Origin of the sequence: Undibacterium sp. FT79W, assembly GCF_014284215.1 — a bacterium.
GTDB classification, from domain to species: domain Bacteria; phylum Pseudomonadota; class Gammaproteobacteria; order Burkholderiales; family Burkholderiaceae_D; genus Undibacterium; species Undibacterium aquatile.
The window spans coordinates 1-230686 of the sequence record NZ_JACOGB010000005.1 but is presented as its reverse complement, the minus strand read 5'-3'; the positions used below and the strand labels follow the sequence as shown (position 1 = coordinate 230686).

Here is a 230686-nt window from a genome sequence, read left to right as displayed (position 1 = left end):
AATCTAAGTTACCTCAGCATGCCAGCGATTATCAGTGCCGCTGAAGTGACTGATGCGCAGGCAATCCATCCGGGTTATGGCTTCTTGTCAGAGAATGCCGATTTTGCTGAACGCGTCGAGCAATCCGGTTTTGTTTTCATCGGCCCACGTGCCGAATCCATCCGTCTGATGGGCGATAAAGTATCGGCCAAGCACGCGATGATAGAAGCGGGCGTTCCCTGCGTTCCGGGTTCAGAAGGCGCCTTGCCTGATGATCCGAAAGCGATTGTGCAGACGGCTCGTAAAGTGGGTTATCCAGTCATCATCAAAGCAGCAGGCGGTGGTGGCGGACGCGGTATGCGCGTTGTCCACACAGAAGCCGCGTTGATCAATGCAGTGGCAATGACGAAAACCGAAGCTGGTGCTGCATTCGGTAATCCTGAAGTGTATATGGAAAAATTCCTGGAAAATCCACGCCACGTGGAAATCCAGATTCTGGCCGATCAACATGGTAATGCGGTCTGGCTGGGTGAGCGCGATTGCTCCATGCAACGTCGCCATCAGAAAGTGATAGAAGAAGCGCCTGCACCTGGCATTCCACGCAAGATTATCGAAAAAATCGGCGACCGTTGCGCTGCTGCCTGCCGCAAGATCGGCTACCGTGGCGCTGGTACATTTGAATTTTTGTACGAAAACGGCGAGTTTTATTTCATCGAAATGAATACCCGTGTGCAGGTTGAACATCCGGTGACCGAAATGATTACCGGCGTGGATATTGTGCAAGAACAAATCCGCATTGCATTCAATGAGAAGTTGCGCTTCAAACAAAGCGATATCACGCTCAAAGGCCATGCGATCGAGTGCCGTATCAATGCAGAAGATCCATTTAAATTCACACCATCACCAGGTCGCATCACATCCTGGCACGCGCCGGGTGGCCCTGGTATCCGTGTTGATTCTCACGCGTATGCAGGCTACTTCGTGCCGCCTTATTATGATTCGATGATAGGCAAAGTCATTTCTTACGGCGAAACACGCGAACAAGCGATCCGCCGTATGCAGATTGCGCTGTCGGAAATGGTGGTGGAAGGCATACAGACCAATATTGCCCTGCATCGTGAGTTGATGATTGATGCGCGCTTTATCGAGGGTGGCACCAATATTCATTACCTCGAACATAAACTGGCAGATATGCCGGATCTGGCAAAGAAAAATCAATAATCATCACCACGGATCTTGCGTTATGAAAATGGCGCAAGATCTTTTAGAAAGAGCAATATGGGTTGGATAGAAGTTGTTATCGAAGTGGCACGTGAACATGCGGAAGCATTATCAGACGCGTTGATGGATACTGGCGCATTGTCGGTTTCTGTCGAAGATGCAGACGAAGGCACTGTGGACGAAAAACCATTGTTTGGCGAACCAGGCATGGAGCCTGAAGAAGCCGCATGGGATCGCAGCCGTGTGGTCGCACTCACCGATACCGACAGTGATCATGCTGCGATAGTTGCCGCCGCAGCGCAATCCATCGGACTGCCTGCAACCCCGTCCTACACCACCCGCTCAGTGGAAGAACAAGACTGGGTGCGCTTGACGCAATCACAGTTTGCGCCGATTCATATCGGCAAAAATATCTGGGTCGTCCCTAGCTGGCATGATGCGCCGGATGCCAATGCACTGATACTGGAACTCGATCCTGGGCTGGCATTCGGTACTGGCAGCCATCCGACAACACGACTGTGCATGGAATGGCTGGAAGCACATGCACCGACAAACCTGACGGTGCTTGATTACGGCTGCGGCTCGGGCATTCTGGCGATGGTTGCAAGCAAACTCGGCGCTGGCAAAGTCATCGGTGTTGACATCGATCCGCAAGCGATAGAATCGGCGAATTTCAATGCCGAACGTAATCATTGCAACATCGAATTTGCGTTGCCCGAAAAATTTGGCACCGAACATCCATCAACTGAAAAATTCAATGTCGTCGTGGCGAATATTCTCTCCAGCCCGTTGAAACTGATGGCACCGATGCTGGCGGGACGCGTTGCAGCAGGCGGCTCACTGGTGTTGTCCGGCGTGCTCGCACGTCAGGCAGAAGAAGTGGCGGCCGCTTATGCTCCGTTCATCCAACTCAGCGTCTGGGCAGAGCACGAAGGCTGGGTCGCGCTCTCAGGACAATTGCCAGGTTAATCTGTCATGGCTCTCGCCACACGCTGCCCTCACTGCCTGACCATCTTCCGCGTGGCGAATGACCAGCTGAAGCTGCATGCGGGGCTGGTACGTTGCGGCTCTTGCCAACAGACGTTTAATGGTGTTGAACATCTGGTTCCGCCGCATGAATTAACAAAACCAGTTCAACCTAAACCCGACGTCGCCACAAACAACGCGACGGCGCAAGCACAGCCTCAAGTTCAGTCTCAAGCACAGCAAGCTGAAGTAGCGGCAGAAATACCTGCTGAAAAAATGACTATTCAGCCTGAATCTGTCGTTACCCCAGGTCCGGTTGAGATCGTCATCGATGAAGCGGCGTTAGAGAAAGCGGCATTTCCTCCGGCCGCAAAAACACCGGTAGCGCAGGCAGTCGTTGACGATATTGAGATTCGCGAAAAAACGAATGAATTGCCGGAAGACCTGGAATCGGTTCTGGCAGCCACAACGACGCGCATACCGGAAGAGCCGGTTGCTCCTTCGCCTGCGCCAACACCGGTACCAGCGCCAACACCAGCGCCGGAATCATCCGCGTCACTGGATTTTTTCTTTGGTGAAGATGATCCTTTTGCTGAAATAGCAGCCACTCCCCCGGAGACAGTCTCGGCTCAAATCCGACTGGAAGCAAAAGCAGCAATGCTGGAAGAACCCAGCATAGACTGGTCAGTGGCGGATGAAGTCAGCACCACCGGTGCCGGACAAATCTCAGAACCGGACGCAGATGAACCAGAGGAGTCTTTACCGACCACGATTGTGGTGGATACGATTCAGGAACCTTATCTGCCAGATACTACGGATGATGTTGCGATTGCCGAAACAGAAGCCGCATTAGAACAACTGGCAACGGCAGCAGAAGACTCCGTCAGCGATACCGGCACAGGTGTCAGCGAAGACGATAAGCCTGAATTTGTCTTGCAGGCAGAAAAAGCAGAGAAACGCGGGCGACTGTATAGCATAGTCATGATCTTGCTGAGCCTGATTTTGCTGCCGGCACTGATAGCACAATCTGGCTATGTCTTCAGAAATCAGATCGCAGCAGCTTACCCGGAAACTCGTGCCGTACTGGAACAAGCCTGCCGTATTCTGCATTGCCAGATTTCACTTCCGGCACAAATTGACTACATCACGATAGAGTCAAATGAATTACAGACACTGTCACCGGAAAAGAATACGTTTTCGCTGGTGATGCAGTTGCAGAACCGCAGTAATACCGTGCAATCATGGCCAATGGTTGAGTTAGTACTGAATGACGCGAAAGACAAACCAGTGTTACAGAAAGCCTTCGCTCCGAAAGACTATCTGAGCGAGCCAGCTGAGATAGCAAAAGGGTTCTCACCAGTCTCAGAAAAAAACATCACACTGTATTTTGAATTGCCCAAGCTGAAAGCGTCCGGTTATCACGTCAGAGCCTTTTATCCATGACATACACTGGTAGCCATCGCAGGATGACTACCAGTACCAATGCAGCTGGATGCAATTTATCTGTATCAGGATTTTTTATGCGCGGCCAGTGCGTGCGCCAGTTGCGCTCCGACTTTCGCATTATTTTTCACCAAAGCAATATTACTGACCAGACTGCGACCTCCAGTCAACTCCTTAATTCTTGCCAACAGAAACGGCGTCACAGCTTTGCCGCTGACACCTTGTTGCGCAGCTTCCTGCAATGCTTGCTGCGTGATGCTCTCGATCTCTGCACGCGGCATCGCATCCGCGACAGGAACCGGGTTCGCAATCACGACCCCGCCACGCAAACCCAGCGTCCACTTTGTAGCGATAAAATCAGCCTGCTCAGCGGCGCTATCGAGTTGAAAATCCGCGCGGAAACCGCTGTCGCGGGTAAAGAACGCGGGGAATTCAGCCTGACCAACGCTGACAACAGGAACGCCGTGGGTTTCCAGATATTCCAGCGTCAGACCAAGATCAAGTATCGATTTCGCGCCAGCACAAACGACAGCGACGGAGGTGCGCGCCAGTTCCTGCAAATCGGCAGAAATATCGAAACTGGTTTCTGCGCCACGATGTACGCCACCGATTCCACCCGTCACAAACACCGGAATACCAGCCAGCTCGGCACAAATCATCGTTGCGGCAACCGTTGTTGCACCCAATTTTTTAGTAGAAATCACATACGGCAAATCGCGACGACTGACTTTCAGCGCATCTGCCGATTGCCCCAGCAATTCCAGTTCTGCGTCTGACAGGCCTATGTGTATCTTGCCATGCATAATCGCAATGGTGGCAGGAACCGCACCGTGTTCGCGAATAATGGCCTCAACCTCACGCGCGGTCTGCACATTTTGCGGATAAGGCATGCCATGCGAAATAATGGTGGATTCCAGCGCGACCACAGGTTTGCCAGCGACTCTCGCGGCGCGTACTTCTTCAGAAAAGACTAAATAGGATTGCATGATGGTTCCTCATTAAAAATTGTTGTATGCGGTGTTTGCAATACACTGGTATCAGTTTGTATGGTCAGCGCCGCCAATTGCAAACCGCGCTGACAGGCAAGCAACATATCCTCCGGAGCGTGATGTAAAGACCCGCATACGGCAGCGGAAAAAGCGTCGCCAGCGCCCGTTACGTCAACGACCCCTACCTTTGGCGCTGGTAAATATTGTGCTGGTGCGTTGTGTTTAGAATCTGTAAAAACGACACCGTCCGCGCCGAGAGTAACGATAACGTCAGTCACACCTTGCGCCTGCAGTTGAGCACACGCTTCAATAATCGCGCTGGTATCAGTGAGTTTAGTCGCTAGCCGCTGTTCGAGTTCGGCCTGATTCAGAATCAATAAACGCACTCCTTTTAAGCTTGCAGGAAGACGCGCCATTTTCGGCTGGGAAACGGCGACGATCACCAGCGGTTTGTTATTCAAGGCTGCCTCATTCATCAGTAACTGAATACTGTCGGAGGGCAAATTCATGTCCGCGACGATCATCGCAGCAGCATTCAGTTGCGGTCGGCACCCTGCAAGATAATCACGATCAAGCAACTCACACAATTCCATATGAGCCAGCGCCAGCACCAATTCACCGGCATTATCCAGAATCGCCGTGTAGGTTCCGCTGCAAGCGCCTGCAACGTGTAAAGAACCACTGGTGTCAATTCCTGTGCTGTCTGCATGCGCCATCAAACCTTTGCCGCTGACGTCATCACCAACCGCGCAGATTAACGCTGCGGGGATGCCCAGCCGCGCCAGATTTTCGGCAATATTGCGGGCAACGCCGCCGTAAGACTCGGTCTGACTGGCCGGATTTGACGTGCCCATTTGCAAGGCCGCCAGCGTTCTTAATTTGCGGTCGATATTTGCGCCGCCAATGCAGAGTATCGCGCGCGTCCCTGGAAACGTATATGCCCGCCCGAGAATACGCCCTTCCCTGATCAGGGCGGCGATATGGCCTGCAATCGCAGATCGCGATAATTGCAATACGTCTGCCAGCTCTTGCTGCGACACATAAGGATTCGCACTCACCAGCGCAAATAATTGCTCTTTTTTTGACAAAGGCTTACTCATGTCATTTTCCCCACCAACACTCTCCGGCCAGAATGGCTGCCCGGCATCAGATAAATAGCGATCAAGCTGTAGTCAACTGTAGTCAATATATCGCCGCGTTAAAAAGCACAGCAACATGCAGCAACCTACAGCAACGATATGCAGCAACAACGCACAAATCAAATACCAAGATCAAATTCAAAAATCAAATACATAGCTCAAACAAAATAAACAAATGTCCAATAAGAAAACATTTGTTTTAATTTTAAATATTAACACATCCGACTGTCGCCATTTATTGAATCAGACCGCGTTGAAACCCTGGTGTCGTCTGCAATTCCGATTTGACAGCAGTTACTATCCACAGCACAATCTCGCTCGGCATTAATCAATATCAAAAAAATAAAACAAATCACTGCTCGGCCTCAAGGTTTTGCCTGTCCGGAAATTGCATAAAATTTCATCAAAATTTGAGAATGCGCTTGACTAGCAGAAGTAGGCCATAGTTAAATACGAAATCGATTGCGCAAACGATTGCGCATCATTATTTTATCGAGAAAAAAGCATCATGAAGCCACGCATTACCGTAGTCGGCAGCGTCAATATGGATTTAGTTTTCCGCACGCCGCGCATGCCCGCAGTGGGAGAAACCTTGCTGGGTCATGAATTCCGTCAGATTCCCGGCGGGAAAGGTGCTAACCAGGCGGTGGCCGCTGCACGTCAGGGTGCCGATGTGAGCTTTATCGGTGCAGTCGGCGATGACGGTTTTGGTGATTTTTCGCAGCAATGTCTGGCGAAAGAAGGCATCAACATCAACCACCTCGCACGTGTTGCCGGTGTGGCCACCGGTGTGGCTGGCATATTGGTGGAAGACAATGGCAGCAATAGCATCGTGCTTGCGGCCGGTGCCAATGCGACGCTGACCGTCAATCAGATTGAGGCAGCGACAAGTGCAATAGGTGCGGCACAATTATTGCTGTGTCAATTGGAGACACCGATCGCGACGGTGACCAGCGCCATCGCAATCGCGCATGCTCAGGGTGTCAAAGTGGTGTTAAATCCGGCTCCGGCACAACAGCTGGACCCTGCATTATTAAAGCAAGTCGATTACCTGATCGTGAACGAAACAGAAGCATCACAACTCAGCGGCATCAGCGTGACCAGCCAGGCCAGTGCACAGCAAGCATCTGAACGCTTACTGGACTTGGGTGTCGGTACTGTGTTGCTGACCATGGGCGGCGACGGCGCGTTGATCACACAAACAGGCAGTAGCGAATTTATTCCGGCGATTAAGGTCGATGTGGTTGATACCACCGCTGCTGGCGATACTTTTGTCGGCGCGTTTGCAGTTGGTATCGCGAATGGGCTCAGCGTCTCAGACGCCAGCCGTGAAGCACAATATACTGCTGCACTGACCGTGACGAAATTGGGAGCACAGACTTCGATTCCCCATCGACATGAAGTTCTGGATTTCATGAAAGCGCGGAAAGTCGCCTGATTGCGATTGAATACGAATACAAGATGGCAGGATTTGATAGAATTTTGACCTTACAGCCAGACTCGCTGGTGACGCGTGGTAGTCTGATGTCAGTAAGTGCCGATAAATAATGAGTGATGCCACTTGCGACTTGCCGTCGGCGAATAGCGATCACGAACGCAATCACACAAGATATACGAATAAGGAAGCTCTCATGAAACTCAAACAACTCTGCCTGACTCTGGCTGGCTTGCTCGTTGCAGGCGGCGCTTATGCTGCAGACCCGAAATTTGCCGTCATCTACGATGCGGGCGGTAAGTTTGATAAGTCTTTCAATCAGTCCGCTTCCGAAGGTGCAGAGCGTTTCAAGAAAGAAACGAAAATCGGCTTCATGGAAGTGCAGGTCGCCAGCGACACGCAAACAGAACAAGTGCTGCGTAATCTGGCACGTAAAAATGTTGATCTGATTGCCGCAATCGGCTTCGGACAAGCGCAGGCAGTGCAAAACATCGCCAAAGAATTTCCGAAAACAAAATTCGTGTTGATTGACGGCGTTGCCGCTGGCAACAATGTCAGCTCGGTATTGTTTAAAGAACAGGAAGGTTCCTATCTGGTCGGTGTTGCAGCTGCTCTGACAAGTAAATCCAAAAAAATTGGCTTCATCGGCGGCATGGATATTCCGCTGATCCGCAATTTCTCCTGCGGTTATACACAAGGGGCAAAAGCCACCGATGGCAAAGTCGAAGTGATACAGAATATGGTAGGCACTACGACCGCAGCATGGAACGATCCGGCCAAAGGCGGCGAACTTGCGCGCGCGCAGTTTGAACGTGGCGTCGATGTGATCTTTGCAGCAGCAGGTGGCAGCGGCATGGGCACACTGCAGGCGGTCAAAGAAAAAGGCAAACTCGGCATCGGCGTTGACTCGAATCAAAATTACATGCATCCGGGCAATATGCTGACATCGATGGTCAAGCGCGTTGATCAGGCGATTTATGACAGCTTCATGCAATTGAAAAATGGCAAATGGCAAGGCGGTACCGTCTACAAAGGCCTGAAAGAAGGCGGCGTGGACTGGGCGCTGGATAAAGACAACCGCAGCGTTGTCAGTGCCGAGGTTGAAAAACGCGTCAATGCGGCGAAACAAGACATCATCAACGGGAAAATCAAAGTCGTCGATTTCCGTGATGCAAATAAGTGCCCGATTTAAAATAAAACTCACCATGATCGGGGCGCCAACATCGGCGCCCCGAAATTTTTACCCCTATTCCTGACTCGATCACACCGAGAATCCCGAACGTATGCAAGCTGCCGTCGAATTTCAACACATATCCAAACGCTTTGGCGCAGTGCAAGCGAATCGCGATGTGAGTTTTTCCATTGCACCCGGTTCCATCCACGGCATCATCGGAGAAAATGGTGCAGGTAAATCGACATTGATGAGCATCCTGTACGGTTACTATCGTGCGGATGGCGGTCAGTTGCTGATCAATGGCACGCCACAACAAATCCGTAACAGTCAGGAAGCAATCGATCTCGGCATCGGCATGGTGCATCAGCATTTCATGCTGGTCGAAAACATGACCGTGCTGGATAACGTGATGCTCGGCTCTGAAGGCGGCTTCCGCCTTGCCGCTCATCGCAAACAAGTTGAAGCCAGCCTGCGTGAAATTTGTCAGCGTTACTCGCTCGACGTTGATCCACTCGCCAAAATTCAGGATTTATCGGTCGGCATACAGCAGCGCGTTGAGATTCTGAAACAGATATACCGCAGTGCGAATATCCTGATTCTGGATGAACCAACGGCAGTGCTGACGGTACAGGAAACCGCCTCGCTGTTTGCTGTTTTGCGATTATTCAAAGAACAAGGCAAAACGATTATTCTGATCACCCACAAGCTGCAGGAAATTCTCGACATCACTGACGAAGTGACCGTGATGCGCGCGGGTACCGTCGTCGGCTCCGTGCAGACGGCGAACACCAATAAAGAGCAACTGGCCGAGCTGATGGTGGGTCGCCCAATCGAAACACATCTGCCGCGTGCGCCGTATGCGCCGGGTGAAACAGTACTCGATGTGAAGGGTCTGAATCTGATCAATGCCCAGCAAGTCAGTTTGCTCAAAGATTTGAATTTCAATATCCGCGCCGGAGAAATCGTCGCCATCGCTGGCGTCTCCGGCAATGGACAAAGCGAGCTGCTGGAAGTGCTGAGCGGTATGCGCTTACCGAGCAGCGGTGCAGTGATGATGCAAGGAAAGCCGCTGCCATTTGCAGGGCGCAAAGATGCTGATGGTTTGCCTGCGACGTTCCGCGAACTCGGTATCGCACATGTACCGGAAGACCGCTTGCGCGATGCGGTCGTGAAGAATTTCTCAGTCATGATGAACAGCTTTCTCGGCTATCAGAAAAAACTCGGCAAAGCCTTTGGCCTGCTCGACTACAAAGCCATACTGAAAACCTGCAACGAGTTGCTGAATAAGTTTGATGTGCGCCCGGCTGATCCGCATTTGCGCATTGCCCTGCTTTCCGGCGGTAATCAGCAAAAAGTGGTGATGGCGCGTGAGATGGCGTCAGAACCCAAACTGATGCTGGTTGGTCAGCCAACACGCGGTGTCGATATCGGCACCATAGAAAGTCTGCACGCGCGCCTGCTGGCGATGCGCGATGCCGGTGTCGCCATACTGTTAGTGTCTGTGGAGCTGGAAGAAGTCCGCGCCCTGGCTGACCGCATACTGGTCATGTCGGGTGGCTGTATCACCGGCGAGCTGAAAGTAGAAGAATTTGATGCGACCCGCATCGGCCTGCTGATGGGTGGATTACACAAACACTAAGCAGCAGCCGGAATACAAAGCAAACATAAGCGAAATAAGCGAACAAACAAGCGACGAACCACGTATGAATCAAGCCGATCTTCCCCGCTGGGCCACCGCCTTTGCCCTGCCTTTACTGAACTTGCTGTCCGCCCTGCTGGTGGCAGCCGGTGTGATTTATCTGCTGGGTGAAAGCCCGCTGGAGTCGCTGGGCATACTGCTGAATGCGGCTGTTTTCAATCCTGAAGGACTGGGCTACACCCTGTTCTACGCCGCCACATTTATCTTCACCGGTCTGTCGGTGTCAATTGCGATGCAGGCGGGTTTATTCAATATCGGCAGCGAAGGTCAGATGTATCTGGGCGGTCTCGGGCTGACACTGGTGCTGCTCGCTTTTGACGCCAGCTTACCGGCATGGCTGTTAATTCCGCTGGCGATTGCCGGCAGCGCAATCTTCGGCGCGGCATGGGCTTTTTTACCCGGTTATCTGCAGGCAAAACGCGGCAGCCATGTGGTGGTAACGACCATCATGTTCAATTTCATTGCGGCCAGCCTGATGAACTACGTCATCGTCAGTTTTCTGATTCCTGCCGGTGAACAAAACACTGCCAGCCGTGTATTTGCCGATAGCGCATGGCTGCCTAAGCTGAATGGCATCCTGCCGGTGCTGGGCGAAACACCTCTGAATATCAGCTTCATCATGGCCTTGCTGGCCTTAGTTATTTACGGTGTTGCCGTATGGCGCACAACCTGGGGTTATCAGTTACGCGCTACCGGTCTGAACCAGCATGCCGCGCACTATGCGGGCATTTCCATCAGCAAAACCATCATGATTGCGATGATGATTTCCGGCGCACTGGCTGGTCTGGCATCGGTCAATTCCGTGATGGGTTCCACGCATTATCTGGGCCTGAACTTCCCCGCAGGCGCAGGCTTTATCGGTATCGCCGTGGCATTGATGGGGCGTCAGCATCCGATAGGTATCTTGCTGTCGTCGATACTATTCGGCGCGCTGATCCAGGGTGGCTTTGATCTGTCGCTGGAAAAACCGAATATTCCGACCGAAACTTTTATTTTCATTCAGGGCCTGATCATTCTGTTTTGCGGCGCGATGGAAAATCTGTATGCCCCGGCGATTTCTGCCCTGCTCAAACGTAAGGAAAAATGATGTTTGATGATTTTCAATTTTCCAGCATTCTGGTTTCTACCATCCGCAATGCACCGGTATTAATGTTTGCAGCGATGGCAGGTCTGTTCGCTGAACGCAGCGGCGTGGTCGATCTGGCACTTGAAGGGAAAATGCTGGCAGCGGCATTTGTGTCAGCAGCAGTCGCCTTCGCGACACAAAATCCGTGGTTAGGCATACTCGCCGGTATCGGCATTTCCGCTGTCATCGCTTTGTTGCAAGGTTTTGTCAGCATCACGCAAAAAGGTAATCAGCTGGTGGCCGGTATTGCGTTGAATATTGCCCTGAGTGGTCTGACCTTTGTGCTTGCCCAGTTTTTCTTTATGCAGGGCGGACGCACGCCAGATCTCGGCTCTGCCCGTCTGTTTGATATTGTTTTACCGGGTTCAGATGCAGTGGCCGGTATTCCGTTTCTGGGCTGGTTTTATACCAAGCTGATCGGTGGTCACAGCGCGCTGGTGTATCTGGCGTTTGCCCTGATACCGCTCGTGCACTGGGTCTTGTATCACAGCCGTTTCGGTCTGCGTCTGCGCGCAGTCGGTGAAAACCCGCACGCGGCCGATGCCGCCGGCATCAATGTCGAGCGCACCCGTTTTATGGCGATGCTGTGTGCCGGTGTGCTGTGCTCATTCTCGGGCGCTTATCTGTCCATCGTACAAAGCGGTTTCTTCCTGCGCGATATGTCGGCCGGTAATGGTTATCTGGCGCTGACGGCGCTGGTGTTCGGTAACTGGCGTCCGCTGCAAACGGCGCTCGGTTGCCTGATGTTCGGTTTTTTCACTGCTCTGCAAGTCCAGATCGAAGGCGTGGTCTTCCCTGGCTTGGGCAAAGTACCGGGATCATTGATACAGATGATTCCGTATGTAGTCACCGTCGTCGTTCTTGCGGGCCTGATGGCGAAATCCGTCGCGCCTAAGGCGATAGGCGTGCCGTTTGTAAAGTCACGATAAAAGACTATAAAACCTGCCGGTCGTCCGTATGGGCTTGCCCCGTACTGGCTGCCGGTGATTTATTTTTTAAATCGACAACGTTAATAACGGCCTCCTTGAACCAGGTCAAACACAACAAATTGCTTCACACTGGGTTCTGTTTAATGGCCAGTTGAAGTTAATTCCTGGAGTATTTCCATGCAAGCAAAACATAAAGTCATTTTCGATACGGACCCTGGCGTCGATGACGCAATGGCCTTGTATTTCGCGCTCGCGCATCCGGATATCGACGTGGTCGGTATCACCACTACTTTCGGCAATGTGTACGTCGAACAGGCAACCATCAATGCGCTCTACCTGACCCGCATCGCAGGCCGCGCTATTCCGGTGGCGCAAGGTGTGAATGTGCCATTCGCGAAAGCCGCCGGTACTCCGCCAGATTTCATCCACGGTGCAGACGGTCTCGGCAATCTGCCGTCCCGTATCGAAGTCGGCGGTAAAGCTGAAGTGGAAAGCGCGGCAGAATTCATCGTCAAGATGGCACGTCAGCATCCGGGTGAAATCACACTGGTTGCGGTTGGCCCGCTGGGCAATCTGGGTCTGGCACTGAAAATGGAACCGCAACTGCCTAAGCTGCTGAAAAAAGTCGTGCTGATGGCCGGTGCTGTCGATGAACCGGGCAATGTCTCACCAGTCGCAGAAGCGAATGTCTGGAATGATCCGGATGCCGCCGATCTGGTTTTCACTGCAGGCTGGGATCTGACCATGGTTGGTCTGGATGTGACGCATCGCGTGGTCTTGCCATCGAGCTTCTTTGCGCGTCTGGCTGGGCAACACAAACACGTGGCGATGGATACGCTGTCGCACGCCGTGAATTTCTACGCGAATTTCTACCAAAGCATACGCCCTGACCTTGGCCACGCTTGCTACGGGCATGACGTGCTGGCGTTTGTCTGGCTGGTGGCGCCGGAAATTTTTGAAACGCAAAATGGTCGTGTGCGCGTTGCCAAAGAAGGCATAGGCAATGGTCAGACCATGATGGCGAAACTGGCGATTCCTTACCCGCAAGCAGGTTGGGAAGCCAGCAAACCAGAAACCCGCGTCTGTATGAAAGTGGATGCCGAGGCCTGCGCTAAACTGATCGACCAGACCTTGTCCGGCGACTGGCTGAAACCAGCACTGGCTAAATAAGGGGAACCGTCATGTTGATACAACCAGTTGATTATCGTGATCCGGATGCGGCAAGAAAATTCACTGAAAGCCTGCACAACACCGGCTTTGGCGTTTTGACCAATCATCCTTTATCGCAAAATCTGCTCAACACCATTTATCAGGAATGGTACGAGTTTTTCCAGACCGATGCGAAAAACAAATACGCGTTTACGGAAAAAATGGACGGCTATTTTTCGCCGAAAATTTCCGAAACCGCCAAAGGCTATGCCAAGCGCGACCTGAAAGAGTTTTACCATGTCTACCCGTGGGGACAATATCCATCCGAAGTCTCCAAGGCTGCACTGGAATACTACGAACACGGCAACAAACTCGCGACTGAATTGCTGCAATGGGTAGAAGATCACACACCGGCAGACATCAAGGCCAAGTATTCCATGCCCTTGTCTGACATGATCACCGACAGCGATCTGACCCTGCTGCGCGTGCTGCACTATCCACCGCTGACCGGCGATGAAGAACCAGATGCAGTGCGGGCAGCGGCGCATGGCGACATCAATCTGCTGACCGTGTTGCCAGCGGCCACTCAGGCTGGCTTGCAGGTATTGGGCAAAGACAATGCCTGGCATGATGTGCCATGCGATTTCGGCATGCTGATCGTCAACATCGGTGACATGCTCGATGAAGCCTCGCAAGGGTATTACCCTTCGACGATTCACCGCGTGCTGAATCCGACCGGCGAAGAAGCGAAAAAATCCCGCATTTCGCTGCCCCTGTTCCTGCATCCGCGTCCAGATGTGGTGCTGTCTGAACGTCACACGTCCGGCAGCTATCTGCAGGAACGTTTGCGCGAACTGGGCGTGAAAAAATAATCTCCCAATACCGCTGCGCCTTTCAGGGCATAAGTGATCTGAAAGGCAGCAAATATGCGCAGCAGATATAAGAGATGAACGTGAACAACAAAGAGGCATGCTGACCGGCGTGCCTTTTTAAATGGAGAAAGACATGAATACAAAGGAACTGATCATTGAAGCCAAACTGGCGCGCGAACGTGCATACGCACCGTATTCCAAATTCAAAGTCGGCGCGGCTGTGCTGACCAAAGATGGCAAAATTTTCCACGGCTGCAATGTTGAAAATGCGTCGTACGGCCTGTGCAACTGCGCCGAGCGCACCGCCTTATTCAGCGCCGTCGCCGCTGGCTATCGCCCCGGTGATTTTCAACAAATCGCCGTCACCGGCGACACCGACGGCCCGATCGCCCCTTGCGGTGCCTGCCGTCAGGTCATCATCGAACTCGGCGGCCCGGAACTCGAAGTCGTACTGACCAACACCAAAGGTGACATCAAAACCACCACCGCCGGCGCACAATTACCGGACGCGTTTTATCTGCAACCGGAATAAATTTCTACCCAATAAAAAATCACCGACAGATCGTCTGATTTGTCGGTGATTTTTTACTTTTAGGATGTATCAGGCTGTTGTTATCGCCAGATCAGCTTTGAGAATTATGGAAAATCTATTAAACATCGATATTCTTGTATCCCATGGAGCGCAAGAATGGAACAACAGCAAAATAGGTAAACGAAACCACCATTAGCATAACGCCCAGCTTTTCAGCCAACCATGAGATTACGTGTTAATGCCGCCGAGTTTTTTGAGTTTTTCGAACGCGATAGTATTCGATAATCGTCCCATTAACTGCAAGCTAGATAGAATTCGTGCTCGTGGTTCCTCCGGCTCAAAAACGAAGTCCTCAGAATTGATCGTATTGATTAACTGATGCTTGCTAGCTTGCCCTTCCGGCGACGATAAATTGTCAATTTCAAAAAGCTTTTGCTGGACAACAGATGCCTTAGCGGTCAAATTAGAATAGAAGATGTCAAGTATTCTTTTACGAGCGTCAGCAATCTCTGTGCAAGCGACAAAGAATCTATTGAATGCGGCGAAATCATCTTGTGAAAAGTCAGACGCAAAAAGGTGCTTGTATTTTGCCCAATTGTTCTCCAATAGTATTTCTTTGAGCTTCCTATCGACCACTTGTTTCTCGAGTATTGTGAGCACAACTTGCTCTGCATGACGAATGTCCATTACGACGATAGTGGCCGCATTTCTTTTCTCAGCACGCTTAGTAAGCCAATAAACGACAAATGCAATAAGGCCAACAATGAAAGTTACGGTTGCATTCAAAAGTTCCATACTCATCTATTCTCCGTGGAATACATAACTTGTTTTTAAACGAATGAATCAAAACTAACATGCCTTTGTAAAATTAGCTACACTATTCCGAGCTTCTCAAGAGCATGATATTTTCCATTTATGGGCAAGCCAGCAACACCAAAGTTTCTCGCTGTTTGCCTCATCTCATCACTGCATCCGGCGTTAAAACCGCCTCAAACAGCCCAATATATACTCCCCCCAGTATGTTTTAAGCCCCTTTATTCTTGCTGAGGTGATGGCGATTTTCATGAAATATGGGGGGAGTATCTTGTTTTCTGTGAATTTAGCGCTAAACAAGCGCAGTTATCCTCAACACTAAAGCGGGTCACGTAGTGCGCGAGGTTTGCGCTGCCTCAGCATGTGTGCATTCGTTGCGGCATTCGCCGACGATGGTGCGGCGTTTGCTATCTGAATGGCATCACACTGGCTATACTTGATACCTCGGGCGGCGCAGCGGTAAGCGCGATGCCCTGATTATTCAGTGAGGAAATTCAATTGAAACTTTCATTTCATGGTGCCGATCTCGGTGTGACCGGTTCCTGCCATCTGCTGGAATGCGATGGTGTGCGCATACTGATTGACTGCGGCATGTATCAGGGCAGCCGTAATCTGAATGAAGAGAATGCCGATGCCTTCGGCTTCGATGCAGCGTCAATCGACTATGTGTTGCTGACGCATGCGCATCTGGATCATTGCGGTCGTCTGCCTTTGCTGGTGCGACGCTGCTTCCGTGGCAACATCATCGCCACCGCTGCGACCCGCGATCTGGCGCGCATCGTGTTGCTCGATTCGGCGCATCTGCAGGAATCAGAAGCCGAATATCAGAACAAGAAAAGCGCGCGGCGCGGTGAAGACAAGCGCACCGAAGCGCTGTACAACACGCATGATGTGTTGCATATGCTGGATCACTTTAACCAGACTGTGCATTACGATCAGGAGCTGCTGATCGCGCCCGGCATCACCGCGACGTTTATCGATGCCGGCCATATTCTGGGCTCATCCTCTGTCGTGCTGAATCTGACGGAAGACGGAAAAAAATGTCGCATCGTTTTTTCCGGCGATATCGGCAGCAACGGCAGAAAGCTGCTGCGCAACCCGACGACGCCGCCGAAAGCCGATGTGGTGGTGATGGAAACCACATATGGCGATCGTCTGCACAAACCGCTGGATCTGTCGATAGAAGAGCTGTATCAGGTGATTACCGACACCTTCCGCCACGGCGGCAATGTCGTGATTCCGACCTTCGCGCTGGAACGTGCGCAAGAGTTGCTGTATTACCTACGTGAAGGCGTGCAGCAGCATCGTTTACCGCGTTCCATGCAGGTGTTTCTGGATTCACCGATGGCGATCTCGGCGACCGAGATTTTCCGTCAGCATACCGGTTGTTATGACGCCGAAACGGCAGCGATGTTCAGCGATGAGCATGATCCGTTTGATTTGCCCGGTCTGCATTTCACGCGGGATGTGGCGGACAGTATGGCGATCAACCGTTTTTCCGGCGGCGCGGTCATTATGGCAGGCGCTGGCATGTGTACCGGCGGCCGTATCCAGCATCATCTGAAGCATCATTTATGGCGGCAAAACGCCAGCATCGTGTTCGTCGGTTTTGCTGCGAAAGGAACGCTGGCACGGGAAATTATCGACGGTGCGCGTACAGTGCGTGTGCTTGGTGAAGAGATCGCAGTCAGAGCTGGCGTACATACCATCAACGGTTTTTCAGCGCATGCCGACCGCGATGAATTACTGGCCTGGCATCAGCATACGCATGCCACGCATACGTTTCTGGTACATGGTGAAGAAGAAGTCATGCGCAGCTTTGCGCGCTTGCTGCCAGCAGGTGCAGTCAGCCTGCCGCAGACGGCAGACAGCATTGATCTGACGCCGTATTGCCATCCTAAAAAAACAGCGAAGCACTGAAAAAAAAATCCCTGCGCACAGCACGCTGTGGCAGGGATTTTTTTATACGATAGGGGCAATCGCCCCTATCGTTTGTAATGCGGCTTTAATGTACCAGTGAGGTGAACGGTGCAACGTAAGCTTGCATAAACACGAAGAAGCCGACCAGCACCGCCAGCGCCAGACTGTGGAAAAACACGAAGCGCAGAATCGTACCTTCATGTCCATACCAGCGTGTGGCGGTACTGGCGACCACGATACTCTGCGCATCGACCATCTTGCCCATCACACCGCCCGAACTGTTGGCCGCCGCCATCAGCACAGGGCTTAAACCGAGTTGCTCTGCGGTGGTTTTTTGCAGGCCGCCAAACAGCACATTGGCTGCCGTATCCGACCCCGTCAGCGCCACACCCAGCCAACCGAGTAAGGTGCCGAAGATAGGATAGAAAGCACCGGTATGCGCAAACACCAGACCCAGCGTGGCATCGGTGCCGGAATAGCGTGTCAGATAACCCAGCGCCAACATCAGTACGATGGTCAGCAGGGAATAACGTACCAGCCAGATCGTACGGAAATAAATTTTGACCAGATCAATCGGCTTGTATTTCATCAGCAAACCGCTGATCACAGACGCGAGGAAAATCCCGGAGCCCGTGGCCGACAGCCAGTTCAGCGTGTATACCGCCGCTTCTTTATGCGGCTTGGTGACGACAGGGGCGACCTTTTCGACCATGTTATGCAAACCGGTAAATGGAATCTTGAACACAGAAATACCATCGACCCATTTTTTGAATTCAGGTATGCCCCAGATAAACACTAACGCCGTTAAAATCACCCACGGCATCCATGCCAGCACCAGCGCACGGGTATCGTGCTTTTTGAAAATCGCTGCCGCGGCATCGGCTTCATGACCATGCTGTTTTTCACTTTCCAGATCAGGTTCGCCGGAATCGGTTTCATGTCCTTTGAGTGAAGTCGACGTCCAGATTTTTTTCGGTTTCCAGACTTTCAGGAACAGGATCAGGCTGACCATAGACACAATCGCCGCGACCACGTCCACCAGCCACGGACCGTGGTAGTTAGACACCAGATATTGCGGAATCGCGAAGCTCAGACCGGCGACCAGAATCGCTGGCCAGATTTGCAGCATGCCGCGGAATCCGGCAAACGCCCAGATCAGCCAGAACGGCACCAGCAAAGAAAATAAGGGTAATTGGCGACCGATCATGCCGGACAACTGCATCAGATCGATGCCAGTCACAGCCGCCAGCGCAATCACCGGCGTGCCGAGCGCACCATACGCCACTGGTGCAGTATTCGCGATCAGACACAGACCTGATGCCGCCAACGGAGAAAATCCCAGGCCTATCATGATCGCTGCGGTCACAGCAACCGGCGTACCGAAGCCAGCCGCGCCTTCAAAGAATGCGCCGAAACAGAAAGCGATCAGCAATAACTGTATGCGGCGATCATCGGTGATGCCGGTCAGGCTATCCTGCAATACAGAAAATGAACCGTTTTCTATGGTCAGCTGGTGCAGGAAAATAATATTCAACACGATCCAGCCAATGGGCAGCAGACCAAATGCCGCACCAAAACCTGCCGCATTCCATGCCAGCCCGGCAGGCATGCCGAAACCAAAAATCGACACTGCCAATGCGCTCGCCAAACCAAGACCCGCAGCGTAATGCGCCTTCATGTGCCCAAATGCAATACATCCCAGCATCACAACCACAGGTATCGCCGCCATGAGGGCGGATAACCATATATTGCCTAGCGGGTCATAAACCTGACTCCAGACCATTTCTATCTCCATTGTTTTAAAAGCGCGTGCGGACAATTGCCGCTATGGCGGCGATAGTACGACAGGAAGCCATGCAGTTTTCGCATTGCACAGATGAAATGATTTTCAACTATTGTTGAATAATTCGATGCTTTCCTTAAAACAGAATTGCGCTTTAGTTAAAGCTGCCTTATTTGATGCGGCAACGTTGCACACCGCAAAACCGTAAAAAGCAACAACGCGATGCCGCGCTGACGTTATCGTGCGCGGCCAAAGTGCCGTATATGCCAACTATGGTTGAAGTGATTGCGCTAACCGGGGCGGCTTCGGAATAATTTTTCTTTTCAGGTTAATATCTTTCGCACAGCTGCTCACCCGTTTGCAGCTTCCCCCCAAAATACCAACGGAGATCACCATGCAACTTGAAAAAGACTGCCGCAGCCTGATCGGGCATACGGATGTTGATGAAGGCATCAATCGCAGAAATTTTATTCAGACAGCAGTCGGCGTCGGCTTTGCGGCAGCAGCACTGCCCGTGTTTGCGCAAAGTGTGATTAAAACCGATACCAAAGGCTTGAGTGCAGGTGTGGTTTCGCTCGACATCAATGGTCAGAAAGTACCGCTCTACTATGCGCAGCCCGAAGGCAAAAGTAATCTGCCGGTGATACTGGTGATCTCGGAAATATTTGGCGTGCATGAGCATATCGCGGATGTGGCGCGCCGCTTTGCGAAACTGGGTTATCTGGCACTGGCACCGGAATTATTTATCCGTCAGGGTGACGCCGGCAAATATGCATCGATTGCGGAACTGATGAAGGAAGTGATTTCTAAAGTGCCGGACGCACAAGTCATGAGCGATCTGGATGCTGTGGTTGCCTGGGCGGGCAAGAATGGAGGCGATTTGCAACGCCTTGGTATCACCGGTTTCTGCTGGGGCGGGCGCATCACCTGGATGTATCCGGCGCATAACCCTGCCGTCAAAGCGGGCGTCGCCTGGTATGGCCGCCTGAGCGGTGACGCCAGCGCGCTCACGCCTAAGCACCCTATGGATATCGCAGCCAGCCTGAAAACGCCGGTACTCGGTTTGTACGGTGCGAAAGACACGGGCATCAGCGTGGAATCAGTCAGGAAAATGGAGGCGGCGCTGGCGCAAGGTCACAGTCACTCGGCATTCAACATCTATGAAAATTCAGGTCACGCTTTCCATGCCGATTATCGGGCCAGCTATGTGGAAGCCGATGCCAAAGATGGCTGGAGCCGTTGTGTCGCCTGGATGAAAGCCAACGGCGTCGCCTGATTGCTGCTGTAAAAATGCGGGTTGCCATCAATGTTATGAGTATTGAGGCAACCCGCAAAAGCATGCGTGCATTTGCGTAAATCGCCAGCCTGTGCTTTAATTTGCAACCTGGTTGCAAATTATCCCCGAGGCTCAAAATTCACTCCACGCTGTTATCCATCCTTTTTACCACCGCGATTGCCGGGGTATTAAGTATTTCTGCCGCTGCCATTTTTTCATTTTCACTGCTGACCAAAATGGTCGAGCGCATGGTCAGCCTGTCTGTCGGCATCATGTTGTCGACATCCTTGTTGCACGCATTACCAGAAGCGTTTGAATCAAAAGCCGATACGCGTTCTTTATTCGCCTGTTTGCTGGCGGGCTTACTTGGATTTTTTCTGCTGGAAAAATTTGCTGTTTTACGCCACTCACATCATCACGAGGGCGATGGACATCATCACGAACACGGCCATGATGCACACGAAGCAGGCAAAGCTGGCTGGATGATACTGGTCGGCGATGGCATGCATAATTTTACCGACGGCATCCTGATCGCAGCAGCATTTCTGGCCAATCCTGAATTAGGCTTTGTCACCGCATTTGCGATTATTGCGCATGAAATTCCGCAGGAAATCGGTGACTTCATTGTTCTGCTGAATGCCGGATTCAGCCGCATGCGCGCTTATATGTATAACCTCGCCTGCAGCATGATGGGTGTGCTGGGAGGCGTGATCGGTTACTTCACACTGGAACGTGCGAGCAATCTGATCCCGTATGTATTAGTGATGGCTTCGTCGGGCTTTATTTATATTGCCGTCAGCGATCTGATGCCGCAAATGCAGCGCCGCGCAACGATGCGGGAAACGATAATACAAGTGATACTGGTCACTATGGGAATCTTGCTGGTGCTGTTTGTCACACGCCACCGATAAAACACAACGGGCATAAAAAAAGGAGCTGAAGAAGCTCCTTTTTTTATGCCTTAAGCTGCGTTAAACGGTACAGCCATGCATCAACGCGCAACCGGACGGGAAGGATCGGCGCACCATTCACTCCAGGAACCCGGATACAAGGCTGCGCCTGGTAATCCGGCCACTTCCAGCGCCAGCAGATTATGGCAAGCCGTCACACCGGAACCACATTGCATAATCGCTTTGCCTGGATCAGGCAACAGTGCTCGCCATTCAGCGTTTAATTCAGGCGCAGTTTTAAAACGGCCATCGGCTTGTAAGTTATCTTTGAAAAAGCGATTCAGCGCACCGGGAATGTGGCCACCGACCGGGTCTATCGTTTCATTTTCACCGCGATAGCGATCGGCTGCACGGGCATCAATCAGCGTGCATTCCTGAGTGTCTATATTTGCCAATACCTGATCAACATTTACTTGTCCAACTAAAGAAGGCTGGGTGCTGATATTGCCCAGACGTACAGAAGGCTGCGCCGTTGTCACCGGCAATTGCTGTGCTGTCCACACCGGGAAGCCACCATCCAATACGGCCACCGCCGCGTGTCCGACCCAGCGCAACATCCACCATAAACGTGCCGCAAACATTCCGCCCTGCGCATCATAAGCGATGACCTGACTGTCATGATTGATACCCAGATCGCGCAACGTCTGAATAAACGCCTCTTTCTCTGGCAACGGGTGACGACCGCGGAACACACCGTCGGCGGATAATTTAGGTGCGGATAAACGCTGATCAAGATGAACAAATTGTGCGCCTGGCAAATGCCCCGCGTCGTATGCTGTCTGGCCTGCATCCGGATTCATCAGATCATGGCGGCAATCCAGCACGATCCAGTTACGGCCTGCATCGCTGCTGAGTTGGCTGGCCAGATCTGCGGTACTGATCAAGGTGGTGTACATCGTCTTCTCCTAAAAAATACATCGCGGACTATCAGGTAATTTTATTCTGAACAAATCGCATCTCTGTGGACCGGTGACTGGTCTGCTCTGGCATTATAAAAAGTGGCAATCAGGCCGCTGCATAAAATCACAGCGATGCCGACCCAACTTAGCCATGCCAGACTCTCATCCCATAACAACATATCCCACAAACTGGAAAACACGATGCCCACATACTGCAGATTCGCCGTCACCAGCGTATTACCAAGGCGATAAGCACGGGTCATCGCCATCTGCGCTGAAGCGGCGGTAAGACCTATCGCCAGCAACAAGAATATGCCGCGGCTATCCAGATGATGCCAGACGATTTCTTGCGCGGAGGCTTGTGCGGATTTAGCAATCAAAGTACCGAGCACACCAGCAATTGCACAAGTCATGGAAAAATAAAATACCACGCGATATTCCGGCTCACCCATCAATCCCATTTTTCTGACTTGCATATACGCCCATGCGGCCAGCATGCCAGAAACCAAGGCGATAATGCCGCCCATCACCTGATTCGCATGTATGCTTGGACGCAATAACAGAACCACGCCGATGAACCCCAGCAAAATGGCGACGATAGGTTGCCAGGTCAGGCCGCGCTGCTTATGCCACCAGGCACCGATCAGCATCATCGCAGCGATCCATATCGGTGACATGTAATTCAGGGTAACGGCCATCGCCAACGGCAACTTACCGATAGAGTAAAACCATAACCATAAGGCCAGCACACCCACCGCACCACGCACCAGATGCTGAGACGGCATCGGTGTCTTCAAGGTCCCGCCCTGAATTCTGGCCAGCATGGCAATCATCAGCATGCCGATCAGGCCGCGATAAGCGACGATTTCAGATGTCGAATAATCCGTTGAGGCCAGTTTGACGCAGACACCCATAATGGAAAACAAAAAACTGGCAAGCAACATCCACAAAGACTGCATAAAAACCTGACTCCAAAAGACAGGGGAGGCACGCGCCTCCCCTCTTCAACTATCTGAACGACCTCAGATTTCTATTTTTTTCCGGTACCACTCATGGAAATGCTGCATGCCGTCTTCCATTGGTGACTGATAAGGCCCGACTTCGTTTTCCCCGCGATCCAGCAGGATTTTTCGACCGGCATCCATACGCACACCAATTTCATCATCCTCGATACATGTCTCCATATAGGCGGCACGTTCAGCTTCGATGAATTCGCGTTCGAATAAAACGATTTCTTCCGGATAGTAAAACTCGACGACATTTCTGGTCTTGCCAGTGGCAGTCGGCCACAAGGTAGAGACGACCAGCACATGCGGGTACCATTCCACCATGATATTCGGATATAAGGTCAGCCAGATTGCACCGTACTTAGGTGGCTCGCCGTTGCGGAATTTGAGCACCTGCTCTTGCCAGATTCTGTATTTCTCGGAACCGGATTTCAGCAAACCACTGTTCACACCGACAGTCTGCACACTGTAATCTTCGCCGAATTCCCAACGCAGATCGTCACAGGTGACGAAGCTACCCAGGCCAGGATGAAATGGTTCGACGTGATAGTCTTCCAGATAGACTTCGATGAACGTCTTCCAGTTGTAATCGCATTCATGAACCTCAACGTGATCCAGCATGTAGCCGGTAAAGTCGAGATCTTTGGTGACGCTGAGCTGCGCCATACGTTCCATGACGTTGTAACCATTTTGCTCAAACAGCAAGCCATTCCAATTCTGCAATGGCGTGCGTTTCAGATTCATACACGGCGTATCTGAAAAATGCGGAGCACCGATCAGTTCACCTTTGAGATCATAGGTCCAGCGATGCAGCGGACAAACAATATTATTTGCATTGCCGCGGCCATTAAACATCAGCGCCTGACGATGACGACAGACGTTAGACATCAGCTCGATACCCTGAGCGCTGCGGACCAGCATACGCCCTTCGTTTTCGGACACTAAAGTTGCGAAGTCACCGAGATTCGGCACCATCAACTCGTGACCGACGTAACGAGGACCAGAATGGAACAAGTCTTTGATTTCGCGCTGTAACAGCGTTTCATCAAAATAGACATGCACCGGAAGTTGCGCGTCAGAACGCGCGAGTGTAGACAAAGAAGCCAGATCGGACATCCCCACCCCCCAAATTAATTTGCACCAACCTAAGAGAGAAAGAATCCACAAAAACCTGTTTTCGCATGGGTTTTCAATCCAGGCGAAAGTTCAAACGATCAAACGACTTGAAGAGGAAATTTTGGACAGAACCGCGGATTATACCCGAATCGTCGCAGGTTCGCCCCGCAAGCAATGATTTCCTGAGAAAAATCAAATAATTAAACCGATATGGCGCGCGCCTCAACGCAGACCTCTCGCATCGGCAAACAAACAACATCGATGTTTTTTAGATTAGACCGTCTAATTTCACTCTTTCGCCGCATCAAAAACGGCACTTACTACCCGCCTCACTCTGAAGAAAATTTGCTGCAAGCGCAAATATATGATGAAAATTATTAATTCCATTAACCAAATCCAACTTTTATGCTGCATAGCAGCTTGTCTTCACCTTTCTCTGAACTTAGCCTGATTCTGGCTGATTTGACCAGAACTCGGAGAAGTTCAGTGCAAACACGCTCCCATCCGGTTTCATTTGAATTAACTTATTCGAAAGAATCAACATGAAAAAAACACTGATAACAAAGCTGATGGCGATTTTGTTTGCCATCTGCGCCCTGCCCGCTCAGACATGGGCGGCAGGGTATACGGAGACAAAATATCCTATTGTGTTAGTCCATGGTTTATTTGGATTTGACAATATTGGCCCGGTTGACTATTGGTATGGTATTCCATCGGCCCTGCGCTCAGACGGTGCGCGCGTGTATGTCACGCAAGTCGCAGCGGCCAACAGTACAGAAGTGCGCGGTGAACAATTGCTGACGCAGGTTAAGCAAATTCTCGCAGTCACCGGTGCCAGTAAAGTGAACCTGATCGGTCACAGTCACGGTGGGCCAACGACCCGCTACGTGGCATCGGTCAGGCCAGATCTGGTCGCATCAGTCACCTCAGTCGGCGGCGTCAACCGGGGTTCCGCTGTGGCAGATATTATTTTGGGCATCGCGCCACCGGGCTCTGTGACGAACAGCGTGCTTGTTTCCGTGACTAACGGTCTGGCGAAAGTCATCAGCTTCTTGTCAGGTCAGCCTAATTTATCGCAAGATGCACTGGCTGCAGCCAATTCCCTCAGCACCACAGGTTCGCTGAAATTCAATGGTAAACATCCGGAAGGCGTACCGACCACTGCTTGCGGTGAAGGCGCATATCAGGTCAACAATGTTGCGTATTACTCGTGGAGCGGCGCAAAACCATATACCAATGTTCTTGACGTCGTTGATCCGGCCTTATCACTGACCTCGCTGGCCTTTGGCGGTAGCAAAAACGACGGACTGGTCAGCAGTTGTTCATCCCATCTCGGCAAGGTTATTCGCGATGACTACGCGATGAACCATCTTGACGAAGTGAATCAGACCATAGGCCTGGTCAATATTTTTGAAACGAATCCGGTGACGATATACCGGCAGCATGCAAATCGCCTGAAAAATAGCGGCTTGTAAGCAGAAACACCAGCGCTGAAGATTTTCTGAATATATCGGATCGGGATTTTATGAAAACAAGAAATCTGACTTTTCTGGCAGCGACGCTCAGTCTGATCGTCGCCTCTTTTTTCCTGATGTCGAAACAAGCTAGTCACGAAGAGCAGGCCATCAGGCTGACACCTCAAGACCGCATGTTTTCATTTGTACGATCGATGGAAGGCACCAGCGTAGATGGACAAGCGACACAAGCAGACGATGGAAATCTGGTCGTCAACGCTGAATTACGACTGATGTTTGATTATTACCTTGCTGCCACTGGCGAAAAAAGCATTCCGGACATTAAACGCGAAATCGAAAACGTACTCGATCAGAAACTCAAGCCGCATGCAGCAACGCAGGCAAAAGAATTACTGGCACGCTACCTTGGGTACAAGCAGGGATTACTCGATCTGGAGAAAAATACCGGAGCGTCAGCGACAAGTCACACAAATAACATGAGCAACGACATGATCTCAGCGATGCAAAACCGTTGGCAAAGCATGCAGAAATTACGTCTGCAATTTTTTAGCGCTAAAGACAATCAGGCGCTGTTTGGCTTTGATGATGCTTACGATATGGATGCACTGGCACGATTAGAGATTAGTCAAAACCCTGCCTACAGCGATAAACAAAAACAGGAAAAACTTCAAGCCCTGGACGCCACAATGTCACAGGAACTTCGCGAAGCGAAGAGCGCGCCATACCAGATCATACGACTGGAAGAACAGGCGCAGCAATTACGTTCCAGCGGTGCGAGCGAGGACGATATTTACCGGATGCGGGCGGCCGCTGTCAGTCCTGAAGCAGCCAACAGACTGGCCGATCTGGACAGGGAAGAAGCAGAATGGAAAACACGGATCGCAAACTATCTTGAGCAAAGAAGGCAGTTGCTGAGCAGGGATGAAAATAAAAATACGACTGACAAAATCACGGCACTACAACAATTACGGGATCGGTATTTCAGTATTCAGGAACAAAATCGCCTGACGGCGTATGAGTAAAAATATCTGATGAAACTGGCCTGCCACCTCAGCCTGAGCAGCAATCAATCAGGCTGCGGGCTCGCCTTCCAGCTGTGCGTCCGGCGAATCCGGCAACGTCGCCAGAGCTTCTTGCAATGCGCGATCAACGACTTTATCTAACTGTAAAATCTGAGCACGTTTTTCACGGAACGCCTGTTCCAGATTTTTTGCGGTGACAGAAAAACTTTTTTCTTTTTCACTCGCGGTAAAAATATACAGGCTGCGCATAGGGCTGACCCATGCAAGCCTGACTCTGGCTATCTGCGCATTCTCCTGAGTGAATTCTATCCAGATACCACGTTCCAGCTGATGCACAACATCGACAAATTCATCGTCAGTGGTAAGCTCTTCTTGCGAGGCATTTTTCTCAGCTTCGGCACGTTTTTCCAAGCGACGTTCGGTCGCTTGCTGCGCAGCTTCAACGGCAAGTTCCAGTTGCCTGTCTGGCGACAACTCTAACGGTGCGCGCACGATAGACGCGTGGCACTCAGAAAGCTCAGCAAAAAACTGTACGCGATCGGCATCTTCCCATTTAATCAGACTCAGCCATTTATTCAGACGTGCCAGAATCGCCGGCAGACGATTTAATAATTCCTGTCGGTCTTGCAAGGTGAATTTTGGCTTCACGCTCCAGATCAGGTCATCCATCGTCTTGATCGCATCTTGCACCGCATGCGGCTTTTCATCTCTGACACTGTAAGCCAGCGTCAATACCTTAATCCACCGGCTTTCAAGGAAAGTCTCGACAAAAGCCACGACCTCGCCAGAACCAACACGGATCGCGACTTCCTGATTCGCATGTATACTCGCCTGCTTAATTTTTTCTTTGCGGATCGCACTCTTGATCGGTGCTTCTAATGCTTGCGCATTTGCCTGTTCTTCTTTCTCGATGAAAGATTCAAGATCGGTAACGACCTCGTCAAACAAGGCAATTTCCTGATCAAACTCTTGCGATACTCTTTCGACATTGCGCTTCATCGTCTGGAACAGAGGATCCTGTGCGCCTTTGTTCTGATCCAAGGACAAACTGTAACGGGACAACAGATCAATCAGGCGACGCGCCGGATGCTGATCTTTAAAGAAAAATTCTTTATCAATTAATGCCGCTTTTAATACCGGTACCTGCAGAACAGAAATCAGTTCTTTTACCGGCGCGGGAATTGCCTGATTACGGAAAACATTATCAAAGACCTGCGACAACAAATCGAGCGTATGTTTTTCAACGCCTGTCGTCGCTACGTCTGCAACATGCTCGCGCATTTGCGACAAGCGCATTACCTCGCCTGCGCCGGACATCATCTGATTGAGTTTCAGATTCTGTTGAAATTCTGCCAGATGCTGAAACAGGCGGGACTCAGCAGGATTGGATGCAAATCCGGAATGATCAGAGTAATTGCCGTTACTGCGCGGTGCTTGTTGCTGACTCTGCGCACCGGAAAAATAACGCTTCAGCTTTTGCGCTATGTCTTGTGAATGACTTTCCTGTTCCGCGTTTTTAACTTCCGTTTCGTCATCCGCCGGACTGGTCGTCTTGTTTTGATTGCGACGAATTTTGTAAGAATCCTGCAAATCAGGCAGAATTCCTTTCTTCACCAGCGCCGAATTGATCTCGTACAAAATCGGTTCAAGATCAAACAAAATATCTGCCCGTAACAAAGGCAGTACCATCTCATGCGTTCCCACCTCAGGATCAAACTGACACCATGCTGAGTACAAAGCATTCAGCAAAATATCCGGGCGGAACGGATTCTGGGCAATACTTAATGTTTCTCGTCCAAGCAAATGCGACAGCCGCATGTTCAATGCCGCATATTGCTCTGCGCTATCAAGTTCTATTGTGCGGCTGACTCTGCTGAGAGCCAGCTTTTTATCCATTTCTTCATAACTGATCAGACTCAGATCTGCATCCGGCGCCGTACTTACTCTGTTTCCAGATTGCTTGGGTGAAATCAGCAGATCCACTTCCTGGCGAAACGCTTTTTCTACGTCCGCAGACGATAAATGATAAAACGCATACGCATTTTTTTTCAGTATCTGCCCGGCATTGAAACTCAGATTTGCTTCGCGCGAATCCATGCTTTGCTCAGACATCGCCAGGAAAGCATTCGACAAACGTGAAGAAAATGCATCCAGTTGCGACACAACCAGATGCGTTGCCAGCGGAATCAATCCACGCAACACGTCCTCAGCGGCGGCAGAGCCCGTCGCTGTTTTTGCGTGTAATGGATGAAGACCGCTCATAATTGAAAAGAAAACCTTATCAGATGCAACAAATGTAGAAAATGAGACTCATATTTACGGCACTCAATTGTGGAAGTTGAGGAATTGCGCATATCACGGATGAAATCTGATTATTTCAACAAGATCAGTGACTTACGATGCAATATACAGTCAATAAAAAGGCCATTGAGCACACTATATACGCATATTTTCCACATGGAAATGTTTTGAATGCAATTTCAGATTGCGTTCAGTATAAATCCCTACTCGCAAGCACACCGGTTTCCCAACTGAAACAATTATTTCAAATTGTAAGTAAACATCGGGACTAAAAAAGCAGAATCGCCGCCAAGCTGACTTGTTTGCTCTAAAATAGAACGTTACATTTCTTTTTTGCGTAATTTCACGCGCTGTTAGTCATTAAATATCAATATGCCTAAAAAAAACGCTGGCGCAAACCAGCCGGATCCCGCCAACACGCCAGTCTCTTTTGAGGCAGCAATGAATGAACTAACCGGATTGGTGGCAAAAATGGAAGCCGGGGATCTGCCGCTGGAAGCCTCTGTCATTGCTTATCAGCGTGGCGCTGAATTAATTCAATTTTGTACTTCACAGCTGGATAAAGTGGAGCAACAAGTCAAAGTATTGGAAGCCGGAATGTTGAAATCTTTCCATGCAGACAATGGGGATGAGGATCTCACATGAGCCAACAATTCCGTGTCTGGATGCAACAAAAACAGGATCAATGCGAACGTGCGCTAGCGGCTTTCATCCCGCAAGCCTCCGTTGTTCCGGGTCATTTGCACGAAGCTATGCGTTATGCCGCGCTGGATGGTGGTAAGCGCGTTCGCCCATTACTGGTCTATGCAGCCGGACAATTATTCGATGCGCCGCAAGAAGCGCTGGATCGCGCCGCTGCTGCAGTCGAAATGATTCATGCCTATTCGCTGGTACATGATGATATGCCATGCATGGATGATGACGCGCTGCGCCGTGGCAAGCCGACCGTCCATGTGAAATATGACGAAGCAACCGCTTTGCTGGTTGGCGATGCGTTGCAAGCACAGGCGTTTCTGGTTCTTTCCGAAGGAAATACCAGTGCAGAAACCAGACTCGGACTGGTGCGCCTGCTTGCCCATGCTTCCGGCTCGGTCGGCATGTGTGGTGGTCAGGCCATTGATCTCGCCAGTGTTGGTCTGGCGCTGACACGCGAACAGCTGGAACAAATGCATCGCTTAAAAACCGGCGCTTTGCTGCGAGCTTCGGTACTCCTGGGTGCTTCCTGTGGCAAAACATTAAATCCGGAAGAAACTGCTGCGCTCAATACCTATGCTGCGGCAATCGGTCTGGCGTTCCAGGTCGTCGATGACGTGCTTGACGCGACGGCTGACTCTGCAACACTCGGCAAAACAGCCGGTAAAGACGCCGCGGACAATAAACCGACGTATGTCAGCCTGCTGGGTCTGCCGGCATCGCAGGAATTAGCCCGGCAACTCTGCCGCGAAGCACACGGCGCGCTGGATTCTTTTGGCGAAAAAGCACAACTGCTCCGGGATCTGGCTGACCTGATCGTGCAGCGACAAGCATAACTAGCACTTAACTATGACGAATTTACTGCAAAAAATTAACTCTCCTGCCGATCTGCGGCTGTTGTCGCGCCATCAGTTAGCACCGCTGGCGGATGAATTGCGCCAATACGTGATTGATTCCGTTTCCAAAACCGGCGGGCATCTGTCGTCCAATCTTGGTACGGTAGAGCTGACACTGGCGCTGCATTACGTATTTAACACACCGGAAGACCGTTTGATCTGGGACGTCGGTCATCAGACTTATCCGCACAAAATTCTGACCGGCCGGCGTGATCGCATGCACACTTTGCGTCAGTGGGAAGGCATCTCCGGCTTCCCGCGCAGAGATGAAAGTGAATACGATACCTTTGGCACTGCGCATTCATCGACTTCAATTTCTGCGGCATTAGGTATGGCTCTGGCCGCCCGCACGAAAGGTGAAGACCGGCATGCGGTTGCCATCATCGGCGATGGCTCCATGACTGCCGGCATGGCATTTGAAGCACTGAACAATGCCGGTGTACATGAAGACATCAACCTGCTGGTGGTGCTGAATGACAACGATATGTCGATCTCGCCTCCGGTCGGTGCACTGAACCGTTATCTGGCACGCCTGATGTCCGGTAAGTTTTACGCAGCAGCACGCAACGTCGGCAAATCTGTACTGCCTTCGCCTGTGCTGGAACTCGCCAAACGCTTTGAGGAACATGCAAAAGGCATGCTGGTGCCTGCGACCATGTTTGAAGAATTCGGGTTCAATTACATTGGCCCGATTGACGGCCACGATCTCGAATCGCTGATTCCGACACTGCAAAATATCCGGCAACTCAAAGGGCCGCAGTTTCTGCATGTGGTCACCAAAAAAGGTCAGGGATATAAACTGGCAGAAGCTGATCCTGTGTTGTATCACGGCCCCGGCAAATTTAATCCAGCCGAAGGGATCAAACCAAGCACGTCCGCGAAACAAACCTATACCCAGGTTTTCGGGCAATGGTTGTGCGATATGGCCGCCAGCGACGAGAAACTGGTCGGGATCACGCCCGCGATGCGTGAAGGTTCAGGCATGGTGGAATTTGAAAAGCAATTTCCGAAACGTTATTACGATGTCGGCATTGCTGAGCAACATGCCGTCACATTTGCCGCCGGCCTCGCTTGCGAGGGTCTGAAACCTGTTGTCGCGATTTACTCGACCTTCCTGCAACGCGCTTACGATCAGTTGATCCATGACGTCGCCCTGCAAAATCTGGATGTGACATTCGCGCTGGATCGCGCCGGGCTGGTTGGCGCCGACGGCGCCACCCACGCAGGCAATTACGACGTCGCCTATTTGCGCTGCATTCCTAACATGGTCGTGATGGCTGCCTCCGATGAAAATGAATGTCGCCAGATGTTGACGACCGGCTACAACTACCCCGGGCCTGCCGCCATTCGCTACCCGCGCGGTGCCGGTATCGGCGTCAAACCGGATACTGAATTGAGCAGTCTGATTATTGGTAAAGGTGAAGTCAGACGCGAGGGCAACAAGATCGCCATTCTGGCCTTTGGCTCTATGCTGCAACCATCGCTCCACGCCGCTGATATTCTGGATGCGACCGTGGCGAATATGCGTTTCATCAAGCCGCTTGATGTCGAATTACTGAAAACTCTTGCTGACTCGCATGATGTTCTGGTGACCGTGGAAGAAGGCTGCAAAATGGGCGGCGCCGGATCGGCCGTTGCCGAAGCGCTGGCCGATGCTGGCATCTGCAAACCTTTGCTGATCCTTGGTTTGCCGGATAAATTTATCGATCATGGCGATCCGGCATTGTTGTTGAGCCAGTGCGGTCTCGATAGCAATGGCATCGTGCAGGCGATACGCGAACGCTTTAAACTCAGCACCACATCAACACCGGCGCAAGCAGCCTGATTACCGGCACCGGCGCGATCAACGAAAAATGGCTACCGTGCGGTAGCCATTTTTTTGCCTGATTGAGATCGGAGGATGGAAGCTTAAGACATCAATACCGGAAAATAGAAGCCGCTGAGAGCCTAAATATACTCCCCCCAGTATCTATTAAGCCCCTTTATTTACGCTGAGAATAAGCGTTTTTTACGACATACTCCCCTGAAATCAGGCGGCAACCCATTCGCGCGTGGCTTGTCCGGCATAGCTGACGGGTGCATTCTGCTCATCATCAAAGGTCACGATCTCGTACGCATCCGGTTGTGCCAACAAAGCACGCAACAATTGATTATTCAGTCCATGGCCGGATTTGTGCGCTGTGTAGCTGGCCAGGAAAGGATGACCGATCAGATACAGATCACCGATGGCATCGAGAATTTTATGGCGCACAAATTCATCGTCGAAACGCAGACCGTCTGAATTCAGTATCCGGTATTCGTCCATCACGATCGCATTTTCCATGGAACCGCCTCGCGCCAGCCCAATGCCGCGCAACATTTCCACATCCTGCATGAAACCGAAAGTGCGCGCTCTGGCGACGTCTTTGACAAACGAGACTTTTTCAAAATCGACCTCGGCGGTCTGCACCGTGCCATCCACAGCGGGGTGATTGAATTCAATGAAGAAATGCAGTTTGAAACCGTTATATGGCTCCAGTCTCGCCCATTTTTCAGCGGCCCCTTTGCCCTCGCGGATTTCTACCGGTTTCAATACGCGGATAAATTTCTTGGCTGCGTCTTGCTGTTGCAACCCGGCTTCCTGCAACAAGTAAACGAACGACGATGCGGAGCCATCCATGATAGGAATTTCTTCCGCGCTGACATCGATATACAAATTATCGATACCGAGTCCTGCACAGGCAGATAACAGATGCTCGACCGTAGAAACCCGTTCGTCACCGTTGGACAAAGTTGACGCCATGCGGGTATCGCCGACACCGGTTGCGTTGGCAGGAAAAACTAATGGCGGGGTCAAATCCGTACGGGTAAAAACAATGCCGGTATCCACCGGTGCCGGGCGCAAAACCAGCTCGACCTTGGTGCCGGAATGCAGACCCACGCCTATGGTTCTGACTTCTTGTTTGATAGTGATTTGCTTTAACATCCGGGTATTATAACGAGTCACGCCAAGCCAATGTGCTGGCGCTGTCATTCGCTGTTGCAAAAACAGATAAGCCGCAAACGAGCGGTAAAAAAATCATTTATATAAAAAAAACAGCGCCAGCCAAAGAATGGCGGCGCTGCTCTCATGGAAACTAAAAATTAAGCGAGTTGTGCTAACAAGGTTTCCACATTGGATACTTCAAATTTTCCGCCAGCTTCCACGTTCAGTTGCTTGACGACACCGTCAACTGCCAGCAAAGAATAACGCTGGGAACGAACACCCATACCAAATTTACTGAAATCTGCATCCAGACCCAGCGCTTTACTGAATGCTGCATTACCGTCGGCCATCATACGCACGACGCCGGTGGCTTTTTGATCGCGGCCCCACGCGCCCATCACAAATGCGTCGTTCACGGAAACACACCATATTTCATCAACGCCTTTGGCTTTTAATTCAGCAGCATGCGCGATGTAGCCAGGAAGATGTTGTGCCGAACAAGTTGGCGTGTATGCACCTGGCAGACCAAAAATCGCAATCGTTTTTCCTTTGACCAGATCAGCAACTTGGAAAGTATTCGGGCCAATACTGCAACCTTCGCCAGCAACCTCGACAAATTCTGCCAAGCTGCCTGCCGGTAACTGTTCGCCAATTTGTATGCTCATCATCATTCCTTTCGTTTAATTCAAATAATTAACTATCTTGCGATAGCCCGGTACGCCAGATCATTCCGGCGATCAAGCTCGCAGTATGCCTGAGCTGTCGAAAAGCTGCTGACGCCGTCATAAAGTCAATTCAGGAAAACCAAAGTTGTAAAAATTTTTACATTTTTATAGGTAATTTCCCAACAGTAAGTTCCATAAATGCAATGCGGATGCTAGGATAGTCCAATTAATTACTTAAATATCAATAATTCGGTCTGGTAATTCCCATTACATGGAGGGGTGCATACAAATGAAGCAATCCAAGGCAAATGGCAGTATTCACAGGAAATATCTTGCAAGCGCACTGATCAGCATCGGCGTCAGTTACGGGCTTTCAGGCTGTGGCGGTGGCAGCAGTGCTCCGGCGGCGGTCGCACCACCCACACCACCAACCGTCAGTATCGATGTTTTCGGCGCGCGTGGCGCGCTGTTAACCGCAGTCGTCAGTAGCACGGACTGCGCCACGACGCCAACAGTCAGTTGGCAAAATTCTTCTGGCGTTGCGGTGGGTAGCGGCACCAGCATTCAGGACACACAACCCAATTCAATTCTGACTGCGACGGCAAGCTGCTCAAGCGCTACTGCCAGCCAGAAACTCGCAGCGAATTCTGTGCATACTGCACTTTCCGCTTTTGCGGTACTACAAAACGGCAGCGCCGTGGCCTGGGGCAATCCGGTCTGGGGCGGACAAACCAGCACCGCTGCGGCAATCACGAGCATTTCTCAGTTATACGCGTCCGAGCGCGGCTTTGCAGCGCTACTCAGCGACAATACAATGAAGGCCTGGGGCAGCAGCTATGTCGCTGTCACCGATCCGAATTTAGTCTATCCGGCAACAGGCGCGATCGCCACCAGCCCACTGACCAACATCGCTACCGTCATGCCAGGCAGACTCGCCTATTTCGTGACAAAAAAAGACGGCTCGATTGCCGCCTGGGGAAATTTCCGTGGCGTCACCGATGGCGTGGACGGCTATATCGGTGATGCGAAAACTGGTCTCAACCCTGTCACGCTGGCGTTGCTGACCGACGTCAAAGCGCAGGCTTCGACCGAAGGTGCGTATGCCTTATTGAAAGGCGACGGTACTGTGGTGACGTTTGGCGATCAGGATGCGGGCGGGAACTCGTCAGCAGTTCAGCCCTTACTGGTTGGCGTAACGCAGATCGTCGGGAATAACTTTGACTTTGTCGCCTTGCGTAAAGATGGCAAGGTAGTGACCTGGGGTTACGGCTACGCGGCAAAATCAGGTGAGGCCGAAATTAATCCAACGCTGGCAGACATCTCGAAACTTTATGTCAGCGGTAATGCGGCGGCGGCAGTGTCCAACACCGGTGCCGCATTTGCCTTTGGTTTTGCACCTCAGATTGAAGCAGCCGATTCCAGTTCACTGACAGCATCACTGACCAACGTCAGCAATATTTACTCTACGCAAACGGCATTTGCCGCATTGCGAACTGATGGCACCGTTATCAGTTGGGGTGATCTGCCACGGATGGGAAATAGTCTGAATGCCGTTCAGTCTTCCCTGACGAACGTAAAATCAGTACAGGCGACAGAATATGCATTCGCTGCACTGAAAGGTGATGGTACGGTCGTCAGCTGGGGCGATCCGGAACTGGGTGGCGACAGCAGCGCAGTGAAAGCGCAGTTAACTAACGTCGTTGCTCTCAGTGCCAACAAATATGCATTCGCCGCACTGAAGTCAGATGGCAGTGTGGTGACCTGGGGCATGAAAACGAAAGGCGGCGACAGCAGTGCCGTCGCGGCAAAATTAACCAATGTCCGCGCCATTTATGCCACTGCATATGGTGCGTTCCTCGCGGTGAATAAAGACGGCAGCTTCGTTACCTGGGGCGATCAGTGGGCTGGCGGCGGAACCGCTCCGGCAACATTGACAAAAATCCCTTACCTCGGCTGACATCAGCGTCGTCCATCGCATCAATGCCATGAATAGAAATGGAGAACATCGTATGAAATTTTTCGCTTTCAAAGCAAAACCTCTGATCGCAGCCATACTCGGCACCATGATATGTGCGTCAGCGCACGCCACCGTCAGAGAGCAGGACAACACCACTGCCACGCCTCGCAGAGAAGCAGAAAATCTGACTCAGATCATAGTGAAGTACCGCAATGAGCGCAGCAATGCAAACGAAGCGGCCAGCCTCAGCGGCAATAAAGCGGCGCTGGCACAAGTGCAGACACAAAGAATATCGGCACTACAATCAGTTGCCAGAACTTATAACGCCACATTTGCGTTAAAGCGTCAGATCGTTACCGGCGGCTGGGTGTATCGGGCAAATACTGCGTTAAAACCTTCGCAAATGATGGCACTCGCCGCGAAACTGCAAGCAGCCGACCGCTCTATCGAATATGCTGAACCAGATTACATTCTGCGCCCGGCGTATACCCCGACCGACCCGCTATTTACCTCGCAATGGGATATGCAGGAAAGTGCCACACAGCCAGGCGGTCTGAATCTGTCTGCAGCCTGGGATATCAGTAAAGGTGACAAAGTCACCGTTGCCGTCATTGATACCGGCTACCGTCCACATCCGGATCTGCTGCAAAATCTGATCCCGGCACCAGGCGGAAGCGCAAATCAGTATGGCTACAACTTTATCAGCAAGGCCTCGACAGCCCGCATTACATTACCAAAGGATGTGAGCAGCGCTCGCGGCCCGGATGCGATTGACCTCGGTGACTGGGTAGAAAAAACGGATACAGATTGCCCGTCTCACGCACAAGATAGCAGTTGGCATGGCACACATGTGGCAGGCACAATTGCTGCGGCAGCCAACGGTATCGGAATTACCGGTGTCGCGCCGAACGCCCGGATTTTACCGTTAAGAGCACTGGGTAAATGTGGCGGAGAAAGTTCAGATATTGCAGATGCCGTTGCCTGGGCTGCAGGATTACATATCGAAGGCGTGCCGGATAACACCAACAAAGCGAATGTCATTAATCTCTCTCTTGGCGGGACACATGCCTGCAGTAAAACAAATGCAGCAGCCTATCAAAGTGCGATCGCGAATGGAGCAGTGATTGTTGTCGCGGCCGGCAATGAAGCGCTTGACGCACGCCTGTCGAGTCCGGCGAACTGCCCGGGTGTGATTACCGTCGCATCAAACTCGATCACCGGTGGTCGCGCAAGTTATTCAAATTACGGAGCGACCGTCAGCGTCACCGCGCCGGGTGGAGGCTTTACGACAGCGGCAGACAGAATCCTCTCAACGCTGCCAAGCGGAAAAACCGTCGCGACGGATGACACCACGTATGGTTTGATGGCGGGTACCTCGCAAGCGACACCGCATGTGGCGGGTGTGATCGCGCTGATGATGGCAGTCAATCCTAAACTGACATCCGCGCAGGTACGCAGCATACTGATCAAAACCGCGCGCCCGGCACCGGCAAACTGTCCCGGCTGTGGAGCCGGTATTGTTGACGCGGCTGCAGCTGTCAAAGCGGCCAGCGGAAATTAAAAAATAACGCCCCGGATGTATCGGGGCGTACCTTGATTAATTTTGCCGAAAATAAAAAAAGCCCGCATTATATGCGGGCTTTTTTAATGAGGACGACAGATAAATCAGTCTGCCTGCTTACGCAAAAATGCTGGAATGTCGTAGGTTTCCATGCCATTTTTTTCTAACGCACGCACCGTGTCTGATGCAGATTCGCGACGCCATACTGCTGGCTTGCTCAATCCGTCAAATGCTGGTGCAGCGCTTGCCATACCATTCGACACTGTCGTTGTAGCCATCGCCGCAGCCATCATCGGCTCATTATTGGTACCGGTACGCAGCATCGGTGTTTGCACGAGCTGAATATTTTTCTTACCACGTCCCAGTCCTGTCGCAACGACCGTTACACGGATATCGTCACCCATGGTGTCGTCGTATGCGATACCTTGAGCAATCGATGCATCCGGTGCTGCGAATGCGCGCACAGCTGCCATGACTTCTTTAATTTCTTTACCTTTGAGGCTGCGGCTGGCAGTTACATTCACCAATACACCACGCGCACCGGACAGATCAATACCATCCAGCAAGGGTGATGCGACAGCTTGTTCAGCAGCGATGCGTGCGCGATCAACACCGGATGCTGTCGCCGTACCCATCATTGCTTTACCTTGCTCACCCATGATCGTTTTCACGTCATTGAAGTCGACATTGATATGACCCGGTACATTGATGATTTCAGCAATACCGGCAACGGCATTGTTCAGCACATCATCCGCATGTTGCAGCCATTCGATCATGCTGTCGTCTTCATAAATCTCTTCGAGTTTTTCGTTGAGAATGATGATCAGCGAATCGACGTGCTGGGTCAGCGCATCCAGACCTTCATCAGCGATGTCCATGCATTTCTTACCTTCGTAAGAAAAAGGTTTGGAAACCACCGCCACGGTTAAGGCACCAAGCTCTTTCGCCACTTGTGCCACGACTGGTGCCGCACCGGTACCGGTACCACCGCCCATACCGGCAGCGATAAAGACCATGTGCGCGCCACGCAATGCGTCTTCGATGCGGGCACGTGAATCTTCTGCCAGCTTGCGACCAACTTCCGGTTTCATACCGGCACCCAAACCGGTTTCGCCGATTTGAATCACGTTATGCGCTTTGGATTGCAACAACGCTTGCGCATCCGTATTTGCAGCGATGAATTCAACGCCGCAAACCCCTTTATTGATCATGTGCTGAACAGCATTGCCGCCGGCACCACCCACGCCAACCACTTTGATTACAGTACCTTGTGTGGCGTTATCAACCATATCGAACTCCATCATGACTCCTCCAGATAGGCAGTTACCAGTCGCTAATGATCACAAGATGTGACGACTAGCGACTAATAACTGTAGATCAAACCATTATAAAATGAGTACACCAATTACGATACAAAAAGCTACTTAAAAATTCCCCAAAAACCACTCTTTCATGCGCTGCCAGACTGCTTTTGCTGAACCTTCCTGCCTTGTCACAAGATGACCGCGCAAATACTGCTTCTTCGCTTCCAACAACAACCCTAAAACAGTGGCGTAACGCGGACTTCTGACAACATCAGCAAGTTGTCCGCTGTACGCTGGCATCCCTAATCTCGTTGGCTTTAAAAATATATCTTCAGCCATCTCAACCATGCCTGGCATCGCTGACGATCCACCTGTTAAAACGATGCCTGATGAGAGCACATCTTCATAACCGGATTCACGTACCACCTGGTGCACCAGCGCAAATAACTCTTCAACACGTGGTTCAATCACTGCTGCCAACGCCTGGCGTGACAACGAGCGCGGACCACGATCACCCAGCCCCGGTACATCCAGCGTATCCGCCGGATCAGCCAGCACTTGTTTGGCAACACCGAAGCGCACTTTGATTTCTTCCGCTTCCGAAGTCGGTGTGCGCAAAGCCATCGCAATATCATTCGTGATCTGATCACCTGCAATCGGAATCACAGCCGTATGACGAATCGCACCTTCACTGAAGACCGCCACATCTGTCGTGCCGCCGCCGATATCAATCAGAACAACGCCGAGTTCTTTTTCGTCTTTCGTCAGCACCGCTTCTGCCGATGCCATCGGTTGCAGAATCAGATCGGATACTTCCAGTCCACAACGGCGCACGCATTTCACAATATTCTGTACAGCAGAAACCGCGCCGGTCACGATATGTACTTTGACTTCGAGACGGATACCGCTCATACCTATCGGTTCACGTACATCATCCTGACTATCGACAATAAATTCCTGAGGCAAGGTATGCAGCAGTTGCTGATCAGTCGGAATGTTGACCGCTTTTGCCGTTTCGATTACGCGCGACACGTCGGCGGCGGTGACTTCCTTATCTTTAATCGCCACCATGCCGCTGGAATTAAAGCTGCGGATATGACTACCTGCAATGCCGGTATAAACACGACTGATCTTACAGTCCGCCATCAGCTCGGCTTCTTCAAGCGCACGCTGTATCGATTCGACGGTCGCCTCAATATTCACGACCACGCCTTTTTTCAGGCCTTTCGATTCGTGCTGTCCCAGGCCGATTACCTCATGCCTGCCATCCGGCATGACTTCAGCGACAACCGCCACCACTTTGGAGGTTCCGATATCGAGACCAACGATCAGATTTTTTGCGTCTTTTGTCATGTCTTTCCACTTGCTTTTGTTTGCTTTTTCAATCCCATGGAACTGTGGCTGGATTTCAACGCCAATCCATTTGGATAACGCATATCTACACTTTGAATACTATCTTCCAGACTCGATATCAATTGCGGATAAACCGTCATCAATTTATCCACTCTATCCTGCAAAGTCTTACCGTCCTGCACCCTACCCAACTCTACCTGCATGCCATTATTTAACTTGACGCTCCATGCATACCGACTGGAATATTTCACTTCGTCCGGTTCAAGATTTATTCTAGAAAACCATTTTTTAAATTCCTGATACTGCGTCAGCACTTCTTTTTCACTGCCATCAGGGCCGCTCAGGTTAATCAGATCAGCATCTTCTTCTGCTTCGGCAAGATTGGCGGTAAACACATCACCATTCACAGAAATCAAACGACCGTCATCCCCCCAAGTGCCTAACACAACATGCTCGTCCAGTTTCACAATCAGCTTATTCGGCCACTCTCTCTGAATACTCGCTTTTCTTACCCATGGAACGCTTTCGAAAGCACCGCGTACTGCATCCAGATTCGCCGTAAAAAAATTTCCTCTGATGCGTGGAATGGCTGAATTTTTAATCGTCAACGCATTCACGTGTTTTAAGGCTTGCGAACTCATGCCTTCCACCCGAATCGAGGCTAATGTGAACATCGGGCGTTGAATCACCCACCAGACGCCAGACATCATCAGAATGAACAGCACCATGCCGAATAAGGCATTTGCCGTGTTGTTCATCAGTTTGACGTCATGCCACATCAGTTATTCCTTTTTTACTTTGATTCAGTACGGATTTTCAAGCGCGCAGTTTTTAAAATTTCAACGCACAGATCCTCGTAACTCATCCCGGTTGCTTTGGCAGCCATCGGTACCAGTGAATGCCCTGTCATACCTGGCGAGGTATTTATCTCCAGCAAAAATGGACGCTGATCCGAATTACGTACCAACACGTCTATCCTTGCCCAGCCTTCACAATCTAATGCGCGATAAGCCTCGACAGCCATTTGCTGAATCGCTGTTGTCAGTACCGCATCCAGTGGTGCGGGACACAGGTATTGCGTATCGTCGGTAAAATATTTGTTCTGATAATCATAGTTACCATCCGGTGCAACGATTTCAATGATGGGCAACGCATAAGCCTGCTCACCTCTGCCGAGCACGGCAACAGTGAATTCACGCCCTTCAATAAATTCCTCCGCCAGCACGACTTCATCAAACTGCGCGGCAAGCGTATAAGCCTGCTGCATTTCAGCAGCAGTATTCACTTTAGTAATTCCTATCGTTGAGCCCTCGTGCGGCGGCTTCATGATCAGCGGCAAACCCAAGTTCTGAGTAATCGCTGCTAAATCAGATTGCGCGTTCAACACAGCGTAGCCCGGCGTGCTGATGCCATGGGTTTGCCAGATGCGCTTCGTAAAAATTTTGTCCATGGCAATCGCAGATGCCATGACACCGCTGCCGGTATACGGAATATTTAACTGTTCCAGCACACCTTGCATACTGCCGTCTTCACCATATCGACCATGCAATGCGATAAACACGCGATCAAATTTTTCAGCAGCTAATTCCGCAATACTGCGTTCAGCAGGATCGAAGGCATGCGCATCGACGCCCTTGCTTTTCAGCGCTGCCAATACGCCGCTGCCAGACATGATGGAGATATCGTGCTCAGCAGAACGCCCGCCAAACAAAACGCCGACTTTACCTAAAGATTTATAATCAATTTCGCTCATGATTTTGTATCACTTCATTTATTTTGCCTGTGCCAGTTTTGCCGGCACTGCACTGATAGATCCTGCACCCATCACAATCAACACGTCACCATCTTTTAGGACGTGTAACAAGCTTTCCGGCATCTCTTGTATTTCCTCAACAAATACCGGCTCTATTTTTCCCATCACCCGCAAGGCGCGTGCCAGTGAACGTCCGTCAGCGGCGAGTATCGGCGCTTCGCCTGCGGCATACACTTCCGCCAGCACGGCAGCGTCAGCTGTAGAAATGACTTTGACAAAATCTTCAAACAAATCCCGTGTCCGGGTATAGCGGTGCGGCTGAAATGCCAGGACTAAACGACGCCCCGGATAAGCGCCACGTGCGGCCGCCAGAGTTGCCGCCATTTCGACAGGATGATGACCATAATCATCTACCAGTGCGAAACTGCCGCCACCGGCCAGAGCAATTTCACCATAGCGGGTAAAGCGACGACCCACACCATTGAATTCGCTCAATGCTTTTTGTGTCGCTTCATCTGCGACGCCGACTTCACGCGCGATCGCAATCGCGGCGCAGGCGTTCTGCACATTATGCATACCAGGCTGATTTAAACTCACTCGCATATCAGCATAGCCGTCCTGCACCACGGTGAAATGCATCTTGCCATCGGCAGCAATCGCGTCAATCGCGCGGACATCTGCATCTTCCCGAAAACCGTAAGTGACGACAGGCTTAGAGATAAACGGCATGATTTCACGTACATTCGAATCATCCACGCACAACACAGCAACGCCATAAAATGGCAAGCGCTGCGTGAATTCAATGAATGCCTGTTTCAGTCGCGCAAAATCATGTCCATAGGTTTCCATGTGATCGGCATCGATATTCGTGATGACTTCTATCACAGGCAACAGATTCAGAAATGAAGCATCCGACTCATCCGCCTCGGCAACGATGAAATCGCCACTTCCTAATTTAGCATTGGCACCAGCACTGTTAAGGCGTCCGCCAATCACAAACGTAGGATCAAAACCACCTTGCGCCAACACGCTCGCCACCAGACTGGTCGTCGTTGTCTTGCCATGTGTGCCGGCAATCGCAATGCCGCTCTTCAGACGCATCAGCTCGGCCAACATCAGAGCGCGTGGCACGATAGGAATGTGCTTCGCTCTGGCAGCGATCACTTCGGGGTTATCTGCTTTCACTGCCGTTGATGTCACAACCGCATCTGCACCTGCAATATTTTCCGCCGCATGCCCGATCTTCACGTCAGCACCGAGGCTCGCGAGACGCTGCGACGCAGAGTTGCTACTCAGATCTGAACCTGAAATGGTGTATCCGAGATTGAGTAAGACCTCGGCGATACCGCTCATGCCTGAGCCGCCAATACCGACAAAATGAATATGTTTAACTTTATGCTTCATGCTAATGCTTCCAGAATTTTTGCAATGTTTGCATTTGCTTCGCGTTGACCGAGTGCATACGCTTTCTCTGCCATCTGCAAACATTGGTGGCGATCAAGCGCCTGTAATTTTTCAGCCAACAGCGCCGGTGTCAGCTCCGACTGAGGCAGATAAACTGCGGCCTGCTGCTGTGCCATCCAGGTGGCATTTTCCTTTTGATGCGACGTACTGGAAGCCATAAAAGGTACGAGTATGCTGGCAACACCTGCTGCAGTTAACTCCGATACCGTAATGGCACCAGCGCGGCAAATCACCAGATCTGCCTCAGCATAACGCTGCGGCATGTCGTCGATGAAATCGCGTATCTCGGCCTGCACGCCGGCTTGCGCGTAATTCGCCCGCAAAGCATCAATATTTTGTTTGCCTGACTGATGAGTTAACGTCGGACGCTGCGCTTCCGGAATCAATGCCAGTGCTTTTGGCAGGCAATCATTCAACACTTTTGCGCCAAGGCTACCGCCGACAACCAGAATACGTAAAGTACCTGTACGCTGCGCATAACGCGTTGCGGGTGCAGGCAAAGCCGTAATTTCCTGACGCACAGGATTACCGGTCAAAGCGATTTTTTGATCTACGGATAAACTCTCAGACGGCAGTCCAAATAACAGTTTGCTGGCAAATGGTTTCAACGCTTTATTCGACAACAACAATGCGGCATCGGCATTCATCAGTACCAACGGCGTACCACGCAAGGCCGCGACAACACCGCCTGGTACCGTCACATAGCCGCCCATACCAAGCACAACATCAGGGCGACGCTGACTGAAAATGCGTGCGCAATGAAAAAAACTGGCGATCAGTTTGAAAGCCCCGGTCACGCTGTGTTTCCAGCCTTTACCTCGCAAACCGGTGAAGTCCAGGCTATCCATAGAAATCTGATGCTTAGGCACAATCTGGCACTCCATGCCCGTCATGGTTCCGAGCCAGGACACTTCCCAGCCGCGTTCCCGCATCAATTCTGCAATTGCCAGCCCCGGGAAAATATGACCACCAGTACCCGCGGCCATAATCATGAGTTTTTTCGAAGCGACTGAAGTCATAAGCGGCCTCCACGCATCAAAACACGATTTTCATAATCGACCCGCAGCAAAATAGCCAGCCCCACACAATTAATTAACACACCAGAACCACCATAGCTCATCAACGGCAAAGTCAGACCTTTGGTTGGCAGCAACCCGAGATTCACACCCATATTGATAAACGCCTGTACACCAATCCAGATGCCGATTCCCTTCGCGGTCAGACCGGCGAAAGTCTGATCCAGCGCGATCGCTTGTCTGCCAATTTCAAATGCGCGTTTGATGATCCAATAAAACAATAAAACGACGACAGTCACACCGACGAAACCCAGCTCTTCACCGATCACGGCCAACAGAAAATCCGTATGTGCCTCCGGCAGATAATGTAATTTTTCAACGCTGGCACCCAAGCCGACACCAAACAACTCGCCGCGCCCGAACGCAATCAGCGAATGCGTCAATTGATACGCTTTGCCAAGCGCATGATCATCGTCAAACGGACTCAGGTACGCAAAGATACGTTCGCGGCGCCACGGCGACAGCAAAATAACCATCGTAAAAATACCCACCAGCGTTGCGGCAATACCACCGAACCAGATGCCATTAATCCCGCCCAGAAAAAGTATGCCCATCGCAATACAGACAATCACACCGAAAGCGCCAAGATCGGGCTCCAGCAGCAGCAACAATCCCACGACGCCCACAGCTGCCAGCATAGGAACGAAGCCTTTGGTCAGCTTGTGCATATATTCTTGTTTACGCACCGTATAGTCAGCGGCATACAGCACCATGAATAACTTCATGAACTCGGATGGCTGCAAATTAAATACCTTGAATGAAAGCCAGCGTTTCGCGCCATTCACACCCTTACCAAGTCCAGGGATCAGTACCGCGACCAGCAAAATCAACGTGAAGACGAACAAATACGGTGCCAGTTTTTGCCAGGTCAATACCGGCATACGAAATACCAGTGCAGCTGCGATAATCGAGACCAATACAAACATCGCCTGGCGCACCAGAAAATGCGAATTTTTATAGCTCGCATATTTAGGTGAGTCTGGCAGAGAGATCGATGCCGAATACACCATGACCATGCCGAATAACATCAGGATCATGGTGACCCATACCAATGGCTGATCGTAGTTCATCATTTTCGAGCGGTTCACCAGTTGCGTCTCCGGACCCGGAGCCGAAAATGGCAGCCATCGCTGTATTGGCAGGAGCAATTGCTTCATCAGCAAATCTCCCCGCGTGACAATGCTACTTCACGCACAGCATCAGCAAAGACCTCGGACCGGTGCGCATAGTTACGGAACATGTCCAGACTCGCACAAGCAGGGGACAGCAGAACAATATCGCCCTCTTTTGCAATATCTGCCGCCGCCTGCACCGCAAGCTCCAGGCTGTTAAGTTCCTGAGTCTCGACCTGCGTAGTAGAAATCACCTGACGAATCTCGTCCTTCGCTTTACCGATCAGCAATACACTCTTCGCATATCGTCCGACCACATCTGCCAATGGAGAAAAGTCCTGTCCCTTGCCCTCGCCACCCGCAATCAGAATAATGCGTTTGTCGAATCCTTCAGCCTGCTGTCCCAAGCCTTTTAAGGCGGCGACAGTTGCACCGACATTCGTTCCTTTACTGTCATCGATGTAATCAACACCGCCAACACTATTGATGAGCTCAACCCGGTGCGGCTCGCCCTTATACTCACGTAAACCGTGCAGCAAAGGCGCAAATGAAAGACCAATACCACGACACAATGCCAGCGCGGCAAGCGCATTCGCGGCATTATGCTGCCCACGAATCTGCAAAGCATCCGTTGGCATCAGTCGCGTGATCATGCACGGAATTTCTTCTGCTTCTTTTTTCTTCCGACGACCGGTGACGACGGGTACATCTTCCGCCGCAACAGCGACCGCCAACCAGCCCATGCCATGTTCATTCAACAGACCAAGATCACCGATATGCTCCGGCGCATCAACACCAAAACTGATTACCGCCGCCTGTGGCTTCAACATCGACATCACCAAAGCGTCGTCACGATTCAGGACTTGTATCGTTGTCTCACCGAAAATCCGCGCTTTATCAGCGCAATAGGCTTGCATGCTGCCATGCCAGTCGAGGTGATCCTGGGTGATATTAAGCACGGTCGCCACATCCGCATTCAGACTGAATGTCGTGTGCAACTGAAAACTGGATAATTCCAGCACCCATACTTGTGGCAGAACGTCTTGTTCCATCACTTCGTACAAGACATCAAGAACTGCCGGACTGATATTGCCAGCGACACGGGTTGATAAGCCAGCGCGTTCGCACAATAAGCCAACCAGACTGGTCACTGTAGTTTTACCATTCGTGCCGGTAATCGCAATCACTTTCGGCTGATACGCACGCTCTTCTTTCAGACTCAACAGGGCTTGCGCGAATAACTCGATCTCGCCCCACAGCGGGATATTCTGCGCAGCTGCAGCCGGAATGATGTCACGCAGTTCGCGCGCGGGAGCAAGGCCGGGGCTGACTGCCACAAAATCTATATCGTTCAGCAATTCTGCAGAAAACTCACCGGCAATGAATTCAATCTGATCGTTCAAAGCACGTAACGCCGTTAAACGTTCCGGCGCAGAGCGGGTATCCGCAACACGCAGACGAGCCCCGGCACGCAACAACCAGCGCGCCATTGCGAGACCGGATTCTCCCAGTCCCAGGACTAATACGTGTTTTTCAGAAAAATTCATAAACCCTTACTTCTGCCAGAAAATAACAAAACCAGACTTCAACGTAACTTCAGTGAAGATAAGCCAACCAATACCAGCAACATCGTGATGATCCAGAAACGCACGACCACCTGCGTTTCCTTCCAACCTTTTTTCTCAAAATGATGATGCAGAGGTGCCATCAAAAATAAACGGCGGCCCTCACCAAATCGTTTTTTAGTAAATTTAAAGTAAGACACTTGCAAGATAATCGACAGTGTTTCCGCGACAAAAATACCGCCCATAATGAACAAAACGATTTCCTGTCTGACGATTACCGCCAGCGTGCCGAGCGCACCACCCAGCGCCAATGCGCCGACGTCGCCCATAAACACCTGCGCCGGGTGAGCGTTAAACCACAGGAATGCGAGACCGGCACCGGTCATCGCGCCGCAGAAAATCAGCAATTCACCGGCTCCCGGAATATGCGGAATCAATAAATATTTCGAGTAACCGATATGTCCGGACAAATAGGCGAACAAACCTAATGCTGTACCGACCATAATCACGGGCATGATGGCAAGACCATCGAGTCCATCCGTGAAATTCACTGCATTACTGGTGCCGACAATCACGCAATACGTGAGTGCGATAAAGCCCCAGACGCCGAGTGGATAGCTGATCGATTTAAAAAACGGCACAATCAAATCTGCCTTCGGCGGTAAATCCATACTGAAACCCGATTGCACCCACGCAAACAGCAATTCGAGAATTTTGGAGTTACTTGGTGCCGATACCGAAAACGCGAGATAAAACGCAGCAGCAATACCGATCAATGATTGCCAGAAATATTTTTCGCGCGAACGCATGCCTTCCGGGTCTTTGTAAACAACCTTGCGATAATCATCAACCCAACCGACCGCACCGTAACCCAGAGTCACGATCAACACGACCCAGATGAAGCGGTTACTCAAGTCAGACCACAGCAGCGTGGACACCGCAATCGAAATCAAAATGAGTACACCTCCCATAGTTGGTGTACCAGACTTCACCAGATGCGTTTCCATGCCATACGAACGCACGGCCTGACCGACTTTCAGGCGAGTCAACATACGGATCACCGCTGGCCCGGCAAAAATGCCGATCGCCAACGCGGTCATGGTCGCAAATACTGCGCGGAACGTGATAAAACCGAAGACGCGTAGCAGCCCCAGATCCTGTTTAAAAATTTCTGCCAACCAGAGCAACATGCTAATGAGTTCCTGTTATTTTTTGTTGTGTTGAAGTGCCGTCATCCGCCGCCAACAAATGGCTGACAACGCGTTCCATTTTCATGAAACGTGAGCCTTTGACCAGTACTGTCTTTTCCTGATGAATACTGTTGTCTAAGGCCCTGAATAAATTCTGTATATCGGTGAAATAGTGTGCCCCGGCATATGCCGTTGCCGTATGGGCGACCAGATCACCAAGTAAATACAGCTCTGTAATACCCTGAGCTTTGGCATATTCGCCGATCTCTTTATGAAACTGAGCGCCGTTTTCGCCCACTTCACCCATGTCACCCAGTACCAGAACAGTAGCGCCGCCGATCTGCGTCAGCACATCGATTGCAGCACGTACAGAATCCGGATTGGCATTGTAGGTATCGTCAATCACCATCGCGCCACAGCTGGCTTGCTTACGCTGCAAACGGCCATTCACCGGGCTGAAATTCTCCAGGCCAGCAACGATTAATTCGTCAGAAATTCCTATCGCGTGGCAGCACGCGGCGGCGGCGAGCGCATTCAATACATTGTGCTGACCGGCTGCCTGCAAATGAACCTCAGACGAGCGGCCTGCTATATGCATGTTGACTTCACTACCGAATGGGGTCGCCACAAAACTGGCATGGACTTCGGCATCGCTGTTTAATCCAAAGCGAATAACTTTACGTTGTCCGCGTTCCGCCGCATATTGCTGCCACAAAGAACAATATTCATCCTCCGCAGGAATAACAGCAACACCGTCATCTGGCAGCGCTCTTATAGCTGCACCATTTTCTTCAGCAACAGCTTTCACCGTCTGCATAAACTCCTGATGTTCACGCTGGGCGTTATTAACTAAGACGACTGTCGATAAAGCAACTGAGGCCAGCAAGGCAATTTCCCCGGGATGATTCATACCCATTTCTATCACTGCTGCCCGGTGCGATGGGTTGAGACCAAGGATAGTCAGCGGTACGCCGATTTCATTGTTCAGATTGCCGCTGGTCGCTAAACGACATTCGACACCAAAAGCCACGCTCAGAATCGATGAAATCATTTCTTTAACGGTAGTTTTACCGTTACTGCCAGTCACCCCGACGACAGGCAACATAAACTGTTGCCGCCAGTATCGGCCGATCTCAGCTAATGCCAGTTTGGAATCCGGCACGATCAGTGCAGGTAATGCAAAATGTTCCGGTATCCGTTCTGCCACAACGGCGACTGCGCCTGAAATGGCAACCTGCGCGAGGAAATCATGGGCATCAAAATTTTCACCACGCAAGGCAACAAACAAATCCCCCGCCTTAATTTTGCGGCTGTCGGTGGTTAAACCTGTGACCGCTGCGTCCGCTTTCATGGTCGCGGATGTCAGCACTGGCTGCAATTGTTGAAGAGTAAAATGCATCAGCTACCTCTCTTCATGTTGCCGCTGGTTGCCACGGTTGCCAGCGCAAGCGCAGCATGTTCTTCATCTGAAAATGGCCATTTCTTACCATTGATATCCTGATAGGTTTCATGCCCTTTGCCTGCCAGCAGCACCACATCCTGATCACCAGCGTGTTTAATTGCGTACAAAATTGCGTTTGCCCGGTCTTCGATGATGTGGGGAGTTTTACTCATCTCTGCCACAATCTGCCCGATGATATGAGCGGGATCTTCGCTGCGCGGATTGTCGCTGGTGACAATCACGTGATCCGCTTGCTCCGATATCCGTCCCATCTGTGGACGCTTGCCCGGATCTCGATCACCGCCACAACCAAAAACACACCATAGTTGTCCACCGCGCTCATCCGCGACGAGGCGCAAAGCTTCAAGAGTCTTTTCAAGGGCATCCGGTGTGTGGGCGTAATCAATCACGACCATTACATGTCCGGCAGTACCGGCTAATTGCATGCGACCTGGCACCGGCGGTAATTTCTCTATCAGCGCCAACGCTTTCGGCAAAGGAATTCCTTTACTCAACAGAGCAGCAAGGACGCCAAGAATGTTGCTGACATTAAACCGGCCTATCAGTTGTGTTTTCACCAGACCGGAGCCAAACGGCGATTCGAGATGAAAGCTGGTTCCGGCATGCGTTGTTTTCAAATTACTGGCGCTCAGTAAAGCAGTACCTTCGTAACTTGATTTTTCTAGGCTGTAAGTCATCAAACGCACGTCTGGCCGTGCCTGCTGCAAATGCGCTAAAAGTTTAAGCCCGAACACGTCATCGAGATTGATGATGGCGGTCGTCAAACTATTCCAGTCAAACAAGCGTTGTTTGGCGGCGGCATAGGCATCCATATCACCGTGATAATCTAGGTGATCGCGTGTCAGATTAGTGAATAAAGCGACGTCAACATGTAAGCCATTCAGCCGCCCCTGATCCAGACCAATGGATGATGCTTCTATCGCCAGCGCCTCTGCACCATTCTTCTGCATCACAAACAACTCGCGTTGCAAACTGATTGCGTCCGGCGTTGTAAAGCCCGTTTCTGATAACTGGCCTAATACACCCTGATGATAAATGCCGGTACCCAGTGTGCCTATCACTGCGGTGTCACACTTTTCCATTGACAGCGCTTTTGCCAGCCACTGACTGCAGGATGTCTTACCGTTGGTGCCGGTCACAGCGACGCTGAACATAGCCCGATCTGGATTTCCATACCACTCGTTGGCGATCAACCCGAGTTGCTGCGATAAATCCGGCACTGCAAAATGAGGGACTGAAATACTCTCATTCCACACGAAAGTGTCGCCATCCGCAACGTCATATACAACTGCAATTGCACCACGAGCAAGCGCATCAGGAATATATTTGCGGCCATCGCCATGATGCGTGCGGGCGGCAAAAAACACATCGCCAATAATGATTTTTGCCGAATTTGAGCACAACTGTGCGTCAGGTGCGACTTGCCGCAGCCAGTTAACAATCTCGTTAATGGATATTTTTTTATTGGTCATTACATGCTCTCCTGCACGCTATTGTCAGGAATGATGCTGGTGACAGATGAATCAGGTGGCACGTTCATAGAGCGCAATACGTTCGCGGTGATTGCAGCAAATACCGGGGCAGCGACGATACCGCCAAAATGACCGCCAGCGCTTGGTTCATCAATCATCACAGCAACGATGACTCGTGGATTCGATACCGGAGCAAAGCCAATAAAGTCGCCGACATATTTATTCACGTAGCGACCACCTTCTATCTTATGTGCAGTACCGGTTTTTCCCGCAACGCGATAGCCGGGCACACGTGCCTGCGTTGCGGTACCACCCGGCTGTGTTACCGACTCCATCATGACGCGCAATTGCTGCGCTGTTTTGTCGGAAATCACCCGCTGCGCTGCCGGAGCGTCACTAGTTTTTTGAAATGTGATCGGTATCATGTCGCCGTTGCGCGCAAAAATCGTATACGCACGCGCCATTTGCAGCAAGGACACCGACAGGCCATGACCGTAACTCATCGTCGCCTGCTCGATGGGCCGCCAATTTTTATAATTACGCAAACGACCGGCAACGGCACCGGGAAAACCAATTTTCGGCTGCTGACCAAAACCTAAGGTGGTAAACAACTCCCACATTTCCTTAGGTGGCATTTGTAACGCCATTTTGGCGACGCCGATATTTGAAGATTTCTGGATAATCTGCGCAACGGTCAGCACAGATTCTTTATGGGCGTCATGAATCACATCCCGGCCTATCGTCATATAACCCGGTGCGGTCTGAAATACGGTATCCGGAGTAACCCGTCCGGTCTCAAGCGCCAGTGCAACGGTGAAGGGCTTCATGGTCGAACCCGGCTCGAACGTATCGGTAATAACACGATTACGCAACTGCGCACCGGTCAATACCGAGCGGTCGTTCGGGTTATAGCTGGGCAAATTCACCAGAGCCAAAACCTCTCCGGTGTGTACATCAAGCACAACGGCGCCGCCAGCTTTTGCCTTGTGTTTTTCTACTGCATCTTTTAAATGGGTGTAAGCGATATACTGAATCTTGCTATCAAGCGACAAGGTCAGCTCTTTGCCATCATGTGGTTCACGAATAGCACGAATATCTTCAACGATGCGACCAAGGCGGTCTTTAATGACGCGACGGCTACCCGTTTTACCTGCCAGATTTTTTTCCGAGGCGAGCTCAATTCCTTCCTGCCCGATATCTTCCACATTCGTGAAGCCGACGACGTGTGCCATGACTTCACCTTCTGGATAAAAACGCTTGTACTCTTTGCGGGTTTCAACACCAGGAATAGCAAGCGCCTGAATTTTGTCGGATATCTGCGGTTCTACCTGCCGCTTCAGATACACAAACTGACGATCAGAATCGAGTTTCTTACGTAACTCAGCCTCACTCATATCGAGTAAGGCTGCGAGTTGTCGGATTTTATCTTTGGGCGCTTCCAGAACATCATCGGGGATCGCCCATATCGCCTTTACCGGTACCGATGACGCCAGCACCTGACCATTCCGGTCTGTGATTTTTCCGCGCGTTGCCGGTAACTCTAATGTACGGGCATATCGATTAGCTCCCTGCTTCTGCAAAAAATCCGTCGTCATTCCCTGCAACCACAAAGCACGGGCGATCAGCGCAAAAAAAGCACCGAATAATAAAAACAAGACCAGCCGGGAACGCCAGATAGGCAATTTCACTTCCAACACCGGATTGGAAGAAAATGAAACACCGCGTGAAGCAGCTGTGCGCGACATGTTCCCAGCACGGCTCATTTCAGCTCCGCCGCTTTCAGATATTGGGTACGCGCCGGCGTGACCGGCACCATATTCAGTTCCTTGCTCGCGGTTTCCTCAATGCGCGAGTGTTTACCAAAAGTGGATTGATCCAGTTTCAATTGTGTCCATTGCAATTCATATTGTTTGCTGAGACTTTGCTCACGCTCGAGCTCAATAAACAAACGTCGAGCCTGATACTGAGAATTAATCAGAGACAAAGCACAGGCGATCAATGCGATTGCCAGAAAAATGTTCACGCGCGTGATCATTTCAGCACCTCTGGCAAACGTTCAGCAATACGCAAGATCGCCGAGCGCGCACGAGGATTGGCAACCACCTCGGCTTCAGAAGGCTTAATCCGGTTCAGCAAACGCATTTGTGCTTGCGGTAAATCGACGTGACGGATAGGCAAGCGCCGGTCTGGCTGCTCAAGTTTCACTTTAGAAGCAAAAAACTGCTTCACTATCCGGTCTTCAAGAGAATGAAAACTGATCACCGACATCCGCCCGAAAGGAGAAAGCGCAGCAAAAGCAGCATCAAGCCCTATCTCGAGATCTTCAAGCTCCTTATTGACGAAAATCCGTATAGCCTGAAAGGTGCGAGTTGCCGGGTCCTTGCCCTTCTCGCGAGTTTTGACGGCGTGCGCGACAAGTTCGGCGAGTTGTCGGGTTCCAGTAATGGACTCCGTTTGCCGGCGAGCAACAATCGCCTTTGCAATCTGAAAAGCAAACCGTTCTTCCCCATAATTTTTTATCACCTCCCTGATTTTTTCTTCTTCTTCCACTGCCAGCCATTCAGCAGCAGACATGCCACGACTGGTATCCATCCGCATATCAAGCGGACCGTCTGAGCGGAAACTAAAACCACGGCTCGCGTCATCCACTTGCGGTGATGAAATACCCAGATCCATCAAGATACCATCCACTTTACTGACGCCGAGTTCTTCGAGCGCTGCGGTCATTGCAGCAAAACTGTCATGCACAATATGAAAACGGGGATCACTGATTTCAGCTGCACTGGCAATCGCCTGCGCATCTTTATCAAAAGCAATCAGACGACCTTTCGGTCCGAGCTGTTGCAGGATCAGGCGGCTATGCCCACCTCGCCCGAACGTGCCATCAATGTAGATACCATTTGCCCGTTCACCGGCTATGCCGAGTGCATCCACTGCCTCATTCAAGAGCACAGTTGTATGGGTATATTCTGTCGCCTGCTGTATCGTCATTGCCCGCGATCAGAAAGTAAAATTGTTTAGTACATCAGGAGCACCAGCCGCTTTCGCGTTGGCTTCATTTTCGGCAAGCTTACCGGCATCCCATATTTCAAAATGGCTCCCCATGCCCAGCATCATGATGTCACGCTGAATACCAACGGCATTACGCAACTCTGGTGCCAGCAAAATACGGCCAGCACTATCCATATCGACGTCATATGCATTTCCCAGAAAAATACGCTTCCAGTCACGCGCCTGGATAGGCCAGGCGGCGATTTGCTCGCGATGAGATTCCCAGGTCGGACGCGGAAACAGCAACAGGCACCCGTCAGGATGGCGGGTCAGGGTGATGTGGCCCTCGTATTGTTCGCTCAGGGCATCACGATAGCGGGCAGGAATTGACATTCTGCCTTTCGCATCGAGATTGAGTGCGGATGGACCCTGAAACACGCTTTTACCTTTTACCTGGACTTGGATTGATATGACTCAGTTTGCGAAGATAAATGAAAATTGGGGATTTATCCCACAAAATTACACTTTCTCACACTGTTTCCCACTTTAGAGGATGCTATCAACATGGTCAAGTGAAATTACTCAGAAAAACAGCAGTTTCTTTAATGAAGTCAATGACTTAGCGCAACTATCGAGAAAGTTAATTTATTCAAATAACTGAATAAAATTAATGAGTTACAGAAGATAGTGAAAGTGGCTTGTAATACACGGAGGAATAAAGAGCTTAAAATCCCGCGTCATTGGATCTCTTAGGGTAATTTTGAGGATGTTGCGACCGTGTTTGCCGACGTTCGCCTGCATTTCCAGCGGCAAAGATGAAATGAGAGAGATCACAAGTAAAGATCGCCTCTTGAATAAGGCGATGGCTTTAATTCACTTGCTGTTGCAGCAGTTGAAGAAATTCTTTTGCAGGCACCGCTTTACTAAAATAAAAGCCCTGATATTCGTCGCACTTAAAATCAGTCAGAATTGCCAGCTGCGTCTGCGCGTCGACACCTTCTGCAATAACTTTTAGTCCCAGGGTGTGCGCCATCGCGACGATGGCTAATACGATCGCGGTGTCATTCGGGTCATCCGGGATATCTTTAATAAATGAACGATCCACCTTCACACTATCAACAGGAAATCGTTTCAGATAAGCCAGGGAAGAATAACCGGTACCGAAATCATCGATGGAAAGGCTGAAACCCGCCGACCTGAAGCCATCCATCAACACTATCGCCTGCTCACGGTTATGCATCACCATACTTTCCGTGATCTCAAATTCAATAGCATCGGCAGGCACCCGCCAGAAATCGACGATACCTTTAATTTCATCTAAAAGCTGAGGGTCATTGAATTGCGAGCCTGATAAATTAATCGCAATCCGCCCAAAATCACTGTCCATCTGACGGAAGCTCAGCACATCGCGACAGGCAATATCGAGCACGAGCATGCCGAGCCGGCTAATTAAGCCCGTTTCTTCCGCCAATTCAATAAAATCTCCGGGATAAAGAATTCCACGCTCAGGATGATCCCAACGAACCAAGGCTTCGGCTCCGACGATCTTTCCGGTCTGCAGTGAAATCTTAGGCTGATAATACACAACAAATTCCAGTCTCTCTAAAGCCTTACGCAAACGAGCCTCAAAAGCCAACTGCTCGATTGTGTGCGTATTCATTTCAGATGCATAAAACTGGTAATTATCCTTACCCTTATTTTTGGCTCTGTACATCGCGATATCCGCATTTTTCAGCAGAGTTTGCGCATCGTGTCCATCCGCGGGGAAAGTGGCAATACCAATGCTAGCGCTGAGTTGACATTCCTGACCATGAATTTCAAATGGTTGCGATGCTTCGAATAACAGTTTGTCCGCGACGTCCCCTAAATCACGTGGGTCACTGAATTGATCAATCAGCAAAATAAACTCATCACCGCCAACTCTGGCAATGATGTCCGATTCCCTTAAGACCTGTCGGAAACGTTGAGAAATACTGCGCAAGACACGATCACCTTCATCATGACCAAAGGTGTCGTTAATATTCTTAAATCGATCCAGATCGAGAAAAAGCACCGCAAGCTGACAGCTGTTTCGCTCCGCCAGTGCCAAAGCTTTGGCGAGATGCTGATGATATAAAAACCGGTTGGGTAAACCAGTAAGCTCGTCATAATGCGCCAGTTGCAGTATTTTTTTCTCGGAGCGGCGGCCTTCAATCGCGATCGTAGCGATCTCGATCATGATGCCAATCAAACTCATATCGTCATCGCTTAATTCTTGCGATTCCGCCAGTAACACCGTGAAACTGCCTAATATGTGGCCATGCTTATCCATCAACGGCCATGCACTGCCAGCATTTATTTTACCCAACGCTTCCAGATCATTGACGAACTGCATCGATGGCGCTTGCTGAAAATTACTGAGCTGCACCGGGCAGGCGACTAATACAGCTTCGCTCCAGATCCCACTACCATGCGCAACCGGCATATCGACGATCTGTTTCGATAATATTTCAGGAAAACCGCGTCCAACACTTTGAATAAAAGTTCTCTGATCATCGGCTAGTAACTGAATTCCCACACACCAGAATGGCCGTAATTTTTCGACAAAATCACAGACTGAGCTCAGAATAAACAGCGGATCTTCATTCGCACCGATCAGTTGCAACAGATGATTCTGTGCCTCCAGCAATTGCTCTGAATATTTCTGGGCGCTAATGTCTCTCTCGGTACAAAACAACAGCCTCTCGCCATTTAACTCAACCAGGCTGAGAGTCACCTCGTTGTACAGGGTATTCCCCTCTCTCTCCATGATCGATTCAAAACGCTGAGGAATACCATCAAAAGCCCGTTCGATGAATTGATCAATCAAAGTATCACCGTCAGTTTGCGGCGTGCCCGGCATCGCTTGCAATATGGATGAAAACTCACCCGCTTTGTGACCGACGATATCGGCGACACTGCTAACGCCAAACAGCCTGACGGCAGCGGGATTGCAATCGACATAACGATGATCTTGATTAATCAGCAAAATCGCATCTTCTGCGCCGCTAAACAGCAACCGATATCGCTCCTCACTTGCCTCTATCCGGAGGCGGGAGTGATTTAACTGCTGCACCTGCCTTAACAAGAGCCAGATCAGAATCAGGATAAGAATAAGCGTCGCTGATGTGTACAGCATTTTATGCCTGACCCTGCTCTTCCAATCCGACAAAATATTTTCGACATTGCGTGCATATAACAGCGTCAGTGGAAATCCTGCGACTTTCCGATAGGTGTACAAAAATTCACCACTGCCATCCTGTAGTGCGCCACCATAAAGCGATCCCTCTCTGGAGCCATCGACGATCGCCGACAATAAAGCTGGCTGCTTAAGGCTACGATTAAAAATATAATTATCAGCTGGTGCCCCGGTCAGGACGATTCCGTTCAAATCATGAAGTGAGACCGACGCCACGCTGCCGCGTGCAACCAATTCATAAAACTCTTGTAGATAGTTGAGGCGCATTTGCACTTCAAGAATGCCAGCGCGCTGGCCATTCAGCCCCATCACGTTTCTAGCAACTGGCAATATCCACTGATCAGAACTTGTCAACTTGATTGCGGCCCCCACTCTTAATTGCGTATCGGTGGGATTACTGATGAGCGATGTCACATGCAACTGTGGCGATAACGCTGGTGTTGGCCGAAGCTGCTGAGATGAGCTATCGACAAAATCAGAAGCAAGATGCTGCCCCTGAGTATCAAACAGCGATACCGCACTCAATAACTGAGAATGGTGACGTTGGTTCGCTAAAATCTGTTCCGACGTGCTTTTCTGAGCATCTTTTTCAGGCGGGTAAGTAGCGACCTGTTCACTGATCGCATCCATCAACTGAACAACTTCACTTAATGCGCGATTGGCATGCTCTTCAAGAATACGGACGGTGAAGTAACTATCCTGCTGGGCGTCAGACAAGGTCAGATTTTTATCCTCGGCAATCGACCACCAGCTCTGCGCCACAATGACGGCAAGAATCAGACAAGTGCAAAAGGCAAATATCTTCAGGGGAATAATCCGTTCTTTATTTTTGCCTCGGTTTTCCATGAGTCTGGAATAATTTATCGTTAATAGGTATTCAGAACAGGCGTTTGCAATTATCAGACAGGATATTAGTCAGCAAGCTGCTGCATATAAACCGGATTGTATTGCGGCAAGTGAGTGTAACATCAGTTTTTTTGAATTAGTCCGATTTACAACAAACAGAAGCGCAATCGCGTAATGCTGCAAAAAATGAACATGGTGCGGTATCTGGAGTTGTGTCAGAGATGATTCTGAAAGATAGCGGTCGTCTGCGCCTGACAACGACCAATGGAAAAAGAAGTAAAGCAGGCCGGTAGGCCGGATTCTGTTACGGTCTTTCATATTGCTATGACCGACTATGACAATCATTCCTCTAGGCGACGGATTGCTCCGCCGCTCAAGCTTTCTACCCGCACGCTCCGCGAGCCACCTCAACGCGTGCCTATTTGAAATTGCTCCGGGTGGAGGTTACCGCGTTTCACCGTAACTTAATACGCTCGTCTCTGTGGCCCTATTCCTCGTCTTATACCTTGCGGCTTTCAACGTACGGCCGTTAGCCGTCACCCTGCTCTATGGAGTCCGGACCTTCCTCCCGTCACCATATTGCTATGGCAACCAGCGATTGTCTGGCCTGCTTCGGGCGCTATTTTACTCTACTCACCCGCAATTCGTTCGCAATTCGTCGTGACTCATCAATAGCGCTGCAAATTCGGCAAGCTTTCTGTTAGCGTATGGTTTTTCCTTTTTAGCTATTACTGTCATGTTGAAATCTCGCTCGGGTGGTCAGTTAATTGTCGATGCTTTGCAAATCCAAGGTGTCGATACTATTTTTGGTGTACCCGGCGAGAGTTACCTGCCGGTGCTGGATGCGCTGCATGACAGCGCGATACGCTTCATCATTAACCGCCAGGAAGGTGGTGCGGCATTTATGGCCGATGCCTATGGCAAGATGACAGGCAAGCCCGGCATCTGCTTTGTGACACGCGGGCCGGGTGCCACCAATGCCTCGATAGGCGTGCATACCGCGTATCAGGATTCGACGCCGATGATCCTTTTCATCGGTCAGGTCGGCAATGATTTTGTGGAGCGCGAAGCCTTCCAGGAAATCGATTACCGCCGCATGTTTGGCCCTATGGCGAAATGGGTGGCGCAAATCGACCGCGCCGACCGCGTACCCGAATACATTGCCCGTGCCTTTCAGGTCGCCACCAGCGGCCGGCCCGGCCCGGTGGTGCTGGCACTGCCGGAAGACATGCTGGCCCAAACGGTGGAAGTGGCGGATACCCTGCATTACACGCCGGTACAGGCTTATCCTTCGCCAGCACAACTGGGCCAGCTACGCAGCATGCTGGAGGCGGCTGAGCGTCCCGTGCTGATTCTGGGCGGCAGCGGCTGGGATCAGACCGCCTGCACGCAGCTGCGTGAATTCGCAGAACTGAATCATTTGCCGGTCGCCTGCGCTTTCCGCTTCCAGGACTTGCTGGACAATGCGCATCCTAACTACATCGGCGATGTCGGCATCGGCATCAACCCACAACTGGCAAAACGTATACAACAAGCCGATCTGGTGATCGCGATCGGCCCGCGTCTGGGTGAAATGACGACCGGTGGCTATACCCTGCTCGAAGCGCCGCTACCAAAACAAACTCTGATACATGTACACAGCGATGCGCTGGAACTGGGACGCGTGTATCAGGCACCGCTGATGATCAACAGCGGCATGAAAGAATTCGCGCATGCGCTGTCAGAACTGAGCAAGCAGGGCAAGTTAAAAAGCGCCACACTCTGGCAGCACAGCGTGGCGGAAGCCAAAGCAGAACTGCGCGCCTGGCAGCAGGAACCCGCCATTTTTGCCAAAGAAAATGCGCCGCTCAATCTGTGGCAAGTGGTGCAGGACATTATGCAGCTGGCACCGACGGACAGCATCATCACCAATGGCGCAGGCAATTACGCGACCTGGGCTCATCGCTACTTCCGTTATGCCGGACTGCGCACCCAACTGGCACCGACGTCAGGCGCGATGGGTTACAGCGTGCCTTCCGGCGTAGCGGCCAAACTCATCGCACCGGAACGTTGCGTAATCACATTTGCCGGTGACGGTGAATACATGATGAATGGTCAGGAGCTCGCCACGGCCGTACAGTACCGCGCCGGGGTCATCATCATTGTGTTTAATAATGGCATGTACGGCACCATACGCATGCATCAGGAACGTGAATTTCCGGGACGTGTGTCCGGCACGGAATTACACAATCCTGATTTTGCCGCACTGGCCCGCGCTTATGGTGCGAGTGGGGAAACCGTCCTGACGACAGCTGAATTCGGCTCGGCGCTGGAACGCGCTCTAAAGCATACGCACGATCACCAGTTACCGGCTCTGATCGAACTGCGTTACGACGGCAATCTGATCACCCCGGGCGCCACGCTGGAAACTCTGCGACAAACAGCACGTAATGCGGGAAAATGATCAGCACTGACCAGATCCGTTTCAGATAAATTAAATTCCTGCATTTATCACCATTGGCGCAGATGATTTTCGCTTAACACACATGACACGTCCCCAAATTCCCAGAAGTATCTGGATACTCGGTTTCGTCAGCATGCTGATGGATATTTCTTCAGAAATGATTCATAGCCTGCTGCCGATGTTTATGGTTGGAACCCTGGGGATCAGTGTGTTTGTGGTGGGCGTGATTGACGGTATCGCCGAATCAACGACCTTGCTGGTTAAAGTATTTTCCGGTGCACTCAGTGATCGTCTCGGAAAACGCAAAATGCTGGCGGTGTTTGGCTATGGGATCAGTGCCTTCTCCAAACCTCTGTTCGCACTTTCGCAGGGGATGGGGTTGCTATTAACCGCCCGCCTTCTCGACCGCGCCGGCAAAGGTATCCGTGGCGCTCCGCGCGATGCACTCATTACGGATATTACGCCGGCAGAAATCCGTGGCCAAGCCTTTGGTTTAAGACAGTCACTCGATACGATAGGTGCCGTCGCCGGACCACTGCTGGCCACGGCGCTGATGCTGTTATGGGCAAACGATTACCGCCATATTTTCTGGCTTGCAGTGATACCGGGGCTGGGGGCAATGCTACTGCTGTTTGTCGGCGTGCAAGAGCCGGATACCAGGCCGCAAACCAGCCTTGGCAATCCACTCAGCAAGCACAATCTGAAACGCATGGGGCGGGAATACTGGTGGGTCGTTTCTCTCGGATGTTTGTTTACGCTCGCCCGATTCAGCGAAGCATTTCTGATCTTACGGGCACAACAATTATCCGTTCCTGTCGCGCTGGTGCCACTTGTGATGGTCGCCATGAACCTCGTCTATGCGGCGACAGCTTATCCATTTGGTAAACTGTCAGACCGCATATCTCATCGCCATATGCTCGCTGGCGGATTAGTCATACTGATTGCCTCTGACCTGATACTCGGATACAGCCAGAGCTGGAGTGGATTGTTAGCTGGCATCACGCTCTGGGGCATACATATGGGAATGACGCAAGGCCTGCTGGCAAGTATGGTCGCCTCCAGTGCACCATCTGATTTACGCGGTACAGCATTTGGCTTTTTCAATCTGGTCAGCGGTATCGCTCTGTTGCTTGCCAGCGTGGTAGCGGGTCTTTTATGGGATCAGTTGGGATCAACTTTCACCTTTTATACCGGCGCGGCATTTGCCACCGTCAGCCTGATTGGTTTATTGGTGCATTCAGCTCGCAACGCGCCGTTACTGTCTGAAAAAAAATAAACGTAAACATCGGCTCCCCAAAAAAAATCAGTCGGTGTCATCCCCACCGGACCGACCGGATAACACACCATGCAGGCGTTGCTTGTACTTTCGCCGTTCTGCCCGCGCCGGTTGAGATGCGCCATGCGCCCCGCCTTTACGCTGTTTCACTAATACAGCCAAAGGATTGCGCGGTTTTGGCAATTTGACTCTGATCTTCATCGATGAACTTCCCTGAAAAATGATCGGTGTGTTAGTGGCATACGCCTCGCCAGCACACACCTTACGAATAGCGGCACCTGATTAAATAGTGAGCAAACCAATGTTCGGTAGTGCGACTCTACTGCACGGAAGCAAATAAATAAACACAACTGAGATTTGTTGCCGTTAAAATTCGTGTCGGAAATGTGCTGCTGCACTTTCTCTTCGCTTCACTCTCCCGCTTTGCTGATGGCCGCGTGGTTGTATGAGTTGCGGTTTTCAGTTCCTGTTTTTCTTTTGATTTTCGCGCATAAAATTCATGTTCAAAAAGTTTATTTTCGCGTTAGCGTTAGCGCTATCGTCGTCTGCCAGTTTTGCCGCCCCGCCATTTTCAGAATGTCGCCAATTTTTTTCCGGAGGACAGATTCCCGTTATCCCGCATGAAACCGAACTCAATGCACGGGCATTGTGCTATTCATCGTTCGCGATCCTTCATTCGGCCAAAAGCCACACACCGATTTATGTCGCAGAAAAACTCAACCGACAAACCATCATCGATGCGAAAGGAAACGAAAGAACGAATCGTTTTTTTGCCGATGCCCGTTTGCCTCGTGCTGAACGCGCAGAACTGAGCGATTACAAGAACTCCGGCTATGATCGAGGTCACATGGCGCCGGCAGGAAATATGGCAACACCGGAAGCAATGGCGCAGAGTTTTTCTCTTGCAAACATGGTTCCGCAAGCACCGGAAAACAATAGAAAGACCTGGGCATCGATAGAAAATGCGACACGTAAATACGCCATGCGTGCCCGTGGTGATGTCTATGTCCTGACTGGTCCGGTATTTGAAGCCAGACCAACAACGATAGGAGAGAATAAAGTCTGGGTACCCAAATATCTTTTCAAACTGGTCTATGACCCGTCAGAAAACAAGAGATGGGCTTACTGGGTCGAAAACATCGACAATACAAAAGCGGGAAAACCGATCACCTATGAAGAACTGGTCAAACGCACAGGCATACAGTTCTTTACTGAGAGAATGTAAGCAACAAAATAAAAAACCTGTTCATGCCAATGAACAGGTTTTTTCACCAGATAAACGATTGATTCCGCTATCAGTTGAACTGACTGAAATCCGGTTTGCGTTTCTGGAAAAAGGCCATGAATGCTTCTTTGGCTTCTGGGCCATTCAGCATCGCCGCAAAATGTTTATTCTCTTCCAGCATTTTTGCATTCACTTCGGCAGGCTGATTCGCTTTCATCAGACGTTTAGTGACGCGTATCGACGCTGCGGGTAAAGCCACAATTTTTGCAGCGACTTGCTGCGCATACGGTAACAACTCGTCCAGCGGCAATACTTTGTTGACAAATCCCATCTCCAGCGCTTCCTGTGCGCTAAACGGTTCACCCAGCATCAATTTCTCAGCGGCACGCTGATAGCCGACGATTTTCTGGAAAATCATACTGGAAGCAAATTCAGGGCATAAACCCAATTGCGTGAATGGCATGGATAACTTCGCATTATCGGCAAGATAAATCAGATCACAATGCATCAGCAAGGTCGTACCGATGCCGACGGCTGCACCGGAAACAGCAGCAATTACCGGCTTACCCGATTCATTCAATGCCTGCATGAACTGATAGACAGGAGGTACAACCTCTGGTGAAGCAAGTGAAGAGGCATTTTTCATGAAGTCTTCAAGATCATTACCGGCAGTAAAAATTTCTGGTTTACCGGTAATCAGAATCGCCCGCACGGCATTGTCGCTCTCGGCATCACGCAATGCGTCAGCCATCGCCTGATACATTGCGGCAGTAATCGCATTTTTCTTTTCAGGGCGATTGAAGCTAATCGTCAGAATGCCATTTTCTTTGTGAGTCAGGATATCCATTATTTTGTCTCTTCAAATCGATTATTTTTTTGGGGTGTTATGAGCAGTAATTGTAAAGCCTGCTGCCAACAGGTATGAAGTTTTTCGTCATCCATCGTGCACTGTCAGCAGCAACAATTTGTCTCGCCCGTATGAGAGCAGATTCCAGATCATTTCACATACCTTTAAAAAAAACGCGCAGAAAAATTATTCTGCGCGTTTTGATTGCGGCCAGGCTTAAGGCTTACATGCGTTCGAAGATACCTGCTGCACCCATGCCGGTACCAACGCACATCGTCACCATACCGTATTTCAGATTGTTACGATGCAATGCATGGATGGTGGTTGCGGAACGGATTGCACCGGTTGCACCCAGTGGATGACCCAATGCAATCGCGCCACCCATAGGGTTCACTTTCGCTGGGTCGAGGCCGAGGTCTTGCACCACGGCTAACGATTGAGCTGCAAACGCTTCGTTCAGTTCAAACCAGTCGATCTGATCTTGCGTGATACCAGCGGCGCGGCAAGCAGCCGGGATCGCTTCTTTCGGACCGATGCCCATGATTTCCGGTGGTACGCCACGCACGGCGAAAGACGCGAAACGTGCCAGCGGTGTCAGGTTGAATTGCTTCAGGATTTTTTCACTCACGATCAGCAAAGCACCTGCACCGTCGGAAGTCTGGGAACTGTTACCGGCAGTAACGCTGCCTTTGGCGGCGAACACGGCTTTCAGTTTTGCCAGACCTTCCAGCGATGTATCAGGACGTGCACCTTCATCGCGTGTCACGGTACGGGTTTTCAGTTCGATTTCGCCAGTCGCCAGATTCGGCACACGGTCGATGATATCCACAGAAGTGGTTTCCGCATCGAAGTAGCCCGCGTTTTGCGCAGCGATTGCACGTTGATGCGATTGCAAGGCAAATGCGTCTTGTGCTTCACGGGAAACTTTCCATTGCGCAGCAACTTTTTCCGCTGTCAGACCCATACCGTAAGCGATACCGGCATTTTCATCTTTCAGAATCGCCATATTCATCGATGGATTGTTACCCATCATCGGTACCATGGACATCGATTCGACACCGGCAGCGATCATCACGTCGGCCTGACCAACGCGGATGCGGTCAGCCGCCATTGCCACGGCGGTGATACCGGATGCGCAGTAACGGTTAATCGTGACGCCACCGATAGTGTTAGGCAAACCTGCCAGCAACACACCCATACGCGCCAGATTCAAGCCCTGAGCGCCTTCTGGAAACGAGCAGCCGACAATCGCGTCTTCGATCAGTTTCGGATCCAGATTAGGTACCTGTGCCACTGCCGATTGCAGTACGCGCACCAGCAGATCATCAGGACGGGTGTTACGGAACATACCGCGACCGGATTTGCCGATCGGGGTGCGTGTAGCAGAGACGATGTATGCGTCTTGAAGTTGTTTAGTCATTTTGAGTACTCCTTTTGAGTAAAGTCAATTTGTATCCGGAAGGAGAGCAAGGCGCGCTATCGAAGACAGTACTTTAATACGCCAAGATTGCGTAACGCAGCTATCGTTCCGGTGACAAATTGATTAATTGCGTACTGGTTTGCCGGTTTGCATCATGCCCATAATGCGCTCTTGCGTTTTCGGATGATTCAGCAATTCCATAAACGCCTTACGTTCCATGTCGAGCAACCATTGTTCGCTGACCAGACTGCCATTATCGATATCGCCGCCGCAAACAACTTCAGCAATCATCTTGCCGAGTTTGAAGTCATGCGCAGAAATGAAGCCGCCGTCACGCATATTGATCAATTGCGCGCCGATTGTTGCGATGCCATGACGACCAGTGACCGGCACCAGCTTTCTCATCGGTGCACGATAGCCAGCATCAAACATCGCACGTGCTTCTACCTTCGCTACATGCAGCAATTCATAAGGGTTGAACACGACGACATCGCTGTCAGACAGGTAACCCATTTTCTTCGCTTCCAGCGCAGATTTGGATACCGCTGCAGTCGCTGCATTGGTGAAGTAGTTTTTCAGGAATTGCAGCAAGTCTGTGCCTTTGGCATCAGCTGCCGCGCGCACTGCTGCTTCTTTCAGACCACCACCGCCAGGAACCAGACCAACGCCGACTTCAACCAAACCGATGTAGGATTCTATCGACGCCACGCGTTTTGCTGCGTGCATCATCAATTCGCAACCGCCACCAAGTGCCAGACCAGAAACGGCTGCCACCACAGGAATGTTTGCGTATTTCAATGCCTGATGCGCATTTTGCAGACGGGAAATCGCAGGCTCGATCGCTTTCACACCACCGGACATGAACAGCGGCAGCATCGCTTGCAAGTCAGCACCGGCGGAGAACGCGCCGCCATCAGCTGCATCAGCACTCCAGATCACCAGACCTTTGTAATTCTTCTCAGCTTCGGCGATCGCTTTTTCCATGCCTTCGATCACGCCAGGGCCAATCACGTGCATCTTGGTTTTCATCGACAGAATCAGCACATCATCATTCTGATGCCAGATACGGACGGAATCATCTTCGAAGAATGTTGTACCGGCTGTTGCACCAGTCGCTGCGCCAGTACCGAGTACAGGAGCACGGAATGCCTGACGGTCGTACACAGCGAGTTTGGAACGCGGAACATAAGTGCTGCTTGCTGGCGACCAGGAACCTTCAGCTGTGTGCACGCCGGTGCGGCCATCGAATACCCACGCTGGCAATGGAGCGTTACACAATGCTTTACCGGCGTCGATATCTTCTTTGACCCAGCCAGCTACTTCCTGCCAGCCTGATGCCTGCCATGTTTCAAACGGACCTACCTGCCAACCGAAACCCCAGCGCATCGCAAAGTCGATGTCGCGTGCATTGTCGGCAATCGTTGCGCCATGCACAGCGATGTAATGGAACGCATCACGGAAAATCGCCCACAGGAACTGCGCCTGTACATTGGTCGATTCACGCAAGGTCTTCATTTTTTTGACTGGATCTTTTTCTTTCAGCATGCGGGCAACCACGTCATCTGCTTTCGCGCCGCCAGTCACGTATTGTGCTGTCGCGAAGTCAAGACGCTGAATGTCTTTACCCACTTTTTTGTAGAAACCGGCACCGGTTTTAGAACCGAGAGCACCGGCTGCGACCAGCTTCGCCAATACTTCCGGTGTTTTATAGACCGCGAAGAAAGGATCATCGGCCAGATTGTCCTGCATGGTCTTGATTACATGACCCATGGTATCCAGACCAACCACGTCGGCAGTACGGAAAGTACCGGACGATGCACGACCGAGTTTTTTACCGGTCAGATCATCGACAACGTCAACGGTCAGACCAAATTTTTCTGCTTCATAAATCGTTGCCAGCATACCGAAAATACCGACGCGGTTAGCGATGAAGTTCGGCGAGTCTTTCGCACGAACGACGCCTTTACCCAGCGTTGTTGTCAGGAAGCCTTCGAGCTGGTCGATGATTTCAGGACGGGTAGCCACGGTAGGAATCAGTTCCACCAGATGCATGTAACGTGGCGGGTTGAAGAAGTGCACGCCGCAGAAACGCGCTTTCAGTTCTGCGTCAAAGCCTTCGGACAATGCTGTGATCGACAAGCCGGACGTATTCGAAGCGAAGATCGCAGTTGGCGCAATGTGTGGCGCAACTTTTTTGTACAGATCATGTTTCCAGTCCATACGTTCAGCAATCGCTTCGATGATCAGATCGCAGCCAGCCAACACGTCGAGATTGTCTTCGTAGTTAGCGACTTCGATCAGCGCAGCGTCGTCTTTATTGCCAAACGGTGCAGGATTGAGTTTTTTCAGGTTGTCGATCGCGCGCAGAACGATGCCGTTTTTCGGGCCTTCTTTGGCAGGCAGATCAAACAGAACGACAGGCACTTTTGCATTGACGCAATGTGCAGCAATTTGCGCACCCATAACGCCAGCGCCGAGAACGGCGACTTTTTTAACGATGAAATTGGTCATTTTTAACCTCGGTTAAATTCGTAAAACAACGAAAAGCAATTTTTTCAGATGACCCCTCTTAGCGAGAGGGTGGGAACGGGTGACAGATGAAGCAACTCCGGTTGGTATTCTGCTACCGAAGAGCTTCAATCTGATGACATCATTTCATCCGTTACCAATAACGCTCTCCGTTTGACGGGAGAGCGCATTTGCATCAGAACAGATCAGCTTCGAGAGACAACAGATTAGCGGAGCCGGAACGTGCCTGGCGGATCAGCATGGCTGTTTCAGGATACAGGCGGGCAAAGTAGAAACGTGCTGTAGCCAGTTTCGCTTTGTAGAAGGTATCGCCGGAATCTTGTTTCGCCAGAGCGATTTTTGCCATTTGTGCGAAGAAATAGCTGTACACCAGATGGCCGACCACACGCAGGTAAGGCACGGCAGCAGCGCCGACTTCATCTGGGTTCTGGAAGGCTTTCATGCCGATTTCCATCGTCAGCTTAGTCACTTTGTCACCGATTTCAGCCAGTGGCGTGATGAACTCTGCCATCGCTTCGTCTGTACCATTCGCTTCCACAAACGCCTGTACTTTCGCGCCGAATTTACGCAGTTTCGCGCCGTTGTCCATCAGGATTTTACGACCCAGCAAATCGAGTGACTGAACGGTGTTTGTACCTTCGTAAATCATGTTGATACGGGCATCACGCACGTATTGCTCCATGCCCCATTCAGCGATGAAACCGTGGCCGCCGTAGACTTGCAGACATTCAGATGTCGCAGTCCATGCGTTATCTGTCATGAAGGCTTTGATGACCGGTGTCAGCAACGCAACTTCATCAGCACAGTCTTTACGTACTTGCTCGTCAGGGTGATTCAGTTCTTTATCCAGTTGCAGCGCAACGTAGGAGCTGAATGCACGGCCAGCTTCTGCGTAGGCTTTTGCTGTGAACAGCATACGACGCACGTCAGCGTGAACGATAATCGGATCAGCGGCTTTGTCCGGTGCTTTCACGCCAGACAGACTACGCATCTGGATACGGTCTTTTGCATACACCAGCGCGTTTTGATACGCGACTTCGGTCAGACCCAGACCTTGCATACCAACGCCCAGACGCGCAGCGTTCATGAACACGAACATCGCATTCAGACCTTTGTGCGGGCCACCGATCAGCCAGCCGGTTGCACCGTCCAGATTCATCTGGCAAGTGGAGTTAGCATGGATACCCATTTTTTCTTCGATCGCGCCGCAGAAAATCGGGTTGCGCGCGCCCAGTGTGCTGTCTGCATTCGGCAAGAACTTCGGAACGATGAACAGAGAAATACCTTTCGAACCTTCTGGCGCATCTGGCAAACGTGCCAGCACCAGATGAACGATGTTTTCGGCAACATCATGTTCACCGGCAGAAATAAAGATTTTTGCGCCTGTGATTTTGTAAGAGCCGTCTGCCTGAGGTTCTGCTTTAGAACGCAGCAAACCCAGATCGGTACCGCAGTGTGGCTCTGTCAGACACATCGTACCTGTCCATTCACCGGAAACCAGCTTAGGCAGATACAACGCTTGCTGTTCTGGTGTGCCATGTTCATGGATACATTCGTAAGCACCGTGCGACAAGCCTGGGTACATCGTCCAGGCCTGGTTCGCAGAATTCATCATTTCATAGAAAGAATTGTTGATGACAACAGGCAAGCCCTGACCACCGAATTCTGGATCACAGGACAATGCTGGCCAACCAGCTTCCACGTACTGTTTGTACGCTTCTTTAAAGCCTTTTGGTGTCGTGACGGTGTGGTTTGTTTTGTCGTGGTGGCAGCCTTCGCGGTCACCGGAATGGTTCAGCGGGAAGATGACTTCAGAACTGAATTTGCCGCCTTCTTCCAGAATCTGATTGATGATGTCAGCATCGACTTCAGCATGCTTAGGCAGTTGCTTGAGTTCAGATTCAACATTCAATAATTCATGCAACACGAACTGCATATCACGCAATGGAGCGATATATTGACCCATGATTTTCTCCTGACGGCAAAGTTAGTACATTAGATTGAGAAACAAAATTTGGCTTGCAACAACAACGACAGCAGCCTCAGACTTTTGAAGCTGCTGGCGCGTAATATTCGATCATTCGTTCAAATCCGACCTGTGCCCTATCCACACTTCCCGGTTTGCGCAAGAAACGCGCATCGTGGTGCAGAGCGAGTATCAGTCCATACATTTCATACACGATCTGATCGGCATCCACATTGGCATTCAGATGACCAAGCTGGATGGCCTGACTTGCTGCGCGGTGCAATGCCCCTTGCCAGGCTTTCACCATGCCGACCAGTTCATCACGGATAGGTCCCTGCCGATCATCGTATTCGGCCGCGCCACTGATATAAATACAACCAGAGGCAATTTCAACCGTCACGCGTTTAATCCACAATGCAAACATCGACTGCAAACGCGGCAAGCCACGTTCTTCTTTCATGCTCGGGTAGAACACTTCCTGCTCAAAGTGATGGTGATATAACTTCAGCACTTCGATCTGCAAATCCTCGCGCGAGCCGAAATGAGCAAAAACGCCGGACTTGCTCATGTTCATCTTGTCGGCCAACAAACCTATCGTCAGACCTTCGATGCCATCACGACTGGCGGCGTCCAGTGCAACATCCAGAATGGCGGCGCGAGTCAATTCTCCCTTACGCATGAATTTCGATGTCATATTCATATTACATTGTTTTTATTGAAATGCTTCTTGCTTACATAAAACATGTAAACCAGTGAATTAATCGAACGCTCGTACTATTAAGCAGAGCGCATTAAAAGTCAAACCCGATTCCGTCTTTAGAGGAGAGTATCTACTTGTTTTGCTGGCCTGACGGCTGCCGTTTTTTTACTCCTTTTTTGCCGTATTTCTCTCTGAAATTCCAACCTCCACAACATTGCTGTCAAGCTGCCCCGTCGCGCTGCAATAGAGCTTTTCTTCAAATTAACCGCGGGTAAAATCGATTTGCCGCCGGTCACGCTTGGTCGGCCGCCCCTGCAGTTGAGCGGCAGGTTCGCGGAAATATTTTCTGTCTTCCGCTGCCTTACTGCGTTTTGCCAGACTCTCTGCCGTTTCTTCATACATCGTTTGCGCGACCGCTGCCGGTCCGCGCACATCAGAGACGCGCAGCACTTTGATCTGCCAGATTTGTTCGCCGTGCTGGACTTCGATCAGATCGCCAGCTTTCACACTATGCGCTGGCTTGATACGCTGTTCGTTCTGCAAAACCCGGCCCAGCTCGACGGCATGCGTGGCGAGGCTGCGGGTTTTAAAAAACCGCGCGGCCCATAGCCATTTATCGATACGGATCGTGTCGTTCTTCTCGTTCTTGTCGCTCATGTCTATCATTTTGTTCTGACGGCCGGCAGACCTGTGCCAGGTGTGACTGGCGACTAAAAAGGCGCCGCTGCCAAATCCGTACGTGCATTCTATTTTGAAGCAATGTATTGCAGCCCGACGGCAAATACAAGGCATTTATCTTGCCAGCACGGGAACAGCGGCGGATTCCGTTGCTTATGTTGCGGCGCGCATAGACAAGAATTCGCACGACCGTACAATTCACGACACCTTACTGTTGGCATAGACGTTTGCACCTTGGGATCTGTGATGAGCTCAGTTGATGATTTGAACGGAAAAAAGCGTGCCATTCTGATCGCTGCCGAAAAATGCTTTGCAGCGCAAAGCTACGAGGGCGTATCGATTCGCGACATTGCGCATGAAGCCGCAGTTCCCGTCGCGCTGGTGGGGTATTACTTCGGAGCCAAAAATGAGTTGTACCACGCGATCTTTGAATATCACAGCAGTTATCTGGCCGAGCGCCTGGAAAAATTACGTCATGCGCGCCAGCAGGCAAGGAACGACAGCATGCTCGATGCCGTCATTGCCGCCTTCATTTTGCCTACCCTGCAACTGAATCAACACCCGGAAGGCAAGTATTTCTGCCGCATGGTCATGCGCGGCGCCATCGACCAACACGAAGCCAGCGAACGTATTTATCAGGATTTTTACGAACCGATGGCGAAAGAATTTATTGCCGCCCTGCGAGACGCGCTGCCCTACGCCAGCGCCGACAGCATTTGCTGGAGTTATCAATTCACGCTGGGAGCGCTGCTACACCATGTCGTCGATACCAGTCTGCCGCGTCTGGCGGGTACGCCGTACGCTGACAAGCTGAATCTGAACGCCGCACCCTATTTGCTGAAATTCATCAGCAGCGGCATACGCGCCACCACCGATACGGGTGTCACAGAGGAAAATTAAGGATACTCCCCCCTGTTTTTATTAAAAACGCCTTCATCTCCTTGAGAATAAAGGGCTTTAAAACATACTGGGGGGAGTATATTTAGCATCAAAAACCGCTGAATTTGCACTTTACGGCGTCAACGCCGGATATTCGTTCAACGCTGGCTGACATCAGCCACAAATCCGGCATTTGCCAGACCTGATTCAGGCACCGACGATCCAGCCTTCGAGTGCATCAAACTCCGGCAAACCATAATTCTGTTCCCGCCGTTGCCACGCCCATGCGGCGAGCATCAGACAGAGCACGGCGTCGAGCAGATCGGCGCTGCCATCGTCGATCAGCGCATCGCGGAACTGTCCGGCATCCAGCCGAATCTGCCACGGGGTCGCGCCCTGCTCCAGCGCACCCAGGATGCGCTCACGCGCAAGGCGGCGTTCTTGTGTCTGCTTCGCCTTATCGTCGCTCTTGTACGAAGCGCTGGTAATACTGCGCGCCACCATGCCCGGATAAGCTTCCAGCGCGATCCGTTGCGGATCACCGGCAACCATGCCGGGAATGCTGACCTCGGCGGCCAGCAAGCGCGGCGCACCCGCGTGCAACATATACGCGACCGGAGGATTCACCCATTTCATCGAGGGCGACGAGCCTGCTGGAATATCGGTCGCCCGGTGCGCGAACTTGCCACCTACGGGGCGGGCATCGCAAAAAGCCTTAAATTGCAATCGCATCTCTGCGCGCGTGACAGTCGTCAAATGACGCATCAGGGCTGGCCATTCCTGCGGCCAATGCAGATGCGTCAGCAATTCGCGTGGCAAAGAAAAAGGTAAATCAAACCCAGCCAGCCACGGCCCGTCGTGTCTTAACCATGCGTCAAACGCCGCAAAACTCGTCAGCGATTGCAAACTGTCGAGACATAAAACGCCGGATCTCTGCACGCCGCTGGCGATGGTGATCGCCTTGCGTTTCGTCGGTGCAGAAGTGAAATCAACGCCGTACAGCCTCATCCGTAGCCACCCAGCGTGACAATGCGCATCAGACCGCGATACAGCAAATACACGCTGCCATACCAGGCACGCCGGTACCATGCGCGGCTGACATAGTCTTCCAGTAATACCTCAACGCCATCGTCAATGCCTTGTTGCAACTCGGTCGTCAGGCGCTGGTTAAAATGTTTGTCACGAATCACGATATTGGCCTCATGATTAACAAACAAGCTCAGCCCATCAAAGTTACTGGAACCAACTGTCGCCCAATCATTGTCGATCACAGCCACTTTCGCATGCAATTGTGTTTTCCTGTATTCAACAATGCGCACGCCTTTACTGAGTAACTTTGGATAGTAGGAATGCGCAACGGCGTCTTGCAAAACGAATTGATTCACGCCGATCAGCAGCGTTACATTCACGCCGCGTGACGCCGCAGAAATCAGAGCACTCCGGAATTTTCTGCCGGGCGCAAAATAAGGTGTTACCAGCACCGCACTCTGGCGTGCGTTGCCCAGCGCATGTAAATAAGCTTTTTGTATGGTGGCGCGGTTACGCAAATTATCGCGGACAACCAGCGCCGCCCGGCTGAGGTGCCGAAGCTGGCTGCGCGAGACTTTTGCATCGGTGCGCAAATCACGCATCAGACCAATACGCGACAGCAAATCGAGCCTGCCTGTGCGCCGCCATTGGGCATCAGCTTCCAGATGGATATGCGTGACCAGCGGGCCACTGATCGCGACCGCAAAATCCCAGCGTGGAAACGGTAAGGTATCCGCCCAGCCATCATCGGAAATGTCGTCGCTGATAATATTAAAGCCGCCCAGAAACGCACGCTGCCGGTCGATCACGCAAATCTTTCTGTGGGTGCGCGCCCATCCGCGCCGGAACCACGGATTAAAGCAACGGCACTCAACACCCCCGGCCACCAGCAAGGCAGTCAGTTGCAAAGCCTGATCGCGCCCGCTGCCCAGCCAGTCGATCACCACGCGCACCACGACACCGCGTTGCGCGGCCGCGATCAGCGCATCACGCACCTGCGTTGCCGTTACGTCGCTCGCAAAAATATAGGTTTCCAGACAGATTTCTTGTTGCGCCTGCGCTATCGCCGCCAGCAAGACAGAAAAATATTCGCCGCCAGAATGCAATAGCCGGACATCATTACCGTCGATGTAATGAAGCTTCTTCATGCCTCAAACATCAGCGAAGCTGGCGCAATTCAAGATGCGCCATGATGGGAACATGATCTGACAATTTGCGCCACGGGTCGCCGGTCATCACATTCGCTGCGGCAATGTGAAAGCCACGCAGATAGACGCGATCCAGACAAAGCCACGGAAAGCCCGCCGGAAATGTGCGGGCATGAGCAGAGGCGGACTGCGAAAATAAATGCGCCAGACCTTTGCGCTGGAATTTATCAGTACCATGCTGACCATCCACATCAAAGGCTTCCACTACGCCTAGCTGTTCATATAAAGCAGAACTGAGGCGTTGATTCCAGTCATTGAAATCCCCTGCGATGATCAGTGGCGCATCGGCTGGCGTATCTCTTTGGATGGTATCAATCAGCGCTTGAATCTGGCGTCGGCGACTGGCGGCAAATAAGCCCAAATGAATCACAAAACAATGAATATCGACCTGATCTGCGCGTACCACGGCATGCAAAATACCGCGTTGTTCATACGCGTGATCCGAGACATCATGATTCACCTGAGTGGTAATCGGAAAACGGCTGAGCAAGGCGTTGCCGTGATGCCCGTGTTCGTACACCGCATTCATACCGTACGCGACGTGATGCGATGCCCCCGCCAGAAATTCATGCTGCCCTTCTTGCGGCCAACTGAGATGTTTTCTGGCGTGCATATCATGCTGCCCCTGCACTTCCTGCAAAAACACCATATCGGCATCCAGCGCAGCAATCGCGTCTTTAATGCTGTGTATGCGCTCATGCCGGCCAAAAGCACTGACGCCTTTGTGGATGTTGTAGGTCGCAATGCGTAGCTTCATGATTTCAGTTCTGATTAAATTCTGGCAGCAGCAATATCGCTTCTGCATTCGATGCTGAAAAACAGCGGTCTGCAGCGGCTTGCCAAGGCAACCACTGATATTGCACGTGTTCACGCGGAGCAAGGCGCACCGTCACATCCGGGCTGACACATAAGCCAAATACGTGTTCCGTATTGTGTGTCACACCCGGCGCATAGCGATGACGCCAGACCGGATAAATTTCATACACATTCGATAATTGCCAGTCGCGCAGCGCAAATTGCGTGGCGTCGATGCCAGTTTCTTCTGCCACTTCACGTATGGCGGTGGTAAGCAACGCTTCGTCCGGCGTATCTTTAGAGCCAGTGACCGATTGCCAGAAACCGGTTTTATCAGCGCGTTCAATTAAGAGTACATCGAGTGCAGGGGTGTAAATCACAACCAACACAGATTCAGGAATTTTATACGGGGACATTATGCTCGTGGGTGCTTATGCTTATACATACATGTGTCGTCAACCACTCCATTCTAGCGCCTTTAGCTACCGTTTTTTTCTTTCGCTGAAAGTAAAACGCTGCTCCGGAACAAACTTTCACGGAACAGCGTTTTACTTTTGTCAGATCAGTACCCGCGTTTTGCTGCAGGCATTTTTCGAAGCAGATTATTTGGCAACGTAAGTGCCGACACACACGATGGTATCACCCGCACCACGTTCGCAATACGAACGTTTCAGATCATACGATTTGGTCGCCGGATTATTGAATTTATACGGACCGTACCAGCCTTTTGACGACGCTTTGACGGTATCGATCATACCTTTGATAAATGCATTGCCATCGACGTCTTTCATCGACAACAGGTTTTTACCAACCATCTTGGCATTCGCCCCCTGTGCCAGACAGTTGCCTTCAAAGTCGTACACGAAGACATACAGATCTTTATGGTTAAACGTTGCATCAGGATGCTCAGTGAATGCTTTATAGGCTTTTTCCGGACCGGCTGATTTCACCAGCGCTACCGCTTTTTTTACCATCTCTTGTGCTTCCGCTTCAGTCCCATGATCCGTCGCATACGCAACCGACGACAATGCAACACTTGCCAACATGGCGACCGGCATGATTTTTTTTACAAAACTGCTCATTTTCCACTCCCTGAAATTAATTATTGTTCTGACCAGATACCAATATTTCCTGTAACTACAGGATAGTTATAGCAGTTTTTTATTGCTTAATTGCATCTGGAAACAAGAATTCACATTGTCGTATCGATGTCGTTGTGACGGTATGTAGCACCAACGCTAAGCGTGACAAAATGCGTTCCCGGCTTCGTGCAGCAACATTTTTCAGTTTGCTCATGGGTATCGAGGCTGCGCCTGTAAAGCTGAATGCGGCGGATCAATTCAGCAGCAAACGAGGTTCGCGGGAATGTTCATTTCAGGAAAATCAACATGCAACAGCGCCCACAATGTAAAAGGGTTCGCCATGCGAACCCTGAACGAACTTTTTATCACCCGAAAAAAATATATGCTATTTCTTCAGCGGCACAGCAGGTGGTAATTCTTTACTCTGCAACTGCCTGATCTGCGGCACCAGTTTATTGTGTGCATCAAGAAAGGCGGCAACAATCACTTTGGCTTCGTTGGTATTGCTCCATCCAGCCCCTAAGCCGCCTATGCCACCACCAAAACTGAGTCCACCGATACCAAGATCAGTCGTCTTCGCAGCGCCCGTTGACGCCGCGATTTGTTCGGTTGTCTCATTATCAGTTAACAATAGTGCGACCTGCGCTTCTTTAAAACTGACCTTTTCTGCATATCCGGTATAGTTTTTCAGGAAAGGAACCATGCCCATAATGACGCCAAGTACGCCGCCAGCTTTGCTTTCAGAAAATGTCAGGCTCGGCGTCATGGTGTATTGCGCTTCATAGCCTTTGCCTTTTTGCACGGTCGTATTCTTGCGAATGATGCCCTGCGCCTGTAAATCCTGCTCTTGTATCACGGCCTTCAAACCTGACGCCCGGTCAACGACGCGGAAACATCCGCTTTGCTGCGCCAGCAAACGAATCAGCGGTACAGGCGAAGTCGGCAAATTGTAGGAACTTTGCAGCGTATAGCCATTCGGATTTTCCACCAGCGCCAGCGTGGCGACAGGTGCATCACACTTCACCAGCGATTTGTTTGCTCCCATTGCACCGACTGGACCCGCAGCACCGGTGATTTCCGACGAACCTTGTCCCAGCTCGGTCTTTTTTTCACCACAGGCACTCAATACGAATGCAGAAAGCCCGAGCACAACACAGACACCGCAACGAGATGCAGACAGACGATATTTCATCACTACGAACCCAATCTTCCAAAAAATGAACCCGCCGAATTTACACGAAATTGCACTCCGCAACGCCAAACCTGATATGTAAAATTCGTAACAATTTATGTTTCAGGCCGATGACGATAGCGCTCCGCGTCTCTGCACTGGTTCTTATGCTGTGTCTTGTGTTTGTAACATAATCCAGTTTTTATGCCGGGTCTCTCCTAAGTCAAAAAAGATCTCGCCACATTGCTGGTATTGATGTTTCTGATAAAACTGCATCGCTTTGCTATTTTCCGCATTGACACTCAACCACAAGCGGCTGCCTTGTGCCGCAGCCAGTTGTCCTGCACGTTGCAACAATGCTGTACCAAGACCATTGCCAGCAAAATGTGCCTGCACATATAAAGTCTTCAATTCGACATGGCTAGCGTCACACGTCGGACATGCACTATCAGTATCCACCAATGCCAGCGCGAGCAAATGTTGCTGATGTTCCGCCACCAACAAATGCTGCGATGCCTGTTGCATACATTGCAGAAAATAAGCAGGCGTCAGATTCTTCAGGACGTAGCTGGCAATCTCGTCGTTAATTCCCTGCTTCGCATAGGTATGCGTCCAGACCTGCACTGCCAGCACGGCCAGACGCGGTGCATCTGCCGGAGTGGCAAGGCGAATCTGCGTGGTCAAATTCAGCATAGTTCAATTTTTCAAAAAAGATGGCGAAAAAAAAAGCGCGGAATCCGCGCTTTTTTTAATCTGAAATAATTCAGGCTTTGATTGCTGGCTCTGTCGCACGCAGACGGATGTGCAATTCGCGCAATTGCTTTTCGTCGACTTCCGATGGTGCTTGCGTCAACAGACATTGTGCACGCTGAGTTTTCGGGAAAGCGATCACATCGCGAATCGATTCTGCACCAGTCATCATCGTGACGATACGATCCAGACCAAACGCCAGACCACCATGCGGAGGCGCACCGTATTGCAATGCGTCCAGCAGGAAGCCGAATTTCAATTGCGCTTCGGCATCGTCGATCTTCAATGCACGGAACACTTTGCTTTGTACATCTGCACGGTGAATACGAACCGAGCCACCGCCGAGTTCCCAACCATTCAGCACCATGTCGTAAGCCTTGGCGATACACTTGCCCGGATCACTTTCCATCAAGTCTTCATGACCATCTTTCGGAGCAGTGAACGGATGATGCGTTGCTGTCCAGCGATCATTTTCTTCATCATGTTCAAACATCGGGAAATCAATCACCCACAATGGTTTCCAGACATCTTCAAACAAGCCATTGGCTTTGCCGAATTCGCTGTGGCCAATCTTGACGCGCAGCGCACCGATCGCATCGTTAACAACTTTGGCTTTGTCTGCACCAAAGAAAATCAGATCGCCGTCTTTGGCACCAGTGCGCGCCAGGATTTCTGTCAATGCAGCGTCATGAATATTTTTGACGATAGGCGACTGCAGACCGTCACGGCCTTTTGCCAGTTCGTTGACCTTGATGTAGGCCAGACCTTTTGCGCCATAAATCGCAACGAATTGCGTGTACGCATCGATCTCGGAACGCGGCATGTTCGCGCCACCCGGCACCAGCAAACCAACCACGCGGCCATTGTTCATGTTGGCGGCGCCAGAGAACACTTTGAAATCCACGTCCTTCATCACATCCGTCAATTCAGTGAATTGCAGCTTGACGCGCATATCCGGTTTGTCGGAACCATACAGGCCCATCGCTTCGGCAAAGTCCATCACTGGGAATGGATTCGGCAGGTCGATATCCAGCGTGTTTTTGAAGACCAGACGGATCATGCCTTCAAACATGTCGCGGATTTCCTGCTCATTCATGAACGATGTTTCGCAATCGATCTGAGTAAATTCTGGCTGACGATCAGCGCGCAGATCTTCATCACGGAAGCATTTGGTGATCTGGTAGTAACGGTCAAAGTTAGCCACCATCAACAATTGTTTGAACAACTGCGGCGACTGTGGCAACGCAAAGAAGTTACCCGCATTCACGCGAGACGGCACCAGATAATCACGTGCGCCTTCCGGTGTGGATTTGGTCAGCATCGGTGTTTCGATATCGATGAAGCCATTTGCGTCGAGGAATTTACGCACTTCCATCGCCACTTTGTAACGCAGACGCAGATTGTTTTGCATTTGCGGACGACGCAGATCGAGTACACGGTGGGTCAGGCGTGTAGTTTCAGACAGATTGTCGTCATCCAGTTGGAATGGTGGCGTAACGGAAGGATTCAGCACTTCAACGTTGTGTGCCAGCACTTCGATCTTGCCGGATTTCAGATTCGCGTTACCGGTTCCCTCAGGGCGGCTGCGTACAACACCGGTGATACGCAGACAGAATTCATTACGCACGGATTCTGCAGCAGCAAAAACATCTGCACGATCAGGATCGCAGACCACCTGCACCAGACCTTCGCGGTCGCGCAGATCAATAAAAATCACACCGCCGTGATCACGACGACGATGAACCCAGCCGCACAGGCTGACGGTTTGGCCGAGTAATTCCTCAGTAGTGAGGCCGCAGTAATGGGTACGCATGGACATAATTTCTTACCTGTCTGTATTCAAAATTTAAAATGAGTTGATCAAGCGGCAGCTTGTGGCTGCAAGATCTTTATTTCTTCTCGGTGGGGAGATGCTCGGGAGCCACCACGCCCATGGAAACAATATATTTGAGCGCCGCATCGACACTCATATCCAACTCTATCGCATCCGCCTTCGGCACCATCAGGAAAAAACCTGAGGTCGGGTTCGGCGTTGTCGGCACATACACGCTGACAAAATCACCTTGCAGATGATTGACCACATCGCCGCCCGGCACACCGGTCAGAAAACCGATGCTCCAGCAATCACGGCGCGGATATTCAATCAACACGGCTTTACGGAAAGCATTGCCGGATGACGAAAACAAGGTATCGGAAACCTGTTTAACGCTGGAGTAAATCGAATTCACAATCGGAATCCGGTTTAGCAAGCCTTCCCAGATACGCACAACATAATTGCCGATGAAATTTCGTGTCAGCAAGCCTGTCACAAAAACAATCAACACTGTCAGTAAGGCACCGAGACCGGGCACCTTGGTACCAAACACCACTTCAGGCCGCCATTGCTCCGGCAGCAGCAGCAAAGACTGATCCATGGTCGTGATAATGGCGTGCAGCACCCAGAAGGTGATACCCAGAGGAACCAGAATCAGCAAACCGGTAATAAAGTATTTACGCATAGTGTTCAGTCAAGCTCAGTCTAAGTAGTGTTTCATGTGCATCGTTGACAACGCTCAGGTCGATGTCTTGTCGCTGGCCGCAGCCGGTGCTGCTGGTGTGGCCGATGATTCTGTCGCCGTTGGGGCGCTTCCTGCGGCACTACCGCCATCTGTCGGCACAGCCGGTGCTGAGATTCCTGCCGAACCGCCGGAACCGCCACGGAAATCCGTGACATACCAGCCCGAACCTTTAAGCTGAAAGCCAGCGGCAGTGACTTGTTTCTTAAATGATGCTTTGCCACAAGAAGGGCAATCTGTCAGCGGTGCATCGGAAATCTTTTGCAATACATCTTTGGCAAAACCACACTCTTCACAACGGTAAGCGTAAATCGGCATACTCTCGCCCTAAAAAAACTGATAAAACCCTGAATTATAAAGGTTTTCAACTGAAATTTGCGCATTGCATCAACAAGCGGTGTGCTCGGTAGCGCTGAGCCGGCCCAACGTCACTGGCTGGCGACATCGCTGAGGCGGACAAAAAGTGCCGCCACAAGCTGGGAATCAGCGTAACGACGTTTTCACCCCGCCCTTGTATTGCGGTAATAGCGAACCGACGATCATTCCCGCCATGCTCATCAACACGCCGACCAGTTGCGGCGGCCAGAAACCTTCCGGTGCGGTCAGTTCCAGCGCAACCCAGCAAGTAATGCCGAAAATAATCGATACCAGCCCGCCCTGCGCCGTTGCCCGTTTCCAGTACAAACCGAACGCCAGCGGTACAAACGCAGCCACCAGCGTCACTTTATAAGCATTTTCCACCATCTTATAAATGCTGGACTCGGTATTCATTGCAAAGATGGTCACGATTGCGGTAAATACCAGTACCACGACCCGCATCATCAACAGGAACTGTTTATCTGACTGTTTCGGGAAAAATGGTTTCAGTATATTTTCTGAAAAAGTAACCGATGGTGCCAGTAAGGTCGCACTGGCGCAGCTCTTGATCGCCGACAACAAAGCGCCGAAAAACATCACCTGCGCCAGCATCGGCACTTTATTCATGATCAGCGTCGGTAAGATCAACTGCGAATCTTTATCGATCAGACTATTCACCATGCCAGGGTCGATCAGCGTGGCGGAATACGCGAGAAACATAGGAATAAACGCAAAGCAAAAATACAAAACGCCGCCGAGTATCGACGCGTTCCCTGCAATTTTTTCGTTTTTCGATGAGGCAACGCGCTGGAAAACGTCCTGCTGCGGTATGGACCCCAGCATCATCGTGATCCAGGCAGCAAAGAACCACAGCATTTCTCTTGCTGTCGGCGACGGCCAGAATTCAAATTTACCCGCCGCCGCCGCATGTTCGATCACGACGCCTGCACCGCCCACCATGCCGGAAACTTCCCAGCCTATGTAGACCATGCCGACCACGATAATGATCATTTGCAGAAAATCGGTAATCGCCACCGACCACATACCGCCCATCAGCGTATAAATCAGCACGCTGGCTGCACCAATGATCATGCCGGTTTCCATGGTTATGTAACCACCGGAGACCACGTTAAACACCAGCCCCAGCGCCTTGATCTGCGCCGCAACCCAGCCTAGGTACGAAATCACGATACACAAAGTGACCAGAATTTCGACTGTGCGCCCAAATTTATTCCGGTAATAGTCGCCTATCGTCAGCAGATTCATGCGGTACAGCGGTTTGGCGAAAAACAACCCGACCAGTACCAGACACAAAGAGGAACCAAACGGATCTGCCACCACGCCTTTCAAGCCTTCTTTGACGAAAGTGGAGGAGATACCCAGCACCGCCTCTGACCCGAACCAGGTCGCGAATACGGTGGCAGTCACCACGTACATCGGCAAAGAGCGTCCGGCAACAGCAAAGTCCTTAGAGTTATTCACATAGCGCGCCGCATACAGGCCTATGCCAACCGAGATAACCCAATACAGGATAACGAACCAGATAAGTGTATTCATGAAGTTGCGTGTGTCAGGAAACCAATAAAAAAACCCGCGAATTTTGAGCGGGCATTATAAAGACATAGGAGATGAGAATATACAGCGAATAATCACTATTTATATAGAGAAAATCATCAGTTTCCGGCATCACCGTAATGATCTGTGCGTATCTTCAAGCTTTGCAACAGCATGCGTGCATACAGTTCGAATCACAACTGTCATACCCACGTAACACTCTGCATATATAGTGCGCGTCAGACATGTGAACGTCTCCCCTCGGATTAACCATCCATTCGGCAGCCTGATAAGGCTGCTTTTTTTTGCTGTTTTCGACAGAAAACGCCACCCGTAGACAGACTATGACTGCGAACAGCGTCGCCATCACAACGGCAACAGTTCGACAATCTCGCAGAAATCGTTATAAAACAACATTTGCCACACCAAATAGTTTGATGGGGCCAATCGCTCATTGTTGTTATATTTAAATTACAAATTTGTCACATTGACGTCATATCCTGACGGTAACTTTCTGAAGTCGCCACACTGGCGATAAATCCGGCGCATTCATGTCTCAGCGATGCGTTTTCACTTCACTGGCATCTCAGTGTATTTCGCTTTAAAAACAAATAAACACTAACCTCAGGGAAAATCTATGTTGTCTAAACTTATCAAGGCGTCAGTCGCTATATGTGTTTCTATACTGGTCAGCGTTGCGGCACAAGCGCAATCGTATGACTTCGTTTTACTTGCGGCATCCTGGCAGCCTGGCTTTTGCGTCACCCACAGCAGCAAACCAGAATGCCAGAATCTGAAAGGCACTTACGCTGCCACACATCTGTCTCTGCATGGCTTGTGGCCAAATGCCTACGATGGCAACCATCCACAATATTGCAATGTTCCGCAAAAGGATATCGATCTGGATGCGAGCAGCGCCTGGTGCAGCATGGATTCTTACGGCGCCAGCAGTTCCACCTTGTCGGTGCTGAGCACTTATATGCCAGGCGTGCAATCCTGCCTCGACAAACATGAATGGTTCAAACACGGCAGCTGCAGCACCAAAACAGCCGACAACTACTGGGGCGATGCCAGCAGCCTGAGCAATCGTCTGGGACAAACCGCGCTGAACACGCTGATCGCAAATAACATCGGCAAAACTTTGTCGCGCTCGCAATTGCTGGCAGCCGCGAATACATCATTCGGCAGCAGCGGCTCATCCGCAGTGTCGCTGAAATGTACCAAAACCAATGGCGTCAGCTATCTGACTGAAGTCTGGGTCAATCTGAATAAAAATAATCTGAGCCAATTCCCGGCATCGACATCGCTGGTCACGAATGCGAATGTTGCCGGCACCTGCCCAAGCACCAATATTTTTATCGCTAAACCATAATGCCGAGAGAGTTGCGTTGCTGACGACATTCGTCACGGTCGAATTGTCGTAGATTGAAAAATTTACGGTGACGGTGACGCAGTGTGCAACGCAGGTAAAAAATGAAAATGGCTATCCGCTTGCATGACGGATAGCCGCTTCACAGAACACCAATCAAAACATCAATACAACATCAATCCGCCATCGACAGTCATTTCATGTCCCACAAACAATTGCTGGCATTCTCTTTATTTCTCAGCAGCGTCGTGCTGGTGCTGGTATTCGCCACGCAAAATTCTGGCGACAGCGATCATGCGCCGATCAGATTAATCATGCACGGCAGTTCATCGGCACCAAGTGGCGACAACAGCACCAACGACACACAAGCGACTGAAACACTAACCACCAACACTGCCATTGCCGACCCGCTGGAACAAAGCAAAGATTTACGCGCGATTTTTGAACAAAACAAAAATGCGCAGGATGCCGCACGCCAGCAACTGGCTTATCGCGCCTGGCGCACCTGTCTGCCAAATTTTGCAGGCACCGGTGGCGATACCCTGCGCCAACAGATGCAATTGCTAGCGGATAACACGCCACAAAAAATCGCATATAAGCAATTGACAGAACGTTGCAAAAATTTCGATCAACTCTCTGCGGATGAGATACGGCAACAGCAACAGATACAGCAAGCCCATTGGTCCGATGGCATGGTCAGAACAGCGGGTGAACGCGCAAGCCAATTGCTGCAGCAAGAGCAGTACGCTGCCGCGATGCAAGCGGCCAACGCCGCATTAGCGACGCGTAATCCGCAGGCGCTGGAATCCTTGCGCGGCTTTGTCAACACCTATCTGCGCAGCAATAGCCTCGATGAAGAACAACAAGCCGCGCTCAGCATACGCGCGCAGGCATTCACGCTGGCGGCGTGTCAGCTCGGTTATCCATGTGCTGCAGACAGCCTCCAGGCGACCGAGCAATGCGCGTACAGCGGTGTCTGCGAAGGAAATATCCCTGAACGATTGCTGGCGGCATTTCCGCATGATGCTGGCGGCGACAGACAACGCCAGCAATTATTAAGCGACAGCGCCCGCATCCTCAAAGAGTTGCAAACACCGCACCCGGATCTGCAAACGCTGCTGAATCCCTGAATAAATATGCGCCTTTCCAGCTATTTCTGGCCTGTGAAGCGCATAAAATATAGGGCATTCATCGTCAGGTCTTCTGCCATCTCATCCGCCATTTTGCAGACAGCTCTGGTAAAGTCATCGCTATACATTTAAACGCACAGCGATGTCCGCCGCGCTTCGGAAAGCCACCGCAACATGGCAACCCAGGCAGATTGACATCGCACCGCTACCGCATTAAAAGGCTTCCCTTGCGCATCATTCATACTTCCGACTGGCATCTCGGCCAGACTCTGCACCAGTTTGACCGCAGTGTTGAACATCAGGCTTTTCTCGACTGGCTGAGCGACACGCTGGTCAGCGAGCAAACCGATGCCTTGCTGATTTGCGGCGATATTTTCGATACTGCGAATCCGTCTGCCGCCGCCCAGAAACAGTTCTACCGTTTTCTGCAGCAAAGCAAAACCCGCCTGCCGCAATTACAGATCATCATCATTGCGGGCAACCATGATTCGCCGGGACGTCTTGAAGCACCGGCCCCTTTACTTGATAGTCTCGGTGTGACTGTCATCGGTTTCGTGCCGCGTCTAGCCGATGGCAGCATCGACATCGCATCGTTGCTGCTACCGCTGAAAAATGCGCACGGTGATATTGCCGCATGGTGTATGGCCATTCCGTTCCTGCGTCCGGGTGATGTGCCGCGCATAGAACAGGCCAATGATCCGTATATGGAAGGTATCGCGCTTTTGTATCGTCAGGTCTTGCAACATGCCATCGACATACGCGAGCCGCAGCAAGCCATCATCGCGCTGGGTCATTGCCATATGGTGGGCGGTGAAATTTCTGAAGAATCCGAACGCCGCATTGTCATCGGTGGCACCGAAGCTTTATCGGCGACTATTTTCGACAGCAATGTCGCTTACGCAGCGCTCGGGCATTTGCATCTGGCACAAAAAATCGGCAAGCAGGAACACTTGCGTTATTGCGGCAGCCCGCTGCCCTTGTCGTTCGCCGAAGTGGATTATCGCCATCAGGTATTACGCGTCGATCTGCAGGAAAATCAGGTCAGCGCGATCACGCCGCTGTATGTGCCGCGTGCCGTCGCCTTATTGCGCGTGCCGGAAAAACCGGCACCGCTGGCGCAAGTGCTGGTGGCATTGACCGCGCTGGATATCCCGCACGATACTCCCGCCGAACGTATGCCGTTTCTGGAAGTACGCGTGCGGCTGAACGCACCGGAACCCGGTTTGCGCGCAGCGATAGAACAGGCGATCGAAGGCAAACCTGTGCGTCTCGCTAAAATCGACACCAGTTTTGCGCAAAGAGAAGCCAGTGCAACATCCGATGTTGCACTAGCCGAACTGGAACGCCTGCATCCGGATCAAATTTTTGATCGTCTGTATCAAAGCAAATTCGGTGATGACAACCAGAGCGGAACACCGCCGGAAATCAGTGCTGCCTTTGCTGAATTATTGCTGGCAACGCCGGAGGTGCAGGCATGAAAATTCTGGCACTCCGCGGTAAAAATCTGGCCTCACTGGCGGGGGAGTTTGTCGTCGATTTTGAACAGGAACCCTTGCGTTCCGCAGGCTTATTCGCCATCAGCGGCGCCACTGGCGCAGGTAAGAGCACGCTGCTCGATGCGCTCTGCATGGCCTTGTATGAAAACACGCCGCGTCTGGTAAAAGCCGGTGGCAATAAAACCCTGCCGGATGGCAAAGAACTGATCTCGCAACAAGACACCGGCAACCTGCTGCGCCGAGGCACTGGCGAAGGCTACGCCGAAGTGGACTTCACCGGCAACGATAGCATCAATTACCGTGCGCGCTGGAGCGTGCGCCGCTCGCGCAACAAGGCGAATGGCAGCTTGCAACCAACCACGATGACGCTGCATCAATTGCCAGAAATGCTGGCGATCGGCGGAAAAAAAACGGAAGTCAAAGATGAAATCGTCAAACGCATAGGACTCAAATTTGAACAATTCACGCGTGCTGTTCTGCTCGCTCAAAATGAATTTTCCAGCTTCCTGAAAGCCGACGATAACGAGCGTGGTGAATTACTCGAAACACTCACCGGCAGCGACATTTATTCTGCACTGTCGATAAGTGCATTCAAGCGCGCCAAAGGCGAACGCGAAGCACTGGAACGTTTTCAAAGTCGCCTGGCCGACAATCAGCCATTGAGCGATGAAGCACGCGCGTCGCTGGAACAGCAGATCGCTGCCGCACTGACGACACTGGAAAAACTGGATGCCCACAGCGCCGCGATTGAACTGCATCTGCGCTGGCATCAGGATGCTGAAAAATTTGCACAAAGCGAGCAAGCCGCGCTATCCGATTTGCAGGAAAGCGAGCAGGAGTCTGCCACCAGCATCCCGCGCCAGCGCTTGCTGGAACAACTTGATCAGGTGCAAAGCGCCCGCCCTTTGTTCGCCGACATCACCCGCCTGCAACGCGAGATCGTGCAAGATCAGGCGACGATAGAAGCTGCGCAGCATCAACTGCTGCAAGCACAACAGGCGCAACAACAAGCGCAGGCAGCGTTCCTTCTCGCGCAAAGCGAATTGCAAAACAGAGAACAGGAACAAGCTGCCGCTGCCGTCTTGCTCGATCAGGCAAAAGCACTGGATGCCAGCATAGAAATCATGCTGCCTGCGCATCAGGCTTTACAGCAAAGTAAAGAGCAAGCCGATCTCGCATGCAGTGACGCCAACACGGCATGTCTAAGCAGGCAAAACGAACTCGGCGAGTTGCAAAAGCGTCTGGCACACTCGGCGCAATGGTTGCAACAACACGCTGCGCTGCGTGTGCTCGCTGAACATTGGGATAAATGGGATACCTTGTTATCTCAAGCCGCCGTTGCCCGCGCCGACCACGAACGCTATCAGGCCAATATCCTCGCACTGGATGGAAAACAAGTAACGCAGCAAACGCAAGTGGCACAGCACGCAACCAGCCTGCACACTGCAGAAGAAGCACTGGTTGCAGCCGATCAGCAGCGCCAGCAAACCGCGCAGGCATTCGCCCTGATAGATATCGATGTACTCCGTCGCGACAAACAAAGCGCTGAAGAAAAACGCGAACTGCTCAGCAGCGGCATGCAATTATTGGGACAGTTGCAGGAACGCCATGCGCGTCTGCAAAACGTGCAGACACAAGCAGAGCAGGCGCAACTGGCGGTCACTGCCGCACAAGCTACGCGCGTGCAAGCGAGCACGACATTACCTGCATTAAGCGCCGCTTTGCAGCAAGCGGAACGCGCACTCAGAAGCGCGGAAGCAGCCTGTGCCGACAATGTAGAAAGTCTGCGTGCGCAATTACAGGATGAAGCGCCCTGCCCTGTGTGCGGCGCAACGGCGCATCCGTATGCTCAGGCCGACAGCAATCCGCAATTGCATGCGTTGCTCACGCAACTGCAAGCGCAGGTGCAGGATTGCCGTCAACAAGAACAGCTCGCCCGCGAACAAGCCAGCCACCACCACACACTGGCCACACAACACGGCCAGCAGCTTGCACAACTTCAGCAGGAACTCAGTACCCTGCACGAGCAGATCGCACACCAGCAGGCGCAGTGGCAACAACACGCCATGTTTGCGTTCGCCGCATCTGATGAATTACCTTATCTGCAAACATGGCAATCACTGGAACAACAGCAGCAAGCGCTTCACATCCATATCGCAGAAATACAAAAAAGCGAGGCCGTTTATTATCAAGCTCTGCAGGCCAAAGATGCCGCACAAGCCGCATGGGATAAGGGACATCAGTTATATCTCGGATTAAAAGAAGCACACAGCATTGCGTTGAACGCGCTGGCGAACACCGTCGCAGAGCGCGCGAGTAACGCGGAACAGGCAATACACAGCCGCACCCGCCTTGACGACATATTGTATGAACTCGATGCCGCTTTCGCCGTCACGGATATCATCAGCGATGATAGCAACGATGCACAAGTATCCTGGCGCGACCACTGGCAAGCGTCTGCCATCGCCTTCCAGCAGCAGTGCAAACAAAATGCCCTCGCCTGGCAACAGCAGCAGCAAACGCATCAGCAAGCTGAACTTGGCATTGCAACTCTGAATATCAGTCTGGAAAGCAGCCGCATTCAGCAGCAAAAGGCAAACGATGATCAGCAAGGTATTGCGCTGGCACTCAGCAACAGCGAGCGCGCGCTCAACGATAAACAACAGCAACGCCGAACGCTGTTTCAGGGTGAAGCCGTGGCTGTCATCAGCGCGCGTTTTGCCAACGCTATACAAGTGGCGAAAGACCAGTTGGCGCAACATACGATCGCCACCAGCGCCAGCCAGCAACAGCTAAGCCGCAACACCGAAGCACTCGCGCAGGCACAGACGCGGCACAATCAGCATCAACAGGAAGCCATCAACGCGCACACGCAACTGACTGCTTGGTTAGCGCACTACAATGCTCAGGCTGCCAATGCTAAACACAGCGAGGTTGAAAGTGATCATGGCGATGAGGATACTGCATCGATTGGCAGCAGCATCCTCACCGAAGCGCAGTTGCGCACGCTGCTGGAGCACGACAATGCATGGATCAGCGCCGAACGCAGCGCACTGCAAGCGATTGCCAATGCACGCCAGCAGGCGGCGACGGTATTGCAGGAACGCCGCCAGCAAAGCAGTGCCCATCAATTACAGCGTCCGGCAGCATTGCCGCTACCAGATGTTGCTGACGCCGAAGATAGCGACAACACCACAGCAACCAGCAACAACGGTGACGACAGCGCACCGTTGGCAGAACAAGCCTCAAAAGAAGATAACAGCAATGCGGCACACATCGCCCATTTGCAACAATGTCTGCAGACCCTGCATAGCGAACGTCAGCAAGCGCAACAGTATCTGGGGCAACATCAGCTTGCCAAAGCACAGGACGATGCGCGTCGCCAGCAGTCCGCCGATCTGCTGCAGGAAATGCAGCAGCAACAACACCGCCAGCGCATCTGGGCGCAGCTCAACGACCTGATCGGTTCGCAGGACGGCAAGAAATTCCGCAATTATGCGCAGCAATACACACTCGATGTGCTGCTCGCTTATGCCAACCAACATCTGCATCAGCTGGCGCGGCGTTACCGTCTGCAACGCATACGCGACAGCCTGGGTCTGATGGTGATTGATCAGGATATGGGCGACGAAAACCGCTCTGTGCATTCGCTGTCCGGCGGCGAATCTTTCCTCGTTTCACTCGCCCTCGCACTCGGCCTGGCCTCACTTTCCAGCAATCGCGTGAAAGTCGAATCGCTGTTCATCGACGAAGGCTTCGGCAGCCTTGACGCCGATACTCTCAGAGTCGCCATGGATGCCTTAGATAGCCTGCAAGCCCAAGGCCGCAAAGTCGGCGTCATCTCACATGTACAGGAAATGACCGAACGCATTGCAACGAAAATCATGGTGCAAAGAACGGCGGGAGGAAGGAGTTTGGTGGGAGTTTTATAGAGATCAGATTTTTTATTCGAAATCAGATGAAATTGGAAATGCACCCGGGATGACTTTAGAATGCTGTCATTTGCTCATCCGCCGACATCGACAACCACGATTCTTTTGGTCACCATTTTATTTATTGAAAGAAGCCTCATGCAATTCAGTGAAGTCTTAGCCACCCTACCCAGCATTGAGCATATCGCCGCGCTGGAATTATCTGATGATGGTGTGCTCATCGCCAGACTGGAAAACAAGCCTGGCACGGCAGGCAGTGTGCGTGTCTATCATGCGTTGGCGCAGGAGTTTGGCGAGATCAATACCGCAGCGGCAGAAAAAGGGCTGCGTTTGTATGCAGAGCACACCACCGATGCCAAAGCGTTTCCGGGTAAGCATCCGAATATCGACCGCTTGCTGACATTGATCAGCAACGCTGCCGACCATACTGGTACGCAGTCTTTTGCAGTCAAACTGATTGCACAATAAGACACAGTGAGTGGCAATGCGCGGTGCTGATGTGCCGCAGGCTATACCCTAATAAAAATGCGCCTCGCCAGCCATTAATGACTTGCGAGGCGCATTTTTATTAGGGGTTTTATTTTACTTTCGATTTTCTTGATAGAACAAAATCCCGTGAGTAAAACGCAGTGAGTATTAATTTCAGCGAATGTCAGGCAAATCTGATCAACTGAGAAATCGTGACATTCGCGGGTCTGGTCTCAGCCGTGTCTCCCACCGCAGAAATATTGGCAACATCTGCCTGAGGAATATGAAATTGTCCGTCACTGCCACCAAATCGATAACCGATCACGGCAAATAAAACGGGATACTGCGCAACGTTCAGCGTTCTGCCATCGCATACCATCCAGCCTGATGATTCAATCGTATTTTTTGTCGCATCCCCTGCAAATGCCACGATACTGCCGACAGGTGGTTCAGTACGGATAAATTCTGGAATTCCAGACGTATTGGATATCATAGTGCCTGGTGTTTTCATGGTGACCTCTTTCAAATATTACTGACAGTTCGGGAAGAAATTGGGAGATGGTACTCTGAGCCAGAAGCATTTCACCCTGTTTAAAACAGAGCAAGGGTGCTCGCTTAAGCTAACAAAGAATCCGTCATCATCGACGCGCTTTTCGGGCTGCGCAACAGATCGGTCAGCACCTGCCAGCGCAATGCCTGATTCTCGGCTCCTGCACGTTTTTCTATGTATGCCTGCACCACATCCTGACCCAGATTATAGTTAATGACATACGAACGTAAATGCTCGATAAAACGTAGCCGCTGCGCTGAACGGTCTGCATCTGAGAGGCTGTATTTCATCAGCATAGCGAGCGCAGCATCTTTATCTATCATGCCATCCAGATACTGTTGCGCCACCATATTGCCGGCATATGACAGCTTTTGTAATACAGCTTGTATCTGGTAATAGCGTTCGGCTTTGGCGGGATCAATACCGGCCAATGGGAACAAAACTTCCTGTTCAAACTGCATGCGTTCTGCATGCGGAAAGGCGACCTCGATACCGTAATTCGCACTGCCTTCCGCCAGAAACGACATCGGTGAATACAGTGGATAAATCGCGTATTCGATCCAGCCTTTTTCTTTCACTAATTCATTTTCGATCAGCACATTAAAGACATGGTGACCGGGATAGGCTTCGTGGCTGGCGAGATCAATTGCGCGGCTGATGAACATAGGAAAATCGGTGTTGACTTCGATCAGGCTGTGACTGTTTCCCTTGTACCAGTTATACGCACTCCAGACTTTGTCAGTCACATAGGCAACCTGAAAACTTTCATGCTCAGGCAAGGCGACATAGCGTCTGGTGCGGGCGCGCGCTTCATTAATCGCGGCAGTGAAAACGGCATCGAGTTTATCGCGCGGAATTTCAAATGCTTTGTTATAAGCAGACAATCTCGCATTCAGATCGCTGCCCTGAATTTCCAAAGGTAAAAGTGTCGCCAGTTCTGCCAACGTGATATCGAGGTCCGCTGTGGTCAATTCCGGGGATACCGCATCGTATAAGGCTTTCGATTCCGCATCGAATGGCAATTTGCTGCCATTCAGTTGCGCGATAAAAGCTTTTACTGCATGTAACTGTAGACGTAAAAATTCCTGACGTTCAAGCTGATCTTGTGGCGGCGCCGGCAAAGCATCTGCCTGCTGCAATAAAGCGTCAGCTTGCGTCAATAATTCTGACAATGGAGTCGCCGGTAATTGTTGCGCTTCGTTTTGCCAGGATGACGGGCCGATATAGGCATCAACATAACCGGCGTCATGCTGACCTACAGCAAGGACGAGTTTGACGTAGTGTTCCGCAATCTGATTCAGAGTCATGGCGTTTAAGAAAAAAGTAAGTGTGGAAGGCAGAGCTGAGACGATATCACGCCAGCGTCGTTGTGCAGGCTTGAAGTATAAGCATTTTACTTTTGATATTCACAATTCGCACCAGCCACGTATGCATGTGATGGATGAGTCGCTTATTTGCTTTATTCCCGCATCCGGCGTTTAATTCGTTTCGCACGGAAAAGAGACTGACAAAAAATTGACGAGACAAAATGTGGCGGCAAAGATAATGCAAATAGCCGCGATGCAATCCGAAAGATAGGCAGCAGCTTCTCATAATGAATCCTCTGGTGTAACAGACCAGACTGAATAAAAAAAGAGAAAACGATGATAGATGGATTAATCGCCGGGCGCATGTACGGCAGCGCCGAAGAACGTAGCGGGCAAGCGGGTTCAGCATATGTGACTTGTAAGGTGCGTGCTGCGACAGATGACGGTGACACAATCATGTGTAATGTGATCGCCTTTAATGACAAGGTACGGCAGACCTTACTTGCGCTGAACGATGGCGACAGTGTCTCGTTGTCCGGCGCTTTAACACCAAAAGTCTGGGTTGATAAGCAAGGAAAACCCAGACCCGCCATTGATCTGATTGCGCATCAGATTCTGACGGCCTATCCATCAATGACATCTGCCTGAGTAAGCAGATGCGCCATCCTTCGCGGCGTAATTGATCTGCTGAAAGGCAGATCAGCTATCCCAACAACCGCGCGTCGCGCTGGTCTTGCCCCGCATCCGCGCAGCGATAAGTAACTCCGCATATTCAAAACCTGCGTGCTTCTGACCGGCACCAGGAATCTCATGCGTCCGTGACATTTGAGACATGCATCCTTCAAATTTGATTTCAGAAAAACATCTGCTGCTCGTCCGGATACCCGATGGGGAAACGATCACTCTATTTAACTTGCTATTCCATCAATTCCGGCTACACTGAAAATATTACATAAAAAGTAAGATAAAAAAGCAACATCCCCGCTGGCACTATTATTCAACGTTCCACGCTATCGGGTTCCGTTTCAAGCCTCAGATCAACCTTACGTCGTTCGCAGTAACATCACAGGGAGAAGGTATGAAAACGCATCTGAAATTCGATCATTCCAATAAGACCAAGCTTCGGCAGATACGCATTTTCTGCTCAGCAACGATGGTCGCTGGCTTGTTGAGCAGTCAAACGCTACAGGCACAAACGATGCCTGCGGATAGCGGCAAATCCAATGTCATTGTCAGCTCTTTTAAGCCAGTTCCACTACCAGATCCTAAAATCCCCGGTTATACCTACCCGGTCGCGGCAGACACGATTACTGCCTGGACAAAATCTCCGAAAGGACAAATTGAAATACAAAAACATGCATGGGGTATCTGGACGGCACTGACACTCAACTCAGGCGAGACCTATCAGGGGCAGCCTTTGCGCGTCTTTGAAACCTGGGAAACGCCAGACGATATTATGACCGCCAGTTCGCAAGCATTAATGAATAAGCCACGTGTTCCCAACGTACTCACACCATTTCATCAATTGAACCACGCCGGCTTATTGAAGACCACCCAGGGAAAAGAAACGGTGCTCGGCTTTGTCAAATATGATCCGATTGCCGCAGCGCATATCCGCGCGAATAATCTGTTTTCCATCGCTGCGTTAAACAAAATGCTGGCGGCGAATGAGACCAGCATTCCGGCTTTTCCTGCGCCATCCCTCTCGCTGAAACCAGTATTTCAGACTTTAAAAAGTAAGAATCTGGTTCAGGCAAGATATTTTCAATTATCGGTCTGGCCCGGTCCGCCAAAAACTCCGGTTCCATTTCCATCTTCCGACTGGAAAACATGTGTTTGGATAGATACTCAGGATACTGGCACAGAGAAATTATCCGGTGGTGTTGATAACAAATGTGCGGCCGATGGTTCGTCACGTACAGCGGCAAACACCTATGGTCTGAAAAATTTTATTCACTTTAAAGTGGATGCCGCCAATGCAGAATTGCTGAACAAATCGACTGAGAATTTCAAAGGTATCGCAGCCGGTGATTATTCAGTGCTCGTCGCTATGCATGTCGGTAGCCGTGAAATTACAGAATGGACCTGGCAAAGTTTCTGGTGGACGCCAGCCCCCGATTTACCGCCAGCACCTAGTTCAGCAGCGATAGCAAAACTGCGCCCTGCCGCACTGCAAGGTGCACCGCGCCATTACGCGCATTGTGCGGCCTATCAGACCCTGTCTCCACCACAACCTGAAACTGGCGGCAAAAATGTCGGGGAATCAGTCTACTGCTACAACCCGTATCTGGAAGCAGGATTTGGCCCAAGTGATTTGCCCGACTCCATTCCGGGTAAATATAAGGGACAAACCGTTGCCAATAATGTCGGTGTTCAAACTAACTGTATGAGCTGTCACGCAGCCGCAAATTTCAATCCTAAAAACCTTACGACTGCACCAAATTATTCCGGTGATCGTTACCTTGGTTTAAACGATCCGCGCTTTAAGGGAACTCTGCAAGTAGATTTCTTATGGTCAATTCCTGGTAATGCTAAATAAAAAAGCTTAAGCCCGCGCCAGCCTGTGTAGCGGTAGCATCAGTTTTGATGCCGGAACGCAGGTTGGTGCCGTTGCAGACAGTATCTGAGTTCTCTGTCGCCACAGTTTCGTGACAAACGGCGTGGCATTCTCCCCACATTTTCTTTCCAGGTTGCATTACACATCAGAATCAGCCAACATTAAATCGTGAAGACGATGCCACTGGTGCGACATCGTTGACTTTATTTAGCACGGTGATAAGGGCTGACATGAGGTTTTTCCAGATATATGTATTGCTAAGTTGTCTGCTGACGAGCTGGGAAGCGCAAGCACTGGAACTCTTGTTTCATGTTTCAGCGTTACCACCGTATGTCAAAGACGATCCCCGTCGGGGTCTGGTGCCGGAAATTGTTACCCGCGCCTTTGCCACGCAAGGCATACAGTGCAGATTTATCCGCTCGAATAACAAACGTATGGAAACTGAGGTGGAAGCGGGAACTGCAGATGCGGGGTTTGCCGGAATTCCGGTGAATAACGCGAAAATCTTTTTCTCTGACCCTGTCATCGAATTTGAGAATGTGGCTGTCACTCTGCGTGATAAACACTTACAGATCAATTCCTTATCTGATCTGTCAGACAAAAAAATCGTGGCGTTCAGCAACGCGCAAAAAGTGCTTGGCCCAGAATTTACGATGGCAGTTAAAAACCATCGATCATATTCAGAAGTAGGCGATCAGGCTTCTCAGGTACCGATGCTGGATGCCGGCCGGGGGGATGTTATCTTGCTGGATTTACGGGCTTTCCTGTATTTTGCGAGGTTATTGCATGGCAAAACAGAGGCAGCGAACCGTTATACGGTACATCATTTATTTAAGCCGACTCCACGCTTGCTTGGTTTCCACAAAAGTGAACATCGCGATCACTTCAATAAAGGACTGAAAGCAATACGGCAAAGTGGCGAATATGCCGCAATTCTGAATAATTACCGTAACGACTAAAACAAAATCAAGGTGACCGAAAGCACAAGGTCACCAATTTCATAGGTATCCGCAGCTTATCGTTCTTGCTGCTCTTCTTCACGCATGTGCGATAAGAAATAGCGAATAAAAAATATCCCCATGCAAATCATAAAAATGATTCCGGCAATACTCATCAGGCCGTAGTCAGTAGAAAACAAGTCGATTAACAGTTTCATTTCCGTTCTCCTTTAAAGTTTTTACTGCAGGAAGTATGGAGTGCTTACTCTCGTCCGCTGTTGATTTGTATCAAGGGACGACCGTGACAGATTCAGAACACTTTATGTGTACGAAAAATAAGACAATATGGTGACCAGAGAAATCTACACCGCCAATCCCAAATTAGCCTATTGATACTCGCCATTCTCCCTTGCAAAAAGATAACTTTTATGGGATAAGTTACTTGTTTCAGTTTGTAACGTACTCTATCAAACAGGCAAACAGATAAAGTTAAATCAAAGCAATATTTTAGTTTCTGTGAGCTCGCCACATTTATCTTCGATGCACAACCTCAAACAAATCATCATCACCAAAGAAAAAGATTTCGAAGCTCTTGCAACAGCATGGCGAGCTTTAGAGACGAAAGTCAACTATCTGCTCCCGTTCCAAACCTACGACTGGAATTGTGCGTGGTGGAAAGTTTTCTCTGGCAAATCCTTCTTTCATCAACATGAACTGGCTATTTGTGCCGTGTACGATAACGATCAGTTGGTTGCAGTGATGCCGCTGATGAACACGCATGTAGGATTGCATCGTTTTTTCCTGTATCGCTATGTACGGCCTTTCGGCGGCGACCCCAATCTGACCGAATTACGTGTTCCCCTCACATTACCGGAATATGCTGAGAAAGTTCTGCAACTCTGGGAAAATTTAACTCGGTGCGAGACCTTCGGACTCACTGAGTTTCAGATCATCGGAGCAAAAGCGCCCGCAGATCATTTCATCCAGAATAATAAGTCGCTCTTCCCTCTGACTGACCGCACTATTCCTAACTTCGTACTGACGCTGGGTGAAGACTGGGATAGCTTTAAATCCGGATTAAAGCGCAACATTAAAGAATCCCTGCGTCGCTGTTACAACTCGCCCAAACGAGACGGCCTGGACATGAGTTTCCGCGTTCTCCAAGGGAGTACCGCTATCGTTCAACAATTACCGATGTTTTATGCGCTGCATGGTGCACGTGCGTCAGCGAAAGAGACGATAGAACATCCTGATTATTTTTCTCACCCACAACACAAGGCACTGCTGGAAAATCTGCTTGATACGCCTTTTGCTGATCGCATGTGTTTGTTTTGTCTCGAGTTGAATGGCAAAGTCGTCGCGATGCGACTGGCATTCAATATGGGTGATGAACTCTATTTATATTATTCAGGCTACGATCTGGATTATGCGCAATACAGCGTCATGACGACCTTAGTAGCAGAAGCAATCCAATGGGCAATCGGACAAAAAATTCAACGCCTGAACCTGTCAATTGGCGAGGATGTATCCAAAACCCGCTGGGGCCCCGCTGTGATTAACTATGTTGAATATCAATGCGTCAAAAACAGTGCGTGGCGCAGGTTTGTCGGAAAGCAGATTTTCCGCTTGAGAAAAATCAGAAATAATCAGAGATCTCAACTCAGCTCTGCCAACGACGACAAGCCAGGCTGATGGCGGTAAAAAAGAATCATTGTGACGATGTGTTACATTCACAGTGATTACCTGAAATCCTCTGGCTCTGGCTGTGTAAACGGTTTACATTGGCAATATGTGTACACACATTTTGTTGTTCACTGCAATTTGCCAACAATTTGCTGCTGATGATGATCATGTCCCACATTGACTGTCGCCCACTGATCACTACCCGCTGTCGCACATTCGTAGCGATATGCCTGTTATTTTTCTGTTCTTTTTCTGATGCACAAGAGTTACAGATCCTGACTGAAAACTGGCCTCCGATTTCTTTCGGCAATGATACGAAAGCAGAAGGTATGGCGGTAGAAGTCGTCAAGGCAATACAAGCAAAAACAGGGAATACACAAGCTATTCAGGTAGTGCCATTTGCGCGAGGATACAAAGCCTTACTGGATGAGTCTAACGTTTTACTTTTCACGGTAGGACGTTCGGAAGAGCGCGAAAAACTCATGCATCTGGTGGGCCCGGTTGCGATCTCTTACATCACGCTGTATACCCGTAAAGGAAATGCGGCAAATTTGCTGCGTCAGGGAGACGCTATCCGCAAACTGAAAGTCGGTGCTTATCGCTCCAGTATTTTTGCCGACACTGCACGTAAAAAAGGGTTTTTCAATCTGGAACTGGCAGTATCACCTCTGGTCATCGCAAATATGCTGATGGCCAAACGTTTTGACTTATGGGTGGAAGGCAGTATTGTTGTCCCCTCGATTCTGAAAGACATAGGCTATTCCAGCGATGATGTTGAGCCTGTCATGGTGCTTGATGCACTGGAGCTATATCTGGCGTTTTCCGCTAAGACGCCAGCCTCGACTATTAAGATATGGGAAGATGCATTACGCGCCATCAAGAAAGACGGTAGCTTCGCAAAAATCTATCATAAATGGTTGCCTGACGAAGTCCCGCCCATGCAAGTCATTCATACCTCGCCGCCAACACAACCTTAACTTCTACAGCACTCGATAAGCCAAGCGATCCAGTCTGATGGTACTCAGGCGTGTCAGTAATTTCCGGACTGGTTCCGGATAATCTTTTACCTTCTCCAAAGAACGATAATCGCTGATCAGCGTCGTATGCTCAACGATGCTCGCCAGTTCTGCATTTCTTTGTGCCAGTAACTCTTGTCGCGGATCATGGATTAACAGCGCATTTTCCAGATCAAGACGGAATGCCCTGGGATTCAGATTATTTCCGGTCATCAACGCGTAACACTGATCTATCCACAATCCTTTCAGATGATAGGTATTCTCCCCGTCTTTCCATAGGCGTAATCTGAGCCGATTTTTTTGGATATCAAGCTGATGCGCTTTGGCGAAACGCCTGAGGTTGACCTCATAAAGATAAGGGAGAGCCGAAATGACTTTAAAAGGCTGCTCCGGTGGAATAAAAAAATCATTCGCAACTTTATCGCCGACGATGATATCAACGCTCACTCCGCGTTTCAGCGCGCGATTCACTTCTCTGGTCACAGCACGGGGAAAATTGAAATAAGGGGTACAGATGGTAATCTGCGTCTTACTCGCCGCAAGCAACTGACATATCGCTTTATTCAGTGGATTATTTTTACCGACACCAACCAATGGCGTCACACTCAGCGCAGGTGGCGTCTCTGAATATTGTCCTACAAATTTTTCATTGAACTGATAGCGTGCCTTTTTTAACTGCTCGCGAAAGCGGCGAATGTCATTACGAATGCTACGTGTGGCAGGAATTTCCGCCTTATCGAGGCGATGTACCGCTGAGGCCAACAGCAAGTGCTGACGTATAAAATCGACCATCGTGGTCGCCAATACAGAATTCTGGATCAGTAAATAACGGTCGTGCCGGTATTTATCCTGCTTATGCAGATACACGTTATTAATACTGGCGCCGCTGTAGATCACCACATCATCAATCACAAAACCTTTAAGGTGCAAAACACCAAACAACTCGCTGGTCTGTACCGGAATGCCATACACTGGTACGCCTGCAGCATGCGCCAGACTTAGTTTTTGATACCAGGCGGCATTTCCGGTTTGTTGCCCTGCCTGCCTGCGCTCGCCGATCAAGCCGCGTTGCGCGCGATGCCAGTCCACCAATACCGCAATGTCCAATGATGGGCGTGCAGCTTTGGCAGCATACAAAGCCTCCATGACTTCGGCACCAGCCTCATCATTTTGCACATATAAACTGCACAGATAAATTCTGTGTTTTGCACTGGCAATCTGTTTCAGCAATTCGACCCGGTATTCAGCAGCACCAAATAAGGTTCTGACCGCCTCCGCCTGCAATGGAATTGCGGGTAACTGCTCAGTGCTCAAACGGGGATTCAGATAGCGCATAAGTGGGTATCACAAATAAGACACGTGCTGATAGTAGCACCGAAGATCATCGCTAAAAAAGGATTACTGGCCATTCGTCGCGTGACGCCGCTGCCATATCTGCCAACGCTCGCGGTCTTCGAATACGGCGATCGAGTCGTTCACAGCCCGATCTGTCAATAACGTGAAATGAGGCGCCATTAACTCTTGCCAGACCTGATCCGATATAGAAAAAGGTGGGCCTTTCTTGCTCGCGTCAGCAGTCGTATCAAAGAAAAAATATCCTGCCAGCAAAGCACCGGGAGGCAGAAGTTCAGCCCAGCGCTGGACGATATCCTGTCGCCGCTCCGGCGGTAAGGCACAGAAGAATGCGCGCTCGTAAATCAACTCCGGCGCCTGTGCGGGTTGATATTCAAAAAAATCCGCTTCAACGACATGGCGGGACCATTCCCCTATCGCCATCTGCGCACTTTTCACTCCGGCCGGTGAGAAATCGATTGCAGTCACGTCCCAGCCAGCCTGCGCCAGAAAAGCCGCTTCATAACCGTTACCGCACCCTGGTATCAGCGTTCGCATTTTGCCAGTGGCTGTCAGCACAAAATCGCGTAAGTCCTGAGGAACCGCCCCTTTATCCCAAGGCGTAAAATTTTTGCTGAAACGCTCGTCCCAAAAACATGAATTATTCGGATCTCTGCTGACAAAATCTGCCATGACTCAGCCAATAAAATAAAAATGAAGTAATAGCTGCGCCGCGATAACGCCGGCGAACAAACCACCACCGAAGTAAATAATAACTTTCAGCAAGGTATTGGTGCTACGCTGCTCCGACAATAATGCAGCAAGCATTTCATTACTATTATTTTGTTCGCCAGCCCGGCTCAGAGCCTGATGCGCAAGCCGCGGTAATTGCGGGAAGATGTGACTGTAACGTGGCGCTTCCGCTTTCAATTTATCAATCAACCCGCGCCAGCCCACTTGCTCATTCATCCAACGCTCAAGATACGGTTTAGCAGTTTTCCATAAGTCCAGCTCAGGATCGAGTTGACGTCCGAGACCTTCAATATTCAACAAAGTCTTTTGCAATAAAACAAGCTGAGGCTGGACTTCAACATTGAAACGGCGCGATGTTTGAAACAGACGCAACAACACCTGACCAAAGGAAATATCTTTCAGCGGCCTATCAAAAATCGGCTCACAACAGGCGCGGACGGCCGCTTCCAGCTCATCTACCCGCGTATCCTTAGGCGCCCAGCCGGATTCGATATGCGCTTCGGCTACACGTTTGTAGTCACGCTGGAAAAATGCCAGAAAATTTTGCGAAAGATAGTCTTTATCAAAATCATTCAAAGTGCCGACGATACCGAAATCGAGCGCAATATAGCGCCCGAAAGTGGCAGGATCAGTCGAAACCAGAATATTCCCCGGATGCATATCCGCATGGAAAAAACCGTCGCGGAAAATCTGTGTAAAGAAAATCGTGACGCCGTCGCGTGATAATTTCGCCAGATCGACACCCGCCGCCTGTAATTTATCGATTTGCGAAATCGGTATGCCATTCATGCGTTCCATGACGATCACGGATGAAGAGCAGTAATCCCAATACATTTCCGGTACCAGCAACAAATCAGAATTCTGAAAATTCCGCCGTAACTGGCTGCCGTTCGCGGCTTCCCGCATCAGATCGAGTTCATCATGCAAGTATTTGTCAAACTCACCGACCACTTCTTTTGCCTTGAGACGCTTGCCATCTGCCCATAAAGCTTCCAGCCATCCGGCGGCTACCTGCATCAGCGCAACATCTTTATCGATCGTGTCCTTCATGCCGGGACGCAGCACTTTCACGGCAACTTCACGACCATCTTTCAGCTTGGCGAAATGTACCTGAGCGATCGATGCCGATGCCACCGGAATGCGTTCAAAACTCGCAAACAATGTATCCGGATGTGCACCCAGAGACTTGGTAATTTGTGCCACTGCCAGATCAGAGTCAAACGACGGCACACGATCCTGCAACTTCGCCAGTTCATCCGCGATGTCAGGTGGCATCAAATCACGCCGGGTCGAAAGTACCTGCCCCAGTTTCACAAAAATCGGCCCCAGGTCTTCCAAAGCCTTACGTAAGCGTTCGCCACGGGGCGCCGATAAATCACGCCAGAACAGCAGCGTCTCTATCAGGCGTGCAGTACGCGGGACTTTAAGACCGGATATGGCGATTTCATCAATCCCGTAACGTAACGTCACGCGAATAATTTTAAAGAGCCGTAAAAACTTCAATATCATCTGCGCGTCCTTTCGAGTTTCTCGATGCGCTTGATGAGACGCTCGACATCATCACGAGTTTTATTCACTTCTGTAGCAAAGCCCTGCACTGCGACTGGACGAACCAGCAGTGGGTTTTCTTCGAGAAAATATTCCGCCAGATTTTCCTGAATTTTAAGATGCGTCTGCTGTGCGGTTTTGAACATCGATTTAGCGCCACCGACCATGCGAACCGCCGCAATATCACCAAATATTTTACTTAAATCGGCTTCGGCTTCCCATTTTAATTCCTGACTCAAATGGGAAATCGTATTTGCAAAATCAGCATCTCCTTCAATCTTGACATAGGAAAATGCGCGTTCACGATTCTGCGCCATCAATGGCAAATCGCTCAGTCTGGCACGGATAGTCACATCGGGAGACGCCTGCGCATCAGCAGATTCAAGGTATCCGTCAACACCGACTTTCAGGCGCAATTGAAATGCATGCAAATCAATACAGGCGATTTTGCCAGCATGTGGCAGGAGCTTATTTCTGGCCCAGGTTTCCTGTGCCAGCAAATGATTAATGAAGGGAGCAGTTGAAATCATATCGTTGAGAAAAGACTGACGCAGGTTTGTGCAATAAGCAGCTACTTTGTCGAAACAAGATCCCGGCGGATCAATCTGTGTCATTCTTAATAAAAAACCGCCCGACAAAATGACGGGCGGTCTTTAGTTTAACAGCTTATGCAGCCTGTTATGTTCGATCTGCATCAGGACTTATACGAATCAGGCTAAGTCCTGCTGACATCATAATTGCTGAATACCTGCCAGTACCCAACCGCCCTGACCATTCACAGGTTTAGACAAGTTCCAAACCTCGGCAAAAGCTTCTGCCGGCGCATTGGCGGCTTCTTTGATCATGCCTGTAAATTTAACGCTCGCCAGATGATCGCTACCGATATTTTCTATCCCCAGCAATTCAGCGTCAATCGATACGACATCAGTCACATTGGCAGTCGCACCACGCTCCTGGATTTCCAGTTTCAGCTCTGCATACATTTCAGGTGTCGTGAATTCACGCAAATCATTGATATCAGCTTTATCCCATGCAGCCTGCAAACGAATGAAATAAGTTTTCGCGCTACGCAGGAAAGCAGGCACATCAAAATCAGCAGGAATACCCCAGCTTGCCGCGGCTGGCGCTGCGGACGAGGAAGAGCCAGATTGATATGCCTGCGGCTCCAGACGTGAACCAATTTCTGGCGTCGCAGAGGAAGGCACACCCGCATAAGCTGGCGGAGCAAATGCCGAAGGTGCATTCGTGTTTGCTTTATTGCCACGGAACAAACGGATAACAAAGAAAATCGCAAAGGCGATCAGCGCAAATGTCAGCAAAGAACCTAACATGCTGGCCATCGCGCCACCCAGTCCGAAGTGCGACAACGCTGCACCCAACAATGCGCCACCGATCAGGCCGCCAACGATGCCTTTCCATGGGCTTGCTGGTTTAGGCGGAATCGCCGGAGCAGGCGCTGCGGCCGGAGCCTGTGCTGGCCGGGCCTGATTGGCATTATTGGTATTCGACGGTGGCGTCGCCTGACGCGAGACATTGCTTGACTGGCGACCGATAGAACCACCACTGCCCAGACGTTTGGCGTCGGCATCATGCATCGTCATTGCGAATGTGCTGGCAACCATCACCATGGCGAGTAAAAATTTCTTCATTGATGTCACTCCTTTTGCTTCGTCAGCGATTTAAAGTTTAATACCAGTGTGTAATGCGGCCACACCTGCCGTCAAATTAAAGTACTGCACTTTTTCAAGACCCGCCGTTTCCATCATACCTTTCAGCGTTTCCTGATCAGGGTGCATGCGTATCGATTCTGCCAGATACCTGTAACTGTCCGCATCACCCGCAATTTTTTGCCCCATCCACGGCAGAAAATTGAATGAATATAAATCGTAGGGCTTTTGTAAAATTTCCGGCACTTTAGAAAATTCCAGCACCAGCAATTTACCACCCGGCTTTAACACACGCTGCATCTCGGCTAAAGCCTGATCTTTATGTGTCATATTGCGCAAACCGAAAGCCACCGTGACGCGGTCAAAATAATTATCCGGAAATGGCAGCTTTTCTGCGTCACAGAGCAATGTTGGGGTGATCAGGCCTTTATTCAAGAGGCGATCCCGGCCAACCCGTAGCATGGATTCGTTGATATCCGTGTGCCAGACTTCACCTGTCTTGCCAGCTTGTTTGACAAATTCTTTCGTCAGATCGCCAGTGCCACCGGCAATATCCAGCACCTTGAATCCAGGACGTACACCTGCCTGTGCAATAGTGAACATTTTCCAGATACGGTGCAGACCGGCGGACATCACGTCATTCATGATGTCGTATTTCGCGGCCACCGAATGAAATACCTCGGCAACTTTATGCACCTTCTGGTCTTCTTCGACAGTGGTATAACCGAAATGGGTAGTATTACTCATGATCTCAAGGCTCCTATACGAAGTCGCATTATAGGGGAACTGAGACTGGCTTGGCAGCAGATTGGCTGAAAAAGGCTAGCCGGCCTGACCTTAGTCAGAAAGCGGAGAATGCAATCAAAACCAGCGGGCACGCTTAAACAAAGGCCTGATCCGCCTAGACTCAGGAATGCCAGCTTTTCCCGAAGGAATTTTTATCCGGCACGCTGCGGCAATGCAATGCTGCGGATCTGAAAGCGTCCATCATCGTTAAATAACCATGTTTCCGACACTTCAAGGCGCCCGCTGCGCAATAACTGCGGATGTGGTTTAGGGAATGGGGCACTATTTTTCAGACTCGCCAGAGCAGTCTTTTCCGTCTCATGGTCTTTGTTACTGCGCTGAATCTGGGCGTTGATCAAGCTGCCATCAGCATTGACTGAATAACGCACAACGACGACTGAACGTAATAATGGCTGAGGGTTTTCAGAATAAACCTGCTGCCGGTGCAGGTGACTGATACGGTGCGCCACTTCTGCCTTGTACGCTTCGACAGTACGAGACGCTGACGCGACCGGAATTAGTTCACTTCCCTTTGTTGTTTTGCCGGATTGCACGCCGCTCACAGTTTTACCCGCGCTGTTTCCGGTTTCATTTGTGGAGCAAGCGGCCAGCGCACAGACGGTGACCATGCTCAGTATGCGTATTTTCATGCTTATCGTTCCCAGCTTAATGATGATTCTGCGGTAAAAAGATGCCTGTTCGAGGAATCAGAGATGATGAATCACCTTACTGCCAGGCTCAGCAATAGCCAAATTTTTATCGTAAGCAAACGTAAAAAAATGCGTCACGAAGACGCATTTTTTTAATGATGGTGGCCGCAGGCACTGCCCGACTTTGCCGTCATCGGAGCATCCCTGCCGGTTTCTCCCGGATACCCGGCTTCCTGCAAGCGTCCAAGATATTCCTGCCAGAGCTGCGCCTGATTCTCGCCCAGCCAATATAAGTAATCCCACGAAAATATTCCTGAGCTATGTTCGTCAGAAAATACTGGTTTGACGGCGTAATTACCGACGGGTTCCAGCGCAACCAGGCTCACTTCTCGCTTACCGGTTTGCAGCGTTTCCTGTCCCGCGCCGTGCCCCCGCACCTCCGCTGATGGCGAATACACCCTTAACAGCTCAAACGGTAAAGAATATTCTTTACCGTCGTCGAAAGAAATTTCCAGCACCTTCGATTGGGTGCGCGCGTTCAGGGATGTTGGTTGTGGCTTACTGTTACTCATTATTTCTGCCTAATAAAAACGGGAAACAAGCGCTGTACGCAATGCCGGCAACAGCGCACGACGCGCATTCAATGCAGCCGCATCAACAGCGGTCTTTTTTTCTGATGCCCATATGGGATCAGGAAAATGCAGGTCATCGGTGTAACGCGGGATGACATGCCAATGCAAATGCGGAACCATATTCCCCAGACTTGCCAGATTGATTTTCTGTGGCGCCATGACATCGCGAATCGCCTGCTCGGTTTTGCATACCGCCTGCATGATGGCAGAACGATCCTCTATCGATAAATCGGTCATTTCTTTCGCATGAGCATTCCAGATCACGCGACAAAAACCCGGATAATTCGCATCATCCACTAAGACCACGCGCAACTTATCTGTTTTGACGATGAGTTCGCCACCATCCACCTCGCATAATTCACAAGGAGGGACATCACGGTTGATTAAGGTGCTCATCGTTTATACCAATACTCTCTCAATACCGCCGTTATTCGCTCTTGCGACGTATTCTGGCAGCCAGTTCTCACCCAACAAATGACGAGCCATCTCGACGACAATGTAATCGGCTGTCGTGTCAGCATCTTCGTTATAACGGGATAAACCTTGCAAACACGACGGACACGACGTAAGGATTTTCACATCGCCATGAAAACCGTCTGCCCGCAATTTATCTGCCCCCTTACGCATTTCCTCTTCTTTGCGGAAACGTACTTGCGTAGAGATATCCGGGCGGGCAATCGCCAGCGAACCAGACTCACCACAGCAACGCTCACTTTTTTCGATCTTGACATTACCCTCAGTCGTAATCAGCGTATTCACCGTTTTCACCGACTCCTGCAACTTCATCGGATTATGGCAAGGTTCGTGATACATATAACGCGTACCTGTGACGCCTTCAAGCCTGACGCCTTTTTCCATCAGATATTCATGAATATCAATGATGCGGCAACCCGGAAAGATTTTTTCAAACTCATAGGTTTCCAGCTGGTCATAACATGTCCCGCAAGACACAACGACGGTTTTGATATCCAGATAATTCAGTGTATTCGCCATGCGATGGAATAACACGCGGTTATCCGTCATCATCTTTTCTGCTTTATCAAACTGACCGCTGCCGCGCTGCGGATAGCCACAGCACAGATAACCCGGAGGCAATACCGTCTGCACACCGACATTCCACAACATCGCCTGCGTCGCCAGCCCTACCTGCGAAAACAAACGCTCGGAACCACAACCGGGGAAATAAAATACGGCTTCCGTATCTGAGGTCGTTGTCTGCGGATCGCGAATAATCGGGATGATTTTATCGTCTTCAATATCAAGCAAAGCACGCGCGGTTTTCTTCGGCAGATTGCCCGGCATCTTTTTATTGATGAAGTGAATCACCTGCTCTTTAATGGGCGCTTTGCCAACGGTCGCCGGCGGCATACGGGTTTGCTTTTTCGCAAATTTCTTCAACAAATCATGACCGAAACGCTGTGCTTTGTAACCCCAGCCTATCATGACCTGGCGCGTCGCATTGATCGTCGCCGGATCTGTCGCATTCAAAAAGAACATCGTTGCAGCCGAACCGGGATTAAAGGATTTTTTCCCCATCTTCCGCAACAGATTTCGCATGTTCATCGACACATCACCAAAGTCGATATCGACCGGACACGGGTTCACGCATTTATGGCAGACGGTGCAATGATCTGCAACGTCTTCAAACTCTTCCCAGTGTTTGATCGATACGCCGCGACGGGTTTGCTCTTCGTACAGAAAAGCCTCAACCAGCAAGGATGTCGCCAGAATTTTGTTACGTGGTGAATACAGCAGATTGGCACGCGGTACATGCGTTGCACAAACCGGTTTGCACTTACCGCAACGCAGACAGTCTTTCACGCTATTTGCAATCGCCCCGATGTCGCTTTGCTGCATGATCAGCGATTCATGCCCCATCAGACCAAACGAAGGCGTATAGGCATTACGTAAGTCAGCAGCAAAATCCGGCAGGTTCAGCAGCTTGCCTTTATTGAAGCGGCCTTCAGGATCAATCCGTAATTTGTAGGCGCGGAAATCTTTAATCTCATCTTCGGTCAGGAATTCCAGTTTGGTAATGCCGATACCGTGTTCGCCAGAGATCACGCCATTCAGCGAGCGCGCCAGCACCATGATGCGGGCAACCGCATGATGTGCGACCTGCAGCATTTCATAGTCGTCGGAATTCACCGGTAAATTGGTATGCACATTGCCATCACCGGCATGCATGTGCAAGGCGACGAACACGCGGCTACGCAATACTTTTTTATGCAAAGCAACGCACTCATCGAGGATGAGTTTGAATGCCGCGCCGCTGAAAATCTGGCGCAATTGCGCGCGTATTTCCGTCTTCCATGAAATACGGACTGTTCTGTCCTGCACGATAGAAAACACGGTGGCGTCAGGCTGACGCTGCAAACGCTCATCAAACACAAAAGCCAGTTTATCGAGACCCAGTGCTATCAATTCTGCTTTTGCGTCGATCAGCGGTTTGTCGAGATTATTCAGCACATAGGTCCAGCGGGCATGCGTTGCATCCAGCAAGGCTTCTGTCTGATGAACCCGATCTTCCAGCAATTCGGTCGCAGGAATATCGTTGCCATCAACGTCTTCACTTTTACCTAATGGCAGATTACCTTTTGCAAAAAAATCCTGCAGCGCGGCGACTAAGGCGAGTTTGTTTTGTATCGACAACTCGATATTGATACGCTCAATGCCATCTGTGTATTCGCCCATGCGATTGAGTGGAATGACCACGTCTTCATTGATTTTGAACGCATTCGTATGCTTGGAAATCGCCGCTGTTTTAGCACGATCCAGCCAGAATTTTTTACGTGCTTCGGGGCTGACCGCAACAAAGCCTTCACCAACCCGCGTATTCGCCATGCGCACGACTTCAGATGCCGCCTGTGCTACCGCATTTTCATCATCACCAACGATGTCGCCGAACAAGGCCATCTTAGGCAACACGCCGCGTTTCGATTTCGTGGTGTAACCCACCGCGCGCAGATAACGTTCATCCAGATGTTCAAGCCCGGCCAGGATAGCGCCGCCTTTTCTGGTTTCGCCATCGAGATAATCTTTGATCTCAACAATGCTGGGAATAGCGTCGCGTGCCTGACCGAAAAATTCCAGGCAGACAGTGCGCGCAAATTTCGGCATCTTGTGCAAGATCCAGCGTGCCGACGTGATCAGACCATCGCAGCCCTCTTTCTGCACGCCGGGCAAACCGGCCAAAAATTTATCGGTGACGTCTTTACCCAAACCTTCTTTGCGGAAGACGCGGCCTTTGATATCCAGCTGTTCGGTTTTGAACGGCTGCTTTTCACCGGGATGTCGCCATTCGAGCCGGAATTTCGCGACTTCGACATCATGAATTTTGCCGAGATTGTGTTCCAGACGTGTCACTTCCAGCCAGTCACCATTCGGGTCGACCATTTTCCATGACGCGAGATTGTCTAATGCCGTTCCCCACAACACCGCTTTCTTGCCCCCCGCATTCATCGCGACGTTACCACCAACGCAAGAAGCTTCGGCAGAAGTCGGGTCAACGGCAAAGACAAAGCCAGCTTTTTCAGCCGCATCCGACACACGCTTGGTGACAACACCGGCACCGGAATAGATCGTTGCATAGTCACGATCCACACCTGGCAAGCGCGTCATTTCGACCGCACCAAGCTGTTCCAGCTTTTCAGTATTAATCACCGCAGATAACGGTGTCAGCGGAATAGCGCCACCGGTATATCCTGTACCGCCGCCGCGTGGAATGATCGTCAATCCAAGCTCAATACAGCTTTTGACCAGCCCGGCCATTTCATCTTCAGTATCCGGTGTCAGTACCACAAACGGATATTCAACACGCCAGTCGGTCGCGTCAGTGACGTGGGAAACACGGCTCAGGCCATCAAACTTAATATTGTCTTTGGCGGTGTAGCGCGATAACAGCTTATTCGCCTTTTTACGTAAATCGTACGTATCGCGGAATTCCTGCGAAAAATCGGCGACGGCTTTGCGCGCCGCCAACACCAGTGTTTCGACACTGTTGCTGCGCTCCGCATCGTCATCGTTCGCGGTATTCAAACGGCGTTTTTCCACTTCGCCCAGACGATGGTTCAGTGCATCGATCAGATCCTGACGGCGCTTGGGATTATCCAGCATATCGTCTTGCAGATACGGATTACGCCGTACCACCCAGATATCGCCTAACACTTCGTACAGCATGCGGGCAGATCGCCCGGTCTGCCGTTTCCCACGCAATTTGTCGAGCAACTGCCAGGCGTCTTCACCGAGCAAGCGGATCACAATCTCACGATCAGAAAATGAGGTGTAGTTATAGGGAATTTCCCGGACACGGGTAGGCAAAGCGCCCTGCGGCGACTCGGCATGCAGGTGAGGTATCTGGACTGGAGCGTTCATGTATGGCGTGGTTTGGCGATGACAGACAACGCAATCAAACTGCCGGCAAACCACCGCCAGCTCAATGCCTTACATCCGTCTGAGGTTTCTCAAAGGCTTATTCTAACTTATTGCGATGCACCACGCGGCAACAGCCTTGAAGTTTGTACGGCTATGAGCCTGTTTTGTGGCTATTCACCAAAGTTTATTTCGTTGAAGGTTAAATTTCGAGAAAAATAAATGAAAATTTAATCGCCAGACCAAATTCACTGATGGAAAAATCTGATCATTTATGAGTGAGGATTCTTAATGAAGTAAAGGCACTGCAAGCTGTTCATTACTTTATCGCGGGGAGACATGAGACGTATCCTGCGCTCAATGTCACAGTTGAGTTAATTTTCATTGCTTATATCCTGACAGTCAGGATGAATAGCGCATTCTACATCTACTAACTCCGCGTCTAATTACCTTAAAATCAAATAGATCCTTGTGTTTTCTTGCGTGCGGTTCGAACCTCGCGCGCCTTCTCCAGCTTCTCAATTAGCTTTGATGGAAACACAACCAGTTCCGAGTCATCGAAAATCCATCTGAAGTAGTCCATTATCACGCCCACCAGTTCGTACATTAAAAAATGAAACGACTTCGTCTCAATAGAAAACTGGGGACCGAAAAAATACGAATACCATGAGCTTATTTCACGCTCACCCACGGCAACCTTGGCAGGCGCATTCAGCTCAAAATGTTTACTACCGTTTGCGATGTCCCGCATCACATCTTTGACTTCGATAAACTTCGAATTTGCCTCCTGAATTTTTTCTAGAGAATATTTGGGCTTATTCAGGGTATCTCCCTGCAACCAATCTTTGTATAGATGCCAAGCGGTAATGAAGAAATTGAACGCCTCAAATTCTTCCAAGCGACGCTCTTCTGCGCTCCGCTTTCGACGCCGTAACAGCAACTCGGAGTCGTACTTGAGCTTGTCGTACAAATCATAGGAAGTCCTGAGACCAAACTTTGCGATATTAGACATGATGTTTTGCTTTACTAGAAGGAATCTGAACTCTTAGCTCGATAAGCATGCCTTGTTATTTAGCTCACCGTCGGATGAATACTCTGGAGCCAGATTCTCTTAATTTTGCTTTTTCATCTAACCTGTCAGATATTGAACCGGCGAGGCCGATTATAAAACACTCAATATATACACAAAGCTAGCAGCCATCTTTGCGTTGCGGTCGTCTAGCCAGTACGGCATGTTAGCGTTCGCTTTTTAAGTAACTGCGGTTGACATCTTATTGTCAGCACATCAAAAAATCCCGGGAGCCGCATAGAGTACCCGGGATTTTTTACGTTCAGCCGGCAAACATCATTCGCTGAATCAGCCTAACAATGCTGCTGCAGTTTTGCCTAATTTTAAGGTGGTTTCGACTGGCAGCCAGTTGCCTGTCGATTCCTGACGCCCCTGCAATAAGAAGCGAGGATGCACTTCTTTCAATGCCTCAGCTGCAGCCTTCGATAATTCACCGATTTTGCCTTTTTTCAGGCGGTTGACGACCAGACCAATTTCGGTGTCCGGAAAGTCACGCAACATATCGTAATCGCCGTCGCTGTCGCCAGCAACAAACACCGGACCATAGCCTTTTTGCGCGACCAGCTCGCGCTTGATGACCGCAGTTTTACCCGGGCCCCAATTCAAAGGCCAGTCTTTGCGGTAGGCGTTTTTAAAAACGTCGCCGTTTTGTTCGAGACGCAAACCCAGGACATTCTCGCGTTTGACGTGATAACCGTACTTAGGATTGGTCGCAAATACAGCAACCACATCTTCCAGCGAAGCGGTACTAACATACACGTCGAAACCATGATGACGGAAGGTGTCCATCAGTGTCGCGATTTCTGTGCATAAGCGTATGCCGTGAAAATGGGCAGTCGTGATGACACCGGCCACACCGGGCAAAGATGCCGGGCTGGTGTATTTGGTCTTAGTCAGGCTCATGCCAAGATTGGCGTCATTCGATGCCTCGGTCAGTGCATTGACTTCAGATACGGTCATATTGGCAAAGAAGTAAATCACCCATGGATAACCGACATTCACGCCATGCGTATCATTGACCGCTTCGTACAGGAAATACAATTTGGCGCGGAAATCTTGGAATTGTGGCGTCTCTACGATCTCTTCCAACGTGCGACTACCGGCCATGCCTTTGTAATTCGCATGCAGGAATGCGTAATCGCTGTCGAGGTCAGCGCAGATACTTGCCAGATCCAACACTTTGCCTGACGCATTTTTATAGTCAGCCGCAAAGTTCCCGGCAGGAACATTCTGACGAATGATCGCAGAGAATTCTGTCGGGCTGAGTTTGAAGGCCAGATGGTTGATCTGGTACATAAGCAAAGCTTCTTCGCAGTCATTCATGATGCTGGTGTTATCCCAGTCAAACACTGCATAGGGCTTGCGTTTAGGGTTATAGGTCTTGCTGCTGACGCCATGCTTGGCGATCAGCGCTGTCACCATTTCACGGTTACGCGGTGCCCATTTCGCCGCATCCAGATACACATTTGCCACTGTCGTCGCTGGTTTTGCTATGGCTGGGGCAGCGAGAGCGGTACCCGCCGCCGTAGCGACCAATCCTTGCAAAAATCCCCGGCGTGGTTGCTTGCTTATCAGTTCTTCTCGGTCTTGCATTTCATTTCCTTGTGTTGAGCATGCCTATTCCGCAACGCCAGGCGAATAATCCTGACAACCCGTCAGCTAAAAAAAGCATTGATATGCTGAAGACTGACGATCATATTCGCCAATTGTGACAAGCCTGTAAAACGACGGCATTTTTCAGATAAAAATCTGCTCTTCTCAACGCTTCTCAGCGCTGTTCAAGCGTAGGAAAATTAAATTTGCATGAAATACGACAGATCAAAAAATGAACTTGGCAACACTGTGCCAGAAACCATCCGGCACACTGAGCAGTAAAGAACTGACCGTCAGGTAACGCAGGAATTTTCCCAGTGCCATGTAGGCGATGCTGGGCCAGAAAGGCAGCTTCAGCCACCCGGCCAGCGTACAGATAGGATCACCGATGACAGGAAGCCAGGAGAGCAACATAGTCTTCGCACCGAATTTCTGTAACCAAGCAAACCAGAAACTCTGACGTTCATGATGAAATGCCCGGTTCGCGGCATAGCCCATCGCATAATCAACAACGCCACCCAGCGTGTTACCCAGAGTCGCGACCAGCATCGCAGGCCAGAATAATTCAGGGTTGGCTTTAATCACCGCAAATACGGCGGGTTCCGAGCCCATAGGAATCAGCGTCGCAGAAATAAAACTGATAATAAATACGGAGCTGAGCCCTACTTTGGGTAGAGCTAATACGCTAAACAACCATTGCACACCTGCTTCTATCATGTCATTCCAAAGGTCAGCTGAAATGACATCCATTATAATAGGAGCCATGTTTCCCACCATCCCACTCACTTTCTCAAGCATATGAGCACTGATTATCTGAAAAAGATCCTGACTGCGCGCGTCTATGACGTTGCATTTGAAACTCCGCTGGAATTCGCTCCCAGCCTGTCAGCGCGGATGGATAATCGAATTATGTTCAAGCGTGAGGATATGCAAAGTGTCTTCAGCTTTAAATTGCGCGGCGCTTACAACAAGATCGCCCATCTGACACCGGCACAACTCAAACGCGGTGTCATCTGCGCTTCTGCCGGCAATCACGCGCAGGGGGTCGCCCTCAGTGCGAAACGCGTCGGTTGTAAAGCGGTGATCGTGATGCCGACCACTACGCCGCCAGTCAAGATTGATGCGGTTCGTGCGCATGGTGGTGAGAATGTCGAGATTGTGCTGTTTGGGGATTCGTATTCAGACGCGGCAGCCTATGCGTCTGAGCTGGAAAAGAAACGTAAATTGACGTTTGTGCATCCGTTTGACGATCCTGACGTGATCGCCGGACAAGGCACTATCGGCATGGAAATTTTGCGCCAGCACTCTGCACCTATCCATGCGATTTTTGTCGCTATTGGCGGTGGCGGTCTGATCTCTGGTGTAGCGGCGTATGTGAAAGCGATACGCCCGGAAATCAAAATTATCGGCGTGCAAACCGTCGATTCAGATGCAATGGCACGCAGCCTGAAAGCGGGCAAACGCGTAGCGTTGACCGATGTGGGCTTGTTTTCTGACGGCACCGCGGTCAAGCTGGTCGGCGAAGAAACCTTCAGACTGGCAAAAATGTACGTCGACGAGATCATCACTGTCGATACCGACGCCGTCTGTGCCGCGATCAAGGATGTATTTCAGGATACCCGCAGCATTCTTGAACCTGCCGGGGCATTGGCGGTCGCTGGTTGCAAGGCGTATATCGAACGCGCCAAAGCGAATAAAAAGCCACTGAAAAACGAAACACTGGTAACCATCGCCTGCGGCGCGAATATGAATTTCGACCGCCTGCGCTTCGTTGCTGAACGTGCCGAAGTCGGTGAAGCGCGCGAAGCCGTGTTTGCCGTTACTATTCCAGAGGAACGTGGTAGTTTCCGGCGTTTTTGCGAACTGGTCGGTGACCGTAACGTCACTGAGTTTAATTACCGCATCAACGACGAGAAAAACGCGCATATCTTCGTTGGCATACAAGTCAATGGTCGCGCCGAGTCTGGCAAAATCGCCAGAAATTTTGAAAAGCATGGTTTTCCGACGTTAGACCTGACCGATGACGAGCTGGCAAAAATGCACATCCGCCATCTGGTCGGCGGTAAAAGTGCACTGGCGGAAAACGAATTACTGTACCGCTTTGAGTTTCCAGAACGCCCTGGCGCACTGACCCGCTTCCTCAATAGCATGGCGCCGAACTGGAATATCAGCCTGTTCCACTACCGTAATCATGGTGCGGATTACGCGCGGATTCTGGTGGGATTGCAGGTACCGAAAAAAGAAATGCGTGCTTTCCGCGAATTTTTATCGACACTCGGCTATCAATACTGGGATGAAAGCAATAATCCTGTCTATCAATTATTTTTAGGCCAAAAGCCAAACTGACTTTGCAATGACTGAATCAACATCCGGTAATCTGCCCGAGCAATCTTTACTCGGGAAAGTCGCCACCTACAAAGCAGAATATGATCCCTCGCTGCTGTTTCCGATTCCCCGCTCGGGTAAACGCGAAGAGATAGGCGTCGGTAATACCTTGCCTTTCTTTGGCATCGATATCTGGAATGCCTACGAGGTGTCGTGGCTGAATTTACGCGGCAAACCGCAAGTCGCGATTGCCACGGTCACGGTGCCGGCAGATTCGCCAAACATCATCGAATCGAAGTCATTCAAGCTGTATCTGAATTCGTTTAATCAGACAAAACTGGCCGGCAGCGATGCATTAATCAGCTTGCTGCAAGCCGATTTATCTGCGGCAGCTGGTGCGCCTGTGCATGTGCAACTGACGCTGTCAGACAATTTTGGCTCGCTGACGATGGCAGAACTTGAAGGTACTCTGCTCGACAGACTTGATATCGAAGTCGATTCTTACACGCCTGCACCGGAATTGCTGCGTGCCAATCAGGCAGAAGCGATCGTTGAAGAAACGCTGATTTCTCATTTACTGAAATCCAACTGTTTGGTGACTGGTCAGCCAGACTGGGGCAGCGTACAGATTCACTATGTCGGCGCGCAGATTGATCAGGAAAGTCTGTTGCGCTATCTGATCGGTTTCCGTAATCACAACGAATTTCACGAACAGTGTGTCGAGCGTATTTTTGTTGATATCATGCGCCACTGCAAACCGCAGAAGTTATCAGTTTATGCACGCTATACCCGCCGCGGCGGACTTGATATCAATCCCTGGCGCAGTAATTTCTCGACCGGAAAAAAACCTGCAAATGACCGGAACGCGCGGCAATAAGAAGCAGTACAGGAAACTCTGCACATTTTTATATTTTTCTGAATTGATTATGTCTATTTCTAAAATCTCATTTTTACATCGTTTTTTTTGCATGTCAGGTTTGCTGATGGCATTAAGCGGCACTGTTCATGCGCAACAAAAAGAAGACGAAAGCTGGTGGGACAGCGGCAAAGCGAAAGCTGAAAATATTCTCGACAAAGGTGATTTGTCTTTACTGCTATCCGGTTACGCTCATCATGGCCGCAACACATACACCCGTGAGCGCCTCGCAGAATTGAATGAACGCGCATGGGGTTTAGGTTTTGCCAAAACGATACGGAATGAAAAAGACAATGAAGAATTGTTGTACGCAATGATTATTTCTGATTCTCATTTCAAACCGCAACCGATGGCAGGTTATGCCTATCAATGGATGAAGCCGCTGTCTGAAAAACTGGAAGTCGGCGTTGGTGCTACCGCCTTGTTAATCAGCCGCGCCGATTACTTCTCAGGCGTTCCGTTTCCGGCAGTATTACCGATTGCCTCCATCGGTACCCGCAAAAGTAAATTAATGGCATCCTATGTGCCGCGCATCTCGCAAAATAAAGGGAATGGCGACGTCTTGTTGTTATTTGTGCGTCTGGATTTGAACTAAACAATTGACGAAGCGACTAAGAGTTTGTCATTATTGATGGCGTACATTGCCATAGTGCAACAACCGAAGTTCGAACAGATTCCAGAATTGTTGTCGTGAAATTGCCTCCACCACTCCTGAGTAGCAACATTCCTGCGTACATCCTTGATGACGAATGGCATGCAACCTTGTTGGAACAGCATCCTGACGCCTTCTATGTCCTGATCGACAATCGCATCGCTTATGCAAATCCTGCCGGGCTGGCTTTAATAAAAGCCGCTGATCTGGTACAAGTGCTGGGCTTAAAGCCTGAGGCCTTCTTACTCGCCAGGCAACCCGGCGGGGGAATCATACCGACACCCGGCAATCACGACGATCTGCACTTTTATCAATGCATCGCACTCGATGGTCAACAACAAGAAATTGAAGTCCGCAGCGTTAGCTTTGACTATCAGGGGCAGCCGGCAATATTGCTAAGTGCCCGTGAAACGCACCGGCATGGTCTTCAGGTATTCAGCCGCAACGGGAATAACTCCCTAGACGCAAAAGCCAGCAGAATTCACGAAGCACTGCATCACGAGAAAGAGATTCTCGAGATGATAGCGCTGGACAAACCCTTGGTTCACATACTGGAAGATGTCTGTGACCGCATGGAACGCTTGCTGGACAACAACGCCCTTTGCGCAATCAGCCTGTTTGATCATTCCAGCAAGCAAATCACGATAGGTGCCGCGCCCTCTCTGCCGGAAACATTCACTTCCCTGCTCAACAATATTGAAGTTGGCACAGACAGCTGTACAGCCGCCGCCGCAGTCCATTACAACCGCCTGACCATCGTTCAGGACATCGCACATAGTCCGATGTGGGAAAAATTCAAAGCCAGCGCGCTGGAACATGGTTTGCAAGCATGCTGGTCGTATCCTATCAGTACCGCTTTTAACAGCGTGCTGGGAACGGTGGACGTCTATTACCGGCACCGGCACAGCCCGGGTGAGGATGAGCAGGCCATGATCATTGATGCCTGCGATCTGATCGGTTTGGCGATCGATAAAAAGAACATGGAGCAAACGCTGGAAGAAAGCGAAGAACGCTATCGCTCCGTTGTCACTAATCTGTCCGAAGGCATTATGGTGATTGCGCCAGGAGGACAAATCCTGACCAGTAACCCCAGCGCACTCAGAATTTTAAAGATAGACGATATTACTAAAATTAGTCGCCGCCACCGTTACTTCAAACGCCTGATGAGCGAGGATGGGAAAGATATCCGACTCGGTGACGATCCGGCTTCTACCGTTGTTCGCACCGGCAAACCGATATTGAATTTATCAACCAGCGTGGAATTAAGTGATGGTTCTATCGTCTGGTTACTGATCAATTGCTTCCCGATTTTTAAAAACCGCAGCACTTCCGTTTCTGCCGTTTTACTGTCGTTCACCGATACCACCCAAGTCAGGGAAACGCAGCAGCAGTTAAAGTTCATGGCATCGTTTGACGCGCTGACTGGCCTGCCGAACCGCCATCAACTGAATTTAAGACTGACCCGGGCGCTCACTGATTCGCAGCAAAAAAAGCAACGCGTGGCGATATTATTTCTGGATCTCGATCGTTTTAAATACGTCAACGACACGGCAGGACATGCCGCCGGAGACAGCTTGCTGCGCGATGTTGCAAAACGCCTGAGTTCATGCATACGCACCACCGATCTGCTCGCCCGCTTAGGTGGCGATGAATTTGTGATCGTTGCCGAAAATGTCGAAGATGTGCAATACCTGCGCGACCTCAGCGAACGCGTTCTGGCAAGAATGCGCGATCCTTTCATCATCGATGGCAATGAATATTATCTCGGCACTTCCATCGGTATCAGCATCTCGCCGCATGATGGATTGGATGCCTCTACGCTGATGCTGTGCGCGGATTCCGCGATGTATCACGCCAAAGAATCAGGCCGGAATAACTATCAGTTTTTTACAACGGAATTAAATACTCGCGCCCAGCATCGGTACACGCTGGAAACGAATCTGCGACGGGCGCTGACCGAGCAGGAATTCCTCGTTTATTATCAGCCTAAAATTTCTCTGCAAACATCGCGTATCGTCGGTGCTGAAGCCCTGATACGCTGGCAAATGCCCGGCCAGGGTTTAATTCCTCCGAATGAGTTCATACCAATTTCTGAAGAAATTGGACTGATTCTGCCGATAGGGCGCTGGGTACTGGAACAAGTCTGCCAGCAAACAAAATACTGGCGGGACAATCTGGTTCCCGATCTGGTGGTCAGCGTGAATATTTCTCCGCGTCAGTTTCAGGATGTGACGTTGTGCGATTTTATTGCTGCAACCCTGCAAAAATCCGGCTTACCGCCTTCGGCTTTACAACTGGAAATCACCGAAGGTTTGCTGATGGGTGAGATTGATCGCCTGTTGCCGATGTTTAACGCAATCAAAGCGCTGGGCGTGAGTATCTCGCTCGATGATTTTGGTACCGGCTTCTCCTCTTTATCGTATTTACAACGCTTCCCTATCGACAACCTGAAAATTGACCGCTCCTTTATCAGTAAAATTCCGGAAAATCAGGATTCTGTCGTCCTCACGCACGCGATTATTGCGATGGCCAACGCATTGGGTATGAGTATTACCGCCGAAGGTGTGGAAAATGCAGAGCAAATGTTTTTCCTGACCGACTCCGGATGTCAGGAAATGCAGGGCTATTATTTTAGTAAGCCCTTACCCGCTGAGCAGTTTGAAAAACTGTTGAAGAACAACAGACAGCAGTGAAGTTGCGCTAATTTGCCGCCCCCTCCAAAAGCAGCCTATAATTCGGTTCGCACCGGACTCGCCTTTGCACACCAAACCCTCTGCTGTAACCCGATCTTGCACTATGACGAATATCGCAAAAATTCTTCCCCTCGCCAACGTACTGCTGGACCTGGAAATTTCCAGTAAAAAACGTGCATTCGAGCAAGCAGGCCTGTTATTTGAAAATAATTGCGGCATCGCCCGTTCTACCGTCTCCGATAATCTGTTTGCGCGCGAACGCTTAGGTTCCACCGGACTGGGGCACGGCGTTGCCGTCCCGCACGGACGCATCAAGGGTTTGAAAACTCCGATCGCAGCATTAGTCAGACTGAAAGACGGCATTCCGTTTGAGTCACCGGATGGGCAGGCGGTCAAACTGCTGATTTTCCTGTTAATGCCAGACAATGTGACGCAACAACATCTGGAAATACTGTCAGAAATTGCCGAGATGTTGTCGAATGAAAGCTTCCGTGACGAATTAAACGCAGAAGCCAGCGCCAGCGTCGTGCACGAAAAAATTCTTGCCTGGCGTCCGGACGTTTCCGCCGTTTCCTGACACACCATTTTGTTGTCGTCTGATTTTTTTATTGCTTATCCATGCCCTTACTCACTGAATTAACGATACAAAAAATTTACGATGACAATCGCGACATCATGCAGCTCGGCTGGTTCGCCGGCTTTGCAGGTGCTGATAAACAAATCATCGGCGATGCAGCCTCCTCTGCGGATCAGGTTGGCCATTTAAATCTGATTCATCCGGGTCGCATTCAGGTACTTGGACCGCAGGAGTTAGCCTACTTTGAACGTTTATCCAGTGCATCCCGCGCCAACCTTTTCCGGGAACTGGTGGCCGGTGAGCCACCGGCACTGATCGTCGCACAGGGACTCGATTCTCCGCCGGAATTTCTGACTGCCTGTGACGATAACAACATCGCCCTGTTTTCTACGCCTTATCCTTCGGCGCAGGTGATCGATTATCTGCGCGTGTATCTGTCGAAAAAACTGGCACAGAAAATCACCATGCACGGCGTCTTCATGGACGTGCTGGGCGTAGGTGTACTGATTACCGGTGAATCTGGTTTAGGTAAAAGCGAGCTGGGTCTGGAATTGATTTCCCGTAGCCACGGTCTGGTGGCGGACGATGCGGTTGAGTTTTCCCGCATTGCACCGAACATGATAGAAGGCCGCTGCCCTGAGCTTTTACAAAATCTGCTGGAAGTCCGCGGTCTGGGTCTGCTCGATATCAAAACGATTTTCGGTGAAACAGCAGTGCGCCGCAAAATGCGGCTGAAACTGATAGTGCATCTGGTTCGCCGCAGCACACTCGAAGAAAATTACGAACGCCTGCCTATCGATTCACAAACCGAAGATGTGCTGGGACTACCGATACGCAAAGTCGTGATCCCGGTTGCGGCGGGTCGTAACATCGCCGTTTTGCTGGAAGCAGCGGTACGCAATACGATCTTGCAATTGCGCGGTATTAATACACTGGAAGATTTCATGGAACGCCAGCGCCGCGCGATGGAGGCGGGAGACTGACATGCAAATCCTGCTGATCTCCGGTATTTCCGGCTCAGGAAAATCGGTCGCGCTGAATGTACTGGAAGATGCAGGCTATTACTGCGTCGATAATTTACCGCCCAGCCTGTTGCCGGAATTAATCACAACTTTATCGAATGAACCGCAGGTCGCGGTTGCGATTGACTCGCGCAGCGCCAGCCAGCTGACCGGCGTCCTGCAGACCAAGCAGATTTTATCGAAGGCCGGACACGAAGTCAGAATGCTTTTTCTCACGGCCAGCACTGATTCGCTGGTCGCCCGTTTTTCAGAAACGCGGCGCAGCCATCCGCTGTCGCACCGGCTGATCCGGGAAGATGCTTGTGTCGAAAAATTAAGCCTGATTGAATGCATAGAAGAAGAGCGTGAAATTCTGGCCGAAATTCAGGCCTTAGCCCATGTCATCGACACGACAGACCTGAGCGCCAATCAGTTGCGTAGCTGGGTCAAGAACATGATCGACATGCCGCATGCGCCATTAACGCTGATGTTTGAATCATTTGCGTTTAAACGCGGCGTACCGCTCGATGCCGATTATGTTTTCGATGTCAGGATGCTGCCGAATCCTCACTACGATCTGGCACTGCGGCCACTGACCGGGCGCGATGCCCCTGTCATTGGCTATCTGGACAATCAGGCCATGGCGCAGGATATGTATGCAGATATTCTGGCTTTTCTGACGAAATGGATACCGTCGTTCAAAGACGACAATCGCAGTTACCTGACCATCGCCATCGGTTGTACCGGCGGCCAGCATCGCTCGGTCTACATGGTAGAAAAACTGAGCCGCCATTTTCAGCAGTCAGAGCAGGTGCTGGTCAGACACCGCAGGCTGCACTGAGCATTTTTAGAAAAAAATATACTCCCCCGGAGTATATAAAAACCCCGTTTATTCATAAGGACATCAACGGGGTTTTCTAAAAAAGAGGGGGGAGTATCGCTAAAATACGCGTTACACCATCACTACCTTGCGCATTTTCTGCGCAATATACATCAGACAAATCACGGTAATCAGAACGCAGGTGGCAAGCGCCATACCAACCGTCAGCGGGTGCAGCACCTCGCCTTTTAACACCTGATTCATCATCTGATTCTGCGCCAGCACCGGCACCCATTTGAACCACGCCGGTTCACGCCCCGGGAACAAAATCGGAATCAGGCTGACGAACGGAATGAACATGGTCACGATCTGATTGCGAACCTGCGCTTCTTTGTAGCTTTTACAATCGAGCGCAATCGCGATCTGTAACGCCGCCATGCTCGCCGCCAACGGCAACAGCACCATCAGAAAACCAATTGCATCCTTGATACCGAATTGAAACTCAGCGCGCAAAGTGTCATTTTTAATCAGCCACTGCGACGGAAAAAAGCTGAAGATCGTCAACACCACCACGCCCATTCCTACCGCCGCCACCGCGCCCCATTTGCCTATCGCCAGTTGCCAGCCGCTGACCGGATTCATCATCAGCGGTTCGAGCGAGCCGCGCTCACGTTCCCCCGCCGTGGTGTCAATCGCGGCATACATGCCACCGATGATAATCGCCATCAATACCATCATCGGCAGCATTTCCGTGATCGATGCTTTGCGTTCTTCCGGCTTTTGCAAACGCCGCTCGCGAACCTCAATCCGCTGCAATAATTCGGTGGAAATGCCGCGCATGGTCAAGCCCATCAGCGTGGTTTCCTGCGTGAAGGCTTCCAGCAAACGCTTGAGTGGTCGCAAGCCGAATTCGGCCTGACGATTATTGCTGTCATACGCAACTTCGAGAATGGCTTTATCGCCCGTCATCAGTTTCTTTTCAAAATCCTGCGGCACCAGTAACACCGGCTGATCCAGCTCTTTACTACGTGATTTGGCCTCATAATCCACCGGAGCAGCTTTGATCTGATATCCCTGCCGCAAAATGAAATTTTCCAGTTGCGGCGCATATTCGATACCAACCGCCAGCACTGTGCGTTTCTCTTCCTGTGACTCGACCTGCGATAATACAGTCGAGAAAATAAACAGCATCAGAGGAACGCCAAGCAGGGAACTCAGCAAGGCCGTCATCAAGGTGCGGCGGTCGCGCAAAGCATCTTTTATCTCTTTGCGAAAAATCGTTAACATCGCTTTCATCCGCGCGCTCCCATCGTCACATTATTCATCACGTTATTCGTCACATTAGCGGTCTGCAAAAATGCCAGCTTCACGAAGGCATCTTCAAAATTGTTCTCTTCCGCCTGTTGCAACAAGCCGGCAACGGTGCCGCGCGCAACATTTTTCCCCTGCGCCACGATGACGACATCGTCACACAGACGCTCCACTTCCTGCATGATGTGGGTGGAAAAAATAATGCATTTACCGCCACCTTCAGCAGAACGCAACCAGCGCAAAAATTCACGCAACGCGCGTGTCGCCACGACATCAAGACCATTGGTAGGTTCATCAAGAATGATGTTCTTAGGATCGTGCACCAATGCCCGCGCCAGTGCTGTTTTCATGCGTTCGCCCTGACTGAAACCATCGGTACGTCTGTCCAGTAACGCGCCCATTTCCAGCCAGTGCGACAGTTGCTCGGTGCGCTGTGCCGCCTGCTCTGCGGACATGCCATGCAACAAACCGTAGTAGTGAATATTCTCGCGAGCCGTCAGTCGCGGATACAAGCCGCGCGCATCGGATAACACGCCCATCTGCGATTGCGTCGATGAAATGCCCGCCTGCACCTTAATGCCATCGACCGTAATGTCACCGCGATCAGGATTCAGTAAGGCGGCGACCATGCGTAGTGTGGTCGTTTTACCGGCACCGTTTGCGCCAAGCAGGCCAGTAATCGCGCCGTCCTGCGCAGTAAAGCTGACACCGTTCACGGCATTCACTACTTCATTTTTTTTCTTCATCAGCCCCAGCATACGCGCAATATCGGTGATATTTTTTGTGCTGACTTTTCCTTGTCTGACGAAAGTCTTATGTAAATCGTTGACGATAATCATGGCTGCACTTCCTTTCCGGCTTGCAGAGCTTGCCACGCTAATGGGCGTGGAATCTGACGGACACAACTGCTATCAACTTTCAGCGCATCGGTATTTTCTTTGGCGTTCAGAAAACGATAAACCACATCCCGCACGCAGCCTTGCGCCAGCAAACCATGACCAGCGTTCTCTATCGTGATATGCACGGCCTGCGAACCCAGTGCTTTCGCAACGGCTGCACCATGACGTATAGGCGTGACCGGATCAATGCCACCGCTCAGCAACATGACTGGCGACTGTGCAGCAGGAATCGAGAAAAATTCCGCCGGAATACTGGCGCGCGGCCAGTTTTTGCAAGTGCGCTGATACATATCCGTCATCAGCTTTTCAAATTCATCTTTAGGAGGCGCTAAGGGGTGTGCAAATATCTCGGAACACCAGACCGAAAAATGCATGCCGTAATTAATTCCCGCTGGGCCGGGCAGATTCGTAGCACCACTCAAAGTAACCAGCGGCTGGTAGTTGCCCTGACCTGCCTGCGTCAGCGCATACGGCAAACCGGCGACCGTCGTCGGTGCATACAAGGTCTTATGCACCAGACTTAAAAGAACGTCATGCGTCATATTGAATTTCAATGGTGTCCCCAGGCGAGGATGCGTGACACTGACAGATTGCGGCATGCGCGTGCTTAAACTTTTCCATTGCTGTGCCAGCGCCGGATAAGCCGCATTGCACGATGCTTGCCGGGCGCAATCCTGAAACACGCCATCCAGTGCAGCCTGCGCATCAGCGGCCGGCAGACTCATATCCGGCGGCACCACGCCATCAAGTACCATGCGCTTCACTGAAAGGGGAAATTGTCTGGCAAATTCAAGACCTACGCGAGTGCCATACGAAGCACCGACCAGATTAATTCTGTCGTACGCCTGTTGCTTGCGCACCGCTTCAATATCCTGCACCGCGATACTGGTACTGTAAAAACGCAGATCACCGTGCGGCAAGGTTTTTAAACGCGCCAGACAAGCGTCTGATTGCTTTTGCATCTGCACGTCATCGGCAACATCTGGTGAATTTTCAAGTTCAGGACAAGCCAGCGAGGCGCTGCGCCCGGTACCACGCTGATCGACAAAGATCAGATCACGCCGCTTATTTAAACGGCTGAACATGGCCTGACCAAAGCTGGCGAGACTGATCGCACTCTGCCCCGGACCACCGGCAAGCAAGAACACGGCATCAGGCAGTTTATTTTTATCCTGCGAAGGCAATACAACGTAATGTACATCGATTTTTTTGCCGCCCGGCTCCGCCGGATTCAACGGCCGTTGAACTTTTCCGCATCGCAATTCCTGAGGAAATTCAGGTAAACGGCAGGGGCTGGTGACGGTATCAGCGGCGAACGACGCACCGGCTGAAAAAATACCAAAAACCGCAAGGAAAATATGCTTTCGCAAGGTGGTCTCCTGAATAAACAATATCGAGGAGCGTAGTGTAAAGCGAACAATATATAAAAAGTCCGTCTTGCGACAAAACAACGAAATCAGCGACGAAAACCACGGATAAGAGGATGAGTTCGCGATTGCCTCGCGTGGCAAAGAATCATCTCCGCAACAAAACCACGACAAACAATTAAAGCTGCAATTCCGCTTGCGCTAAGGAATTCAGCAAAGTTTTGATCGGCGCTGGCAAGCCCGCATCAGCCGCCTGCTTCAAATCCAGCCAGACATAATTGGCGTCAGCCACTTGTGGTGCATGTTGCGTCAGCTCGGCCACCACTGTATGAATATGCAACTTAAAATGTGTGAACACATGCTCAATCACCGGCAATTCACGACGGATTTCAACCTCGCCAAACCGCGCAGTCAGCGCCAGCAAGGCGGGCGTCATCACCTTGAATGTAACGGTAGCGTCGTCGGCATCATCCTCAGTCGCGATGTATTCCTGCATGCCGTCAACTTCGGGCAATGATAGTAAGCCGCCCCAGATGCCGCTGTCAGGGCGCCGCTCTAATAAAACCCGATTCTGATCCAGCAGCAATAGCATCACAGCGCGCTTTTCTTTTACTTGTTTCTTCGGCTTGCGGGTGGGCAATTCGGCAGTACGGCCTTCGGCAAAAGCAACACAGCGTGCCTGCAAAGGACAACGCCCGCAAGCAGGGCTGCTGCGGGTACACAAGGTGGCGCCGAAATCCATCAGACCTTGCGTATAGGATTCAATGCCCTCTTCCGGCAACAGCGCCAACGCACGTTGCCACATACTGTCTTCGATAACTCTGGTACCAGGATAACCGGCAATACCGAATACCCGCGCAAAAACACGTTTGACATTGCCATCGAGAATGGCCGCCACCGTGCCATACGAAAATGCCGTAATCGCGGCGGCAGTGGAACGACCTATGCCCGGCAATTGTTCGAGCAAGGCCTGATCCGCGGGAAACTGTCCCTGATATTTTTCCACAACTTGCTTTGCGCACTGATGCAGATTGCGGGCGCGGGTGTAATAGCCGAGTCCGCTCCAGTGCGCCATCACATCTTCAGCGGGTGCGGCGGCAAGATCAAAGACGGTAGGGAAACTTTGTAAGAATTTCTGGTAATACGGAATGACCGCGCTCACCTGCGTCTGCTGCAACATGATTTCGGATAACCAGACGCGGTAGGCTTCGCGGCTTTGCTGCCAGGGTAATCCATGTCTGCCATGCTGTTTCTGCCACCGTATCACCGTTGCAGAAAAATCGGGATCAACAAATTCAGGGTGAATAAAATTGGCGGCCGCAGCCGCCTGAATACGACGTTTCATTAATTCTCGACTTATGCCGCGACCTTCAGGTTTTTCAAGTCTGCGCTCAATGCTGCTTTCAAATTGTCCTGCATCTGTTGCAAACCCTGCTTCTGTGCATCCACCTCGGCTTGCAGCGCTTCGAATGAGGCAATTTTATCTTCCAGACTATCGGTCGCAACGTGTATCCGTTGTATCGACTGCATGCGGTTTTTCAGTTGATTTTTGTGTTCACGGATTTGCGCTTCTAACGGTGCCATCACCACTTTTTGCCAGGCTTCCACATCTTTATTTGCCTGTAAAAAGTTTTGCTTTACGCGCGCCGCAACAGAATCGAAAAACTTACGCATCAGGGCGACACGGGTGTTCGTCAACATGGTTGTCGCGTTAAATTGTTTTTGATATACGACTTCGATTGCGTCCAGTTCTTTGATGTATTTATCCAGAGAAAACGGCATCGGTGCTGATAAGGCCAGACCATGTTCGGTCGAGAATTTACGGTACATCACGACCATCATTTCTGATATTTCATCCGTCTTTTTATTGGACTCAATCAGATTCAGGCGCACCTGCGCAAAGAAGTGCTTGATTGACTCGCGCAAGCCCAGCGACAAATAACTTTTTTCCATCGCTTCACGGGTCTTGCGTATCTCTTCACGCAAAATATCCATGCCGAGATTGGTGTAGACCTCGGTCGACAGGCGAGTAAAGACGGAACGTGTTCCCTGCATACGGATCAGGCTCGCATCAAATTCTTTTTTCTCTGCGTCGACACGTTTCATCATGTGTTCGATCACATTCATGTTTTTGCCGCGCAAACCTTTGAGCTCCAGCATTTGCTCCACGACGTTCCGGCCGCGCGATGAAATGATGGCCTGTTGCGTAGCAGCGATTTCATGGATATCGGATTCCAATTGGGCGCGGATGATGTCTTGTTTAGCCGGAATCAACTCTTTCGATAACGCGTATTCCAATGCAGGCAAGCGGGTTTTCGCCAGTAAAGGCGCATCTTTGTTGATCTTGGCGACCAGCCCTTTTTGTGCTGACACAGGAAAAATCTGCTTTTCTTCAATCGCCAGCGTATGCGCAACGGTAGTCACCTGACGCGACAACTGCTTTTCAATTTCTTCCGGTGTGCGCAACTCGTCCCACATGCTGTCGATCTTGTTCAGTACGACCATGCGTCCTGGCCCACCACCGATATGGTTACGCCAGACATCAATATCACTCTTGGTCACACCGGTATCAGCTGCCAGAATAAACAAGACGGCATGCGCATTCGGAATCAGATTCAGTGTCAGTTCAGGCTCGGTACCGATCGCATTCAAGCCCGGCGTATCAACGATGATCAGGCCTTCCTTTAACAAAGGATGAGGGAAGTTCACGATGGCATGACGCCATTGAGAAATTTCCACCATGCCGTTTTCGTCAACTTCCAGCGCGGCATCCGGATCATCTTCATCAAACAAGCCATATTGCTTAGCCATCTCGATGCTGACTTTCTTTGTCAGACTGACTTGCTTGAATGCTTCCAGCATCCCATCACCGGAACTGATATTCAGCGGCAGCACTTTCCAGACGTGGCTCTGACCTTTGTATTCGCTGGTGGACTGTGCCTCTGCGCGGGTCTCTATCGGCAACAGGCGTATACATGGCGGAATCGTGTCGTCATACAGTAATTCTGTCGGACACATCGTCGTGCGCCCTGCTGAAGAAGGCAGAATGCGCTGACCGTAATCGGCAAAAAAAATCGCGTTAATCAATTCAGATTTACCGCGCGAAAACTCCGCCACAAAAGCGATCGACAATTTATCGTCAACCAGACGTTCCATCAGGCGCGCAAGTCGCTGATCTGTCGCCGTATCGGCCATATCCGATCCATTCGTCCAGGCGCGATACTGTTCAAGTGCACGTACAACTCCCTTGCGCCACTCACTGTATTCTTGGAATTTTTGGACCAGATTGCTCATGTTTCCCTCGGTTAATTTCTTATTCGTTCAAGTATATATGGATGGACGAAAAAATACCCGTAAATCCAGCTTTCACTCACAATTCGAAACACAAATGCCACAGGATTTACGCAAAGTTGTGCTAGCCAGGCTAAAAAATTTTTTTCTGCTTTGGGAAACATCGCTGGTAAGCAATGTCCGTTTCGCCAGCAGGCAACATCTTGCCTGAAACCCTGGCTACACCATGGCGATGAAGACCGTCGAATAGCACGACCACGATTCATAACGCCGCAGGGGCAGTATTGCGTCAGTCCTATGCAATTTATTTCTGACAATGCGGACAATAAAAGCTGCTGCGTTGCCCTTGCAATATTTTGCGCACAGTATGCCCGCAAAGTCGGCAATCTTCACCTGCGCGATCGTAGACGAAGTAATTTTGCTGAAAATAGCCGCTTTGTCCGTCAACTCCGACGAAATCTTTTAAGGTACTGCCGCCCTGCTCTATCGCTGCTGCCAGCGTTTCGCGTATCGCCACGACCAGCAAACGATAACGGGCAAGACTGATGCGTTTTGCCTGTGTTTTCGGATTAATTTTTGCTTTAAACAGACTTTCCGATGCGTAAATATTGCCAACGCCGACCACGATATCGCCTGCCAGCAATACCTGCTTGATCGCAGCACTGCGCTGCCGGGTCTGGCGAAACAGCAATTCTGCATTGAACTGATCTTCCAGCGGTTCAACACCCAGATTTTTCAGCAAGACATGATGATCGAGATCGCCATCCGCCAAGGCATGCCAGAGTACCGCGCCAAAACGACGCGGATCCGTCATCCGCAACGCCTGCCCGCCGACGATGATATCAATGTGATCGTGTTTTTCTGGCGGCGTTGTCGCTGGCAAAATACGCAAATGCCCCGACATTCCCAGATGAATCAGCACCGTGCCATGCTGAAAATGGAGCAACAGATATTTACCGCGCCGTCCTGTCGCAAGTATGGTGTGCCCCGTCAGCAAAGCAGGTAAATCTGCGGGAAAAGGCCAGCGTAAGCCAGCGCGCCGCATGATCACAGCGGTCACCCGCTGCCCGGTTAAATGGGGCGCAACGCCACGACGTGTCACTTCAACCTCAGGTAATTCGGGCATAGTCTGGAACTTTTATATCAATGAAGTTTCTAATTTTGCAGAGTTCAGAAAGTAAAGCGGCATTCATGTGCATGAACATGAGTCATCGCTATGTACAATTTGAAACAGGGTCAGGCGTGTCAGCTCCCACGCGTTGGCTACTTCGGCGTAAAATCAGCCATCCACAGTTCATTTCGGGTTCGTCTTGAAAACTATCTCTGCATTTGTCACCACATCTATTGTATCCGTACTTCGTCCGGCGGCTTACCTCAGTTGCGCCGCGCTACTGTCTGCCTGTGCCGGCATCGGCGGATTACATAATTTTAAATCCGAAGACACCCATCATGTCAGCGATGCAGCGAAAGCGGCTCTGTCTGCCGATCAGGATCTGAACGGCGCCAGCCCGACGATTGTCGAAAACAAAGATAAACTGCCGGCGGTCGCCCTGACAGACGAGTTGTTATACAAAATACTGACAGCAGAAATCGCGTACCAACGCGGTAACTGGCAGGCGGCGTATATCACTCTGATGAGCACCGCTCAGCAAACCAGCGACCCGCGTCTGGCAAAGCGTTCAGCGGAAATCGCCCTGAGTGCGAAACAACCCGGCGAAGCGCTGGCAGCGATCCGTCTGTGGCGCGAACTGGCACCAAACTCAAATGAAGCGACCCAGTATTATCTGGGCTTCATGGTCATGAATAATAATCTGGCCGAAATCCAGAAAGTTTTTTCAGAAAAGCTCCAAGAAGCTGACCCGAAACAATACGGCGTCATCATGTTGCAAACCCAGCGTCTGCTGGCACGCGGACGTGATAAAAATGCCGCATTTGACGTTCTGGAAGAAACCTTAGCGCCCTACAAAACCTTGCCGGAAGCCCATCTGGCGCTAGCGCAAGGCGCTTACAGCAAAGGCGACAACAAACGTGCCGTTGAAGAAGCACAACTGGTTCTGAAAACCAAAACCGATTCGCAACTGGCGATACTCACCATCGCGCAGGCATCCTCGCAAAAAGATGCAGCCAAAGCGATGGCGGCATTTCTTGCCAAAAACCCGGATGCGCGCGATGTCCGCCTGGCCTACGCCAGTATCCTGATCGATTTAAAACAACTGGACAAAGCCAGTGTCGAGTTTGAGCATATTTTGCGCGACAAACCCGATGATCTGAGCGCGATTTACACACTAGGTTTGCTGGCGATGGAGAAAAAACAGCCGCAACAAGCCGAAGAATATTTCATGCAGCATCTGAAAATCGTCGAAACCAAAGGTGAAGACCGCGACACAACACCAGTGTTGCTGAATCTGTCCAGAATCGCGTTCGAACGCAAGGACTACAAAGCCGCACAAGAATGGCTGAGCAAGGTTGAATCCTTTGATGGCCGCAATTCTGCGTGGTTTAACGTACAGATGCGTCGGGCAAACTTATATGCCCGTGATGGCAAGCTCGACAGTGCGCGACAATTACTGAAAGACCTCAAACCGGCAAATCCGTCTGAACAACTGCAGATCATACAAACCGAAGCGCAGATTCTGCGCGACAGCGGTCTGCCAGCAGAAGCCGATCAGGTTCTGCAAAACGCGATCAAAGCCCATCCGGATAATGCAGACCTGCTGTACGACTACGCAATGCTGCTCGAATCACAATCAAAGTATGCAGAAATGGAACAGGTTTTACGGCGTGTGATCAGCATTGAGCCAAAGAGCCCGCATGCCTACAATGCGCTCGGATACTCGTTTGCCGACAGAAATATCCGCCTTGATGAAGCGCTGACACTGATCACAAAGGCAAACGAATTGTCGCCGGATGATCCGTTCATTCTGGATAGTTTGGGCTGGGTGAAATTCCGCCTCGGGCAATTTGATGACGCAGAAAAAGCCTTGCGCCGCGCTTATGAATTGCGCTCCGATACCGATATTGCCGCCCATCTTGGCGAGCTGTTATGGACGCAAGGTCAGAAAGATGCGGCGCGCAAAATCTGGCGTGAAGGTCGCACCAAAGACCCGAAAAACACTTCCCTGAAAAACACGCTGGAACGCCTGAATGTGAAGCTGTAAGCGCTCAGTCAAGACCTTCAGATAATGCATATACTCCGGTGGGGTATATGCATTATTTTTAATATAGTCCAATAAAATAAAGGGCTCCAGAGCATCATGAACAGATACTCCCGCATTTTCATGCTTCTGACAGGCTTATCCGGCGCGCTTCTCAGCAGTGCCTGCAGCAGCCTTCCACAAGCAACAACAAACAGTGCAGAACGACTGCACAGCGTCAGCCGCAGCTATCAGGAAAGCATACACCTGAGCGGAAAAATCTCCGTTCGCTACGAACAAAACAACAAACAACAAAGCCTGCCAGGTGGAAGTTTTGAATGGGAGCAAACCAGCGACAACCTGCAAATCACCCTGTTCTCACCCATCGGCCAGCTCATCGCCAAAATCACCCAAAATGCGAACGGTGCGCTTCTTGAACGCGAAGGAAAAATGCCGCTGCAGGCAGATAATCTGGATCAGCTACTTGCCGATGCTCTGCGCTGGCCGCTGCCGGTGTCTGGCATGCGCGACTGGCTGCAAGGCTTTATCCGTCAGCCTGATGGCAGCAGAACCGCGCTGACAGCCAGCGATCAGACCATCAGTAGCGACGGCTGGAATATCCGCTACGCGAGTTGGCACGAATCGACAAATTCCCCCAAGCGCATTGATTTAAATCGCTACACCACGAGTGCCGGCGAAGTAACCCTGAACATTTTTATTGAAGCGCCACAGAACCCATGACGCAACGACTCCTTGCCTGCCCGGCACCCGCCAAACTGAATTTATTTTTGCATGTGACCGGTCGGCGCGCCGACGGCTACCACTTGCTGCAAACCGCATTTCAACTGATAGACCGTTGCGATACGCTGGACTTTGAAGTTCGCGACGATGGTCAGATCATCCGCTCCAACGATATTCCCGGTGTGCCGGCAGAAACCGATTTGATCGTGCGCGCCGCGCGTCTGCTACAAGAAAAAACCGGATGCCCACTCGGCGCCAATCTGACACTGCATAAAATTCTGCCTATGGGTGGCGGACTGGGCGGTGGCTCCTCCGATGCAGCCACCACACTGATGGCACTAAACCGTTTGTGGCACACAGGTCTGAGTAAAACTGAACTGATGTCGCTGGGCTTGCAGCTCGGTGCCGATGTACCGTTTTTTATCTTTGGCGAAAATGCTTTTGCGGAAGGCGTCGGTGAAGAGTTGCAGGCAATTCAGACACCGGAACGCTGGTTCGTCGTCATCGAACCCGGCGTGCAAGTGCCGACACCTGCAATTTTTTCGGCAAAGGAGTTGACAAGAGACAGTAAGATCGTCAGAATAGCGGACTTTTCCAGCAATGCAGAAATGTTCTGGAAAAACGATCTGCAAACAGTTGCCTGCGCAATGTTTCCCGAGGTTGACGAAGCGGTTAGATGGCTGTCACAATTCGGAAACGCGAAGATGACAGGATCAGGAGCTTGTGTTTTTTGTGCTTTTGCCGACGAATCGGCAGCAGACAAAGTGATAGCGCAAATGCCTGAACGCTGGACATCGTGGAAAGCAAAAGCACTGAATCGCCATCCTATGGATGAATGAAGCAGAAGTAAAAAAGATTTGGTCTGATGCCGATTTGACGCTAAAATAGCGGTCGATTCTGGACGACAGACAAACGGTTGAGTAGGGGAGTCGCCAAGCTGGTTAAGGCACCGGATTTTGATTCCGGCATGCGAAGGTTCGAATCCTTCTTCCCCTGCCATTAAAATTAAAGCCGCCGCATAGATTCTGCGGCGGCTTTTTTAGTTTTTACTTTTGATTTTTTTGCAAAAAGTCTATGCAAATAAATCAGGTCCTCAAAAAATTCAGCCAATAGGTCCCGCCATGGCAAACGCGCGCGCAAATGACAACATGATGGTCTTCACTGGCAATGCCAATCCGGCATTAGCAGCGGGAGTCGTCAAACAACTGGGCATTCCTCTAGGTAAAGCAGATGTTTCAAAATTCTCCGACGGTGAAGTAATGGTCGAGATTAATGAAAACGTCCGTGGGAAAGATGTCTTCGTTTTACAATCCACCTGTGCTCCAACCAACGACAACCTGATGGAAATCATGTTGATGGTCGATGCACTCAAACGTGCTTCCGCTGGTCGCATTACAGCAGCCATTCCTTACTTCGGTTACGCCCGTCAGGATCGCCGCCCACGCTCAGCGCGTGTCGCGATTTCTGCCAAAGTGGTCGCGAACATGCTGGAAGAAGCCGGCGTTGACCGCATCATGATCATGGATTTGCATGCGGATCAGATTCAGGGTTTCTTCGACATTCCGGTCGATAACATCTACGCGTCGCCAATTTTGCTGGGCGATCTGGTCTCGAAAAACTATGACAACCTGCTGGTTGTTTCCCCGGACGTCGGCGGTGTGGTACGTGCCCGCGCTCTGGCAAAACGCCTCGGCTGCGATCTGGCAATTATCGATAAACGCCGTCCGAAAGCCAACGTGTCAGAAGTCATGAACATCATTGGTGAAGTCGAAGGCCGTAACTGCGTGATCATGGATGACATGGTCGATACCGCAGGTACGCTGACCAAAGCAGCAGAAGTATTGAAAGAACGTGGCGCGAAGAAAGTGCTGGCGTATTGCACGCATCCGGTATTATCCGGTCCGGCCATCCAGCGCATTACACAATCACCGCTCGACGAGCTGGTGGTGACGGACACGATTCCATTATCCGAGGCAGCGCGCGCATGCCCGAAAATCCGTCAACTGTCTTGCGACAGCTTGCTGGCAGAAACTTTCCGCCGTATCACCAAAGGCGAATCAGTTATCTCCCTGTTCACGGATTAATTTGTACCAGTTTCGGCGCGGTCTTTTATTTGACGGCGCTTTTTTATGAATCCCTGGTCGCGGGGATTCTTTATCGCAAAACGACAAACCGTTTTGCATTTTTTGGAGTAACACCATGAAAGTTATCGCATTTGCACGCAAAGAACAGGGGACCGGAGCGAGCCGCCGCCTGCGCAATGCTGGCCAAACACCTGGCATCATCTACGGCGGCACCGAAGCACCAGTCGCTATCACTCTGGATCACAATGCGCTGTACCATGCATTGAAAAAAGAAGTATTCCATTCTTCTATTCTGGATCTGGAAGTTGACGGTAAAGTAGAAAAAGTTCTGTTGCGCGACTTCCAAGTCCACGCATACAAACAATTGGTATTGCACGCTGATTTCCAACGCGTTGATCCAAATAAAGAAATCCACGTTAAAGTGCCTCTGCACTTCGTGAACGCTGACGTATCCCCAGCAGTAAAAACTTCTGGCGCAGTCATCAGCCACGTAGCAGTTGAGCTGGATGTATCCTGCTTGCCAGCAAATCTGCCAGAATTCGTTGAAGTTGACCTGTCCAAACTGGAAGCTGGTCAATCTATCCACGCATCTGGTCTGAAACTGCCAAAAGGCGTAACAGCTGTTGTACACGGTGGTGATATCACTATCGCTATCGCAACTGTACCAGCAGGCGCAGTTTCTGCTGAAGCTGAAGCCGGTACTGAAGCGAAATAATTCTCGCGAATTCATTTCGTTTTACCGCTGAAAAGCCACCTTACGAGGTGGCTTTTTTATTTTGACGATAGCTCTGGACTGAGCTCCCCTACTCTCTTTACACATCCGCACAAGAGCGCCGCATCGCCCGTCAATCGCACACGCCCCACGTGCAAATCACCTATCGATATGCGATAGAAATATATTCGTCGCCTGACTAAGCAGATACACTGTCGGCTGCGCATTATGCAACGCACACCAGACATGACATCACGGAGAATTCGCGTGTTACTAAAGAAAAAATCGGGGCTGACGCCATTCATTGCAGCCAGCTTCACGGGTTTCAGCCTCGCTATCAGCGTCGCCATCAGTCTCACCATCAGCCCACTCCCGGCACAGGCGCAAATCGCGGCGAACATCCGTTACGATACCAATTTCCCCATCATCAGCCCGGTCAGCAGTCGTCACGGTATGGTCGCGACCGAACAGGCTTTGGCCAGTGAAGTCGGAGTAAAAATACTCGCGCAAGGTGGCAACGCTGTCGATGCGGCAGTCGCCACCGGATTCGCTCTCGCAGTTGTGCTGCCGAATGCCGGTAATATCGGCGGCGGCGGCTTCATGCTGATTCACGATAGTCGCTCCGGAAAACAGATCGCCCTCGATTTTCGTGAAAGCGCGCCGGAAAAAGCCCACAAAGACATGTATCTCGATGCCAGCGGCAACGTTATTCCCGGCAGTTCCACCCACAGCCATCTGGCGATCGGTGTGCCCGGCACCGTCGCCGGTCTGGAGCTCGCGCTCAGCAAATACGGCAGCATGAAACTGAAAGACGTCGTCGCACCCGCGATCCGTCTGGCGGAACAGGGATTCATCGTCACGCCTTATCTCGCTGCATTGTTGCAGGCCGAACGTGAGCATCTTGGAAAATGGCCGTCCAGCCGGGCGATTTTTTTCAAAGACGGACGACCATTGCAGGCCGGTGAAAAGCTGGTTCAAAAAGACCTTGCACATTCGCTGCGACTGATAGCGTCACAAGGTTCCAAAGCATTTTACGAAGGCGAGATTGCAAAGAAAATTGTCGCCGAAGTGCAGCAACATCAAGGCTTTATCAGCGCCAGCGATCTGAAGAATTACAAGGCGATAGAGCGCCAGCCAGTCAAAGGCAATTATCGCGGCTACGAGGTCGTTTCGATGCCGCCACCCAGCTCTGGCGGTGTGCATATCATCCAGATGCTGAATATGCTGGAACACTACCCGCTCAGACAGCAAGGTGCCAACAGCGCGCAGACCTTACATCAACTCAGTGAAGTCATGAAGCTCGCTTATGCCGACCGTTCCGAATATCTGGGCGACCCGGATTTCTACACCGTCCCCAAAAAAGGACTGACTGCGCGCAGCTACGCCGATGAACTCGTCAAAAAAATTAATCCTGAGCGCGCCACACCTTCGGCAGAAATCAAACCAGGCCAACCACAAGCCTATGAAAGCGACCAGACCACGCACTACAGCGTGGCCGACAAATTCGGCAACGTTGTCGCAACGACCTACACCCTGAATCTGAATTTCGGCAGCGGCATTGTCGCCAGCGGCACTGGCATCGTATTGAATGATGAGATGGATGATTTTTCCGTCAAAGCTGGCGTCCCGAATGCGTTCGGACTGATAGGCGGTGCCGCTAATGCGATACAGGCAGGTAAGCGCCCACTGAGCTCGATGTCACCGACGATAGTGTTGAAAGATGGCAAACCGTTTCTGGTCACAGGTAGCCCCGGTGGCAGCCGCATCATTACCACCACGCTGCAAACGATCTTAAATGTGATCGACCACGGCATGAACGTCGCCGAAGCAACGATCGCGCCACGCATCCACCAGCAATGGATGCCGGATCAGCTTTATTTTGAAAAAGGCATCAGCGCCGACACCTTAAAAATCCTGACAGACAAAGGCCAGAATCTGAAACAGGCACCGGTGATAGGAAAAACCCAGACCATACAAGTCAGCGATGGCGTGTTTTACGGCTTTTCCGATTCGCGCAATCCAGATGGCAAGGCGCTGGGGTTTTAAAGAACGACATTGCTGATCGCTTCGCGGGGCGTATCAATGCAGCTTATTGTTGCGCCCTTATCTTCCCTGTTTTGATATCGGATCAATACTCCCGTATCATAAAAAAACACCGTTTTTTAGCATACTCCCCCTCTTTTTTATCAAAATCACGCTCTTGTCGGCGAAAAATAAGGGGGTAAATTTATACTCCCCGGGAGTATATAAAGCACATAAAATGCCGAAATTACCTCTGTTGCACCAGTTGACTCAAGCCAGACATCCGGTTTCAGTCATGATCTGCGTCATAGGAATGTCGTGTTCACCCGGCGCAAAGTCGGCGCAGGCGCACTGGTAGGCGATGCCGAGGCTGACCGCATCTGGCAGGCCGGGCAGTGTTCTGTCGTAATAGCCGCCACCATAGCCAAGCCGATAGCGATCGGCGTTAAAACCAACGCAGGGAATCAGCAATGCAGCTGGCGTCACCAGATGATTACGTTGCGCCGGCAAAGGAATACCGTAATCATCCGTCAGCATCGCATCCCCTTCGCGCCAGGCGAGAAAGCGCAAAGGTGACTCTTTCGCTCTGACCCAGGGCAATGCGAGTTGTATGCCCATTCCAGCAATCGCGGCGTAGCAGGAACGCAAGTCCGGCTCGGCCTGTATCGGCCAGTAAACGGCCAGACTGGCGGGTTTTTCCTGACGGCACCACGCCAGTAAATGATCTGCGATTTGTGCGTCCCATTGCTGGCGCACAGCTGCGTCAAGCTGACGACGGCAATCTAATAAATATCGTCGCAAGGCGCTGCGATTCTGGTTAAGTTCTGCGAGGCTGGAGTGTCCGCTCAGAGGTGGCTGTGTCATACTGTCAGAAATAGATTTTGATAGCGATGCAAAGATGTCTGTGAAAAATAAATTAGCGCAATGTAGCCTCATGATCTTAGCAGGTTTGAGTGTTTTACCCAGTGCGTATGCGGCCTCTCCCAAAAAGAGTTTCATCAATGATGATGATCGCTTCATGGCCTTACGCGATGCAGGCTTGCATGAAGATGCGGCAAGTGCCGAGCAACATGCGCCGGCACTTGCGCAATATGAAATTCCATCGTATGTCGATTACTACCGCCTGCGCTCGCATCTGCAGCGCGCATCGAATACAGAATTCCGCGAATTTATCAGCAAATACGAAGGCAGCGCGATCGCAGACCGCTTGCGCAATGACTGGTTATCTTTGTTAGGCAAGCGCGGCGAATGGGATTTATTTGATCAGCAATATCCGCAGTTTGTGGTGGCTGACGATAATCAGTTGCGCTGTTACGCCCTGCTATCAAAAGCATATAAGCAGCAGAAAGTCGCCAACGACGCCAAAGCCTTGCTGAACGCGCCGCGTGATTATGGCGAGGGCTGTTACAGTCTGGTGAGCTATCTGGCGGCAAATGGCCAGCTCAGTCAGGCGGATTTGTGGACACAGATACGCATGGCAGCAGAATACGGTGCCGTACCACTGGCACAACGCCTGGGGAAATTACTGGATTTGCCGGAGAAAAAGCTGAGCGCGGCACTGGAAAAACCTGCGAGTCTGTTAAAAGCCGGGCCGGAAAATAACCGGATTTCCAAAGAGTTGTTCGTCATCGCGCTGGGTCGCGCAGCGAAATCAGACCCCGAAGACGCCGCAGAAAAATTATCCCGCTTCAGCGCCAAACTCAACGACAGCGAGCGCGCGAATGCGTGGGCGCAAATTGCCTTACAGTCGGCGCTGAAATTAGAACCGGAAGCGCTGGCTTACTGGGTACGCGCGGATGGCGCCACCTTGTCGCAGGAAGCCTACCAATGGCGGGTGCGTACTGCATTGCGTGAAGGCGACTGGAAAATCGTTAAGACAACAATCGCGCTGATGCCTGCCTCACTGAAAAATGAACCGGCCTGGATTTACTGGCTGGGACGCGCACTGAAAGCCGAAGGAAAAAACGAAGAAGCGCGGCAGTTATTTGCCAGCATCGCCGATCAGATTCATTTCTATGGCCAACTCGCGCTAGAAGAAAACGGTCAGAAAGTCGGCGTGCCTCTGACTTCCAGACCTGTCACTGCCGATGAACTGGCGGCGGTGGAGCGCAATCCGAATTTACAACGAGCGCTGAAATTTTATTCCATGAATCTGCGGCTCGAAGGCACGCGGGAATGGAACTGGGAATTACGCAAAATGACAGAGCGGCAGCATCTGGCAGCCGCAGAACTGGCGCGTAAAAACAATATGCTGGACCGCATGGTGAATACCTCTGACCGCACCCGGGGCGAATTCGATTTCAACCAGCGCTACCCTACGCCGTTCAACGACAGCATGTACAAAACCACACAGGCGCTCGGGCTCGATATGGCGTGGGTATATGGTCTGATCCGTCAGGAGTCGCGGTTCGTCATGCATGCGAAATCGCATGTCGGCGCATCGGGATTGATGCAAATCATGCCAGCGACGGCCCGCTACGTCGCCAAAAAAATTGGCCTGGGTAATTTCGTGCCGGAACAGGTCAATGATATCGATACGAATATCGCTCTCGGTACCAATTACCTCAATATGGTGCTGACCGATCTGGGTGGTTCACAGGCGCTGGCGTCCGCCGCCTATAACGCCGGACCCGGGCGTCCGCGCGCGTGGCGGGCAAAGCTGACGCGCCCAGTTGAAGGCGCCATTTTTGCGGAAACCATTCCGTTTGCGGAAACCCGTGGTTACGTCAAAAATGTCTTGTCCAATGCAACCTACTACGCGGCATTGTTCGAGAAAAAACCACAATCGCTGAAAGCCCGTCTCGGCATCGTCGTGCCCAAAGGCATGTCTGCCAATGATGCCGAAATACCTGAAGAGTCTACGAACAATGCAAGATACTGAAATGCTTCCCGCGCTGGCCGCGCTGATGGATGAACGCCGTTCCCGTATGGTGCTGGTGATAGGCAATAAGAATTACTCATCGTGGTCCATGCGCGCATGGGTAAGCATGAAAGCCTTTGGTATTCCATTTGAAGAGATACGCATACATCTGGATCAGCCGGATACCACAGCAAAAATTTCAGAATATTCGGCGGCCGGAAAAGTGCCGGTGCTGATCGCCAACGATATTACCGTCTGGGACTCGATGGCAATTTGCGAGTTTTTAGCCGAACAGTTTACGTTATTGAATTTATGGCCGGAAGACACGGCCGCGCGCGCGTTTGCACGCAGCATCTGCGCTGAAATGCATGCCGGATTTTCTTCGCTGCGTTTTGACATGCCGATGAATATCCGGGCTGATTTACATGGCCAGGGCCATACCCCTGGCGCGCAGGCAGATATAGGCCGGATTTGCGAAATCTGGGAAGATTGCCTCGCACGTTTTGGCGCGCATGAATTTTTATTTGGCGCATTCTCCGTCGCTGATGCTTATTTTGCCCCAGTCGTCACGCGCTTTAAAACCTACGGCGTTTCCTTAGCGCCAGCGCTGGAAGCATATGCAGACAGAGTCTGCGCACACCCGGCCGTAGCGCAATGGATACTGGAAGCCAGGGCCGAAACAGAATCTGCCCCCTGGCATGATGCCCGTCCACCCAAATGAGTACGAAGCAAATCTATATCGTCGGCGGTGCTGTCCGTGATTCACTGTTGGGACTGCCGGTGCAAGACAGGGATTATGTCGTCGTCGGCAGCACACCGGAAGAAATGATCCGGGATGGTTTTCAGGCCGTGGGTAAAGATTTTCCGGTTTTTCTGCATCCGAAAACGCATGAAGAATATGCGCTGGCACGTACCGAACGTAAAACCGCAGCCGGTTATAAAGGCTTTGTTTTTCATACCGATGCCAATGTCACACTGGAACAGGATTTAATCCGACGCGATCTGACGGTGAACGCGATGGCGCAAGACAGCAACGGCCAGATTACCGATCCGTTTTGTGGTCAGCAGGATTTGCAACGACGCGTATTACGACATGTCTCTGCCGCATTTGCGGAAGACCCAGTGCGCATACTGCGGGTTGCGCGCTTTGCTGCGCGCTTCGCCTTACCGCCGCACAACTTTACCGTTGCCGACGAAACCAATGCGCTGATGCAAGAAATGGTGGCAGCCGGGGAAGTCGATGCGCTGGTGCCAGAGCGCGTCTGGCAAGAGCTGGCGCGCGGTCTGATGGAGGTCAAACCATCGCGTATGTTTGAAGTCTTGCGCGCCTGCGGTGCTCTGAAACGATTACTGCCCGAACTGGATGCGCTGTGGGGCGTGCCGCAACCGGAAAAACATCATCCCGAAATTGATACCGGTGTGCATGTCATGCTGGTCGTCGATTATGCGGCGCAACAGGGATATTCGCTGCCGATCCGGTTCGCTGCCCTGATGCATGATCTCGGTAAAGGTACTACGCCGCCGGAACTCTGGCCAAAACACCACGGTCACGAGGAGCGTAGCGCAAAGCTGGTCGATATCGTCTGCCAACGCTTGAAAGTACCGTCAGATTGCCGCGATCTGGCATACATGGCCGCGCGTGATCATGGCAATGTTGGGCGCGCGTTTGAAATGCGCGCGTCGACTATCGTCGATTTTCTGTCCCGCAATGATGCATTCCGTAAACCACAACGTTTTAGCGACATGCTGCGGGCGGCCGAGTGTGATTGTTTTGGTCGTGCGGGCCTTGAAAACACAGAATTTCCACAAACTGCGTTTTTAGAACAGGCACTGAATGCAGCGCAGCAAGTGAATGGCGGTGAAATTGCACAGCTCTGTAAAGATCAGCCCAAACGCATCCCGGAAGCCATACGCGACGCCAGAATTGCTGCGGTGCAACAGATTAAAAAACAGACGCCACTCTCACATTGACAATGTTTTCTGGAATAATCAGAACAGATCGCCTACAATGCTTTGTGCACTGCACAAATTCTATTTGCAGTAAGGACATGTCATGAATCCTACCGATATTTTCCCCATTAATTTCAATGAACATTCCGGCAGCAACAAGCCTGCTGTTTACGTCAAAGAATTGTCTGAAAAAGACCGGCATCGCATACTCAAACATTTTCTGGCATTAGAAGAAAGTGATCGTTTACTGCGTTTTGGCACCTATCTGCCGGACCCCATGATAGAAAAATATGTTAATGGTCTGGACTTTTCCCGGGATAAAGTATTCGGTGTGCTGAGCCGTAACTTCCGGCTGGTCGGCGTCGGTCATCTCGCATTTGCGCCGCGCAGCGAAAAAGATGAGGCTACCGATAAAGATACGGTCGCTGAATTTGGTGTCTCGGTATCCAAATCAGCACGCGGTAAAGGCGTTGGCGCCAAGCTGTTCGAACGCGGCGCGATTCATTGTCGCAATGCCGATGTAGATACCTTGTACATGCATTGTCTGTCGTCAAATCAGACGATGATTCATATCGCTAAGAAAGCAGGCATGGAAATCCAGCGCGAATACGGCGAGGCTGATGCCTATCTGAAATTATTGCCAGCCGATGCAGTCAGCGTTCTGAAAGAAGCCGTGCAAGAACAGGTCGCCGCCATTGATTACTCGATCAAAGCGAATACCCGTGCTGCCGTCAAATGGCTCAGACACTTGCCGGGTATGGGCAACCATTCTGAAAAAAAATAATCACCCGGCGAATCAGACACTCGCGGATTCGCCGTCAAACCGTGCCTGACACTGGCATGGCCGTCGTCTCTTTGATCTGCTGTAATGCAAAGCTGGATTTCACATCCAGCACAGCCGGATGACGCAATAAGGTTTCCATCATGAAGCGCGAAAAATGATTCATGTCTTCGACATGCACGCGCAGTAAATAATCCATCTCTCCTGTCATTGCATAACACGCTACCACTTCTGGCCATTGCTCTACCGATGCAGAAAAATCGTCCCGTGGCGACCGCGAACCACTCTTCCCGGGCAAATCATTGTGTTTTTCCAGACGTACATTCACGTACGCCAGCAAACCCAGACCAATCTTGGCAGGCTCGAGCAAAGCCACATACTTGCGGATCACGCCACTCTCTTCCAATCGTTTAATACGGCGCAAGCAAGGTGAAGGTGACAGATTGACACGCTCCGCCACCTCCTGATTCGTCAACCGCCCGTCAGCCTGCAAGATCGCCAGAATTTTACGGTCAATTTTATCGAGAGGAATTTCAGCCATTATTTGCCAATATTAAAAATAAATAAGACATATTATTGCTCAAATAAGAAACCCTTTAGGTTATTTTGAAATTTAATGGCGCATTTGCCGGACTATACTGCTCGTTTGATCTACATCAAAACACGCGTAACGACGTGACGATGCAGACCCGGACGAATTAATACAGGAGACACGCATGACTTTCCAGACTTGGGAAAACCCTATGGGGACAGATGGTTTTGAGTTCATCGAATACGCAGCACCAGACCCAAAAGCACTCGGTGAATTATTTGTCACCATGGGCTTTACCGCCATCGCCAGACACCGCACAAAAGATGTCACACTGTTTCGCCAGGGTGACGTAAATTTCATCATCAATGCCGAAAAAGATTCGTTTGCACAGAAATTCGCCCGCAAGCATGGTCCGTCGGTATGCGCTTTCGCATTCCGCGTCAAAGATGCAAATGCCGCCTACAAACGCGCGCTGGAATTAGGTGCCTGGGGCTTTGACAATAAAACCGGCCCGATGGAATTAAACATTCCTGCGATCAAAGGCATCGGTGATTCATTGATTTACTTCGTGGATCGTTGGCACGGTAAAGATGGTGCACAACCCGGCGCGATCGGCAATATCAGCATCTATGATGCTGACTTCGTTGCGATTCCGGGCGTTGAATCCAACCCGGTTGGACTGGGTCTCACCTACATCGATCACCTGACCCACAACGTGCATCGCGGCCGCATGAAAGAATGGGCAGATTTCTACGAAACTCTGTTTAATTTCCGCGAAATCCGCTACTTCGATATCGCTGGCAAACACACTGGTCTCAAATCAAAAGCGATGACATCGCCTTGCGGGAAAATCCGTATTCCTATCAATGAATCTTCGGACGACAAATCACAAATTGCCGAATATCTCGACCTGTATCAGGGCGAAGGCGTGCAGCACATCGCCATGGGCACGGACGATGTGTATGCGACGGTCAGCGGCATGAAAGCAAGTGGCGTGGCGTTCCAGGACACGATAGACACTTACTACGATCTGGTTGATCGTCGTTTGCCCGGCCACGGCGAAAATCTGGAAGCCTTGCGCAAGTTACGGATTCTGATCGATGGCAAGAGCACGGAAACATCGCGTGAATTATTACTGCAGATTTTCACGACGACAGTGATCGGCCCTATTTTCTTTGAAATTATCCAGCGCAAGGGAGATCAGGGCTTCGGTGAAGGTAATTTCCGCGCCCTGTTTGAATCCATTGAACTCGATCAGATTCGTCGCGGTGTACTGAAAGACGACAAAGCGACAGCATAAAATTTCTGAACGGATGTGATGTGAATGACCTCAAAAGGCTGACCGGTTTCTGGTCAGCCTTTTGTCAAAGAGAGACAAACAATGGACAACATCAACACAAACAACATGACCGTCAGCAATGAAGAATTTCTGGCAACCGTGGCTGAAAAATCTCATGGTACAGCGCTGCGGGGTGCCTATGAACATGCTGATTCGCAATACGTCGTCAAACAACATTGGCAGGCTTATACAGAGGCAGAACACGATCTCTGGCGCGCCTTATATCAACGGCAGATGTCGCTGTTACCGGGACGCGCATGTGACGAATTTATTGATGCCTTACATAAAATGAATGCAGCCGATGGCATTCCTGAATTTGAAAAAACATCGCGTGAATTATTTGCAGCAACTGGCTGGACTATCGTCGCCGTTCCCGGCCTGATTCCTGAGCTGACCTTCTTTGAACACCTTGCCAATCGTCGCTTTCCGGTCACCGTCTGGCTGCGTAAGCCCGAAGAATTCAACTACATCGTCGAGCCCGATGTGTTCCACGATTTCTTCGGACATGTGCCTATGCTGTTCAATCCGGTATTTGCCGATTATATGCAGTTGTATGGCAAAGGCGGCTTAAAAGCCATGCAGCTGGGTGGCCTTGAGCAACTGGCACGCCTGTATTGGTACACCGTGGAATTTGGCCTGATCAACACACCGCAAGGTTTACGCATTTATGGTGCCGGCATTTTATCTTCAGGTGGCGAAGTCGAATATTGTCTGACGCCAGGCACCAGCTCGCGGCATATCCATCTAAACATACAACGTTGTCTGAATACGCTGTACAAAATCGATACCTATCAGGAAACCTACTTTGTCATTAACAGCTTCCAGGAATTATTTGATGGTACTGCGGCAGATTTTGCGCCGTACTATGAAAAACTGAAACAAGGTCAGGCGTTACCTGCCAATACCTTGTTGCCTGAAGAAACCGAGCTTTTAGTGTAAATCCTTAGTCTTTACAAAGCCTGCGAACCACGAACGCCGGAGAGTAATTCACCGGCGTTTTTTTGTGGGTAGCTGACTATTTACCAGTTTTCAAACCTGGATAAAATTTTTCAACACCTGTTGCAGTGATGACCAACGGGGCTGTCAATCAAACGTGGCTTGCGGTCAACTCCGCTATTGCGCAAAGCGACCAACACGGCTGGTTTGTAAACGTTGTAATGCCAGCGCTTGCCATGCAGGAGTGGCATACGCCAGCGTCAGGTTTCTTTGCAGACCGTGCCACAATCCCGCATCCAAATTCAGCTGCAGCGCTTCCAGATAATGCGTGCTGACCAGCATGAATTGCCGCCGGTATGGAAGCAAATAAAGATGCGGGTCAACCTGCAGTTGCTTGTCTGCGTCGGCGTAATTGGCATACCAGAGATTACTCAGACCAGCGACTTCCGGGCCATGCCAGAAATCCCCCATATCGTCACCTGCTTGTGCCTGACCAGACAGCACGTGGCGGGCATGTTCCCAATGAGAAAAGCCAATATCTGCCGCGGCCAGATTAAGACAATGGCGCAGTTGCCAGCCGTCAGGAATATCCCAGCGGTGCTGGCGACAAAGAACCTGCGCACGCTTGCGAGCATTGGCATTGTCACTTTGCAGCAGTGTTAACCACAGACGGGCGCGGGTTTTGAGTTCGTTGATTAAAACGTTCATGTCTGCGCTCCCTGAGTAAGGCAGACAATAAAAGGAAATAGTGCAGAAATATACAAGGTCAACATGATGAGCTCCGATTCGTTATCTGACGACCCGCTACGTCAAACGAATTTCGCTTATCACATCAAAAGATGGCAGCAACAGTATCGTCAGTAACGACATTAGTACTGTGGCTGCAAAGATAAAGGGTGAGAGCCTCTTGTGCGGGAAGGCGCCCCTTAGCACCTGTGCCGCGATTGTAAAAGTAAGCGCAACAAAGTGTCAACCGCTCAATACAAACTGGCTTCACCTTCCGGCCGGGTCTTAAAGCGTTTATGTGCCCAGAAATATTCTGCCGGTGCTTTCAGGATTTCCTGCTCAATGAAAGCATTCATCTGACGCGTAGCTGCGGTGATATCTGCACCGGGATAATTCTCCCACGGTGGATGAAACGTGACTTTCCATCCCCGATAATCTGGCAGCATCGTTGCAATGACCGGCACCACTTTTGCACCGGTCGATGCGGCAAGCCGTGGCAATGCGGTCAGCGTTGCGGCAGGTACGCCAAAGAATGGAACGAACTCTGCATTTTTTGCACCAAAATCCATATCTGGCAACATGAAATACGGCAGACCTTCATGCATCGCACGGATAATCGGTTTCACACCGTCCGCGCGTGAAAATAACTTTACCGGCCGAAACCGCGAACGGCCGCGACGCAAAGCGAGATCAAAAACTTTGTTTCTCTGCTCGGTGTAGATCGAGCACAATGATGATTCCAGCATCACAGCGACACCAGCCACATCCAGACAAACAAAATGTGGACACATCAGTATGGTCGGTTCCTGTTGAATAACATCCAATGGAACAGCTGGTTCGACCTGAATCAGACGCTTAAGACGAGGTTCTGATGCCCACCAGAGAATGCCGCGTTCCAGCACACTGCGTGCATACATTTGAAAATGCTGGCGGGCGATACGCACTCTTTCTGCCTCACTCAAATGCGGTAAACAGAGTCGCAAATTGGTCAGAGTAATATGGCGACGTTTGCGTATCAGGGAAAACAATATGCTACCGACGCCCGCCCCCAAACGCCCCAAAACTGGCAAAGGCAACCAATGCAACAACCACATCATCAGGAGCACAGCTCTCATGCCTGTCCCTCTGTAACATCAGTATCGGGACCACTGACACCATCCGGTTTTTTGTAGCGGTTATAACTCCAGAAATACTGTGCTGGTGAACGGGCAATCAATTTTTCCATACCGCGATTAATCGCTTCCGCCTGTTGTACAGGATCACTTCCTAACTCTTCCTCAAATGCGGCAAAACGTACCACGTAGCCACGTCCATGCGGCAATCGTTCCGCGTAAGTCAGAATAATCGGCGCACCGTTCATACTGTGCAACTTGGCAGACAAGGTCATCGTATACGCTGGCTTACCGAAAAATTTTGCCCAGACACCTTCGCCTTCCTGCGGTACCTGATCTGGCAATAAACCAATCGCCTCGCCTTTCTTCAGTGCCTTCGCCATAATGCGCACACCAGATAAATTCGCCGGTGCCAGCAACAGATTTTCCCGCGCACGCGCCCCTTCGATCAAGGGCTTCAGTGCGTCTTTACGGGGCGGTCTATACATCACCGTCAAACGCGTGCGTACCGCGATCGACTGCGCAACAATTTCAAAGCAGCCTAAATGCGGTGTCAGAAAAATCACGCCTTTTTTGGCATCCAGCGCCTGTTGCACTAAGTCCCAATTTTCCAGACTGGCGGTACGCAAAACACGATCAGGTTTCGCGCACCAGATAAAAGGTAACTCGAGTATATTTTTCCCGGCCTCTTTGACCGCATCGCTTAAATGTGCGGAAAATCCGGCACGTTCGAGATTTTCCCGCAAGCGCCGACGATAAGAGCCTGACAACAAATACACAATACGTCCTAATACTGCGCCAATCAGATGCAGTACAGAGAGCGGAAAAAACGACAGAAATCGGAATAGAATGACAAGCATGACGCTGCTCAAGAATAGGTAAAAAAAAGAGGGGTATTCGACAGAAATCGAATAGAGAGCGTAAAATATCACACATTGGCTAGCTGTTGAGGTTCTGACGGCAAGCTACCGCCGAGTTAACAGACAACTTGCGAGGCGGTTTATAAAATTCGCTAAAGCGTCGCAGGATCTCTTTCCGACTGCGGCACAATTTTTTACGGTCATTTTTACAGGAGCCTGCGATGGCAAATGATTTTCTTTTTACCTCAGAATCCGTTTCTGAAGGACATCCCGATAAAGTCGCGGATCAAATCTCCGATGCAATTCTCGACGCTATTCTCGAACAAGATCCCTACTCCCGTGTTGCGGCTGAAACGCTGACAAACACTGGTTTAGTTGTCCTTGCCGGTGAGATTACGACGCAAGCCAACATCGACTATATTCAGGTAGCACGCGATACCATCAAACGTATCGGCTATGACAATACTGAATATGGCATCGACTACAAAGGTTGTGCCGTCCTGGTCGCCTACGACAAGCAGAGTAACGACATTGCACAAGGTGTGGATCGCGCGAGCGACGACTATCTGAATATCGGTGCGGGTGATCAGGGTCTGATGTTCGGCTACGCTTGCGATGAAACACCTGAGCTGATGCCAGCACCGATTTATTACGCACATCGTCTGGTGGAACGTCAGGCGCAATTGCGTAAAGATGGCCGTCTGCCTTTCCTGCGTCCGGATGCCAAATCTCAGGTCACAATGCGTTATGTCGATGGCAAGCCACACAGCATCGACACTGTCGTGCTGTCAACCCAGCACAGCCCGGATCAAAGCGAAACACCAACCAAGATGAAGCAGTCGTTCATCGACGCGGTCATTGAAGAAATTATCAAACCCGTGCTGCCGAAAGAATGGCTGCAGGATACCAAATACCTGATCAACCCTACCGGTCGCTTTGTGATCGGCGGTCCGCAAGGCGATTGCGGCCTGACTGGTCGTAAAATTATCGTTGATACATACGGTGGTGCCTGCCCGCATGGTGGCGGCGCATTCTCCGGTAAAGATCCTACAAAAGTTGATCGTTCTGCTGCTTACGCTGCACGTTATGTTGCAAAAAATATCGTGGCGGCAGGTCTGGCTAAGCAATGTCAGATTCAGGTGGCATATGCGATCGGCGTGGCACGGCCTATGAATGTCACGGTTTATACCGAAGGCACCGGCGTGATTCCTGACGCGCAGATCGCAGCACTGGTTAATGAATATTTTGATCTGCGTCCAAAAGGTATTATCCAGATGCTGGATTTACTGCGCCCGATTTATTCAAAAACTGCGGCGTATGGTCACTTTGGTCGTGAAGAGCCAGAGTTCACTTGGGAACGCACAGATAAAGCAGCGATCTTGCGGGCGGCGGCAGGTTTGTAATTTTTGTAGCGGGAGTTGAAGTAACGATGCAGTGGTTTTTATTGAATGGTAAAAAAGTCATTGCATCGTCCTGCAAAAAAACAGCGCTGGCCTGCACGATGCTGATATCCGCCGTATCAGCATCCTCGACATTTGCCGTCCCCCTAATCAAGACAAAAACCGTCACTGATTGGTGCACTCCGCTTGCACTCAAATTACCGGGAGTCAATGTCAACGATTGCCTCAAAAGTAAGTTGATACCCGCAGGTACAAATTCACTGAATGGTTTTCCTCTGCTGTCACGTGACTGGCGTGCAGATGCACGACATCCGCATGCCATCAAAGTATTGCTGCTCGGTGGCATTCACGGTGACGAGCAAACGGCGTCGGCCATCGTATTTAAGTGGCTGGAAAATATCCAGAAAAATGACGTGGCCGAGTTTCATTGGAAAATCGCGCCGGTCGTGAATCCTGACGGCTTACTCGCGGCGAAACCGCGCCGGGTCAACGCCCGTGGCATTGATCTGAACCGCAACTTCCCCACACCGGAATGGGAAAAAGAAGCGCCCGCCTACTGGGCTCGCGTGACAAGAAAAGATCCGCGCCGCTATCCAGGTAAAGCACCAATTTCCGAGCCGGAAAGTCGCTGGGTGTATGACATCATCGAAAAATACAAACCAGATGTAATCATCTCGGTTCATGCACCATTTGGTGTGCTGGATTTTGATGGACCGAGTAAGCCGCCGAATCGTTTCGGCAGACTGGTCTATAACCGCGTCGGTGTTTATCCGGGCTCACTGGGAAACTATAGTGGCTTGCACAAGGATATTCCAGTCGTCACCATAGAGTTACCCAACGCAACTCAGATGCCACCTGAAGCTGAGGTGCAACGCATCTGGCAAGACATGCAAAAATGGATACGCCAGAATATCGCGGCACCGGTAAGAACTGCGCGCAACCCTTAAGTAAAAGTATTTTCAAAAAAATTTTAAAAAATAGAAAGAGGCATTTCTACGCACAAAATCTGGCATTCAGATAAGGTAGCATCCATCCCCCAAAGAACGGTTGCAGCTACTTAACTCGATGCAGAAAAATAAATTGATTATTTTTCTAAATAAAGGGAATTTTTTTCGATACGGCGAATCTTAGCTCTGACTGATCAGAATCAATACGCCAGTCTTCAGAATAAGTTATTTAATCACAATAGTTTTTCTGTCAAGCCCATCTATCGTCTTCCATTACTTATTACATAATAATTAGTAAAAATATTTTTAACTATTTGTTATGTAATATCCCTGTTTGCTTCGTACATCCCGTGTTTCGATGAAGCAAGTTCAATATTTACTAATTGAAAAGAAATTTTCTTCTGTTGGTAAAAAATTTACTTTTTTAAGTAATTAAAAATACGCAACACTGTCATTTTCCCTTAACAAATTATCTGATTAACTATTTATCGCTATCAGGGCAATCGCTTGTCGGGTAGCGAGCATGTATCGCAGTGTTTTCGCTGGGCGATAAGCCATTTGTTTCAGGCTTTCCCGCTTTGATCTGGTTTGTTTAAGTTCTACTCTTAACTTGCTGCCATAAGCTGCAAGTTCAATAACATTAACAACAATTTAGGGATAAACAAAAATGACACGTACTTCTAATACCAGCTTAGTGTTCCGGCCAACCATGATGGCAGCGTTGCTTGCCTGTGCATGGAGTGCCTCAGCAGCAGACAAAATCAATTTGGAGCAATTGACGCCTTCGGCGACAGCGCAATCTGCGGCAAGCAGATCATCGTCGGTCACAGGTAAAGCGAGCTCGGGGGCTCCCGGCATCCACAGCACTTTGGGTTTAACAAGCAGTGAACTGCAAGCCGCACGCAGCCAGACTTACGCTAACGGTCGCGTAGTAACGCGCTTCCAACAATTTCATCAAGGCGTGCCAGTCTGGGGTGAGGCCATTGTTGAGCACGCCAATGCTGGCGCAGCGCAATCGACCCTGTCAGGCTATCTGATCAGCAATCTGGCCAAAGATGTACCAAATGCCAAACCGTTCTATTCAACAACACAGGCAGTTACACTGGCAAAAACTCAGGCTCGCGCATCCAGCAGCGAAAATGAACAGGCAAAACTGTTTGTGAAACTGGACGAGAATAACGTCGGCAAACTAGTCTATCTGGTGTCATTTCTTGACACTACAAATCCGGCAAAACCCAGCCGTCCGCATTTCATCATCGATGCCAATACTGGTGTCGTTGTCGAGAAATGGGAAGGTCTGACTCACGCAACGACAGGCACAGGGCCTGGCGGCAATGCGAAAACTGGTCAGTATGAATATGGTACAACAGCCGGATACGGCTTCCTCGATGTGACTGTCAGTGGTTCTACTTGTACGCTCAACAGCACCAATGTTGCCACCTACAACATGAACAGCGCAACCTCGGGTTCAGGGACGTTGCATTCATTTACCTGCCCGAGAAATACCGTCAAAACCATCAACGGTGGTTACTCACCGATGAATGATGCACATTACTTCGGTAACCAGGTCTTCAACATGTACCAGACCTATCTCGGCGTACGGCCTATCAGCCAGAAGTTGGTCATGAAAGTACATTATGGCTCCAGCTACGAAAATGCATTCTGGGATGGCAGCTCGATGAATTTCGGCGATGGTGCCTCCACTTTCTATCCGTTGACAGCACTGGATGTAACCGGACATGAGGTCAGCCACGGCTTCACCGAACAAAACTCCGGTCTGGTGTATTCGGGTATGTCGGGTGGTATGAACGAAGCGTTCTCCGATATGGCTGGTGAAGCAGTTGAGTACTATGTCAAAGGGACGAATGATTTCAAAGTCGGTACCGATATTTTCAAAGCCACAGGTGCATTACGTTATATGTACAACCCACCGCTGGATGGCGGCTCCATTGCAAATGCGAGCAACTACACCAGCAGCCTCGATGTTCACTATTCGAGCGGTGTGTATAACAAAGCTTTTTACCTGTTAGCAACAACAGCAGGCTGGAATACACGCAAGGCATTTGAAGTGATGGCAGATGCGAATCGCCTCTACTGGACATCCAGCAGCACATTTAACCAAGGTGCCTGCGGTGTTGAAAAAGCAGCGACTAACCGTGGCTACGCCGTTGCCGATGTGACTGCGGCCTTCGCCAGCGTTGGTGTCAGCTGCACCACAACAACACCGACCGCCACCCCACTGACAAAAGGCGTAACAGCCAGCGGCATCACACTGGCGAAAGGTGCAACGAAACTGTATTCCATCGTTGTTCCTGCTGGTGCGACCAATCTGACATTTAAATTGTCTGGCGGTACAGGTGACGGTGATATTTATGTTAAAGCATCGACAGCACCGACAACGACATCGTACACAGCCAAATCAACCGGTTCCACCAATACCGAAACCGTGACTATTGCTTCGCCGTCAGCTGCAACATACTATGTTCTGGTCAGTGCATACGCGGCAGTCAGCAGCACAACGCTGGTCGCGAACTACCAATAAACGTAATACAAAGCAGTCGCTCATTCGTAACGAATGAGAAAAAAATCCCGCTCCTTCTGCTATGCAGTTGAGCGGGATTTTTAATGTACAGAAGTGCCGCAAAAATGTGTGATCTGCACAAGCTGTCTGAATCTGCCCGTCAATTCAGATCTGCATAACAAATCAACTTTCTTACGGGGTGCAATATCAGAAGCAGGAAATATATGCTTACATGGAACTAGTCAGTTAATTCTGTGTCGATGTATAGCTACAATGGCGCAGATAAACAATACGGCACCAGCCACAAAACAAGTAACAAAATCACACAGCGGAGAACTCTTAAAAAATGAAACCACAGTTATCACTGCTCACCACCCTCTGCATGTTCGGCGTAACCAGCATCGCGGCGGCACAAACCACGGATTCTCAACAATGGCTGGAAGACGTCACCGGAGAGAAAGCGCTGAATTGGGTCAAGGCACAAAACCAGGTCACCCGTAACAAACTTGATAACGACGCTGGTTTCAAACAATTACGCAGTGATTTGCAAGTCATTCTGAATTCCAAAGACCGCATCCCCGGCATACGAAAAATGGGCGATGCCGTCTATAACTTCTGGACCGACGCTGAACACCCGCGCGGTGTCTGGCGCAAAACTTCACTCGAAGAATATCGCAAGACCCAACCGAAATGGGAAACTGTGCTCGACATCGGCGCGCTGGCGGCAGCAGAAAATGAAAACTGGGTATTCAAAAACAGTAATTGCCGCGAACCTGCGTTTGACCGTTGCCTGATTGAGCTCTCGCGTGGCGGCGCGGATGCGGTCACCATGCGTGAATTCGATCTGAACACCAAAACCTTTGTGAAAGACGGCTTCTCGCTGCCTGAAGCAAAAATGTCGCTGGACTGGCGCGATAAAGACACCTTGTTTGTCGCCACCGACTTTGGTGCCGGATCACTCACCGATTCAGGTTATGCCCGCATCGTCAAAGTATGGAAGCGTGGTACTCCGATCAGCGCGGCCAAAACTATTCTGGAAGGTAAAAAAACCGACATGGCTGTTTCAGCGCAAAGTACGCAGCATGGCGGAATTCAACACAATCTGGTTCATCGTCAGATCACTTTTTATACCGCAGAAAATTTTTTACTTGATGGCGATCAATTGCAGAAGCTCGATATTCCGGAAAAATCCGGCGTCGCCTTTTTCAGCACACAGATGATCGTGACACCACGAGAAACCTGGAAAATTGGTGAAAAAAACTATGCCAGTGGCAGCGTTCTCGCGATTGATTTCGAAGCCTTTCAACATGGTGATCGCCAATTCACCACTCTGTTTGAGCCAACCGACAGTACGTCTTTCACGGGCTTAACTGCAACTAAGAACTACCTATTAGTACAGTCACTCAACAATGTTAAAAGTCATTTGCAGGAATGGAAATTTGCAGATGGAAAGTGGGTATCCCGCCAGGTGCAGTTGCCGACCATGGGCGCAGTGGGCATCAGTGCCGTTGACACTGAAGGCAATGATAATTACTTCCTGAGTTATTCTGATTATCTGACTCCAAGCGTCTATTTGCTCGCACATGCTGGCAACGATACGCGCGAACAATTGAAATCAGCGCCAGCATTTTTTGATGCATCTCCTTACGAAACAGTTCAGCAATTTGCAACTTCGGCTGACGGCACGAAAGTTCCTTACTTCGTCGTCAAACGGAAAGATGTCAAATACGATGGCAACAATCCTACCTTGCTTTACGGTTACGGCGGTTTCCAGATTTCTATGACACCATCCTATTCTGGCGCCTTAGGTAAAACCTGGCTGGAAAAAGGCGGCGTCTATGTTGTTGCGAATATTCGTGGCGGCGGTGAATTCGGCCCACGCTGGCATCAGGCCGCACTGAAAGAAAACCGTCAGCGTGCGTATGATGACTTTGCTGCCGTCGCAAACAGTCTGATCTCCAGCAAAATAACCAGCCCGCGTCATCTTGGTGCCATGGGTGGCAGTAACGGCGGCCTGCTGGCAGGCGTTGCCCTGACCCAGCATCCGGAACTGTTCAATGCCGTTGTCAGCCAGGTACCACTGCTGGATATGCAGCGCTACAATCAACTGCTGGCGGGTGCGTCCTGGATGGGCGAATATGGTAACCCTGATGTGCCGCAAGAATGGGCATACATCCAGCGTTACTCGCCTTACCACAACGTCAAAGCAGGCGTTCGCTATCCTAATGTTCTGTTTATTACCTCAACCCGTGATGATCGCGTACACCCCGGCCATGCCCGTAAAATGGCTGCGAAAATGCTGGATCAGGGTCACAAGAATGTCTGGTACTACGAAAACATCGAAGGCGGACATGGCGGTGCGGCAAATAATGAACAAAGAGCCGATATGAGCGCAATAACCTACAGCTTCTTGTGGAATATGTTAAAACGCGACAACGAAGCAAATGCGATTCACTGATTGCGACAAACTGCCACAAATTGGAGCGACGCTGATTCGACGATGATAGTCGAATCAGTCTGCGATCCAATCACAATCCGTTTATTCCGTTTACAATCCGTTATCTTGTTGTGGGATAACGGATTTTTTATTTAACAGGGCTAACGCAAAATTGACCCGGCAAGACTAAAAAGCTTTTTTCTGCTTTGGGAAACATCGCTGGTAAGCGATGTCCGTTTCGCCAGCAGGCAACATGTTGCCTGAAACCCTGGCTACACCATGGCAACGAAGATAGTACGAATAGGTCGGCTAAGAGCCATCACGCCACAGAGGCGGTTTTGCGGAAGTCCTACTTAAGAATTTGCATGACACTGTTCCAACTACTGAAAACATTTATCCGCCGCCATTGGCAGCGCTATTGCGCAGCAGCCAGTATGCTGTTCGCCGTCGCCCTGATGACCGTATTGATACCACGTCGCGTTGGCGCCGTGATTGATGGACTGGTCAGTGGGCAGCTTGATCAACGCGGTATGCTGACCGAACTCGCATGGCTGTTATTGATGGGCATTGCCATTTATTTCCTGCGTGTCGGCTGGCGCATGCAGCTGTTCACGGCATCGTATCAGCTCGGCGTTGAACTTCGCACTCGTTTATATCAGCGCCTGAGTTTGCAGGGACAGAATTTTTTTCAGCAACAACGTACCGGCGACCTGATGGCACTCGGCACCAATGATGCCGATGCGATAGAACTTGCGGCCGGTGAAGCGGCACTGGCAGGTTTTGATGGATCGATGACATTTGCATTAGTCATCGGCATGATGTTACTTGGCGTCGATTGGCGTCTTGCGGTGGCGGCGTTATTGCCGTTTCCTCTGATGGCCTGGGCGTTCCGGCATATCACACATCAGGTGCATGAAGCCTCGCGCGATTCGCTGGAACGCTTCAGCAAACTCAACGATCAGGTGCAGGAAACCCTCGCTGGCGTGCGCACTCTGCGCGCTTTAGGTCTGGAACAACGCAGTGCCGCGCAGTTTGCTGAACTCGCTGAAGACGCTGCCAGCGCCAGCCTCTCGGCGCAAAGCTGGGAAGCGGCCTATGAGCCTGCGGTCGGCATCACGCTGACGGCAGCCGGTGCACTGACATTGGCGGTCGGCGGCTATCTGGTGTGGCACGAAGAAATGACGATAGGCGCGCTCACCAGCTTTACTATGTATCTAGGACAACTGATCTGGCCCATGTTTGCTGCGGGCTGGGTATTGTCTCTGATGGAGCGTGGCAAAGCAGCCTGGGGCAGACTGGAACCTGTTCTGTCGCAAGAACTGTCGATTCAGGACGAAGGCACGCTGAGCAGCCCGCTATCTGGCACGATTCATTTCGACCACATCAGTTTTTCGTATCCCGGCCAAAGCAGAAATGCGCTGACCGATATTTCAGTGTCAATCGCGCCTGGACAAACGCTGGGCATCGTCGGACCAACTGGAGCAGGAAAATCTAGCATCATTAAATTGCTGTTGCGGCAAATAGAAACTGCACATGGACAGGTGCGGTGGGGTGAACATGCCATCGCAGAATATCCATTGCACAGCTTACGAACGGCCATTAACTGGGTAGCACAGGAACCTTTTTTATTTTCGGCGTCAGTGGCAGAAAATATTGCGCTGTCGAATCCCTATGCCAGTCGTGAGCAGGTAATCCGTGCCGCGACCTTAGCGGCAGTACATGATGACATTCTGCGTTTTCCACAAGGCTATGACACACCCGTCGGTGAACGTGGTGTCACACTGTCAGGTGGCCAGCGTCAACGCGTTGCGATTGCCCGCGCACTGCTGACATCCAGTCCGCTATTGATACTGGACGATGCGCTTTCCGCCGTCGATACGGATACCGAAACCCGCATCCTTCAGCATCTTGCCGAATTACGCAAAAAACAAAACGAACGCAGTGCGATCATCATCAGTCACCGCCTGAGTGCGGTGGTCGATGCCGATCACATCCTTGTTTTGCGGGATGGAAAAATCACAGAACAAGGAACGCATCAACAACTGCTGGACGCCAATCAATGGTACGCATCGCAATGGCGCTATCAGCAACTGGAGGCAAGCTTACATGCCGCGTGATATGAGTACGACAGAAAATACCACTCCGAAATCTGAAAAAAAATTAGCCGTACAGTTATTGGTGCAAGCAGCCCAGCCGGAAAAAAAGCACGTGATCTGGGGCGTATTTTTTTTGCTGATTGCGGCGGGACTGGAAGCGCTCGGCCCTTTGCTAGGCAAAGCGTTTATCGACCGCTATCTGCTGCCACGCAGCATGGACTGGCCCGCTGTTATCGCCTTACTGGTGGCGTATGTCGTAACAGGCTGGGGTGCGACCTGGTTACGCTACATGCAGTTAACCCGGCTTGCAGGCGTTGCAATGCGCTCCGTGCGGCGCTTACGCGAACAGGTGTATGGGCATGTCCTGCGTTTGCCTATGGCCTTCTTCGATAAGGCGATTACCGGTCAGCTCGTCAGCCGCGTCACCAACGATACCGAGTCAGTCAAAAATCTGTATGTGCAGGTGCTGTTTGTGATGCTGGACAGTTCCATCGTTGTGCTCGGTGCACTGGTGGCAATGGCATGGCTGGACTGGCGGCTGATGCTGATCGTCATCACCTTAATTCCGGCTGTCGTGATTATTGTCTGGTTTTACCAGCGCTGGAGCGCTCCGGCGGTCAGCCGTGCACGCCAGTTACGCAGCGACATCAATGCGCAGGTTGCAGAGAGCATCAGCGGCATGAGCGCACTGCAGGCCAGCAATGCCGAACAACGTTTCGGCCAACGCTTTGCCAACACCAACCAATTGCATTACGTCGCCCGCCTTGATGAATTGCGCGCGAATGCGTGGTTACTGCGACCAGCACTGGATTTACTCAATTCCGTGCTGCTGGTGGTCGTGATTTACAGCTTTGGGCAACGCAGTTTTTCAGGTGTTGAAGTCGGGATTCTGTATGCGTTTGTCAGCTATATCGCACGTGTTGTTGATCCGCTGATTCAGATTACGCTGCAATTCGGACAAATTCAGCAAGCCGTCGTCTCAGCTGCGCGGGTCAATACCTTGTTACACGAACAGCAGGCAACGAACACCAGTACCGATGTACAAATGCTGTCAGGCGACGTGAACATCGAGCATCTGAGCTTTGCATACAGCGCCGGACATCCGGTATTGCAGGACGTAAATTTACACGTGCCGGCAGGGAGTTTTTTTGGTGTGGTCGGTCATACCGGCAGCGGAAAATCGACGCTGATGAGCTTGCTGCTGCGTTTTTATTCCGCGCAATCCGGCAGCATCAGAATTGACGGTCATGACATTGCCACTTTCTCAGATGAGCATTTCCGTGCCAGCGTCGGCCTCGTACCGCAAGAACCTTTTTTGCTTGCCGCCAGCGCGCGTGAAAATATTGCGATGGGACGCAGCATCAGCGAGGCTGACATCATCACGGCAGCGAAAGCAGCGCACGTGCATGAGTTTATTCTGCAACTGGAACAGGGCTATGACACGCCACTCGGCGAAGGTGGAGCCAGACTATCCACCGGGCAAAAACAACTGATCGCCATTGCCCGCGCGCTCGCCGGTCGGCCACGCATCCTGTTTCTGGACGAAGCGACCTCCCATATTGATAGCGAAACCGAACAGATCGTGCAGATTGCGCTGAACGAATTACGTGGCAAAGTCACCATCATCGCCATTGCGCATCGCCTTTCCACCATCAGGGATGCGGACAGCATCATCGTTCTGAATCACGGCAAAATCGCAGAACAAGGTCAGCATCAGGAATTAATGCAGATAGATCAGGGTATTTATCAAAAACTGTATCTACTGCAAACTTTAGAGGATTAAACCGACATGAAATGGATTGCTGCCATAGTGGCATCGCTGGGCATCATCGCTGCGGGCGTGCTGGCCTACGTGTTTCTGGTACTTGCACCAAACCTGCCGCCACTCGACGCGGTAACCGATTACCGTCCCAAGATACCGCTGCGTATCTACACAGCAGATAACGCGCTGATCGGTGAATTTGGCGAAGAACACCGCGAATTTGTACCAATCAAAGAGATTCCAGAAAAACTGAAAACAGCCTTGCTGTCGACCGAGGATGCACGCTTTTACGAACATAGCGGAATCGACTTTATCGGTGCCGGTCGCGCCGTGCTGGCAGATTTGCGCGGTGGTTTTCATCAAGGCGCCTCGACCATCACGATGCAGGTCGCCAGAAATTTTTTCCTGTCACAGGAAAAAACCGTGAATCGCAAGCTCAAAGAATTACTACTCACCACCCGTATCGAAGCCGCACTCAGTAAAGACCAGATTCTGGAGTTGTACATGAACCAGATTTATCTGGGTCAGCGTACCCATGGCTTTGCCGGTGCGGCGCGTACTTATTTCAATAAATCGCTGAATGAACTGAGTCTGGCGGAAGCCGCAATGCTGGTCGGGATACCAAAAAATCCGGTGCGGCATAATCCGGTCAGCAATTTCCAAAAGGCCAAGCAAAGGCAGGAAGTGGTGCTCAAACTCATGCTCAATCGTGGCGTGATTACCGAAGCGCAATACGATCAGGCCATACATGAAAGAATCACCGTCACCGGCAAACAAATTTATGACACTCATGCCGACTATGTTGCTGAAATGGTGCGCCAGAAAATCGTCGACGAATACAAAGAACAAGCCTACACCAGTGGTATCAAAGTCTATACCACGCTGCTGAAAGCTGATCAGGAAGCTGCTTATGAAGCAGTGCGTAACAACGTCATGGCATACGACCAGCGTCACGGCTATCGCGGCCCCGAAGCCTTTATTCAGTTACCTGCTGATGAAGATGAACGTGACGATGCAATTGATGAGGTGCTGCGAAAACATCCCTCCAGCGATAAATTACAGGCAGCGGTCGTAACCGAAGTCAGCAGCAAAATCATCAAGGCGGAACTAGCCAACGGTGACACCGCAGTGGTTGATGGCGACGGCTTAAAATTTGCTGCAAACGCCTTACAAGCGAAAGCGAAATCCAGTCTCAAAATCGTTCCGGGCGCGGTGATCCGCGTGATACAGGATACGAAGAAACGCTGGAGCATCAGCCAGTTACCTGAAGTCGAAGGTGCCTACGTTGCCCTGAATGCTGAGACCGGTGCTTACCGTGCACTGATAGGCGGATTCGATTTCAATCGCAAAAAATTCAACCATGTCACCAGCGCCTGGCGTCAGCCTGGTTCCAGCATCAAACCCTTCATTTATTCTGCTGCGCTGGAAAAAGGCTTTTCTCCGGCAACGCTGATCAATGATGTACAACTCTCCGCCACAACAGGCACCCTGCTGCGCTGGGACCCACGCAATGATGATGGCAAATATGATGGCCCTATCAGCATGCGTACGGCGTTGGCACAATCGAAAAACGTCGTCTCTGTGCGCATACTCAAAGCCATCGGTGTCGATGCTGCACATAACTGGTTGCCGCGTTTTGGCTTTAACAAAGAAAAGCATCCGGATGATCTGACCATGGCGCTCGGCACTGGGGCAGTCACACCTGCGCAACTAGCGGCAGGGTATGCCGTATTTGCGAATGGTGGTTATCAGATCACGCCGTGGCTGATCAGCAAGGTCGTTGATGCCAAAGGCAAGGTGCTGAGTGAAAATAAAGTACCGGCGATTGCCCAAGAAGATGCTCGTGTGATTGATGGCAGGAATGCCTTTGTGATGCATAGCCTGTTAAGTGAAGTCACCCGCAGCGGTACCGGCGCCTCAGCAAGCGCGCGCTTAGGGCGCCATGATCTGGCCGGTAAAACAGGGACGACCAGCGATGCGGTTGACGGCTGGTTTGCAGGTTACGCAGCGAATGTCGTCGCGGTTGCATGGATGGGCTATGACGATCCTAAATCCTTAGGCGGCAGAGAATTTGGCTCCACGCTCGCCTTACCTATCTGGATAGACAGCATGCGTGCGAGTCTTGCTGGTAAAGCCGAGAGCCAGAGAAGCGCACCGGACGGCGTCAGCAATGCCGAAGGCGACTGGATGTACATGGAATTTCTGAATGGCGGCGGCGTAAAAACATTGGATATGGATGAGGCAGTCAGCCCACCACCATAACTCACCACCCAAAAAAAACCCGCAGAAAAATCTGCGGGTGAATATCCTGACCTTTGGAGGTAAAGCAGTAGGACGCTGGCATCTTAAACAACGCGAATGACACGTTGATGACAACACCGGCGAACGCCACGAACTGCATTCACTGGATTAAAAATTTATGCTGCTCTGGCGATAGTACCTGGTTCTCGTAATGCAAAAAATCCAGCGTCCAGATCGGCAATTAAATCCTCCACTGCTTCCAGTCCGATATGCAAACGTATCATCGGTGCGCTCCATTTTTCTGCATTAATCGTCCGGTATCCGGCTGGGCGGGTCGGCAGAATCAGGCTTTCATATCCGCCCCAGCTGAAACCTATTCCAAACAAACGCGTACGGTCAATCAATGCAGCGACCTGCGCTTCAGTCACGTTGGAATGAAAGACCGCGCCCATCAATCCACATGCATATTCGGCGCGGAAATCGCGCTTCCACAACGCGTGCCCTGCAGCGCCTTCCAGCGGTGGATATAAAACCTCTGCCACTTCAGGCTGCGCCTGCAGCCACTTCGCAACAACCTGCGCACTTTCGCGATGCACTGCCAGACGCGCAGCCATGGTACGCAAACCACGCAATGCCAGCGCCGCATCATCACCGCCGACAGACATGCCCAATTGCTTATACGTATTGCGAATACGCAGATGCAAGGCTTCATTCGTCAAGATCGCACCCATCAACGCGTCAGAGTGACCGACGATGTACTTGGTCGCTGCATGCAGTGAAACATCCACACCCAGCGCAAAGGAATCCCAGCCTATCGGTGTAGCCCATGTGCTGTCAGAAACCACCACCGCACCAGCCGCATGTGCAACAGCCGCAATCGCAGGTACGTCCTGCACTTCAAACGTCAGCGAACCCGGAGACTCAACAAAAACCACTTTGGTGGTCGGCTGCATCAACGCAGCAATACCCGCTCCAATCAGCGGGTCGTAATATGTCGTGCTGACACCGATCTGTTTCAACAAACCATCACAGAACTGGCGCGTAGGATCGTAAGCCGTATCGACCATCAACAGATGATCGCCCGGTTTCAGCAAAGCCAGCAAGGTCGTTGTAATCGCCGACAAACCCGACGAGGTCAACATGCAGGCAGCAGCACCCTCTGCTGCGCACAATGCCTGCTCCAGCGCCAGTGTGGTTTCGGTTGCATGACGCGCATACGAGCGGCGGGTGCCATTAGCTTCCTGCAAAGCCGCACAATCGGGAAACAACATCGTCGAGGCGCGAACCACAGGCGGGTTGACGGGGCCATGATGCTCTTTTCCTTTGCGTCCGGCATGGGTCAGGCGTGTTGCCGTTTGCAATTCAGATGAGTGTTGCTGCATGGCGTTCTCCAGAGACAGAATATTTCAGGTATCGCGTTCAGGTGACTGTAGGCGATGGTATAACCGTCATCGTAACAATCATCGGGCGGAAATTTTTACTCATTTTTTTATGCATATATGCTATTTTTAGAAAAATTTACTAAAAATAACTGATTATGGATAAAAAAGATCTTGAAATACTGAATTTCTTGCAGAAAGATGCCTCGATTGCGCTGGCAGATCTGGCGCAGGCAGTGCATCTTTCCGTCACACCTTGCTGGCGGCGGGTGCAAAAACTGCAGGAAGATGGCGTCATCCGCAGTCAGGTTGCTTTGTGCGATCCGGGCAAACTGAACCTCGGTTTAACCGTGATGGTGGCGCTCAAGGCGGCACAGCATAACGAGAAATGGATGCAGAAGTTTATTGCGGGTGTCAAAGACATCAGCGAGATTGTTGAGATACTGCGCATGAGCGGCGACATCGACTATCTGTTGAAGGTCCATGTGCCGGATATGGCAGGCTTTGATCTGGTCTATAAAAAACTGGTGAAAGTCGCCGACTTACAGGACGTCAGCTCCAGTTTTGTGATGGAAGTGATTAAGAGTACTACCGCATTGCCTCTCGACTATGCGGTAGTGAAACCGCTGAAAACTGGCTGATCAGCCACGGAAGCGGTAATTTTCCTGCGTGAAAAGGTCAATGCCGCACTGCAGATTTTCTATCCAGTCGAGGAACGCGTGTATCGCTTCTTTACCGACAAAATAACGGCCGTGCTGCGGCACCATCATTTCAATGTCCATTTGCCGTACCATGTTTGCCCACAGGCGACAGACCTTGTTTGACACCATGTAACGCTTATGGAAACCACTCATGGTGTGCAGCTCCTCGAGGAAATCTGCTTTGGTTCTCATCGGTTTCTCGATATCGCTCGCATCCACCATCGACGCGCCCATATCACCGGAAAACAGGATTTTTGATTTCGAGTCGTAAAACTGGAAATTGCCTTCCGCATGCAGAAAATGCGCAGGTATTGCATGGATCGTGGTGTCACGCATAGGCACAGGCATACCCTCATCCGGAATACCGATAATGCGGCCGTCAGCGCGGTTCAGATTACAGAAATGCGGTACAAAACGTGACCAGAGTTTAGACACATACAAATTACATTCGGTACTGAACAGCCACTTATCGAGTGAACCGATAATGTCAGGATCCTGATGCGAAGCAAACATATACTTCAACTGCTGCTTGGGTACGTATTTGTGCATCGCCAGTACCAGCGAATTGTATGTCAGATGGCCGGACGGATCTATCAAAGCGCCTTCACCATCGGAAACGACAAGGAACTGGTTGGCCTGAACGGCATGATCCCCGGCATCTTTCACCAGATCGTTAAACATCACGCAGATGTGTTTGCCGTCATTGTAAAGTTCAATAGCCAATTTTGCTCCCGGTGGCAAGGTTATTTAAATATGAAAAATTAAATATAACGAATTATTGTAGTGCAGAAAAAGGCCTGTATTCTTGACTTGAATCAAAATAAATATTTTCTTACAGACAAGAATTTGTGCTTAAAAACGGAGAATGAGTTCAGCCGCCTGACAAACCGCTCCTTTTTCACAAGCAAAAAAAAGCGTGCTGACATTGCCATCAGCACGCTTTTGAAAAAATGGACGATTACAAGGGACGATTACACCAGGCGTTGCCAGATTGCCGTTGTTGCGGCGGCCTGATTCAATGAATAGAAATGCAGCCCGGGTGCGCCGCCTGCCAGCAAACGTTCGCACATAGATGACACCACGTCGAGTCCAAAGGCTTTGATCGACGCTGTGTCGTCGCCAAAACTCGCGAGCTTCAGGCGTACCCAGCGCGGGATCTCTGCACCGCACATTTCAGAGAAACGCAACAACTGACTGCTGTTGGTAATCGGCATAATGCCAGCCACGATAGGTGCGGTCACACCAGCCTTCTGTGCTTCATCAACAAAGCGGAAATAAGCGTCCGCATTGTAAAAATATTGCGTGATGGCGGCATTGGCTCCGGCGTTCATCTTACGGACAAAATTTTGTAAATCGTCTTGCGGTGAACGCGCCTGCGGATGCATTTCCGGATAAGCAGCTACTTCGATATGAAACCAGTTACCAGTTTCGGCACGGATAAATTCAACCAGATCACTGGCGTGACGGAATTCGCCGCCCATGCCATAGCCACTCGGCAAATCACCACGCAACGCCACCAACCGGCGGATATCGTTGGCCTGATATTGCTGCAGAATGTCGCGTATCGATTCACGGCTGCCGCCGACACAAGACAAATGCGGCGCGGCGTCGTAGCCTTCTTTACGAATGTCCAGAACCGTATCCAGCGTTCCCTGCTGCGTCGTGCCACCGGCACCAAATGTCACGGAAAAATATTTAGGCTGCAACTCAGCCAGTTTTGCTCTGGTTGCACGTAATTTCTCCGTGCCTTCCGCCGTCTTTGGCGGGAAAAATTCTATGCTGAAATTATGCGTCTTCATCGTTGTTGGAAGAGTAAAGTCGACAGTGTCCAGGAGATCACGCTGTACAACAAAGCACCGCCGACTGCGGCCCAGAATCCTGCGACATGAAAGCCATCAACCACGTTCGCCACAGCCCAGAACAACAAGCCGTTGATGACAAAAATAAACAAGCCCATTGTCAGCATCGTTACCGGCAAGGTCAGCACCAGTAACACCGGGCGCAAGATAGTATTCACCAATCCCAACACCAGCGCCACCAGCAAAGCTGTGCCGAAACTATCGATGGCAACAGAATGCATCAGATAAGGAATGGCGAGCAAGGCAAGGGCATTGACCAACCAGATAGCAAGCAGACGCATACGGACTCCTGTTTTAATGGACAAGAAAAACTCCCCGCTGGCAATGCCAGACGAGGAGTCAGTGATGATTAATAGCGGTAGTGTTCAGGCTTGTACGGGCCTTCTTTTTTCACACCGATATATGCAGCCTGCTCATCGGTCAGTTCGCTCAGTTGCGCATTGAGTTTTTTCAATTGCAAACGGGCGACTTTTTCATCCAGATGCTTAGGCAAGGTGTAAACGCCAACCGGGTATTGATCGTTGTTGAGGAACAATTCAATTTGCGCAATCGTCTGATTCGCAAAGGAAGAACTCATCACATACGAAGGATGGCCGGTACCGCAACCCAGATTCACCAGACGGCCTTCTGCCAGCAGAATGATGCGTTTGCCGTCAGGGAAAATCACGTGATCCACTTGCGGTTTGATGTTATCCCAGGTGTATTGCTTGAGCGACGCGACATCAATTTCATTGTCGAAGTGACCGATGTTGCAAACGATCGCCTGATCTTTCATCTTCAGCATATGTGCATGGTTGATGACGTGGTAATTACCGGTAGTCGTCACGAAAATATCGCCATGTTCTGCGGCGTATTCCATCGTCACCACGCGGAAACCTTCCATCGCTGCCTGCAATGCACAGATAGGATCGATTTCAGTCACCCAAACCTGAGCAGACAATGCACGCATCGCTTGTGCGCAACCTTTGCCGACATCACCGTAACCAACGATGACGGCGACCTTACCGGCGATCATCACGTCAGTCGCACGCTTGATACCATCCACCAGCGACTCGCGGCAGCCATACAGGTTATCGAACTTGGATTTCGTCACGGAATCATTGACGTTAATCGCAGGGAAAGCGAGTTTGCCTTCTTTATGCATCTGGTACAGACGATGCACACCCGTCGTCGTTTCTTCGGTCACGCCTTTGATAGCGGCCAGACGTTTGGAATACCAGTCTGGTTCTGTTTTCAGATGCGATTTGATTGCATTGAACAGGCAGATTTCTTCTTCTGAACCTGGATTATCCAATACGGAAATATCTTTCTCCGCACGGGTACCAAGATGCAGCAACAAAGTTGCATCGCCGCCATCGTCCAGAATCATGTTGGAATAACCACCGTCAGTCCATTCAAAGATACGGTGCGTGAATTCCCAGTATTCATCGAGGTTTTCGCCTTTGAATGCGAATACCGGCGTGCCGCCTGCAGCGATCGCCGCCGCTGCGTGATCTTGTGTCGAGTATATATTGCAGGAAGCCCAGCGTACCTGTGCACCGAGAGCATTCAGGGTTTCGATCAAGACGGCCGTCTGAATTGTCATATGCAACGAACCGGTGATGCGTGCGCCTTTCAAAGGCTGGCTGGCGGCGAATTCCTCACGGATTGCCATCAGGCCTGGCATTTCGGTTTCAGCGATCTGGATCTCTTTGCGACCCCAGTCTGCCAGACTGATGTCGGCAATGAGAAAATCCTGGGATGTATTCGATGGTGCGGAAGTTACAGTGGCGTTCATCACGCCCTCCTTTCTGATTGAAAAAAGTAACGTGAGCGCAGTTGTGTGGATTCCAAGCCTGGCAAGATAGCAAGATCTTGTCGCAGCGCTCCTTGGAAGACCTGAAGTATAACGCAGATGCCTGTCGTTGGGCGATGTAAAAAACTTCGGCGCAATACGTCGGCTTGCCCATCTTGTGCGGATGAAACTGGTCGCAAGACGAAACCCGGTAACGAAAAATCAGCCGCTCATCCCTGTTTTCCCAGCGCCAGCCGATACCATTTTACGCCGGAAAATTTCTGTCAAAATCTGATTTTGATGGGAGTATATTCAAAAACCACGCTATTCTCACAATAAAACAAAGGGGGTTTTTATATACTCCCCCCAGTATATTTTAACGTCTAAACGGTCGCTGACAGAAAAAAGCAGGTCAGCATACGCAGGGCAGCGCAGAACAACGCCGTGTTGGCGTTTGCAAAAACATACGCTACCAGCGTCGTCCGCTTTTACCCGCGTAACAATTGTTTATACATAATGCTGGTGCTGTCTAGCGTTCCCGCATCCGACATGGCATAAGCGGGAATCGTCCCCGCCAACTGAAAACCCAGCGACAAATACAAAGGTTCTGCAGCATCGCCGGTTCGGGTATCGAGCACGATCAGACTGCGTTGTTCCGCGCGGCAAACATCTTCCGCCCACTGCATTAAGCTGCGCGCAATACCGCGCCGCCGTGCGTCCGGTAACACCATCAGTTTGGCGATTTCCGCACGATGCTGGCCGTTTTGCGGCATATCCAGCACAAGCTGCACGGTGCCCAGCACCCGGCCATCGTCATCAAGCGCCAGCGCCATGCGGCGTTCGCCAGACTGTACGGACTGATGGACATTTGCCCAGAAAGCCGCCGCTTTATCATCGCTGAGCGGCGCGATAAAACCGATGCTGGCACCAGCAGCAACACATTGCTGCAACAACAGATTCAACTGCGCCGCATACGTCGGCAGCGTAGCGCCCTGCACTTCCAAAACAGGCATACTTTATCTCTCACAATTTCGGCATAAAAAAAGCTGATAGCAATCAGCGTATCAGCTTTTTTCAGGGCCAGACGAACCCGTCCGTTCTTCTTTTCATTCTTTTTTACGCTGTCATGACGCCATCAATTCAGCACGGCGTTCAGCAGCGAATTAATTTGCCGATATCAATGTCCGTCAAAATTACACACGGTGAACAGTGGCAAGCCACTTTCTTTAATCAGCTTAGAGCCACCCAGTTCAGGCAGATCAACAATCACCGCGCCTTCAACTACAATTGCACCGAGACGCTCCAGCAATTTTTTACCGGCCATCATGGTGCCGCCAGTCGCAATCAGATCGTCGATCAGCACGACACGCTCACCTTTTTTGCAGGCATCGGCATGCAGCTCGACGGTTGCGCTGCCGTATTCCAGCTCATATTCTTCCGACACGGTATGAAACGGCAATTTACCTTTTTTTCGGATAGGCACGAAGCCCAGATTCAATTCATACGCCAGCACCGAACCGATGATGAAGCCGCGCGCATCCAGACCGGCGATCACATCAATCTTCTGATCCATGTAGCGATGCACAAACATGTCGATTAAAACGCGAAACACCTTAGGATTTTGCAACAAAGGGGTGATGTCGCGGAACATCACGCCTTCTTGCGGCCAGTTTGGCACGGTGCGGATATGTTCTTTAATGTACTCGGATGGATTTATCATCGCCGGATGACCTTCAATTTTTAAAATAACCCGCTATTTTAGCAGTCGCTGCTCTGCTCTTGCGACTGCTTCTGATGTTCCGCGCACGACGATCACATCGCCTACCTGTAAAACGATTGTTTCGGCATGCTCCAGACGCTGGCGGCCACGGCGCACCACATGCACATCCGCCCCAGTTTCCATCAGGCGTATCTCTTGCAGGGATTTACCTGTTGCCGTTGCCCGCTCATTCAAAACGATCGTATGCAAACGGATCTGCATCGCTTCCGGGCTATCGGACGCATCGCTGGCGCCACGGAAAAATCCCCGCAGCGATTCATAACGCTCATCACGTGCCGCCTGCACCCGATGTACAACGCGCCGTAAAGGCACGCCGAGAATCACCAGCGCATGCGATGCCAGCATCAGGCTGCCTTCCATTAATTCAGGCACCACCTCGGTGGCGCCGGCGGACCTGAGTTTATCCAGATCTGCATCATCGTGGCTGCGTACGATCACCGGCAAAGCAGGATTGAGTTCATTCACGAAATGCAGAATTTTCAACGCCGAGGCAGTGCTGGTATACGTCACGACCAGCGCGGCCGCGCGATTAATACCAGCCGCCGTCAGACTTTCGCGGCGCGCCGCATCGCCATACGAAACATTTGCGCCCGCCATCTGTGCTTCCTGCACGCGATCCGGGTCAAGATCCAGCGCGTGATACGTGATCCCCTCCTCTTCCAGCAGACGCGCCAGACTTTGCCCACTGCGCCCGAAACCGGCGATGATCACGTGCTTTTTCGCATTCATCGTGCGGGCGGCAATTTGTGTCAGGGCGAGTGATTGCATCATCCATTCGTTGGCGGAAAACTTCATGACGATGATGTCTGATTTCGCCAGAATAAACGGCGATACCAGCATCGATAACACCATCGAGGCCAGTATTACCTGCAGCAATTGCGGGGGGATCAGATGCAGATCACCGGCCTGGTTTAGTAAAACAAAACCAAACTCACCAGCCTGTGCCAACGCCAGACCGGTGCGCAAAGAAATACTGGTCGAATTGCCAAACAATTTCGCCAGGCCGGCGATCAACAACAGCTTGATGACCATCGGCAAAATAAATAGCAACAACACTAACCACAGATGTTCAACCACCAGCCGCCAATTCAGCAGCATGCCCACGGTGATAAAAAACAGCCCCAGCAACACATCGCGGAAAGGCTTGATATCTTCCTCCACCTGAACACGGTATTCGGTTTCTGAAATCAGCATCCCCGCCACAAATGCCCCCAGTGCCATTGAGAGGCCAGCCTTGTCAGTCAGCCAAGCAGCCCCCAGCGTAATCAGCAAAAGATTGAGCATAAATAACTCTTGCGAACGCTGTTTCACCACCACACGAAACCAGGCGCGTATCACCTTTTGCCCGACGACCAGTAACAAAATCAAGACCAGAATCGCCTTCGCACTTGCCCAGGCGAGGTTTTGCAGCAGATCAGAAGAATGTGAAGCCAGCGCCGGAATCAGGATCAGCAGCGGCACCACCGCCAGATCCTGAAACAACAGGATGCTGATAATCTGCCGCCCGTGCAGGCTTTCTAACTCCAGCCGTTCCGTCAGCATTTTGGAGACAATTGCTGTCGATGACATTGCCAGCGCACCACCAAGCGCAAAAGCGGCTTCCCAGCCGATCTGAAAATACTGCGGCAACCAGATGCTGGCTAAGCGCGCCGCCATCAGGCTAACCGCAATCGTCACGAATACCTGCGCCATCCCTAAGCCGAATACTGCCTTGCGCATCGTCATCAGCTTGGGCAAAGAGAATTCCAGCCCGATAGAAAACATCAGAAACACCACGCCAAACTCGGCAAGTTCGTGTGTGACCGCGCCATCGTCGGCAAACCCGAGGCCGAACGGACCGATCAGCACGCCGACCACGAGATAACCCAGAATCGGCGGCAATTGCCACAGACGAAAAACAACAACCCCGAGAACCGCGGCAGCTAACAGAGACAGAGTAGTATCAAGGGCGTTCATAAAGGACATTATTGCCGATTTATGCCTATGCTTCCGTCATATCTCGTTAACAATATCGACTGAATATGCATTTCGTTACGTCTGGCAGAGTTTTTGCTTATAGGATTTCGTTTATACTTCAGGCATGAATGATCTGAACGCAACCCCATTGAACGAGACGACTGCAGACGATGCGTCCTCGATCGCCGCGCAACGCGCGGTGCAACTGGCATCCACGACCCTGCAAATCGAAGCAGATGCGCTGATTGCCTTACAAAACAGGCTTAATTCTGAAGACGCTGCGAGTTTTGCCGTTGCAGTAAAGATGCTGCTTTCATGCAACGGTCGTGTGGTCGTTTCCGGCATCGGTAAATCCGGCCATATCGCCCGCAAGATTTCAGCCACCTTCGCCTCCACCGGCACTCCGTCGTTTTTTATCCACCCGGCAGAAGCGGCGCACGGTGATCTGGGCATGGTGACCAAACATGATGTGTTCATTGCGATTTCCTATTCTGGTGAAGCGGCGGAATTAATCTCTATTTTGCCTATCATCAAACGCCTTGGCGTCAAACTGATTTCACTGACAGGCAATCCGCAATCGAGTCTGGCGAAACTGGCCGATGTCCATCTGAATCTGCACGTCGATAAAGAAGCCTGCCCGCTGAATCTGGCGCCGACCGCCAGCACCACGGTGACACTCGCTTTAGGCGATGCGCTGGCCGTCGCAGTATTGGATGCGCGCGGCTTTCGCGAAGAAGATTTCGCACGTTCCCACCCGGGTGGCGCGCTGGGACGCCGTTTGCTGACCTATGTCAAAGATGTGATGCGCACCGGTGAGGCGGTGCCATGTGTAACACCCGAAACCCGGCTGACCACGGCATTGCTGGAAATAACCAAAAAAGGCATGGCGATGACGGCAGTCATTGATGCCGAACGAAAAATTATCGGCGTTTTCACCGATGGTGATTTACGCCGCCTGATGGAAGATGTGCGCGATTTCACGCAAATTCAAATTGCTGACGTGATGCACAAAAATCCACGCAGCATACGCGCCGATCAATTGGCCGTCGAAGCCGTCGACATCATGGAAACCTATCGCATCAACCAATTGCTGGTGACAGATGAGCACGACAGATTAGTCGGCGCCCTGCATATTCACGATCTGACCCGCGCCAAGGTGATTTAATGTCCGACGCAAGCACAAGAGCCGCAAAAATCAGACTGATGATCTTTGATGTCGACGGTATTCTGACCGATGGCAGCCTGCACTTCGGTGCGGACGGAGAAGCACTGAAAACATTCAATGTGCTCGATGGGCAAGGCATACGCCTGCTGCAAAACGCGGGCATTGCCACTGCCATCATCAGCGCCCGGCAATCACCGATCGTTGCGCGGCGCGCCGCTGACCTGGGGATCACCCATGTACGCCAGGGCATCCATGACAAAAAAACGGCGTTTCTGCAACTGCTGCATGAACTCAGCATACCCGCAGACGAATGCGGCTTCATTGGTGACGACGTGATCGATCTGCCGGTTCTGACCCGCGTCGGTTTCGCGGCCAGCGTTCCAAACGGACACGCCGAAGTCCGCCAGCGCGTGCATCATGTGACGACCGCCAGCGGCGGCAAAGGCGCGGCGCGGGAAGTCTGCGACTTCATTTTACGTGCGCAAAACAAGTACGACAGCGTTCTGGCAGAATACCTCGCATGAAGGCACAAATCACTATCGACCGTGCACGCATCTGGATGGCAATCGCTGCTGTCGGTGTCGTTGCACTTGGCAGTTTCTGGCTATATGACACGGTACGTCGTCAGGGTGCTGATGACTACAACCGGGCATCGGCACGTCTGGAACCGGATTATTACGTAGAGAATTTCAATTTCATCAAACTCTCGAATAACGGTAAAGCGAATTATCATGTCACCGGAAAAAATCTGATTCATTTACCGCGTACAGATCAATACGATATCAAAGAGCCGCGTATCAGCAGTTTTGATGCGCAGCGCACGCCGATTACGATCAATGCCGGACGCGCGGTTGTGGAACAGAAATCTGAGGTGCTGACACCCAAACGCACAGAAGACGTGGTGCATCTTTATGATCAGGTCACAGTCGAAAGACCGCAGGGCATCAATTCCAGTTTCATGCGGGTGGAAACTGAATATCTGCAATTACTGCCCGATGCCGACATCGTGAAGACCGATCAACGCATTAAGCTGATTACGGATAATGGCGAAACTCTTGCCACCGGCATGATGGCTAACAATACGAATCAGGAATTACGCCTGCTCAGTAAAGTACATGCGCGCCTGTCAAAACATAAATAAAGACATGCACAAAGATATTTATTCACTTCATCAACATCAACAAGTCAGAGAGTAAAACATGCGCCCCGAAAAAAAATCAGTTTATCTGGTACTGAACTCATGGACGTTAGCCCTTGTGACTTTGCTGTCAGCGTCCGGCGTTCATGCTGAAAAAGCAGACAGTCTCAAAGAAATGACGATAGAAGCAGATCAGTTTTTAAATAATGGTAAAACCAATGTCAGTACATTTTCAGGCGATGTCGTGGTAGTACGCGGCACGCTGAAAGTCAAAGCAGAAAAAGCCGTCGTGACAAAAAGTGCGGATGAATTCCAGCACGTGGTACTGACCGCCAAACCCGGTGCCAAAATCAGCTTTCGCCAAAAACGCGATGGCGGTCCGGATCTGTGGGTCGAAGGCGAATCAGAAAAAGCCGAATACGATGAAAAAACTGAGTTTGTAAAATTTCTGTCCAAAGCGCAGATTCGCTATCTTGATGGAAGCAAAGTCACTCAGCAGCAAGAAGGTGAATTCCTCTCTTACGACAGTAAAAACGATGTCTTTGTTGGCGTCAATTCCAGCTCAGGTCAGTCAGTTTCAGGTGGCGGTCGCATCAAAACCACGATACAACCAAGAACTGAAAAACAGGCAAATTAAGATGGCATCAAAAGACAGTACGCTGACCGTGAAAGGTCTGCAAAAACGCTATGGCGCGCGACAAGTGGTGCGTGATGTCTCGCTGTTGGTGAGAAGCGGTGAAGTCGTCGGTTTGTTGGGGCCGAACGGTGCAGGTAAAACCACCTCTTTTTACATGATCGTCGGACTCGTGCCTTCGGATTCCGGTGAGATCAATATCGACGATACGAACGTTTCTGATTTACCGATACATCAGCGCGCCGTACTCGGTCTGTCGTATCTGCCGCAGGAAGCGTCGGTGTTTCGCAAGTTGACGGTGGAAGAAAATATCCGCGCCGTGCTCGAACTGCAAAGAGACAAAGAAGGAAAATTTTTGTCTGAGAAAAAAATCCGGCAACGTCTGGATAGTTTGCTGACCGATCTGCAGATAGAAAAAATCCGTGACAGTCAGGCGCTTGCGTTATCGGGCGGTGAACGGCGCCGGGTTGAGATTGCGCGTGCACTCGCGACGAACCCGCGCTTTGTTCTGCTCGATGAACCTTTTGCCGGTGTTGATCCTATCGCCGTCATTGAGATTCAACGGATTGTCCGCTTCCTCAAAGAACGCGGCATCGGCGTGTTAATCACAGATCATAATGTGCGCGAGACACTCGGCATTTGCGACCACGCCTACATCATCAATCAAGGCTCGGTATTAGCCAGCGGCAAACCCGACGATATCATTCAGAATGAGTCCGTGCGACGCGTCTATCTCGGAGAACATTTCCGGATGTAACGGGACGCATTATGAAACAAAGCCTGCAACTACGTACTTCTCAGCATCTTGCACTGACGCCTCAACTGCAGCAATCAATACGGCTGTTGCAACTGTCAACGCTGGAACTGCATCAGGAGCTGGAAACACTGCTGATAGAAAATCCTATGCTGGAGCGTGTCGACGATCCTATGGACAATGCGGTTCGCTTACTGGCGGACGGTGCGATCAATAACACAAGTACGACACCGGATGCAGGCATGGAAAGCGCCGCTCAGGCTGACAACAATACGCCGCAAGAAGCGACAGCCGACGCCGATGTACCAGTCAACGACAGCGTCAGCGCTAACGAGGAAGAATGGAGTTTTAACGACGCGCCTTCCGGTGCATCTAACAGTGACGAGGATGAAGGACGTCCGCAACTGGAAGCGGCGCACATCAGCTTACGCGAATACTTGCTCGAACAGATGCGTCTGACGCTCAGGGAACCGCGTGATCGCGCGTTGCTGGAACTGATCATCGACACCCTGGATGACAACGGCTATCTGACAGAAAGTCTGGAAGAAATTCATGCCGGTCTGCCGATAGAGTTGTTGATTGAAGAAGATGAATTATCGTTTGCGCTGAAGATGCTGCAGAGTTTCGATCCGCCCGGTGTCGGTGCCAGAAATTTATCAGAATGTCTGGCGCTACAGGTCAGGCGTCTGCCAAAAATTCCTTTTGTCACCCGTCGTCTTGCACTGGCCGTGGTAGAGACTCAGCTGACTTTATTTGCACAGCGAGACTTCACTAAATTAAAAAAAATATTCGGCTGCGACGACGAAGATTTACGCGAAGCACAAGCAGTCATACGACAGTGTGAACCACGTCCCGGCATCACATTTGCCACCAGCAGTTCCGACTATGCAGTGCCTGATGTGATCGTCAAAAAAAGTGGTAATGGCTGGCAAGTTTTACTGAATCAGGATGTGATGCCGAAACTGCGCGTCAGTAGTATGTACGCCAATATCATGCGGCAAAACCGTGGCGAAGCAGGACTGGGAACGCAGTTACAGGAAGCACGCTGGCTGATCAAAAATATGCGTCAGCGTTTCGATACTATTTTGCGTGTATCGCAAGCGATAGTTGAAAGACAACGTAACTTTTTTACGCATGGTGCAGTCGCGATGCGCCCCCTTGTTTTGCGCGAAATAGCTGATACACTAGGTCTACACGAGAGCACTATTTCTCGTGTGACGACCCAGAAATACATGCTGACCCCGCATGGTATGTTTGAGTTGAAATATTTTTTCGGCAGCCATGTCGCGACGGAAACAGGGGGTGAAGCATCTTCCACAGCGATACGTGCACTCATCAAGCAGTTGATAGGAGCAGAAGACCAGAAAAGCCCACTCTCTGATAGCAAAATTGCAGACATGCTGGGCGAACAGGGCATGGTAATAGCCCGACGGACCGTTGCCAAATACCGTGAAGCCCTGAAAATTCCGCCAGTGAGTTTGCGTAAATCTTTGTAAGACGTCCTTGTAATCACGGTTTGAATTGCTATATATGATTTAGCTCAACGCAGTAAAAACGAAATGAGCTTATCGTTAATAGCAAGTAATATCACTATAGGAGCACAGTATGAATCTCACCATCAGTGGACATCACGTCGAAGTCACTCCTGCCATTCGTGAATATGTACATACCAAGCTGGAACGCATCCGGCGCCACTTTGATCAGGTCATTGACATTACCGTCACGCTGACCGTCGACAAACTGAGCGAAAAAGAGAAACGGCACAAAGCCGACATTGACCTGCATATCAGCGGTAAAGATATTCATGTTGAAAGTCTGGCGCATGATTTGTACGCAGCCATTGACACACTGATTGATAAACTGGATCGTCAGGTGATAAAACATAAAGATAAAGTCCAGGGTCACGATCGCGATGCGATCAAACATATCCCCGATCCTGCATCGGCATAATCGCCAACCCCGCGCTTAACGGGACTCCAAAACAAGGACGCCAACAGCGTCCTTTTTTGTTATCTGTTTTTTGTTATTTTTGTCGTACTGACGATGTGCAAACAGGAATAAAATGAATGCCCTGTCACGACTATGTTAATGGTATCTACATGAGCGAATACGTAATCACTTCCGTTAAAAATCAGATCGGCTACATCACTCTCGACCGCCCCAAAGCATTGAACTCCTTATCACTGGAGATGGTGCGCGCACTCACCGCCACTTTATTGGCATGGCGAGACGATACAACGATCCGTGCAGTATTCATTCACAGCAGTAGTGAAAAAGCATTTTGTGCCGGTGGCGACATCCGTTTTTTTTATGATGTCGGCACAGCCACACCGAGCGGTGACAGCGCCCTGCTTGAAGATTTTTTTACCGAAGAATATGCGTTAAATCATTTGATACATTTTTACCCCAAACCCTACATCGCGCTGATGAATGGTGTGGTGATGGGTGGCGGTATGGGCATTGCGCAAGCAGGTGAAAATTGCCGTCTGCGCATCGTTACCGAGCGTACAAAAATGGCGATGCCGGAAGTGAACATCGGCTTATTTCCTGATGTCGGCGGCAGTTATTTCCTGTCGCGAACACCGGGTGAAATCGGTACTTATCTCGGTCTGACTGGCGACATCATCGCCGCCACAGATGCCTTGTATGCAGGCCTCGCCGACGTCTATATTCCGACGTCCGAGTTACCGGCATTACTGTCCATGCTGGAGACCAGCAACGCGCAGGATATCCGCCTGGCGATACGTGAATTTGCTGCGCCATTTGCGTCGCAGGCCGATCCGGCCAGCAGCAAACTCGCTACGCAGAGCGCCTTGATCGATCAGTTTTTCAGCGGCAACAACGTGCTAACCATCGCAGAAAAATTAAGCAACAACAGCGATGCATTTGCCCAGCAGACACTGGTCACGATGGAGAAGCGCTCGCCTTTACTGATGTGCGTCACTCTCGAACAACTGCGGCGCGGTGCACGTCAGAATGTGGCTGACTGTCTGCGCATGGAACGCACCATGGTGCGTCATTGTTTCAAGCACGGAGAAGTGCTGGAAGGTGTGCGAGCCTTAGTGGTCGATAAAGACAATATGCCGCAATGGTCGCCCGCGCATCTGCGCGATGTGAGTCAGGAACAGATCACACAGTTCTTTACCGAAGTGTGGCCGGCACACGCACATCCGCTGCGCCATTTGCAGGGTTAATAGCGGACAGGTTTCTAAGCAACTTCACTGACAGATTTACTGACAGATTCGCCAGCACATTTTTTCCGGCATCAGCACAGCAGCGCGCATCACGCAATAAAGTGATGGGCGCTTTTTCATGGAACGCTGCTTAAAAAATGTGGCTGTATTTCTATCGCATCCGTGTTTCAGTATCAGATCACGACAAATCCTGCAACGAAGTATCAGGAAATTCCATTCTGAGCATCAAATATACTCCCCCCAGTATATGTAAACCACCCTTATTTTCTGCTGACAATAGGCCGATTTTATAAAAAAAGAGGGGGAGTATGTGAACTCCCCCTCTTTCAATTTCATTTTTGACTTACTTCATTTAATGATGTGAGCCGCCACCCAGATACGCCGCTTTCACTGCCGGATCATTTTGCAATTTATCGGCTGGACCATGCACCGAGATGCGGCCATTTTCCAAGACGTAGCCGTAATCAGCGACGGCAAGTGCGGCGGCAGCAAACTGTTCAACCAGCAACATGGTGCGGCCTTCCTGCTTGAGTCGCTGGATGATGCGAAACACTTCATCCACCAGTATCGGCGCCAGCCCCATCGAGGGTTCGTCCAGCAAAATCACTTCCGGATTCAGCATGACGGCGCGCGCCATCGCCAGCATTTGCTGCTCACCACCAGATAAAGTACCGGCCAGTTGGTGACGGCGTTCACGCAGGCGCGGGAATAATTCCATCGCTTTTTGCAGATCGCTCTCGATATCGCCACGCGGGCGCGAACGGGTAAAACGCGGAAACGCGCCTAGCAGTAAATTATCTGTTACCGACATCGTGGCAAACACACGCCGACCTTCCGGTGAATGTGCAAGGCCAGCGCGCGCGATCTTATGCGAATCCAAGCCGGTCACATCTTTACCATGCAAAGTAACGGTGCCTTGTTTCGGTTTCAGCATGCCGGAAATCGCGCGCATGGTCGTGGTTTTACCGGCGCCATTCGAGCCTATCAGCGTCACCACTTTGCCCTTAGGCACGTCCAGCGAAATACCATGCAAGACTTCCACCTTGCCGTAAGCCGCGTGTAAATTTGAAATACTTAACATACTGATCTCCTCAGGCGGTGGCGGTCGATGGGGCAGCAGACCCCAGGTCATCACTGACGCTGCCACCGAGATACGCTTCAATTACTTTCGGGTCTGCCTGCACTTCGGCTGGCTTGCCTTCAGAAATTTTCTGACCAAAATCGAGCACGGTCACGGTATCGCAAATCGACATCACCACGTCCATGTGATGTTCAATCAGAATGATGGTGATATCGTGCTCGCGGATTTTACGAATGATCGCGATGAGGTCTTTGATGTCCGGTGCGGTGAGACCAGCCGCAGGCTCATCCAGTAACAGCAACTGTGGATTCAGACCCAGTGCGCGACCAATTTCCAGCAAGCGTTGTTTGCCGTAAGGCAGATTCCGCGCTTCTTCATTCGCCAGATCAGCCAGACCAACAAAGTTGAGAATACTCGCCGCCCGTGCACGCGCTTCGCGCTCTTCACGCAGATAACGCGGGCTGTGTATCATCACGTCAAACACATTGCTGCGGAAAGTATTGTGCAAACCGACCAGCACGTTTTCTGTTGCGGTCATTTCACCGAACAGTTGCACATTCTGGAAAGTCCGCGCAACGCCGCCCAGCGCGATTTCTGAAGGCGTGGTGCCGGAGATCACTTTGCCACCGAACTCGACCACGCCATCGGTAGGTTTATAGATACCGGTCAGCACGTTCATCATGGTGCTCTTACCGGAACCATTCGGTCCTATCAGGCCATGTACCGTGCCTTTGGCGATTTGCAAATCCACCTGATTCAGCGCTTTCAAGCCGCCGAATTGCATCAGCAACTGGCGTGCGCTTAACAACACGCCGACACGTTCGCCGTTAGCTTTGACAATCGCCAGATCTTCACCACCACTCAGCTCACCGGCTTTTGCCAATAAGTGGCGCGGGCCTTTACCTAACAAGGAATTGACGAAACCAACGATACCATCCTGCAGGTAATACACGACGAACAGCGTCATCAGACCGAACACCGTCAGGCGCCAGTCGGTGATATTTTCCAGCTTGTACGAAAAAATCGCCATACCGACAACCGCAGCCACCGGCACCAGCAATTCCTTCGCTGTTTTACGGCCCTTCGCAATCGTGAAGGCAGCGCCAGCAAGTCCAATCACCGCAGCAACGGTCGCGATCTTGCGGAACAGCTCAATGTCTGCCAGCAACGACGGCAGCATCACCACAATAAACGCCCCCAGCAAAGAACCGATACGCGATTTGCGGCCACCCATGATCACCGCGAGTAAGAACATGATCGTCAGTTCAAAGTTATACGTATTCGGCGAAATGTACTCTTCGGAATACGCATACAGACTCCCCGCCAGACCAGCCAGCGCTGCACTGATAATGAACGCATACACTTTATAGCGATAGACGGAAACGCCCATGCAATCAGACGCGATCGGGCTGTCACGCAAAGCCTGAAAAGCACGGCCGAGATGCGAGCGCAAAATGCGATGCACCACGATCATCGCCACAACCATCATGCCGGCGACCAGATAGAAATTGCCGACTTCACCCAGTTTTTGACCAAACAGAATTGGCTTCGCAACCTTGATCCCCATCGGGCCTTCAGTCAGGAATGTCATTTCGTTGATCAGAATCTGAATAATGGTGCCGAATGCCAGTGTCACCATCGCCAGATAAGGGCCGGTGACGCGCAGCGCAGGCAAGGCCAGCAAGGCTCCAAAAATAGCGGTCACACCGATACTGGCGGGGAGCGCCACCAAAATCGGCATACCCAGCTTGAAATACAGCACGCCTGTGGTGTACGAGCCGATTCCGAACAGACCTGCATGTCCGAGCGACACCTGGCCGGTGTAACCGACAACGATGTCCAGACCGAACAATAAAATCGCGTAAATTAAAATCGTTTCGGCGAGATGTATGTAGTACGGGTTATGTACTATCATCGGAAACAGTATCAGGGCAATAATGCCGAGAATTGAAAAAGCTAAGGTTTTCTTGTTCATGTTTATTCCTTATACCTTTTTGATCGCTGCTTTGCCGAACAGACCAGCAGGTTTAAATGCCAGAACCAGCAACAGCAATACCAGGCCAGGTACTTCTTTGTAACCTGTCGAGATATAAAAACCTGTGAGCGTTTCCGCCACACCTAAAATCAGGCCACCGACAATTGCACCGACACCGGAAGTCAGACCGCCGATAATCGCCACCGCAAATGCCTTCAGCCCCAGTGCAGAACCCATCGTTGCACCAGTCAGCGTCAACGGTGCCACCAGCACGCCCGCAAACGCCGCTGTGGCCGACGATAAGGCATAAGAGAAGGTGATCACGAGGCTGGTGTTAATCCCCATCAGGCCAGCCGCATCGCGGTCATTCGAGGTGGCCACCACGGCTTTACCATAAATCGATTTGCGGTTGAATAATTCCACCGCCAGCATAATCGCCAGCGCGCCAACGACGACGACGATTTGCATCGCCTGCACATTCGCGCCGAAAATTTGAAACGGTGCCGCAGACAATGGTGATGGGAAAGTCAGATCGTCTTTACCCCAGATATTTTCAGCGACATTTTTAAAGATAATCGCGAGCGCAATCGTGGACATAATCCAGCCAAACTCTGATTTGATTTTGATCGCCGGACGCACACCTATCCATTCAACGAACATCCCTTGCAAGCCACCGAAGACGATAACGATAGGAATCATCAGCCAGTAATTCATGTAAGGGCCACCGTGAATATTACCGACCACACTGAGGCCAACCAGCGCGCCCAGCATCAATGATTCGCCCTGACCGAAATTCAGGGTGCCGGAAGTGGCGAAGGTCAGTTGATATCCAAATGCGATGACCGCGTAGATCATGCCAAGAGCGATACCACTGAACACTAACTGTAATAAAATTTCCATTTTCATTTACCTAATGGAGAGCACGACACAAGGCGCACATAACACCTACAGACATGGCTGAGCCAGTCAATGCAAGCGATGTGGTCTTGATGATGCAGTACAGAGAAACGAGTCAGATCTTGCCTGAATTGCCGCAGACCTGACTCTGATGACAGCTAAAAAACGACGTTTTATTTAGCCAGAACGATGTGACCGCCTTTGGCTTCACCCATTACTGGAATACCAGTTTTGATCGCTTCGTGATCGTCGTGGGTAAATGGTTTGTTGTAAGTCGTTACAACACCATCGACTTTTTCAGTCAGATTTTCGAGCGCTTCACGAACTTTCACGCCGTCAGTAGTACCAGCCTGTTTGATCGCTGCAGCAAGCACGTAGATAGAGTCGTAGCCTTGTGCTGCCGAGACTGGTGAAGGAATACGCTCAACTTTGTAAGCCTTCTGATAGGCATCGATGAAGGACTTGCGTTTCGGTGTTGTCGCGTCTTGAATGAAGGTCTGTGGCATACGTGCGCCATCGCCATTTTTGCCAGCGTTATCAAGGAAGTTACCCATCGATAATGTCCAGCTGCCTATCATCGGTACTTTCCAGCCAAGCTTTTCCATCCCATTGGCGATCTGCGCCAATTCAGGGCCGATACCGTAAGTCAGAATCGCTTGTGCGCCGCCTTGTTTGGCTTTCAGCAATTGCGCCGTCATATCCACATCTTTGATGTTGAATTTTTCTACCGCAACTGGCTTGATGCCTTTTGCTGCCAGCGCTTTTTCCAGATCTTCGCGGCCTAATTGTCCGTAGTTGGTGGAGTCAGCAAGAATCGCCACTTTGGTAAATTTATGCTTGCCGATCGCTTCTTCCACAATCATTGCGGATTGAATCGTATCACTGGCAGCAATACGGAAAATGTAGTTATCTTTGTGTTCTGGCGCAACGAACTGCTTGGTGATTGCAGTACCGGTAGCGATGTTATTCATGACCGGAATTTTAGCTTCCTGATAGAAGCGCTGTGAAGCCAGAGCCACGCCGGTGTTTGCGTAGCCGACGGTAGCGACCACTTTTTCTTTATTGATCAGCTCTTGAGCAACTTGGACGCCACGCTCATTTTTTGCTTCATCATCACGTTCAACGAGTTGGAACTGACGACCAAGTACACCGCCTTTTGCATTGATTTCAGCAACAGCAATTTTGACGCCATCGCGCATCGAAACGCCCATAGGTGCAGAGCCGCCAGTCAGCGGGCCGGAAACGCCGATCTTGATCGGTTCGGCAGCAATACCTGCTACGGACCAGCTTACGAGTGCAGATGCAATAACAGCTTTCATTTTGTATGACATGTCGGTCTCCAGATTATTTGTATGAATTTGAATATTTGCTTTTCGACGTACTACCCATACAAATTACCAGAAAATTCTTTTTGCATTGCAACAAAAGCTACTTAAGTAAAACTACGCAAGCTATTTTCCGTCAACGCTCGTCATTCGTAATCCCGTTGAAGACCTCATGTTTTCTGGGTTTCCGCAGAGAAAACAATTTTTCATCAAATCTGTTTCATCAAAAGGCGAAATTTTTTTCACCAATTCTGATCAGAATTGATTTTTGTCAAGAGCGCAAAAAGAGACAATCAACATGCAGCACTGCGGTCGCTTATTTCAGTAAGCTGAAAACCTGGCTGATCGCTTTGCTGCCTGAACCAAGCGGATCTTTGCGTATCGCCTTTTCTTCTTCCGCAATCATGAGATACAGACCATCTAATGCTCGCTGCGTCACATAGCCTTCCACCGTTGACTCTTGTGCCGGGACCACGCCGAATTTCTGCGCTTGTCCCATCATATTGTTGTACTTAGAGGATAAGCCTGCCTTATCCGTTACATTCTTCACCAGAGGCAAAAATTTGACCGCTAACGGTGCCGCTGTTTTCTCTTTGAAAAAATCGGTGACCGATGTCTCGCCGCCAGTCAGAATATTTTTTGCGTCAGTCAGTGTCATTGATTTGACCGCGTTGATTAACAGCGGCTTCGCCAAAGGCACGGCTGATTCAGCAGCACGGTTCATTGACAACACAAGCTCATCGAGCTGCTGCGACTTTCCGGTCATTTTCAATATTGGCCGCGCTTTTTCCAGCACCGATGGCAGCGGTATTCTGACCTTATCATTATTCAAAAAACCGTTTTCCACGCCAAGTTTGGCGACCGCGGCCACACTGCCTTTGTCCAGCGCCGCTTTCAAGCCAGTGCTGGCATCTTTATTACTTAAATCACTGAAAGAAATCGCGTGGACGGACATCGCTATCGTCGTCAGCGAAACAGCCAGCAGTAAGCGTCTTTTAGATAAGGAATAATCAGAAAACATAAGGAACTCCACAATAAATTTGATACAGCAGCAGATTAAATTTCTTGCATAGAAAACAGGCGTCTGTGTTCACGTATTGCATAACGATCAGTCATGCCGGCGATGTAATCGGCTATTTTTCGCGCTTGTAAATTACCGTTGTCGTGATTCCACGATTCATGCGCCACCTGATAATCTGGCGGCAGCAAGTTAGGCTCAGCTATCATCGCGTCGAATAATTCTTTAATGATTCTGCGCGCCTTCGACGTCATACGGTTGACCTGATAATGCCGGTACAAATGGTGATGTAAAAATTGCTTAAGCAATTTGGCTTCTTCAAATCTGGCATCCGAGAAAGCGATCAGTTTGCTGCTGTTTCTGACATCATCGACAGATTGAGGAGCACAATCGCGGATGCGCGATGCAGAGGTTTCAATCAAATCAGTGATCAGGGTGTTGATCATGCGTCGTATGGTTTCTGAAATTGCCCGGCGCCCCTGTACACCCGGATACGCCGCACTAACCTCAGCACGATGGCGAGCGAAGAAATCGACTTCCATCATCTGCGCCTCAGTCAGCAACCCGGAGCGTAGTCCGTCATCAATATCATGATTGTTGTAGGCGATTTCATCTGCCAGATTTGTCAGTTGCGCTTCAAGACCAGGCTGAGTTTTATTTATAAACCGCTGCCCAACATCGCCGAGTGCAGTGGCATTGGACAAGGAACAATGCTTGAGGATACCTTCGCGTGTTTCAAAGCATAAGTTCAATCCGTCAAAGCCCGCATATCGCTCCTCAAGTTGATCTACGATGCGCAAGCTTTGCAGGTTATGCTCGAAGCCGCCATAAGGCTGCATGCTGGCATTTAAGGCATCCTGCCCCGCATGACCGAAAGGTGTATGGCCGAGATCATGCGCGAGTGCAATCGCTTCCACCAAATCCTCGTTGAGCCTCAGGTTGCGTGCAATAGAGCGACCTATCTGTGCAACTTCCAGGCTGTGCGTCAGTCGCGTCCTGAACAAATCGCCTTCGTGATTCACGAAAACCTGCGTCTTATATTCCAGTCGCCGGAATGCCGAACAATGAATGATACGATCCCGGTCGCGTTGAAACTCAGTGCGTGAACCGGATGACGGCTCAATAAAAAGCCGCCCTCGTGATGTTGCTGATTGGGCGGCGTATGGTGCTAGATGGTCGTCGGTGAAATTCATTTATGGTCGAGAATACAGTGACGTAAGGTTTGTAATAATAATTCTTCCGGCACATTGGTAATGACGGAATGCCCTAAAGGTTTTAGCAAAATAAATTTGATTTGCCCACCTTCATTTTTCTTATCCACTTCCATTAATTCTAACCAACGCTGTTCGCCAAGGTCCGGCGCAATGACCGGTAAACCCGCAGCTTCGACTAGCTGTTTAATTCTGGTTTTAGTCACAAAATCAATATAACCTAAGCGGCAGGAAAGATCCGCAGCCATGACCATGCCGCAGCCAACCGCTTCACCATGCAGCCATTTTCCATATCCCAGACCAGATTCAATCGCATGTCCGAAGGTATGCCCAAAATTTAAAATTGCGCGCAAGCCACCTTCCCGCTCGTCCTGTCTGACGACATCGGCTTTAATTTCACACGAGCGGATAACCGCATAAGCTAAGGCTTGTTCATCTCTTGCCCGGAGCTTTAACATGTTAGCTTCCAGCCACTCAAAAAAAGCCAGATCAATGATCGCGCCATGTTTGATGATTTCAGCCAGACCTGCGGATAATTCATTATCCGGTAGCGTAGTCAGAGTTAAGGTATCTGCAATAACGGCCTGAGGCTGATAAAACGCGCCGATCATATTCTTTCCGAGCGGATGATTAATGCCAGTCTTACCGCCGACCGACGAATCCACCTGAGACAATAAGGTCGTTGGAATCTGCACGAATGGAACACCGCGCATGTATGTAGCGGCAGCAAATCCTGTCATATCGCCGATCACGCCACCGCCAAGCGCAATCAAAGTGATTTTACGATCACACTTTTGCTCCAGTAAATGATCAAAAATCATCATCAGACTGCCCCAGTGTTTATGCTCCTCACCATCAGGAAGAATCACGGCACTACATGTCTTGCCAATACCATGCAGCTTTTTTTCAAGAGAAGACAAGTACAAAGGGGCGACCACCGTGTTCGTGACGATAACGACGCTTTTACCCTTGATGCGATCTGCCAATACGGAGGCATCATTTAATACGCCAGCACCGATAGTGATAGGGTAAGACCTATCGCCTAACTCGACATTCAGTGTGTGAAATCCGGCTTCTGTTTTATGCATACTGAGATGTTTCTGAGGAAATCGTTCGCTGACATCAGACCGGGGCAACTTATCCAGAATGTTCTGTACCAGATGCTGAACATTCGGACGTCCGGTTTCTATGACTAAATCAGCAATTTCCTGATATAAGGGGTGACGTTGAGACTCAAGTTCTTCGAGTTTTTTACGCGGATCTGCGGTGCGAAGCAAAGGGCGATTTTTATCGTTGCGGGTACGCTGGAGAATACTATTTACACTCGCGTGCAAATAAATAACGGTACCGCGCTCTTGCAGGTAACGGCGGCTATCATGATTCAGAATAGCACCACCACCTGTTGCCAGCACGATACCGTCTTGCGCGGTTAAGTCACGTATCACCTCAGCCTCTCGCTGACGAAAACTGACTTCACCTTCAATTTCAAAAATCACCGGAATCGAAACGCCTGTACGCGCCTCGATTTCGTGATCTGAATCAATGAAACGTTTATTAAGCTTCTTTGCCAGGGCCCGGCCTACTGTTGTTTTGCCGGAGCCCATTAGACCAACTAAAAAAATATTATTCGACACTGTCTTGCTTTAATTCCCATTATTTACAAGTAGCGTCTAAAGTATCTCTGACCGACATAATACTAACAGCAGACGCACCCAAACTATCAACTACTGTAAGAGATACCGGATATACACCCAATGCTGTTGTCAATGTAACACATCGACGATCAGTACCGCTTGGGGGGGCGCCAACGGTAAAGGTATTTCCTGAGATAGATACACCACCAAACTTAGGATCACTTGTAAATGCGGTATATGGAGCAGAACCGCCATAAATTTTCAATTGGACAAACTCAACCGATTGTTCGCTGACTTCGATAGCATTCGGCGCCAGACGGAGAGTTGACGCATTGGCATTGACGACAATAGTAATATTACTGGTTGTTCCTAAGGAATCAATGATGGTAACAATTGTGCTACCTACATTTCCTAAAGCTGCAGTAAATGAAGATCCATCACCGGAAGCTGTAACCAAGGCAATACTGTCGTTAGTATTGGTAACTTTATAAGGCAATACGCCCCCAACGACATTAAACTTTAAGGTGTCACCAACGCTACCAGATGCGCCTGCTGGTAAAACAGACAATGTACCTGCGGCTGGAGTCGTTACAGTTACCGTAATGGTGACTGAACTACGAGATGCGTCGGTCACGACAATATTGACAGTCCCTGCCGCGATAGCCTTGATATCAAAATCGGTACCATTTTGTTTTAAGCTTACGTCAGCGGCACCTGAGTTATTACTGGAGACAGAGTAAGGTGCAGAGCCACCTGAAATCGAGTAAGAAACTGTTTTACCTGATGGAACAGTTATTGCTGAAGGTGCTGTGGTGAACAGAGACCGATTCCCGCCAACAACCGTAACAGCGATACTGACAGAATTACCCGCATTATCTTTTACAACGACCGTTGTAGTACCCGTACTGACACCGCCAATAACAAAAACATTGTCTGACATCCCAACATTGGCAATAGACGTATCGCTACTATTTACCGCATACATCCCAGTTCCACCAGTAATAAAGTATTTCGATGTAACCGCACCAACACCAACAGTAACAGATGCTGGAGCGCTGGTAGTAAGTGTTGCTCCGGTTCCGACAGTAACGTCAATGGACACTTTAGCACCAGCTTTATCGGTAACTGTAACAGTACCAGTACCTGTTGCATTGGTAGAAACTGTTAGTACAGTTCCAGTCAAACTTGCGGAAACTGCTCCGGAACTTGATACTGAATATGATGGAACACCCCCACCTACTGTAAAAGTTTTAGTTTCTCCATAAAGCATCTGAATCTTGTCGGCCGCAGTTGTAAACAAGGCGACGCCGTTCATGCTAGTGCCGGCAGAACCGCCGCCGCCACCGCACGCGGATAAGATTGCCAGCAAAAATAGTCCAGAAACTATTTGAAAAAACGTCTTCATGTAACACCTGTAGTTAAGCTAAAAATTATCAAATCTGCGCGTTAGTCTAAGTTCAGTATTACTTCACACTAAACTTATCAGTTACGATTTTAGGCGTAATGAAGATTAACAATTCAGTTTTGTCATTTGTGCGGCCGGTATTCTTAAACAAGTTACCAAACAGCGGGATATCACCAAAAAATGGTATTTTCGTAATATTATCACGTTCGGTCTGTTGGAAAATTCCACCTAACACAACGGTACCGCCATTTTCAACCAAGACCATCGTTTTTACTTCTTTAGTATCAATTGCATAACCCATACGTGTTTCCTGACCAACACTGTCTTTGTGCACTTCAACATCCAGTATGACGTTTCCATCAGGGGTGATCTGAGGCGTTACTTCCAATCTCAAAGTTGCTTTCCGGAAGAAAATCGATGTGGCACCACTCGATGTCGCCACCAAATACGGTAATTCAGTACCTTGCTCAATTAACGCCTTTAATTGATCCGCTGTAACAACCCGTGGGCTGGAGATAATCTTACCTTTGCCATCAGCTTCCAGTGCAGACAACTCCAAGTTCAAGAAACGATTTGCAGCAGCAGAGAACAAACTGATAGCCAAACTACCTGGTGTTGAGCCATTAATACCGGCAGCAGGCAGACTGACAAACTGTGAGTTAGGCACGAAACTCTGATCGGTAATCTTAGCCTGACCAGTTTGCTCACCAACACCCAAATAATTACCGGTCAAAGCGACGCGCTGATTTCCACTGACAGAATATCCTGCATCACCACCGCGTAAACCACGCAGATCCGTGAAGCCTAATTTTGCGCCGAGATTTTTACTGAACTTATCATCCGCCTCAACAATCCTTGCTTCAATCAACACTTGCTTTGACGCTATATCCGTTTTTTGAACTAACTTCCGAACCTCCTCAAGTTTTGATGGAATGTCAGTGACAAATATTTGATTGGTGCGAGGCTCAATAACAGCACTACCGCGCTTAGATAAAATACGGTTTGTTGACGAACCATCCATACCAAATACCTGCTTAAACGCTTCGGCTTTTTGGTAATTCAACTGAAAAGATTCAGTCTTCACCGGTTCCAAATCTGCAATCTGTGCTTTTTGCTCAAGTTCCAGTTTTTCTTTCGTCAACAATTCATCTTTAGGTGCAATCCAGATCACATTACCGTTCTTACGCATATCAAGTCCCTTGATTTGCATAATATTGTCCAACGCCTGATCCCACGGAACGTCTTTCAGACGCAAAGTGATAGTTCCGGTTACAGTATCGCTGGCGATAACGTTCAGACCACTTACTTCAGCAATAATTTGTAAAATTGCACGAACTTCGATGTTCTGGAAATTAAATGACAAGCGCTCACCTCTATAACCTTGGGTACCCTGTGTCAGCTTGTTCGGATCTTCTTTGATAGGCTTCACTTCAAGCACAAACTGCGTATCACTTTGATAGCTACTTTGTTCCCATAATCCTTTTGGCTCAATCACCATCTGCACGTTTTCACCGACGGGAGTAGTAGTAATAATCTGCACAGGAGAACCAAAGTCAGCGACATCTAAACGCTTACGCAAGACTTCAGGCAAACCAACTTTCTGGAACGTCACCAAAATCTTTTGTCCTTGTTGACGCACGTCCACAGCAATCTGATTCAAAGGCAGATCAACAACTATCCGACCATCGCCAGCAACTCCGCGACGGAAATCAATGTCACGTATCTGTGGCTTTGTCGATATCGGGCTCTCAGTATTAACAGGAAGCCCTTGTGAGTTAACTGCGGTTGCAACACCGCCAGAACCATCAATAGTAACAATCAGAAATTTACCTTCGATCACGGTTGCGTAATTCAACGGCTTATTCAGATTGAATATCATCCGGGAACGGCCTGAGGCCTCGACAAGGGTAACTGTACGTAAATCGCCGATATTGACATCGACCGTTGCCTTGCCCGTTGCATTCGAAACATCAGCAAAATCAAGTGCGATGCGAGCCGGATTCGCGATAGAAAACCCAGCCGGTAATTTTGTGATTGGATTTTTCAAACCAACTTTCACAACAATATTAGAACCTTGTTGGTTAGCAACAACTGACTCGATACTGTTCGATTGGGCAAAAACCAACTGGCAAATGCCCAGCATCATAAAGATACAGGCTTTAAAAAACATGGCGCCCCTTTTACTTATATTTATCAACGCGTTCATTTCTTACTCTCCTGCAACTCAAGCTTAACGTTACGTTCAACCCACTCCCCTGATGCATCTTGAATGGTTTCTTTAATTTCAATCTCAGAATCAGTAATTCGTGTCATCAGGCCAAAATTTTGTCCAATGTAACCACCAGCTTTCGCCTGAAAAACGGTTTTATCTGCTTGCACCAAAGCTTGCTTAACCCCGGATTTTTCAATCACACCAACCATTTTTAACGCATCAAGAGGGAATGCCTCTAAAGCTTCTTTCCGCCGGTCCATATCAGGTTTTAAACCATTACCGGAATCTCTCATTCGTGCCAAAACAACAAGAAGCTTAGCGGGATTAAAAGGATCTATGTCTGCTGCACCAGAATAAGCAACAGGAACATACACTTTAGGAGGACTCAGCTTAGGAATCGATAATTTGGTCTCTTTCTTCACTGAGTTCATCCACTCTGTCAGCTCAGAAACACCATTGTCGCCACAACCGGCAAGGAAAATTGCTGGCAACAGCAGTATCAGTATTTTGAAATATCTAAACATCATTTCTTTGCTGCCTTTTTCAGGTTAGCCTGAGCTAAAACTTCGTCCTTATCCAGATAACGGAATGTTTTAGCGACGACATCCAAAGTCAACCCGCCATCTTTGCTGGTTGTCAAAGCCAGGTTATTCAAAGTTACGATCCTTGGTAATTTTGCGATGTCAGCAACAAATTCGCCTAAATCATGGTAGCTGCCAGCAAGTTTGATATCAATCGGCAATTCAGCATAGTAATCTTTGACAATAACGACACCAGGTTTAAACGAATCAAATTGCAACCCTCGTCCTGTTCCCGCCTGGTTAATATCTGACAGCAACGCATACATTTCAGCCTTGCTCGGCAATTGCTTTTCCATCGTGGCGACATATTGCAACACCAACCCGCGTTGATCTTTCAAAGCATCCAGATTAATCGCTTGCTGCATTTTGTCGCGGTAGTCCTGCTTCAACTTAACTTCTTCCTGCAATTTCTGGTCTATTTCCTCTGTTTGTCCATCCCAATAAAAAAACCAACCTAGTGCCAGAACCACTACCGTCAAGGCAAAAGCCATAGCGACTCTCGGGGCAATCGGCCACAAACCAGGATGTAATCCATTCAGGTCACGGAATTGCTCGCTGATTCCTTCAAAAAATTCTTTTGCATTTGTTGCCATTCCTGATCTTCCCTTTTTACATTATCGAGCAGGACTCGGAGCACTCGTATTTTTTACCGGGTTCGCTACAACGCCGGATGCCGATTCTTCTTTTTCACGCGGGCGTTTAATGCCAACATTCACAGTAAAGTCTGAAACTTTTTTAGCGTCGCGCCCTTGCCCGATTCCTGTTGAATGGATATCAATCAGCTCCGGCTTAAACATCCATTCTGAGTTATTGCTGAGATTACGAATAAACTCAGCGACCCGCTCTTGCGATTGCGCATACCCATTCAAGGTCACACGCTGTCCATCCTGTTTCAACGCACGCAAATAAACGCCTTCAGGAGTATGCATGACCAGCTCACTCAATAAAAACACTGGCTGATTCCGGTCACTCTGCAAATCTTCTACGGCCTGCTGGCGCGCTTTCAAAGAGTCGATTTCTTGCTTCAAAGTAGCGATTTCTTTAATTTTCTCGTCGAGCTTTGCATTTTCGCTCTTGATGAAATTTACCCTGTCTGTTTGTATAGCGAGCTCGCGCGCATTAAATACACCAACCACCACAACGATTAACGCACCAACGATCACTGCCAACAGTAAGAGGGAATAAAAGTCTTTAACCCGCTGTTTGCGCTTTTCCTCTCGATGAGGGAGAAGATTAATTTTTATCATTAGTCAAATCTCCGCAGTGCGAGACCGCAAGCAACGGTGTAAGCAGGTGCTTCACTGCGCAAAGCTTTTTCATTTACTCCTGTACCCAATTCCATCCCCTTAAACGGACTGATAACCGCGGTCGAAATCTTCGTACGCTCAGCGACAATATCAACAAGTCCTGCGACAACAGCACAACCACCAGTCAGAAAAATCTGATCAACTCTTGTATAAGGAGTGGACGTAAAGAAAAACTGAATTGCGCGGGTTACCTCTAACGCAGCATTCTCTAAAAATGGCTCAAGCAGCTCCATTTCGTAACTATCAGGCAGATCACCGTTTTTCTTTTTAATTTCGGCTTCTTCCTGAGAAAGGCCGTAATTCCTGACGATATCCTGAGTCAGTTGTCCACCGCCGAATTGCTGCTCACGTTCATAAACCACTTCACCATTGAACATGATGTAGATATAAGTTCGTTTGGTACCAATCTGGAAAATGGCAAAAACCTGATCACGTCCCTCGTTGGCCTGTTTTTCAATCAGGCGCTGCATTGCAGCGCGAGCTGCATAGGACTCAATGTCCATTACTTTTGCCTGCAATCCCGCCGCCTGAACAACAGCAACCCGGTCTTCAATTTTTTCTTTACGTGAGGCGGCCAACATCACTTCGACGTCTTCCTGATTTGCCGCCGGGCCGATCACACAAAAATCAAGACTGACTTCATCCATCGAAAACGGAATATATTGGCTTGCTTCAGATTCAACCTGAACTTCCAAGGCCTGATCACTCAACGTTGCAGGTAAAAATATTTTCTTTGTAATGACCGCTGCAGCAGGCATGGCAACCGCAGCATTCTTTGAACCGGACCCGCTTTTCTTCAGCAATTTTCGAATCGTGTCAGAAACCTGCTCGATGTTTTCAATATTGCCATCCAGAATCGCGCCCTTAGGCAAAGGCTCGGAAGCATAGCGTTCCAGCCGGTATTCTTTATCGCTACCCTCAGAAAGTTCGACCAGTTTGATATCAAACGAACTGATATCCAACCCGATAAGAGGCGGATTTTTTCTGCCGAGCAGTGAAGCAAGATCTAAAGCCAAGAATACCCCCTCATGAACACATCCGTTTTTTTAAACACGACAGTGTTCGTTTTTTAAACACTTCAGTGTTCGTTTTTTACAAATTGAAACAAACCCATCAATGAAAACCGAAAAATCTCTTTAAAAACCGCTATTTAGGAGACACTTATAAAAGCCTACGTGAAATGCTAGCAACATCGCCAGTATTGGTAAAGAACTTTCCTAAGGGCATATTCAGAATCCGTTGCCAAATCCCCACGCTCGGTCAAATTTCATGTCCGGGCTCAAACCGGGAATCAGGTTTCAACAGCTGTCGAGGTGACAACCGTTATAATGTCTGCCGCGATTGTTACTGAGTAAACACATGACGGATAACGAAAAAGAACTTTCTCAAAAGAACACCCATAAGGCAGGCGCAAAACGCAGCCTCGCCAGTCGTATCGTCATTGTTACCTTAGGCACACTATTGGGTTTAGGTGTCGCCCTGGCACTTGTCATTGGTTTTGCCTTAACCATGGCCTATCCGAATTTGCCCGAACTTGATTCAATCACCAGCTACAAACCGAAAATGCCTCTGCGCATTTTTTCTGCCGACAATGTATTAATTGGCGAGTTTGGTGAGGAACGACGGAATGTCGTTCGTTTCGATCAGATCCCTGACATCATGAAAAAAGCGGTTCTCGCGATCGAAGATGATCGCTTTTACGAACACGGCGGTGTTGATTATCTGGGTATCACACGTGCAGCCCTGCACAATCTGACTGGCGGTGCCAAGCAAGGTGCGTCAACGATTACGCAACAAGTCGCGCGTAATTTCTTTTTATCGAGCGAGCAAACCTTTAAACGAAAAATTTACGAAATCCTGCTTGCCTGGAAGATAGAACAAAATCTGAGCAAAGATCAGATTCTCGAAATTTACATGAACCAGATTTATCTGGGGCAACGCGCATACGGCTTCTCATCGGCAGCGCAGATTTATTTTGGCAAAAACCTGAAAGACCTCACGATTGCTGAAGCAGCGATGCTGGCCGGCTTACCGAAGGCCCCTTCTGCTTACAATCCTGTCGTTAATCCAAAACGGGCAACAGCACGTCAGCAATATATCCTGCAACGGATGCGACAACTTGGCTACATCACCAATGATCAGTATGAGCAAGCCAAGGCCGAAGAACTGGTCACAAAAACAGACAGCAGCGAATTTGGTGTGCATGCAGAATATGTCGCCGAAATGGCGCGCCAACTGGTGTATGAGCAGTTTAAAGAAGATACCTATACGCGCGGATTGAACGTCTACACAACGATCACTAAGCCAGATCAGGATGCGGCTTATTTATCGTTGCGCCGCGGGGTGATGGAGTACGAAAAACGCCATGGCTATCGCGGGCCGGAAGCAATTATCAGCATACCGGAAGGAAAAGAAGCGGCGGAAGATGCGATTGAAAAAGCACTCGCAGAGCACTCGAATAGCGATGACTTGCAGGTGGCAATGGTGCTCGACGCTACGCCAAAATCGGTACGCGCCATTCTGGCTTCGGGTGAAGAGATTCGCATGGATGAAGCCGGCATCAGCTTTGCGGCTTCAGGCTTGTCTGCAAAAGCGCCGGCCAACAAACGTATACAACGCGGTGCGGTCATCCGCGTGATGCAGGAAGGGAAAAACTGGGTCATCACGCAAATGCCTGAAGTGCAGTCGGCGTTCGTGGCTGCCAGCACCACCGATGGTGCGATAAAAGCGCTGGTCGGCGGTTTTGATTTTGACCTGAATAAATTCAACCATGTGACGCAGGCATGGCGTCAGCCGGGTTCCAGTTTCAAACCGTTTATTTACTCCGCTTCGCTGGAAAAAGGTTTATCTCCGGCCACCATCATCAATGATGAACCCATCAGTTTTGACGCAGGCCAGACCGGCGGTCAGGCGTGGGAACCGAAAAACTATGACGGTAAATACGAAGGTCCGATGACCATGCGTAAGGGCCTGACGAAATCGAAAAATATGATTTCGATTCGTATCCTTAACCGGATTGGGGCGAAATATGGGCAGGAATACACCAGCCGCTTTGGTTTTCTCCCGGAAAAAAATCCACCTTACCTGACACTCGCCCTCGGCGCTGGCGCAGTGACACCATTGCAGATGGCAGGCGCATACGCGGTGTTTGCGAATGGCGGCTATAAAATCAACCCGTATCTGATCAGCAAAATTACCGACAGCAACGGCAACGTGCTGGTCACCGCAAAACCGGATAAAGCGGGCGACGAAAGTAACCGCGTTATCGATGAACGCAATGCATTCCTGATCGACAGCATGCTGAAAGACGTGGTGCGCTATGGCACTGCCGCCAAAGCCATGGTGCTGAAGCGTCCGGATCTGGCAGGTAAAACGGGAACAACGAATGATTCTTTCGACGCCTGGTTCGCTGGTTACCAGGCCAAGATCGTGGGGATTGCATGGATAGGTTTTGATCAGCCGAAAAATCTCGGCAATCGTGAAACGGGCGGTGGTCTGGCATTACCTATCTGGATAGGCTTTATGCAAAAAGCGTTAAAAGATATTCCTATCGAAGAGCGCCCAGTTCCGAATGGCATCATTTCTGTGAATGGCGATTTCTATTATGCAGAGAATCCGCCCGGAACCGGGATCAGCGATCTGAGCACACCGCCGGTGATTGAAGAACCGAAAGAGTAACTTCAGTAAATTCGGTAAATTCAGCGACCTTGTTCTTGCGCCAGCGAGGACAAGGTCGTAAATAATTCCGAGCCATCGCGCGTATTGCGCCATTGCTGACCATCGTATTTATAGTGGTAACCACCGGCGCGCGCAGCCAGCCACATCTCTTGCATCGGCGCCTGACTGTTGACGATCATTTTTGAGCCGTTGTTCACAAACTCTATCGTCAATACATTCCCGGTACGGCTGCATTCGACATCCAGCTCATCATTGTCGAACGCTTTTTCAAACATCTCTTCCACCTGGCCAAGGCAAGATTCCGCCAGAGTCAGGAAATCAGATTCAGTCATGCTACACTCCTCGCATTGATTCACACTTAAAACGCCATTTTATACGGTGTCAGACAATTCAAGATGCGTACCCTGATTTCTTCCCTGTTACTCCTCAGCCTGCTCTCCGCCTGCGGACAAAAAGCTCCTTTGTATTTACCGAATAAACCGAGTGCCCAGACGCTCTCTACGGCAAAATAATACTCCCCGGGAGTATATTTTAAGCCCCTTTATATTCGTAGAGATTCAGGCATTTTTGGCATATACTCCCTATTTTTCAGCGTTATCGGGGCGAAACTGTATCGGGCTGGCGAGTTGCGGACGACACCCCTGCACGCCATCGTAAATGCCGCGTATCTTCGCCAGATCGCCATCGATGTCGCCACTTAACTCAAGATAGTCAACCAGACTGACTTCTTTGCGACGAAAATCAAAATAGGCACAACCCAAAGGTACCCTGGCAGCGCAAGTGATGTGATAAAACCCGCTGCGCCAGTACGGTTTACGACTACGGGTGCCTTCAGGTGCGATCACCATCCAGTACCAGTCAGACTGATTTACTTTTTCTGCTAACCGGGAAATCGCACCAGTCGAGACACCGCGCTCCACAGGTTCGCCGCCCAAAGCGCGGATAATCCGACCTATCGTCGCGCCAGTGAAGCCTTCGAACAGAGAAGACTTCGCAATAAAATAAAATGGCATACCTATCGCCAGTTTTGCCAGAACACCAATCGGAAAATCCCAGTTTGACGTATGCGGATAAACGATGATGATGCCCCGGGGACCGGGCAAGGGACGGAAATGCACCTTCCATCCGATGCAACTTAACAGTCGCAACGCCACGCGCTGCGTCAGCGTTTGCATCTGGTCCTTTTTAAGTAGATAGCTTGTCATAATTCAACGGTACGATGTGCTGAAAATTGTGCCGAGCATTATGCCGTGGAAAAAATAGAGATGCAAAAATTACGTAAAACCATGCTGCTCATCGCCTGCTCACTGATGACACAGAACGCAGCACATGCCGCCCATCCGCTGGTGACAGAAGACGCCAATCTGCAAACCACTGGCAAACAGCAAATTGAATTTAATAGTGATCATTGGTCAACATCGAGAGCACACAGTCAGATCGGCAATCTGACTTACACCTACGGTGCCAGCGATCAGCTCGATCTGTTTTTTTCCAGCCCCATACGCTGGTCTTCTCCCGGTGCGCTCGGCGATTTGTCAGTCGGTAGCAAGTATGTGTTCTCGTCCTGGGAAAACACCAACTGGGCGTGGAAAACCGAAGTCTTTTTCCCGACTGGCGCAAAGACATTCGGTAGCGACCGTTATGATCTCGCCCTGACTTTAGTCCGTACGGAAAATACAGGGCCATGGGTGATACACAGCAATTTCAGCCTGAACTTACGTCAGCATAAACAAGCGCTGGCAGATGCACAACAACGCGATCAACTATGGCGCACATCGGTCGCAGTATTGCGTTCGATCACGCCACAGACACAGTTGCTTGCTGATATGGGCATAGCGCAAGCCGATCAAAAAAATGATGGTTACTGGCAACCTTATCTGGTCGCTGGCGTCATTTATTCGCCAGCGACCAATCTCGATCTGGATATCGGTTTCAAATATCAGAAGAAAACGCTGTCCACAGAACGGCAAATCGGTATCGGTATGGCCTGGCGTTTTTAAGTAATTTGTCTGGCGTTTTCAGCGTCCCTGCGCCAGCTCGCTGCGTCTGGCGGACCAGCGCCACCACACACGCATCAACAACAGCACGCCGACCAGTACAGCAAACATCAGCGGCTGCGACAAATCATGCTTGCCGGCTTTCATCCAGTAATAATGCAAGACACCGGCAGGCACAATCAGATAAATCAGGCGATGCAAAAGTTGCCAGCGCTTGCCGCCGAGGCGCTTGATCATGCCATTCGTGCTGGTCAGCGCCAGCGGTAACAATCCTGCAAAGCCGAGAAACCCAACCGTGATGAATGGACGTTTCAGTACGTCAGCCCACATTTCCGCCAGATCAAAAAAGTGATCAAACCAAAGGAAAGTCAGGAAATGCAGGCTGGCATAAAAGAATGCATACAAGCCCAGCATACGCCGCAAGCGCAGTAACCAGCTCCAGCCAGCAATCTTACGTATGGGTGTCACCGCGAGGGTGATACATAAAAAATACAACGTCCAGTCACCAGTGTTGCGGGTAATAAATTCCAGAGGATTGGCACCCAGTTGATCCAGCATGGCAAAGCCTACAAGCCTCGCCAAGGGCAACAAACAAAGAATAAAGACGACGGTTTTGATCACCGTTATCTGCCGCTGAGACATCGCCATATCAAAAGAATTTTTTCAGATCCATACCCGCGTACATGGAAGCAACTTCAGGATAACCATTAAACATCAGGGTCTTGCGCTTGCGGGTAAATAAGCCATCTTCACCGATACGTCGTTCCGTTGCCTGCGACCAGCGCGGATGATCAACCAGCGGGTTCACATTGGAATAAAAACCGTACTCGTTTGGCGCCGACTGATTCCACGCCGTGCGCGGCTGCTCTTTAGTCAGACGGATTTTAACGATAGACTTGGCCGACTTAAAACCGTATTTCCAAGGGACAGACATGCGTACCGGTGCGCCATTCTGATTCGGTAAAATTTCACCGTACATGCCGAATGTCAGCAGCGCCAACGGATGCATCGCTTCATCTATCCGCAGACCTTCGACATACGGCCAGTCGAGCACAGGGCTGCGCAAACCCGGCATCTGCTTCTTATCGTCGAGCGTGATGAATTCTACGTATTTGGCGTTGCCCGTCGGCTCTACTTTTTTCAGCAGATGCGATAAAGAATAGCCTACCCACGGAATAACCATCGACCAGCCTTCGACGCAACGCAGACGATAAATGCGTTCTTCCAGCGGCGCCAGCCTGAGCAAACTATCGAGGTCGAGTGTCACAGGCTTTTTGACTTCGCCTTCGATCACCACTGTCCACGGGCGCGTTTTCAAACTGCCAGCCATCACGGCCGGATCGGCTTTATCGGTGCCGAATTCATAGAAATTATTGTAGGTCGTGGCGTCTTTGTAAGCGGTCTTTTTCTCTACCAGCGCGTATGCCGGGTTGAGGCTTGCAGCCAATTTCTGTGCCGCCGGTGTTTGCGCAAACGCTTCGCGATTGGCCATTTCGAGCAAGCTACCGCTGGCAATCGTTCCGACTGCCAGTTGGCGTATGAAATCGCGGCGTGATTCAAACACCTCTTTTGGCGTAATTTCGGATGAAAGTGGCAAATGGTTGCCACTGGAATGAGATTTGATCAGCATGACAGACTCCAGGGTTGAAACGCCAGACAAAACAGAATGAATGAAACACTCACCCTGTTTTGTCGCTTAGTTTCTCACGAGTCGCAAAAGTCTGCTGAGAGAGGAAAATTTAACTGATTACAGCGTGCCATAGGAATGCAAGCCGGACAAGAACATATTCACGCCAAGGAATGCAAACGTCGTCACCAGCAAGCCCATCAAGGCCCACCAGGCCGCAACCTGCCCCCGCAAGCCCTTCATCAAACGCATATGCAACCATGCAGCATAGTTCAGCCAGACGATCAGCGCCCAGGTTTCTTTCGGGTCCCATGACCAGTAACCGCCCCAGGCTTCGGCCGCCCACAACGCACCGAGTATCGTCGCGATCGTGAAGAAGGCAAAACCAACCGCAATCGCTTTGTACATCACGTCATCCAGCACCTCCAGTGCAGGCAGACGATCCGCCAGATAGCCTTTCGATTTCAACAGATACGCCATTGCCACCATCGCCGCCAGCGCAAACGTGCCGTAACCGATGAAGTTTGCAGGTACATGAATTTTCATCCACCAGCTTTGCAGCGCCGGCACCAGCGGTTGAATTTCTGCCGCATCGCGAGTGACTGTGTACCACAGCAAAAAGCCAACCGCAGCGGAAATCACGAGCAACACAAATGCCCCTAATTGCCGGGTTTTGTATTCCTGTTCGTAGTACAGATAAAACAGTGCCGTAATCAGCGAAAACAGAATAAAGACTTCATACAGATTTGAGACCGGAATGTGACCGATGTCGGCACCAACCAGATACGACTCGTACCAGCGCACCAGCATACCGGTAAAGCCCATGACGACCGCCGCCCAGCACAGCACAGAGCCGACCGAGGCACCGAAATCAGAACGGGCGATCAGGCCACCCCAGTAAAATAAGGTCGATAAAAAGAACAGCGTGCTCATCCACAGAATCGCGGACTGGCTGGACAGCAGATATTTCAGAAAGAATTTCTGGTTCGCCATTTCCAGTGAACCGGCATACAAATGAATGGCAAAGAAACTCAGTAAGGCCAGCAGTACGATCAGCGGACGCACCGGCTTCCAATGCCAGCCCAACCATGCAAAGGTCGGGGCAGCTAACAACAAAATACCTTTTTCATAGACATCCATGTAAGCACCGAAACGGTTCAATGCAAACAGCGACGCCATGCACAGAGCAACGGCATACAGCCAGTCGAGCACACCCAGGCGCTTAAAAAAGCCTTGGTAGGGCGTGTAATTTTGTGTCATTTCCATCATTTCTCCCCGAACCAGAATAGGAAAATATCCTGGTCGTCAGTGTAGTCTATTCGTTGCATCTTTGTTCTGATTACATTCTTACGCCTGACCGTTACTGATCACCTGCCCCAGCTGCGCCTTCAGTTCGCCGAACTCTTTTTCAAAATCCAGGGTTTTGCGTTGTGAACTCAGGGCCATCAGTGTATTCGTCCCCTGTCCGTCGTCTTTGAGCCAGATCCAACAACGTCGTTCGCGGATGTAAAACATCGCAAACACGCCTATGACTAAAAATAAGCAGCCGAGATAAACGATATTTTTCCCCGGTGAGCGAGTGACTTGCAATACCGATGCTTTGACCTCGTCAAAGCCTCTGAGTTGCAGATACACAGGCGCACCATAGAAATAAGCATCCGACATCGCACCGATAGATAATTGCAGGAAACGTCCATGTTTCTCAGTCAGTTCCAGCGCAGGCAACCCGTCTTTCTCACGCGCCAGCATCCACAGATCCCACAGGCTGCCGTTCAGAATTTTCATGAATACGTCCGCCGCCTTGCCCTGATCCGCGGCGGGAATCTGTTCTAAGAATTTCGAAATAGCCACGAAACCCGCTTGTTTTCCATCGCCAGCAAAAATGCCCAGACTTTTCTTTGCAGACTCTGCCAGTTGCATCTGCATCTGCATCTGCGACGCATTGTTCAATTTGGCGGGCAAAGCTCTGGCTGCATAACGCTGTGCGGCAGCCTCACGCAGAGCCGGATTGGCGACCGCTGCGCGCAGACGCATCCATTCATTCACGCTGTCATTATCATCGGCAGGAATACGTAAATACCGGAAAGCATCTGCAGGGCTGTCTCTGGTACCTGCAAGAAACATGTAATCGCCATCGACCAGCAATGGCTGCATGTAATTATGAAACTCCCGCGCTTGTCCGGTTTTGTCGCGCAATTTGTACTGCACACTGGGGCCGACGTTTTTCAAATCCTTGTTGTTCGCATTCTTCGCAGCAGAACCAAGATGTTTGTCGAGATCGGCACTGAATTTTTCGTTAAAGGATTTGCCGGTGTTGACCGCGCGTACATCAGCGCCATTCCGTGTCATGTTTTCGACGTTGAACGGGCGGAACCCTGACCATTCTATGGTGTAAGCATTGCCGCCCTGCCCGCTCAGCGGCGTATTTCCGCCGACTTCGCCTGCGACTTCAAAACTGGTCGCCGATGCCCCGGACATAGGAAATGCGGCCAACTTCAAACGACTGCCGCCATCTTCAAAACTCGATTGATAAACCGCCACGCCTTTGTATATCAAAGGCTGATTCACCTTAATCGTGGAGTTGAATTTTTTACCGGTTTCATGATCGGTCACCTCGACATCGCTGGCAAACAACTTAGGCATGCCACTACTGTAAAAATCGATCGTAAATTTATTCAGTTTAATCGTGAACGGCAAATCCTGAATCAGGACACCGGTTTGCTGCGGAATAATTGCGGTATTGCTACTGGCACCTTCAGGAATCATGGTATTGCCACGGAAGGTGGGATTCGCCAGCGACAAGCGGTGTTGCTGCGGGATGTTGGCAATAATGCCGTTACCATCAAACGGCACTTTGCCCATAAACCATTGCTGAAAGCGGATCGGCAACTCGGAGTCCAGCATGCCGCCGATACAGATAATCACGATCGCGGCATGCGCAAAAATATAGCCCCATTTATTCCCCGCCCCTTGTTTGGCAGCGATCAGAGTTGCGCCTTCTTTTTCCACGACTTTGAATTTATAACCAATACGCGCAAGGTGTTGCGTCATATCAGCCAGCAGTTGCGAACGCTGATGCGTTGACGTCCATTCTGCCTTATGACGGAAATTGCGCAATGATTGCTCGCGCACGTTGTCGCGCCAGCTACGCATGTCTTTCAGCATTTTGGGGGCATTGCGAATCAGGCACAGACTGGTCGACAAGACCAGAAACGCCATGATCAGCAGAAACCACCAGGCAGAATACACAGAATACAAACTGAATTTACCGAAGACCTCAAACCAGAATGGCCCGAACTGATTGACGTAATTCGGCATAGGCTCATTTTGCTTGAGCACGGTGCCGATCACCGATGCAATCGAAATCAGCGTCAGCAAACTGATCGCAAAACGCATAGACGATATTAACTCTATCGCGTCGGCCAGCCACAACTTGCGGGTCGCAATCTGTATACCGCCGGTGTCGGCCACCGGATCATCCACGATGCCGGTTTCTGTTTTGTTTTCCATACTGCTCCGAGAAAAACCTGAAAAAAAAGGGGATGGCTTTGCGCCACCCCCTCCTGTTGTCTTTAGCTTGTAGTAATCAGTTATTTCAAACCGGCTACGTAATCTGCAACTGCCTTCATTTCATCATCCGACATTTTTTTGGCGATGGTCACCATTTGCGCGCTGTTTTTACGTGCACCAGTGCGGAAATTAGTCAACTGAGCAATCGTGTAATCCTGATGCTGGCCAGCGATACGTGGGAACTGTGCTGGAATCCCTGCACCGTTAGGGCTGTGGCAACCCGCGCAGGCAGGTACATTTTTCTCAGCAATACCGCCGCGATAGATTTGCTTGCCCAGTTCAACGATGTCTTTATTTTTTGCGGCACCTGGCTGAGATTTTTGCTTCGCCAGATAAGCAGCGACGTTTTTCATATCGTCCGCCGTCATCGCTTTTGCAAAAGTTGTCATGACCGGATTGTTACGATCAGCGCCGGTGAAATCCTGCAACTGCTTCACGATATACGCGTCGTGCTGTGCAGACAACTTAGGATTGACGGTAATCGTGGAATTGCCGCCGGCACCATGACAGGATGCGCAGGCAACGATGCCGCGCGCCGGGTCGCCGTTAGTGAACAGCGCCTCGCCTTTGGCCGGATCTGCTTTAACAGCCTTGGCTGGTTCATTGGCATACGCGGAAGCAATCGAGGACAACGCCAGAATAGCGATGCTGATGGACTTCAAAAATGGTAAGAAAGCACGGTTCATTCAAACACCCTGAGACTAAATAATAGAAATCTGCCCTGATGGCGACACGTAGCTACTGGCTTGATCTGAATTCAGTTGAATCAAACCCTGGAAACAACCAGAAGGGGTCAGTACGATGCTGCTACCGCCCGTTACCGAACCCCTTATTGTACAATAGCTTTCAGGCGTTTTTACTGCTGACTGTTGCATTTTTCAATTTTTCCTTTCCTCTATGTCTATCCTCTGGCAAGCCCGCTTCTTTACTACGGTAAATCACTTACGTGATCTGCCGCGTACCCATGTACCGGAAATCGCATTCGCCGGTCGCTCCAATGCAGGCAAATCAACTGCCATTAATACCCTATGCAACCAGAAAAAGCTTTGTTTTGCATCAAAGACTCCTGGTCGCACTCAACATATCAACTATTTTTCTATCGGCGGTGCCCACGTCGCGATGCATCGCAAAGATGAAACCCGGGTTGATGAGATCCGTGCACTGCTGGTCGATTTACCCGGCTATGGCTACGCTGAAGTGCCCGGCGCGGCGAAAAATCACTGGAACCAGTTACTCGGCTCCTACATACAACGCCGAACGCAGCTCGCGGCATTGGTGCTGATTATGGATGCACGCCGCCCATTTACAGATCTGGACATCCAGATGCTTGAGTGGTTTGCGCCAAGTGGACGGCCTATCCATTGCATACTAACCAAAGCAGATAAATTAAACAAAAATGAATCTGCCAATGCTTTGCGCCAGGCCAAAGACATACTCGCCAGCTACGCGGATGATGAAGGTCCTTTATTTCCATACAGCGTGCAATTATTTTCGGCCTTGAAACGCACCGGCATAGAAGAAGCCGATGCAACGATACAGCGTTTACTTGGTCTGGATCGCCCGCCTGAACAGATGGAGACAGAAGTTCCACCAGAAAGCGAATAAAAAAAACCCCGGCTTTGGCCGGGGCGAAATAACACCGATACGAATAGGGACGAACGGTGCCCGCTCAGGGAGGAGAAGCGGTAGGCTTGGAGATCATGATTCCTAACCTGTGCGTTAAGATGTGGCTGAACCCAAAAAGTTTCATTTACCTGACAAATATTTTTTAATTCATCATGGCCCAAAACAAACCCAATCTTTTCCCCGCTGTACGTATGCGTCGCATGCGTAAGGATGTTTTTTCACGCGCGATGATGCGCGAAAATACCATTACCTCTGCCGATCTGATTTATCCGGTATTCATACTGGATGGCGTCAATCAATGCGAAAAAGTGGCGTCGATGCCAGGCGTGGAACGTGTTTCCATTGATCTGCTGCTGGGCGTTGCAGAAGACTGCGTCGCACTCGGCATTCCGGTCATGGCTTTATTCCCGGTCATTAATCCCAGTTTAAAAACCCCGGACGGTATCGAAGCAACCAATCCTGACGGCCTGATGCCACGCGCTATCCGCGAGTTGAAAAGCCGCTTCCCTGAACTCGGCATTCTTACCGATGTCGCACTGGACCCCTACACCAGTCACGGTCAGGATGGTCTGATCGATGCGAATGGCTATGTGCTGAATGATGAAACCACAGAAATGCTGGTGCGTCAGGCACTGACCCACGCCCGCGCCGGCGCTGATATTGTTGCCCCCAGCGATATGATGGACGGCCGCATCGGCGCGATTCGTCATGCACTCGAAGCGAACAATTTTATTCACACCCGCATCATGGCGTATTCCGCTAAATATGCATCCGCTTTCTACGGTCCTTTCCGTGATGCGGTGGGTTCAGCGACCAATCTCGGCAAGAGCGATAAAGCAACCTACCAGATGGATCCGGCCAACAGCAATGAAGCCTTGCGCGAAGTGGCGCTTGATCTGGCCGAAGGTGCGGATATGGTGATGGTGAAACCCGGCATGCCGTATCTTGATATTGTGCGTCGCGTCAAAGATGAATTCAGGGTGCCGACCTTCGCTTATCAGGTCAGCGGCGAATACGCGATGATTAAAGCGGCGGCGCAAAACGGCTGGCTTGATCACAACAAAACCATGATGGAATCCATGATGGCATTCAAACGGGCTGGTGCCGATGGGGTACTGACCTATTTTGCCCGCGATATCGCACGCTTGCTGCGACACGCTTAAACCACCGCACTGGCTGCGCCGGTGTTCTACCTGCGCAGATAACTGCCGCCAGCGATGCTGCGCGACAGCATTCTGCGTCACGGCTACAGGCATTCCCAAGATGTCTGTAGCCGTGTAGCATCACTGCTTCCTTTCTCTTTTGACGGTGAAGCGCATGCAAGAAAAAGTCATCACTTTTGCCAGCCCGATATTTTTTCTGCTGATCGCGCTTGAAGCCTACGTCGCCATGCGTCGGCATCGCCATGAATACCGCGTTAATGATGCGATCAACAGCCTCAGCCTTGGCGTCATGAGCCAGATTATTAACGTCTTTCTGAAGTTGCTGTCTATCGGCATTTACGTCTGGGTCGCACAACACTTTGCCATCACCACTCTGCCTGCCGATCAGCCGTGGGTCTGGCTGACTGGCTTATTGCTGTACGATTTTTTATATTACTGGCTGCATCGCATGGGGCACATGACGAACCTGTTGTGGGCTGCGCATGTCGTTCACCATCAAAGCGAACATTACAATCTGAGTACCGCGTTACGGCAAACCAGCAGCGGTCATTTATTTGCCTGGGTATTTTATTTGCCGATGGCATTGCTCGGTTACCCAGCAGAAGTTTTCATCGCCGTGGGGCTGATCGATTTGCTGTATCAATTCTGGATACACACGCAGCAAATCGGTAAGCTGGGCTGGTTTGACCGCGTGTTTGCATCACCTTCAAATCATCGTGTTCATCATGCGGTGAATGACATCTATCTGGATAAAAATTTCGGCGGCATCCTGATACTCTGGGATCGCCTGTTCGGCACTTTCATCGAAGAGCAGGATGCGCATCCTGTCGTGTTTGGCACGCGCAAACCCTTACGTAGCTGGAATCCCTTCTGGGCCAATGCAGAAGTGTATGCCGCCGTGCTGAAAGACGCGCTGAGCACCCGGCGCTGGGTGGATAAATTCAAAATCTGGCTGATGCCGCCGGGATGGCAACCTGCCGATCTGGCGGCACGCTCTGCGCCTGCTACATTCGATCTGCAACGAGCAGAATATAATCCGCCATTGCGTGGCGCACTGATGTGGTACTGTCTCGCGCAGTTCGCGCTGGGACTGAACATCACGACGCATTTTTTACTCAGCGCAAATACCGCTGGCAGTGTTTCGCTGGTGCTCTATGCGCTATGGTTGCTGGCTGGTTTCTGGATCATCGGCGGTCTGATGCAACAGCAAAAATTCTTCGTGTTACTGGAAACGTTCAGAATCGCGATCTGTGCTGCGATGGTGCTGACGACGTCAAACTGGTTTGGCATCGCCACACTGACCGGCACGGCGCAAGCCTGCATCATTGCTGCTTGCGCGGCTTGCTTACTGACGCTCTTACTGATTTTTAAAACGAAACCGCATGGATATCTTTCATATTAACGACAATCAGGTATTACTCAATCCGGATTCCGCCGTCACACCGCAAGGCTTTCTGTGGCTGGATGCAACCCACGATGAAGTCAGCAACAATGCAGAGGCATGGCGGGCAGAAGTAGAACGCATTACCGGCATTCATATTTACGATCTGCATTTAAGCGATGCCGTCAATCTGAGCCATCCTTCGTATTTCGATAACACCCATGATTACGAGTTGGTGGTCTTTCGCAAGCTCGCGTTGAACGGTGAAGCAGTCGCAACCGACACGATAGAAAAACGGAAAATTCCGGCAGCGCTGAATAAATTATTGACCGTTCCGGTGTCCTTTTTTGTCTTCGGTCATGCACTGGTCACCGTCCGCGCCGCGAATAGCAAAACCATCGACAATGCCCGCGCCCGCTTACTGAATTACAAGGCCAAAGTCGATGGCAGCAGTCATGGTCGCTTGCCAGCGTCGCCCGAAGATCTGATGCTGCGCTTACTCAATGCGATGGTCGATCAGTATCTGGAATTGCGCCAGCCACTGACGCAACAACTCGATCGCTGGCAGCACGCGCTGCTGGACCCGCGTCGCCCGTTCAATAACTGGATGGCCTTGCTCGATTCGCGTCTGGAATTACGCAAACTCGATAATCTGTGCGAGGAACAACGCGATGCATTGCAGGAATTGCGCGATCATATCGTCGATACCCATGATGGCAACAACGATGCGCAAAGCCGTGCGAAAGATCTGTTATTGGTCCGCACGACCGATGTGATGGAACACATCAGCCGCGTACTGAATCACGCGCGCCGCCTCGAAGCATCGCTGGAATCGGCGGTACAGATACACTTTTCTGCGATGGCGCACCGCACCAGCGAAATCATGCGCACCCTGACAGTCATCACGGCCTTGTTCATGCCGCTGACATTGATTACCGGGATTTTCGGTATGAATTTTGAAGTCATGCCGCTGCTCAAAAACGCCTCCGGTTTCTGGATCACGATGGGTGCGATGGGCTTCATCGTCGTGCTGCTGTTGATATATTTCCGCAGCCAGCGCTACCTCGAAGACCGCCTGCGCAATTCCCGTCGATAACACGTTTTTGGGGGAGTATGTGGTTAAATACCCTTCATGTCCTTATAAACATTGGGCATTTAAAAATACTCCCCCCAGTATATTTCACCTGTTTTTGCACTTATTTCTTTTACTTTTGCAGCCATTCCTGACGATTCCATGCAAGCACTGACCTATCTGTGGCACGACTATGAAACTTTCGGCGCCGTGCCACGCCGCGATCGCCCGGCGCAATTTGCCGCCATCCGCACCGATGCGGAACTCAATGAAATCGGCGACGAACTGATGCTGTATTGCCAGCCCGCACCCGATTTTCTGCCCGATCCACAAGCCTGCCTGATCACCGGAATCACGCCGCAAACTTGCCTGCAAAGCGGCGTTCCGGAACACGAATTCGCGCGGCAAATCGAAGCCGCATTCGCGCAACCCGGCACCGTCGGCGTCGGCTACAACACCATACGCTTCGATGATGAAGTCACCCGTTTTTTATTCTGGCGCAATCTGATCGACCCGTATGCGCGCGAATGGCAAAACAATTGCAGCCGCTGGGATATTCTCGATGTCGTGCGTACCGCGTATGCGCTGCGCCCCGACGGCATACAGTGGCCGCGTAACGAAGAAGGTAAAGTCAGCTTCCGCCTCGAACATCTGACGGCCGCCAACGGCCTCAGCCACGAAGCCGCGCATGATGCTTTATCCGATGTGCGCGCGACGATTGCGATGGCGCGTTTGCTGAAAGAAAAAAATCCGCGGCTGTTTGATTTCTGCCTGAGTCTGCGCAAAAAAGACCGCGTGATGGAAGAGATAGGCTGGCCTGTGCCAAAGCCGTTTCTGCACATCACGGGCATGATTCCGGCAGAACGCGGATGCATCAGCGTGATGTGGCCGCTGGCGATGCATCCGACCAACAAAAACGAAATCATCGTCTGGGATCTGAGCGCCGATCCAGCTGAATTATTTTCGCTCAGCAGCGCAGAAATTCAGCTGCGTATGTTCAGCAAGAGCAGCGATTTACCTGAGGGTGTTACACGTCTGCCGATCAAAACCATCCACATCAATAAGTCCCCGATAGTCATCAGCAATCTGAAAACACTGTCCGCCGAACGCGCCGCGCATTGGGGCATCGATATGACTGCCGTGATGGCGCACGCTGCCATCGCAGCCCATGCGCCGGACATGGCACAGATATGGGAAGCGGTGTTTGACCGCTCTGCCGCGAACGGCTTATCAACGAATAATGATGTTGACGAAGATTTGTACAACGGCTTCATCGGCAATGCTGACCGCCGCTTACTGAACGAGCTGCGGACGATGCCAGCAGAACAACTGGCGCAAGCATCGACCCATTTTCAAGATGCACGACTGGACGAACTGCTGTTCCGCTATCGCGCCAGAAATTTCCCCGCGACCCTGAGTGCGAAAGAAGCAGAAACATGGGAACAACACCGCGCCGCCCGCCTGCATGACGGGCTGGGCAATGCAATGACGGTAGAACAGTTTTTTGAGCGCATCGATCAGTTATCGGAAGAAGCCGATGAACGCGCCGAAGAGATACTCGGTGCTTTGTATGACTATGCCGAGCACATCACACCGATGCGTTGAAAAAATCATCCTGCAGGTAAAACAGAGACTGAGTATTCATGTGCTTCTTCAAGGCATTTCCTGCGAAGCGGCGCATGATGATGCAGATGTTCAAATTAATTTTATGGAGTCACAATGATACGAGGCAGCTGCTTTTATTTGCGCCATCCTAAGAAAGAAGAAATTCCGCAACTCATCAACTTGCTCAATAATCTGGATACACGCGGTCCGTGGTTGTCAACCGAACTGATGCTGCCGGGCCTGCTCGAAAAGCGCTTTGAGGAACAGCATAGCTCTAAGGAAAACATGGAATACTTTCTGATCATCGGCGACGACGAACAGATACTGGGCAGAGTGTTCCATTTCAAAACAGTGCCGTATTTTCAGTCGCGCGAAATCGGTTACTCGCTGTTTTCTACAACCCTGCACGGCAAAGGCATTATGAGCGAAGCGGTAGCACTGCTCACGCGCTACCTGTTTGAAACCAGCTTGCTGAACCGCCTGGAAATTCACATGGAAGCGGGCAATACCGGTTCCGAAAAAGTCGCTGTCAAGAACGGCTTTCAATTTGAAGGTGTCGCACGCGGTGCAGCGTACAATCGCGGACGCTTTGTTGATGTCAAGATGTATGCTTTGTTGCGTAGCGAATGGGAAGCCTTGCAAGGCGCCTGATACGAGTGGTACGACGAATCCGATGAACTATGTGGATTCGGGTCTCGTCGCCAGTAAAAACCCCGGTGCCAAGACCGGGGTTATTTGACTGATCGACTGGGCAGCACTTATTTATTCGGTTGCGGCGTAATGCGCAGATACGGCTTTGGTGCTTTGTAACCTTTCGGGTATTTCTGCTTGATCACGTCTTCATCTTTGATCGACAAAGGAATAATCACATCGTCACCATCGCGCCAGTTGCCTGGTGTTGCCACCGTATAGCCATCGGTCAGTTGCAAGGCATCGATCACACGCAGCACTTCATCAAAATTTCGGCCAGTGGTCAGCGGATAAGTAATGATCAGGCGGACTTTTTTATTTGGATCAATGATGAACAGCGAGCGCACGGTCACGGTTTCTGACTGATTCGGGTGAATCATGTCGTACAAGGCAGCAACTTTGCGATCAGCGTCAGCGATGATAGGGAAGCCAACCGCGGTGTGCTGCGTTTCTTCTATGTCTTTAATCCATTGCAGATGTGAATCCGCGCCGTCAACCGACAAGGCAATCGCTTTGACATTGCGCTTGTCAAACTCTGGCTTCAGCTTCGCGGTCAGGCCGAGTTCTGTGGTGCAGACCGGTGTGAAATCTGCCGGATGGGAAAATAATACCACCCAGGAATTACCCGCCCATTCGTGGAATTTCAGTTTTCCAATGGAGGAATCCTGCTCGAAATCCGGTGCAATATCGCCTAAACGTAAAGTCATCTTACTCTCCCAAAAATGTAGAGCCTGACTATAAGTCGCCTCTTTCAACTTCTCAAGAACAGAGAAGTTGCAAGCTTATATCGGCTTAGTTATATAAGTGCGATTACGCGGGGACGGTGGATCAGCGCTGCAAAAATACGACGTTGATCCGGGTTAATTACTTACCTTCAATTCTTGATAATGACTGCAAGAATTTTTCAGCATTCTGGAAGCCGACGACGCGACTGTCAGGAATTTCCACACCTTGATTATTGAAGAAAATGATGCCCGGAGGGCCGAATAATTTAAAGCGTTTCAGCATTTCTTTATCGTCGTCATTATTCGCGGTAACGTCGACTTGCAGCAGCAACATTGCATCCATCTTCGCCTTCACCCTGACATCGGTGAATGTCAGTTTTTCCATTTCTTTGCAAGAGACACACCAGTCTGCGTAGAAATCCAGCATCGCCGTTTTTCCTTTGCTCTGCGCCAATGCCGCGTCCAGCTCTGCAACATTACGCACAAGGACAAACACTGCACCATGCGTCTGCGTGCCAAACAGATGAGCGACCGGCGCATAGATATCGCGACCGCCGGTAGCGACACCAACGAGCTGCAATAAACCCAGTACGCCGAACGCAGCGGCAATCAGCTTCCCAGGCAAACCTGAACGATGAAAAAATAACTGATAGCCAGCATAAGCAATCAATAGCGTTGCCCACCCGAGCATCTGTAACCAGACAGGAATCACTGGCGAGATCATCCATAACGCCATCGCCAGCATCAGCACGCCAAAGAAACGTTTGATGTTTTCCATCCAGATACCGGCGCGTGGTAACAAGCTGCCGGCAGAGATACCAAGTAACAGCAAAGGCACGCCCATACCGATCGCAATAGCGAACATTGCGACACCACCAACGATCACATCGCGCGTCTGACTGATGTAGACCAGCGCGCCAAGCAATGGGCCCGTGACACATGGCCCTACGATCAACGCAGAAATCGCTCCCATCAGGAATACACCAATTAATTTTCCTAATTTACTATCGCGCTGACCTTCGGAAATTTCAGTTAACTTTGTTTGCAATGCCGCCGGCATTTGCAATTGATAGACGTTAAACATCGACAACGCGAAGAACACCATCAATAAGGAAAATGCACCCAATACCCAAGGATTTTGCAGGGTCGCCGCCAAGCCCTCACCGGCGAGACCGGCAGCAACGCCCATTCCTGTGTACACCAGTGACATCCCCAGGACATACGCAAGCGATAACATGAATCCACGCGTACGACTGACACCCGCGCCTTCACCAACGATGATAAAAGACAAAATAGGCACCATCGGCAGCACACACGGTGTCAGCGATAAGCCCAGACCAAGAATGAAAAACAAAGGCAGGATGACGGATAACTTACCGCTCTTTAGTGCTGCACTGATACTGCTGCTTTCTGCGTCTGGCGCGACATCGGTCTTGCTGACTTCTGCGCCGCCCGGCTGTGACGAAGTGGCAGCGTTACCCGCTGCGATGCTCAGTCTGAATTCGCTTTCCAATGGCGGGTAGCACAAGCCCTGATCAGCACATCCTTGTCTGCCGACTTTCAATGTGAAGTCATTAGCAGCCTGTACCGGAATCCTGATCAATACAGACTTGCGGTATGTCTCAACGTCTTTCTGAAAGGTTTCATCAAACTTGACCTTACCGGCTGGCAGCACGACATCGCCAATTTTTGCGTCGGCCGAAGTGAATTTCAACTTTTCACGGTACAAATAATAACCGTCGGCAATGGTCAGCGTCACCTCGGCAACGCCGGGTTCAGCCATTCTGGCGGATGCTTTGAAAGCGACTTCCGGGTCGAGAAACTCATCGGCATGCGCCAGGCTACTGAGAATCAGAAATACGCTCATTAACAGCATCTGTAATACACGAATGAAACCGTTTTGCGGCGAGAGCGTTGCGATGCGATGCGTGTTCATTTAAGTCCTGTTTGTTCTTGTACCCATTGCAGATAGGCAGGTAAGCCATCGACCACGGGAATAGCAATAATTTCCGGTACTTGGTAAGGGTGCAGCGAGCAAATCAATGCCTGCAGATCTGGATAGGCTTGAGTTGTTGTCTTGATGTGCAATGGCACTTCGGTGGTGACTTCCTGCTGACCATCCCACGTGTACAGAGACATTATTTCGGGCATGACGTTCACGCATGCAGCCAAATTATTTTCTAATATATTTTGGGCGATCGTGAGCGCAACGGTCTTATCCGGACAATTCGTCATTACCAGTAAAACTTTATCGTCGTTTGTCTTCATAGCACTCATTTTAGCAAGAGTCTGATGATCACGAGCAACCCAAGCTGAATAGACCTAAATAAAAACGCGTTGATAACGGGCACACAAATGAAGAAAAAAAAGCCCGGATAAACCGGGCCTTTTTATTTAAGAAATATCTTCTTAAATTATTCTGCTACTGGAGCATTTTCTACATCAGTGACTTCTGGACGATCCAGCAATTCAACGTAAGCCATCGGTGCATTGTCGCCAACGCGGAAGCCCATTTTCAGAATACGCAGGTAGCCGCCATTACGATTTGCGTAACGTGGGCCGAGTTCCGCAAACAGTTTCAAAACCATTTCGCGATCACGCAGACGGGAAAATGCCAGACGTTTGTTAGCCAATGTATCAACTTTACCCAAAGTCAGAATCGGCTCGATAACGCGGCGCAGTTCTTTTGCTTTTGGCAATGTTGTTTTGATCGCTTCGTGACGCAACAGGGATACTGTCATGTTGCGCAACATAGCCAAACGGTGGGATGAAGTACGATTCAGCTTACGTAAGCCGTGACGGTGACGCATGGTATTTCCTTTCAGATTTCATTGCCAGCTCTTCTATCGACAACATTGTCGCGGGCCGGTAATTATTTTTACTACGATAAAAAAATGAACGGCTTTATTTAAAACCGTTCATTCCGACAAATTATTTTTCCAAGCCTGCAGGTGGCCAGTTTTCCAGCTTCATGCCCAAAGACAAGCCACGGGAAGCCAACACTTCTTTGATTTCGTTCAAAGATTTGCGACCCAGGTTTGGTGTCTTCAACAGTTCATTTTCGCTACGTTGGATCAGATCGCCAATGTAGTAAATGTTTTCTGCTTTCAGGCAGTTTGCTGAACGTACTGTCAGTTCCAGATCATCTACTGGACGCAACAGAACTGGATCAACGGCTGGTGCACGGGATGGTGCTTCAGCGGCTGCTTCAGTACCTTCCAGAGCAGCGAAGACATTCAATTGATCAACCAGCACGCGGGCAGATTGACGAATTGCTTCTTCTGGTGTGATCACGCCATTGGTTTCAATATTGATGATCAATTTATCCAGATCGGTACGCTGTTCAACACGAGCGGACTCAACGGAGTAAGAAACACGACGCACTGGAGAGAAAGACGCGTCCAGAATCATGCGGCCTATCGTTTTGTTTGCATCTTCAGACAAACGGCGAACGTTACCAGGCACATAGCCACGGCCTTTTTCAACTTTGATCTGCATGTCCAGCTTACCGCCGGCGGTCAGATTCGCGATGACGTGATCTGGATTGATCAGTTCCACATCATGTGGCAACTCGATGTCGGACGCCAACACTGCGCCTTCGCCATCTTTTTTCAATGTCAGTGTCACTTCTTCACGATTGTGCAACTTGAATACAACACCCTTCAAGTTCAACAGAATATCAACGACGTCTTCTTGAACGCCATCGAGGGATGAATACTCATGAACAACACCAGCAATCACTACTTCAGTTGGCGCATAACCAACCATCGTCGACAACAATACGCGACGCAGCGCATTGCCCAGTGTGTGGCCATAGCCACGTTCAAACGGTTCCATCACGACTTTAGCGTGACCGGCACCCAGCATTTCCACATCGATAATACGTGGCTTCAACAGATTGTTTTGCATGAAATGTCCTTTTCAATACCCTCGGTTCGTTACACCGATAAGGCTGACGGCATTAAAGAAAAAGCCTGCCTGTCGTAACCCAGGCAGGCGATGAAACTAAAATTAACGAGAATACAATTCAACGATCAGGGATTCGTTGACATCGTGAGCGATATCGCTACGATCTGGCATGGACTTGTAAGTGCCTTCCATTTTCTTCGCATCAACAGCTACCCATGAAGGCATGCCGGATTGCTCAGCCAGGGACAGAGCTTCAACGATACGAACTTGTTTTTTCGCTTTTTCACGAACAGCAACAACGTCACCAGCTTTAACTTGGTAAGAAGCGATGTTAACAACGATACCGTTGACTGTGAAAGCTTTGTGGCTTACCAACTGACGTGCTTCAGCACGTGTAGAGCCGAAGCCCATGCGGTATGCAACGTTGTCGAGACGAGATTCCAGCAATTTCAACAGCGTTTCGCCTGTATTGCCTTTTTGGCGATCAGCTTCAGCGAAGTAGCGGCGGAATTGACGTTCCAGAACGCCGTACATACGTTTAACTTTTTGCTTTTCGCGTAATTGATTACCGAAGTCAGAAGTACGTGCGCCAGATTTAGCACCGTGTTGACCTGGTTTTACATCTAATTTGCATTTTGAATCCAAAGAGCGGCGTGCGCTTTTCAGAAACAGGTCAGTGCCTTCGCGACGGGATAACTTAGCTTTTGGTCCGATATAACGTGCCACAATATTTTCCTTTTATAAATGACGCAGAACTTGGCTGCGCTAGTCTGATCTGCTTGCTATCAGACAGTGGTCTTAAAGGCGAAAGCGAATCGCTTAATGCCTGAAATAAAATTCCCAACACAAAACCCGCCAACAAAATGGCGGGCTTGCATTCTAACGAAAATACCGTCAGAACGCCAGCAGCAAATGCTACCGCTTAGATACGACGACGCTTTGGAGGGCGGCAGCCGTTGTGTGGTACTGGAGTTACGTCTTGGATCAAAGAAATCTTGATGCCGAGATTGTTCAGTGCGCGTACTGAAGATTCACGACCTGGGCCTGGGCCTTTGATGCGAACTTCCAGATTTTTGATACCGCATTCAACAGCAACTTTACCTGCTGCTTCCGCTGCAACCTGCGCTGCGAACGGAGTAGATTTACGTGAGCCTTTAAAACCAGCACCGCCAGCAGTTGCCCAAGAGAGAGCATTGCCTTGACGATCAGTGATCGTGATGATGGTGTTATTGAAAGAAGCGTGAACGTGTGCTATACCTTCAGCAACGTTCTTTTTAACTTTCTTACGAGCACGTGCTGCTGCTGCGTTGTTTTGTGCTTTTGCCATAATGATTTCCTTGGATCCGGGCTAGCCAGGATTATTTCTTCAAAGATTGAGCTGCTTTACGTGGACCTTTACGTGTACGTGCGTTAGTACGTGTACGTTGGCCACGGCAAGGCAAGCCTTTACGATGACGCAAGCCGCGATAGCAACCCAAGTCCATCAAGCGCTTGATGTTCATGGACAATTCACGACGCAAGTCACCTTCGACGATAAATTTACCGATTTCGTCGCGAAGCTTCTCGAGTTCGTTGTCATCCAGATCTTTAACCTTTTTATTGGTCAAAACACCTGTTGCTTCACAGATTTTCTGTGAGCGTGGACGGCCAATACCATAGATAGCTGTTAAGCCGATTACGGTATGCTGATGATTTGGGATATTAACCCCTGCGATACGTGCCATTCGTTATTCCTCGTTCAATAACGTTAAATTAACCTTGGCGCTGTTTATGGCGTGGTTCTGTGCAAATAACACGAACAACACCTTTGCGCTTGATGATTTTGCAGTTGCGGCAGATCCGCTTAACTGATGCGAGAACTTTCATTTTTGCCCTCTTCCCTTCTTGTTCACTTTTAATTTACTTGGTTCGGAACACTATTCGCGCCCGGCTCAAATCATAAGGCGTCAATTCCACTGTCACCTTATCACCTGGAAGGATGCGGATATAGTTCATCCGCATCTTCCCGGAAATATGGCCTAGTACAACATGCCCGTTTTCCAACTTAACTCTAAATGTTGCATTCGGAAGATTCTCCAGAATCTCGCCCTGCATCTGTATAACGTCGTCTTTTGCCATTCGATCTGCTGTCCCTTCAGCAAATTACCGCGAAGGAATCCCGCCCTTGAAATTTGCTTTACGAAGCAGCGACTCGTATTGCTGCGACATGACATAGTTTTGCACCTGAGCCATAAAATCCATGGTCACCACTACGATAATCAGCAGGGATGTACCACCGAAGTAGAAAGGAACTTTCCATTTGGCAATCAAAAATTCAGGTAACAAACAGACTAGCGTGATATAAACCGCACCAGCCAACGTCAATCGCATCAAAATTTTGTCGATATAGCGGGCAGTCTGATCGCCTGGACGTATTCCAGGGACAAACGCTCCACTCTTCTTCAAATTATCAGCTGTTTCTTTGCTGTTGAATACCAAAGCGGTATAAAAGAAGCAAAAGAAAATAATCGCAGCAGCGTACAACAACGCATGAATAGGCTCGCCTGGCGCCATTGATGCAGCCAAATCTTTCAAGAACGTAATAAACCCGCTCGTTGAAGAATCTGCACCCTTGGTAAACCAGCTGGTAATCGTCGCTGGGAATAAAATGATCGATGAAGCGAAAATTGGAGGAATTACACCAGCCATATTCAACTTCAGCGGCAAATGACTGCTTTGCCCGCCATACACTTTATTTCCGACCTGACGCTTCGCATAATTAACCAGAATCTTACGTTGGCCACGTTCCACAAATACCACCAGAAACGTCACAGCTACCGCAATAACACAGATCAACAATACTGACGCAGGATGCATAGATCCAGTACGAACCAACTCAAACAAACTTACCAAGGCACCTGGCAAACCAGCAGCAATACCGGCGAAGATAATGATAGAAATACCGTTACCTAAACCGCGCTCAGTGATTTGTTCGCCCAGCCACATCAAAAACATCGTACCTGTCACCAATGATACTACAGTAGTGAATCTGAAAGCGAGGCCGGGATCAATAACGAGCCCTGGCTGCGCCTCCAGACCAAACGCAATGAAATATGCCTGCACTGTCGCCAGTAACAAAGTTCCATAACGTGTGTACTGAGTAATTTTTCTGCGACCGGATTCACCTTCTTTTTTCAGTGCTTCCAGTTGCGGAGAAACGATAGACATCAGTTGCATGATGATCGATGCCGAGATATACGGCATGATGCCGAGTGCAAACACGGTGAACCGTGACAATGCACCACCGGAGAACATGTTAAACATCCCCAAGATACCACCTTGGTTTTGCTTAAACAGATCTGCCAATGCAGTTGGATCTATACCTGGAACAGGTACATGAGCACCAATCCGATAGACAACCAATGCTGCAAGCAGGAACCAGAGTCGCCCCCAGGGAAATCCGCTTGCTACACTTTTAGCTTGTTGTGGAGATGTTGCCAATTATTGCTCCGGTGTCTGCAGTGAATTAAGCGATCGTACCGCCAGCAGCTTCGATTGCAGCTTTAGCGCCTTTAGTGACGATCAAGCCGTTCAAAGTTACTTTCTTAGTAATCGCACCAGACAAGATCACACGAACTACACGTGCGAGCTCAGAAACAACACCAGCTTGTTTTAAAGCAAGGATGTCAATTTCAGTGACTGGCAAATTTTCCAAGTCTGTCAGACGAACTTCTGCTTTGTACGGTGTTGCCAGTGATTTAAAACCACGTTTTGGCAAGCGACGTTGCAAAGGCATCTGACCGCCTTCGAAACCGACTTTATGAAAGCCGCCGGAACGAGATTTTTGACCTTTATGGCCGCGACCCGCTGTCTTACCCAAACCTGAGCCGATACCACGACCAACACGACGTTTGTAGTGTTTAGCGCCATCAGCAGGTTGTATGTTATTCAATTCCATAATTTGCTCCGAACATAAGTCTGACGACTTACGCTACAACCTTCACAAGATACGAGACTTTATTGATCATGCCGCGTACTGCTGGCGTGTCTTGCAATTCAGAAACTGAATTAACACGACGCAAACCCAGACCACGCACGGTAGCACGGTGATCCTGGCGTGTGCCGATCAGACCTTTGACCAATTGCACTTTTACTGTCTTAGTCATCGCGCTCTCCTTAACCGAGGATTTCTTCAACGGTCTTGCCACGCTTTGCAGCGATTTCAGATGGAGTACTCATCTTAGCCAGACCATTCAAAGTTGCACGAACCATGTTGTAAGGATTTGTTGAGCCGTTGGATTTAGCAACAACATTAACAATACCCATTACTTCAAAAATCGCGCGCATTGGACCACCAGCGATAACGCCAGTACCTTCTTTTGCAGGAGAAATCATGACGGAAGACGCGCCGTGCTTACCAGTAACGGTGTGTTGCAAAGTACCGTTTTTCAAAGTCACTTTGATCATCTTACGACGTGCTTCTTCCATCGCTTTTTGTACGGCAACAGGAACTTCTTTCGACTTACCTTTGCCCATACCGATACGGCCATCGCCGTCGCCTACAACTGTCAATGCAGCGAAGCCCATGATACGACCACCCTTAACCACTTTGGTTACACGGTTGATCGCGATCATTTTTTCGCGCATGCCATCATCCGGCTTGTCGGCTGCTGTTTTTGCTTGCATTTTTGCCATGACAAATTTTCCTTAGAACTTCAAGCCAGCTTCACGGGCAGCTTCTGCAAGCGCCTTGATGCGGCCATGGTAACGGAAACCGGAGCGGTCAAACGCAACTTCGGTAACCCCTGCTTTGATTGCCTTCTCTGCTACACGCTTGCCGATCAAAGTCGCGGCTGTGGTGTTGCCACCAGCTCCGGACTTGCCAGCCAATTCTGCACGTACTTCCGCCTCTACGGTGGAAGCTGACGCCAACACTTTGGCGTCTGGGCCAATAATGTTTGCGTAGATGTGCAGGTTGGTGCGATGCACGGCCAGGCGGTTCACTTTGAGTTCTGCGATCTTGGCACGGGTTTGACGTGCGCGGCGCAGACGTGATTGTTTCTTGTCCATCGTCAACCCCTATTACTTCTTCTTGGTTTCTTTAATCACAACCACTTCGTCCGCATAACGGACACCCTTGCCTTTATAAGGCTCTGGGCTGCGGTATGCACGGACTTCAGCTGCCACCTGACCTACTACCTGCTTATTAACACCTTTAATCAGGATTTCAGTAGGAGTTGGCGTAGCACAAGAAATACCTTCTGGCATTTGATGTACGACTGGATGTGAAAAACCTAAAGACAAATTCAATTTATCACCCTGAGCTTGCGCTTTGTAACCAACGCCGACCAAAGTGAGTTTTCTTTCAAAGCCTTTAGTAACACCGGTAACCATGTTATTGACCAAGGCACGTAAAGTACCAGTCATTGCATTAGCTTCACGGCCATCATTGGCTGGTGAAAAACTCAAAGTGCCGTTGTCGTTCGCAACTTTCACTAAGCCATTGAGACTTTGTGTCTGCACGCCCATAGGACCTTTTACTGTAATCTGCTCTGCTGAAATTGCAACTTCTGCACCGGCCGGCAAAGCGATTGGCATCTTACCTACTCGAGACATCTTTCACTCCTTAGGCGACGTAGCAAATTACTTCGCCACCGACACCGGTTGCGCGCGCTTTGCGGTCAGTCATGACGCCTTTTGGTGTAGAAACAATCGCTACACCCAAACCGTTCATCACATTTGGAATCTCGTCTTTACCTTTGTAAATACGAAGACCTGGACGTGAAACACGTTCCAAACGTTCAATAACTGGACGTCCTGCATAATATTTCAAGCCGATTTTTAATTCGGACTTCCCTGCAGTTTCTAAAACTGCGAAATCTTCAATGTAACCTTCGTCTTTAAGTACGTTTGCAATTGCAATCTTTACTTTAGAGGACGGCATCGCAACAACAGTTTTTTGAACAACTTGTGCGTTACGAATGCGGGTCAGCATATCGGCGATAGGATCGCTCATACTCATTGCTTATTCTCCTATTACCAGCTGGCTTTAGTCATACCCGGGATTTCACCACGCATGGCGACTTCACGGAGTTTAATACGGCCCAAACCGAATTTACGGAATGTGCCACGCGGACGACCTGTCAAAGCGCAACGATTACGCTGACGTGTCGGATTAGAATTACGTGGCAAAGCCTGCAACTTCAGACGAGCAACATAACGCTCTTCTTCAGTCTTTGATTGGTCATCAACGATGGCCTTCAATTCGGCGCGCTTGCCAGCGAATTTCTTCACCAAGTCTGCACGCTTTTGCTCACGATTAATCAGTGCCAGTTTTGCCATGGCGACCTCAGTTTCTGAACGGAAATTTAAATGCGGCGAGGAGTGCTTTCGCTTCTTCGTCGGTCTTTGCGGTTGTCGTGATACTGATATTCATACCACGCAATGCGTCGATCTTGTCGTACTCGATTTCAGGGAAAATGATTTGTTCCTTGACACCGATATTGTAGTTACCACGACCATCAAACGCACGACCAGAAACACCACGGAAGTCACGTACGCGAGGCAAAGCCACGGTAATGAAACGATCCAGGAATTCATACATCTGAGCGCCACGCAAAGTAACCATACAGCCGATTGGATAACCTTCACGGATTTTAAAACCTGCGATCGCTTTACGAGCTTTGGTCACAACTGGCTTCTGGCCTGCGATTTTCGTCAAGTCACCAACTGCATGCTCGATAATCTTTTTATCTGCAACTGCTTCAGACAAACCCATGTTCAGGGTGATTTTCAAGATACGTGGAACTTCCATGCTTGACTTGTAAGCGTACTTTTCAGTCAATTCACCGACGATTTTTTCTTTATATAATGCTTGTAGACGGGCCATGATGTTATGCCTTCACAACTTCGCCAGTCGACTTGTAGATACGGACTTTTTTACCATCCACTACCTTGAAGCCTACACGGTCTGCTTTGCCAGATGCAGCATTAAACAACGCCACATTGGAAACATGAATCGGCATCAATTTATCAACGATGCCACCAACTGCGCCAGTCATTGGGTTTGGCTTAACCGCTTTTTTAGCGACATTAATACCAGCAACAACAACGTAATCACTATCGATGCATGATTGCACCTGACCGCGCTTACCTTTGTCTTTACCCGTCAAGACGATGACTTCGTCGTTTTTACGAATTTTATTCATCACGACTCCTTACAGCACTTCTGGAGCCAAAGACACGATTTTCATAAAGCGCTCAGTACGCAGTTCGCGTGTCACTGGGCCGAAAATACGAGTGCCGATAGGCTCAAGCTTTGCATTCAACAATACTGCAGCATTGCCATCAAATTTGACCAACGAGCCATCTTGACGACGAACACCCTTAGCTGTTCTCACAACCACGGCGTTGTAAATTTCACCTTTTTTTACACGACCGCGCGGAGCAGCAGATTTCACAGTGACTTTAATTACATCACCGATACCCGCATAACGACGCTTGGAACCGCCCAACACTTTAATGCACAGAACTTCACGCGCACCAGTATTGTCAGCCACTTCCAGCCGGCTTTCTGTTTGAATCATAATGTTCTCTTTCCCAACTTAATCCACACAACTTACACAATGCAAGCTTGTAGTCAGTCTTGGTCCTGCCAGCCAACCCCTACATAACCTGCAATGCACGAGCCAACTGATTAGGTGGACGATTTTTTAACCACTTTCACAACGAGAGGGTGTTGCGAAAGACATTTAGGCTGTCATTTGCTTACTACGCAAATGACAGCCCATCATTATTACATCAAAAAAATTTTTGTGCAATAACTTTATACGACTTGTGCTACTTGAACCACACGAGTCAATGTCCAAGCTTTAGTCTTGGAAATTGGGCGACCCTCTTGGATTTCAACTGTGTCGCCAGCTTTTGCCTGGTTAGCTTCATCGTGTGCATGGTACTTTGCAGTACGTACGATGATCTTGCCATACAAAGGATGTTTAACGTGACGTTCAACCAGTACTGTGACTGTTTTGTCCATCTTGTCAGACACAACCTTGCCAATCAATGTGCGCTTCAGAGCCACTTTAACTTGATCGTTCATTATTTGGCATCCTTCTGATTCATGACGGTTTTAACGCGTGCGATGTCGCGACGAACTTTTTTCAACTGTGAAGTATTAGTCAGTTGCTGTGTAGCGATTTGCATACGCAGGCTGAATTGTGCCTTCAACAGATCATTCAGTTCTTTCGTCAAAGCTGCAGAGTCTTTGCCTTGGAGTTCAGATACTTTCATTTACAACTCCCTATTAAGTGCCGACTTGACGTACGACAAACGTTGTCAACAATGGTAATTTGGCAGCTGCCAAGCGGAACGCTTCACGCGCCAGCGCTTCATCAACGCCATCCATTTCGTACAACATTTTGCCTGGTTGAATCTCGGCAACGTAGTACTCAGGATTACCTTTACCATTACCCATACGAACCTCTGCAGGCTTCTGGGAAATTGGCTTGTCCGGGAAAACGCGGATCCAGATACGACCACCGCGCTTGATATGACGAGTCATTGCACGACGCGCCGCTTCAATCTGACGCGCTGTGATACGACCACGGCCAACCGCTTTCAAACCAAACTCACCGAAGGAAACAGCTGTACCACGAGTATGCGAAATACCCTTGTTACGGCCTTTTTGCTCCTTACGATATTTTCTGCGTGCTGGTTGCAGCATGATTATTCTCCTGCTTTCTCAGCTGGTGCAGCATCAGCTTTTGCGCGTACACGCTTAGCTGGAGCTGCTGCGCCAGATGTATTTTGCCCTTCAGGACGCTTAGCACGTGGACGGCTACTTGGCTTGCCATCGTCACGACGTGGGCCACGACGTTTTTTGTCGTCTTCCGGAGTCGATTCGATCACAGGCGCATCGCCATTTGCTAAACGGTCACCTTTGTAGACCCACACTTTTACGCCAATAATGCCGTAAGTTGTGGATGCTTCGCCAAAACCGTAGTCGATATCAGCACGCAAAGTATGCAGAGGCACGCGGCCTTCGCGATACCATTCTTTACGAGCGATTTCGATACCGTTCAAACGACCACCGGACATGATCTTGATACCTTGAGCGCCAAGACGCATTGCATTCTGCATAGCACGTTTCATCGCGCGGCGGAACATAATACGTTTTTCGAGCTGCTGAGCAATAGAGTCAGCGATCAATTGCGCATCGATTTCTGGCTTGCGAATTTCTTCGATGTTGACGTGAACTGGCACGCCCATCATTTTCGACAAGTCAGCTTTCAACACTTCAATGTCTTCGCCTTTTTTACCGATCACAACACCTGGACGGGAGCTGTAAATGGTAATACGTGCGTTTTTCGCAGGACGCTCAATAACGATGCGGCCTACAGATGCGTTTTTCAGTTTTTTCTTCAGGTATTCACGTACCTTCAGATCTTCACCGAGCATAGAAGCAAAGTTACCATTGCCTGCATACCAACGGGAAGACCAGTTACGCGTTACCGCCAGACGAAAACCGGTTGGATGTATCTTCTGTCCCATCGTGACTCCTTAGTTACCAACAGTCACGTAGATGTGACAGGATTGTTTAGAGATACGATCACCACGACCTTTAGCGCGTGCTGTGAAGCGCTTCAGGATCGCACCTTTTTCGACATAGATACTCTTTACTTTCAACTCATCGATATCTGCGCCATCATTGTGTTCAGCGTTTGCAATTGCAGACTCCAACACTTTCTTGATGATTGCAGCACCTTTTTTAGGGCTGAAGGCCAGGATATTCAATGCCTGATCAACTTTTTTACCACGGATCAGGTCTGCCACGAGGCGACCTTTTTGCTCGGACAGACGCACACCGCGAAGATTAGCTTTAGTTTCCATCATCGGTCCTTATTTCTTAGCCTTTTTGTCGGCAGCGTGACCCTTGAACGTACGGGTCAGCGCGAATTCGCCGAGCTTGTGACCAACCATGTTTTCGGAAACATAAACTGGTACGTGTTGCTTACCGTTATGAACCGCAATGGTCAAACCGATGAAGTCCGGCATAATTGTCGAACGACGGGACCAAGTCTTGATTGGTTTCTTGTCTTTATTTGCCTGAGCAGCTTCGACTTTCTTCACCAGATGAGCGTCGCAAAACGGCCCTTTTTTCAATGAACGTGTCATGTTTTATCCCTTATTTCTTACCACGGCGTGAGACGATCATCGAAGTAGTACGCTTGTTGCGACGTGTCTTCTTACCCTTGGTCTGTTGACCCCATGGAGAAACTGGATGACGGCCTGCTGCAGTTTTACCTTCACCACCACCGTGAGGATGGTCAACCGGATTCATTACCACACCGCGAACGGTAGGGCGAATACCACGCCAACGCATCGCACCAGCTTTACCAATCTTACGCAGATTGTGTTCGCCGTTACCAACTTCACCGACGGTTGCGCGGCATTCGATATGAATACGACGAACTTCGCCAGAGCGCAGACGGACTTGAGCGTAAGTACCTTCACGCGCCATCAGAACAACACCAGCACCAGCTGTACGTGCAATCTGCGCGCCTTTTCCTGGCAGCATCTCTACGCAATGCATAGTTGTACCGACTGGAATGTTGCGGATAGGCAAGCAGTTACCAGATTTGATCGGGGCTTGTGAGCCACTAATCAATTGATCGCCTACTGCAACACCTTTAGGAGCGATGATGTATGCACGTTCACCATCCGCGTAACACAACAAAGCGATGTGTGCTGTACGGTTAGGATCGTATTCAATACGCTCAACTTTTGCAGGAATACCATCTTTGTTGCGTTTAAAGTCAACAACACGGTAATGCTGCTTATGACCACCGCCGATGTGGCGGGTAGTGATGTGACCGTTGTTATTACGGCCAGCAGTTTTGGATTTCTTTTCCAACAAAGCAGCGAACGGACGACCTTTGAACAGGCCTTCAGTTACCACTTTCACCATACCACGACGACCTGGTGAGGTTGGCTTCATCTTAACGAGTGCCATTATTATGCCCCCTCAGTGAAGTTGATTTCCTGACCTGGCTTCAAGCATACAAAAGCACGTTTTGTATGGTTGCGGCGGCCAGTAAATCTACCGGTACGTTTTTGTTTACCTTGACGATTTGCCACTTGTACAGATTCAACCTGAACCTTAAACAGCAATTCGACGGCAGCTTTAATTTCTGGCTTGGTTGCATCTGGAGTAACCAGGAAAACCACTTGCTCATTCTTTTCAGCAACCATCGTTGCTTTTTCAGAAATCACAGGAGCCAGCAACACCTTCATCAGGCGTTCTTCACTATGTTTGATTAATGCACTCATGCCAGCATCTCCTCAATCTTTGCCAGTGCTGGCTTGGTGATCAACACTTTCTTGTAGAACACCAAAGAAACTGGATCAGCGTAACGTGGCTCAACAACCAAAACATTTACCAGATTACGTGCTGCCAACATCAGATTTTCATTGAATTCGTCAGTGATAATCAGAACGGAATCCAGGCAACCCAATGCTTTGAGCTTTTCAGTCAATAACTTAGTCTTTGGAGCATCAACCGTTACAGCATCAACCACGCTCAAACGATCTTCACGAGCCAACTGAGAAAGGATAGAGCAGATACCTGCGCGATACATTTTCTTGTTAACTTTGTGAGAGAAATTCTCATCCGGGCTATTCGGGAATATACGACCACCGCCACGCCACAAAGGAGAAGAAGACATACCAGCACGTGCACGGCCAGTACCTTTTTGACGCCAAGGCTTCTTGGTTGTGTGGTGGACTTCTTCACGATCTTTTTGCTTGCGGTTACCGCTACGAGCATTTGCCTGATATGCAACAACAACCTGATGAATCAGAGCTTCGTTGTAATCACGACCGAAAATAGTGTCAGGAGCAGCAACATTCGCAGCAGCTTGACCTTGTTCGTTTAGGAGCTTCAGTTCCATGGATTAGGCTCCCTTCTTAGCTTTAACTTTAACAGCAGGAGATACAATCACCTGACCATTTTTTGCACCCGGCACAGCACCCTTCACCAGCAACAACTGACGCTCTGCATCAACGCGAGCGATTTCCAGATTTTGCACAGTGCGGTTAACGTCACCCAGATGACCAGTCATGCGCTTACCAGGGAAAACACGACCTGGATCCTGCGCCATACCGATAGAACCTGGAACATTATGGGAACGGGAGTTACCGTGAGTGGCGCGACCAGAAGCGAAGTGATGGCGCTTGATAGTGCCGGCATAACCTTTACCAATCGTCACACCTTGCACGTCAACCTTCTGACCAGCTTCGAACAAACCGACAGGCACAACGTCACCGGCCTTCAGTTCAGAAGCTTTAGCAGCATCAACACGGAATTCTTTTAATACAGTACCAGCTTCAACACCTGCTTTTGCGAGGTGACCGGCAGCCGCTTTAGTTACGCGGGATGCACGGCGCTGACCGAAAGTAACCTGAACAGCAGAGTAACCGTCTGTTTCAGGAGTTTTGACTTGCGTCACGCGGTTGTTGGACACATCCAGAACAGTAACAGGAATTGAATCCCCGTCATCTGTAAAGATGCGCATCATGCCAACCTTGCGACCAACTAGGCCCAAGCTCATTATTTTCTCCATTCTCACCTACGATTGGGTGAGGCTGATGTTTAAAAAACTTAAACGAAAAGGTCAGCAAAAGCCGACCCACATTTAAGCCTTCGATTATAGCCCGCAAATTTTTTATTTACAAGGCAAATTATTTGAAAATTCGAAGAATTGTGGTATGTCAAATTTCTTTAATTATCTGATTTTTAATCAAATCAGATATTGATAAAAATCTGATTACTGCAATTTGATTTCAACATCAACACCAGCAGGCAAATCGAGCTTCATCAAAGCATCAACTGTCTTATCTGTTGGATCAACGATGTCCATCAGACGTTGGTGTGTACGAATTTCAAACTGATCACGGGAAGTTTTGTTCACGTGTGGTGAGCGCAGAACGTCAAAACGTTGAATGCGAGTCGGCAAAGGTACAGGGCCTTTTACAACAGCGCCAGTGCGCTTTGCTGTTTCAACGATTTCCAAAGCGGATTGGTCGATCAATTTATAATCGAATGCTTTCAGACGAATGCGGATCTTTTGATTCTGTGTAGACATAACATTTCCTAAAGAACGAGCCACAAACTCAGTGAGAGTGGCATTTTTTACAAAGAGCGAATACTAAAAAAAAGCGGCTGTCGCTTAAAAAAACAGCGACAGCCGACTAGTGTACTACAAAATTACGAAATTACTCGATAATTTTAGCTACAACACCCGCACCAACAGTACGACCACCTTCACGGATAGCGAAACGGAGACCTTCTTCCATCGCGATCGGGTTGATCAGTTTGACTGTGATAGAGACGTTATCACCTGGCATCACCATTTCTTTGTCTGCTGGCAACTCGATCGAACCAGTGACGTCCGTTGTACGGAAGTAGAACTGTGGACGGTAGTTGTTGAAGAATGGTGTATGACGACCGCCTTCATCTTTCGACAAAACGTAGATCTCGCCCGTGAAGTGGCTGTGTGGCTTGATTGAACCTG

Annotated in this window: 213 protein-coding genes, 1 tRNA gene, 1 other RNA gene and 1 riboswitch (1 of these 216 cut by a window edge); of the genes, 81 read left to right on the top strand and 134 right to left on the bottom strand. The window is 50.3% G+C overall.

The genetic code is table 11. From position 1 onward, the window contains the following. The 3 genes in view from accC to H8K38_RS10670 are tightly spaced (at most 57 nt apart) and all read left to right on the top strand, a layout consistent with a single transcriptional unit that may run on beyond the window. On the top strand, positions 1-1200 hold the 3' portion of the coding sequence (gene accC / locus H8K38_RS10680) for an acetyl-CoA carboxylase biotin carboxylase subunit (protein WP_186884815.1). Its footprint begins 168 nt before the window's first position; only the last 1200 of its 1368 coding nucleotides appear in the window; the start codon falls outside the window, past its left edge; its stop codon occupies positions 1198-1200. Between the two features lie 57 nt (positions 1201-1257). Continuing rightward, positions 1258-2169 (top strand): 50S ribosomal protein L11 methyltransferase, encoded by a 912-nt coding sequence (gene prmA / locus H8K38_RS10675; RefSeq protein WP_186884814.1) that lies wholly within the window; start codon positions 1258-1260, stop codon positions 2167-2169. Positions 2170-2175: 6 nt separating this feature from the next. Next, positions 2176-3609: a DUF3426 domain-containing protein gene (locus H8K38_RS10670; RefSeq protein WP_186884813.1), complete on the top strand. Its 1434-nt coding sequence runs from the start codon at positions 2176-2178 to the stop codon at positions 3607-3609. Positions 3610-3674: 65 nt separating this feature from the next. Here H8K38_RS10670 and H8K38_RS10665 read toward each other — a convergent pair whose 3' ends face one another. Both H8K38_RS10665 and H8K38_RS10660 read right to left on the bottom strand, forming a co-directional pair. Further along, the gene (locus H8K38_RS10665; RefSeq protein WP_186884812.1) at positions 3675-4595 is read right to left on the bottom strand and encodes a pseudouridine-5'-phosphate glycosidase; all 921 of its coding nucleotides are present in this window, start codon (positions 4593-4595) and stop codon (positions 3675-3677) included. Beyond that, positions 4580-5698, bottom strand: a complete 1119-nt coding sequence (locus H8K38_RS10660) for a carbohydrate kinase family protein (protein WP_186884811.1) — start codon at positions 5696-5698, stop codon at positions 4580-4582. Before H8K38_RS10660 ends, H8K38_RS10665 begins: the two co-directional genes overlap by 16 nt. Before the next feature lie 547 nt (positions 5699-6245). Between H8K38_RS10660 and rbsK the strand changes: the two genes are divergently transcribed. The 8 genes from rbsK to H8K38_RS10620 all read left to right on the top strand — a co-directional run bounded on the left by rbsK (position 6246) and on the right by H8K38_RS10620 (position 14653). Continuing rightward, positions 6246-7175, top strand: coding sequence for a ribokinase (rbsK, locus tag H8K38_RS10655; RefSeq protein WP_186884810.1), 930 nt, complete (start codon positions 6246-6248; stop codon positions 7173-7175). A gap of 193 nt (positions 7176-7368) precedes the next feature. After that, the gene (locus tag H8K38_RS10650; protein WP_186884809.1) at positions 7369-8364 is read left to right on the top strand and encodes a BMP family protein; all 996 of its coding nucleotides are present in this window, start codon (positions 7369-7371) and stop codon (positions 8362-8364) included. Between the two features lie 91 nt (positions 8365-8455). Next, on the top strand, positions 8456-9985 hold the full coding sequence (locus H8K38_RS10645; protein WP_186884808.1) for an ABC transporter ATP-binding protein: 1530 nt from the start codon (positions 8456-8458) through the stop codon (positions 9983-9985). A gap of 64 nt (positions 9986-10049) precedes the next feature. Continuing rightward, the gene (locus H8K38_RS10640; protein WP_186884807.1) at positions 10050-11132 is read left to right on the top strand and encodes an ABC transporter permease; all 1083 of its coding nucleotides are present in this window, start codon (positions 10050-10052) and stop codon (positions 11130-11132) included. After that, complete coding sequence (locus H8K38_RS10635) at positions 11129-12100, top strand: ABC transporter permease (RefSeq protein WP_186884806.1); 972 nt, start codon at positions 11129-11131, stop codon at positions 12098-12100. Before H8K38_RS10640 ends, H8K38_RS10635 begins: the two co-directional genes overlap by 4 nt. A 177-nt stretch (positions 12101-12277) precedes the next feature. Next, complete coding sequence (locus H8K38_RS10630) at positions 12278-13270, top strand: nucleoside hydrolase (protein ID WP_186884805.1); 993 nt, start codon at positions 12278-12280, stop codon at positions 13268-13270. An 11-nt stretch (positions 13271-13281) separates the two neighbouring features. Continuing rightward, positions 13282-14121 carry an isopenicillin N synthase family oxygenase gene (locus H8K38_RS10625; RefSeq protein WP_186884804.1) on the top strand — a complete coding sequence of 280 codons (840 nt, stop codon included), beginning with the start codon at positions 13282-13284 and terminating at the stop codon, positions 14119-14121. Positions 14122-14254: 133 nt separating this feature from the next. Continuing rightward, the gene (locus H8K38_RS10620; RefSeq protein WP_370587086.1) at positions 14255-14653 is read left to right on the top strand and encodes a cytidine deaminase; all 399 of its coding nucleotides are present in this window, start codon (positions 14255-14257) and stop codon (positions 14651-14653) included. A gap of 228 nt (positions 14654-14881) precedes the next feature. On the opposite strand, the gene H8K38_RS10615 is transcribed toward H8K38_RS10620, so the two are convergent. Continuing rightward, positions 14882-15454, bottom strand: a complete 573-nt coding sequence (locus H8K38_RS10615; RefSeq protein WP_186884802.1) for a hypothetical protein — start codon at positions 15452-15454, stop codon at positions 14882-14884. Positions 15455-15964: 510 nt separating this feature from the next. On the opposite strand from H8K38_RS10615, the gene H8K38_RS10610 reads away from it, so the two are divergent. Then, a complete protein-coding gene (locus tag H8K38_RS10610) occupies positions 15965-17386 on the top strand; it encodes an MBL fold metallo-hydrolase RNA specificity domain-containing protein (protein ID WP_186884801.1) in 1422 nt (473 codons plus the stop codon). Positions 17387-17471: 85 nt separating this feature from the next. Here H8K38_RS10610 and H8K38_RS10605 read toward each other — a convergent pair whose 3' ends face one another. Further along, entirely contained in the window at positions 17472-19169 is a 1698-nt protein-coding gene (locus tag H8K38_RS10605) for an L-lactate permease (RefSeq protein WP_186884800.1), read from the bottom strand. A 176-nt stretch (positions 19170-19345) separates the two neighbouring features. On the opposite strand from H8K38_RS10605, the gene H8K38_RS10600 reads away from it, so the two are divergent. From H8K38_RS10600 to H8K38_RS10590, 3 genes are all read left to right on the top strand, one after another. After that, positions 19346-19483, top strand: a complete 138-nt coding sequence (locus H8K38_RS10600; RefSeq protein ID WP_186884799.1) for a hypothetical protein — start codon at positions 19346-19348, stop codon at positions 19481-19483. 80 nt (positions 19484-19563) lie between these two features. Beyond that, positions 19564-20445, top strand: coding sequence for a dienelactone hydrolase family protein (locus H8K38_RS10595; protein ID WP_186884798.1), 882 nt, complete (start codon positions 19564-19566; stop codon positions 20443-20445). A 209-nt stretch (positions 20446-20654) separates the two neighbouring features. Beyond that, positions 20655-21356: a ZIP family metal transporter gene (locus H8K38_RS10590; protein ID WP_317889242.1), complete on the top strand. Its 702-nt coding sequence runs from the start codon at positions 20655-20657 to the stop codon at positions 21354-21356. 80 nt (positions 21357-21436) lie between these two features. Here the strand turns inward: H8K38_RS10590 and H8K38_RS10585 are convergent, their stop codons facing one another. The 3 genes from H8K38_RS10585 to H8K38_RS10575 form a co-directional block, all read right to left on the bottom strand. Beyond that, the gene (locus H8K38_RS10585; RefSeq protein WP_186884796.1) at positions 21437-22291 is read right to left on the bottom strand and encodes a sulfurtransferase; all 855 of its coding nucleotides are present in this window, start codon (positions 22289-22291) and stop codon (positions 21437-21439) included. Between the two features lie 41 nt (positions 22292-22332). After that, positions 22333-23253 carry a DMT family transporter gene (locus tag H8K38_RS10580; protein ID WP_186884795.1) on the bottom strand — a complete coding sequence of 307 codons (921 nt, stop codon included), beginning with the start codon at positions 23251-23253 and terminating at the stop codon, positions 22333-22335. A 63-nt stretch (positions 23254-23316) separates the two neighbouring features. Beyond that, on the bottom strand, positions 23317-24417 hold the full coding sequence (locus H8K38_RS10575; protein ID WP_186884794.1) for an SRPBCC family protein: 1101 nt from the start codon (positions 24415-24417) through the stop codon (positions 23317-23319). Positions 24418-24959: 542 nt separating this feature from the next. Here H8K38_RS10575 and H8K38_RS10570 point away from each other — a divergent pair. Beyond that, positions 24960-25892, top strand: coding sequence for a triacylglycerol lipase (locus H8K38_RS10570; protein WP_186884793.1), 933 nt, complete (start codon positions 24960-24962; stop codon positions 25890-25892). A 50-nt stretch (positions 25893-25942) separates the two neighbouring features. Continuing rightward, positions 25943-26914, top strand: coding sequence for a lipase secretion chaperone (locus tag H8K38_RS10565; RefSeq protein WP_186884792.1), 972 nt, complete (start codon positions 25943-25945; stop codon positions 26912-26914). Between the two features lie 48 nt (positions 26915-26962). On the opposite strand, the gene H8K38_RS10560 is transcribed toward H8K38_RS10565, so the two are convergent. Next, positions 26963-29176: a DUF1631 family protein gene (locus H8K38_RS10560; RefSeq protein ID WP_186884791.1), complete on the bottom strand. Its 2214-nt coding sequence runs from the start codon at positions 29174-29176 to the stop codon at positions 26963-26965. A gap of 411 nt (positions 29177-29587) precedes the next feature. Between H8K38_RS10560 and H8K38_RS10555 the strand changes: the two genes are divergently transcribed. Genes H8K38_RS10555 through dxs form a run of 3 tightly spaced genes read left to right on the top strand, consistent with a single transcriptional unit; the run spans position 29588 to position 32629 of the window. Continuing rightward, a complete protein-coding gene (locus tag H8K38_RS10555; protein ID WP_186884790.1) occupies positions 29588-29860 on the top strand; it encodes an exodeoxyribonuclease VII small subunit in 273 nt (90 codons plus the stop codon). Further along, positions 29857-30744: a polyprenyl synthetase family protein gene (locus tag H8K38_RS10550; protein WP_186884789.1), complete on the top strand. Its 888-nt coding sequence runs from the start codon at positions 29857-29859 to the stop codon at positions 30742-30744. Before H8K38_RS10555 ends, H8K38_RS10550 begins: the two co-directional genes overlap by 4 nt. Positions 30745-30757: 13 nt before the next feature. After that, positions 30758-32629, top strand: a complete 1872-nt coding sequence (gene dxs / locus H8K38_RS10545) for a 1-deoxy-D-xylulose-5-phosphate synthase (protein ID WP_186884788.1) — start codon at positions 30758-30760, stop codon at positions 32627-32629. 204 nt (positions 32630-32833) lie between these two features. Here the strand turns inward: dxs and lpxC are convergent, their stop codons facing one another. Beyond that, positions 32834-33769, bottom strand: a complete 936-nt coding sequence (gene lpxC / locus H8K38_RS10540) for a UDP-3-O-acyl-N-acetylglucosamine deacetylase (RefSeq protein WP_186884962.1) — start codon at positions 33767-33769, stop codon at positions 32834-32836. A gap of 158 nt (positions 33770-33927) precedes the next feature. Continuing rightward, complete coding sequence (locus tag H8K38_RS10535; protein ID WP_186884787.1) at positions 33928-34434, bottom strand: peroxiredoxin; 507 nt, start codon at positions 34432-34434, stop codon at positions 33928-33930. A 289-nt stretch (positions 34435-34723) separates the two neighbouring features. Between H8K38_RS10535 and H8K38_RS10530 the strand changes: the two genes are divergently transcribed. Both H8K38_RS10530 and H8K38_RS10525 read left to right on the top strand, forming a co-directional pair. Further along, on the top strand, positions 34724-36391 hold the full coding sequence (locus H8K38_RS10530) for a hypothetical protein (RefSeq protein WP_186884786.1): 1668 nt from the start codon (positions 34724-34726) through the stop codon (positions 36389-36391). Between the two features lie 52 nt (positions 36392-36443). After that, positions 36444-37952 carry a S8 family peptidase gene (locus tag H8K38_RS10525; protein WP_186884785.1) on the top strand — a complete coding sequence of 503 codons (1509 nt, stop codon included), beginning with the start codon at positions 36444-36446 and terminating at the stop codon, positions 37950-37952. A gap of 104 nt (positions 37953-38056) precedes the next feature. On the opposite strand, the gene ftsZ is transcribed toward H8K38_RS10525, so the two are convergent. The 17 genes from ftsZ to rnpB all read right to left on the bottom strand — a co-directional run bounded on the left by ftsZ (position 38057) and on the right by rnpB (position 59371). Continuing rightward, a complete protein-coding gene (ftsZ, locus tag H8K38_RS10520; protein ID WP_186884961.1) occupies positions 38057-39253 on the bottom strand; it encodes a cell division protein FtsZ in 1197 nt (398 codons plus the stop codon). Positions 39254-39376: 123 nt separating this feature from the next. Then, positions 39377-40609 (bottom strand): cell division protein FtsA, encoded by a 1233-nt coding sequence (gene ftsA, locus H8K38_RS10515; RefSeq protein ID WP_186884784.1) that lies wholly within the window; start codon positions 40607-40609, stop codon positions 39377-39379. Then, positions 40606-41388: a cell division protein FtsQ/DivIB gene (locus H8K38_RS10510; protein WP_186884783.1), complete on the bottom strand. Its 783-nt coding sequence runs from the start codon at positions 41386-41388 to the stop codon at positions 40606-40608. Before H8K38_RS10510 ends, ftsA begins: the two co-directional genes overlap by 4 nt. 14 nt (positions 41389-41402) lie before the next feature. Continuing rightward, on the bottom strand, positions 41403-42362 hold the full coding sequence (locus H8K38_RS10505; RefSeq protein WP_186884782.1) for a D-alanine--D-alanine ligase: 960 nt from the start codon (positions 42360-42362) through the stop codon (positions 41403-41405). An 18-nt stretch (positions 42363-42380) separates the two neighbouring features. Next, complete coding sequence (gene murC, locus H8K38_RS10500) at positions 42381-43766, bottom strand: UDP-N-acetylmuramate--L-alanine ligase (RefSeq protein ID WP_186884781.1); 1386 nt, start codon at positions 43764-43766, stop codon at positions 42381-42383. Further along, positions 43763-44845 carry an undecaprenyldiphospho-muramoylpentapeptide beta-N-acetylglucosaminyltransferase gene (gene murG / locus H8K38_RS10495; protein ID WP_186884780.1) on the bottom strand — a complete coding sequence of 361 codons (1083 nt, stop codon included), beginning with the start codon at positions 44843-44845 and terminating at the stop codon, positions 43763-43765. Before murG ends, murC begins: the two co-directional genes overlap by 4 nt. Further along, positions 44842-45975, bottom strand: a complete 1134-nt coding sequence (gene ftsW, locus H8K38_RS10490; protein WP_223826840.1) for a putative lipid II flippase FtsW — start codon at positions 45973-45975, stop codon at positions 44842-44844. The genes murG and ftsW overlap by 4 nt, the downstream gene beginning before the upstream one ends. Positions 45976-46058: 83 nt before the next feature. Beyond that, positions 46059-47561 carry a UDP-N-acetylmuramoyl-L-alanine--D-glutamate ligase gene (gene murD / locus H8K38_RS10485; protein WP_186884778.1) on the bottom strand — a complete coding sequence of 501 codons (1503 nt, stop codon included), beginning with the start codon at positions 47559-47561 and terminating at the stop codon, positions 46059-46061. A gap of 38 nt (positions 47562-47599) precedes the next feature. After that, positions 47600-48769 (bottom strand): phospho-N-acetylmuramoyl-pentapeptide-transferase, encoded by a 1170-nt coding sequence (gene mraY / locus H8K38_RS10480; RefSeq protein WP_186884777.1) that lies wholly within the window; start codon positions 48767-48769, stop codon positions 47600-47602. Position 48770: 1 nt separating this feature from the next. Then, on the bottom strand, positions 48771-50168 hold the full coding sequence (murF, locus tag H8K38_RS10475; RefSeq protein ID WP_186884776.1) for a UDP-N-acetylmuramoyl-tripeptide--D-alanyl-D-alanine ligase: 1398 nt from the start codon (positions 50166-50168) through the stop codon (positions 48771-48773). After that, a complete protein-coding gene (locus H8K38_RS10470; RefSeq protein ID WP_186884775.1) occupies positions 50168-51703 on the bottom strand; it encodes a UDP-N-acetylmuramoyl-L-alanyl-D-glutamate--2,6-diaminopimelate ligase in 1536 nt (511 codons plus the stop codon). The genes murF and H8K38_RS10470 overlap by 1 nt, the downstream gene beginning before the upstream one ends. After that, positions 51703-53466, bottom strand: a complete 1764-nt coding sequence (locus H8K38_RS10465) for a penicillin-binding protein 2 (RefSeq protein WP_186884774.1) — start codon at positions 53464-53466, stop codon at positions 51703-51705. Before H8K38_RS10465 ends, H8K38_RS10470 begins: the two co-directional genes overlap by 1 nt. Next, positions 53463-53738 (bottom strand): cell division protein FtsL, encoded by a 276-nt coding sequence (ftsL, locus tag H8K38_RS10460; protein ID WP_186884773.1) that lies wholly within the window; start codon positions 53736-53738, stop codon positions 53463-53465. Before ftsL ends, H8K38_RS10465 begins: the two co-directional genes overlap by 4 nt. Beyond that, positions 53735-54694, bottom strand: coding sequence for a 16S rRNA (cytosine(1402)-N(4))-methyltransferase RsmH (rsmH, locus tag H8K38_RS10455; RefSeq protein ID WP_186884772.1), 960 nt, complete (start codon positions 54692-54694; stop codon positions 53735-53737). The genes ftsL and rsmH overlap by 4 nt, the downstream gene beginning before the upstream one ends. A 9-nt stretch (positions 54695-54703) precedes the next feature. Continuing rightward, entirely contained in the window at positions 54704-55132 is a 429-nt protein-coding gene (gene mraZ / locus H8K38_RS10450; protein WP_186884771.1) for a division/cell wall cluster transcriptional repressor MraZ, read from the bottom strand. 430 nt (positions 55133-55562) lie between these two features. After that, the gene (locus H8K38_RS10445; protein WP_186884770.1) at positions 55563-58757 is read right to left on the bottom strand and encodes an EAL domain-containing protein; all 3195 of its coding nucleotides are present in this window, start codon (positions 58755-58757) and stop codon (positions 55563-55565) included. 274 nt (positions 58758-59031) lie between these two features. Next, an RNA gene (gene rnpB, locus H8K38_RS10440) (RNase P RNA component class A) lies at positions 59032-59371 on the bottom strand. 122 nt (positions 59372-59493) lie between these two features. Between rnpB and H8K38_RS10435 the strand changes: the two genes are divergently transcribed. Together H8K38_RS10435 and H8K38_RS10430 are read left to right on the top strand one after the other, a co-directional pair. After that, complete coding sequence (locus H8K38_RS10435; protein WP_186884769.1) at positions 59494-61200, top strand: thiamine pyrophosphate-binding protein; 1707 nt, start codon at positions 59494-59496, stop codon at positions 61198-61200. Positions 61201-61282: 82 nt separating this feature from the next. Further along, entirely contained in the window at positions 61283-62476 is a 1194-nt protein-coding gene (locus H8K38_RS10430) for an MFS transporter (protein WP_186884768.1), read from the top strand. A gap of 27 nt (positions 62477-62503) precedes the next feature. Here the strand turns inward: H8K38_RS10430 and H8K38_RS10425 are convergent, their stop codons facing one another. Further along, positions 62504-62677 carry a hypothetical protein gene (locus H8K38_RS10425; RefSeq protein ID WP_186884767.1) on the bottom strand — a complete coding sequence of 58 codons (174 nt, stop codon included), beginning with the start codon at positions 62675-62677 and terminating at the stop codon, positions 62504-62506. A 298-nt stretch (positions 62678-62975) separates the two neighbouring features. Here H8K38_RS10425 and H8K38_RS10420 point away from each other — a divergent pair, with 298 nt between their 5' ends. After that, entirely contained in the window at positions 62976-63701 is a 726-nt protein-coding gene (locus H8K38_RS10420; protein ID WP_186884766.1) for a DNA/RNA non-specific endonuclease, read from the top strand. A gap of 70 nt (positions 63702-63771) precedes the next feature. Here H8K38_RS10420 and H8K38_RS10415 read toward each other — a convergent pair whose 3' ends face one another. The 6 genes from H8K38_RS10415 to H8K38_RS10390 all read right to left on the bottom strand — a co-directional run bounded on the left by H8K38_RS10415 (position 63772) and on the right by H8K38_RS10390 (position 71820). Continuing rightward, on the bottom strand, positions 63772-64548 hold the full coding sequence (locus H8K38_RS10415; protein ID WP_186884765.1) for an enoyl-CoA hydratase: 777 nt from the start codon (positions 64546-64548) through the stop codon (positions 63772-63774). A 223-nt stretch (positions 64549-64771) separates the two neighbouring features. Continuing rightward, complete coding sequence (locus tag H8K38_RS10410) at positions 64772-65968, bottom strand: acetyl-CoA C-acyltransferase (RefSeq protein WP_186884764.1); 1197 nt, start codon at positions 65966-65968, stop codon at positions 64772-64774. Between the two features lie 123 nt (positions 65969-66091). Further along, entirely contained in the window at positions 66092-68479 is a 2388-nt protein-coding gene (locus tag H8K38_RS10405; protein WP_186884763.1) for a 3-hydroxyacyl-CoA dehydrogenase/enoyl-CoA hydratase family protein, read from the bottom strand. Positions 68480-68672: 193 nt separating this feature from the next. Beyond that, positions 68673-70463, bottom strand: coding sequence for an acyl-CoA dehydrogenase C-terminal domain-containing protein (locus H8K38_RS10400; protein WP_186884762.1), 1791 nt, complete (start codon positions 70461-70463; stop codon positions 68673-68675). A 76-nt stretch (positions 70464-70539) separates the two neighbouring features. Continuing rightward, positions 70540-71142: a TetR/AcrR family transcriptional regulator gene (locus tag H8K38_RS10395; protein WP_186884960.1), complete on the bottom strand. Its 603-nt coding sequence runs from the start codon at positions 71140-71142 to the stop codon at positions 70540-70542. 282 nt (positions 71143-71424) lie between these two features. Next, positions 71425-71820, bottom strand: a complete 396-nt coding sequence (locus H8K38_RS10390) for an RNA-binding S4 domain-containing protein (protein WP_186884761.1) — start codon at positions 71818-71820, stop codon at positions 71425-71427. Between the two features lie 267 nt (positions 71821-72087). Here H8K38_RS10390 and H8K38_RS10385 point away from each other — a divergent pair, with 267 nt between their 5' ends. Further along, positions 72088-72741: a TetR/AcrR family transcriptional regulator gene (locus tag H8K38_RS10385; protein WP_186884760.1), complete on the top strand. Its 654-nt coding sequence runs from the start codon at positions 72088-72090 to the stop codon at positions 72739-72741. 186 nt (positions 72742-72927) lie between these two features. Here H8K38_RS10385 and H8K38_RS10380 read toward each other — a convergent pair whose 3' ends face one another. The 11 genes from H8K38_RS10380 to H8K38_RS10330 form a co-directional block, all read right to left on the bottom strand. After that, a complete protein-coding gene (locus H8K38_RS10380; protein ID WP_186884759.1) occupies positions 72928-73728 on the bottom strand; it encodes a DUF429 domain-containing protein in 801 nt (266 codons plus the stop codon). After that, a complete protein-coding gene (locus H8K38_RS10375; RefSeq protein WP_186884758.1) occupies positions 73725-74897 on the bottom strand; it encodes a phosphatidylserine/phosphatidylglycerophosphate/cardiolipin synthase family protein in 1173 nt (390 codons plus the stop codon). Before H8K38_RS10375 ends, H8K38_RS10380 begins: the two co-directional genes overlap by 4 nt. 10 nt (positions 74898-74907) lie before the next feature. Further along, the gene (locus H8K38_RS10370; protein ID WP_186884757.1) at positions 74908-75714 is read right to left on the bottom strand and encodes an endonuclease/exonuclease/phosphatase family protein; all 807 of its coding nucleotides are present in this window, start codon (positions 75712-75714) and stop codon (positions 74908-74910) included. Positions 75715-75718: 4 nt separating this feature from the next. After that, positions 75719-76168 (bottom strand): dihydroneopterin triphosphate diphosphatase, encoded by a 450-nt coding sequence (gene nudB, locus H8K38_RS10365; RefSeq protein ID WP_186884756.1) that lies wholly within the window; start codon positions 76166-76168, stop codon positions 75719-75721. Positions 76169-76354: 186 nt separating this feature from the next. Then, the gene (locus tag H8K38_RS10360; protein ID WP_223826804.1) at positions 76355-76834 is read right to left on the bottom strand and encodes a cache domain-containing protein; all 480 of its coding nucleotides are present in this window, start codon (positions 76832-76834) and stop codon (positions 76355-76357) included. Between the two features lie 385 nt (positions 76835-77219). Further along, a complete protein-coding gene (locus H8K38_RS10355; protein WP_186884755.1) occupies positions 77220-78026 on the bottom strand; it encodes a CsgG/HfaB family protein in 807 nt (268 codons plus the stop codon). Positions 78027-78170: 144 nt separating this feature from the next. Beyond that, complete coding sequence (locus tag H8K38_RS10350) at positions 78171-78698, bottom strand: GNAT family N-acetyltransferase (protein WP_186884754.1); 528 nt, start codon at positions 78696-78698, stop codon at positions 78171-78173. 70 nt (positions 78699-78768) lie between these two features. Next, on the bottom strand, positions 78769-80574 hold the full coding sequence (gene aspS / locus H8K38_RS10345; RefSeq protein WP_186884753.1) for an aspartate--tRNA ligase: 1806 nt from the start codon (positions 80572-80574) through the stop codon (positions 78769-78771). A gap of 70 nt (positions 80575-80644) precedes the next feature. Further along, positions 80645-81253, bottom strand: coding sequence for a DUF502 domain-containing protein (locus H8K38_RS10340; protein WP_186884752.1), 609 nt, complete (start codon positions 81251-81253; stop codon positions 80645-80647). A gap of 54 nt (positions 81254-81307) precedes the next feature. Further along, positions 81308-81628 (bottom strand): FmdB family zinc ribbon protein, encoded by a 321-nt coding sequence (locus tag H8K38_RS10335; RefSeq protein ID WP_186884751.1) that lies wholly within the window; start codon positions 81626-81628, stop codon positions 81308-81310. A 165-nt stretch (positions 81629-81793) separates the two neighbouring features. After that, the gene (locus tag H8K38_RS10330) at positions 81794-83224 is read right to left on the bottom strand and encodes a sodium:solute symporter family protein (protein WP_186884750.1); all 1431 of its coding nucleotides are present in this window, start codon (positions 83222-83224) and stop codon (positions 81794-81796) included. Between the two features lie 634 nt (positions 83225-83858). Between H8K38_RS10330 and H8K38_RS10325 the strand changes: the two genes are divergently transcribed. The 5 genes from H8K38_RS10325 (at position 83859) to H8K38_RS10305 (ending at position 91616) form a co-directional block, all read left to right on the top strand. Next, positions 83859-84593: a ribonuclease gene (locus tag H8K38_RS10325; protein WP_186884749.1), complete on the top strand. Its 735-nt coding sequence runs from the start codon at positions 83859-83861 to the stop codon at positions 84591-84593. A 197-nt stretch (positions 84594-84790) separates the two neighbouring features. Next, positions 84791-85720 (top strand): hypothetical protein, encoded by a 930-nt coding sequence (locus H8K38_RS10320; protein WP_186884748.1) that lies wholly within the window; start codon positions 84791-84793, stop codon positions 85718-85720. 227 nt (positions 85721-85947) lie between these two features. Further along, positions 85948-87198 carry an exonuclease SbcCD subunit D C-terminal domain-containing protein gene (locus tag H8K38_RS10315; RefSeq protein WP_186884747.1) on the top strand — a complete coding sequence of 417 codons (1251 nt, stop codon included), beginning with the start codon at positions 85948-85950 and terminating at the stop codon, positions 87196-87198. Further along, positions 87195-91148 (top strand): AAA family ATPase, encoded by a 3954-nt coding sequence (locus H8K38_RS10310; RefSeq protein WP_186884746.1) that lies wholly within the window; start codon positions 87195-87197, stop codon positions 91146-91148. The genes H8K38_RS10315 and H8K38_RS10310 overlap by 4 nt, the downstream gene beginning before the upstream one ends. Before the next feature lie 138 nt (positions 91149-91286). Further along, on the top strand, positions 91287-91616 hold the full coding sequence (locus tag H8K38_RS10305; RefSeq protein WP_186884745.1) for a DUF2322 family protein: 330 nt from the start codon (positions 91287-91289) through the stop codon (positions 91614-91616). 184 nt (positions 91617-91800) lie between these two features. Here the strand turns inward: H8K38_RS10305 and H8K38_RS10300 are convergent, their stop codons facing one another. Together H8K38_RS10300 and H8K38_RS10295 are read right to left on the bottom strand one after the other, a co-directional pair. Further along, positions 91801-92127, bottom strand: a complete 327-nt coding sequence (locus tag H8K38_RS10300; protein ID WP_186884744.1) for a phage tail protein — start codon at positions 92125-92127, stop codon at positions 91801-91803. A gap of 104 nt (positions 92128-92231) precedes the next feature. After that, the gene (locus H8K38_RS10295; protein ID WP_186884743.1) at positions 92232-93473 is read right to left on the bottom strand and encodes a hypothetical protein; all 1242 of its coding nucleotides are present in this window, start codon (positions 93471-93473) and stop codon (positions 92232-92234) included. A 336-nt stretch (positions 93474-93809) separates the two neighbouring features. Between H8K38_RS10295 and H8K38_RS10290 the strand changes: the two genes are divergently transcribed. Next, positions 93810-94121, top strand: a complete 312-nt coding sequence (locus tag H8K38_RS10290) for a single-stranded DNA-binding protein (RefSeq protein WP_186884742.1) — start codon at positions 93810-93812, stop codon at positions 94119-94121. A gap of 51 nt (positions 94122-94172) precedes the next feature. Here H8K38_RS10290 and H8K38_RS18440 read toward each other — a convergent pair whose 3' ends face one another. Beyond that, complete coding sequence (locus tag H8K38_RS18440; RefSeq protein ID WP_255422920.1) at positions 94173-94307, bottom strand: hypothetical protein; 135 nt, start codon at positions 94305-94307, stop codon at positions 94173-94175. A gap of 244 nt (positions 94308-94551) precedes the next feature. Here H8K38_RS18440 and H8K38_RS10285 point away from each other — a divergent pair, with 244 nt between their 5' ends. Further along, entirely contained in the window at positions 94552-96012 is a 1461-nt protein-coding gene (locus tag H8K38_RS10285; protein WP_186884741.1) for a hypothetical protein, read from the top strand. A gap of 272 nt (positions 96013-96284) precedes the next feature. Then, entirely contained in the window at positions 96285-96989 is a 705-nt protein-coding gene (locus tag H8K38_RS10280) for an ABC transporter substrate-binding protein (RefSeq protein WP_186884740.1), read from the top strand. Between the two features lie 56 nt (positions 96990-97045). Here the strand turns inward: H8K38_RS10280 and H8K38_RS10275 are convergent, their stop codons facing one another. Then, positions 97046-97186, bottom strand: coding sequence for a DUF3149 domain-containing protein (locus H8K38_RS10275; RefSeq protein WP_186884739.1), 141 nt, complete (start codon positions 97184-97186; stop codon positions 97046-97048). Between the two features lie 298 nt (positions 97187-97484). Between H8K38_RS10275 and H8K38_RS10270 the strand changes: the two genes are divergently transcribed. Continuing rightward, on the top strand, positions 97485-98660 hold the full coding sequence (locus tag H8K38_RS10270) for a GNAT family N-acetyltransferase (RefSeq protein ID WP_186884738.1): 1176 nt from the start codon (positions 97485-97487) through the stop codon (positions 98658-98660). A gap of 158 nt (positions 98661-98818) precedes the next feature. Then, the gene (locus H8K38_RS10265; protein WP_186884737.1) at positions 98819-99628 is read left to right on the top strand and encodes an ABC transporter substrate-binding protein; all 810 of its coding nucleotides are present in this window, start codon (positions 98819-98821) and stop codon (positions 99626-99628) included. 3 nt (positions 99629-99631) lie between these two features. Here the strand turns inward: H8K38_RS10265 and pssA are convergent, their stop codons facing one another. From pssA to H8K38_RS10200, 13 genes are all read right to left on the bottom strand, one after another. Then, positions 99632-101002 (bottom strand): CDP-diacylglycerol--serine O-phosphatidyltransferase, encoded by a 1371-nt coding sequence (pssA, locus tag H8K38_RS10260; RefSeq protein WP_186884736.1) that lies wholly within the window; start codon positions 101000-101002, stop codon positions 99632-99634. 63 nt (positions 101003-101065) lie between these two features. Continuing rightward, positions 101066-101692 carry a methyltransferase domain-containing protein gene (locus H8K38_RS10255; RefSeq protein WP_186884735.1) on the bottom strand — a complete coding sequence of 209 codons (627 nt, stop codon included), beginning with the start codon at positions 101690-101692 and terminating at the stop codon, positions 101066-101068. A gap of 3 nt (positions 101693-101695) precedes the next feature. After that, positions 101696-103261, bottom strand: coding sequence for a ubiquinone biosynthesis regulatory protein kinase UbiB (ubiB, locus tag H8K38_RS10250; RefSeq protein ID WP_186884734.1), 1566 nt, complete (start codon positions 103259-103261; stop codon positions 101696-101698). After that, the gene (locus tag H8K38_RS10245) at positions 103258-103830 is read right to left on the bottom strand and encodes an SCP2 domain-containing protein (protein ID WP_186884733.1); all 573 of its coding nucleotides are present in this window, start codon (positions 103828-103830) and stop codon (positions 103258-103260) included. The genes ubiB and H8K38_RS10245 overlap by 4 nt, the downstream gene beginning before the upstream one ends. Before the next feature lie 201 nt (positions 103831-104031). Beyond that, on the bottom strand, positions 104032-104949 hold the full coding sequence (locus tag H8K38_RS10240) for a Tim44 domain-containing protein (RefSeq protein ID WP_186884732.1): 918 nt from the start codon (positions 104947-104949) through the stop codon (positions 104032-104034). Between the two features lie 30 nt (positions 104950-104979). Further along, a complete protein-coding gene (gene ubiE, locus H8K38_RS10235) occupies positions 104980-105714 on the bottom strand; it encodes a bifunctional demethylmenaquinone methyltransferase/2-methoxy-6-polyprenyl-1,4-benzoquinol methylase UbiE (RefSeq protein WP_186884731.1) in 735 nt (244 codons plus the stop codon). A 191-nt stretch (positions 105715-105905) separates the two neighbouring features. Then, positions 105906-106403 carry a TonB family protein gene (locus H8K38_RS10230; RefSeq protein ID WP_186884730.1) on the bottom strand — a complete coding sequence of 166 codons (498 nt, stop codon included), beginning with the start codon at positions 106401-106403 and terminating at the stop codon, positions 105906-105908. A gap of 152 nt (positions 106404-106555) precedes the next feature. Further along, entirely contained in the window at positions 106556-106975 is a 420-nt protein-coding gene (locus H8K38_RS10225) for a gamma-butyrobetaine hydroxylase-like domain-containing protein (protein WP_186884729.1), read from the bottom strand. Positions 106976-106984: 9 nt separating this feature from the next. After that, positions 106985-107431 (bottom strand): HIT family protein, encoded by a 447-nt coding sequence (locus H8K38_RS10220; protein WP_186884728.1) that lies wholly within the window; start codon positions 107429-107431, stop codon positions 106985-106987. 3 nt (positions 107432-107434) lie between these two features. After that, complete coding sequence (locus H8K38_RS10215) at positions 107435-111409, bottom strand: FAD/FMN-binding oxidoreductase (protein ID WP_186884727.1); 3975 nt, start codon at positions 111407-111409, stop codon at positions 107435-107437. Between the two features lie 454 nt (positions 111410-111863). Beyond that, on the bottom strand, positions 111864-112418 hold the full coding sequence (locus H8K38_RS10210) for a hypothetical protein (protein ID WP_186884726.1): 555 nt from the start codon (positions 112416-112418) through the stop codon (positions 111864-111866). 345 nt (positions 112419-112763) lie between these two features. After that, positions 112764-114068 carry an HAD family hydrolase gene (locus H8K38_RS10205; RefSeq protein ID WP_186884725.1) on the bottom strand — a complete coding sequence of 435 codons (1305 nt, stop codon included), beginning with the start codon at positions 114066-114068 and terminating at the stop codon, positions 112764-112766. Positions 114069-114293: 225 nt separating this feature from the next. Beyond that, positions 114294-114785, bottom strand: a complete 492-nt coding sequence (locus tag H8K38_RS10200) for a YqaA family protein (RefSeq protein WP_186884958.1) — start codon at positions 114783-114785, stop codon at positions 114294-114296. Positions 114786-114866: 81 nt separating this feature from the next. On the opposite strand from H8K38_RS10200, the gene ilvA reads away from it, so the two are divergent. The 7 genes from ilvA (at position 114867) to rapZ (ending at position 123073) form a co-directional block, all read left to right on the top strand. Then, positions 114867-116414 (top strand): threonine ammonia-lyase, biosynthetic, encoded by a 1548-nt coding sequence (ilvA, locus tag H8K38_RS10195; protein ID WP_186884724.1) that lies wholly within the window; start codon positions 114867-114869, stop codon positions 116412-116414. Between the two features lie 7 nt (positions 116415-116421). Next, a complete protein-coding gene (gene queF, locus H8K38_RS10190) occupies positions 116422-117270 on the top strand; it encodes an NADPH-dependent 7-cyano-7-deazaguanine reductase QueF (RefSeq protein ID WP_186884723.1) in 849 nt (282 codons plus the stop codon). A 49-nt stretch (positions 117271-117319) separates the two neighbouring features. After that, complete coding sequence (locus tag H8K38_RS10185) at positions 117320-117904, top strand: hypothetical protein (RefSeq protein WP_223826803.1); 585 nt, start codon at positions 117320-117322, stop codon at positions 117902-117904. A 95-nt stretch (positions 117905-117999) separates the two neighbouring features. Then, on the top strand, positions 118000-120654 hold the full coding sequence (locus tag H8K38_RS10180) for an EAL domain-containing protein (protein ID WP_186884722.1): 2655 nt from the start codon (positions 118000-118002) through the stop codon (positions 120652-120654). 103 nt (positions 120655-120757) lie between these two features. Beyond that, the gene (locus tag H8K38_RS10175) at positions 120758-121231 is read left to right on the top strand and encodes a PTS sugar transporter subunit IIA (protein ID WP_186884721.1); all 474 of its coding nucleotides are present in this window, start codon (positions 120758-120760) and stop codon (positions 121229-121231) included. A gap of 41 nt (positions 121232-121272) precedes the next feature. After that, entirely contained in the window at positions 121273-122214 is a 942-nt protein-coding gene (gene hprK, locus H8K38_RS10170) for an HPr(Ser) kinase/phosphatase (RefSeq protein ID WP_186884720.1), read from the top strand. Between the two features lies 1 nt (position 122215). Then, positions 122216-123073 carry an RNase adapter RapZ gene (gene rapZ / locus H8K38_RS10165; RefSeq protein WP_186884719.1) on the top strand — a complete coding sequence of 286 codons (858 nt, stop codon included), beginning with the start codon at positions 122216-122218 and terminating at the stop codon, positions 123071-123073. A gap of 111 nt (positions 123074-123184) precedes the next feature. On the opposite strand, the gene H8K38_RS10160 is transcribed toward rapZ, so the two are convergent. The 6 genes from H8K38_RS10160 to mutM form a co-directional block, all read right to left on the bottom strand. Beyond that, positions 123185-124348, bottom strand: coding sequence for an ABC transporter permease (locus H8K38_RS10160; RefSeq protein ID WP_186884718.1), 1164 nt, complete (start codon positions 124346-124348; stop codon positions 123185-123187). Next, positions 124345-125202: an ATP-binding cassette domain-containing protein gene (locus H8K38_RS10155; protein ID WP_186884717.1), complete on the bottom strand. Its 858-nt coding sequence runs from the start codon at positions 125200-125202 to the stop codon at positions 124345-124347. Before H8K38_RS10155 ends, H8K38_RS10160 begins: the two co-directional genes overlap by 4 nt. Next, the gene (locus H8K38_RS10150) at positions 125199-126632 is read right to left on the bottom strand and encodes an alpha/beta hydrolase (protein WP_186884716.1); all 1434 of its coding nucleotides are present in this window, start codon (positions 126630-126632) and stop codon (positions 125199-125201) included. The genes H8K38_RS10155 and H8K38_RS10150 overlap by 4 nt, the downstream gene beginning before the upstream one ends. A gap of 175 nt (positions 126633-126807) precedes the next feature. Then, positions 126808-127974 carry an A/G-specific adenine glycosylase gene (gene mutY, locus H8K38_RS10145; RefSeq protein ID WP_186884715.1) on the bottom strand — a complete coding sequence of 389 codons (1167 nt, stop codon included), beginning with the start codon at positions 127972-127974 and terminating at the stop codon, positions 126808-126810. An 11-nt stretch (positions 127975-127985) separates the two neighbouring features. Further along, positions 127986-129923: a dynamin family protein gene (locus H8K38_RS10140; protein ID WP_186884714.1), complete on the bottom strand. Its 1938-nt coding sequence runs from the start codon at positions 129921-129923 to the stop codon at positions 127986-127988. 301 nt (positions 129924-130224) lie between these two features. Further along, positions 130225-131046, bottom strand: a complete 822-nt coding sequence (gene mutM, locus H8K38_RS10135) for a bifunctional DNA-formamidopyrimidine glycosylase/DNA-(apurinic or apyrimidinic site) lyase (RefSeq protein ID WP_186884713.1) — start codon at positions 131044-131046, stop codon at positions 130225-130227. Positions 131047-131230: 184 nt separating this feature from the next. Between mutM and H8K38_RS10130 the strand changes: the two genes are divergently transcribed. The 7 genes from H8K38_RS10130 (at position 131231) to ggt (ending at position 138637) form a co-directional block, all read left to right on the top strand. Next, complete coding sequence (locus H8K38_RS10130; protein ID WP_186884712.1) at positions 131231-133078, top strand: tetratricopeptide repeat protein; 1848 nt, start codon at positions 131231-131233, stop codon at positions 133076-133078. 96 nt (positions 133079-133174) lie between these two features. Next, a complete protein-coding gene (locus tag H8K38_RS10125; protein WP_186884711.1) occupies positions 133175-133795 on the top strand; it encodes an outer membrane lipoprotein LolB in 621 nt (206 codons plus the stop codon). Continuing rightward, positions 133792-134634 carry a 4-(cytidine 5'-diphospho)-2-C-methyl-D-erythritol kinase gene (ispE, locus tag H8K38_RS10120; RefSeq protein WP_186884710.1) on the top strand — a complete coding sequence of 281 codons (843 nt, stop codon included), beginning with the start codon at positions 133792-133794 and terminating at the stop codon, positions 134632-134634. Before H8K38_RS10125 ends, ispE begins: the two co-directional genes overlap by 4 nt. 83 nt (positions 134635-134717) lie before the next feature. Then, positions 134718-134794: transfer RNA gene (locus tag H8K38_RS10115), tRNA-Gln, on the top strand. A gap of 122 nt (positions 134795-134916) precedes the next feature. Further along, on the top strand, positions 134917-135879 hold the full coding sequence (locus H8K38_RS10110; RefSeq protein ID WP_186884709.1) for a ribose-phosphate pyrophosphokinase: 963 nt from the start codon (positions 134917-134919) through the stop codon (positions 135877-135879). 115 nt (positions 135880-135994) lie between these two features. Continuing rightward, positions 135995-136594, top strand: coding sequence for a 50S ribosomal protein L25/general stress protein Ctc (locus H8K38_RS10105; RefSeq protein WP_186884708.1), 600 nt, complete (start codon positions 135995-135997; stop codon positions 136592-136594). Between the two features lie 333 nt (positions 136595-136927). Next, on the top strand, positions 136928-138637 hold the full coding sequence (gene ggt, locus H8K38_RS10100; protein ID WP_370587091.1) for a gamma-glutamyltransferase: 1710 nt from the start codon (positions 136928-136930) through the stop codon (positions 138635-138637). 246 nt (positions 138638-138883) lie between these two features. Here the strand turns inward: ggt and H8K38_RS10095 are convergent, their stop codons facing one another. Beyond that, positions 138884-139477, bottom strand: coding sequence for a 5-formyltetrahydrofolate cyclo-ligase (locus tag H8K38_RS10095; protein ID WP_255422912.1), 594 nt, complete (start codon positions 139475-139477; stop codon positions 138884-138886). Between the two features lie 70 nt (positions 139478-139547). Here H8K38_RS10095 and H8K38_RS10090 point away from each other — a divergent pair, with 70 nt between their 5' ends. The 4 genes from H8K38_RS10090 (at position 139548) to H8K38_RS10075 (ending at position 144207) form a co-directional block, all read left to right on the top strand. Next, complete coding sequence (locus tag H8K38_RS10090) at positions 139548-141494, top strand: lytic transglycosylase domain-containing protein (RefSeq protein ID WP_255422910.1); 1947 nt, start codon at positions 139548-139550, stop codon at positions 141492-141494. Next, positions 141481-142194, top strand: a complete 714-nt coding sequence (locus H8K38_RS10085; RefSeq protein ID WP_186884705.1) for a glutathione S-transferase family protein — start codon at positions 141481-141483, stop codon at positions 142192-142194. The genes H8K38_RS10090 and H8K38_RS10085 overlap by 14 nt, the downstream gene beginning before the upstream one ends. Beyond that, positions 142191-143444, top strand: coding sequence for a multifunctional CCA addition/repair protein (locus H8K38_RS10080; protein WP_186884704.1), 1254 nt, complete (start codon positions 142191-142193; stop codon positions 143442-143444). The genes H8K38_RS10085 and H8K38_RS10080 overlap by 4 nt, the downstream gene beginning before the upstream one ends. An 82-nt stretch (positions 143445-143526) precedes the next feature. Then, positions 143527-144207 (top strand): GNAT family N-acetyltransferase, encoded by a 681-nt coding sequence (locus H8K38_RS10075; RefSeq protein WP_186884703.1) that lies wholly within the window; start codon positions 143527-143529, stop codon positions 144205-144207. 34 nt (positions 144208-144241) lie between these two features. Here the strand turns inward: H8K38_RS10075 and H8K38_RS10070 are convergent, their stop codons facing one another. After that, positions 144242-144745 carry an Lrp/AsnC family transcriptional regulator gene (locus tag H8K38_RS10070; RefSeq protein WP_186884702.1) on the bottom strand — a complete coding sequence of 168 codons (504 nt, stop codon included), beginning with the start codon at positions 144743-144745 and terminating at the stop codon, positions 144242-144244. Between the two features lie 175 nt (positions 144746-144920). Between H8K38_RS10070 and hppD the strand changes: the two genes are divergently transcribed. Further along, positions 144921-146036: a 4-hydroxyphenylpyruvate dioxygenase gene (gene hppD / locus H8K38_RS10065; RefSeq protein WP_186884701.1), complete on the top strand. Its 1116-nt coding sequence runs from the start codon at positions 144921-144923 to the stop codon at positions 146034-146036. Positions 146037-146117: 81 nt separating this feature from the next. After that, the gene (gene phhA, locus H8K38_RS10060) at positions 146118-147014 is read left to right on the top strand and encodes a phenylalanine 4-monooxygenase (protein ID WP_186884700.1); all 897 of its coding nucleotides are present in this window, start codon (positions 146118-146120) and stop codon (positions 147012-147014) included. A 174-nt stretch (positions 147015-147188) separates the two neighbouring features. Here the strand turns inward: phhA and H8K38_RS10055 are convergent, their stop codons facing one another. The 3 genes from H8K38_RS10055 to H8K38_RS10045 form a co-directional block, all read right to left on the bottom strand. Then, complete coding sequence (locus tag H8K38_RS10055) at positions 147189-147719, bottom strand: hypothetical protein (RefSeq protein WP_186884699.1); 531 nt, start codon at positions 147717-147719, stop codon at positions 147189-147191. A gap of 269 nt (positions 147720-147988) precedes the next feature. Continuing rightward, on the bottom strand, positions 147989-148852 hold the full coding sequence (locus H8K38_RS10050) for a lipid A biosynthesis acyltransferase (protein WP_186884698.1): 864 nt from the start codon (positions 148850-148852) through the stop codon (positions 147989-147991). Further along, positions 148849-149709: a lysophospholipid acyltransferase family protein gene (locus H8K38_RS10045; RefSeq protein WP_186884697.1), complete on the bottom strand. Its 861-nt coding sequence runs from the start codon at positions 149707-149709 to the stop codon at positions 148849-148851. The genes H8K38_RS10050 and H8K38_RS10045 overlap by 4 nt, the downstream gene beginning before the upstream one ends. Before the next feature lie 221 nt (positions 149710-149930). On the opposite strand from H8K38_RS10045, the gene metK reads away from it, so the two are divergent. The 7 genes from metK to H8K38_RS10010 all read left to right on the top strand — a co-directional run bounded on the left by metK (position 149931) and on the right by H8K38_RS10010 (position 163134). Next, positions 149931-151112: a methionine adenosyltransferase gene (gene metK / locus H8K38_RS10040; RefSeq protein ID WP_186884696.1), complete on the top strand. Its 1182-nt coding sequence runs from the start codon at positions 149931-149933 to the stop codon at positions 151110-151112. 26 nt (positions 151113-151138) lie between these two features. Further along, positions 151139-152056, top strand: coding sequence for a M14 family zinc carboxypeptidase (locus H8K38_RS10035; RefSeq protein ID WP_255422906.1), 918 nt, complete (start codon positions 151139-151141; stop codon positions 152054-152056). 667 nt (positions 152057-152723) lie between these two features. Further along, positions 152724-154598: a M4 family metallopeptidase gene (locus H8K38_RS10030; RefSeq protein WP_255422905.1), complete on the top strand. Its 1875-nt coding sequence runs from the start codon at positions 152724-152726 to the stop codon at positions 154596-154598. Positions 154599-154923: 325 nt separating this feature from the next. Next, positions 154924-157035: a prolyl oligopeptidase family protein gene (locus H8K38_RS10025; RefSeq protein ID WP_186884695.1), complete on the top strand. Its 2112-nt coding sequence runs from the start codon at positions 154924-154926 to the stop codon at positions 157033-157035. Positions 157036-157379: 344 nt separating this feature from the next. Next, on the top strand, positions 157380-159131 hold the full coding sequence (locus H8K38_RS10020; RefSeq protein WP_186884694.1) for an ABC transporter ATP-binding protein: 1752 nt from the start codon (positions 157380-157382) through the stop codon (positions 159129-159131). A gap of 1 nt (position 159132) precedes the next feature. Beyond that, positions 159133-160893 carry an ABC transporter ATP-binding protein gene (locus tag H8K38_RS10015; RefSeq protein WP_255422904.1) on the top strand — a complete coding sequence of 587 codons (1761 nt, stop codon included), beginning with the start codon at positions 159133-159135 and terminating at the stop codon, positions 160891-160893. Positions 160894-160899: 6 nt separating this feature from the next. Continuing rightward, positions 160900-163134: a penicillin-binding protein 1A gene (locus tag H8K38_RS10010; protein WP_186884692.1), complete on the top strand. Its 2235-nt coding sequence runs from the start codon at positions 160900-160902 to the stop codon at positions 163132-163134. A 155-nt stretch (positions 163135-163289) separates the two neighbouring features. On the opposite strand, the gene metC is transcribed toward H8K38_RS10010, so the two are convergent. Beyond that, on the bottom strand, positions 163290-164495 hold the full coding sequence (gene metC, locus H8K38_RS10005) for a cystathionine beta-lyase (protein WP_186884691.1): 1206 nt from the start codon (positions 164493-164495) through the stop codon (positions 163290-163292). A 155-nt stretch (positions 164496-164650) separates the two neighbouring features. Between metC and H8K38_RS10000 the strand changes: the two genes are divergently transcribed. Beyond that, entirely contained in the window at positions 164651-165133 is a 483-nt protein-coding gene (locus H8K38_RS10000; protein ID WP_186884690.1) for an Lrp/AsnC family transcriptional regulator, read from the top strand. Here H8K38_RS10000 and H8K38_RS09995 read toward each other — a convergent pair whose 3' ends face one another. The 7 genes from H8K38_RS09995 to H8K38_RS09965 form a co-directional block, all read right to left on the bottom strand. Next, positions 165134-165916: an MBL fold metallo-hydrolase gene (locus H8K38_RS09995; protein ID WP_255422901.1), complete on the bottom strand. Its 783-nt coding sequence runs from the start codon at positions 165914-165916 to the stop codon at positions 165134-165136. 248 nt (positions 165917-166164) lie between these two features. After that, positions 166165-166992 (bottom strand): methylenetetrahydrofolate reductase [NAD(P)H], encoded by an 828-nt coding sequence (metF, locus tag H8K38_RS09990; protein ID WP_186884689.1) that lies wholly within the window; start codon positions 166990-166992, stop codon positions 166165-166167. After that, positions 166989-167333: a phage holin family protein gene (locus H8K38_RS09985; RefSeq protein ID WP_186884688.1), complete on the bottom strand. Its 345-nt coding sequence runs from the start codon at positions 167331-167333 to the stop codon at positions 166989-166991. The genes metF and H8K38_RS09985 overlap by 4 nt, the downstream gene beginning before the upstream one ends. Before the next feature lie 68 nt (positions 167334-167401). Next, positions 167402-168829, bottom strand: a complete 1428-nt coding sequence (gene ahcY / locus H8K38_RS09980; RefSeq protein ID WP_186884687.1) for an adenosylhomocysteinase — start codon at positions 168827-168829, stop codon at positions 167402-167404. A gap of 26 nt (positions 168830-168855) precedes the next feature. After that, positions 168856-168929: riboswitch (S-adenosyl-L-homocysteine riboswitch) on the bottom strand. A gap of 385 nt (positions 168930-169314) precedes the next feature. Beyond that, complete coding sequence (locus H8K38_RS09975; protein ID WP_186884686.1) at positions 169315-169839, bottom strand: GNAT family N-acetyltransferase; 525 nt, start codon at positions 169837-169839, stop codon at positions 169315-169317. Between the two features lie 164 nt (positions 169840-170003). Next, a complete protein-coding gene (locus H8K38_RS09970; RefSeq protein ID WP_186884685.1) occupies positions 170004-170546 on the bottom strand; it encodes an adenine phosphoribosyltransferase in 543 nt (180 codons plus the stop codon). 33 nt (positions 170547-170579) lie between these two features. Beyond that, the gene (locus H8K38_RS09965) at positions 170580-172562 is read right to left on the bottom strand and encodes a monovalent cation:proton antiporter-2 (CPA2) family protein (protein ID WP_370587085.1); all 1983 of its coding nucleotides are present in this window, start codon (positions 172560-172562) and stop codon (positions 170580-170582) included. A gap of 124 nt (positions 172563-172686) precedes the next feature. On the opposite strand from H8K38_RS09965, the gene H8K38_RS09960 reads away from it, so the two are divergent. The 8 genes from H8K38_RS09960 to H8K38_RS09925 all read left to right on the top strand — a co-directional run bounded on the left by H8K38_RS09960 (position 172687) and on the right by H8K38_RS09925 (position 179447). Continuing rightward, a complete protein-coding gene (locus tag H8K38_RS09960) occupies positions 172687-173727 on the top strand; it encodes a KpsF/GutQ family sugar-phosphate isomerase (protein WP_186884683.1) in 1041 nt (346 codons plus the stop codon). Beyond that, positions 173727-174251, top strand: a complete 525-nt coding sequence (locus H8K38_RS09955; protein ID WP_186884682.1) for an HAD family hydrolase — start codon at positions 173727-173729, stop codon at positions 174249-174251. Before H8K38_RS09960 ends, H8K38_RS09955 begins: the two co-directional genes overlap by 1 nt. Further along, positions 174248-174868, top strand: a complete 621-nt coding sequence (gene lptC, locus H8K38_RS09950; RefSeq protein ID WP_186884681.1) for an LPS export ABC transporter periplasmic protein LptC — start codon at positions 174248-174250, stop codon at positions 174866-174868. Before H8K38_RS09955 ends, lptC begins: the two co-directional genes overlap by 4 nt. A 58-nt stretch (positions 174869-174926) precedes the next feature. Further along, positions 174927-175502 carry a lipopolysaccharide transport periplasmic protein LptA gene (gene lptA / locus H8K38_RS09945; protein WP_186884680.1) on the top strand — a complete coding sequence of 192 codons (576 nt, stop codon included), beginning with the start codon at positions 174927-174929 and terminating at the stop codon, positions 175500-175502. A gap of 1 nt (position 175503) precedes the next feature. Next, positions 175504-176256, top strand: coding sequence for an LPS export ABC transporter ATP-binding protein (gene lptB / locus H8K38_RS09940; RefSeq protein WP_186884679.1), 753 nt, complete (start codon positions 175504-175506; stop codon positions 176254-176256). Positions 176257-176267: 11 nt separating this feature from the next. Then, the gene (locus H8K38_RS09935; protein ID WP_186884678.1) at positions 176268-177749 is read left to right on the top strand and encodes an RNA polymerase factor sigma-54; all 1482 of its coding nucleotides are present in this window, start codon (positions 176268-176270) and stop codon (positions 177747-177749) included. A 109-nt stretch (positions 177750-177858) separates the two neighbouring features. Beyond that, positions 177859-178203 carry a ribosome hibernation-promoting factor, HPF/YfiA family gene (gene hpf, locus H8K38_RS09930; RefSeq protein WP_186884677.1) on the top strand — a complete coding sequence of 115 codons (345 nt, stop codon included), beginning with the start codon at positions 177859-177861 and terminating at the stop codon, positions 178201-178203. A gap of 149 nt (positions 178204-178352) precedes the next feature. After that, positions 178353-179447 (top strand): enoyl-CoA hydratase/isomerase family protein, encoded by a 1095-nt coding sequence (locus H8K38_RS09925; RefSeq protein ID WP_186884676.1) that lies wholly within the window; start codon positions 178353-178355, stop codon positions 179445-179447. Between the two features lie 352 nt (positions 179448-179799). Here H8K38_RS09925 and H8K38_RS09920 read toward each other — a convergent pair whose 3' ends face one another. From H8K38_RS09920 to H8K38_RS09860, 13 genes are all read right to left on the bottom strand, one after another. Next, positions 179800-180528 carry an ABC transporter ATP-binding protein gene (locus H8K38_RS09920; protein ID WP_186884675.1) on the bottom strand — a complete coding sequence of 243 codons (729 nt, stop codon included), beginning with the start codon at positions 180526-180528 and terminating at the stop codon, positions 179800-179802. Between the two features lie 10 nt (positions 180529-180538). After that, complete coding sequence (locus H8K38_RS09915; RefSeq protein ID WP_186884674.1) at positions 180539-182503, bottom strand: ATP-binding cassette domain-containing protein; 1965 nt, start codon at positions 182501-182503, stop codon at positions 180539-180541. Positions 182504-182512: 9 nt separating this feature from the next. Beyond that, the gene (locus H8K38_RS09910) at positions 182513-183403 is read right to left on the bottom strand and encodes a branched-chain amino acid ABC transporter permease (RefSeq protein WP_186884673.1); all 891 of its coding nucleotides are present in this window, start codon (positions 183401-183403) and stop codon (positions 182513-182515) included. Between the two features lie 170 nt (positions 183404-183573). Further along, positions 183574-184731 carry an ABC transporter substrate-binding protein gene (locus H8K38_RS09905; RefSeq protein ID WP_186884672.1) on the bottom strand — a complete coding sequence of 386 codons (1158 nt, stop codon included), beginning with the start codon at positions 184729-184731 and terminating at the stop codon, positions 183574-183576. Positions 184732-185041: 310 nt separating this feature from the next. Next, positions 185042-185746: a DUF4197 domain-containing protein gene (locus H8K38_RS09900; protein WP_186884671.1), complete on the bottom strand. Its 705-nt coding sequence runs from the start codon at positions 185744-185746 to the stop codon at positions 185042-185044. Between the two features lie 35 nt (positions 185747-185781). After that, the gene (locus tag H8K38_RS09895; RefSeq protein ID WP_186884670.1) at positions 185782-186936 is read right to left on the bottom strand and encodes a deoxyguanosinetriphosphate triphosphohydrolase; all 1155 of its coding nucleotides are present in this window, start codon (positions 186934-186936) and stop codon (positions 185782-185784) included. After that, positions 186933-188588 carry a bifunctional shikimate kinase/3-dehydroquinate synthase AroKB gene (gene aroKB / locus H8K38_RS09890; RefSeq protein WP_186884669.1) on the bottom strand — a complete coding sequence of 552 codons (1656 nt, stop codon included), beginning with the start codon at positions 188586-188588 and terminating at the stop codon, positions 186933-186935. The genes H8K38_RS09895 and aroKB overlap by 4 nt, the downstream gene beginning before the upstream one ends. 19 nt (positions 188589-188607) lie before the next feature. Further along, positions 188608-189993 (bottom strand): hypothetical protein, encoded by a 1386-nt coding sequence (locus H8K38_RS09885; protein ID WP_186884668.1) that lies wholly within the window; start codon positions 189991-189993, stop codon positions 188608-188610. 58 nt (positions 189994-190051) lie between these two features. Next, positions 190052-192163 (bottom strand): type IV pilus secretin PilQ, encoded by a 2112-nt coding sequence (gene pilQ / locus H8K38_RS09880; RefSeq protein ID WP_255422929.1) that lies wholly within the window; start codon positions 192161-192163, stop codon positions 190052-190054. 32 nt (positions 192164-192195) lie between these two features. Next, the gene (locus H8K38_RS09875; protein WP_255422900.1) at positions 192196-192732 is read right to left on the bottom strand and encodes a pilus assembly protein PilP; all 537 of its coding nucleotides are present in this window, start codon (positions 192730-192732) and stop codon (positions 192196-192198) included. Next, positions 192729-193379 carry a type 4a pilus biogenesis protein PilO gene (locus H8K38_RS09870; RefSeq protein WP_186884666.1) on the bottom strand — a complete coding sequence of 217 codons (651 nt, stop codon included), beginning with the start codon at positions 193377-193379 and terminating at the stop codon, positions 192729-192731. Before H8K38_RS09870 ends, H8K38_RS09875 begins: the two co-directional genes overlap by 4 nt. Before the next feature lie 21 nt (positions 193380-193400). Beyond that, the gene (locus H8K38_RS09865; protein ID WP_186884665.1) at positions 193401-194033 is read right to left on the bottom strand and encodes a PilN domain-containing protein; all 633 of its coding nucleotides are present in this window, start codon (positions 194031-194033) and stop codon (positions 193401-193403) included. Beyond that, entirely contained in the window at positions 194033-195109 is a 1077-nt protein-coding gene (locus H8K38_RS09860; protein WP_186884664.1) for a pilus assembly protein PilM, read from the bottom strand. The genes H8K38_RS09865 and H8K38_RS09860 overlap by 1 nt, the downstream gene beginning before the upstream one ends. Before the next feature lie 343 nt (positions 195110-195452). Between H8K38_RS09860 and H8K38_RS09855 the strand changes: the two genes are divergently transcribed. Continuing rightward, positions 195453-197771: a penicillin-binding protein 1A gene (locus H8K38_RS09855; RefSeq protein WP_186884663.1), complete on the top strand. Its 2319-nt coding sequence runs from the start codon at positions 195453-195455 to the stop codon at positions 197769-197771. A gap of 20 nt (positions 197772-197791) precedes the next feature. On the opposite strand, the gene cyaY is transcribed toward H8K38_RS09855, so the two are convergent. Continuing rightward, complete coding sequence (cyaY, locus tag H8K38_RS09850) at positions 197792-198103, bottom strand: iron donor protein CyaY (RefSeq protein ID WP_186884662.1); 312 nt, start codon at positions 198101-198103, stop codon at positions 197792-197794. A 63-nt stretch (positions 198104-198166) separates the two neighbouring features. Here cyaY and H8K38_RS18695 point away from each other — a divergent pair, with 63 nt between their 5' ends. After that, entirely contained in the window at positions 198167-198283 is a 117-nt protein-coding gene (locus tag H8K38_RS18695) for a lipoprotein (protein WP_186884661.1), read from the top strand. Between the two features lie 69 nt (positions 198284-198352). On the opposite strand, the gene H8K38_RS09840 is transcribed toward H8K38_RS18695, so the two are convergent. After that, positions 198353-198946, bottom strand: a complete 594-nt coding sequence (locus tag H8K38_RS09840) for a 1-acyl-sn-glycerol-3-phosphate acyltransferase (RefSeq protein ID WP_255422899.1) — start codon at positions 198944-198946, stop codon at positions 198353-198355. Positions 198947-199036: 90 nt separating this feature from the next. Here H8K38_RS09840 and H8K38_RS09835 point away from each other — a divergent pair, with 90 nt between their 5' ends. Further along, the gene (locus H8K38_RS09835; protein WP_222610821.1) at positions 199037-199771 is read left to right on the top strand and encodes a transporter; all 735 of its coding nucleotides are present in this window, start codon (positions 199037-199039) and stop codon (positions 199769-199771) included. A gap of 18 nt (positions 199772-199789) precedes the next feature. Here the strand turns inward: H8K38_RS09835 and H8K38_RS09830 are convergent, their stop codons facing one another. The 5 genes from H8K38_RS09830 to H8K38_RS09810 form a co-directional block, all read right to left on the bottom strand. Further along, on the bottom strand, positions 199790-200416 hold the full coding sequence (locus tag H8K38_RS09830; protein WP_186884658.1) for a sulfite oxidase heme-binding subunit YedZ: 627 nt from the start codon (positions 200414-200416) through the stop codon (positions 199790-199792). A 1-nt stretch (position 200417) separates the two neighbouring features. After that, positions 200418-201398: a protein-methionine-sulfoxide reductase catalytic subunit MsrP gene (gene msrP, locus H8K38_RS09825; protein ID WP_186884657.1), complete on the bottom strand. Its 981-nt coding sequence runs from the start codon at positions 201396-201398 to the stop codon at positions 200418-200420. A 117-nt stretch (positions 201399-201515) separates the two neighbouring features. After that, complete coding sequence (ccsB, locus tag H8K38_RS09820) at positions 201516-202664, bottom strand: c-type cytochrome biogenesis protein CcsB (protein WP_370587084.1); 1149 nt, start codon at positions 202662-202664, stop codon at positions 201516-201518. 78 nt (positions 202665-202742) lie between these two features. Continuing rightward, positions 202743-204905: a cytochrome c biogenesis protein ResB gene (locus H8K38_RS09815; RefSeq protein WP_186884655.1), complete on the bottom strand. Its 2163-nt coding sequence runs from the start codon at positions 204903-204905 to the stop codon at positions 202743-202745. A gap of 80 nt (positions 204906-204985) precedes the next feature. After that, positions 204986-205651: a cytochrome c gene (locus tag H8K38_RS09810; protein WP_186884654.1), complete on the bottom strand. Its 666-nt coding sequence runs from the start codon at positions 205649-205651 to the stop codon at positions 204986-204988. Positions 205652-205862: 211 nt separating this feature from the next. Between H8K38_RS09810 and yihA the strand changes: the two genes are divergently transcribed. The 6 genes from yihA (at position 205863) to H8K38_RS09780 (ending at position 212463) form a co-directional block, all read left to right on the top strand. After that, the gene (yihA, locus tag H8K38_RS09805; protein ID WP_186884653.1) at positions 205863-206570 is read left to right on the top strand and encodes a ribosome biogenesis GTP-binding protein YihA/YsxC; all 708 of its coding nucleotides are present in this window, start codon (positions 205863-205865) and stop codon (positions 206568-206570) included. Between the two features lie 173 nt (positions 206571-206743). Next, positions 206744-207754: a porphobilinogen synthase gene (gene hemB, locus H8K38_RS09800; RefSeq protein ID WP_186884652.1), complete on the top strand. Its 1011-nt coding sequence runs from the start codon at positions 206744-206746 to the stop codon at positions 207752-207754. 154 nt (positions 207755-207908) lie between these two features. Beyond that, positions 207909-209156: a sterol desaturase family protein gene (locus H8K38_RS09795; protein ID WP_186884651.1), complete on the top strand. Its 1248-nt coding sequence runs from the start codon at positions 207909-207911 to the stop codon at positions 209154-209156. Next, entirely contained in the window at positions 209137-210231 is a 1095-nt protein-coding gene (locus H8K38_RS09790) for a magnesium transporter CorA family protein (protein ID WP_186884650.1), read from the top strand. The genes H8K38_RS09795 and H8K38_RS09790 overlap by 20 nt, the downstream gene beginning before the upstream one ends. Before the next feature lie 138 nt (positions 210232-210369). Continuing rightward, complete coding sequence (gene sbcB / locus H8K38_RS09785) at positions 210370-211812, top strand: exodeoxyribonuclease I (RefSeq protein ID WP_186884649.1); 1443 nt, start codon at positions 210370-210372, stop codon at positions 211810-211812. Between the two features lie 114 nt (positions 211813-211926). After that, positions 211927-212463, top strand: coding sequence for a GNAT family N-acetyltransferase (locus H8K38_RS09780; protein ID WP_186884648.1), 537 nt, complete (start codon positions 211927-211929; stop codon positions 212461-212463). A 107-nt stretch (positions 212464-212570) separates the two neighbouring features. Here H8K38_RS09780 and H8K38_RS09775 read toward each other — a convergent pair whose 3' ends face one another. From H8K38_RS09775 to H8K38_RS09615, 33 genes are all read right to left on the bottom strand, one after another. After that, the gene (locus H8K38_RS09775; RefSeq protein ID WP_186884647.1) at positions 212571-213209 is read right to left on the bottom strand and encodes a peroxiredoxin; all 639 of its coding nucleotides are present in this window, start codon (positions 213207-213209) and stop codon (positions 212571-212573) included. A 157-nt stretch (positions 213210-213366) separates the two neighbouring features. Continuing rightward, positions 213367-215163 carry a protein-disulfide reductase DsbD gene (dsbD, locus tag H8K38_RS09770; RefSeq protein ID WP_186884646.1) on the bottom strand — a complete coding sequence of 599 codons (1797 nt, stop codon included), beginning with the start codon at positions 215161-215163 and terminating at the stop codon, positions 213367-213369. After that, on the bottom strand, positions 215160-215495 hold the full coding sequence (cutA, locus tag H8K38_RS09765) for a divalent-cation tolerance protein CutA (RefSeq protein WP_370587083.1): 336 nt from the start codon (positions 215493-215495) through the stop codon (positions 215160-215162). The genes dsbD and cutA overlap by 4 nt, the downstream gene beginning before the upstream one ends. 146 nt (positions 215496-215641) lie before the next feature. Beyond that, positions 215642-216037, bottom strand: a complete 396-nt coding sequence (rplQ, locus tag H8K38_RS09760) for a 50S ribosomal protein L17 (protein WP_186884644.1) — start codon at positions 216035-216037, stop codon at positions 215642-215644. 121 nt (positions 216038-216158) lie between these two features. Next, positions 216159-217136, bottom strand: a complete 978-nt coding sequence (rpoA, locus tag H8K38_RS09755; RefSeq protein ID WP_186884643.1) for a DNA-directed RNA polymerase subunit alpha — start codon at positions 217134-217136, stop codon at positions 216159-216161. A 102-nt stretch (positions 217137-217238) separates the two neighbouring features. Next, complete coding sequence (rpsD, locus tag H8K38_RS09750) at positions 217239-217862, bottom strand: 30S ribosomal protein S4 (RefSeq protein WP_186884642.1); 624 nt, start codon at positions 217860-217862, stop codon at positions 217239-217241. A 196-nt stretch (positions 217863-218058) separates the two neighbouring features. Further along, positions 218059-218463: a 30S ribosomal protein S11 gene (rpsK, locus tag H8K38_RS09745; RefSeq protein WP_110255932.1), complete on the bottom strand. Its 405-nt coding sequence runs from the start codon at positions 218461-218463 to the stop codon at positions 218059-218061. 31 nt (positions 218464-218494) lie between these two features. Then, entirely contained in the window at positions 218495-218860 is a 366-nt protein-coding gene (gene rpsM, locus H8K38_RS09740; protein WP_186884641.1) for a 30S ribosomal protein S13, read from the bottom strand. A 28-nt stretch (positions 218861-218888) separates the two neighbouring features. Next, complete coding sequence (rpmJ, locus tag H8K38_RS09735; protein ID WP_014004415.1) at positions 218889-219002, bottom strand: 50S ribosomal protein L36; 114 nt, start codon at positions 219000-219002, stop codon at positions 218889-218891. 33 nt (positions 219003-219035) lie between these two features. Then, on the bottom strand, positions 219036-219254 hold the full coding sequence (gene infA, locus H8K38_RS09730; protein ID WP_005663428.1) for a translation initiation factor IF-1: 219 nt from the start codon (positions 219252-219254) through the stop codon (positions 219036-219038). A gap of 24 nt (positions 219255-219278) precedes the next feature. Next, positions 219279-220616 carry a preprotein translocase subunit SecY gene (secY, locus tag H8K38_RS09725; protein WP_186884640.1) on the bottom strand — a complete coding sequence of 446 codons (1338 nt, stop codon included), beginning with the start codon at positions 220614-220616 and terminating at the stop codon, positions 219279-219281. 25 nt (positions 220617-220641) lie between these two features. Then, the gene (gene rplO, locus H8K38_RS09720; protein WP_186884639.1) at positions 220642-221073 is read right to left on the bottom strand and encodes a 50S ribosomal protein L15; all 432 of its coding nucleotides are present in this window, start codon (positions 221071-221073) and stop codon (positions 220642-220644) included. Positions 221074-221101: 28 nt separating this feature from the next. Then, the gene (rpmD, locus tag H8K38_RS09715; RefSeq protein WP_186884638.1) at positions 221102-221281 is read right to left on the bottom strand and encodes a 50S ribosomal protein L30; all 180 of its coding nucleotides are present in this window, start codon (positions 221279-221281) and stop codon (positions 221102-221104) included. Positions 221282-221291: 10 nt separating this feature from the next. After that, positions 221292-221810 (bottom strand): 30S ribosomal protein S5, encoded by a 519-nt coding sequence (gene rpsE / locus H8K38_RS09710; RefSeq protein WP_110255927.1) that lies wholly within the window; start codon positions 221808-221810, stop codon positions 221292-221294. 12 nt (positions 221811-221822) lie between these two features. After that, positions 221823-222185, bottom strand: a complete 363-nt coding sequence (gene rplR, locus H8K38_RS09705) for a 50S ribosomal protein L18 (protein ID WP_186884637.1) — start codon at positions 222183-222185, stop codon at positions 221823-221825. A gap of 12 nt (positions 222186-222197) precedes the next feature. After that, on the bottom strand, positions 222198-222731 hold the full coding sequence (gene rplF, locus H8K38_RS09700; protein WP_186884636.1) for a 50S ribosomal protein L6: 534 nt from the start codon (positions 222729-222731) through the stop codon (positions 222198-222200). A 10-nt stretch (positions 222732-222741) separates the two neighbouring features. Beyond that, a complete protein-coding gene (gene rpsH / locus H8K38_RS09695; protein WP_186884635.1) occupies positions 222742-223137 on the bottom strand; it encodes a 30S ribosomal protein S8 in 396 nt (131 codons plus the stop codon). Positions 223138-223151: 14 nt separating this feature from the next. Then, a complete protein-coding gene (gene rpsN / locus H8K38_RS09690) occupies positions 223152-223457 on the bottom strand; it encodes a 30S ribosomal protein S14 (protein ID WP_186884634.1) in 306 nt (101 codons plus the stop codon). Positions 223458-223464: 7 nt separating this feature from the next. Continuing rightward, positions 223465-224004 (bottom strand): 50S ribosomal protein L5, encoded by a 540-nt coding sequence (gene rplE / locus H8K38_RS09685; RefSeq protein WP_186884633.1) that lies wholly within the window; start codon positions 224002-224004, stop codon positions 223465-223467. Between the two features lie 4 nt (positions 224005-224008). Continuing rightward, on the bottom strand, positions 224009-224323 hold the full coding sequence (gene rplX, locus H8K38_RS09680; RefSeq protein WP_186884632.1) for a 50S ribosomal protein L24: 315 nt from the start codon (positions 224321-224323) through the stop codon (positions 224009-224011). A gap of 9 nt (positions 224324-224332) precedes the next feature. Beyond that, positions 224333-224701, bottom strand: a complete 369-nt coding sequence (gene rplN, locus H8K38_RS09675) for a 50S ribosomal protein L14 (protein ID WP_006464924.1) — start codon at positions 224699-224701, stop codon at positions 224333-224335. A gap of 239 nt (positions 224702-224940) precedes the next feature. Continuing rightward, positions 224941-225213 carry a 30S ribosomal protein S17 gene (gene rpsQ / locus H8K38_RS09670; RefSeq protein WP_186884631.1) on the bottom strand — a complete coding sequence of 91 codons (273 nt, stop codon included), beginning with the start codon at positions 225211-225213 and terminating at the stop codon, positions 224941-224943. Then, positions 225213-225404: a 50S ribosomal protein L29 gene (gene rpmC / locus H8K38_RS09665; RefSeq protein ID WP_186884630.1), complete on the bottom strand. Its 192-nt coding sequence runs from the start codon at positions 225402-225404 to the stop codon at positions 225213-225215. Before rpmC ends, rpsQ begins: the two co-directional genes overlap by 1 nt. A 13-nt stretch (positions 225405-225417) precedes the next feature. Further along, on the bottom strand, positions 225418-225837 hold the full coding sequence (gene rplP, locus H8K38_RS09660; RefSeq protein ID WP_186884629.1) for a 50S ribosomal protein L16: 420 nt from the start codon (positions 225835-225837) through the stop codon (positions 225418-225420). A 2-nt stretch (positions 225838-225839) separates the two neighbouring features. Continuing rightward, a complete protein-coding gene (gene rpsC, locus H8K38_RS09655; RefSeq protein WP_186884628.1) occupies positions 225840-226664 on the bottom strand; it encodes a 30S ribosomal protein S3 in 825 nt (274 codons plus the stop codon). Positions 226665-226673: 9 nt separating this feature from the next. Next, complete coding sequence (rplV, locus tag H8K38_RS09650; RefSeq protein ID WP_186884627.1) at positions 226674-227006, bottom strand: 50S ribosomal protein L22; 333 nt, start codon at positions 227004-227006, stop codon at positions 226674-226676. Between the two features lie 6 nt (positions 227007-227012). Continuing rightward, positions 227013-227288 (bottom strand): 30S ribosomal protein S19, encoded by a 276-nt coding sequence (rpsS, locus tag H8K38_RS09645; RefSeq protein ID WP_124574225.1) that lies wholly within the window; start codon positions 227286-227288, stop codon positions 227013-227015. A gap of 10 nt (positions 227289-227298) precedes the next feature. Continuing rightward, positions 227299-228126, bottom strand: coding sequence for a 50S ribosomal protein L2 (gene rplB, locus H8K38_RS09640; RefSeq protein ID WP_186884626.1), 828 nt, complete (start codon positions 228124-228126; stop codon positions 227299-227301). Positions 228127-228128: 2 nt separating this feature from the next. Beyond that, positions 228129-228443: a 50S ribosomal protein L23 gene (gene rplW, locus H8K38_RS09635; RefSeq protein WP_186884625.1), complete on the bottom strand. Its 315-nt coding sequence runs from the start codon at positions 228441-228443 to the stop codon at positions 228129-228131. Then, a complete protein-coding gene (rplD, locus tag H8K38_RS09630) occupies positions 228440-229063 on the bottom strand; it encodes a 50S ribosomal protein L4 (RefSeq protein WP_186884624.1) in 624 nt (207 codons plus the stop codon). The genes rplW and rplD overlap by 4 nt, the downstream gene beginning before the upstream one ends. A gap of 3 nt (positions 229064-229066) precedes the next feature. Further along, positions 229067-229723, bottom strand: coding sequence for a 50S ribosomal protein L3 (gene rplC / locus H8K38_RS09625; RefSeq protein ID WP_186884623.1), 657 nt, complete (start codon positions 229721-229723; stop codon positions 229067-229069). 216 nt (positions 229724-229939) lie between these two features. Next, positions 229940-230257, bottom strand: a complete 318-nt coding sequence (gene rpsJ / locus H8K38_RS09620) for a 30S ribosomal protein S10 (RefSeq protein ID WP_110255911.1) — start codon at positions 230255-230257, stop codon at positions 229940-229942. 130 nt (positions 230258-230387) lie between these two features. Continuing rightward, on the bottom strand, positions 230388-230686 hold a 299-nt coding region (locus tag H8K38_RS09615; RefSeq protein ID WP_186884622.1), incomplete at its 5' end, for an elongation factor Tu.

Excerpts from the sequence above, each read along its gene's own strand:
- prmA (WP_186884814.1), top strand. The coding sequence starts at position 1,258 with ATGGGTTGGATAGAAGTTGTTATCGAAGTGGCACGTGAACATGCGGAA.
- H8K38_RS10670 (WP_186884813.1), top strand. The coding sequence starts at position 2,176 with ATGGCTCTCGCCACACGCTGCCCTCACTGCCTGACCATCTTCCGCGTG.
- H8K38_RS10665 (WP_186884812.1), bottom strand. The coding sequence starts at position 4,595 with ATGCAATCCTATTTAGTCTTTTCTGAAGAAGTACGCGCCGCGAGAGTC.
- H8K38_RS10660 (WP_186884811.1), bottom strand. The coding sequence starts at position 5,698 with ATGAGTAAGCCTTTGTCAAAAAAAGAGCAATTATTTGCGCTGGTGAGT.
- rbsK (WP_186884810.1), top strand. The coding sequence starts at position 6,246 with ATGAAGCCACGCATTACCGTAGTCGGCAGCGTCAATATGGATTTAGTT.
- H8K38_RS10650 (WP_186884809.1), top strand. The coding sequence starts at position 7,369 with ATGAAACTCAAACAACTCTGCCTGACTCTGGCTGGCTTGCTCGTTGCA.
- H8K38_RS10645 (WP_186884808.1), top strand. The coding sequence starts at position 8,456 with ATGCAAGCTGCCGTCGAATTTCAACACATATCCAAACGCTTTGGCGCA.
- H8K38_RS10640 (WP_186884807.1), top strand. The coding sequence starts at position 10,050 with ATGAATCAAGCCGATCTTCCCCGCTGGGCCACCGCCTTTGCCCTGCCT.
- H8K38_RS10635 (WP_186884806.1), top strand. The coding sequence starts at position 11,129 with ATGATGTTTGATGATTTTCAATTTTCCAGCATTCTGGTTTCTACCATC.
- H8K38_RS10630 (WP_186884805.1), top strand. The coding sequence starts at position 12,278 with ATGCAAGCAAAACATAAAGTCATTTTCGATACGGACCCTGGCGTCGAT.
- H8K38_RS10625 (WP_186884804.1), top strand. The coding sequence starts at position 13,282 with ATGTTGATACAACCAGTTGATTATCGTGATCCGGATGCGGCAAGAAAA.
- H8K38_RS10620 (WP_370587086.1), top strand. The coding sequence starts at position 14,255 with ATGAATACAAAGGAACTGATCATTGAAGCCAAACTGGCGCGCGAACGT.
- H8K38_RS10615 (WP_186884802.1), bottom strand. The coding sequence starts at position 15,454 with ATGAGTATGGAACTTTTGAATGCAACCGTAACTTTCATTGTTGGCCTT.
- H8K38_RS10605 (WP_186884800.1), bottom strand. The coding sequence starts at position 19,169 with ATGGTCTGGAGTCAGGTTTATGACCCGCTAGGCAATATATGGTTATCC.
- H8K38_RS10600 (WP_186884799.1), top strand. The coding sequence starts at position 19,346 with ATGCGGCAACGTTGCACACCGCAAAACCGTAAAAAGCAACAACGCGAT.
- H8K38_RS10595 (WP_186884798.1), top strand. The coding sequence starts at position 19,564 with ATGCAACTTGAAAAAGACTGCCGCAGCCTGATCGGGCATACGGATGTT.
- H8K38_RS10585 (WP_186884796.1), bottom strand. The coding sequence starts at position 22,291 with ATGTACACCACCTTGATCAGTACCGCAGATCTGGCCAGCCAACTCAGC.
- H8K38_RS10580 (WP_186884795.1), bottom strand. The coding sequence starts at position 23,253 with ATGCAGTCTTTGTGGATGTTGCTTGCCAGTTTTTTGTTTTCCATTATG.
- H8K38_RS10575 (WP_186884794.1), bottom strand. The coding sequence starts at position 24,417 with ATGTCCGATCTGGCTTCTTTGTCTACACTCGCGCGTTCTGACGCGCAA.
- H8K38_RS10570 (WP_186884793.1), top strand. The coding sequence starts at position 24,960 with ATGAAAAAAACACTGATAACAAAGCTGATGGCGATTTTGTTTGCCATC.
- H8K38_RS10565 (WP_186884792.1), top strand. The coding sequence starts at position 25,943 with ATGAAAACAAGAAATCTGACTTTTCTGGCAGCGACGCTCAGTCTGATC.
- H8K38_RS10560 (WP_186884791.1), bottom strand. The coding sequence starts at position 29,176 with ATGAGCGGTCTTCATCCATTACACGCAAAAACAGCGACGGGCTCTGCC.
- H8K38_RS10555 (WP_186884790.1), top strand. The coding sequence starts at position 29,588 with ATGCCTAAAAAAAACGCTGGCGCAAACCAGCCGGATCCCGCCAACACG.
- H8K38_RS10550 (WP_186884789.1), top strand. The coding sequence starts at position 29,857 with ATGAGCCAACAATTCCGTGTCTGGATGCAACAAAAACAGGATCAATGC.
- dxs (WP_186884788.1), top strand. The coding sequence starts at position 30,758 with ATGACGAATTTACTGCAAAAAATTAACTCTCCTGCCGATCTGCGGCTG.
- lpxC (WP_186884962.1), bottom strand. The coding sequence starts at position 33,769 with ATGTTAAAGCAAATCACTATCAAACAAGAAGTCAGAACCATAGGCGTG.
- H8K38_RS10535 (WP_186884787.1), bottom strand. The coding sequence starts at position 34,434 with ATGAGCATACAAATTGGCGAACAGTTACCGGCAGGCAGCTTGGCAGAA.
- H8K38_RS10530 (WP_186884786.1), top strand. The coding sequence starts at position 34,724 with ATGAAGCAATCCAAGGCAAATGGCAGTATTCACAGGAAATATCTTGCA.
- H8K38_RS10525 (WP_186884785.1), top strand. The coding sequence starts at position 36,444 with ATGAAATTTTTCGCTTTCAAAGCAAAACCTCTGATCGCAGCCATACTC.
- ftsZ (WP_186884961.1), bottom strand. The coding sequence starts at position 39,253 with ATGGAGTTCGATATGGTTGATAACGCCACACAAGGTACTGTAATCAAA.
- ftsA (WP_186884784.1), bottom strand. The coding sequence starts at position 40,609 with ATGACAAAAGACGCAAAAAATCTGATCGTTGGTCTCGATATCGGAACC.
- H8K38_RS10510 (WP_186884783.1), bottom strand. The coding sequence starts at position 41,388 with ATGTGGCATGACGTCAAACTGATGAACAACACGGCAAATGCCTTATTC.
- H8K38_RS10505 (WP_186884782.1), bottom strand. The coding sequence starts at position 42,362 with ATGAGCGAAATTGATTATAAATCTTTAGGTAAAGTCGGCGTTTTGTTT.
- murC (WP_186884781.1), bottom strand. The coding sequence starts at position 43,766 with ATGAAGCATAAAGTTAAACATATTCATTTTGTCGGTATTGGCGGCTCA.
- murG (WP_186884780.1), bottom strand. The coding sequence starts at position 44,845 with ATGACTTCAGTCGCTTCGAAAAAACTCATGATTATGGCCGCGGGTACT.
- ftsW (WP_223826840.1), bottom strand. The coding sequence starts at position 45,975 with ATGATGAACTACGATCAGCCATTGGTATGGGTCACCATGATCCTGATG.
- murD (WP_186884778.1), bottom strand. The coding sequence starts at position 47,561 with ATGAATTTTTCTGAAAAACACGTATTAGTCCTGGGACTGGGAGAATCC.
- mraY (WP_186884777.1), bottom strand. The coding sequence starts at position 48,769 with ATGTTGCTCTGGTTGGCAGAAATTTTTAAACAGGATCTGGGGCTGCTA.
- murF (WP_186884776.1), bottom strand. The coding sequence starts at position 50,168 with ATGCATTTTACTCTTCAACAATTGCAGCCAGTGCTGACATCCGCGACC.
- H8K38_RS10470 (WP_186884775.1), bottom strand. The coding sequence starts at position 51,703 with ATGACCAATAAAAAAATATCCATTAACGAGATTGTTAACTGGCTGCGG.
- H8K38_RS10465 (WP_186884774.1), bottom strand. The coding sequence starts at position 53,466 with ATGAGCCGTGCTGGGAACATGTCGCGCACAGCTGCTTCACGCGGTGTT.
- ftsL (WP_186884773.1), bottom strand. The coding sequence starts at position 53,738 with ATGATCACGCGCGTGAACATTTTTCTGGCAATCGCATTGATCGCCTGT.
- rsmH (WP_186884772.1), bottom strand. The coding sequence starts at position 54,694 with ATGACGATACAGCAGGCGACAGAATATACCCATACAACTGTGCTCTTG.
- H8K38_RS10445 (WP_186884770.1), bottom strand. The coding sequence starts at position 58,757 with ATGGAAAACCGAGGCAAAAATAAAGAACGGATTATTCCCCTGAAGATA.
- H8K38_RS10435 (WP_186884769.1), top strand. The coding sequence starts at position 59,494 with ATGTTGAAATCTCGCTCGGGTGGTCAGTTAATTGTCGATGCTTTGCAA.
- H8K38_RS10430 (WP_186884768.1), top strand. The coding sequence starts at position 61,283 with ATGACACGTCCCCAAATTCCCAGAAGTATCTGGATACTCGGTTTCGTC.
- H8K38_RS10425 (WP_186884767.1), bottom strand. The coding sequence starts at position 62,677 with ATGAAGATCAGAGTCAAATTGCCAAAACCGCGCAATCCTTTGGCTGTA.
- H8K38_RS10420 (WP_186884766.1), top strand. The coding sequence starts at position 62,976 with ATGTTCAAAAAGTTTATTTTCGCGTTAGCGTTAGCGCTATCGTCGTCT.
- H8K38_RS10415 (WP_186884765.1), bottom strand. The coding sequence starts at position 64,548 with ATGGATATCCTGACTCACAAAGAAAATGGCATTCTGACGATTAGCTTC.
- H8K38_RS10410 (WP_186884764.1), bottom strand. The coding sequence starts at position 65,968 with ATGACTAAACAACTTCAAGACGCATACATCGTCTCTGCTACACGCACC.
- H8K38_RS10405 (WP_186884763.1), bottom strand. The coding sequence starts at position 68,479 with ATGACCAATTTCATCGTTAAAAAAGTCGCCGTTCTCGGCGCTGGCGTT.
- H8K38_RS10400 (WP_186884762.1), bottom strand. The coding sequence starts at position 70,463 with ATGGGTCAATATATCGCTCCATTGCGTGATATGCAGTTCGTGTTGCAT.
- H8K38_RS10395 (WP_186884960.1), bottom strand. The coding sequence starts at position 71,142 with ATGCGTAAGGGAGAATTGACTCGCGCCGCCATTCTGGATGTTGCACTG.
- H8K38_RS10390 (WP_186884761.1), bottom strand. The coding sequence starts at position 71,820 with ATGAGCGACAAGAACGAGAAGAACGACACGATCCGTATCGATAAATGG.
- H8K38_RS10385 (WP_186884760.1), top strand. The coding sequence starts at position 72,088 with ATGAGCTCAGTTGATGATTTGAACGGAAAAAAGCGTGCCATTCTGATC.
- H8K38_RS10380 (WP_186884759.1), bottom strand. The coding sequence starts at position 73,728 with ATGAGGCTGTACGGCGTTGATTTCACTTCTGCACCGACGAAACGCAAG.
- H8K38_RS10375 (WP_186884758.1), bottom strand. The coding sequence starts at position 74,897 with ATGAAGAAGCTTCATTACATCGACGGTAATGATGTCCGGCTATTGCAT.
- H8K38_RS10370 (WP_186884757.1), bottom strand. The coding sequence starts at position 75,714 with ATGAAGCTACGCATTGCGACCTACAACATCCACAAAGGCGTCAGTGCT.
- nudB (WP_186884756.1), bottom strand. The coding sequence starts at position 76,168 with ATGTCCCCGTATAAAATTCCTGAATCTGTGTTGGTTGTGATTTACACC.
- H8K38_RS10360 (WP_223826804.1), bottom strand. The coding sequence starts at position 76,834 with ATGAGCAGTTTTGTAAAAAAAATCATGCCGGTCGCCATGTTGGCAAGT.
- H8K38_RS10355 (WP_186884755.1), bottom strand. The coding sequence starts at position 78,026 with ATGAAATATCGTCTGTCTGCATCTCGTTGCGGTGTCTGTGTTGTGCTC.
- H8K38_RS10350 (WP_186884754.1), bottom strand. The coding sequence starts at position 78,698 with ATGCTGAATTTGACCACGCAGATTCGCCTTGCCACTCCGGCAGATGCA.
- aspS (WP_186884753.1), bottom strand. The coding sequence starts at position 80,574 with ATGTCCATGCGTACCCATTACTGCGGCCTCACTACTGAGGAATTACTC.
- H8K38_RS10340 (WP_186884752.1), bottom strand. The coding sequence starts at position 81,253 with ATGCGTAAATACTTTATTACCGGTTTGCTGATTCTGGTTCCTCTGGGT.
- H8K38_RS10335 (WP_186884751.1), bottom strand. The coding sequence starts at position 81,628 with ATGCCGATTTACGCTTACCGTTGTGAAGAGTGTGGTTTTGCCAAAGAT.
- H8K38_RS10330 (WP_186884750.1), bottom strand. The coding sequence starts at position 83,224 with ATGAATACACTTATCTGGTTCGTTATCCTGTATTGGGTTATCTCGGTT.
- H8K38_RS10325 (WP_186884749.1), top strand. The coding sequence starts at position 83,859 with ATGTTGTCTAAACTTATCAAGGCGTCAGTCGCTATATGTGTTTCTATA.
- H8K38_RS10320 (WP_186884748.1), top strand. The coding sequence starts at position 84,791 with ATGTCCCACAAACAATTGCTGGCATTCTCTTTATTTCTCAGCAGCGTC.
- H8K38_RS10310 (WP_186884746.1), top strand. The coding sequence starts at position 87,195 with ATGAAAATTCTGGCACTCCGCGGTAAAAATCTGGCCTCACTGGCGGGG.
- H8K38_RS10305 (WP_186884745.1), top strand. The coding sequence starts at position 91,287 with ATGCAATTCAGTGAAGTCTTAGCCACCCTACCCAGCATTGAGCATATC.
- H8K38_RS10300 (WP_186884744.1), bottom strand. The coding sequence starts at position 92,127 with ATGAAAACACCAGGCACTATGATATCCAATACGTCTGGAATTCCAGAA.
- H8K38_RS10295 (WP_186884743.1), bottom strand. The coding sequence starts at position 93,473 with ATGACTCTGAATCAGATTGCGGAACACTACGTCAAACTCGTCCTTGCT.
- H8K38_RS10290 (WP_186884742.1), top strand. The coding sequence starts at position 93,810 with ATGATAGATGGATTAATCGCCGGGCGCATGTACGGCAGCGCCGAAGAA.
- H8K38_RS18440 (WP_255422920.1), bottom strand. The coding sequence starts at position 94,307 with ATGTCTCAAATGTCACGGACGCATGAGATTCCTGGTGCCGGTCAGAAG.
- H8K38_RS10285 (WP_186884741.1), top strand. The coding sequence starts at position 94,552 with ATGAAAACGCATCTGAAATTCGATCATTCCAATAAGACCAAGCTTCGG.
- H8K38_RS10275 (WP_186884739.1), bottom strand. The coding sequence starts at position 97,186 with ATGAAACTGTTAATCGACTTGTTTTCTACTGACTACGGCCTGATGAGT.
- H8K38_RS10265 (WP_186884737.1), top strand. The coding sequence starts at position 98,819 with ATGTCCCACATTGACTGTCGCCCACTGATCACTACCCGCTGTCGCACA.
- pssA (WP_186884736.1), bottom strand. The coding sequence starts at position 101,002 with ATGCGCTATCTGAATCCCCGTTTGAGCACTGAGCAGTTACCCGCAATT.
- H8K38_RS10255 (WP_186884735.1), bottom strand. The coding sequence starts at position 101,692 with ATGGCAGATTTTGTCAGCAGAGATCCGAATAATTCATGTTTTTGGGAC.
- ubiB (WP_186884734.1), bottom strand. The coding sequence starts at position 103,261 with ATGATATTGAAGTTTTTACGGCTCTTTAAAATTATTCGCGTGACGTTA.
- H8K38_RS10245 (WP_186884733.1), bottom strand. The coding sequence starts at position 103,830 with ATGATTTCAACTGCTCCCTTCATTAATCATTTGCTGGCACAGGAAACC.
- H8K38_RS10240 (WP_186884732.1), bottom strand. The coding sequence starts at position 104,949 with ATGAAGAAATTTTTACTCGCCATGGTGATGGTTGCCAGCACATTCGCA.
- ubiE (WP_186884731.1), bottom strand. The coding sequence starts at position 105,714 with ATGAGTAATACTACCCATTTCGGTTATACCACTGTCGAAGAAGACCAG.
- H8K38_RS10230 (WP_186884730.1), bottom strand. The coding sequence starts at position 106,403 with ATGAAAATACGCATACTGAGCATGGTCACCGTCTGTGCGCTGGCCGCT.
- H8K38_RS10225 (WP_186884729.1), bottom strand. The coding sequence starts at position 106,975 with ATGAGTAACAGTAAGCCACAACCAACATCCCTGAACGCGCGCACCCAA.
- H8K38_RS10220 (WP_186884728.1), bottom strand. The coding sequence starts at position 107,431 with ATGAGCACCTTAATCAACCGTGATGTCCCTCCTTGTGAATTATGCGAG.
- H8K38_RS10215 (WP_186884727.1), bottom strand. The coding sequence starts at position 111,409 with ATGAACGCTCCAGTCCAGATACCTCACCTGCATGCCGAGTCGCCGCAG.
- H8K38_RS10210 (WP_186884726.1), bottom strand. The coding sequence starts at position 112,418 with ATGTCTAATATCGCAAAGTTTGGTCTCAGGACTTCCTATGATTTGTAC.
- H8K38_RS10205 (WP_186884725.1), bottom strand. The coding sequence starts at position 114,068 with ATGCAAGACCGAGAAGAACTGATAAGCAAGCAACCACGCCGGGGATTT.
- H8K38_RS10200 (WP_186884958.1), bottom strand. The coding sequence starts at position 114,785 with ATGATAGAAGCAGGTGTGCAATGGTTGTTTAGCGTATTAGCTCTACCC.
- ilvA (WP_186884724.1), top strand. The coding sequence starts at position 114,867 with ATGAGCACTGATTATCTGAAAAAGATCCTGACTGCGCGCGTCTATGAC.
- queF (WP_186884723.1), top strand. The coding sequence starts at position 116,422 with ATGACTGAATCAACATCCGGTAATCTGCCCGAGCAATCTTTACTCGGG.
- H8K38_RS10185 (WP_223826803.1), top strand. The coding sequence starts at position 117,320 with ATGTCTATTTCTAAAATCTCATTTTTACATCGTTTTTTTTGCATGTCA.
- H8K38_RS10175 (WP_186884721.1), top strand. The coding sequence starts at position 120,758 with ATGACGAATATCGCAAAAATTCTTCCCCTCGCCAACGTACTGCTGGAC.
- hprK (WP_186884720.1), top strand. The coding sequence starts at position 121,273 with ATGCCCTTACTCACTGAATTAACGATACAAAAAATTTACGATGACAAT.
- rapZ (WP_186884719.1), top strand. The coding sequence starts at position 122,216 with ATGCAAATCCTGCTGATCTCCGGTATTTCCGGCTCAGGAAAATCGGTC.
- H8K38_RS10160 (WP_186884718.1), bottom strand. The coding sequence starts at position 124,348 with ATGAAAGCGATGTTAACGATTTTTCGCAAAGAGATAAAAGATGCTTTG.
- H8K38_RS10155 (WP_186884717.1), bottom strand. The coding sequence starts at position 125,202 with ATGATTATCGTCAACGATTTACATAAGACTTTCGTCAGACAAGGAAAA.
- mutY (WP_186884715.1), bottom strand. The coding sequence starts at position 127,974 with ATGAAACGTCGTATTCAGGCGGCTGCGGCCGCCAATTTTATTCACCCT.
- H8K38_RS10140 (WP_186884714.1), bottom strand. The coding sequence starts at position 129,923 with ATGAGCAATCTGGTCCAAAAATTCCAAGAATACAGTGAGTGGCGCAAG.
- mutM (WP_186884713.1), bottom strand. The coding sequence starts at position 131,046 with ATGCCCGAATTACCTGAGGTTGAAGTGACACGTCGTGGCGTTGCGCCC.
- H8K38_RS10125 (WP_186884711.1), top strand. The coding sequence starts at position 133,175 with ATGAACAGATACTCCCGCATTTTCATGCTTCTGACAGGCTTATCCGGC.
- ispE (WP_186884710.1), top strand. The coding sequence starts at position 133,792 with ATGACGCAACGACTCCTTGCCTGCCCGGCACCCGCCAAACTGAATTTA.
- H8K38_RS10110 (WP_186884709.1), top strand. The coding sequence starts at position 134,917 with ATGGCAAACGCGCGCGCAAATGACAACATGATGGTCTTCACTGGCAAT.
- H8K38_RS10105 (WP_186884708.1), top strand. The coding sequence starts at position 135,995 with ATGAAAGTTATCGCATTTGCACGCAAAGAACAGGGGACCGGAGCGAGC.
- H8K38_RS10095 (WP_255422912.1), bottom strand. The coding sequence starts at position 139,477 with ATGACACAGCCACCTCTGAGCGGACACTCCAGCCTCGCAGAACTTAAC.
- H8K38_RS10090 (WP_255422910.1), top strand. The coding sequence starts at position 139,548 with ATGATCTTAGCAGGTTTGAGTGTTTTACCCAGTGCGTATGCGGCCTCT.
- H8K38_RS10085 (WP_186884705.1), top strand. The coding sequence starts at position 141,481 with ATGCAAGATACTGAAATGCTTCCCGCGCTGGCCGCGCTGATGGATGAA.
- H8K38_RS10080 (WP_186884704.1), top strand. The coding sequence starts at position 142,191 with ATGAGTACGAAGCAAATCTATATCGTCGGCGGTGCTGTCCGTGATTCA.
- H8K38_RS10075 (WP_186884703.1), top strand. The coding sequence starts at position 143,527 with ATGAATCCTACCGATATTTTCCCCATTAATTTCAATGAACATTCCGGC.
- H8K38_RS10070 (WP_186884702.1), bottom strand. The coding sequence starts at position 144,745 with ATGGCTGAAATTCCTCTCGATAAAATTGACCGTAAAATTCTGGCGATC.
- hppD (WP_186884701.1), top strand. The coding sequence starts at position 144,921 with ATGACTTTCCAGACTTGGGAAAACCCTATGGGGACAGATGGTTTTGAG.
- phhA (WP_186884700.1), top strand. The coding sequence starts at position 146,118 with ATGGACAACATCAACACAAACAACATGACCGTCAGCAATGAAGAATTT.
- H8K38_RS10055 (WP_186884699.1), bottom strand. The coding sequence starts at position 147,719 with ATGAACGTTTTAATCAACGAACTCAAAACCCGCGCCCGTCTGTGGTTA.
- H8K38_RS10050 (WP_186884698.1), bottom strand. The coding sequence starts at position 148,852 with ATGAGAGCTGTGCTCCTGATGATGTGGTTGTTGCATTGGTTGCCTTTG.
- H8K38_RS10045 (WP_186884697.1), bottom strand. The coding sequence starts at position 149,709 with ATGCTTGTCATTCTATTCCGATTTCTGTCGTTTTTTCCGCTCTCTGTA.
- metK (WP_186884696.1), top strand. The coding sequence starts at position 149,931 with ATGGCAAATGATTTTCTTTTTACCTCAGAATCCGTTTCTGAAGGACAT.
- H8K38_RS10035 (WP_255422906.1), top strand. The coding sequence starts at position 151,139 with ATGCAGTGGTTTTTATTGAATGGTAAAAAAGTCATTGCATCGTCCTGC.
- H8K38_RS10030 (WP_255422905.1), top strand. The coding sequence starts at position 152,724 with ATGACACGTACTTCTAATACCAGCTTAGTGTTCCGGCCAACCATGATG.
- H8K38_RS10025 (WP_186884695.1), top strand. The coding sequence starts at position 154,924 with ATGAAACCACAGTTATCACTGCTCACCACCCTCTGCATGTTCGGCGTA.
- H8K38_RS10020 (WP_186884694.1), top strand. The coding sequence starts at position 157,380 with ATGACACTGTTCCAACTACTGAAAACATTTATCCGCCGCCATTGGCAG.
- H8K38_RS10015 (WP_255422904.1), top strand. The coding sequence starts at position 159,133 with ATGAGTACGACAGAAAATACCACTCCGAAATCTGAAAAAAAATTAGCC.
- H8K38_RS10010 (WP_186884692.1), top strand. The coding sequence starts at position 160,900 with ATGAAATGGATTGCTGCCATAGTGGCATCGCTGGGCATCATCGCTGCG.
- metC (WP_186884691.1), bottom strand. The coding sequence starts at position 164,495 with ATGCAGCAACACTCATCTGAATTGCAAACGGCAACACGCCTGACCCAT.
- H8K38_RS10000 (WP_186884690.1), top strand. The coding sequence starts at position 164,651 with ATGGATAAAAAAGATCTTGAAATACTGAATTTCTTGCAGAAAGATGCC.
- metF (WP_186884689.1), bottom strand. The coding sequence starts at position 166,992 with ATGAAGACGCATAATTTCAGCATAGAATTTTTCCCGCCAAAGACGGCG.
- H8K38_RS09985 (WP_186884688.1), bottom strand. The coding sequence starts at position 167,333 with ATGCGTCTGCTTGCTATCTGGTTGGTCAATGCCCTTGCCTTGCTCGCC.
- ahcY (WP_186884687.1), bottom strand. The coding sequence starts at position 168,829 with ATGAACGCCACTGTAACTTCCGCACCATCGAATACATCCCAGGATTTT.
- H8K38_RS09975 (WP_186884686.1), bottom strand. The coding sequence starts at position 169,839 with ATGCCTGTTTTGGAAGTGCAGGGCGCTACGCTGCCGACGTATGCGGCG.
- H8K38_RS09970 (WP_186884685.1), bottom strand. The coding sequence starts at position 170,546 with ATGATAAATCCATCCGAGTACATTAAAGAACATATCCGCACCGTGCCA.
- H8K38_RS09965 (WP_370587085.1), bottom strand. The coding sequence starts at position 172,562 with ATGAACGCCCTTGATACTACTCTGTCTCTGTTAGCTGCCGCGGTTCTC.
- H8K38_RS09960 (WP_186884683.1), top strand. The coding sequence starts at position 172,687 with ATGAATGATCTGAACGCAACCCCATTGAACGAGACGACTGCAGACGAT.
- H8K38_RS09955 (WP_186884682.1), top strand. The coding sequence starts at position 173,727 with ATGTCCGACGCAAGCACAAGAGCCGCAAAAATCAGACTGATGATCTTT.
- lptC (WP_186884681.1), top strand. The coding sequence starts at position 174,248 with ATGAAGGCACAAATCACTATCGACCGTGCACGCATCTGGATGGCAATC.
- lptA (WP_186884680.1), top strand. The coding sequence starts at position 174,927 with ATGCGCCCCGAAAAAAAATCAGTTTATCTGGTACTGAACTCATGGACG.
- lptB (WP_186884679.1), top strand. The coding sequence starts at position 175,504 with ATGGCATCAAAAGACAGTACGCTGACCGTGAAAGGTCTGCAAAAACGC.
- H8K38_RS09935 (WP_186884678.1), top strand. The coding sequence starts at position 176,268 with ATGAAACAAAGCCTGCAACTACGTACTTCTCAGCATCTTGCACTGACG.
- hpf (WP_186884677.1), top strand. The coding sequence starts at position 177,859 with ATGAATCTCACCATCAGTGGACATCACGTCGAAGTCACTCCTGCCATT.
- H8K38_RS09925 (WP_186884676.1), top strand. The coding sequence starts at position 178,353 with ATGAGCGAATACGTAATCACTTCCGTTAAAAATCAGATCGGCTACATC.
- H8K38_RS09920 (WP_186884675.1), bottom strand. The coding sequence starts at position 180,528 with ATGTTAAGTATTTCAAATTTACACGCGGCTTACGGCAAGGTGGAAGTC.
- H8K38_RS09915 (WP_186884674.1), bottom strand. The coding sequence starts at position 182,503 with ATGAACAAGAAAACCTTAGCTTTTTCAATTCTCGGCATTATTGCCCTG.
- H8K38_RS09910 (WP_186884673.1), bottom strand. The coding sequence starts at position 183,403 with ATGGAAATTTTATTACAGTTAGTGTTCAGTGGTATCGCTCTTGGCATG.
- H8K38_RS09905 (WP_186884672.1), bottom strand. The coding sequence starts at position 184,731 with ATGTCATACAAAATGAAAGCTGTTATTGCATCTGCACTCGTAAGCTGG.
- H8K38_RS09900 (WP_186884671.1), bottom strand. The coding sequence starts at position 185,746 with ATGTTTTCTGATTATTCCTTATCTAAAAGACGCTTACTGCTGGCTGTT.
- H8K38_RS09895 (WP_186884670.1), bottom strand. The coding sequence starts at position 186,936 with ATGAATTTCACCGACGACCATCTAGCACCATACGCCGCCCAATCAGCA.
- H8K38_RS09885 (WP_186884668.1), bottom strand. The coding sequence starts at position 189,993 with ATGAAGACGTTTTTTCAAATAGTTTCTGGACTATTTTTGCTGGCAATC.
- pilQ (WP_255422929.1), bottom strand. The coding sequence starts at position 192,163 with ATGTTTTTTAAAGCCTGTATCTTTATGATGCTGGGCATTTGCCAGTTG.
- H8K38_RS09875 (WP_255422900.1), bottom strand. The coding sequence starts at position 192,732 with ATGATGTTTAGATATTTCAAAATACTGATACTGCTGTTGCCAGCAATT.
- H8K38_RS09870 (WP_186884666.1), bottom strand. The coding sequence starts at position 193,379 with ATGGCAACAAATGCAAAAGAATTTTTTGAAGGAATCAGCGAGCAATTC.
- H8K38_RS09865 (WP_186884665.1), bottom strand. The coding sequence starts at position 194,033 with ATGATAAAAATTAATCTTCTCCCTCATCGAGAGGAAAAGCGCAAACAG.
- H8K38_RS09855 (WP_186884663.1), top strand. The coding sequence starts at position 195,453 with ATGACGGATAACGAAAAAGAACTTTCTCAAAAGAACACCCATAAGGCA.
- cyaY (WP_186884662.1), bottom strand. The coding sequence starts at position 198,103 with ATGACTGAATCTGATTTCCTGACTCTGGCGGAATCTTGCCTTGGCCAG.
- H8K38_RS18695 (WP_186884661.1), top strand. The coding sequence starts at position 198,167 with ATGCGTACCCTGATTTCTTCCCTGTTACTCCTCAGCCTGCTCTCCGCC.
- H8K38_RS09840 (WP_255422899.1), bottom strand. The coding sequence starts at position 198,946 with ATGCAAACGCTGACGCAGCGCGTGGCGTTGCGACTGTTAAGTTGCATC.
- H8K38_RS09835 (WP_222610821.1), top strand. The coding sequence starts at position 199,037 with ATGCAAAAATTACGTAAAACCATGCTGCTCATCGCCTGCTCACTGATG.
- H8K38_RS09830 (WP_186884658.1), bottom strand. The coding sequence starts at position 200,416 with ATGGCGATGTCTCAGCGGCAGATAACGGTGATCAAAACCGTCGTCTTT.
- msrP (WP_186884657.1), bottom strand. The coding sequence starts at position 201,398 with ATGCTGATCAAATCTCATTCCAGTGGCAACCATTTGCCACTTTCATCC.
- ccsB (WP_370587084.1), bottom strand. The coding sequence starts at position 202,664 with ATGATGGAAATGACACAAAATTACACGCCCTACCAAGGCTTTTTTAAG.
- H8K38_RS09815 (WP_186884655.1), bottom strand. The coding sequence starts at position 204,905 with ATGGAAAACAAAACAGAAACCGGCATCGTGGATGATCCGGTGGCCGAC.
- H8K38_RS09810 (WP_186884654.1), bottom strand. The coding sequence starts at position 205,651 with ATGAACCGTGCTTTCTTACCATTTTTGAAGTCCATCAGCATCGCTATT.
- yihA (WP_186884653.1), top strand. The coding sequence starts at position 205,863 with ATGTCTATCCTCTGGCAAGCCCGCTTCTTTACTACGGTAAATCACTTA.
- hemB (WP_186884652.1), top strand. The coding sequence starts at position 206,744 with ATGGCCCAAAACAAACCCAATCTTTTCCCCGCTGTACGTATGCGTCGC.
- H8K38_RS09795 (WP_186884651.1), top strand. The coding sequence starts at position 207,909 with ATGCAAGAAAAAGTCATCACTTTTGCCAGCCCGATATTTTTTCTGCTG.
- H8K38_RS09790 (WP_186884650.1), top strand. The coding sequence starts at position 209,137 with ATGGATATCTTTCATATTAACGACAATCAGGTATTACTCAATCCGGAT.
- sbcB (WP_186884649.1), top strand. The coding sequence starts at position 210,370 with ATGCAAGCACTGACCTATCTGTGGCACGACTATGAAACTTTCGGCGCC.
- H8K38_RS09780 (WP_186884648.1), top strand. The coding sequence starts at position 211,927 with ATGATACGAGGCAGCTGCTTTTATTTGCGCCATCCTAAGAAAGAAGAA.
- H8K38_RS09775 (WP_186884647.1), bottom strand. The coding sequence starts at position 213,209 with ATGACTTTACGTTTAGGCGATATTGCACCGGATTTCGAGCAGGATTCC.
- dsbD (WP_186884646.1), bottom strand. The coding sequence starts at position 215,163 with ATGAACACGCATCGCATCGCAACGCTCTCGCCGCAAAACGGTTTCATT.
- cutA (WP_370587083.1), bottom strand. The coding sequence starts at position 215,495 with ATGAAGACAAACGACGATAAAGTTTTACTGGTAATGACGAATTGTCCG.
- rplQ (WP_186884644.1), bottom strand. The coding sequence starts at position 216,037 with ATGCGTCACCGTCACGGCTTACGTAAGCTGAATCGTACTTCATCCCAC.
- rpoA (WP_186884643.1), bottom strand. The coding sequence starts at position 217,136 with ATGCAAAACAATCTGTTGAAGCCACGTATTATCGATGTGGAAATGCTG.
- rpsK (WP_110255932.1), bottom strand. The coding sequence starts at position 218,463 with ATGGCAAAAGCACAAAACAACGCAGCAGCAGCACGTGCTCGTAAGAAA.
- rpsM (WP_186884641.1), bottom strand. The coding sequence starts at position 218,860 with ATGGCACGTATCGCAGGGGTTAATATCCCAAATCATCAGCATACCGTA.
- rpmJ (WP_014004415.1), bottom strand. The coding sequence starts at position 219,002 with ATGAAAGTTCTCGCATCAGTTAAGCGGATCTGCCGCAACTGCAAAATC.
- infA (WP_005663428.1), bottom strand. The coding sequence starts at position 219,254 with ATGGCAAAAGACGACGTTATACAGATGCAGGGCGAGATTCTGGAGAAT.
- rplO (WP_186884639.1), bottom strand. The coding sequence starts at position 221,073 with ATGGAATTGAATAACATACAACCTGCTGATGGCGCTAAACACTACAAA.
- rpmD (WP_186884638.1), bottom strand. The coding sequence starts at position 221,281 with ATGACTAAGACAGTAAAAGTGCAATTGGTCAAAGGTCTGATCGGCACA.
- rpsE (WP_110255927.1), bottom strand. The coding sequence starts at position 221,810 with ATGGCAAAAATGCAAGCAAAAACAGCAGCCGACAAGCCGGATGATGGC.
- rplR (WP_186884637.1), bottom strand. The coding sequence starts at position 222,185 with ATGGACAAGAAACAATCACGTCTGCGCCGCGCACGTCAAACCCGTGCC.
- rplF (WP_186884636.1), bottom strand. The coding sequence starts at position 222,731 with ATGTCTCGAGTAGGTAAGATGCCAATCGCTTTGCCGGCCGGTGCAGAA.
- rpsH (WP_186884635.1), bottom strand. The coding sequence starts at position 223,137 with ATGAGTATGAGCGATCCTATCGCCGATATGCTGACCCGCATTCGTAAC.
- rpsN (WP_186884634.1), bottom strand. The coding sequence starts at position 223,457 with ATGGCAAAACTGGCACTGATTAATCGTGAGCAAAAGCGTGCAGACTTG.
- rplE (WP_186884633.1), bottom strand. The coding sequence starts at position 224,004 with ATGGCCCGTCTACAAGCATTATATAAAGAAAAAATCGTCGGTGAATTG.
- rplX (WP_186884632.1), bottom strand. The coding sequence starts at position 224,323 with ATGAATAAAATTCGTAAAAACGACGAAGTCATCGTCTTGACGGGTAAA.
- rplN (WP_006464924.1), bottom strand. The coding sequence starts at position 224,701 with ATGATTCAAACAGAAAGCCGGCTGGAAGTGGCTGACAATACTGGTGCG.
- rpsQ (WP_186884631.1), bottom strand. The coding sequence starts at position 225,213 with ATGAACGATCAAGTTAAAGTGGCTCTGAAGCGCACATTGATTGGCAAG.
- rpmC (WP_186884630.1), bottom strand. The coding sequence starts at position 225,404 with ATGAAAGTATCTGAACTCCAAGGCAAAGACTCTGCAGCTTTGACGAAA.
- rplP (WP_186884629.1), bottom strand. The coding sequence starts at position 225,837 with ATGCTGCAACCAGCACGCAGAAAATATCGTAAGGAGCAAAAAGGCCGT.
- rpsC (WP_186884628.1), bottom strand. The coding sequence starts at position 226,664 with ATGGGACAGAAGATACATCCAACCGGTTTTCGTCTGGCGGTAACGCGT.
- rplV (WP_186884627.1), bottom strand. The coding sequence starts at position 227,006 with ATGATGGAAACTAAAGCTAATCTTCGCGGTGTGCGTCTGTCCGAGCAA.
- rpsS (WP_124574225.1), bottom strand. The coding sequence starts at position 227,288 with ATGACACGTTCATTGAAAAAAGGGCCGTTTTGCGACGCTCATCTGGTG.
- rplB (WP_186884626.1), bottom strand. The coding sequence starts at position 228,126 with ATGGCACTCGTTAAGATGAAGCCAACCTCACCAGGTCGTCGTGGTATG.
- rplW (WP_186884625.1), bottom strand. The coding sequence starts at position 228,443 with ATGAGTGCATTAATCAAACATAGTGAAGAACGCCTGATGAAGGTGTTG.
- rplD (WP_186884624.1), bottom strand. The coding sequence starts at position 229,063 with ATGGAACTGAAGCTCCTAAACGAACAAGGTCAAGCTGCTGCGAATGTT.
- rplC (WP_186884623.1), bottom strand. The coding sequence starts at position 229,723 with ATGAGCTTGGGCCTAGTTGGTCGCAAGGTTGGCATGATGCGCATCTTT.
- rpsJ (WP_110255911.1), bottom strand. The coding sequence starts at position 230,257 with ATGTCTACACAGAATCAAAAGATCCGCATTCGTCTGAAAGCATTCGAT.